Here is a 219472-nt window from a genome sequence, read left to right on the forward strand (position 1 = left end):
GACGGTTAAGCTCAATAAAGACATCAACTTGGGCGAAACCGGTTCTGTAACTATGGGCAACACCGTAGTCAACAATAGCGGTGTAACTATAGGCAGTGGTACGTCGGCAGTTACCTTGACTGATAAGGGCCTCAACAATGGCGGCAACCAGATCACTAATGTGGCCAGCGGTACAACCGGCAATACTTATGATACATCTGTAGCCGGTCAGGAAAATTACAACAACGCAGCTAATATTGGTGACTTGACCAACGCTGTCAACAATGCTGTCGAAAATATTACAGATGCAACAAAAGGCGGCGGTTTTGCCTTAAGTGCTGACGACAATAACTCTGTAAAACAGAATTTAGGCGATACAATTGCCATTGCTGGTGACGGTAATACCGTAACCTCGGTTAAAGATGGTAAGCTCGTAGTTGGCTTGAATAAGGATGTCGATCTTGGCACTGACGGTTCCCTCACGGCTGGCAATACGACCATCAATAATGATGGCGTGGTTGCGGATAAGATTGCGATTAACGATTCCGGTATCTCCATCGATAAAGATGGCATCAATGCCGGTGATAAGCAAATCAAAAACGTAGGCAGTGGTCTTGGGAATACCTATGACACGACTCAGCCAGGTCAGGAAAACTACAACAACGGTGCTAATATCGGTGACGTTTACGCCATTGCTAAGAGTCAGGCCGATGCAGAGAAAGCTCAATCCGGTAAGAACATTACTGTAGGTGATGATAACAAAGTTAACCTGAATGACAACATCACCCTTGGCAGTGATACCGATGCCTCCAAGCAGGTCAACATCGATGGCAACGGTGCAACCGTTACGGCCGGCAGCGGCGACAACCAGGTGAAACTGGATGGTTCTAAAGGCCAAATCTCCGCAGGCGGTGCCGTTCTGGGCAACCAGGAAAACACGGCTGGCGACAAAAATCCGGCAACGGGTAATTACCTCACAGGTTTGGATAATACCACCTGGGATGGCAATAATATTCAGTCCGGCCGTGCTGCTACGGAAGATCAGCTGAAGACCGTTAGCGATAAAGTCAATAAGGGTCGTGTATTCCAGGGCGATGATGGTGCCGATAATAGCGTCACCGTAGGCCTGGGCGATACCTTGAAACTTACCGGCGGTGCTGATTCGAATCGCTTGTCTGATGGTAACATCGGTGTCGTAAGAAATAGCTCTAACGATGGACTCGACATCAAACTTGCCAAGAACTTAACGAATCTTGATAGTGTAACGACCGGCAATACGACAATAAATAATAATGGTCTTACCATTAAGACCGTTGACAGCGATCGTAACATCACTATCGAAGACAGCAATATCAACATGGGCAACAACGTCGTAAGCGGCGTGGCTGACGGTACGGTAGCCGCCGGTTCGACCGAAGCTATCAATGGCAGCCAGTTGGCTCTCCGCGACCAGGCTATCAACAGCTTGGGCGGTACGGTCAATAAGCTCGATAACCGTATCAACCGCGTCGGTGCCGGTGCAGCTGCTTTGGCAGCCCTCCATCCGCAGGACTTCGATCCTGATGATAAGTGGGATTTCGCCTTCGGCTATGGTCACTATCGCGGCGCTAACGCCGGTGCTTTCGGTGCCTTCTACAAACCGAACGAAGATACAACCTTCTCGGTCGGCGGCACTATCGGCGGCGGTGAAAACATGGTCAATGCCGGTATTTCCTTCAAGGTAGGTCAAGGCAACAACGTATCTAATTCTCGTGTTGGCATGGCTAAGGAAATCAAACACCTCCGTGATGACGTAGCGAAACTCGAAGACATCGTCAATCGTCAGAGTCAAATGATTAATCAGTTGACCGGTCAGAATCCTGGCACGATTGAGTCTAAGGGCAACGAACTCTTCCCGGATGTTCCGGCTAACCACTGGGCTTACGAATACGTTACCAAGCTTCATAATCTCGGCATCATTGAAGGATATCCTGATGGAAACTTCGATGGTAACCGCATGATGACCCGCTATGAATTTGCAGCAGTTGTTTATCGTGCCATCATGGCAGGCGCTGCATCGAATGCAGCCCTCCAGGGCGACGATACGTTGGATCGCTTGGCCAACGAATTCTCTGCAGAACTCAAGTACATCCGCATCGATACGATCGCTAAGGATAAAGACGGGAAACCGACCATCCAGCGTGTCCGCATCGTTCCGGAAAACAAGCAAAACTAATCCTGTTTCTAAGGGTTCCTCTGGAGGATCTTCTGATTCTCATATAAAGTTGCGGCTGTCTTTTGGCAGCCGCAATTTTTTTGTACCAAGGGAGAATGTTCCTCTTCAAAGACATATAGAATAGACGGCAGCATGCCAAAAAGAGCCCTGTATTCCTCTCCCATACCGACGGACGGTGTGGGGGAGGGATAAGGGCTCTTTCATTATTCCATATTGACAGATCTTGCTGGGTGAAGCGTCAGGCTTGCTGCCGTTTTAGTCGATGGAGATCAACTGATACTTGTCATTGCCCATCTTTAATTTCCGCATGGCCGTCAACTGGTGCAGGCCGTGGCGGGATTCGATTCGTTCTACCAAATCGTGCTTATCTCTTTCCGGCTGGTCATAGACCCAATCGACGCTGGCTTGATCGATGGCCAGGATATCCGTCGAAGCCATCATGCCTAAATCGGGGATGACCGGTTTTGCAGCCGAAGTACCGGCGCAGTCGCAGTCGACAGACATAGAGCGCAGGACATTGAGGAAGACGATGTGTTTTCCGAAGTAGTCACAAATGGCTTTGCCGCAGTCGGCCATGTTTTCCATAAAGCCTTCTTCGAGGACCATGTTGTCCGACCAGTCGGAACCGACGGGGACGCGGGATTCATGGAAGGCGTGGACCTGTCGTTTGCCTACCTGACCGTCGGCACAGCCGATGGCGATGTTTTTCAGCGAACCGCCGTAGCCGCCCATGGCATGGCCTTTAAAGTGGGTCAGGACGATCATGGAGTCATAATCGGTAATATTGCGGCCTAAGGATACTTCCGAAAAGTGCAGGCCGTTGCGGACGGGCATCATGACGTTGCCTTTTTCATCCAAGATGTCGACAGGGCAGAAATTCCAGCCATTGACCTCTAAGGTGCGGCGGTGTTTTTCTGTCGTATCGCGGTCGCCCGGGTAGAGCGTATTCGTTTCGACGATGCTGCTGTTAGGAACCTGGGCCTGGAAGGCTTTGACCATGTCGCGAGGCAGGATATAAGGGCCGTGTTGTTCACCTGTGTGGACCTTGATAGCCGTCTTGCCGTAAATGCCTTCATTGATCTTCTGGTACAATTTAATCAAGTGTTCGGCGTCGATATGCTTGGTGTAATAGACTTTGGCATAAGAGCCTGCCTGACCGGATTGAGCCGTCGTTTCCTGACTGCCTACGACCGGCGCCTGGGCCATGGCCGGTAAGATATTGGCTTTTCCTAAAGCGACGCCGAGAGCTGCACTGCCGGCTAATTTTAAAAAGCCGCGCCGAGTTATATTTTCCATAATACGTAACCTCCTGTGTGAATGATGTAACCGGCGTCAAAGCTTGAAGCTGCAATGGGAATCAGCACTCTTGCAGACATTTTGCAAAAGACATGGCGGCGTCGATTTTTGGTGTGAAATGTTTAAAATCGCCTGTTCTTCTTTTTTGGAAAAAGGCAGTCTATAATTAGAATTTTCCTTCGTCGTACAATTTAATTTTCCAGTTCAAGTGGTCCAAGGCGTCTTGGATATCCTGTAAGTTGCTTTGGAGTTGTTGGCGTTCGTGGATTAAAATTTCCCGCCGCTCCTTGCGAGTGGCGTCACCTTGCTCGAAAAGCTCCATATAGCGCGTCAGGCCGGAAATAGAAACGTTAGCTGCCCGCATGCACTTGATAAAAGCGATGCTCTTGCAGTTTTCTTCACTATAATCGCGGACGCCGTTCTTATCGCGGGGCACATTGCGGATGAGCCCAATCTTTTCGTAGTAACGAAGCGTGTCCGGCGAGATTTGAAGTTGTTCACTTACATCTTTTATTTTCAAGGTAGTCCCTCCTTTGTAGTTCATTATAACGATTGGAGTCGTCTCCAAGTCAAGAGAAAAATAAAAATAATCAAAAGGACTTGCCAAGATGGGGGAGATGCGTTATAATAATAAAGTCGCATGACAAATTCATATTGAGGGCGGTTAGCTCAGTTGGTTAGAGTATCTCGTTGACATCGAGGGGGTCGATGGTTCGAATCCATTACCGCCCACCAAAGCAAACATATCCGAATGTGGTAGAAATGCCAGTTCGGATATGTTTATTTTTTTGCCTTGACAAGGGTATCTCGATTGCGCGGGGTGAAGATGAATGTCTATTCCTAAATGATATTGGTAAAATTTTCACAAATAGTGTATTCTGTAGATGTAACTGAGATTGGACGGAATCCGTGGGATCCGTACCGCATATTGTCTCGGTTGCGCATTTTATTAATTTCATAGCATGTCGCTTGGATCGAAAGACTGGGACGAATTTTGTAAACGTAGGCTTTTTGTGCGCATTCCCGGGAGGAATGCGCTTTTTTGAGGGAGTACATCATGCGTTTAGGGATTATTGGTGCCGGCAGAGTCGGCACTTCTTTTGTTTTAGCCATGCCTTCAGCTGTTGAGGGTATTCTTTGTTCCACAAAAGAACATACGACGCAGCGGGCGCAGTCCCTTAAGGTCAAGGCCTATACGGACGGGGCAGCCCTTCTTCGGAACTGTGATGTTCTGCTGCTGACGGTACGGGACGATGTGATCGGGAGTGTGGCCGCATCGCTGGCGGACTCGCTGACTGGCGCTGATCGGCGTGAGACCTGCATTCTTCACTGCAGCGGTGCCATGGACTTGTCTTCTCTTGAGCCGCTCTCGGCTTTGGGGTATTCTGTGGGCAGCCTTCATCCGCTGCAGAGCTTTGCCGCGCCGTCGGGAGATTTGCTGCGCCATATTTATATGGCTGTCGACGGCGATGATAGGGCCAAGGAAACGGCTCTGTTTCTCGTCAAGGCCTTGGACAGTAAACCTCTTTTTGTGCCGCAGGAAGAACGCGTCCTCTATCACGCAGCCGCCTGTTTTTGTTCCAATTACGTCGTGACGGCCGTTGCCTTGGGGCAGCGACTCATGCGGCGCTGGACGGAGACTGACGGAGAGGCAGCACAGTCCTTGATGCCCCTCCTCAAAGGGACGGTGGGAAACCTTGAACGTACCGATCGCTGGCAAAAGGCCCTGACCGGCCCTGTGTCGCGCGGCGATACGGGGACCGTGGCCAAACACCTGGACGCCATGCCGAAAGAGCTGGTCGGGCCTTACTGTGCCTTTAGCCGGGCTGCCGGAGAACTCTCTTTAGAAAACGGAACGATTACGGAAAACCAGTATGAAGTACTGAAACAAATCCTTGCGATGGCGGAAGGAGTTCACGAATGAACAAGAAAGTAACGAATCTGACCATCAAGAAAATGAAGGGGGAAGGGACTCCCATTTCCATGATTACGGCCTATGACTACGTCATGGCGCAGAATGTCGACGAAGCCGGGATCGACATGATCCTCGTCGGCGATTCTCTGGGCAACGTCGTCATGGGCCATACGTCGACGCTTCCGGTAACCATGGACGATATGGTTCACCATACGGCAGCTGTCGTCCGTGGGACGAAACGGGCCTTGGTCGTCGCCGACATGCCCTTCATGAGCTATCAGGAAAGTGTCTGCCAGGCCCTTCACAATGCCGGACGTTTGATGAAGGAAACGGGCTGCGATGCCGTAAAATTAGAAGGTGGCGCCAGTGTCTGTGAAGCCGTTAAAGCCATGACGACGGCCGGGATTCCTGTCGTCGGCCATATTGGCCTGACACCGCAGTCGGTCCATCAGCTCGGCGGCTACCGCGTACAGGGGAAAAATGCCGAAACGGCCAAACGCCTGATCCAGGAAGCCCTGGCTTTGGAAGAAGCCGGTGCCTTTGCCATCGTCTTGGAATGCGTCCCGACGGATATTGCCGCTGAAATCACGAAAGCCTTGAAGCAGGCGGCTACCATCGGCATCGGGGCCGGTAATGTCTGCGACGGTCAGGTTCTGGTCTGCACGGACCTCCTCGGTATGAGCGGCGGTTTCCGTCCGAAATTCGTCAAGACCTATGCCAACCTTCATCAGACCATCGTCGATGCTGTAAGTCAGTATATCAAAGACGTCCAGGATCGGAGCTTCCCCAATGAGGAATACAGTTTCGATGTCGACCCGGAAGTCGTTAAGGCCATGAAAGAGTAGGCTGATTTTTCGAATCGCCCGTAGAGCCCTGTCTTTTTGGACAGGGCTTTTTTTCGTATTTTCAGGGTGGCTCGAAGGCCCTTGCGATACTTGCATAAAGCGGCTTTGTGCCGCCGATTGCGATTGACTTGCGTATGTAATCATTGTACAATTAATGAAAGAAAAGGAAGCGAATTACAGAGGTCGTTTGTCCAAACGCACGCGTACCGCCTGCCCGATGAAAGGGGAGTACTGCGGCGTTTTTTTCTTAATCGACCTGTATATTATTAGGAGGCTATGCTGAATGAGGCATGATCTACGCGACGTCTGTATGCAGATACGGCGGGATACCGTGCGGTCTATTTACCGTGCCGGGTCGGGCCACCCGGGCAGCTCCTTATCGGCTGTCGAACTTATGGCCACCCTCTATTTTACCGATATATTTACGTGTTTCCCCGACAGGCCTCATGCGCCGGAACGGGATCGCTTTGTCTTGTCGAAGGGCCATGCGGCGCCGGCTTTTTACAGCACCTTGGCTCATAAGGGCTATTTCCCCTTGGAATGGCTCGATACGCTGCGGACGGTCGGAAGTCCTCTTCAGGGCCATCCCAATCTTCAGAAGCTGCCCTGTCTGGACTGTGCCGTCGGTTCTTTAGGGCAGGGGCCGTCCATTGCCAACGGCATGGCTTTGGCCTTGAAGCTGAAAGGAAAGCCTCAGCAGGTATTCTGTCTCATCGGTGACGGGGAACAGCAGGAAGGACAGGTCTGGGAAGCGGCAGCTTTTGCCGGCCAACACCACCTGGACAACGTCTGTCTCATCGTCGACTGCAATGGATTACAGCTCGTCGATTCCATGGCTGATATTAAGGACATGGAACCCATGGATGCCAAGTGGGAAAGCTTTGGCTGGCATGTCCTCCGCGTCGACGGTCACGATACGGATGCCCTCTATGATGCCTATGGGGCGGCGAAAGCCCGTTCTGATAAACCGACGGTCATCTTGGCCAAGACCGTCAAGGGCAAGGGCGTTTCTTATATGGAAAACCAGGCCGAATGGCACGGTGCTGCGCCCGATGAAGCCCAGTACGCTCAGGCCATGAAAGAATTGGAGGTGCGGTCATGAACCGGGTACCTATGCGTGACGGCTATGGCAAGGCCCTCTTAGAGTTATGCCGCCTTCACGACGACGTCATGGTCCTTGACGCCGACGTTGCCAAGTCGACGCGGACCGAATGGATTCGCAAGGAATTTCCTGATAAATATATCAATGTCGGTATTTCGGAACAGGATCTCGTCGGCACGGCAGCCGGCCTGTCTTTGACGGGCTTCGTTCCCTTTGTGTCGACGTACGGTGTCTTTTTGACCGGCCGCGGCTGGGGACAGATTCGCAATACGGTCTGCTACAATAAACTGAATGTCAAGCTCGGCGGGGCTCACGCCGGTATTTCTGTCGGCCCTGACGGGGCGACCCATCAGGCCTTGGAAGATATCGCCCTCATGCGGGTCATCCCCAACATGACGGTCATCACGCCCTGTGACTGGTGGGAAACGTACAAGGCGACCCTGGCCGTCTATGATATCAAGGGGCCGTCGTACGTCCGCTTTGGCCGCAATCCGGCACCGGTCATTACGTCGGAAGACACTCCCTTTGACCTCTATAAGGCGGCGATTTTCCGCGATGGTCGCGATGTGACTCTCTTTGCCAACGGCCTCATGGTCCATGAAGCCCTGGTGGCAGCCGAGGCTCTTGAAAAAGAAGGGATTTCGGCCCGCGTTGTAAATGTCCGCATTGTAAAGCCCCTCGACCTCGATACGATCTGCACCTGTGCTGCTGAAACGGGGGCAGCCGTCGTCTGTGAAGAACATCAGATTATGGGCGGCCTCGGCGGCGCCATTTGTGAAGCCTTGGCCCTGCACCATCCGATTCCGGTCGAACTAGTCGGCATTCAGGACCGCTTCGGCGAATCGGGGAAGCCCGATGATTTATTGAAGGCCTATAATTTGTCGGCAGAAGATGTCATTGCTGCCGCCCATAAAGTTATGAAAAGAAAATAATGATGAAGCTGCTCATCCTTTATGAACGGGAAGAGCAGCTTGTTTCATATCCGGCATAAATAAATGAACCTCGTGCCAAGTTTGCATAGTGTTTTGAAAGGCATGCAAAATCGGTAATTGATTGGCTATTTTAAGCGAGTATTGTATAATAGTTATAACATCTTTTTGGAGGCGAGTTATTTTGTACACGAAAGCGTTGTTGACAGACCTGTATCAGTTGACGATGATGCAGGGCTTATTTTTTGAAGGCAAGCACGAGCAGCAGTGCGTGTTTGACCGCTATTATCGAAGTAATCCTTTTAAAGGAGGGTATACGGTCGTCGCCGGGTTGGAACATCTCATCGACTATGTAGAAAACATCCACTTCAGCGATGATGACCTGGCGTACTTGAAGGGTACGGGCTTTTTCCGCCAGGAATTCCTGGACTATTTGAAAGAGTTGCGCTTTACCGGCGATATTTATGCCATGCCCGAAGGCACCGTCGCCTTTCCGCAGGAAGTCCTCCTGCGCGTCCAGACCAAGAAGGACGAAGCCTTGCTCTTGGAAACGTGCATGTCCATGATCATGAACCATGAAAGCCTTATTGCCACGAAAGCTCGCCGCGTTCGGACTGTTGCCGGCAATGACAATCTCATGGAATTTGGCCTGCGCCGCGCTCAGGGGAAATCGGCTGGTATCTATGGCGCTCGTTCGGCTATGATCGGCGGCTTCAATGGGACTAGTAACGTCCTGGCTGGGGCAAAATTCGGAATGCCGGTCTTAGGGACCATGGCGCACAGCTGGGTCATGAGCTTCTCGTCGGAACTGGAAGCCTTCCGTCAATATGCCAAACAGTATCCCAACAACCTCATCTTGTTGGCCGATACGTATAATACGTTGAAGCAGGGCGTTCCCGATGCCATTACGATCTTTAAGGAAATGAAGGAAGCCGGCACTTTGCCTAAGGTTTACGGCATTCGCCTCGACAGCGGCGACTTGGCTTATCTCTCGAAGGAAGCCCACAAGATGTTTACGGCTGCCGGGTTCCCGGACGCCGTCATCGCAGCTTCGAATGACCTTGATGAAAACCTCATTTTTGAATTAAAAGGTCAGGGCAGCGCCATCAATTCTTGGGGTGTCGGCACCAACCTCATTACGGCTAAGGACAGCCCGTCTTTGGGCGGCGTCTTCAAACTCGTCGGCCAGTATGACGACGGCAAGTTCGTACCCAAGATCAAGATGAGCGACAATGCCGAAAAAATTTCTAATCCGGGCCTCAAGAACGTCCTTCGCGTCTATGACAAGAAGACCGGTAAGATGAAGGCCGACATCATCATCCTCGAAGGGGAAAGCATCGATGAATCGAAGGATTTGCTCTTGAAGAGCGACAAGGCTCCGTGGCGTTTCCGGACGATTCCGGCCGGTACCTACCGGGTTCAGCAGATGTTGATCCCTATTTTTAAACAGGGTAAATTGGTATATAAAAAACCGAATCTCAAGGATATCATGACCTATGCCGACGAACAGATTCAGACTCTGTGGCCTGAATACTTGCGGCTGGTCAATCCGGAAGAAATGTGGGTCCAGCGCAGCAGCAAGCTGTCGGCCCTGCGGGATGCCGTGTTGAAAGAAGAATCGGCTCATTTCTTCTAAGCCGGCCATCGAGGGGACGATGGCCAAACAGGGAGGCTCTTTCTGCTTTCTTTTCCGCAGCTGCTCTTTGGGGCCTTGGCGGGAAGAGGGGAGAAGGCGCCTTTTCTGCACTATTGTATAAGGGGGAATCCTTATGGTTTCAACAGATACGCGCAAGAAATATGAAAAACTGCAAGCTATATTAAGCTCCATGGGAAGCGTCGTCGTCGGCTTTTCCGGCGGCGTCGACAGCACCTTTTTGACCTGTGCCGCTCATCAAGCCTTAGGCAATAAGGTTTTGGCCGTCACGGCCGTATCGGCAACCCTCCCGGGGAGCGAAGCCGCTGACGCTACGGCTATGGCGGAATTCATCGGCGTGGAACACCGGTTGGTCAATTCGACGGAGTTTGAAGATCAAAAATTCGTCGACAATCCGCCGGAACGCTGCTATTACTGCAAGAAAATCCGCTTTACGGCCCTGGTCAATCTGGCCAAGGCTGAAGGCTATCAGTGGGTCATCGACGGCGGCAACGTCGACGATCTCGGCGACTACCGGCCGGGGATGAAGGCTCTGGAAGAGTTGTCCGACGCCGTCCGCAGCCCGATGATTGAAGCCGGGTTGAATAAGGCCGATATCCGGGCCCTGTCCAAGGAATTTGGCCTTCAGACCTGGAACAAGCAGAGTGCAGCCTGCCTTGCCAGCCGCGTTCCTTATGGGGTTCGCCTGACGCCTCATTTATTGGCTCAGATCGACGCCGCCGAAGCGGCCGTTGCTCCCTACGTTCAAGGGTCGCTGCGCGTCCGCTATCACGGCGACGTGGCTCGTATCGAAGTCGGGTTGGACGAAATCCCGTCGGTCTTGGCTCACCGTGAAGAAATCGTCCGGGCCATTAAGGATACGGGATTTTCCTACGTAACCCTCGATCTCGGCGGCTATGAAATGGGAAGTCTCAATGATGTCATCGATACCGATGAGGAAGTAAAGTGATATGGCGATTACCAAGAAAGTAAAAGACGAAATGCTCCAGCGTTTCCAGGATCAGTACGGCATCATGAAGCCGGCTCTGCATTATAATTCGCCCTTTGAACTGATGATTGCCGTCATCTTGTCGGCTCAGTGTACGGACGAACGGGTCAATATCGTGACGGCGGGCTTGTTCCCGGAATATAATACAGCGGAAAAGATGCTGTCTTTAGGCCTTGACGGTCTCGAAGAAAAGATTCGGACCTGCGGCCTCTATCACAGCAAGGCCAAGAATATTCTGGCCAACTGTGCCATCCTCTGTGATGAGTATGGCGGCGAAGTACCGCAGACCTTTGAAGAACTGGTGAAACTGCCCGGCGTCGGCCGCAAGACGGCCAATGTCCTGGTCAGTGTCTTGTTCGACATTCCGGCCATCGCCGTCGATACCCACGTCTTCCGCGTTTCCAATCGACTCCAACTGGCAAAGGGCAAGACGCCCCTTGAAGTGGAAAAGGGACTGCAGAAGGCCATTCCCAAGGAATGGTGGAGTCGGGCGCATCACTGGCTGATCTGGCACGGCCGTCGGGTCTGTAAGGCCCGAAAGCCCTTGTGCGACGAATGCTTCCTTTCTGATTTATGTCCGGGAAGTCAAAGTAAGTCGTCGAAACAGTGATTTTGTTAAAAAGTTATTGACAAACAGCGAAAAGTTTTATAAAATACTACCAATACATACAAAAATTTCATACCGTGATATCCAGAGCAGCTGAGGGATGGGCCCGATGACGCTGCGGCAACCTGCCGACGGTAAGGTGCCAATTCCTACAGGCTATTCCTGAAAGATATGATGTGAATTGAGGCGCAGCTTGAGGGCAGCGCCTCTTTTTTTGTATGATGCACTTATTCTTTATGATGGGGTTGGGGGGACTTTTTATGAATGATTCTTGCAGCAGACAGACGATTCGCAAACGGGACGTCATCATCTTGGGCTTTGCCTTCTTTGCTACGTATTTTGGGGCCGGTAACCTTATTTTTCCGCCGCTCTTGGGACTCAACAGCGGCAGCGATTTCTTGTCGGGCCTGGCTGGCTTGACCTTGTCGGGGATTTTCCTGCCGATTTTTACACTCATCGTCATCGGCCTCAACGGTGACGTCCACACCATTACGGATAAGGTCGGCAAGTATACGTACCGCATCCTCTTGGCGGCGCTGATGCTGGTCTGTACCTTCGTATCCATCCCGCGGACGGCTGCGACGGCAATCCAGCTCGGCGTTCAGGGCAATTTTCCGGCAGCGCCCATGATTCCCTTAGTCGTCGTCTATTTTCTGCTCTGCTATTTCTTCGTCGCCGATCCGCGTAACGTCATGGACCGCATGGGGAAATATTTAACGCCGGCCTTGGCCTTCATCTTGGTGGCCATTGCCATTGTCGGGATTTTCTTTCCCTTGGGGACTCCAGCGGAACCGGCCGTCGACAATCCTTTCGTCAATGCCTTCCTCGGCGGCTACAATACGGGCGACGTCTTGGTCAGCTTTATCATGGCTGCCGTCTTCATCAGCTCCATTCACGGCAAGGGCTATACGGCAGTGGGCCAGCGCAATAAGGTCCTCATCTACTGCGGTATCGTATCCTTCGTTCTGCTGCTCATTATCTACGGCAGCCTGCTCTACATGGGGGCCAGCGTCAGTCAGTTCTATCCTCAGACCATCGGCCGGGCTGAGCTCTTAGTGGCCATCATCCAGCGCATCGGCACCTGGGTCATGATTCCCATGGGCCTGGCTGTCGTCCTGGCCTGTCTTACGACGGCCATCGGCCAGATTGCTGCCGTTGCTGAATTTACCAGCACGACGTCCGGCGGCCGCGTCAGCTATAAAAAAGCGGCGGTGGCCTGCTCGCTTCTGTCGGCCCTGACGGCCTTCCTCGGCGTCGACGGCATCGTCACCTACATCGGTTGGATCTTCGGCGTCGCCTATCCGCCGTGCCTGGCTCTGCTCGTGTTAGGCATCATCGGGCCCGTCCTGCCCAATCATGGGGCGTATAAGGGTTCGGTCTACTTGGTCACTCTCTTTGCCTGCTTGGAATCCCTGCCGGGCCTGAGCGGCCTGGCCTTCTCTAAGGCCATCGTGGCAGCTGTGCCGCTGTCGGCTTACGGTTTTGGCTGGATCATTCCCTTTGTAGGCGGCCTTATCGGAGGTTCGCTCTTGGGGCACTTTACATCGGAAACAGAGGCCTTGGAAGCCGAGGCAAAATAACGGTAAAGGCATTGTACTCAAATTTTTCAGAGGACAATGCCTTTTTGGTTGCACAATGGAGAATTTCTATCTATAATGGTAGCATAAATCAGCACAAAGGAGGTTTTTTCATGGACTTAAAGAAATTGTATATCGACGGCCAATGGGTAGCACCCTTATCCGGCCAATACATCGACGTTGAAAATCCGGCGACGAAAGAAACTTTCGCCACCGTTGCCGCTGCCGGTGAACAGGATGTCGCCGCTGCCGCCTTAGCTGCAGCCAAAGCATTTCCTGCTTGGGCGGCAAGACCGATGGAAGAACGAATTGATTTTATGAGAAAATTGCTTAAAGAGCTCATTCAATTTGAACCGCAGATGGTCGATGCTGTCGTCAACGAATTGGGGATCCCTGTTTCCTTCGTTAAGACCAATCACATCGGCTACCAGTTCGTACGGACTCAGTCTTATATCGACTTGGCACCGAAGCTGCCTTTAGTCGAAAAACTGCCCCAGTCCGTTGTATACCGCCGTCCCTTAGGAGTTATCGGCTGCATCACGCCGTGGAACTATCCTTTGGGCCAGATCATCCAAAAAGTCATTCCAGCTATTTTGGTCGGTGCGACGGTCGTCTTGAAGCCCAGCCAGTCGACGCCGGTAACGGCTTATTATCTGGCCGAAGCCTTTGATCGGGCAGGATTCCCGAAGGGCGTCTTCAACTTCATCCCCGGCCGCAGTGGTGAAATCGGCAATGCCATCTGCGACGATCCCAATATCTCTATGATTTCCTTTACGGGTTCGACGAAAGCGGGCATCAAAGTATCCCAGCGTGCCTTGGCGACCATGAAGCGTATCAGTATGGAATTGGGCGGCAAGTCGCCGTTCATCATCCTGCCCGGGGCCGACTATGAAAAGGCGGTCCGCATGTGCTTCAACTCGCTGCTGCTCAACAGCGGTCAGACTTGCACGGCCTTGTCGCGATTGATCATTCCCAAGGAAGCAAAAGCCGAAATCGAACAGATCATCCTCAAGGTCCTGCCGGAATACACTGTCGGCGACCCGACCTTGGAAACGACGAAAGTCGGCGCTGTCGCTTCGAAAGAACAGTGGAATATCGTCGATTCTTACATTGCTAAGGGCATCGAAGAAGGGGCTACAGTCCTCGCCGGCGGCCGTCCGGAACCGCCTGAAAAGGGGTACTTCATCAATCCGACGGTCTTCACCGATGTGACCAACGATATGACCATTGCCCAAGAAGAAATCTTCGGGCCTGTCCTCTGCGTCCTCACCTATGAAGGGGTCGACCAGGCACTGGCCATCGCTAACGACACCAAGTACGGCCTCAACGGCGCCGTCTGGGGTCCTGATAAGGAAGAAGCCACGAAGGTTGCTGAAGGCATCCTGTCGGGCAACATCTACGTCAACGGCAGCCCGCGCGACGTCACGGCGCCTTTTGGCGGCTTTAAGGACAGCGGTCTCGGCCGTGAAGGCGGCAAAGACGGGATGTTGGAATTTACGGAACCGCAAGCCATTTTTAACGCATAAACTATTGTAGAGGAGTTATTAGCTATGAATTTTGATGAACAAGCCATGAATATCCGCCGAGGCAAGCAAGGCATTCTTGAAACCTTCCCGCGGGCGGTTTTAAAGACTACCGATGATTTGAGTGTGCTCTACACGCCGGGCGTAGCTCAGCCGTGCCGGGAAATCACCAAAGATCCGGACCTGTCCTTTGACCTGACCTGCCGGGGAAATATGATTGCCGTCGTATCCGATGGGACCCGCGTCCTCGGTTTGGGCGACATCGGTCCGGAAGCGGCCATGCCGGTCATGGAAGGGAAATCCATCCTGTTCAAGGTATTCGGCGGCGTCAATGCCGTTCCCATCTGCCTGGACACCAAGGATCCCCAAGCGTTCATCGAAACGGTCAAGCGCCTGCAGCCGTCTTTTGCCGGCATCAACTTGGAAGACATTTCGTCGCCGAAATGCTATGAAATCGAAGAAACGCTGAAGCGGGAGATGGACATCCCCGTCTTCCATGACGACCAGCACGGCACGGCCATCGCTGCCTTAGCTGGCGTCATCGGAGCCCTGCGCTTCGTCAAAAAAGACCTCAAGACGGCTCGTATCGTCATCAACGGTGCCGGTGCTGCCGGCGCTTCCATCGGCCGCCTCTTGGTCCGGGCCGGTGCTGAAGACGTCACTATGGTCGACCGTCCGGGCATCCTCTACGCCGGTATGGAAGGCCTCAATGCCGTCCAGGCGAAACTGGCCGAAGTGACCAACCGCTCCCGGAAGCAGGGGACCTTGGCCGATGCTGTCAAAGGCGCGGACCTGCTCCTCGGTGTTTCGGCACCTCATATTTTCACGAAAGAGCTCATCGAATCCATGGCTGACGATGCCATCGTCTTTGCTATGGCCAACCCCATTCCCGAAACGGACTATGCTTCGGCTAAAGCTGCCGGTGCCAAAGTCGTCGGGACTGGTCGTTCCGATGCGCCCAACCAGATCAACAATGTCATGGTCTTCCCGGGCATCTTCCGCGGTGCTATGGCCGTCCGGGCCCGCAGCATCAACGAGGATATGAAACTGGCCGCAGCCTATGCTATCGCGTCCTTAGTTTCTGACGACGAACTGGCTGAAGACCATGTCATCCCTAACGCTTTTGACGAACGAGTAGCTCCGGCCGTCGCAGCAGCCGTCGCCAAAGCGGCCATGGATAGCGGTGTCGCCCGCATTACTCGCGACCCTGAAGACATCCGCCGGGAAGCAGCAGAAACGATTGCCAAGTTCCGCGCCGTGTCTGAATCGGTCAACGCATAATATAATACTATAAAGAGAGCCGTTTCCTGAGTCTATTGACTTGGGAAACGGCTCTCTTTTGGTTCTGTGTCAAATGTTAGGGAACTCTAAGCTATCCGCTGTGATTGGCTGTAGTGAGTCTTTCTCTCTTGACCATTTTTATACGTCGTAAGTGAAGGTCAAATCTTTTTTGATATCGGGGTGGAGGCTTCGTCCGACGATGCACATATCTCTTGTGGCGGCTTCGATGGAGCTGCGATGCTTTTCATCGACGGATTTGGGTAAATGGAAGTGGACGCCGATGTGTTCAAGCCGGAAATTTTTGTCATCGACGGCGGTTTCGGTATCGGCATAGGTTCCGGTCAGGTCGCAGTTCATTTGTGATGCCACTGCCGCCATGATGGAGATGGCGCAGGAAGCGTAGGTGTCGGCCAAGAGTTCTGCCGGGGAATACGTTTCTTCATAGCCACCGTAGCTGGTCGGGCCGTCGGTGAGCACGGTCTGTTTCTTTTTAGCATCGTGAAGTTCGTTGCGAAGATGGCCTTTGCATAATACGTAAGACATGGGATTACCTCCTTTGAAGCGAGTATTAAAATAATGTAATATATGCGTGTAGTATATGGGCCGTAACCCTTTGCTTCATTGTACCATAACACCGGGGAACACGTCTGGGATTTTACCGATTTTTTGGATTTGATTTTCCGTTAAAAAGGGGAGATTATGCCACGTCAATCGGTTTTGATATTTATTTTGACTTTTTGACCTATATTCTCTTGACAAAAGATTTGGGTCATGCTATCTTATATATAGTCTTAGAGGTCAAATAGTCAGAACGCTAAGAAAAGTCAAATGAGCAAGAGGTGAGTGGTCATGAACTTGGATGCACGAAAACAGAAGATACTGCAAGTCATCGTTCAGGACTACATCGCCTCTGCTGAGCCTGTCGGGTCACGGACGATTGCCCGTAAGTATGATTTGGGCGTCAGTCCGGCGACGATCCGCAACGAGATGTTCGATTTGGAAATGATGGGATATTTGGAACAGCCGCACACGTCGGCCGGCCGAGTCCCGTCTTTGAAGGGCTATCGGCTCTATGTCGACTGCCTTCTCAAGCCGACGAAGATCACGGAAGCGGAAAAGAAGTTCGTCCAGTCCTGGTTTCAAGATAAGCTGAGCAGTGTCGATGAAATCTTTCAGTCGACGGCCAAGCTCCTGGCGAGGATTACGCACAACGTCACCTTGATCATGGCGTCGGAGCGGCTCAACTCCAAGTTGAAGTACATTCGCTTCCTGCCCCTCGATGACAGAAGGGCGATCATGATCGTCGTCACTGACACGGGACAGGTTGAAAATTGTATTTATCCGAAGCCCCGCGGGGCCAGCATGGATGATTTGAACATCATTGCTCAAAAGCTGACCAACTATCTGACCGGTACGGCCATGGACCGCATCGATGAAAAGGCTATCGAAACATTTCATGAAACCATCGTCGACGACGTCGAACTGTATCGGCTGGCCTTCCGGGCCATGGAGCAGACGCGCCGCCAAGGAGAGCATTTCTACAAAGGCGGTACGACGGAGCTGCTCAACAAGCCGGAATTTAAAGACGTCGACAAGGCCAAGAGCCTCTTTACCATGTTGGAAGAACAGGACATCGTCGCCAACATCCTTCACGATGAAGGCGAAGGTCAGGCTGTTACCGTCCGGATCGGTGAGGAAACGAAGCTGTCGCCAATCAACGACTGCAGCATCATTGAAGCGACCTTTACCGATCACGATGTCGTTCTCGGCAAGCTGGCCGTCTTAGGACCAGCCCGGATGGAATATGCCAAGATCATCGGCCTGTTGGATTTCATGAAACAGCATATGACACAGATGCTGTCCCATTACCAGGACGAGACGTAAGGAGGAGTACCGAACGAGATGAGTAACGAAGAGAAAAAAGATACTGTATTACAGGAAGAAGCGAATAAAGTAGCAGAAGACGCTGCTAAGGAAAAAGCCGAAGCCGTAGACGCTCAGGCGGCAGATGAGGGCGCTGCGCAAGCAGAACCGGATGCCAATGACGGCGCTGACAAGGCCGATGCGGAAAAAGCCGCAAAGTTTGAACAGCAGTTCGTTCGCCTGCAGGCTGATTTTGCCAACTATAAGAAGCGTACTGCTTCCGAAAAGCTTCAGATTTCGGAAGTCGTCAAAATGGATGTCCTCAGCCGGATCCTGCCGGTCATCGACAATTTTGAACGGGCTCTAAAAGCCCCGACGGATGCCGTTTCCGACGATGTACACTCCTTTATCGAAGGGTATGAAATGATTTACAAACAGCTTATGGCCGTCCTTGAAAAGGAAGGGGTCACGAAAATCGAAGCTGTTGGTAAACCTTTCGATCCCAACTATCATCAGGCTGTCATGCGTGTGCCCAGTGACGAATACGATGACGATATCGTCGTAGAGGTCCTTCAGGAGGGCTATCTCCTGGGTGAAAAGACCTTGCGTCCGGCCATGGTTAAAGTTGCATTTAACGGTTAATTATCGTTTAGTATAAGAATGGAGGAATCTTTTATGAGTAAAGTTATTGGTATTGACTTAGGTACGACAAACTCCGTAGTCGCTGTTATGGAAGGCGGCGAACCTACGGTCATCACGAATACGGAAGGTTCTCGTCTCACCCCGTCGGTTGTCGGTTTCTCAAAGACCGGCGAACGCCTCGTCGGCCAGTTGGCAAAACGCCAGGCCGTTTCTAACCCGGAAAACACCATTGCCTCGATCAAGCGTCACATGGGCGAAAACTACACCGTTGACGTTCAGGGCAAAAACTATACGCCGCAGGAAATTTCGGCTATGGTCCTTCAGAAATTGAAGGAAGACGCTGAAAGCTACTTGGGCGAAAAAGTAACCCAGGCCGTTATCACGGTTCCGGCTTACTTTAACGACAGCCAGCGTCAGGCTACGAAAGACGCCGGTAAAATCGCCGGTCTCGACGTTCTCCGTATCGTCAACGAACCGACGGCAGCCGCTCTTGCTTATGGCCTCGATAAAGGCGGCGACGGCAAGATCCTCGTATTTGACCTCGGCGGCGGTACATTCGACGTCTCGATCCTCGAACTCGGCGACGGCGTCTTTGAAGTAAAGGCTACCAACGGCAATACGAAACTCGGCGGCGACGACTTCGACAACAAGGTCATGGATTGGATGGTTGACGAATTCAAGAAACAGACCGGCATCGACCTCTCGCAGGATAAGATGGCTGACCAGCGCTTGAAAGAAGCTGCTGAAAAAGCAAAAATCGAATTGTCGACGGTCCTTTCGACCAACATCAACCTGCCCTTCATCACGGCTGACGCTTCGGGCCCGAAACATCTCGACCTGACCCTGACCCGTGCTAAATTCAACGAACTGACGGAAGACCTCGTCCATGCTACGATGGAACCGACGAAGAAGGCTATTGCCGACTCCGGTCTCAGCATCGACGAAATCGATAAGATCATCCTCGTCGGTGGTTCCAGCCGTATCCCGGCCGTTCAGGAAGCCATCAAATCGATCCTCGGTAAAGAACCGAGCAAGGGCGTAAACCCTGACGAATGCGTTGCTATCGGCGCTGCTATCCAGGCCGGTGTCCTCGTAGGTGACGTCAAAGACGTTCTCCTCCTCGACGTTACGCCGTTGTCCCTCGGTATCGAAACCCTCGGTGGTGTCTTCACCAAGATCATCGAACGCAATACGACAATCCCGACCTCTGGCAGCCAGGTATTCTCGACGGCAGCCGACAATCAGCCGTCCGTTGACGTCCACGTCCTTCAGGGCGAACGTGAAATGGCTGCTGACAACAAGACCCTCGGCCGCTTTGAACTGACGGGCATTCCGGCAGCTCCGCGTGGAGTACCTCGTATCGAAGTTACTTTCAACATCGATGCTAACGGTATCGTAAACGTTTCGGCAAAAGACCTCGGAACGGGTAAGGAACAGAAGATCACTATCAAATCCTCTTCGGGTCTCGACAAGAGCGAAATCGACCGCATGGTCAAGGAAGCTGCTGCTCACGAAGCCGAAGATAAGAAACGTAAAGAAGGCATCGAAGCGAAGAACAACGCCGACTCCCTCATTTACCAGGCTGAAAAGACCATCAAGGATATGGGTGACAAAGCCGACGCTGCTAAAGTTTCGGAAATTAAAGACAAAATCGCCGACTTGAAAGAAGCTGTAAAGAGCGACGATGTCGATAAGATCAAGGCTGCTTCGGAAGCATTGACCAAACCGCTTTACGACTTGACCAGCGAAATGTACAAGAACGCTGATGCAGCTTCGCAGCAGGCACAGCCGGAAGGCGGCAGCGCTCAGTCCGATGCCGGCGAAAGCCAGAAGCAGGATGACAATGTAGTAGACGCCGATTACACCGTAGTTGACGACGATAAGAAGTAAGATAGATAAGAGGGGCTTCTCAGATGAGCAAAAGAGATTACTATGAAGTGCTCGGCGTTTCCAAAGACGCCAGCGATGCGGAAATTAAAAAAGCTTTTAAAAAGCTGGCCCTCAAGTATCATCCGGACCGCAACCCTGATGATCCGAAGGCGGCTGAAGAAAAGTTCAAAGAAATCAACGAAGCCTACAGCGTCTTGTCTAATTCGCAAAAACGCGCCCAGTACGACCAGTTCGGTCCGGCAGCCTTCCAGAATGGGAACGCTGCCGGTTCCGGTGCTGGTTTTGGTCAGGGCGGCTTCGGAGGATTTGGCGGCTTTGGCGGTTTCGGCCAGGGCGGTCAGGGCTTCGGTGGCTTTGAAGATATCTTTGATTCCTTCTTTGGCGGTCAAGGCGGCCGGCAGTCGTCCAATGGGCCTCAGCGGGGCGCCGATCTGCGCTATGACGTAGACATCGCCTTGAAGCAGGCTGCTTTTGGGACGGAAATGGAAATTGAAGTTCCCAAGGAAGAAACGTGTGACCACTGTCACGGCGAAGGTGCCGAACCGGGCAGCAAGGTCGATACCTGCCCTGACTGTCACGGTACAGGCCAGCAGCGTGTCGTCCAGAACACACCCTTTGGCCAGATGGTCAATGTCCGCACTTGCAGCCGCTGCGGCGGTACGGGCAAGATCATCCATGACAAATGCAAGAAATGTCATGGTTCGGGAACGGTAAAAGTTCGCAAGAAACTGAAGATCAAGATTCCTGCCGGTGTCGATGACGGCGCACGCCTGCGCGTTGCCGGCGAAGGTGAACCGGGTACCCGAGGCGGCGGTCACGGCGATCTGTACGTCTACATCTTCGTTCGCCGCGATCCGAAGTTTGCCCGTGAAGGAAGCGACATCTTGTCAGAAGAAACGATTTCCTTTGCTCAGGCAGCTTTGGGGACCAAGATTCCTGTCGAAACCCTGGATGGAAAAATCGAGTTGAACATTCCGGCCGGCACCCAGACCGGTACCTTGTTCCGCATTCGCGGCAAGGGCATTCCGGTCCTCGGCGCCAAGAACCGCCGCGGTGATCACCACGTCCGGGTTACGGTTTCCATTCCTAAGAAATTAAACGACAAACAGCAGGAACTCCTGCGTGAATTCGCCTATGCCGGCGGTGAAACGTGGGTGGGGGAGCCAAAGTCGGCTGAAAAGAAGGCCGATGACAGTGCTGTAAGCAATACGAAAAAAGACACCAAGAAGAACAAGAAGAGCGTCTGGAACAAGCTGAAAGACGATTTGTTTCAGAGCTTGAGAAAAGTATGGGGCGACTTCTGTTGGAGTTGGGCCCGATTAAAAGAAGATCTGTAAAGATGAAGGGAGCATAGACGATGCAATGGAATGAAGTCGATTTGCTCGTTTCCCCAGTGGCCACCGATTTGGTGGCCCTTCTTGTTTATGAATGTGGCAGCAACGGTTCGGTCATCGACGATGAACAGCCGGACTCTGAGGGTCGCGTCCGCATTACAGCGTATTTCCCGCTGGCACAAGAAGGTTTGGTGGAAACGATACGAGAAAAAATGAACGCCCTTGAAAGCCGCGGCGCCGACCTCGGCAACTGGCAGGTCATCGAAAAGAACGTCAACGATGAAGACTGGCTCTTTGCCTGGCAGGATCATTTCCATCCCAAGAAGATCTCACGCCATTTTTGGGCGGAACCGGCTTGGGAAAAAGCGTCGCCGGAACCGGGAGAAGATGTCCTTACCATCGATCCCGGACTCGCTTTTGGCAGCGGCTTTCACGATACGACCTGTCTCTGTGTCCAGTACCTGGAAGATACGGTACAACCGGGCGACATCGTCTTTGACATCGGAACGGGTACGGGAATTTTGGCCATTGCAGCTGCTAAATTGGGAGCCGCTCATGCAGCAGCCGTCGATTTTGACAGTGCCGCTGTCGCCCAGGCCCGGGTCAATGCAGCCATTAACGGCGTCGAAGATAGGCTGTCCATTGCCAACAGCGACCTTTTGGCGGCCATCCCTAAGGGACAAAAAGCCGACGTCATCGTGGCCAATCTGGTGACCAATGCCGTCTTGGCACTCTTGCCGACGGTGGCTCCTTATTTAAAAGACGGCGGCACGCTCATCGTCAGCGGTATCATCGACGACCGCATCGACGAAGTGCGGGCGGCTGCCGAAAAGGCCGGGTTTGTATGGGCTGATGAACAGCTCCGGAGCGGCTGGTATGCCGTAAAATTGACGAGGTGAGATCATGCGCAAGATTTTTACGGATTTTCCGATTTGCGGTACCTTTGAACTGTCGGCTGACGATGCCCGTCACGTCGTCCTCGTCCTGCGCCACACCGTAGGCGACACCATTCCTGTGACCGACGTGACCGGGACCACCTATGAATGCTTCATTACCCGCATCGAAGGTCATTCGGCCTATTTGACGCCGGCTAAAAAGTTATCTGAGCCGGCGGCTTCGGTAGGAACGGTTACTTTGGCAGCCGGCATCTTAAAAGGTGATAAGTTCGACTGGGTCATTCAGAAGGCGACGGAGCTTGGCGTCAGCCGAATCGTTCCTGTACAAATGGAATATTGTGTAGTAAAATTAGATGATAAACGGCAGAAGTCCCGGCTTGAACGGTGGCAGCGGCTGGCACTGGAAGGGGCTAAGCAGTGCGGCCGCGACGACGTGCCCGATGTGGCACCGGTCATGACCTTTACGGATTTTGTCGACGCTTATGCCGACCGGCGCTGCATCCTTCCCTATGAACGGGAAACGGCGCCGCTGTCCGAAGCCTGCCGCGACGTGCGGACCGGTGATGTCGTCATTGCCATCGGTCCCGAAGGGGGCTATGCCGAGAAGGAAATCGCCTACGCCGGGCAGCATTTTGCCTGGTGCCGCACGGTTTCTCTCGGTCCGCGTATCCTGCGGGCTGAAACGGCGTCGCTGACGGCCTTATCTATCATTATGTACGAAAGAGGATTCAAGTAATGCCAACTATTGCTTTTGCGACCCTGGGCTGTCGTGTCAACCAATACGATACGGACAGCATACGGGGCTTATTTCTACAAGCTGGCTTTGAAGAAGCTGATTTTAACGGCCCTGCCGACGTCTACATCATCAATACCTGTTCGGTCACCCAAGTCGGTGAAAAAAAGTCTCGCCAGCTCATCCGGCGGACCAAGAAGCGCAATGAAGCGGCTAAGGTCATCGTTACCGGCTGTTATGCCCAGCTCGATCCGGAGCTGCTTTCGTCTATGCCCGAAGTCGATGCCGTCGTCGGGACCAATGAACGAAAACGCATCGTCTCCATCGTCGGCGAGTTGATTGCAGGCGGCGGTGATGAAGCCTTTACGGCCGTCCACGACGTGCGCCGTCACGATGAATTTGAGGAAATCCCCCTCTATCCGTCGGCTGTTGAACATACGCGGGCAGACCTGAAGATACAGGAAGGCTGCAATAATTTCTGTGCCTACTGCATCATTCCCTATACCCGCGGCGCTTTGAAGTCTCGCCGTCCCGATGCCGTTATTGCCGAAGCCAAACGTCTCGTCGACGCCGGTTTTAAGGAAATCGTCCTGACCGGCATCCACCTCGGTGCCTATGGCCGTGATCTCGACGATCATCCGTCTCTGGCCCACATCCTCGACCGCTTGGTCAAAGAAACGGATGTAGCCCGTATCCGCATGGGTTCTATCGAATCGCTGGAAATCGACGACGATATGATTGCCGTCATGAACAGTTCGGATCGGATTTGCCGCCACCTGCACCTGCCGCTCCAGGCGGGATCTGATGCGGTGTTAAAGGCCATGAACCGTCATTATACGGTCGCTGAATACGAAGCCTTGATAGCCCGTCTGCGCAGCCGTATCAATGGCCTGACCGTTTCGACGGACCTCATCTTAGGCTTTCCCGGTGAAACAGAGGCCCTGTTTGAAGACACGATGGAAACGCTGAAACGCCTCAACTTTTCCCATATTCACGCCTTTCCCTATTCGCCGCGAAAAGGGACGCCGGCAGCAACTATGGAAGGCCAGATCGATACGGCAGAAAAGAAGCGCCGCGTCGAATTGGTCAATGAATTGTCGGCCCGTCAAAAAGCAGCGCTCCTCGAATCCCTCGTCGGGACGAACGCGTTGGTCCTCGTCGAAACCCAGGAGGGGACAGATGGTGAAGGCTTTACGGGAAATTATGAACGCGTTGCCCTTAGCGGACTTTCGGAAGGCGCACGGGGGACGGTCGTTTCCGTAGCCCTTGTCGGAACCGATGGCAAGAAGCTCTTGGGAAAGGCCCTTTGATTGAAAGGGCATAGCCTGACTTTGCCGCATCCAGAAGGAGGAATTTATTATGGAAGACTGCATTTTCTGCAAGATCATCGCCGGGGAAATCCCGAGCACCAAGGTTTGGGAAGACGATAATTTCTTCGCCTTCAAGGACATCAATCCCGTCGCACCGGTACACGTTTTGGTCATTCCGAAGAAACACATTCAGAGCATTGCAGCCCTGACTCCGGATGATGCCGACATAGCCGGCAAGATGCTCTATGCGATCCAGAAAGTCGCTCAGGTCATGAACCTCGATAAGGATGGCTTCCGCGTCGTATTCAATACGGGAGAAAAGGCCGGTCAGACCGTTCATCATATGCACGCCCACATTTTAGGCGGCAAAGAAATGGCATGGCCCGGCGTATGAGTGAGCGCCGGCCGCGAAGACAGCCGCAAAAGCATGTGCAGATTTCCCTGGCTTCGATTACCCGTATCATCGCCATCGTCATCCTCATCGGCCTCGTCGCCTTTTTAGCCATTCATAAAATCTAATGATTCTTTCATGAAAAAAGACCCGACAGGGTCTTTTTTTTACGCCCCTTTAATCCGCGACGTCTATAATAGAAGGAATAACATCGTGAAAGGGGAAGGTATTATGGAAACAAGGCTTTTAGGCTATTATGGAGAACAGGCTGCCATGGATTATATACGGCATCAGACGGATTATCGCATCCGCTGCTGCAACTACCGCAATCGCATGGGTGAAATCGATATCATTGCCGACCATGGACGGACGCTTGTTTTCATCGAAGTCAAGACGCGACGATCTGAGCGCTACGGCAGGCCCTGTGAGGCCGTTGAACGGCGGAAGCGTCAGAAAATTACCTGTGTCGCTTCGGGCTATCTGAAACAGTTCAGGTTGTGGGATAAGCCCTGTCGTTTTGACGTCATCGAAGTCTGGCCCGGCGCTGACGATCAGCCCGTTATCCGCCACGTCGTCCATGCTTTTTTTGCAGAAAGGCGGTGAACTCATGTTTGCACGCATTTCAGGTGCTGCGACCTTGGGCCTTGGCGGTCACGTCATCGCCGTCGAGACGGATATTTCAAACGGCCTGCCGTCCTTCGATTTGGTGGGATTGGCTTCGACGTCGGTCAAAGAAGCTAAGGAACGGGTGCGAGCAGCCATTAAGAACAGCGGTTATGAGTTTCCCATGCGGCGCCTGACGGTCAATCTGGCACCGGCTGATTTGAAGAAAGATACGTCGGGACTCGATTTGGGATTGGCCGTGGCGATCTTGGCATCGAGCGGCCAGATTCCCTTGGAAGCCTGTACGGACTGCCTCTTTTTAGGGGAACTGGCTCTCGATGGGGAGATTCGGCCGATAAACGGTGTCCTGCCCATGGTCATCGAAGGGGCCGCACAAGGCGTGAAGGCCGTTTTTGTAAGCTCTAAAAATGGTGCCGAAGCCCTTCTTTGCCCGTCGGTTACGGTCTATACGGCTGAGTCCTTGTCTCGCGTCGCCGGCCATTTGAAAGGCGAGGCGCCTTTGAAGCCCATCACGGCTCAAGAACAGCTGTCAGACATTCTCGATTACGACCTCGACTTTTCTGAAGTACAAGGCCAGGCCGAAGCCAAACGAGCGCTTGAAATCGCAGCTGCCGGCGGCCATAATATTTTAATGATCGGCCCGCCGGGAAGCGGCAAGACCATGCTGGCTAAACGGATTCCGACGATTTTACCGCCCTTGGGGAAGAAAGAGGCCCTGGAGGTGACGAAAATCTACAGTGTTGCCGGCCTCCTTCGGGAAGGGCAGCTCATGCAAAGGCGGCCTTTCCGAAGTCCTCACCACACGATATCCCGGGCAGGCCTCGTCGGCGGCGGAACGATTCCTCATCCTGGAGAAGTGACCCTCAGCCATCACGGCGTCCTCTTTCTCGATGAACTGCCGGAATTTCCCCGTTCGGTCCTGGAAGTGTTGAGGCAGCCACTGGAAGACGGCATCGTTCACATTGCCCGGGTCAATGCCGCCTTATCCTATCCTTCGCGATTCGTCCTGGTGGCGGCGATGAATCCCTGTCCCTGTGGCCGCTATGGGTTTGATGATGACTGTACTTGTTCTGAAAATAACCGTCATCGCTATATCAATAAGATTTCTGGTCCCTTACTGGACCGTATCGACCTGCACGTTCGCGTGGCCAGGCCGGCCTACGGCGACTTGGTGGCAAGCCAGGCCGCTGAGACGTCGGCAACGATACGGGACCGAGTCCTGCAGGCCCGGGAACGGCAGGCGGCGCGGCTGTCCAACTATAACTGTTTTTGCAATGCCCACATGGGGCACCGGGAAATCAAGGAGACGTGCTGCCTGAGCCAGCCTGCTCGAGAGATACTGCGTGAGACTTTTGACCTCCTTCGCCTCAGTGCCCGCAGCTACGACCGACTCATCAAAGTGGCTCAGACCATTGCCGACCTCTCCGGCGCAGCGCATATTGAAGAACATCATGTGGCAGAAGCCATCAGTTACCGAAACAAAATGTAAGGGAGGTGACGACGTGAGCGGCATCACGGAAGAAACGATGTATGCAGCGGCTCTGCAATCCCTTCCCGGTCTTGGCAGTCGGCGCTTGAAAGTTATCCTCGACCGCTATCGTTCGGCTAAGGCTGCTTGGAATACGTCGTGGGACGACGATTTGCGGCGTCGGCTGCGGTTTTCACCCACTTCTTTTGGCAAACTTATTGAAGAACGAAATGTTTTTGATTGGGACGGATTTTCCCGTAAACTTTCCTTTTATGGCGTTCGCCCCATTGCCCTGTGGGACGACGACTATCCCTGCTGGCTGCCCTTCATTGCCCAGCCGCCACTGGTTCTCTTTTGTCAGGGGACTATGGCTAGTGATCGATATACTCTGGCCATGGTCGGTTCGCGAAAGGCCAGTCCTTATGGACTCAATGCCGCTGAAACCCTGGCCATGAGTCTGGCCGAACGGGGAATTACCCTGGTCAGTGGAGGCGCCCGGGGCATCGATACTCGGATTCATCGGGGAGCGCTCAACGGGAAGGGGCGGACTATTGTCGTCGCCGCCAATGGCTTGGATCGGACGTATCCTCGGGAAAATAAGCGATTATTTCGAGACATCGTCGACAACGGCGGCGCCATTCTTTCGGAATATACCTTCGGGACTGAGCCGCGGGCCCAGCATTTTCCGGCCCGCAATCGCATCATTGCCGGCATGGCAGCGGCGACTGTCGTCATTGAAGCGGCCCTTGGCAGCGGATCCCTCATTACGGCCGACTTTGCCCTAGAGGAAGGGCGCGATGTCTTTGCCATGCCCGGCAGTATTTTTGCCGAAACCAGTAAAGGGACGAACCGTCTGCTGCAGATGGGGGCCATGGCCCTGACCGATACCGACGATATTTTGCAGGTCTTTGAACATCGGGGATGGCTTATTCCGACCGCTGCGGAGGGAGGAGAAGAAATCGACTTCGATGAGACGGAACGGCAGGTCTTAGCCGCTCTTTCCATGGAACGGGCCATTCCGGCCGAAGATTTGATGCTGACGACCGGCCTGCCGCTTCCCAAATTGCTGCACACCCTCCTTCGACTGCAACTAAAAAAAGCCGTCGAGGAACTGCCCGGCGGCTATATTCGCTGCGCTGCGGCAGCTTTTCGGTTATAGTTTTGAAATATAGTGTCGTGCCTTATCGACGGAGACGACGTCAATCCAGCCGAAGGGACGCAGGACGTGACAGATATAGAAGAGGGTGTTGTAGTCGAGAATGAGGTTTTTCAGTCCCTTGAGGGTCCGCTTACTGCCTTCGACACTGGCGTAGCCTGCAAGGGCGGCATTGAGGAGAGACGTATCGGACCATTCTTCACGAAAACAGCTGTGGATGAAGAGAAAAAGGTCGAGGACGGCAGCCGGTGCCTGGATAAATTTCTTTTCATTTTCCCAATCTAGGAGGGTAACGGAATCATTTTCACGGTGATAGGCAATATCACGCAGGGCCGGACGGCCGTGATGCAGGCCCAGGACGTGGAGGCGAGCTAGCCCTTCGCCGGCTTTGGTAAAGGCATGGAGGCGCACGTCGGCGTAATCCTCTTCTTTGGCGACGCGCTGCAAGGTTTTGCCTACATTTTCCATGACGAAGAAGTCTTCGTCGAGAAGGACGATTTTTGGAGCCAAGGGCAGGCGGGAGTTGACGGTCATGATTTTATAGGCTTCACACCAAAAAGATGCCGAGGGATTCTGTTTGGCAAAGGCGTTGCGGCCATTGGACATACGGCGTTTGATAAAGTAGTTCATTCCATCGAAAGAAAGGGGGATAACCCGTTTGTCCGGGTTTTCGGCGATTGCTTCCTGAACCTTTTGGAGAAGAGACGGATTGAACAAGAGTGTCACACCTTTCTATTAGTAAGACATAGTTTCATTATTTACCGGGTTTATACACAGGGTATGGTTTGATTATAGCAAATTTAGGGAGTAAAAGAAACGGAATCCTGTTTAAAATGTCGGTAAAATCAAGGTTTTCAGCATGCAGAGAGGTACTTCGAGGATGACGAAGTGCCTCTCTTAATATACTTTTATAGACCGAAAAGTTATAATGAAATTGATAAACGATATTGACATGTGAAGAAATACACTTTATAATAAAAACTGCAAAGTGGTATAAATTATTCAAAAAGGGAGATGTGTCGTATGTTTCAGAATACGGATTTTTGGATTGGTTTAGGTATCGGTGTCGTCGCAGGTGTCTTTGGCTACAAATTGATGTCCGAACGTGAACAGCAGCTTCTTGCTATGCAGCAGCCCGCAGCCGGCGCTTTGACGGCCTCCGTTCCGCTCGCTGAACTGCAGCGCCAGAAGGAAGAATTAGAAGACATGATTGCAGCCCAGGAAGCCGCACAGGCAAAATAATTACAGACTGTAAAAAGAAGACTGTTGCCTTTCGGTGACGGTCTTTTTTAAAGGGTAAAAAGAGAGAAAGGGCCGCGTTTATGTTTATTCCGACGTCGAAATGGGACTTCATCATTCGTTCTGTCTCCATCTCGTCTTACTTACCGGGCCGCATACGCCTGCACAGTAAGAAACTCATTGGCAATGCTGAACTGGGCCGCAAGGTCTACGCTTACATTGCCAGCTATAAAGAAATCGATAAGGTCGATATCAACGTCCTCACGGGTTCCGTCTTGATAACCTATCGGCCGCAGCTGCTGCGGACCAACGGCGAACTCGTTCGGGTAGAAAACTATATCAGGACCCATGCTGAAAGGAGAGGGTAATCATGTCATACGCCTCAGGTTTTATGGTGGGCACGTCGATCGGAAAAGCCGTTTACGACTTGTTCCATAAGAAAAGAGGAGGCAGCGCCTTTGCCGGTGCGCCTTCAATCCAAGGAGAAAAGAAGGCCGATGTGCCTCGCTTTGCCTGCGTTTCCGCACTCCCGGGCCGTCGCCGTTACCGGGCTGCGTCCCTTCTCGGCAATGCAGGGTTGGCCGAATTCATGGAAAAGAAAATCGGTGCCATGACCGGTATCAGCTCCATCGAGGTCAACACCGCTACGGGAAGTATTTTGGTCTATGCTGTAAGTGAAGCTGCGCTGGATCTTTTGGAAGATTTCTTCCGTTCCCGCCTCTTTCCCAGTGCTGTGGAAGGCATTATCAACGCCGTCTACGATGCTGACCGGAGCGCTTCTCGCCCGCCGGCAGAACCGACGTACCTCAAGGTTGCCCGGGCGACGGGGGATTTCTTTAATCAAGTCGTTCGAAAGAAATCGAAGCATCTCCTCGATTTGACGACCTTGGCGGCCTTATTCCTGGTCATCCGCGGCCTTCGCAAAACGGTCTTCATGGGCCAGCGCCCGTCGGGACCGCAGATGCTGTGGTGGGCCCTGTCACTCTTGAGGAGGGAATAGCTATGTACTTGTGCAATACGATTTTTCTACACAGCGAAATTCCCAGCCGCATGCGGCCTATCCTGAGTGTCAAGCTGCGTCAGGTCCGGGATATCGTCTCGGCCGTTGTCGAAGAAAAAAAGGTCACCGTCTATTATCGTAAGACCCTGGACTTGCGGGCTTTGAAGCTGTTTATCCGCGCTTTTGAAGAAAAGTACGGCCGCAAGAAAGAAGAAAAATTAGAAGACATGGACGTTGCCACTTACCGTCGGGAAGCCATCATCTCCGTCGGCGGCTTCATCGCCATGAACATTCTGCGCAAGGTCAATCCGGAATTTTACGGATCCATGCTCTTGTTTCGTCGACTCTTTACCTTATACATCGCGCGTCGCTATATTAAAAGCGGTCTCCTCAGCCTGGTAAAAGATCATCGAGCCAACGCCGATACCTTGACGGCAACGGCTGTCGCTGCCTCGGTCCTGTCCGGGAAACCTGAATCGAGCCTGACCCTCCTGGCCTTGTCGAACGGGGCTGAAATGATGACCGAATACGCCGCTGAACGTGCCCGTCGCCAGATTTCCGGCCTCTTAAAGCTCGATCAGCGCGACGTATGGCTCATCGAGGGCGGTAGAGAACACAAGGTTCCTGTCGAATCGCTGAAGCGGGGAGACCTCATCGCCGTCCATCTCGGTGAAAAGATCTGCGTCGATGGTACTGTCGTCGATGGCAATGCCGCCGTCAATCAGGCCTCTATTACGGGGGAATCGAATCCGGCTATCAAGCAGGAAAAGTCATCGGTCTATGCCGGCAGCGTCATTGAAGCGGGGGATCTCGTCATCCGAGTCGAAAAAGTCGGTGCCGATACGTCCTTGGCCCAGATCATTCACCTCGTCGAAGAAGCCCAGACCCGTCGGGCGCCGGTTCAGAATTTTGCTGATAAGATGGCCAACCTCTTGGTTCCGATTTCCTTTATCGGCGCGGCCATCGTCTATGGGGCGACTAAGGATTGGCAACGGGTACTCAACCTCTTGTTCATCGACTTCTCGTGCGGCCTGAAACTGTCGACGGCAACGGCCATTTCGGCAGCCATCGGCGTTGCCGCCCGGAAAGGGATTCTCATCAAAGGCGGCAACTACATCGAAAACCTGGCCGATATCGACACCGTCGTTCTCGATAAGACGGGGACCATCACCATGGGCGTTCCTCAAATCGACCACATCGAAACGGTCCAGGGGGTCAGCGATAAGGAAATGATTCTCTTGGCGGCGTCGGCAGAAATGCACTCCGTCCATCCGCTGGCCGTAGCCGTTCAGAAATACGTCAATGCCAAGGGCTGGCAGACACCACCGCACACATCTTCGGAAACGATCGTTGCCCGGGGCATGAAGGCCGTCGTTCCGCCCTTTGAAAGCTATGAAGGCGGCGACATCCTCGTCGGCAGCCGCCGGTTCATGACCGAATCCAATGTCGAAGGTATGCCGACCGTCGATAATAAGACCTGGGGCAAGAACCTCTTGTACATCGCCCGTGACGGCCAGTACCTCGGCTTCCTCACCATTCAGGATCCGATCCGACCGGGCATGAAGAAGACCTTGAACCGCATGCGCCGCTTAGGCATCGACGAAGTCGTCATGCTTACCGGCGACTCGAAAGACGTGGCCGCAGAAGTTGCCCAGGATATGGATATCGACTCGTACTACGCTGAAATCCTGCCGGAAGAAAAAGCCAACTACGTCATGAAGATGCAAAAAAGAGGCAACGTCATGATGGTCGGCGACGGCATCAACGATGCACCGGCCCTGGCATTTTCCGATATCGGCGTCAGCCTCGGCGGCAACAAGACCGACATCGCAGCCGAATCGGCAGCCATTACCATCCGTTCAGAAGATCCAGCTAAATTGTATGATGCCCTCCATATCGGACGAGAAACGATGCGGGCCATCAATCAGAACTTCACGGCGACCATTGCCGTCAACTCGGCCGCTATGCTCCTCGGGGCCTTAGGGAAAATCAGCCCCTTATGGGCCGCTGTTATCCACAACACGGCAACCTTAGCCGTCGTATTGAACAGCGTTCGCATTCTCGGGCCATCCGTGCCGAAGGTACGAAGAGCCTGAAATAAGAAGTCGTTATCGATTTTAGAAAACGATTCTTAAATGATACGAAAAATCACATATTCAAAAGAATGCATCAACCTGCATTCTGTAAAGATAAGAAGCGTATCTCGGTACGCTTCTTTCTTTTTATAAATGAATTTCAATAGCAAAGTGTTGACAGAGTATGTGAAAAAATATATAATATGTTTGGTAATGAAATATATTATCATTAGTTGAAGGGATGTGTGAGTATTATTTACGGAGCTGAAAGGAGCGATGTAAATGAGTGTCGTCATCGTAGGTGGAAATGATTGCATGGTGTGCCGTTATAAACGTATTTGCAAAGAATTCGATTATAAGGCCAAAGTTTTTACACAGGTGCCCAGTGATTTTAAGTCAAAAATCGGGTCGCCTGATTTGGTGGTGTTGTTTACCAGTACCGTGAGTCACAGTATGGTCCGCTGCGCTCTGAAGGAAGCCCAGCGTAAGAACGTGGATATCGTCCGTTCCCATACCAGCAGCTCAAGCGCACTGAAAACTATACTAGCAGCCAGGACGGAGGAAGCCGCCGTCTAGGCCAGCAAAGGGGAGTTAGTCATGAAGATTGTTTCGTTAGCTGACATGAAAGTCGGTCAGTCGGGTATTGTCGAAGCCCTTGAAGGTCGAGGAAACATCCAGCATCGCCTGGTCGACATGGGCGTCGTCAAAGGTTCTCGTATTTCTGTTTTTAAAAAGGCCCCTCTCGGAGATCCGGTCGAAGTCAAGATCAAAGGCTGTGCCATGGCCTTGCGCATGAACGAAGCGGCTATGATTTCTGTAGCCGTGGATCAATAAAAGGGGGTATTTAGTAGTCATGGAAAATGCAGGAAAAATTAAGGTCGCCCTCGCCGGCAACCCTAACTGCGGGAAAACGACGATTTTTAACAACATTACAGGTTCAAAACAGCACGTCGGCAACTATCCCGGCGTCACTGTCGAAAAGAAGGAAGGCCATCGCACCTTTAATGGCAAAGACTTGCTCTTCGTCGACTTGCCGGGCACGTACAGCTTGACGGCACGGTCGCTGGACGAAGTCGTTGCCCGTAACGTTATCATCAATGAAAAGCCAGATATCATCGTCAACGTTCTCGATGCATCCAATCTCGAACGTAACTTGTATTTGGCTGCTCAGCTCGTCGAATTAGGACGGCCGATGGTCATCGCCCTGAATATGATGGATATTGCCGAACGAATGGGCATTAAGATCGACATCGAAAAGTTAGGCCGTCAGATCGGTGCCGTCGTCGTTCCTTTAGTCGGCAGCAAGAACTTAGGCACGAAAGAACTGCTCGACGCTATTTCCAGCATGGAAGCGAAACACCTGGTCAATGCTGAAGTCGATTACGGTGCAGACGTCGAACCGGCCATTGCCAATTTGACCGATGCTATCGAAAAGATCGACGTCATCAACTATCCTGTTCGTTGGTTAGCGGTTAAGCTCCTTGAAAACGACTCCGATGCCGTTGCCAAGGTCAAAGCCATCGACGGAACGGAACATATCTTGGAACTGGCGGCTTCGCTCCGCAATTCCCTGACTGAAAAAATCGATTTAGACTTCTATTTTGCTCAATGCCGCTACCAATTCGCGACTGACGTATTTAATAAATCTATCATCAATGTCGGTACGAGCGATACCTTGTCTGATAAAATCGACCGCGTCTTGACCCACCGTATCTTGGGGATTCCTATTTTCCTGGGTCTCATGTGGCTCATGTTTACCGTCGTCATCGACCTCGGTGCTTATCCTCAGGATTGGCTCGACCAAGGGTTTGGCATGCTTGGCGATTGGCTGAGTACGGTTGTTGCAGATGAACAGCTGAGATCCCTTCTCGTCGACGGCGTTATCGGCGGTGTCGGTTCGGTCCTCAGTTTCGTACCGCTTATCATCCTCTTGTATTTCTTTATCAGTTTGCTCGAAGATACAGGCTATATGGCCCGCGCCGCCTTCCTCATCGACCGCGCTATGCGTGCCCTTGGCCTTCACGGGAAGTCGTTCATTCCGATGATTCTCGGCTTTGGCTGTAACGTGCCGGGCATCATGGCTGCACGTACGCTTGATAATGAAAAGGACCGCCTGGTCACTATCCTGGCGTGCCCCTTCATGAGCTGCGGCGCCCGTCTTCCTGTTTATACCCTGCTCATCGGCGCCTTCTTCGGCGCTTCCGGTTACGGTGGTACGGTTCTCTTCGGCGTCTACCTCTTAGGTATCATCGTCGCCGTTGCCGTCGCCTTGGTTCTGCGTCACACGACCTTTAAAGGCGAACAGGAACCGTTCGTTATGGAAATGCCGCCGTACCACATTCCGACCCTGAAAGGCGTCCTCATGCACATGTGGGAACGCAGCGTACTGTACCTTAAAAAGGCCGGTACCTTCATCCTCGGCGCTTCGATCATCGTTTGGTTCCTCACGGCATATCCGATGGATGTCCAGTATTCTCAGGACTTCGATGCTGCGAAAGACCAGGTCAGCGCTCAGATGGAACAGAAACAGGCTGATATCCTTCAGACCTATGGTCTCACGTCCATCGATCAGAACAGCGAATTGAACGGCATGTACGAATCCATGATTGCCGCTGCCGACGCTGCTGCTGAAGAAGAAGACAGCGAAGAAGAAGACGTTGAAAGCGTCCAGCAGGCCGAAGCTGTGGAAGAAAAACCGCAGTATCCCGATGCCTTTGCTGATCTCGAAGCTTCGAACCCGACGGTTTATGCGCAGGCTCTTCCGTTATTCGACGCCAAAGTTGCTGCTGACGATGCTACCAGCGAACTCGACAGCCAGCAGAATGCTGAAAAGATTTCCCAGTCCTATGCAGCCCGCTTAGGCCACTTCATCGAACCGGTCATCGCACCGCTCGGTTATGACTGGAAGATCGGCGTCGCCATCGTTGCCTGCACGGCCGCCAAAGAAGTCATGGTTTCGACCTTGGCTACGATTTACAGCGTCCAGGCTGACGATACCCATGAAGCTAACCTCATCACCTTCCTCGCTGATGACCCGAACTTCAACCCGGCCGTTGCCCTGTCGCTGATGGTCTTCACCTTGCTCTACATGCCTTGCGTCGCTGCGATGGCTGTCATCAAGCGTGAAACGGGTTCCTGGAAGATGCTCCTTGCCAGCGATGCTATGTGCCTCGTCTTGGCATATGTCTTGGCTTACGTTACCTATCAGTTAGCCCTTATGGCCGGCCTCGGTGCATAAGCAGTTTGATCCTATCGAAAGGGGGGTTCTGGTATGAGTCCTGCAACGATTATTGTCGCTATCGTCGTCATCATCGCCGTAGCGTACTTCATCCGTCACGTCCGTGGTCTGTTCAACGGAACGGCCGGTTGCTGCGGTGGCGGCGGCTGCTCGGGCAGCTGCTCCGCAAGCGGACAGTCGAAGACGGGGGATAAATCTAAACTCCCGCCTTGCTGCCAAAAGTAAATAGCAGATAACAGCACTGAACCTCCATCGGTCACTTTGGCCGGTGGAGGTTCTTTTGCATGAAAGAAACAAATTTGCTGTACATCATAAGACGCCTCACCATCGAGTCCTTTACTGAGATATGAAGAATTCGGCGGTGAGGCGTTTTGTGTTATAAATAACGGCCGGTGATACTGGCCTTATTTTTCTTGATATCTTCCGGTGTACCTGTGGCCGTGATGCGGCCGCCGTCTTCGCCGCCGCCGGGGCCCATATCGATGATGTAGTCGGCGTTACGGATGACGTCGAGATCGTGTTCGATGACGAGGACCGTCGCCCCTTGGTCGAGGAGGGCCTGAAAGACTTGGAGCAGGACCTGCACGTCCAGGGGATGGAGACCGATACTCGGTTCGTCAAAGACGAAGAGCGATGCCGTCTGCGTTCGCCCCATTTCACTGGCCAGTTTCAAGCGCTGGGCTTCGCCGCCGGAAAGGCTGGGCGTTTCTTCGCCGAGGGTGAGGTACCCCAGGCCCAGGCGGTTGAGGGTGGTGAGTTTCTGGGCGATGTTCTTCCAGTCGGCGCAAAATTCAAGGGCGGAGTGGACATCCATGGCCATCACTTCCGGAAGGGTCAAGGTCTGGCCTTTTTTATTGGTCAAGCCGACCTCCACTGCGGCCGGGGCATAGCGTGAGCCATGACAGGTCGGGCAGGGGATATTGACGTCGGGCAGAAACTGGACGTCGAGACTGACCGTGCCAGTACCGTCGCAGTCCGGGCAGCGCAGGGAACCGGTGTTGTACGAAAAGTTTTTGGCCTTGTAGCCATGTTCTATAGCATCAGGCGATTTGGCAAAGCGTTTTCGCAGTTCGTCGTGAACGCCGGCATAGGTAGCGACGGTAGAACGGACGTTGATGCCGATGGGGGTAGCATCGATGAGTTTTACCTGCTCGATGCCGCCTGCCTCGATGCTGCGGATATGGTCTGGGAAGGGATGGCCCTTGATGGCAGCCTCTAAGGCCGGAATCAAACTTTCTAGTACCAAAGTCGTCTTACCCGAACCAGATACGCCGGTGACGACGGTCAATCGGCCTTTTGGGATTGCCAGGTCCAGGGGTTTTACGGTGTGAATGGAATCCGTTGAGAGCTTGATGTGACCCTCAGCGAAGAGGTCCGAAGGAGGGACATCTTTGCGGATTTTCGTCTGGGTTTTGCCCGACAGGAAGGGCCCAATTTGGGAGACCGGATTGTCTTCGATGGCTTTTATCGTTCCTTCGGCTAAGACATGGCCGCCATTTATGCCTGCCTGAGGTCCCATTTCGATGATCCAATCGGCTTTTTTTAAAATCTGCGTGTCGTGGTCGACGAGGATGACCGAATTGCCGTCGGCGATGAGGTCGTTCATGACGCCGATGAGGCCGACAATATTCGACGGATGGAGCCCGATGGATGGTTCGTCGAGGACGTAGAGTACGCCCGTCGTGCGGTTGCGGACGGCTCGGGCCAGCTGCATGCGCTGACGCTCTCCCGTCGATAAGGTCCCGGCCGAGCGGTCGAGGCTGAGGTAACCCAGGCCTAAGTCGATGAGGCGCTTTGCCGTATTTTCAAAGGCGTCACAGATGCTGTGGGCCATGGGCTGCATCTCTTTCGGCAGGGACCCGGGGACGGCTTGGACCCAGCCGGTTAAGGCCGAAAGAGGCATGGTGCAGACTTGGTCAAGGGAGATGCCCTGTACCTTGGGAGCTCTGGCCGCTTCCGACAGGCGGGTCCCGTGACAGGTCGGGCAGACTTCTTCCTTCAAGAATTTTTCGACGCGCTTCATGCCCTTTTCGTCTTTAACCTTAGAGAGGGCATTTTCAACGGTATAGACAGCGTTGTAGTAGGTGAAGTCGAGTTCACCGGCTTCATTGGAATTTTTCGATTTATAAAAGATATGCTTTTTCACCGCCGGTCCATGGTAGACGATATCTTTTTCTTTCTCCGTCAAGTCTTTAAAGGGCACGTCGGTGCGGACTCCCATAGCCCGGCAGACGTCGGTCATGAGGGACCACATGAGGCTGTTCCAGGGAGCGACGGCGCCGTCGTCGATGGTGAGCGACTCATCGGGGACGAGGGTGGCCATGTCAACGGTGCGGACCATGCCTGTGCCGCTGCAGTCGGGGCAGGCGCCTTGGGAATTAAAGGCCAGTTCCTCTGCCGAAGGCGGCGTAACATGGGCGCCGCACTGGGGGCAGATGAGGTCTTTTTCCGCGGCCACGTTTAAGGACGGCGGGACGTAATGACCGTTGGGGCAGCGGTGGCTGGCCAGGCGGGAATAGATGAGGCGCAGGCTGTTTAGGAGTTCCGTTCCCGTGCCGAAGGTACTGCGGATTCCGGGAATGCCTGGCCGTTGGTGAAGGGCCAGAGCTGCCGGCACATAGCGGACTTCATCGACGGCAGCCTGCGATGCCTGGGTCATGCGGCGGCGGGTATAGGTCGATAGAGATTCTAAGTAACGGCGGGATCCTTCGGCATAGAGGACGCCAAGGGCCAGGGACGATTTTCCCGATCCGGAGACGCCGGCAATGCCGACGATTTTATGGAGGGGGATATCGACGTCGATATTTTTGAGGTTATGGACTTTGGCTCCGCGAATGAGCATCTTATCAATCATGGCTTTCACTCCAATCCTAAATTTATTTTTTTACAGCGGTAGGGGTATCGAGGCGGGGACCAGGGTCAGGGACTCTTGTCAACCGGGGTAACCGGGCCGTATTCTCCCATCTGGGTGAGAATCTGATAGCGTATCGTCGATAGAAATTCTTTGACCTGAGAAGGCGCATTTTTGGCAGCCAGGATGCCGTAGTCGACGGTGATATCTGTTTGTAAAGGGATACTGACCAGCCCGGGATGGATGTCTTCCCACGGCGTCAGATTGATGAGGGCCGCATTTTTGTCGATGGCGGCATTGAAGGTATCGAGGCTGTAGCGGCCCGGCGTTTCGAGAATCTGACAATGGGATAATTCTTTTTCCATCCGGTCGCGGAGCAGATCGTTTTTGTGACTAATGCCCCGGGGCACCATGAGCAGGTGCTGGGATTCCAAATCTTTGATGGCAAGGCTTTCTTTTTCGGCCAGTGGGTTGTCGGACCGGACGGCAATGCTGAAGCGATAAGACCCTAAGGGAATGGCGTCGACCAAGGTGTGGGTCGTCGCCTGGTCAAAGGTGCCGATGAGGATGTCGCAGCTCTTTCCCAGGGCTTCGTACTCCCGGTTCTGGGTGACGAGGTCGCTCGGAAGCGGGACGATGGTCAGACTGTATTGGGGCAGGTGGCCCTTGATGCGGTTCCAAATCGATAAGAAGGGCCGGCTGGGATGGAGAAGGGACGTCCCCAGGCGCAGGGTGAATACGTGGTTCGTCGTCGCGTGGCAGGCCAAATAGGCCTGATGGGCCAGCTCGATGAGCTGCTGGGCATAGGTGAGAAAGACTTCTCCTTCCGGTTTTAGACGGATGCCCGCTGACGACCGTTCCAAGAGGGTGCAGCCGAGTTCACTTTCGAGTTTATTGATTTGCTTCATGACGGCTGTGGCAGAGATGAAGTTCTGCTCGGCCGCCTTGGTAAAACTTCCCAGCTTGGCGACAGCCAGGAAGGTTTGCAGGTTTTGAATATCCATCGTGGCCTCCGTTAACTTTTGGTTAATACCATACTAACGGATTGACGATTCTCAGTCAAGGCCGGACGTGGCATAATAACCTTGTCGATGAAGGAGGGATAGTCATGAAGCATACGATATTAATCGCTTATTTTTCACACAGCGGAAACACCCGCGCCGTTGCCCAGGAAATTGCCCGCCAGACCGGAGGCGACTTGTTTGAGATACGAACCGACCGGCCTTATCCTGAGGCTCACGACCCTTGTTCGCGTCAAGCCCATCAAGAGTTGATCGACGATATCCGGCCGTCTTTGACGAATCGGGTGGCCAATATGGATGACTACGACGTGGTATTCATTGGCCATCCGATTTGGTGGTACTGCGAACCCATGGTCGTTCGGTCCTTTTATGAAGCCTATGATTTTTCGGGAAAGACGGTCATTCCCTTTGCTACCTCCGGCGGCAGCGATTTGCAGGATACGATGGCCGATATGAAACGGTATCTGCCGGCGTCGGTCATCGGTCGGGGGCTCTGCATCGGAAGTTACGACGTGAACCATTGTCAGCAAAAAATCCAAAAATGGATTCATCAGTTAGGAGTGACTCAATCAAATGAATAACGCAAAGGTAAAAGTAACCGTCAACGGCTCGACCGTTTTGTCGGCCCAATGGGAAGACAACGCGACAGCCAAGGCCTTATTAAAAAAGATGCCCTTTACGATCAAGATGTCTAATCTCTACGGTCGGGAAATGTGCCATCGCTTCGGCGGCGGCAGCCTGCCCGTCAAGGCATCACAAAATAAAGACTACGCCGTCGGCGACATTTCCTATTGGCCGCCCTTAGGGAGTCTGGTCATCTTATACGGCCAAAACGGAGAAGTCTTTGAACAGGTGTCCATCGGTCATATCGAGGACGATATCCGATTCTTTTCGGGGATGCCGGAAGCAACGATTTTATTTGAAACGGTAAAGGAGTCATGATGATGAAACTGTCGAAAAAAATCACTGCCATTTTAATGATTGGCCTGTTCTCGGCTTTTCTGGCCGGCTGCAGCCAAGACGGTCAAAGTGCCGATGCTGCTAAGCCGGACACCGGTGCAGTACAAGCTTCGACGGCCGATGCATCTTCATCGGCCAGTAAAAAAGGAACGATCGAAGATAAGGATATCGTCGGCGTATGGATCAACCATATCGATACCGATATCAACCAAAAGATTACCTTTCATGCCGACCATACATGGACCGAAAATCAGCATAACGTGGATAACATCTATTCCGGGACCTGGTCGATTAAGGGGGACCACAGCATCTACTTAGAACCCTACGGGGAAACGATTGAAATCAATCCTGACAATCTAAAAGAAATGAACGTCGTCCGCTATAACCACCGGCTGACGAAGGAAGATTAATTGCTAAGAAAGGAGAATGAACATGTCCATTCAAGATAAGGTCGTCGTCATCACCGGGGCCTCGTCCGGTATCGGGGCGGCGACAGCCGTCATGCTGGCCAAACACGGGGCAAAAGTTATGCTCGGCGCCCGCCGGACAGAGCGGCTGGAAGCCTTGGTCCGGAATATTCAGCACTTAGGCGGAAAAGGCGCTTATTATTCCGTCGATGTGACCCGACTCGACCAGGTCCAAGGTTTGGTACAAGCCGCCATGGATGAGTTCGGACGGGTCGACGCCATCTTCAATAATGCCGGCATCATGCCCAATTCGTCCATGAGTGACCTTCGCATCGATGAGTGGAATGCCATGATCGACGTCAACCTCAAAGGCGTCCTCCACGGCATCGTCGCCGTCATGCCGATCTTTAAGGCCCAAAAGAGCGGCCATATTATCACTACCTCGTCGGTAGCCGGCCTTAAGCATTACGTCGGCTCCGGCGTCTATGGGGCTACGAAGTTTGCCGTCCGCAACGCCATGGAAGTCGTCCGCATGGAGTCGGCTCAGGAAGGGACGAATATTCGCACGACGACGCTGTTTCCTGCGGCCATTGATACGGAACTCATACATCATATCGGTGAAGCGGCGACGGCAGATCGGATGAAGACTTTTTATAAAGCCCACAGCATTTCTCCCGATGCCGTTGCCGCCTGTGTCCGCTTTGCCCTGGAACAGCCGGAAGACGTCGATATCAGTGAAATGACGATTTATCCGACGAGTCAGGCTTAGGAATAAGCGTTTTTGAAGCAAATAGAGGATAGGGTCACTATAAAGGGTGCTGCAGCTTTTTGAGAGCTGGGCGCTCTTTTTTAGTTTCAAAACTACCAAAAACATGATACACTGATAACATATAGCTATAATTTGCGGCAGACGATCCCCTTTTTCGTGACGGTCGTTTTTTCTGATTTTCCGGAAAGGACGTACAGGGCGATTACTGCAACCGTTCAGAGATGGAGAGAGGGCTATGGGAAAAGATGAAATCTACGCTTATTTGACGGCCAAGGGCATTTCCTATGAAGTGACGAATCATGACGCCGTTTTCAATATGGAAGAATTAGGGGCCGTGGAACTGCCGTATCCCAAATGGGATGCTAAAAATCTCTTTGTCCGCGATGACAAGAAAAGGAACTACTATTTGATTTCCGTCAAGGGTGATAAGCGGGTCGACTTGAAGGCGTTTCGCAAACGCCAAGGGCTGCGGCCCCTTTCCTTTGCCTCGGCCGACGACTTGCTGGCCATCTTGGGCCTGACGCCGGGAGCCGTGACGCCTTTGGGCCTCCTCAATGATAAGGCCGGAAAAGTCTATTTTTACCTCGATGTCGATTTTAAAGGCCATCTCATCGGCGTCCACCCCAATGACAATACGGCGACGGTATGGCTTTTGGCCGATGACTTGATGAAGCTCCTTAGGGAAGAAGGTCATGACGGGGAGTTTGTCGACATCTGAATGCTTCTGCACAGCGTCGATAAGGTTTTCTAGACAGAATCGAAAAAATGACCTCTTTACCAATTTAGATAAAAAAGGTATCATTAACCTAATGACAGCGTTTTAGCGCAGTCGGATTCTGAATGAGAAAGGCGTGATACGGTGCAGAAATTAGGACTTATCGGCGGGACTGGTCCTGAATCGACGATTGAGTACTATCGGGCCCTTGAATATGGCGTACAGCAGCGGTCGGGACGGAATTTTTTTCCGAATTTGACCATTGAAAGTCTGAGTGTCTTTGATGTCTTGGCCTTCTGTGAGGCAAAGGATTATGCGGGTTTGACGGCCTACTTAGCAAAGGGCTTTCAGAACTTGGCCGCTGCCGGCGCACAGTACGGGGCTTTGACCGGGATTACGCCTCATATCGTCTATGATGAACTTTCAAAAGCTTCGCCCATTCCCATCATCAGTATGGTGGATACGGCCTGTAGTCATGCGCTTTCGAAAGGCTATGATCGAGTCGGTCTTTTGGGAACGCTGCCGACGATGAATGGATCCTTCTTTCAGCGTCATTTTTCGGATCACGGCGTCACCGTTGTGACCCCCAATGAGGCGGAAAAAGCGTATATGGGGATGAAAATCGAGACCGAACTGGAATTGGGCAAAATCGTGCCCGATACGCAGGACGCTTTCCGGCAAACGGCCATGCGATTGATTGAAGAAGAAAAGGTACAAGCCATCGTCCTCGGTTGTACGGAGCTGCCACTGATCTTTGGCGATATCAATCTGCCCGTCCCCTATATCGACGTCATGAAGGTCCATATTGAGGCCTTGATCGATGTCATCTTGAAGGATTGACAGCAAATTATTTTTTTGGAAATGTGTATATGGAAAGGGAGGAAACGTATGGAACGGATAATTGTAAAGCGCGTGAAAGGTTCTAAAGCTATCGACGGAGCCGGTGTCCACTTGACCCGCGTCTTGGGAAACGCTACGGTAGAAACCTTTGACCCGATTCTGATGCTCGATTCTTTTGACAGTACCAATCCCGATGACTACACGGCGGGATTTCCCATGCATCCTCACCGGGGGATTGAAACGGTAACCTACCTCTATAAAGGCAAGATGGTCCACAAGGATACCCTGGGGAATGAAGATAGTATTTCTGACGGCGAAGTCCAGTGGATGAATTCCGGATCCGGCATCCTTCACGAAGAACAGGTTCCGGCATCGCCGCGGATTTTAGGCGTCCAGCTGTGGCTCAACCTGCCCCAGAAGGAAAAGATGAGCCAGCCGACGTATCGCCATATCGGCAACGATGAAATCGAAGACATCCAAATCGAAGGCGGCTTTATTCGCCTCTTGGCCGGTACCTATAAGGATTATAAAGCCCATCAGGGCGATCATCTGCCCCTTAATTACTACGACATCCATTTAGACGCCGGTGCTGAATTTGTCCTCGATACCAAGGCCGACGATTCGGTCATGGCCTTCACCCTCTTGGGCGATGCTGTCGTTGCCGGTGAAACCGTCGAAGCCAAGACGGCCGTTAAACTTTCTGACGGCGATACACTGGTGCTGCAAGGCGCTGAAGGCGGGTCGCAGATTTTGGTCATGCAGTCCAAGGCCCTTCATGAACCCGTCGTCTGGGGCGGCCCGATTGTCATGAATACCAATGAAGAATTACGGCAGGCCTTTGAAGAACTGCAAAATAATACTTTCATAAAAGACCGCCTCGACTTTGACCCTCATAAAGGCTAACCTTGATTCCTCCCGGTTGCGGATATCCGTCCGGGAGGATTTTTTTGTCCCTTGAAGGCGAAAAAACGGTGATTTCAATCTTTGGCAAAGTTTTTGAAGGAATTTTTTAAAGAATGTCGAAATATATACAGTAAGCGTCAATTTGACCACCTATAAGGAGGGTTGACTATGAATGGATTGAAACGATGTGTGCTGGCCGGGATGGCGTCCTGCCTGCTGATGATGCCTGGCTTTTCCTTGGCAGAAGGTGCTCCCGGCAGTGATGTGACGACTCAGGCAGCGGCCGCGGAAGCGACATCGGCCTTGCCAGAAGCCAATCAGGACAGCGGCGTTTCTCAGGCAGTTCAGAATAAAGACTATGAACAAGCTTTGCAGATCGTGAACCGCCGGATTGAAGACAATCCGAACAACGCCGATCTGTATGCCCGCCGGGGCTTGATTTACTTGATGATGGACCGCACAGACGAATCGCTGGCTGACAATGACAAGGCCGTTTCTTTGGAACCGGATAATGCCTCACTGTACCTCAACCGCGGTACGGTTTACGAAAAGCGCCGGGACTATAAGTTGGCCATCAAGGACTATACCCAGGCTTTGACCCTGTCGAAACCGGGCGAACCTTATCAGGTCATGGCCTATTTCAATCGGGCTCGGACCTACACCAAGAGTGACTCCTACGATCTGGCCTTGGCCGATATCCGTCAAGGTGAAAAAATCATGCCTTATTTCTCCCAAAATTATTTCTTGGAAAGTCAGATTTACCAAAAACAGGGGAAGAAGCAGCTGGCCAAGCAGCGCATGGACATCGGCACGGCGTATGAGCTCATGCACCAAGGTCATTATTTATTAGCCAGCGTCACGGTCGGAAAGATCGGCATGAACGAAATGGCCCTGAACCTCGTGAATAAAGCCGTTGAACAGGATCCGGGAAATTGGGAGGTCTACTCCGTGCGGGGCTTAATCTATGCCAACTTATTGCAGCATGAAAAGGGGATTGCCGATTTAACCAAGTCCTTGTCTATGCATGAAACGTCCATCGACTATAATAACCGCGGCGAATGCTACCGCCACCTCAAACAGTATAATAAGGCTCGGAAGGACTATGCCAACGCCCTGCGTCTGGCAGAAACTGATGCCGACTACCATGCCGTCTACGACAGTATCGGTCAACTGGCCTTAGATCAAGGTGATTACAAGAAAGCCGTCGAATACCTTACCAAGTCCATTGCCATCGAACCCTACGCAGAGGGCTATAAATTGCGCAGCCAAGCCTTCCGTAAGCTGGGAGACAATCAGAAAGCCGATCAGGATGAGGTTTCGGCACAGGAACTGATGCAGCGCGATTTATTGGAATAATAAATTACTTTTCAAATTCCCTCGAGATGTGCTATAATTTAAACGTTATTCTTGAGTGAAACTGCCTATAATATACAACACATCGTATTGAAGGGGGAATTTGATGAAGAAGGCTGTTATCGCGGCCTTGTCCATATGCTGCCTCATGGGCGTTGTTACGGCGTCGGCAGCAGAAGTACAGGTCAAGACGGAGAAGACCGTATCTGCAGCGGTAGATGCGGCAGATGAGGCTCAGAAAGAAGGGCCGACGCAGAAACAATATGTTCCGGCAAAGAGTGGAGAACACCATGAAGGTTCGCTGAAAGATCGGGTCCAGAAAATTTTGGGTGCTAAGGAAAGTGCGCCGGCTGTGAACCTTGCAGGTGACGAAAAGTACCACTATGCCGAATCGACTCATGAAGCGACGGTCATTACGCCGTGGAACCGCCAAAAATACGAAGATCAGTACCAATACCAGTACCAGCATGATTCGTACGATGCGGCCATTGCCAATGCCTACGCCTATCGCCGCGACTTTGGCAAGAGCAATCTTCGTAAGTGGAGCAGCACGGAAGGCATGGATACGCCGTGGGACAGCAATCGCACGACCGATACGGTTCATTTCCAAAGCTCGACCATTGCCTTTTTGGATCGGTTGAATGCGGAAGCCCGTCAGGCCGGGATTTCCTTCATCATCACTGGCGGTGCCGAAGGCGGCTACCATGCCAGCGGTCTTTATTCCCATGAAAATGGCTATAAAGTCGATATCTCCGATGACGGCATCTATCAGGGCAGCAAGGCATATGAAGTCCTTCTCAATGCCTTGGCTCCGTACAAGCATCAAATTACACACGAATGGGATAAGAATCATTTCGATATCACCATTTATCCGGAAAATTACCGCGGGTAAGGCGTCCTTTTCAACGGAAAAAGGGAGGCCTTCTGTGGTAAGGAAGACTGTCTGCAAGGGCAGTCTTTTTTTCATGAGTCTTATTGTTTGGACCGAAGCTATTTTTTAGGAGGTGGCCTATGAAGTTTGACGATTGGGACGCTTATTTTTCCTCCCTCATTGGCGATGATTTACTTCAAGTACCTGGCTTGGCCCTCTTGGTCTATCATGAAGGCCGGGAGGTGTACCGCTTTACGGGCGGTTTTCGCCGGTTTCAGCCCAAGTCTTTGCCGATGACGGCGGACAGCCGGTTTCGCATCGCTTCGGTGTCGAAGATGTTCACCATTTTTACACTTCTGCAGTTGGCCGAAAGGGGGCGGTTGTCTCTTGATGACGACGTCAGCCGTTACCTTGGCTTTCGCCTGCGCCATCCGGCTCATGACGATATTCCTTTGACCCTGCGCATGCTGGCTTCTCATACGTCGGGTCTTCGCGACGGGAGAGTCTACAGCATCCCGCCGGCTGTTTCCGTCGAAGCTTTTTTTAAGCCCGGAAGTCCCTACTGGGAAAATGGGCAGCATTTCGCACCGCCAGAAGAAGTGCCGAGACAGTACTTTACCTACTGTAACCTTAATTACGGCCTCTTAGGGACGGTCATTGAAGCCGTGACCGGCCAGCGTTTTGATGACTATCAAAAGGCACACCTTCTAAAGGACCTCGACTGTCGGGCTGACTACGTGCCGGGAAATTTACTGGCTGATGAATTTGAAAAACTGGGCACGATATATGGCAAGGATGAAGAACAAGGGCGCTGGATAGGGAGGATGGACGACTTTAAGGGCCATCAGCCTGAGAGGGATACGATTGCCCTTCAAAATCCCTACGATGAGGCTGTCTGTCAAATTTATGAACTGGCCGGATACCAACCGGGGACCAATGCTACTTTATTTTCCCCTCAAGGTGGTCTGCGGCTATCCCTCGATGAAATGGGGCAGACCCTGGAGATGATCCTCCATGACGGCGTCTATCGGGGACGGCGCATTTTACAGGCGTCGTCGCTGCGGGAGATGTTTTCTCCTCAGTGGACCTATGACGGCCACAACGGTGATACCTGCGGGCAGACGATCTTCACCTATGGCTTGGGTGAATTTGGCGTCGACGGCGATGGCCCGGCCCGGCCGTGCCGCGAGAAAGAAATTTCTCTTTGGGGCCATACGGGGCAAGCCTTCGGCTTACTATCGGGTCTCTTTGTCATACCAGGTACGAGAAGCGGTTTTGCCTACGTCATGAATGGCGAGGGGATGGCTGAAGAAGACCCGGGAAGCTGCGGCTCCTTCAGCACCAATTATATCTGGGAAGAGCGGGTCTTAGACGGCTTGTGCCGTTTTATTGACGGCCTCTAGGCCCTGTGCTATGATGATACCAATACGGAAAGTTCCATAGGGGAAGGCGATATATAGATGAATGCTTATGAAAGTACCATGAATTTTACGCGGCGGGCTGTGTGGGCCCAAATTGATCTCGATGCAGCGGCCCATAATATGCGTCAGATTCGGAAACACGTCGGACCGGACGTCAAAATTGCAGCCGTCGTCAAGGCCAATGCCTATGGCCACGGCAGCGTCGAGTTGGCTCGAACCTTTGCGGAAAATGGGGCCGACTGCTTTGCCGTTTCCAGCCTCGATGAAGCCGTTGAACTGCGGCGCTATGCCCATCTCGACAAGGAAATCTTCATCCTCGGCCACACCGATGCCCGGCGGACGGAAGAACTGTTGACTTATGATATCGAACCGGCCGTCTTCAACTTGAAGAATGCCCGCTTTTTTTCCGAAGAAGCACAGCGGCTGGGCAAGGTGCTGCGCGTCCATATCGCTATCGATACGGGCATGAGCCGCGTCGGCTTTCCCGTCAATGAAGCCAGTGTCGCCGATATCAAGACCCTGGCGTCCCTGCCCAATATCGAGGTCCGCGGCATTTTTACCCATTTTGCCGTATCGGACTGTAAAGATAAAACATTTACCCATGAACAGTACGGCCATTTTCGCTGGATGTGCAAGCGCATGGAAGAAGAAGGTATCGACATTGCCCTGCGTCACTGCTGCAACAGTGCGGCTGTCCTCGAGCTCCCGGACTATTACTGCGACATGGTGCGGCCGGGCATCATCATGTACGGTTGTGAACCGTCGCCGGACGTCGATATTACGCCCTTTGACCTGCGGCCGGTCATGTCCCTTCGCTGCTGTATCGCCCACGTCAAACTCATCGACGCCGGGGCTACCGTCAGCTACGGTCGTCACTATACGGCACCGGAACGCCGCAAAATCGCGACCCTACCCGTAGGCTATGCCGACGGGTATTCCCGTATCTTGTCGGGCAAGGTCGACGTTCTCTATCACGGTCACCGCGTCCCTCAAGTCGGGACGATCTGCATGGACCAGTGCATGATCGACGTCAGCGGCGAAGCCAACGTCCACGCTGGTGATGAAGTCGTCCTCTTCGGCCAACAGGGCGACAGCTTCATTCCCATTGAAGAAATTGCTCAGGTCTGCGGTACGATTAATTATGAAATCATGTGCAACTTGTCCCGCCGCGTCCCCCGTGTCTATATGAAAAACGGCAAGGCTGTCGGCCGGGAAGAGTATCTTTTTGACAAACCATAGACGATCGATAAGGAAAAATGCTGTCCTCATGAGAGGAACAGCATTTTTTTTGTTATAAACCTTTTATCATTCTTGCAAAAGTGATATAATATATGTAAAGAATGCATATTAAAGTGCAAAAATAATCATAGGAAAAGGCGGTGTATTAGTATGAATTGGAATGACAAAACAGCGGCAAATGTTAGGGCTATCAAGCCATCGGGGATTCGCAAATTCTTTGATATTGCGGCTCAGGTCGAAGGCGTTCTGTCCCTCAGTATCGGCGAACCGGATTTTGCGGCCCCCGACAAAGTTATCGATGCCATGAAGGCCAGCCTCGATGCGAAAGAAACGAGTTATACCGGCAACTCGGGCATGATGGAACTGCGTGAAACCATCAGCGAAACATTTGAAAAACGCTATGGCGTCAAGTACGATCCGAAAGATGAAATCTTGGTTACCGTCGGCGTTTCCGAAGGCCTCGCGATGGCTCTGTTGGCTATGACCGAACCGGGCGACGAAGTCCTTATTCCGGATCCGGCTTATGTAGCTTATCCGGCAGCTGTTGAATTAGCAGGCGGGAAAGCCGTTTTCGTACCGACGTATCCGGAGGATGATTTTAAACTGAGCGTGGCAGCTCTGGAAAAAGTCGTTACACCGAAGACGAAAGCCCTGGTCATTGGCTATCCGAACAACCCGACCGGTACCGTCATGACGGCTGAAGAATTGATGCCTATTGCTGAATTCGTTAAGAAACACGACCTCATCGTCATGGCCGACGAAATTTACTGCGAACTCATGTACGGCGATGCTAAATTCACGACCTTTGCTAAATTACCGGACATGCGTGAACGGACCATCGTATTCAACGGTTTCTCCAAAGCCCATGCCATGACCGGTATGCGTCTCGGCTATATCTGCGCACCTCGCGATGGCTTAGCTCCGATTTTGAAACTCCACCAGTACGCTATCATGTGTGCCAACACGACGGCTCAGTTCGGTGGGATTACGGCCCTCAAGGACTGCGATGAAGAAGTAGAAGCTATGCGTCAGGAATACGACCGCCGCCGCCAAGTTATCTATAAAGGCCTGCGCGACATCGGCCTGCCGGTCTTTGAACCGAAGGGCGCCTTCTACATCTTCCCGGATATCCGCTGCACGGGCATGAAATCTTCGGAATTCTGCGAAAAATTGGTACAGGAAGAAAAAGTTGCCGTCGTTCCCGGTACGGCCTTTGGCGAACAGGGCGAAGGCTTTGTCCGCATTTCCTATGCAACCAGCATGGAAACGATTGAAGAAGCCTTGAAGAGAATGGGCCGCTTCGTCGAAAAATATCGCAAGTAATCTTATTTCTGTATTGTTGTCAACTCCTTACTTAAATTTTCCATAAAAAAAGAGCTGTCCTGGGGGGGACAGCTCTTTTGCTGTGTTTAGATAAATCGCCCGATAAAGGGCATTTTGGCAGCGTCCTGACGGGTGACACCACCGCTTAAGGCCATGCCGCCGATGTAGATGACCGATCCGATGACGCACGATAGGAAGAGGGCCAGGAACAGGCCGATATGGCTGAAGAGGTAGGGGTACATGAAGTACATAGCGACGCCCATGACGGCTGCTGAGACGATGTTCTTTAAGATGACCTTGACTTCGATGACGTAGCCGATTTCACGGTAGATGAAGCACATATTGAGGACGGCTGCGACGCCGATGTCGGCGACGGTGGCGTAGGCAGCACCGGTAATGCCGAAGGCCGGGATGGCGACTAAGAACCAGTTGCAGAGGACCTTTACGATACAGGCCAGGGCCATGTTGATGACCGGAATCTTAGGCTTCTTAAGACCCTGGAGGATGGCCGTCGAAATCTGGTGCAGGCCTAGAAAACAGATGGCGATGGCAACGGCTCTCGTGGCGTCGGCGGCAGCCGGTGCGTTGTAGATAAAGGTGACGATCGGTTCGGCCATGACGTAGAGGATGACGCTGAAGGGGATGGTGACTAGGAAGGCGATGCGCATGGATGTCGCCGTCCGTTCCCGGATTTCACCGTATTCTTTCAGGGTGAAGCTGTGACTGATGGCCGGGACCAGGCTCATGGCCATGGCGGCTGTCAGGATGGTGGCCAAATTGATGAGCGGCACCGACATGCCGGTCAGGTAGCCAAAGAGGGCCGTTGCCTGATGGGTGGCATAGCCGGCGACTTCCAGGCGGCGCGGTACGATGAGCAGGTCCAGGTTGGAGACGACGGGGAGCATGATGCTCGACAGGGAGATGGGGATAGCCAGGACGACGAGGCGCTTTAAGATATCCTTAATCTTTTCCTGTTCGAAAACCGGACCGTCGACGGGAAGGGACCGCTTCAGTTTATAATAGTAATAGACGAGGACCAACCAGGCGGCGAGCCCACCGGCGCCGGCGCCGAGACTGGCACCACCGGCGGCATAGTCGAGGCCGTAAGGCAGGAGGAGGGCCGCAAAGCCCAGCATGACGACGACGCGGACCAGCTGTTCGACAATCTGGGACAAGGCCGTCGGCGTCATTTGCTGCCAGCCTTGGAGGTAGCCGCGATAACCGGCGATGATCGTCGTAAAGAAGATGGCCGGTGCCAGGGCGATGAGGGAATAATAAGCCCGGCTTTCTCGGATGATATGTTCATCGATCAGGAAGCTGGAGCCAAAGAACATGAGGACACTCAGGACGAAAGCCGTCGTACACAGCATCGATAAGGATACGTGAAAGATGCGCTGGGCTCCGAAGTAATCCTCTTTGGCTACTTTTTCAGCCGTAATGATAGAAATTGCAATGGGAAGGCCGGCACTGGAAATGTCGAGTGCCAAGAGATAGATCGGAAAGGCCATCTGATAGATGCCGATGCCTTCACCGCCGAGAATACGAGACAAGATGATCCAGTTGATACTGCCAATGGCTTTGACGACAAAGCCGGACAAGGTCAGGATCAAGGTGCCCGAGATAAACTTGTTTGCCATAGTAACCCCTTATCTCTCTAGAAATTTATCACGATAACAACTAATTTTAGCACATTTGCCGGGCCTTGTATATAGTCTGGGCCCGGCCGAAAGGGTTGCATCTTGGCAGTCTTTGTGCTAGTGTAAACGTAAAATCCAGATAGAGAAAGTGATGTCATTATAATGAATATATTAACGGTAGAACAGGTAAAGAAATCATATGGTCTCCGCGTCCTCTTTGATGACGTGACCTTTGCCATCGACGGCGGGCAGAAACTGGGCCTCATCGGCCTCAATGGGGCGGGGAAGACGACGCTCCTCAAAATCATCGCCGGCCTGGCCGATATGGACAGCGGCACCCTGTGGTTCAACCCCAAGGCACGCATCCATTATCTGCCCCAGGAACCGCAGTTCGTATCGGGCCATTCGGTCCTTGAAAGTGTCCTCGACGGCAACCTGCCGGTCATGAAGCTCCTGCAGCAATATGAAGACGCTGTTCAAAAAGGCGATGACCGGGCCGTCGTCGCCCTCAGTGCTGAAATGGATCGGGAGCAGGCCTGGGAACTTGAAGCCAAAGCCAAGATCATCCTCGGAAAATTGGGGATTTCCGACTTATCGAAGTCTGTCGACGACCTGTCCGGCGGCCAGCGCAAACGCCTGGGATTGGCCCGGGCGCTCATCATGCCCTGCGACCTCCTCATCATGGACGAACCGACGAACCATCTCGACGAACAGACGATTCTCTGGCTGGAAGAGTATCTTCGCGACAGCAAATCGGCCATCCTGCTCAGCACCCATGACCGCTATTTCCTCGATACGGTCGTCGACTCGATGATTGAACTCGATCGGGGCCGCGTCTACACCTATACTGGAAACTACAGCCAGTATCTCGAACTGCGCCAGGAACGGCTGGAACGGGATGAAGCCAGTGAAGCTAAAAGGCGCAATCTCATCCGCCGGGAAAAAGCCTGGATCCAGCGCGGCGCCCAGGCCCGGTCGACGAAGCAGAAGGCCCGAAAAGAACGGTACGAACAGCTCTGTGCCATTGAAAACGGCAAGCCTATCGGCGAAGTCGAGTTCCTCGATACGTCGGCCCGGCTGGGAAAAACCATCCTCGATATCGATGACGTGGCTTTTGGCTACGATCCGGCAAAGCCCTTGTTCCGACACGTAGACTATCACGTCGTGAAACACGACCGCATCGGTATCATCGGCGCCAACGGTGTCGGTAAGTCGACACTGCTCAAAGTACTGGCCGGTCAACTGGTCCCGACGGAAGGCTCCCTTACCATTGGACAGACCGTCCGCTTCGGCTTCTTTACCCAGCAGCTGCCCGAATTTGATGAATCGATGCGGGTCATCGATTATATTCAGGAACGAGGCCACTTCGTGGTCAATCAATTCGGCCAACGCATTTCGGCGACGCGCCTTCTCGACCAATTCCTGTTCACGGAAGAGATGCAGCATACCTTTATTGCCAAGTTAAGCGGCGGCGAACGGCGGCGCCTCTATTTACTGCGCCTGCTCATGGATCAGCCCAACGTCCTCTTATTGGACGAACCGACGAACGACCTCGATATCCCAACCCTGACGGTTCTTGAAAATTATCTCGATACCTTCCAGGGCGTCGTCCTCGTCGTCTCTCACGACCGCTACTTCCTGGATCGGGTGGTTGATAAACTTTTCACATTACACGCGGGACAGTGGGAACGATTTTACGGCGATTATAGTGAATACTTGGAAGAAAAATACAGTCATCACCAAGAAAAGAAAAGTGAAAAAGCCTCGAAGCCTTCTATTACTAAAACGAATATAAAACCGGTACAGCTTAAGACCGGACTGACGCAGCGCCAAGAAGAAGAGCTGAAGAAGATTACGGAAGAACTGCCTCGTTATGAAGCCATGCTCAAAGGAATCAACGCGGCCATCGCCGCAGCCGGCAGTAATTACGAACAGGTTGAAACGCTGCTGATCGATCAAAAGGAAACACAAGAGAAAGTAGATGCTTTGACGGAAAGATGGTGTGAATTAGAAGATTTAAAAGGGGAGTAACCGTAATTTTTTAAACATGATAAAAAAGCATAGAAAATATGGCAAAAAAGGTGGTCGAATTCTCTAAAAGCAATGGAAATTTATGCTGGTTTGTATTATCCTATAAGTAACAAAGTTTGTGATAAAATGTTACATAGTTCTTGGCGCTGCCAACACCATATCCAGCATTTTAAATTTCAGACCGAAAAGGAGTATTCGCCATGCCTGAATTCCATTCCCGCTTTGAAAACATCGACCGCCGCGTCCCCATTGATGAACATAACTGCGCCGTTCAGTTCGACGTGACCAAGTGTAAGAACTGTACCTTATGCCGCAGAGCCTGTGCCGACACGCAGACCGTACTCGACTATTATTCCCTGTCCAGTACGGGCGATTTGCCGATTTGCGTTCATTGCGGCCAGTGTGCCACTGCCTGCCCCTTTGATGCCATTAACGAAGTCAATGACGTCGGCCGCGTCAAGGAAGCCTTGAAAGACCCTGACAAGATCGTTATTTTCCAGACGGCTCCGGCCGTCCGCGTCGGTCTCGGTGAAGCCTTTGGCATGGAACCGGGCAGCTTCGTCGAAGGACAGATGGTATCGGCCCTTCGTGCCCTCGGTGCCGATTACGTCTTTGATACCGACTTCGGTGCCGATATGACCATCATGGAAGAAGCTATGGAACTCCTGCACCGCCTGCAGTCTGAAGAAATTCCTATCCCGCAGTTCACCAGCTGCTGCCCGGCCTGGGTCGAATTTGCAGAAACCTTCTATCCCGACCTCATTCCCCATCTGTCGTCGACCAAGAGCCCAATCAGCATCTTGAGCCCGATCATCAAAACCTATTTTGCCCAGCAGAAAAACATCGATCCCAAGAAGATCGTCAACGTCTGCGTTACGCCGTGTACGGCGAAAAAATCGGAAATCCGCCGTCCTCAGCTGAGTGCTGCCGGCCTCTTCTGGGACGAACCGGAAATCCGCGATACCGATATCTGTATCACGACGCGGGAACTGGCCAAGTGGATTCAGGAAGAAAACATCGACTTCGACAGCTTGGAAAACAGCCAATTCGACAAGACCTTTGGCTCTTCCTCCGGCGGCGGCCGTATTTTCGGCAACTCCGGCGGCGTTATGGAAGCGGCCATTCGTACGGCCTACCACATGTTCACCGGCCGTCCGGCACCGAAGGACTTCATCCCCTTTGAACCGGTACGCGGCCTGCAGGGCGTCAAGAAGGCGACGGTCATCTTCGGCCATTTCGTCATCCACGTCGCAGCCATCAGCGGTCTTGCCAATGCCCGGGCTTTCATCGACGACCTCATCAAGGAAGACGCTTTCGAAGACTATTCCTTCATCGAAATCATGGCCTGCCCCGGCGGCTGTATCGGCGGCGGCGGCCAGCCGAAAGTCAAGATGCCTCAGATTAAAAAAGTACAAGAAGCCCGGACGGCTTCCTTGTATCAGAGCGACGCCGATACGGACGTCAAAGCCAGCTGGCAGAATCCGGAAATCGCCGAACTTTACGAAGTATTCCTCGATGAACCGCTGTCGGAAATGGCAGAATTTACCTTGCATACGTATTTCTCCGATAAGAGTGATCAGTTGGGCCGCATGAAGAACCTCACGCCCCAAACGAATCCCATGTCGCCGAAATACAAACCGCCGACAGCTGAATAAGGAGATTTATCACAAAGGTCCTGCATCTTTTTGCAGGACCTTTTTTGCATGGCTTTTTTGGCCAAGGGCGGCACTGTGTGGGTTTATGACTATTTTAGATAGAAAAGGTATACAATAAATTAGATATTGACAACCAATATCATGAAAAGCTATAATGAGTATGTACTCATTGTAACAAGCCGTGAAATGATAGGAAAAGGCAGACATATCTTTGTTTTAGGTGAGAGGAAATTAGGAACACTCGATTGCAGCGAACGAAGACGTTCTGTGTGACCTGTCATTTTTGGCTTGAAAACCAAGAAAGAAGGTATACATAATGAAAAAGAAGATCACAACAACCTTAGCCGTTCTGATGGCTGTCGGTGCTGCCAGCGCCTTTGCAGCCAATCCCTTCGTCGACGTACCGTCTGACAGCTGGGCTTACAAATCCGTCGTAGAATTGGCTGATGCCGGCATCATTCAGGGTGTCGACGGCGAACACTTCCAGGGTCAGCGCAATATTACCCGTTATGAAGCCGCTGAAATGGTCGCCAAAGCCATGGCTCACATGGACAAAGCGTCTGTCGAACAGCGTGCCCTCATCAACAAATTGGCTGACGAATTTGCCGATGAACTCAATAATCTCGGCGTTCGCGTCAGCGCTCTCGAAAACCGTGTCGGCAACGTTAAACTGACCGGTGATGCTCGTGTCCGCTTCCAGCACCAGAGCAGCGGTGCTGTTAACGGCAACGACGGCAAAGGCTACCGCAACGATGCTTCTTGGGATTACCGCGTTCGTATCCGTGCCAATGCGCAGGTCAACGATCGTACGACCGTAACCTACGGGATCAGCACGGACGACATCAACTTCGCTGATAATGGCTCGGCCAGCGACAACAGCAACATCTTCACGGACAATGCCAAAGTCGACTACAACTTCGGCGGCAATACGTGGAACCTCAGCGTCGGCCGTACCGATACATACATCCTCGGCGGCGACAATGCCTATGGCTTCCAGTACGGCGACGTCTTCGACCGCGCTGAATTGAAATATACCAGTGACCACTTCGGCCTGACCGGCGGCTATGGTAAATTCAAAGCCGGCGACATTGCAGGCTCTGACGAAGACGGCTTTGACGGCGTCAAGACGGCTTACGGCGTCGCAGAATTCTACTTCGGCGGCGGCAGCTCGGAAGGCTCGGCTATCGGGGCTTATTACAATGACTTCTCCGTCAGCGGCGGCACCAACACGGGTGACTACTTCGCAGCCAATGACCTCTGGGGCGCATATGCCAGCCTGAACTTCGGCAACTGGAACGCCTTGGCTAACTACGAAAAGATCAACAGCAACAGCGCTCACCTCGAAGATGGTTACACCAAAGATCCGGCCGTATGGATCGGTAAATTGACCTACGGCTCGGCCGACAGCGATACGAAAGGTACCTGGGATGCCTGGGTTGAATACATCAACTCCGACAAGGGTGCCCTCCTCGGCGGTGCAACCAACTCCTGGCGCGATGACAGCGTCCTCGACAACGTCAAGTCCTGGGGCGTTGGCATCGACTACACCTTAGCGAAAAACGTCGTCCTCACGGCCGCTCAGACCTTTGGCACCAAAGCGAAACACGGCACGGACGATCCCGATGAATTTACGGATGTAGAAATCAACTTCTTGTTCTAATATTCATCCTCCCCTGCATAGATAAAACACGAAAGAGGACTGTCAATTTTGGCAGTCCTCTTTCGCATAAGGGGAAGCTGCACGACTACGGCCAGGGAGCGGGGGAATCCGGCAAAATAAGGGTATCCTTGTCACGAAATAAGGGTATATTTGAGATTTATCTTAAAATAGCGTTAAAAGGGAGTGGGTATGTGACTTATTTTCACTCCAATATGGACTTTTTTGGCTATTCGTGGGATAATAAATAAGTTAACAGTTTAGGATCGTAAAGGAGAAGATAGCGTGCTTAAAAAAATATGGATGCTTCCGCTTATCATGCTCATCTGTCTGATCCCGATGGTATCAGCTCATGCAGCTTCGAAAACGGAAATTACCAATGTGCGGACGGCAACGCGAAACGATGCCAATACGCCTTTTGTCCGGACCGTTCTCGATGTCAGCGGCAAGGTAAATCCCAAACTTTACATCGATAACTCTGGCGAGTATGTGTTTGTGACCCTGCCCAATACCAGTATCGGTAAAAAAGTAGATAAAACGTATAAACCGAACAGCAATGTCGTGTCCCGCGTGACGTTGTCGTCGCGGTCAGCCGGTACGGATGTTACCATCAAGGTTCCCCAGGCGGTGACCAAGAACGACGTCAAAGTCTTTACGCTTCCGGGAGCGACGGGGACGAAAGGCTCGAGCCGCGTCGTCATCGACATTAACGATAAGTCCGGCAAGGTCAAACAGTGGAGCCAGTGGAGCACGGCTAATGGCAGTAAGACAGCGTCAAAACCGGCTTCAAAGCCAACTTCGACGTGGACTCCGCCGGCTAAAACGACGACTCCGGCGAAAACCACCTCGTCCAGTACAACGGCTACGACCGTTCCTGCCTACGCCAGCAGTCAGTCCTACAGCCTGACCAAGGGTCTTCAGGGCAAGACCATCGCCATCGACCCCGGTCATGGCGGCAGCGACTCCGGTGCTGTCGGTGCTTTTTCGAAAGAAAAAGACATTACCCTGGCTATCGCCAAGAAGGTAGCGTCCCTGTTGAATGCGGCCGGTGCCAACGTCGTCATGACCCGCACGACCGACGTCGATGTCTATGCGCCCTATGACGGTGCCGTAGAAGAACTGCAGGCCCGCAGCAACATTGGCAACGCAGCCAAGGCTGACGTATTCATCAGCATTCACATCGATTCCTTCGATTCACCGTCTGCCGGCGGTGTCACGGCTTACTACAACAGTAAGACCCCTTATGATTACGGCTTGGCCAACTACATCCACCTGCAGAACATGAAGGCGACGAACTTCTCGGACCGCGGTGTCAAGACGGCTAACTTCTACGTCCTCCTGCATACCAATATGCCGGCGACGCTCCTTGAACTGGGCTTCATCTCGAACCCTGGTGAAGAACAGGCTCTCAATACGGAAGCGCAGCAGCAGAACTTTGCTGAAAGCATTGTAAAAGGCTTGGCGGACTACTTTAATCACAACGGAAACTAAGTTCGTTTCCCCTTCGAATATCCCCGTTATCGGCGTTGCCGTGATGGGGATATTTTATGTCCGGAAATCGGCATCGTTTTGGGCGTTTTCAGGGGCTTTATATATTGACAGGCCCGATGATTCATGATATAGTAGATGAGTCGTAGCATAAGTGGCTATGGATAAGCCGCGTGGAGAGGCCTGTAAGTGTCCTTTTCGGAACGCCGTATCCAGCGAGTATATTGATGAGGAGGTGTCACTCATGTACGCTATTATCAAAACAGGCGGAAAACAGTATCGTGTCCAGGAAGGCGACAATATCTTTGTTGAAAAGTTGGACGCTGATGTTGATTCCAATGTCGTATTCGACCAGGTATTGGCAGTCGTCAACGACGGTGATGTTAAAGTAGGTGCTCCCGTTGTCGAAGGCGCTAAAGTAACGGCAAAAGTATTGGCTCAGGGTAAAGAAAAGAAAATCCTTGTTTTCAAATACAAAGCAAAATCTAACTACCGTCGTCGTCAGGGCCATCGTCAGCCGTTCACGAAAGTTTCTATCGAAAAAATCGAAGGCTAATGATTACCATAACGATGCATCGTGATAAGGAACATCGCTATACGGGTTTCACGATAAGCGGCCATGCCGATTATGCTGAAGCCGGGAGCGATATCGTCTGTGCCGCCGTATCGGCACTGTCACAGACAGCTTTGTTGGGTCTCATGGAGTATGCTTCGAAGGACGTACCCTATGAAGTAAACGAAGGATTCTTATCGGTAACGGTTCCTAAGCCCTCTGATGCGTCAGAGATCATCTTAGGTACCATGGCAAGAGGATTGCAGGAAATGGTGCGACAGTATGGAGAATACGTCGTACTCGACTTATAGATGTCAGGAGGTGGACGGAATGTTCAATTTCAACTTACAGCTTTTCGCTCATAAAAAAGGGACAGGCTCCACGCGTAACGGTCGTGACAGCGAATCGAAACGCCTTGGCGTAAAATGCCATGACGGCGTCATCGTTAAAGCCGGCAACATCATCGTTCGCCAGCGTGGTACGCACTTCCATCCGGGCACGAACGTAGGCATCGGCAAAGATGATACGTTATTTGCTACGGCTGCAGGCAAAGTTGCGTTCGAACGCGCTGGTAAATACAACCGCAAAGTCAGCGTATACCCTGTAGAAGCGTAAATACGTGAAGAAAAGAACTGCCGCAGTGAGGCTCAGGCCGAGTTGCGTCGGTTCTTTTTTTGTTTGCAAAAAAGCCCTTTGACGCGGCCTTAAAATCCTGTATAATAGAGATTGTATTTACTTTGATTAAACTCAAGCGGAGGTGTACGCCATGCGCGTTAGTGTCAATGGAGAAAACCGTGAGCTCCACGTCTATGACCGCGAGACGGGAATGGACTATGCCAAGCCCATCGTCTGTTCTCAGGAACAACTGGAAACGGATATGTACGGCGAGTTCGTCCTGACGGAAGAAGAATACGCCCATTGGACGGAATTACTGGCTGTACAGCAGGAATCGGAAGACATGCTCTTTGCCTTAAAAGATGCCATCGTAAAAGAAGAATGGGACAATTATCTGTACGAAGAAACAAAATATATGACGACGACTCTCGAGACGATTCAGATGGAAAATATCTGTGTCAAGGAATTGAAAGAAGCCTTGGAAACGGGAAATCAAGAATGGCTGACAGAAAACCATTTTTTCAAGACTGCAGAAAAAATGAAAAAATAAAGGAAGTCTTATGGTGAAAAAACTATGTTCCTGGATCATTGGTGTCATCCTCACCGTATTGGTCCTCCTCATCGGCGTGTTTTCCTTTTGGTATTTCGGTTCGACTAACTATCATCTGACCGGCGTGCCGGTTTTGAACTATCATCAGGTCAATAATAAGTTCAATACGGTATTGACCATGAAACCTGCCGATTTTGAAGAACAGATAAAGTACCTTCATGATAACGACTACCATGCTATCACGTTGGAACAATTCGATGCCTATATGCGGGGCGAAGGCGATTTGCCCGACCGGCCAATCCTCATTACCTTTGACGACGGCTATGTCGATAATTATGAAGATGCCTATCCCATCTTACAGAATTATCACATGCGGGGGACGATTTTCCTCATTATCAATCTCGTGGGGACACCAGGCTATCTGACCTGGGACCAGGTGCATGAAATGGCTGCCGGCGGGATGGAATTCGGGTCCCATACGATGAGTCATAAGCCCTTGACCAGCTTTGACCGCAATGGGGCGCGGTATGAACTGCAGGCTTCTAAGGCTGCCATTGAAAAAGCTACCGGGAAGCCTTGTGAATTCATTGCTTTTCCGGAAGGGAAGTATAATGATATGGTCATGGAAGAAACGAAGGAAGCCGGCTACCGCTATGCCTTTACGGTCAATACGGGCCGCGATTTCCCTTGGGATGATCCCTATGACCTCGATCGGGTTCCCTTGTTTGAAGGACCTATCAGTTTCAATCATTTCCGCTTCCGCCTGACCTTCAGCGCCTTCAGCGCGCTCTTGTGGAAGAGCCACCAATACTTCAGCCATATCGAAATCACCAAAGACTTGGCTCAGCATATTCCCGAACCGTAGTAGGGAAGCGTCTTTGACAACGAAACCCCTGTTTCAGGATATACCTGAAGCAGGGGCTTTTGGCTGTATGGAACTAGAATCTGCCGGTAAGGACCGCGTCCTGCAGGAGGCTTACGTTGTCCGTATCGTATTCGATCTGTTCCGACCAGCGGCGGAGGGCTTCGGGAAGGTCACCGGTGGCCGTCGCCAGGAGGGCGATGAAGTCCGTATTGCGATTGGCATATAGGGAAAGGGCTTTGATGGGAACGCCTATAAAGGTTTCTAATTGGCGGTAGAAGATGTAATCGTATATCCGCTGGTATAAGGCCTGGTTGCGTGCGATGGAAGCCTGCACGGCCTCTCTTTTCGGCGGCCTCGTCTGTAAGGCCGTAAGGGCCTCCGTCCAAGCCTCGTCGATGGGCTCCGTTTCAGACAGCACGGCTAAGAGACGTTTGGCAGCGTCCTCTGACGTATCGGGTTCATAGGTGAGTGCTTCTTTTGGAAGGTCACAGCCGAGGTCGATTAGCAGTTCGGCTAGGGTTTTCGATGTCGACGGATCTTCGCTGTCGGAGAAGTGAAGGGGACCTTTTTCCCCCAGCAGCAGTTCGCAGGCGGCTTCACAGGCAAGGCCCAGGCCGCCAAGTTCTTGTTCTCGACCGTCTTTATCGGTGATGACTTCAAAGAAGCGGGGATGGAGGCTGCAGATGTCGCAGAGGATATCTTCTCCTCCTTCTAAAATGAGCCGGCAGAGTCCGTCGGGACGAAGGAAGGGACAGGCTTCGTCTTTGGTCAGGACGAAGTGCCAGGCATCAGGCCCTTTTTCGATATGGTTTCGGATGGATTCACCTAAAGGGCCTGGCAGTTCTTGGTAGTAAGCGGCCGTGTCCTTGTCGATGTCGATTTCCCAGCCCTTACAGCACGTGTGCTGGCAATCACCGGCCTTACAGCGGAAATGGGGATAAAAATCAGGTATGATCAAAAGAAGCGTCCTTTCTGGGATACATAGGGAACAAAAAAGGAGCTGCCGCAACAGCTCCTTTTTGAAAGCTAGAATTCATATGTCGTTCCCGGCTCTACGACCTGTACGGGAATATTGTACTTCGTTTCCGTCAGTTTTTTGTATTCCTGCGGGTCGGCTTCGATGATCGGCCAGGTCTTGTAATGGATGGGGATGACGAAATGGGGCTGCACCCATAAGGCTGCCAGAGCCGCATCTTCCATGCCCATGGTGAAGTTGTCGCCAATGGGCAAAATGGCACAATCGATTTGACCGAAGCGGTCGAGAATTTTCATATCTGAGAAGAGGCCTGTATCACCGGCAAAGTAAACGCGCTTGCCGCCGAACTCGACGATGACACCACAGGCCAGTCCGCCTGCAATGCCCGAGCCGTGGAAGGCCGGAGTCAGACGCACCCTGCCAAAGGGGAAAGCGGCACTGCCGCCGACGTGCATGGCGTGGGCCTTACAGCCGGCATTTCCTGCTTTTCCCGCGATTTCTGCCGTGCTGATAATCGTTGCGTCATTGGCTTTGGCAATCGCTTCAGCATCGCCGTAGTGGTCGCCGTGACCGTGGGTGATGATGATGTATTGACAGGCAATATCCGTCGGACAGACGTCTGTCCAGGGGTTGTCTGTAATGAACGGATCAAAGAGAATCGTCGTAACGTCATCAGAAAGGGTGAATGCGGAATGACCATAGTAGTTAAATTTCATGATAGCCTCTGCTCCTAAAGACGAATCAGTCTTTTTCTGTACTGTTCAAGCTCCATTTCTTCCATTCTTCGAGCCAGTCTTTGACGTGTTTCTGCGGGAGCGAGCCACAGAAGGTGTTCTTTAAGGTCTGGCGGAGTTCGGCTTCTTTGGCACCGAGGGGATAGACGTCTTTGTATTCGTCATAGACGTTCCAGAAGTCGCGCATATGCAGGTTTGCATAGGTTTCGCCATAGATTTTGAAACAGGTATCGCATAAGGTGATGAAGACGGCTTCATCGTTGTGCTGATTGGCGTCGTCGAGGAAACAGCAGCGGGTATAGAGATGCATGTTGCTGCCGAAGAGCTGACGCAGGTAATCGTAGACTTCGGAAACCATCTGGGGCTGCAGCTGCAGCAGTCGACAGCCGGGAGCGAAATACATAGGATACTGAGCAATGTTGTCAAAATTGTCCATAAAAAGACACCTCTTTCTAAGAAATTTACAGAAAAACTGCATTTCTATTAAATAATAACTATTATTCATAAGTGTACCATAAAAAAGTCATAAACGCAATGTTCCTCTTGTACTTCCTGTATAAATCCTGTACAATATCCATTGGAGAGTGATATAACATGCATATCGTAATGGTAGAGCCGGAAATTCCCGGCAATACGGGCAACGTTGCCCGCTTGTGTGCGGCCAATCACATGTCACTGCACTTGGTAAAACCCCTGGGTTTTTCCATTGATGATAAGCACTTAAAACGGGCAGGACTCGATTACTGGTCCCTCGTCGATGTCCAGGTCCATGAAAATTTTCAGGAAGTCCTGGATGCATATAAGGAGCATCGCTTTTTTTATTTAACGACGAAATCGGAACAGTGTTACGCCGATATCCAGTTCCAAGAAGACGATTTTCTCGTATTTGGCAAGGAGACGAAGGGCCTTCCGGAAGACTTGTTAAAAGCCAATCCCGAACGCTGTTTCCGCGTCCCCATGATAGAAGATGCGCGGAGTCTCAACCTGTCGAATACGGTTGCCATCGTATCCTATGAAGCCATGCGTCAGCTTGGTTTCCCGGGTCTGGCCAAGGGCGGCATTGGCATCCAGAATCTCAAGTAGCCAAGGCCCTTTAAATTAAGAATAATGAGGTGTAAAACGTGGAAATTTATGATAAGGCCCATGAACTGGCCGGCGTCATTCAGGATTGTGAAGAATACAAGGCCCTCCTGGCCGCCGGTGAGAAGCTCAACAGCGATGAAAAGACCAAAAAATTGGTCCGCGATTTTCTGATGCTCCAGGCTCAATTAGCCTATGCCCAGTCGATGGGTGATAAACCGATTCGCAAGAAAATCGAACTGTTGAACCAAAAAGCAGAACTGGTTAAAAAGAATGAAACGGCGGTAGAATATTTGTCCCATTACAATAAATGGCAGACTATGGCCGGTGAAGTATTTCAGATTATTCAAAATGCAATGGCAGAAGGAATGAGCATCCTTGATTAATAAATATGCACTGACGACTTTTGTCTCAGAATTAAGTAAATCCATTCCCACAGGACGAATTCTGCTGAACGAACCGATGAGCGAACATACGACATTTGCCGTCGGCGGTCCGGCGGATGTATTAGTGCTGCCCGAATCGGTCAAGGAAATGTCCTTGGCTATCCGGGCCGCCCGCCGCTTGGATTTGGTCGTTACCGTCCTCGGCGGCGGATCGAATGTCCTCGTCCGCGACGGCGGTATCCGCGGCGTCGTCATTCAGCTGCAGTCTTTGAAAAAGACCTTGGCCTGCCATGATCGCAAGATTTTGGCCAGTGCCGGCTATATGCTAAAAGACGTCTGCCAGTTCGCCCAGGAAAACGGCCTGACAGGGATGGAATTTGCCTGCGGCATCCCGGGAACCCTCGGCGGGGCCGTCTTTATGAACGCCGGCGCCTATGACGGTGAAATGAGTCATGTCGTGTCCAGGGTCCGCGTCGTAGACCGCAAGGGCAGCGTCCGCACGTATGAAGCGCCGGACTTCGGCTTTTCCTATCGTCAGAGCCGATTCCAGAAGTCCCAGGAATTTGTCGTCGAAGTCGAAATGACGTTGCGCAGCGGTAAGAGCGACGAGATCCAGGCCAAGATGGACGATCTTATGAATCGCCGCCGCAGCAAACAGCCCTTGGAAATGCACAGTGCCGGCAGTACCTTTAAGCGGCCGCCGGGATATTTTGCCGGGACCCTCATCGACCAGACCGGCTTAAAAGGCTTGTCCTGCGGCGATGCCCAGGTATCGGTGAAACACGCCGGCTTCGTCGTCAATACGGGGCACGCGTCGGCACGGGATGTCCTCAACGTCATCCATGAAGTGCAGGCCCGGGTCGAACAGGCTCACGGCGTCCATTTGGAACCGGAAGTCCGCATCATCGGCGAAGACTGAAGCGGTGGTTTTCAGCCGTTTTAGGCCTGAAAAAAGTATATCGAAAGGCAGCTTACCCTCAGTTGTCATGCCAGATTCATCGGCATAACGGTTGGCGGGAGGCTGCCTTTTTGTGCTTTCCGTAGCCTTTGACGGTACCTCGATTTCTATCGTACTATGTTGTATGAGCATGAATAAAATGTTATTATAATATTATAAAGACGGGGTGCGGGGAAATCTATAAAAAAGGCAGGTTAGTACCATGGATAAGATGGCTGTGTGGAAGCAAATGATCGATATCATAAAAACGGATGTAACGCCGGCGACGGGCTGTACTGAGCCCATTGCCCTGGCTTATGCGGCAGCGGTGGCAGCTCGTGAATTGGGAGAGCCCGTGCGCTTTATTGACGGCTTAGTGTCGGCCAATTTGATGAAAAACGGCATGGGCGTCACCGTGCCGGGAACGGGGATGCCCGGCCTTTCCATTGCGGCTGCCGTCGGGGCTCTCGGCGGCGATGCTGATGCCGGACTTCAGGTGCTGCAGCATCTGAATCCGGACGTCGTGGCACTCGGGAAACAATACGTCGCTGACGGTAAGATCACCGTTTCTGTGAAAGACAATACACCTCATGTCCTCTATGCCGAAGCCGTCGTCTACGGCGGAAATCATCGAGTCCAGGTGGTCATCGTCGACGACCATACGAACATCGTGTACATCGAAAAAGACGGTCGGCCGATTCTCGATGAACGCGTCGAAGCCGGCAGCGAAGAAGACCCGAAAATTGCTTTCCTCAATGACCTTACCTTAGCCGATATCGTCGAATTTGCCGAACAGGTACCGTATGAAGATATCGCGTTCTTAATAGAAGCGGAACGCCTCAACGATCATTTGTCGAAAGAAGGCCTGACCGGGAATTACGGCCTCAAAGTAGGCTATAACCTGCAGCAGATGATCGAAAAAGGCCTCTTGGCCGATGACTTGATGCAGTCCATACGCATTCGCTCCGTCGCCGCCTCCGATGCCCGCATGGGCGGGGCCGCCTTTCCGGCTATGACCAATTCCGGATCGGGCAATCAGGGGATTGCGGCGACCGAACCGGTTACTGTCGTGGCAGACTTTTTAAAAGTCGATGAAGAAAGAAGGGTCCGGGCCCTGGCCTTGTCCAGCATGGTCGCTATCTATGCCCACAGTTTCCTGCCTAAGCTCTCGGCTTTCTGTGCCACCGTTACGGCAGCCATGGGAGCGGCGGCCGCTATGGCCTGGCTCCTGGCCGAGGATAATCCCTTAGGCGTCATTGAAAAGGCCATCGCCACCATGTCCGGTTCCGTCGTCGGCATGGTCTGTGATGGGGCGGCCAACAGCTGCGGCATGAAGGTCCTGGCCTCGGTTACCAGTGCCTATGAAGCGGTCCTCCTGGCCTTAAGTGACGTGCGGGTAGCCGGCTCCGACGGCCTCGTCGCCAATTCCGCCGATGAATGCTTGCGAAACGTCGGATTCCTGGCCTCGAAGGGGATGCAGCAGACCGACGACGAAGTCCTTCAAATCATGCTTAACAAGAATCAGGTTTAAGCTATAACTCGATAACTAAACAGCACGAAAGACAAGATAAAGACTGCCTTTCGTGCTGTTTTGCGTTTCTTAATTAAAATTTTGGTAAAGATGTAAAATTAATGCCGGCGCCTTGAAAACATGGACAATTTTTTATATTCGTGCTATACTAACCTAGTTTATCGAAGTATCTATCAGAAGACCACCATCTCTAAGATGATGGATGAATGGTCGCAGTTAGTCTTCTGCGTAACCAAAAACGATAACAAAACCATAGCCTTAGCGCTATCCCGGGCAATACTTGCCTTGGCCGCAGCGTGACACAACGTGGATCATGACGGGTACAAAGAAAAGTAAGCGGAAATTTTTTAACGACCGTGTAGCGGGCTTTTGGACAGCCCCTTAAGAATAAGGGTATCCTGATAGTGAATTCCCTCGGGATAAATCTATCAGGCGTTAGTCCGTGTATCAAACTTCTTAAGAATCTTTCACTTCTATTAAGTGATAGAAGTCCAAAACTATGTTGTTATATGAGAGAGAGGATATTAGATGGAACGCACAGATATTAGAAACATTGCCATTATCGCTCACGTTGACCATGGTAAGACGACCCTCGTCGATGCCATGCTCAAACAGAGCCATGTATTCCGTTCGAATGAAAAGGTAGAAGAACGTGTCATGGACTCGGGGGACATCGAACGTGAACGCGGCATTACAATCTTATCCAAAAATACATCGGTCATGCATGAAGGCGTCAAGATCAACATCGTCGACACGCCGGGGCATGCTGACTTTGGCGGCGAAGTTGAACGCGTACTGAACATGGTTGACGGCGTCCTCCTTTTGGTTGACGCTTTTGAAGGTCCTATGCCGCAGACCAAATACGTTTTGCGCAAGGCCTTGGAACAGCAGCTTAAGCCGATTGTCGTCATCAATAAGATCGACAAACCCGGTGCTCGTGTATCGGAAGTCGAAGACGAAGTCCTGGAACTGTTCATGGAACTCGACGCCAGCGACGAACAGCTCGATTTCCCCGTTGTCTACGCTAATGGCCGTGACGGCATTGCCAAAACGTCCATGGATGAAGAAAGCGACAACCTTGAACCCTTGTTCAAGACGATTATTAAATACTGCCCGGCTCCGAATGGTGACCTCGAAGGCCCGCTCCAGTTCATGGTTACGACCCTCGACTATGACGACTATGTCGGTAAAATCGCTATCGGCCGTATCGTCCGCGGCAAGATGCGTGCCAACCAGAACGTCGTCGTCACCGACGGTGAAAGCCAGCGCAAGGCTAAGATTGGCCGCGTCTACACCTATGAAGGCTTAAAGCGCGTCGAACAGGAAGAAGCCGGTATGGGCGAAATCGCCTGCATCGTCGGCATTCCCGACCTCAAGATCGGTGAAACCGTTACCGACCCGCAGAATCCGGAAGCCTTGCCGCGCATCGACATCGACGAACCGACCTTGTCCATGATTTTCTACGTCAACGACAGTCCTTTCGCCGGTCAGGAAGGGGACTACGTCACCAGCCGTCACCTCCGCGACCGCCTGTTCCGCGAAATCCAGACCAACGTATCGCTCCGCGTCGAAGAAACGGACAGCGCCGATGCTTTCAAAGTATCGGGCCGTGGTGAACTCCACATCGCCGTCCTCATCGAAGAAATGCGCCGTGAAGGCTACGAACTCCAGATCGGTAAACCCAGCGTCATTACCAAAGAAATCAACGGCCAGCGCTGCGAACCGTTGGAAGCACTGACCATCGACGTTCCGCCTGAATTCATGGGCGCTGTCATGGAAAAACTCGGTACCCGTAAAGCCGAAATGGTCAACATGACCGATATTTCCGGTTATACCCGCCTGGAATTCATCATTCCGGCCCGCGGCCTCATCGGTTTCCGCAGTGAATTCCTGACGGCTACCAAGGGCAACGGCATCATGTACCACGTCTTCCAGGGCTATGCTCCTTGGAAGGGCGATATCCCAGGCCGTACGCGCGGCAGCCTGGTAGCCTTTGAATCGGGTACGACGACGGGCTACGGTATCTTCAACCTCCAGGACCGCGGCACGATGTTCATCAAACCGGGCCAGGAAATCTACCTCGGCCAGGTCGTCGGTGAAAGCAACCGCGACGTCGACATCGATGTCAACCCCTGCAAGAAGAAACACTTGACCAACACTCGTTCCTCGGCATCGGACGAAGCACTTCGCTTGACGCCGCCTCAGGATATGGGTCTTGAAAAATCTTTGGAATGGATCAATGACGACGAACTCGTCGAAGTTACGCCGCAGAGCATCCGTATCCGCAAAGCTATCCTCGACAAACACGACCGTAAAAAGGCTATGCGCCGCGGTCAGTAATACAAAGATGAAGAGAAGGTTTGCTGCCTTGGCAGCAGGCCTTCTTTTTTCTTGACTTTGAGTGCGCTTCAAGTCGTATAATAGAAGGGAACCGTTTAAGGTCATTTATGGTAGGAGGTAAGGTTATGGAAAAATCAAAAGTATTTTTTACGGATTTTCGGTGTCATCCGGGGACGAACAATTTACAGAAGCTGCAGAAGCTCTGTAAGAAGGCCGGCATCGGAAATATCAACTTTGAAGGCAAATTCGTTGCCATCAAACTCCATTTCGGGGAACTGGGCTGTCTGGCCTCGCTGCGTCCGCAGTATGTCAAAGCCGTTGCCGACGTCGTTAAAGAATTGGGCGGCCGCCCCTTCTTGACGGACTGCAACACCCTTTATCCGGGCAGCCGTAAACATGCCCTGGAACACATGGACTGTGCCAACCTTAATGGCTACAACACGGTGACGACAGGCTGTCAGATCATCATTGGCGACGGCCTTCGGGGCACGGATGAAGTCGAAATCCCCGTCAAAAACGGCGAATATGTCGAAACGGCTAAAATCGGCCGGGCCATCATGGATGCCGACGTCTTCATCAGCCTGGCTCACTTCAAGGGTCACGAATCGACGGGTTTTGGCGGAGCCATTAAAAACATAGGCATGGGCTGCGGCAGCCGTGCCGGCAAGATGGAACAGCATTCGTCGGGCAAACCTGTCGTCGATGAAAACCTGTGCCGCAACTGTCATCGCTGCGCGAAAGAATGCGGCTCTGACGCCATCATTTATGAAAACAACGTAGCTCACATCGTCCAGGAACTGTGTAAGGGCTGCGGCCGCTGCATCGGTGCCTGTGCGTTTGATGCTATCCAGACCGTCGAATGGGATGCCAATGAAAAGCTCGACCGCAAAATGGCCGAATATGCTCAGGCTGTCTGTCAGGACCGTCCGTGCTTCCATATCAACATGGTCATGGATATTTCACCGAACTGCGACTGTCATGCCGAAAACGACGCGCCTATCCTGCCGAACATCGGCATGTTCGCTTCCTTTGACCCGGTAGCCCTCGATCAGGCCTGTGTCGATGCCTGTCAGAAGGCGACGCCCATGGCCAACAGCCAGTTGTCGGATCATTTGGCACAGCCCGATTGGCACCATCATCACGACCATTTCCTCGACAGCAACCCCAACGTCGACTGGAAGACGACCTTGGAACATGCTGAAAAGATCGGTTTGGGTACGCGGGAATATGAATTAGTCACCATTCACTAAGCCTACATAACCTGTCTCCCAAGGGAATTTGCCCCTATAAGTCGCGCCCGGCTTATAGGGGTTTTTTCGGTCCTCAGATCGCTTTACGGAGCGGGGAGGCGGCACATCTGGTAGGAAAGGGGGCCCTTCCTTTTTTCTTGCCACAGGATACTGATATATGCTATCATGTAATGTAAACCTAAATTACGATTTTATAAAAATGGAGAGACATACATGGATTTTCAGCGCAATCAATTTTATCATATTATATCCTACGGCTGTCAGGCCAATGTGTCTGACAGTGAGCACTATGCAGGACAGCTCGAAGCCTTAGGCTACCACCATACGGAAGACCTCGATATGGCCGACGTCATCTTGGTCAACACCTGTTGCGTCCGGGAAACGGCAGAAGATAAGACCTTGGGGAAAATCGGTGAATTCAAGCATTTAAAGACCAAAAATCCGGACCTCATCATTGCCATCACCGGTTGCATGGCCCAGGAATGGCAGGATAAGCTCTTTAAGCGGGCGCCCCATATCGACTTGGTCATCGGGACCCACAACATCCACAAGCTCATCGAGCTCATTGAAAAGCGAAACAGCAAAAAGGACCATTACATGGAAGCCGATATGAGCCTGCCGGCCTTTCACGACATGCCCGTCAAGCGCTTTCAAAACTTCTTTGCCTGGATCCCCATTATGAACGGCTGCAATAAGTTCTGTACGTACTGCATCGTTCCCTACGTCCGGGGCCGTGAAGTGAGCCGTCCCATCGAAGCCATCGTCGAAGAAATCAAGAAGGTCGCCGCCGAAGGCTACAAGGAAATTACCCTTCTCGGGCAGAACGTCAATTCCTACGGCCTCGACTTAAAGGACGGTACGGACTTTTCGAAACTCGTTCAGGCCGTCGATGACATTGACGGTATCGAACGGGTCCGCTACATGACCAGCCATCCTAAGGACATGACCTTTGCCATGATCGACGCCATTGCCGACAGCAAAAAGATCGTCAATCACATGCATCTTCCCATCCAGTGTGGATCCGATGAGCTCTTAAAGAAGATGAACCGCGGCTATACGACGGAGCATTATTTGGAACTCGTCGACTACGCCAGAAAGCGCATGCCTGATTTGGTCCTGACGACGGATATCATCGTCGGTTTCCCCGGAGAAACGGAAGCCATGTTCCAGGATACGCTGAACCTTTTAAAACGGGTCCAGTACGATATGGCTTATACCTTCATCTACTCGCCGCGGACGGGAACGCCGGCAGCGACGATGGATGGCCAGATTCCTCAGGAAGAAAAGAGCCGCCGCCTGCAGCGCCTGATGGATGTCCAAAACGTATACAGCTTGCAGAAAAATAAAGAAATGGAGAACCAGGTCTACGACGTCATCGTCGAAGGTCCGACGAAAAATGACGCCCATCATTGGTTTGGCCGGACGACGGGCAATAAGATGATTATCTGGGAAAATGACGGAACTGTTGCCATCGGCGATACCGTCCCCGTTGCCGTCGATAAAGGACAGACCTGGGTTCTCAAAGGCCACTTAGTACACTAAGGAAGGTGAGACTTTGGCAGGGAAAAAATTAACGCCCATGATGGAGCAGTACATGGAAGTCAAAGAGCAGTGTCAGGACAAGATCCTCTTTTTCCGCCTCGGCGACTTCTATGAAATGTTTTTTGACGATGCCTTGACGGCGTCGCGGGAACTCGATTTGACATTGACCGGCAGGGCCGGCGGCAACAAGGAAAAAATTCCGATGTGCGGCGTCCCCTTCCATTCGGCCGAGTCCTATATCGAGCGCTTGGTCCATAAAGGGTATAAGGTTGCCATTTGTGAGCAAATAGAAGATCCGAAACTCGCTAAGGGCATCGTCAAGCGGAAGATCATCAAGGTCATTACGCCGGGGACGATTACCCTTGAAAATGCCGTAGCTTCGAAACAGAACAACTATATCGGCTGCCTGACCGCAAGTGACGGCATCATTTCCATTGCCTTGACCGACGTCACGACTGGCGAGTGCCTGTGGGCCGACTGCGCCGCATCTGAGATGGGCGACGTGCTGTTCGATATCCTTGCCGTCTATGAACCGAGCGAACTGATCTATGCCAACATGGGTGAGTATATGGAAAAGGTGCAGCAGTACCTGAAGGGGCACCTTAGCCAGTGCACGGTGACGGCTTTTGTCGTCGATGACAGCGTCGATTATCGAGAACAAGCCAAGCCTTATTTTGCGGCCGAGGCCTTTGCCGCTGCGTCTCGAGCCGGCGCCTGCATCGGCATGCTCCTGGCTTATGTCAGCGACGTCATGCAGTCCGACATTTCACATATCAATTCGTTAGAACACATCGACAATGAACGGCGATTGGTCATCGACGCTGCCAGTCTGCGTCATTTGGAAGTCACCCAGAACGTCCGCGACGGCGGCCGAAGGGGAACCCTCCTCGACGTCCTCGACAAGACCAATACGGCCATGGGCGGACGGCTGCTTCGCAAGTGGCTCGAAGCGCCGCTCATCCGCATCGCCGACATTACAAGGCGCCAAGATGCCGTAGAAGATTTGGTCCTCCACGAAATCATGCGCCAGGACCTCTCTGACGTCCTCGACCGGATTTACGATTTCGAACGCATTTTGACGCGCATCGAAACGGGGACGGCGACGCCGAAGGATATGGTGGCCCTGCGCGAATCCTTAGCCGTCATTCCCCAGCTGAAAGACGTCTTAGCGGGTGCTGAGGCCGATTTACTGCACAGCTTGAACGACCGCCTTGAAACCCATGACGACGTCTACGATCTCTTGTGCCGGGGCATCAAGGACGAACCGGGCCTGGTCATCCGCAACGGCGGCGTTATTCGCGACGGCTTTTCGCCGGACCTCGACGAAATCCGTTCCATTGCCGCCAACAGCCATGCCTTTTTGCAGCAGCTCGAAGAAGCGGAAAAAGAAAAGACCGGTATTAAGCTCAAAATCGGCTATACCAAGGTCTTTGGCTATTACTTTGAAATTTCCCATGCCAACACCAAGCCTATTCCCGACTACTACGTGCGCAAGCAGACCTTGGTCAATGCCGAACGCTACATTACGCCGGAGTTGAAGGAATTTGAAATCAAAGCCCTGACCAGTCAGGAACGGATGTTAGAATTAGAATATAAATTGTTCGGTGACATCCGCCGTCAGATCCAGGAGCACATCCCGGCCATGCAGGAAACGGCCCGGGCCATTGCCCGCGTCGACTGCCTGTACAGTTTGGCCTCTGCCGCCTATGACAACCGCTACGTCCGGCCGGCCCTCAATACCAAGGCCGCCATTCGCATCAAGGACGGCCGCCATCCCATTGTCGAACAGTATCTGAAAGATGAACTCTTCGTCCCCAACGACGTCAACCTCAATCACGATGACCATGAAATCCTGGTTATCACCGGTCCTAACATGGCCGGTAAATCGACGTATATGCGCCAAGTTGCCGTGTTGGTTCTCATGGCTCAGGCCGGCTCCTTCATTCCGGCTAAGGAAGCCTCTATCTGCCCGGTGGACCGCATCTTTACCCGTATCGGCGCCAGCGACGACATTTTGACCGGTCAGAGTACGTTTATGGTGGAAATGAAAGAAGTGTCTTACATCTTAAAACACGCCACGAACCGCAGCCTGCTCATCCTCGATGAAATCGGCCGCGGGACGAGTACCTTTGACGGCATGTCCATCGCTCGGGCCGTTATCGAATACTGCCTGAAAAATGTCCATGGCCTGACCTTGTTTGCCACCCATTATCACGAGCTCATCGCCATGGCCGATGATTCGCCGAAGATAAAAAATTACACCGTCGCCGTCAAGGAACGGGGGAAACACATCAAGTTCCTGCGGCGCATCATCCCCGGCGGGGCAGACCGCAGCTACGGCCTCCATGTCGCACGCCTGGCCGGCCTTCCGGAAAGCCTTTTAAAGAGGGCTGACGTCATCCTCGAAGAACTGGAAACCGAAGGGGGCGGAACGGTGCCGGCCCAAAGACCGGTCGTGCAGGAACCGTCACCCATGGGGGACAGTCTCTTTTCAAGCCCCGTCATCGATAAACTTTTGGGCGTCGATGTCAGCAGCATGACGCCTATTGAAGCGATTTCTTTCTTATATAGTCTGCAAAAAGATGCCAAAGAAGGAAGTGGAGTCCATTGAGTTCAATCATTCATGTCTTAGATGAAGCTACGCGCAATAAAATCGCTGCCGGTGAAGTCGTCGAACGGCCGGCGTCGTGCATCAAAGAACTCGTCGAAAACGCCATCGACGCCGGCGCCAGTGCCATTGAGGTGGAAATTGCCGACGGCGGCCAGTCCTATATGCGGGTCACCGACGACGGCTGTGGCATGAGCGCCGAAGACGCAAAAAAATGCATCATCCGTCACGGGACGAGTAAGATCAGTTCTGTCGAAGATATCTTTTCCATTACGTCCCTGGGCTTTCGCGGAGAAGCCGTGCCCAGCATCGCTGCCGTATCGCATATGCAGATCACGACCCGTCAGGAAGGCGACGACTTTGCGACGCACCTCCTCCTCGACGGCGGCGTCATTACGTCAGAAGACCAGGCCGGCGCTCCGGTCGGGACGACGATGGAAGTCAGCGACCTCTTTTACAACACGCCGGCACGGCGGAAGTTCTTAAAAAGCGAACGGACGGAAAGTTCCAAGATTTCCGAAATGGTGACCAAATTGGCCTTAGCCAATCCGTCCATTGCCTTTACCTTTACCAATAACGGCCGGACGACGATGAAGACCGGCGGTACCGGTGATTTGCAGGAAACGATTGCCAACATCTACGGCGCCCAAGTGGCTCGGGAAGTCTTTGCCGTTACCGGTGAAACTGACGGCATTACCCTTGAAGGCTATGTTGGAAAGCCGTCGGTCTTAAAGAGCAACCGCGGTTGGCAGACCTGCATCGTCAACCAGCGCATCGTCCACAACCCCTTGATGTTCAAGGCCATCGACAATGCCTATCACGCCATGCTGCCCAAATCAGGCTATCCCTTTGCCATGCTCCATCTCCGCGTCGACCCGGCGGCCATTGACGTCAACGTTCATCCGGCCAAGACGGAAATCAAATTTTCCGACGAACAGGCCGTCTACCGGGCCATCTACCGCAGCATCGTAACGGCCCTCGTCGAGCAGGAAAAGCCGGAAGACATGGCCAAGACGATTGAACCGCCGTCAGAAGAAAAGACGGTGGCAGCGCCGGGCGTTCAGGAATTTCACATTGCCGCGCCCCATTCGGCCCCGACCTCAGGAACCTCTTCGCCGGTGTCGGCAGCACCTTTGCCTGAGGCTGCGACACTGTTTACGGTCGACAAGGGCCCTTCCGCAGCCGAAAGGAATTCCCTGCGGGAAGAACCGAGTCCGGCCGTTTCTTTTACCAGCCGTCCTGCATCGGCCTCGCTTCGCCAAGAACGGACGTATGAACCACCGGTTCGTTCGAGCGACAGCAGCCGCCTCTTTTCCGAGGCCCTGGCCCAGCACGGTCAGGGTGGGGGCGCTGTGGATGCACCCGTTGAGATGCCAAATGAAGAAGCACCCAAAATCGTCTTTGAAGGCGATGACGACGTCTTCATTCCCCTCGGCGTCGTCGCTGACTGCTTCATCGTCGCTAAAAAAGGACAGGACTTATATATCGTCGACCAGCATGCGGCCCACGAACGGATTCGCTACGATACCTTCTGCCGCCGCGTCGAACGGATGCCGAGCCAGCAGCTGCTGACGCCGGAATTCATCGAAGTCGACGGCGACGACATGACACTCCTCTTAGAACGGCAGGATATCTTTACCGATTTGGGCTATGCCTACTCTGAAGCCGGTCCCTCGACCCTTCGCATCGAAGAAGTGCCCTGCGACTTACAAAATGGCGATATCGCCGATTCCCTGAAGGATATCTGCCAGCTCCTGCACGATCAGAAAGAGCCCGATAAGGCCATGGTTCGCCACCGCTCACTGGCCTACCTTTCGTGCCACGGCGCCGTCAAGGCCGGAGACCAGCTCAATATCCGCCAGATGAAGCAGCTCTTAGACGACCTGTTCCACACGGAAAAACCTTATGTCTGCCCCCATGGCCGGCCGATTATCATCCGCTTTACGCCGAAAGAATTGGCCCATCTCTTTAAACGGACATGAGTAGAAATATCTATGTCGTGCCTTCTTTGAAGGCCAAAGAAAAACTGCAAAACGAGGGAAGAGCCTGGGCCGAAGGACAGGGCTTTTCCTTTGTGCCGCGGCGCAAGCGGACCATCTCCGATTTGATGGCGGACTATGGAGAGAATTTCCTCGTCTACTCGTCACGGGGACCGCAGATCGACCGCCCGGAAGGAAGCCATTTTTTCAGCCTCAATATGGCTGAACTCCGGACCCAGCACATCCGAAAAGGACAAGCGGATCACTTGTTGACGGCCCTTCAAGGCGGGGTTCCGTCGAAAGAGCCCTTATCGGTCCTCGACTGCACCTGCGGCTTTGGTGCCGACTCCATCGTTGCCTCCTTCGGCCTGCCTGAAGGATCGACGGTTCATGCCTTAGAAGTGTCGCCCCTGTTGGCGGCTGTGACCTCCTGGGGATTTTCCCATTTCGTCCACGACAAAGCCGACGTGACGGCAGCCCTGCGCCGCATTTCTCTTCGCTGCGGCGACTATCGCCAATATCTTAAAGGGGATGACGAGCCTCGTTACGATGTCCTCTACTTTGACCCCATGTTCCAGCGCCCCGTCGAAGGGAGCTGTCAGTTCCAGCCCGTGCGGGCCATCATGGATCACGGCAGCCTCACGCCGGACCTCATTGAACGGGCCCTTTTGAAAGCGCGGCGCCGGGTGGTCATCAAAGAACGGGATTTTCGCCAACTGTGCCGGGATTTTCCGACCGTAAAGTTGTATGGCGGCAAATACAGTCACATTGGCTATGCCGTATTGGAGTGTGAATCATGGAAAAAGTAATTGCCATCATCGGCCCGACGGCGGTAGGGAAGACGGCCCTTAGCTTTTCCCTGGCCGACCACTACGGGACCGACCTCATTTCCGGCGATGCCTATCAGATTTATCGCCATATGGATATCGGTACGGCTAAGCCGACGGCCGACGAACTGGCTCAGTACCGCCATTACCTGATTGACATCGCAGGTCCGGACGAACCTTATTCAGCGGCTAAATTCTGCCGCATGGCAGGCGCGGCCATTACGAAAATAAATGGGGAAGGGAACATCCCCATCCTCGTCGGAGGGACAGGACTCTACGTCCAGTCCCTTCTCGAAGGCTACGATTTTCAGGCCTCGCGGATGACCGCAGCCGATAAACGGCAGGCCGAGGAGAAGCTGAACTCCCTTGACAGAGAGAATCTCAAAGCCTATATTCGAAAGGAAACGGATTGGGAGCCGCCTGATTGGCATGAACTCCTGTCCAATACCCACCGCTTGACGCGGCTGGTCAGCGCCATCGAGCAAGGGGAGGGACGGTCTTTCGTCCGCCAGGGCAAGGCTCATGACCTCGTCTATGACGCCTATGTCATCGGCCTGCGCCTGCCCCGGGAGGTCTTGTACGACCGCATTGAAAAACGGGTCGACATCATGGTAGAAGCGGGCTGGATCGACGAAGTCCGCCACCTTTTAAGCATTGGCATTTCGCCGGATTCTCAGGCCATGAAAGCCATCGGCTATCAGGAACTGTCCCGGTATGTGACCGGCACCATGACCCTTGAGGATGCGGTCTTTCAGATCAAGGCCCGGACGCGGCATTTTGCCAAGCGCCAGCTGACCTGGTTTAAGCGGATGCCTTATATTCACTGGTATGATAAAGATCACTATGAAAACGAACAAGCATTGATAGCTGCCGTCTTAGCAGATATCGATCTTTAGCTTATAGATAGAAAGGAATCAATTACATTGTCTCTGGATTTAGAAGCATTACGAAAAGAAGCACTGGCACTCTGTGCCCCTCAGTTTGAACGCATTGACACCATTTGTTTGAAAAATACGGAAAAGGTATTGAAAGCCTATAAGGAAGCGCAGATTTCTTCCTACCAGTTCGCCGGCACGTCGGGCTACGGCTACAGCGACATGGGCCGGGAAAAACTCGATGAAGTCTTTGCCCGGGTCTTTAAGGCTGAAAAAGCCTTGGTACGGCCCCACTTCGTATCGGGAACCCATGCCTTGGCGACGGTCTTACTGTCGCTCCTGCACACGGGCGACCTCATGATGAGCCTCGTCGGCGCCCCATACGACACGATGCAGGGTGTCATCGGCTATGCCCGCCATACGCCGCACTCTTTGAAAGAAATCGGCGTCGGTTATGAAGAAGTACCCTTGAAGGACAACTCTTACGACCTTTCCGGTATCGAACAGCAGGTAGCGGCCAAGCAGCCGAAACTGGTCCTCATCCAGCGTTCTCGCGGCTACAGCACACGGGCATCGCTTACCATTGAAGACCTTGAAAAGATTATCGCCGTCGTCCGCAAGGTCAGCCCCAAGACGATCTGCTTCGTCGATAATTGCTACGGTGAATTTGCTGCGGAACGGGAACCGATTGAAGCCGGTGCCGATATCATTGCCGGTTCGCTTATCAAGAACCCCGGCGGCGGCATTGCTCCGACGGGAGGCTATATCGCCGGCAAGGCCGAACTGGTCGAAGCCGCAGCCGATTACCTGACGGCGCCGGGCCTTGGCGATGAACTCGGTTCTTATGCCGCCGGTTATCGCCTCTTCTTCCAGGGCTTTTTCATGGCTCCCCACGTTACGGCTCAGGCCATCAAAGGGGCTGTCTTTGCAGCAGCGGTCTTTGAAAAAATGGGTTTCCGCGTGTCGCCGGCCGTTACGACGCCCCGCGTCGATTTGATTCAGACCATCTATTTAGAAAACGAACAGAATATGTGCCTCTTTTGCCAAGGAATCCAGGGCTTTTCGCCCGTCGATGCCCATGTAACGCCCATTCCGGATGACATGCCGGGCTATGCCGATAAAATCATCATGGCAGCCGGTGACTTCGTCCAGGGCTCGTCCATTGAGCTTTCGGCCGACGGCCCCATCCGCGACCCTTACATGATTTACCTCCAAGGGGGCATCGTCTTTGAACACAACGTACTGGCTATCTTGAGCGCTGCCCAGTACATTGCCGAACACCGGGAAGGAGCGGCTCATGATTAAGGAAGTCCTGGTCGTCGAAGGCCGGTCTGACGTCGCCCGCATCCGGGCCAGTCAGATCGATGTCGATATGATTACGACCGACGGGTTCAATTTAAAACCCCATACGCTGGAACAGATTCGCTGCGCCTATGAAAAGCGGGGCATCATCATCCTGACCGACCCCGATCGGGCCGGGGAACAGATCCGAAAGTTTCTGACCGACCGCTTTCCCAACGCCAAGCATGCCTTTATTCCCCGAAAAGACGCCATCGCCAACGACGACCTCGGCGTCGAACAGGCATCGCCTGAAGCTATCCGATTGGCCTTGTCCAAGGTTCGCTGCGCCGCTTATGAGCCGCAGGAGACTTTTTCCATGAGCGACCTTACGGGAGCCGGCCTCAACGGCAGTTCTGATGCCAGCGACCGCAGGGCTGAAGTCGGGGCCATTCTCGGCATCGGTTACGGCAATGCCAAGCAGTTTTTGAAACGATTGAATCATTACGGTGTTACCCGCCAAGAGTGGGATCAGGCTATCCGCCAGATTGATGAGGTGAAATAAATGAAAGAAGTCGACTTATCGAATCCCGACGTCGTCCGCTACGTCGTCAACCGCTTTGGCCTGCGCATGAATAAAAAATTGGGGCAGAACTTCCTCATTCGCCACAGTGTTGTCGACGATATCGCCGATGCGGCTGATCTTGAAGAAGGCGATCCCGTCCTTGAAATCGGTCCAGGTATCGGAACCCTGACCCAGGCTTTGGCCGAAACGGGGGCCGCCGTAACCGCCGTCGAATTGGACGACCATCTGCTGCCGGTCCTCGACAAGACCTTGGAGCACTACGACAACGTCCGCGTCGTCCACGGCGATATCATGCGTACGGATATTGAAAGCCTCATGAATCACAAGCCTTTCAAAGTCTGCGCTAATCTCCCGTATTACATTACGACGCCGATCATCATGAAGCTCTTAGAGCAGAAGCTGCCCATCGAGCGCATCGTCGTTATGGTCCAAAAAGAGGTTGCCGAACGGATGGTAGCTGTGCCGGGCCATAAAATCTACGGGGCCTTGTCGGTGTCGGTTCAATATTATACGGAGCCCAAGATGCTCTTTGAAATCTCACCGAAATGCTTCATGCCGGCGCCGGAAGTGACGTCCGCCGTCGTCGCCATGGACGTCCGTAAGGAACCGCCCGTCGAATTGACCGACGAAAAACGCTTCTTCAGCGTCGTCAAAGCCGCCTTCCAGCAGCGGCGGAAAACCTTGTCCAACGCTTTGAAAAATACGGGCATGGCCAAAGAACAGATCGCCAAGGTCCTGGAAGCGGCTAGTATCGACGGCCAGCGCCGCGGTGAAACCCTGTCGCTCCAAGAATTTGCTGACATTGCCAACTATTGGGTAAAAACGACGAAGGGTGAAAGTTTCTAAGGCAAAATTAAAAAAAGGTCACGCTGCCATAAATTATGGCAGACGGATTCCCCATGAAGGAGCTAAGATAATCTCCTTCATAGGGATCGGACCTCTTCCACCCCAAGGAAGCGTGCTGGTAAAGACTCCTTGCAAGCGCATTTTCTGTCGAAGCGGGGGAATTACCTGAAAATTACTTGACGAATAGTATGTGCCGTGATATACTAATTAAGTCTTTTGTGGAGCGGTATCGAAGTGGTCATAACGGGGCTGACTCGAAATCAGTTAGGCCGAAAGGTCTCGTGGGTTCGAATCCCACCCGCTCCGCCATAACGAAGAACCGCATGGATACGCTTATCCATGCGGTTCTTTTTTATCGTCTCATTGATTGTGATGTGAGGAAATATACCCTTATGCGTTTTTTCCTGCATTTGCCATCGGAGATGCCTTCTTTAGCGAGATATATATTCATCGTCGAGATTTGGTTACGTATCTCGTAATCGCCGTCACTCCATCTGTGACGGCGATTCGATGGTTTCCAGCCGTGAGCCTTTCTGAGGGACTCGCGGCTTTTTTTGATGGCCTTTCGATGGTTGCGAGACCATCCTCCTGTCTTCTTATCAGGCGTCGATACCATTTTCTGACGGTACCATGTGGGTATGCTTGACACGCCAAGCGGTCATTTTATTGTATAGCCAGAATCCGTAGATGCCAAAGGTAATCAAGGTGAAGAACCACCATTTGATGTAGTTGCCGAAAAGCTGGGTTCCCGTCCCGTCGAAGTAGAGGCGATGGCCGTCGATAATCGTATTGCGGCAGAGCCAGCTTTGGAACATTACGTATCCCCAAGGATAGGCGATGCCAAGGGTGACGATCGTCAAGAGGCTCATTATCAGGTAGTAACCGATAAAACCGAATACCGAGCCTTCGAACTGAGATTCTTTTGAACCATTCATAGATAACACCTGCTTTCTTTTTATTTGGCGTCATGAGAGCCATCTGCCCCGGAAGGGGAGGGAAGCTGATTATTCCCTAAACCGGATACATTCACTGTTTCTATTATACCAAATTTTTGACTTTATTATACCGTTTATGCAAAATCTTAGTGCGTAGTCAAGGCGGCAGCCATTTCCAATCACCCCTGTACCATAAGCGAATCACAGCGCTTCGACAAACAATCAATAACAGGTATTATTTGTGTCATATCTACGTAAAAACCTCATGAAAGCCTTCATAGCAGCTACAATTTCGGCTGGACTGACTATATTTTTTATGATATAATAACAAAAAGTAATTTTAGTTATCATTTGAAAACTGGAAATGGAGGATGTTACTATGCAGAAAAAAGGAATTTTAATTGCTATGTTTTGGGTTTTAGCCGCAGTCTTACTTCCTATGTCGTCGACTTCTTTTGCCGCTACGATCGTTCCTGCCGGTCAATCGTCTTATTCCGCCGACGCTTTATATGGAACCTATCCGTTTGTCGGCTCCGATGAAGACAGTAACTACTATCTGGATCCTTCCAGCGCTTATTTTGCCAACCGTGAAAGCAGCGTTCCTGCTTTAGGCGGATTGGTTTATAAAGTTAAAAAAGGCAGCGGCGACGTTGCTGTCAGCCAGCTCGATCCGTACAACGTAACTTTCTCGACCTATACGGGCAACTCTGAACGCTATATCTCCGTCGACCGCGTCATGCATAATGGCGTAAACGTCAGACAGGAAATGACGGAAAACAACCAGGCTTTCTTTGACAGCTTATTCTGGAAAATCGCTGATGTCACAGGCGCAACGGAATACTGGAGAACCCACGTCAATAACTAATCTCTCATAGCAATCTCAAACCCTGCAATGAACGTTGCAGGGTTTTTTGCTGTCTATGGCGAAGTTATTAAAAAAGCTGTTTTTGTTTTGAAACGGGTGATCGAATGAAAGCTATGCGGTATGAAGAAGAAGAGTATTTACAGATTGCCGAAATTCAGCACTTTGCTTTCTGTCCGCGGCAGTGGGCTTTGGCCTATCTTGAAGGGCAGTGGCAGGAAAACGTCTTGACCGTCGACGGCCATGCCCTGCATGATAAGGCCCACGATTCCATGAGTCGGGAAAAGCGGAAGGAGAAGATTATCGTACGGGGCATGCGCGTGTATTCCCCGATTTTAGGCATCTCCGGTGATTGTGATATCGTCGAATTTCATCAAAAGAAGGACGGCGTCTTTATCCCTTCCTTTGAGGGAAATTATGAAGTGATTCCCATCGAATACAAGCGGGGCCGGCCGAAGGAGGGCGAAGAAGACGTGCTGCAATTAGCCTTGCAGGCCCTTTGTTTGGAAGATATGTTTTGTACGACCATTCCCTACGGCTATATTTATTACGGGGAAACGAGGCGTCGTCAGAAAACGGTGTTTTCCGAGCAGCAGCGGGAGACGACTCAGCAGCTTTTAAGCAAGATGCGCCAATATATTAAAAACGGCTATACGCCTAATGTGCGGCGCCGCAAGGGCTGTCGAAAGTGTTCCTTAGCGAATGTTTGCCTGCCGAAATTAAAAGAGGATACTTCTGTTCAAGATTATTTAGAAAAGAGGCTGGTAGAATGAAGCCTTTATTGAATACACTTTTTGTAACGACGGACGGGGTTTACCTCTCTTTAGATGGGGAAAACATCGTCGTATTGAAAGATCAGGCCGCCTTGGCTCGATTCCCCCTCCATAATTTTGAGCAAATCACGACTTTCAGCTATTTGGGCGCCAGCCCGGCCCTCATGAAGAAGTGTGCCGATATGAACATTGCCCTGAATTTTATGTCCCCTCAGGGGCGTTTTCAGGCGCGGGTCATTGGTAAGAGCAACGGCAACGTTCTCCTTCGAAAAGAGCAGTATCGCTGATCTGACAGCGAAGAAAAGTGTCTGCCTTTGGCGCGGGCCTTTATTTTAGGCAAACTCTATAACGGCCGTTGGGTATTGGAGCGGATGATGCGCGATCATGAGATGAGGATTCCCTTGGAGGATTTTCAAAAGACATCGTGCCTTATGAAGGATGCTTGCCAGTCCCTGATGTCGGCTTCTGATTTAGGCGGAATCCGGGGAATTGAAGGCCAGGCCGGAGCGGCTTACTTCTCCGTTTTTGATGCCATGATCCTGAATCAAAAAGACGATTTTTTCTTTACCGAGCGAAACCGGAGGCCGCCCCTCGATCGAATGAACTGCTTACTGTCCTTTTTATACGCTATGCTGGCCAACGATGCCGGTGCGGCCTTAGAAGGCGTGGGCCTCGATTCCTACGTAGGATTTTTGCATCGCGACCGGCCGGGACGCCAGTCCCTGGCCTTGGATCTGATGGAAGAACTGCGGCCAGTCATGGTGGACCGCACGGCCCTGGCCATGGTCAATACCAAGAAAATCAAGGGCAGTGACTTTTATGAGGAAGACGGGGGTGCCGTTTTGTTGACCGATGAAGGGCGCCGTAAAGTCCTGTCGTATTGGCACGATCACAAAGAGGAAACGATTCAGCACCCCTTCTTACAGGAAAAGATGAAATGGGGCCTCGTTCCTCATGCACAGGCGTTATTATTGGCACGATATCTGCGCGGTGATTTAGACGGATATCCGCCGTTTATGTGGAAGTAGGGATGATCATGTATGTCTTAATCACGTACGATATCAGTACCGTCGACAGTGCCGGGAAAAGCCGCCTGCGAAAGGTGGCCAAGGTCTGTCAGAATTATGGGCAGCGCGTCCAAAACTCTGTCTTTGAATGTAAAGTCGATCCGGCTCAGTGCAAAACCTTGGAGTTGAAGTTGATCAAAATCATTGAAGAAGAGACGGACAGCCTGCGGTTCTATTACTTGGGAAAGACGAAAGAATTGAAGGTAAAACACGTTGGGGCTAAGCCTGCTTATGATATCGAAAGTACACTCATTATATAAGGTGCGAAAGAAGAGCAAACGTGACCTTTTGACCTGTTTGTGGCTTTTTCGGGCGTAAGAAAACGAAAGTAGGGTGAGAAGAAAGTATAATTTCGGATATCCGTGGAAGTGCAGTCCAATTTTTCCCGATAATAACGGAGAAAATATTGAATGTTGCTGTCGCACCCATTCGGGTGTGTGGATTGAAACATGGCGATTCTTTCGCATATTTTCGTCTTATAGAGTTGCACCCCTTCGGGTGCGTGGATTGAAACTTGTAATGCGTCAAGATTCGTCAATAACGGCACGTCGCACCCCTTCGGGTGTCTGAATGGAAACATCTCCCTTGTTGGGCAAGGATTGTGAAATATGGTATACTTAACAGGTATTAGTGAGGAGTGATCTTTTGAAAGGTATTGTATTGGCTGGCGGAAGTGGAACCCGGCTGTATCCGCTGACGACGGTGACGTCGAAACAGTTATTGCCGGTCTATGATAAGCCCATGATTTATTATCCCTTGTCGACGTTGATGTTGGCCGGGATTCGGGATATTTTGATTATTTCTACGCCGACGGATTTGCCCAACTTTGAACGCCTTCTCGGCGACGGCTCTCATTATGGTATCCACTTGAGCTACAAGGTACAGCCGTCTCCTGATGGCTTGGCTCAGGCCTTTATTCTTGGTGAAGAATTCATCGACGGCGAACCCTGCGCCATGATTCTCGGCGACAATATTTTCTACGGTGCCGGCCTGACCCGCCACTTGCAGCAGGCGGCTAAGATGCATGAAGGGGCTACCGTTTTTGGCTACTACGTCGACGATCCGGAACGCTTCGGCGTCATTGAATTTGACGGCGAAGGCAAGGCGATTTCTATCGAAGAAAAACCGCAGCAGCCGAAGTCAAACTATGCCGTAACGGGCCTTTATTTCTATGACCACCATGTCTGTGAATACGCCAAGCAGGTCAAACCTTCGGCCCGCGGTGAACTGGAAATTACGGACTTGAACAAGATCTATTTGGAAAAGGGAAAACTCGATGTCGTCACCCTCGGTCGGGGCTATGCCTGGCTCGATACGGGAACCGTCGACAGCCTGAGCGAGGCCTCGTCTTTCGTAAAGGCCGTAGAAAATCGGGCCGGCATTCAAATCGCCGCCTTAGAAGACATTGCCTATGGTCATGGTTGGATTACCAAGGAAGTCCTCGAAGAAAGTGCTGAAAAATATGGCAAGAGTCCTTACGGGCAGTATTTGAAAAAAGTCGCCGAAGGCCGCTTCCTGCGCGACGAATAACTGCATGGCACGAGGACGTGCTGTTTACCGAATACATCGAGAAATGGGAGGAACTTTTTCATGAATATCATCGTCACCGGCGGTGCTGGATTTATTGGCTCTAATTTTGTCTTTCATATGTTAAAAACACATCCTGAAGATCGGATTATTTGCCTCGATAAATTGACTTACGCCGGCAATCTGTCTACGCTGCAGCCGGTCATGGACCAGCCGAATTTTCGCTTCGTCAAAGCCGATATCTGCGACCGCAAGGCCGTCTATCAACTCTTTGAAGAAGAAAAGCCCGGTATGGTCGTCAATTTTGCCGCTGAATCCCATGTCGACCGCTCGATTGAAAATCCTTCGATTTTCTTAGAAACGAATATCATGGGTACGGCAGTCCTCATGGATGCCTGCCGCAAGTACGGCATCAAGCGTTATCACCAGGTTTCGACGGACGAAGTCTACGGCGATTTGCCCTTAGATCGGCCGGACCTGTTCTTTACGGAAACGACGCCGATTCACGCTTCGAGCCCGTACAGCTCGTCGAAGGCGTCGGCTGATTTATTGGTTTTGGCCTATCATCGAACCTACGGACTTCCGGTGACCATCAGCCGCTGCTCCAATAACTACGGACCCTACCATTTCCCAGAAAAATTGATTCCCCTTATGATCATCAACGCTTTGAAGGATAAAGCGCTTCCGGTTTACGGCGACGGCCTCAATGTCCGCGACTGGCTCTATGTCGAAGATCACTGCCGGGCTATCGACCTCATCCTCCAAAAAGGTCGGGTCGGCGAAGTCTACAACGTCGGCGGCCATAATGAAATGAAGAACATCGACATCGTCACTTTGATCTGCCGGGAACTGGGGAAGGACGAAAGCCTCATTCAGCACGTGAGCGACCGCAAAGGGCACGATCGCCGCTACGCTATCGATCCGACGAAGATTCATGACGAACTGGGATGGCTGCCGGAAACGAAATTTGCCGACGGCATCAAAAAGACCATCGCCTGGTACTTAGACCATAAGGATTGGTGGCAGCCCATCGTATCCGGTGAATACCAGAATTATTATCAAGAGATGTACGGTCATCGTGGTTAAGACCGATGAAGGAGATACTATGAAAATTTTTGTAACCGGGGTCAACGGACAACTGGGACATGACGTAATGAATGAATTAGCCCGTCGTGGCCACGTCGGAATCGGCAGTGATTTGGCACCTGCCTACAGCGGTATCGCCGACGGCTCGGCTGTCACCAAGGCGCCCTATCGCCCTTTAGATATTACGGATAAAGATGCTGTCGCCCAGGTCTTACATGAGGTCCGCCCTGACGCCGTGATTCACTGCGCCGCTTGGACGGCTGTCGATATGGCCGAAGATGACGGCTTAGTCGATAAGGTTCGCGCCGTCAATGCCGGCGGGACCCAGCACATTGCCGATGTTTGTAAGGCGTTAGACTGCAAGATGCTCTATCTCAGCACGGACTACGTCTTTAATGGCCAGGGAAGTGAGCCCTGGCAGCCGGACTGCCGCGATTACCAGCCCCTTAATGTCTATGGACAGACTAAACTTGAAGGAGAATTGGCCGTATCCCAGACTCTTGAAAAATACTTCATCGTCCGCATCGCCTGGGTTTTCGGCAAGAACGGCAAGAATTTCGTCAAGACCATGCTAAATGTCGGTAAGACCCACGATACGGTCCGCGTCGTCAACGATCAGATCGGGACGCCGACGTATACCTTTGATTTGGCGCGCCTCCTCGTCGATATGATTGAAACCGACAAATACGGCTACTACCATGCGACCAATGAAGGGGATTACATTTCGTGGTACGACTTTACCTGCGAAATCTATCGCCAAGCCGGCTATACGACTCAGGTTGTTCCCGTTACGACGGCCGAATACGGCTTGTCGAAGGCTAAACGGCCCTTCAATTCGCGCCTGGACAGAAAGAAACTCGTCGAAGCCGGGTTTACGCCCCTTCCCGATTGGAAGGACGCCTTGAAGCGCTATTTACAGTAATGGCCTGATACGGGTTTTACGAGCATACAAAGGAGAGACAGATACATGGGGCAGATTACAGTAGAAAAAAATGTCGGAAATATTGAAGGCCTTTGCATCATTACACCGGCCGTTCACGGAGATGACCGCGGCTTCTTTATGGAAACTTATAATCAGCGGGATATGGAAGAAGCCGGTTTTCATATCAACTTCGTTCAGGACAACCAGTCCATGTCGACCAAAGGCGTCTTGCGGGGCCTTCACTTTCAAAAACAGTTTCCCCAGTGCAAATTAGTTCGCGCCGTCCGGGGCAGCGTTTTTGACGTTGCCGTCGACCTTCGCCGCCAATCGAAGACTTACGGTAAATGGTATGGTGTCGAACTGACGGCAGAGAATAAGAAGCAGTTCCTCATCCCCGAAGGATTTGCTCATGGCTTTTTGGTCCTCAGCGACGTCGCTGAATTTTGCTATAAGGTCAATGATTTCTGGCATCCCAACGATGAAGGCGGGATGGCTTGGAACGATCCTGAAATCGGCATTGCCTGGCCCGGCCTGAAGGGCAGCTATCCCGGAAATTCCGGTGCGGCCGGCTATACCCTGGCTGACGGGACGCCCCTTACGATGAGCGACAAAGACCAGAAATGGTTGGGACTGAAAGACACCTTTTCCTTTTAATCGATTGTAAAGCCCCTTTTTCTTCGAGGCAGCAGCGAGGTGAAGCCTATGCAGAACATCATCGCCGTCATTTGGGACTTCGATAAGACTCTCATCGACGGAAATATGCAGGATCCGATTTTTGAAGAATACCATATCGATAAGACCGAGTTTTGGAAAGAAGTCAATGCCCTGCCGGCAAAATACGCCGAAGAGGGCATCCGGGTCAATGGCGATACGATTTATTTGAATCAGTTCATCAACGAAACGCGCAAAGGAACTTTTAAGGGTCTGAACAACGAAAAGCTCCGCGGTTTTGGCCAAAAACAGAAGTATTATCCCGGCGTTCCCGATATTTTTAAGAACCTCAAAGCTGTCGTGGAAAACAATCCCCGCTATCAGGAATACAATATCAAGGTAGAACACTATATCGTCAGCACGGGGATGTTGGCCATTATCAAAGGGTCGGCCGTCATGCCTTATGTCGAAGCGATTTGGGGCTGTGAATTCATCGAGGACGTCGACGAAAATCAGCAGAAGGTCATCAGTGAAATCGGCTACACCATCGACAATACGACCAAGACTCGGGCCCTGTTTGAAATCAACAAAGGCGTTCCCCAGCGTCCTGATATCGATGTCAACGCCAAGATGTCCGACGCCTATCGCCGCGTGGCTTTCCCCAATATGATTTACATTGCCGACGGACCCAGTGACGTACCGGCCTTTTCGGTCATCAATAAATTCGGCGGTGCGACCTTTGCCATCTATCCCAAGGGAAATGATACGGCCTTCCAACAAGTCAATCAGCTGCGCGAAGACGGCCGCATCGATATGTATGCCGAAGCGGACTATCGCGAAGGGACGACGGCCTATATGTGGCTGACCCATAAAGTCGATGAAATGGCACGACGCATCTACTTTGCTGAAAAAGAAAGCCTCGAAGGCGCCATCTCGTCGGCACCGAAACACTTAGTTTAATAAAAGGATGATAGTAAAAAGCCCTTCACAGGCAGGTGCGAAGCTTGCTCATGAAGGACTTTTTTTGGTTCTGTAAAATTGGGTACGGGATAGTATTTTGACGGCAGAGGCTCATTCGCCTAAGGCGTAGAGGATGTCGGCCGCGACGGCGTTTAGGTTATAGCGGCTGGTGTAGCAGACCATCGTGCCTTGCGAGGCCGCCTGTTGACAGGCTTTTCGGACTAGGGCGTGGCCGGTGTGATTGGTGTTGATGATCAGGATGTCGGCGCCATGTAGTTTTTGGCCGTCGAAATTCTTGTTTTCCAGAATCGTCCAATCGGGAAAGCGAGTCTTGATTTTTTCATGCCACAAATCGTTGCCGCCGGCAACACAGACCGTAAGGGCATCGGCGGCTTTTTCAAGGCGTGCCGTATAGTCATCGGGCAGGGGGAAGGCACCTTGTTCTAAATCCTCTTGGGGACAGCGGGCTTCCCATTCTTGGATGGACTGCTCCAAGGTCTTTACATAGCCGTCGTAATTTTCCTGCAAGGCTTGAAAGGCTGCCTTGGTCTGTATCAATTCGTCGCGCAGGCTGGCGGCTTCATCGTCGGCGACAGGCGGCGTATCGTTATAGACGAGTCGTATCAGTCCCAGCCCCAAGGCGATTTGACCGGCCGTATCGAGCGCCCCGGCCAGTTTCAAGACTTCGGCTGTATCCGAAGGCACGGCTGTATCGGTAACGGCAATGCGGCCGCGGACCTTGTGGCCCTTGATTGCTGTCGGCCGGGTGAATTGCTCCATCGTTATTACGGCAATCCGCTTTGCTTCGCCATTGTCGATGCGGTGCAGGGTATACTCGGCCTTGCGCGGCGTAAAGCTTTCCTGAGTCAGCCGGCACTGACCGGCCATATCGCCTGTCTGGTCGGGAAAGGTTACGACGGGATTATCTTTTACCTTTTGCCATAATCGAGCCGTCGGGATCGCGCGGCCGGCAAGACAGATGGCTTCGCCGTAAGGCAGGAAACGTTCTTCGCCGCGGCAGGACAGTCCCGAAAATGAATTTGTATAGAGAATCTGCGTGATTTTCATGATGAAACTCCTCGTAATGCTGGAATGTTTCTATTATAAGCCATTCCGCTGAGGAATGTAAGGCGTAAAATAAAGCGATAGGACGGTTTTGATAGAAAAACACAGCTCCTTTCCCGAATAGCTGCCATATAAGGGATGGAAGTGGGAATCATTGGCCTCGATACAAAAGAAAGAAGCGAAACAATACCTTTTCGAAGTCACTCCTTAACAGGTGCGTGGATTGAAACTTGTCCCGGTGAGCGATTTTCGTCCCCCGTTGTAGTCGCACCTTAATGGGGAGTGAAGTGTGACTGATACGGTATTTTTCTGTACAAAAAAAGAGGCTGTACGCCATGAGTTGTTTTCACGGGATACAGCCTTTTTTCATGTATCTTCTTAGAGGAAGATATATTTTAATACGAAGATGACGGCTAGGATGTACATGAGCAGGGAAATCTTTTCCCGCTTGTTGGTCAAGACGTTGATGAAGACATACGAGATGATGCCGAAGGAGATACCTTCTGAAATGCTGTAGCAGAAAGGCATGGCAATGATCGTAATGTATGCCGGAATGGATTCGCTGAAGTCGTCAAAGTCGATGCCGACGACGGAGGTCAGCATGAGGAAGCCGACGATGACCAGGGCCGGTGCCGTAGCAAAGGCCGGGATGGCCATGAAGAACGGCGATAAGAAGAGGGACAGGGCGAAGAGGATGGCTACGCAGACCGCCGTAAGACCGGTGCGGCCGCCTTCACTGACGCCGGTAGCACTTTCGACGAAGGTCGTCGTCGTGCTGGTGCCGATGAAGGCACCGACGGTCGTTGCCACAGCGTCGGCTAAGAGGGCGCCTTTGATGCGGGGCAGACGGCCATTTTCGTCGAGCATGTTAGCCTTGGACGATACGCCGATGAGGGTTCCCAAGGTGTCGAAGATATCGACGAAGAGGAAGGCGAACATGACGACTAAGAAGTCCAGGCTGAAGACGCGGCTGAAGTCGAGCTGACCAAAGATCGGGCTCAGGCTGGCCGGGGTAAAGGCAGCGGCACCGCCGGAAAGGTCGGGGATGACGCTGAACATTTTTAATTCCGGATTGGGGACGTAGAGGCCGGTCAGTTCGCAGATGATGGCCAGAATCCATGTGAAGAGGATACCCCAGAGGATGTTGCCGCGGACCTTTTTGACCATTAAGACACCGGTAAACATGATACCGATCATGGCCAAGAGAACCGTGATGCCCACAGTATTGAAGGTGCCCGTAGCAGCGGACTGTTTAAAGGAGAAGAGGGCGATTTTCGTTGCCGGATTGGCGACGATGATCTGGGCATTCAAAAGGCCGATAAGGGCGATGAAGAGGCCGATACCGGCAGATACTGCCTTTTTCAAGGTCATGGGGATGGCGTTGAAAATCGCTTCGCGGACATTGGTCAGGGACAAGACGATGAAGATGATCCCTTCTACGAAGACGGCTGCCAAGGCCATTTCCCAGGTGTAGCCCATCTGCAGTACGACGGTAAAGGCAAAGAAGGCATTGAGCCCCATGCCCGGTGCTAAGGCGAAGGGATAGTTGGCAAAAACGGCCATGCACAAGGTCCCGATGAGGGAGGCCAGGGCCGTTGCCGTCAAGACGGCGCCTTTATCCATGCCGGCGGCGCTCATGATCGTCGGGTTGACGGCCAGAATGTAAGCCATAGTCATAAACGTCGTAATCCCAGCTAGGATTTCGGTGCGGACCGTCGTGCCGTTTTCACGAAGGTGAAAAATACGGTCGAGAAAAGACGGTTGGTTTTCCATAACTTGTTCACACTCCTTTTTTTAATTCTGCCATATAATATAATAAATAATGACAAGCAGATATTATGGAATATTATCATTATAGGGGCTTTAGCCTATTTGGGCAATACTTTTGTCAAAAAAAGCCATTGTATGGTACAATGAGTCAGAACGATAAAATACATGATATTAATGAAATAAGGGGGTACATTATGACAGTGACGCGGAATCAATTAAAGCGGCGTATTGCTGTGGCCCGGGGCCTTGAACCGGGAGACCTTGTCATTAAAGATTGCCATATTGTAGATGTATATACACAGACCACGAGAAAGGGGGATATCGTCGTTTCCGATGGCGTCATTGCCGGCGTCGGCGGTCCTTATGAGGGGAAGACGGTCATCGATGCCAAAGGGGCCTATGCTGCACCAGGCCTCATCGAAAGCCATATCCATATCGAGTCCTGTTACGTCAGTCCCGAAGAGTTCGGCCGGCTGGTCGTACCTTTTGGAACGACGACCATCGTTGCCGACCCGCATGAAATCGTCAACGTCTGCGGCTTGAAAGGCTTGGATTACATGATGAAGGCTGCGGACGAAACGGCCCTCGACATTCATTTTATGGTGCCGTCCTGTGTGCCGGCGACGCCTTTTGACCACAGCGGGGCGACCCTCGAAGCGAAGGATATGGAAGCGCCGTTGGCCGATGACCGCATCCTCGGCGTTGGTGAATTCATGAACTGCCCGGGCATCCTTGAAGGACAGGATGCCGTGCTGGATAAACTGATTACGGCCTATGGCACGGGAAAACCGATTGATGGCCACAGCCCCGGCGTCCATGGCAAGGACCTGCAGGCTTATATATCGGCTCAGATCCTGACCGACCACGAATGCTTCAGTAAAAGCGATGCCGAAGAACGGGTCCAGTCCGGGATGTATGTCCTGCTGCGAAACGGTTCGGCCTGCCACGATTTGCCGAAACTCGTTAAGGCCGTGACACCGGCAAGCCTCAGGCGGTTTCTCCTGTGCTCCGACGATCTTCATCCCAAGACGATTTTTGAAAAAGGCCACCTCAATGAACATCTGCGGCTCTGCGTCGCCGCCGGTCTCTCGCCGGAAGCGGCCATCACCATGGGCACCTTAAACGCGGCTGACTGCTATCACTTCGATGACCGCGGCGCCTTGGCACCGGGGAAACGGGCCGACATCGTCCTCTTTGAAGATCTTAAGGACTTCAAGGTAAAAGCTACCTTTATCGAAGGGCAGAAGGTCGCTGAAAACGGTGAGTACCTCCGACCCTTTACGCGGGCTGATTATAGTTCTGTCGGCAGTTCGGTAACGATTGCCGATTTCTCGGAAGAAAAGCTGGTCATGCATTTACAGAGCGACCATGTACGGACTATCGATATCATGCCCGGCGGCGTCGTGACTGGAAAAGGGGAGGCTCACATTCGCCGCGATGAAAAAGGCGACTTCATCTTCGATGAAAAGGACGATATCATTAAAGTTGCCGTCGTCGAACGCCATCACGGTACGGGCAATGTCGGTCTCGGCCTGCTCCGCGGCTATGGCCTTAAAAAAGGAGCCGTTGCCGTTTCTATCGCCCACGACTCGCATAATATCATCGTCACTGGCGCCAGCAACAAGGACATGGCCGCTGCCGTCGAAGTCTTGGATAAACAGAAGGGCGGCATGGTTGCTATCCTCGACGGCCAGGTATTGGCGGCTATCCCGCTGCCCATTGCCGGATTGATGAGTGATAAACCGGCGGCTGAAGTCGACGCTGCCATGGATGACCTTTACGATAAGGCCCGCCGTATCTTAGGCGTCAGTGCCGACGTCGATGTCATCATGACCTTGTGCTTCATGAGCCTGCCGGTCATTCCGAAACTTAAATTACTCGATACGGGATTATTCGACGTCGAGGCTTTTGATTTTGTCCCGGTTGAACTGTCCTGAAACTAAATGATGTGTCCTGTCTTTGAAAAAACACAGTGGTATATGCTATAATGAAATAAAGTATACCCAATGTGATAGGAAGCCTGACCGCAGGCTTCCTGCAAAGACGGCGCCTTTTTGAAACGGCGCTTTTCATACGGGGCAGGAAACACATTCCATCATAGAAAGAAGGGACCTCGCATAAGGGACAGCTTGTGCGGTATCCCTTTTTTTAGAGTCTTGTTGGAAGAGAAGGAGAAGTGAGAATGGCAAAAGAATTGATTTATTTGGACAATGTATCCAAATCCTATGAGGGGCATCTGGTATTAGACGAGCTGAATCTTACGATTTCAGAAAATTCATTTGTCACCCTTCTAGGACCCAGCGGCTGCGGCAAGACGACGACCTTGCGGCTCCTTGCCGGTTTTGAAACACCTGATAAGGGAAGAATCCTCTTTGATGGGAAGGATATTACCCAGCTGCCGCCCAATCGGCGTCAGGTCAATACGGTGTTCCAGAATTATTCCCTTTTTTCGCATATGGACGTGGCCGAGAATATCGCCTTCGGGCCCAAGATTCACGGCAAGCCCCGCGACTACATCCGCGATAAGATTCGCTATGCCTTGAAACTGGTCAACCTCGACGGCTATGAACACGCCAACATCGTCGACCTCTCCGGCGGTCAGCAGCAGCGCGTGGCCATTGCCCGAGCCATCGTCAATGAACCGCGGGTCCTGCTTCTCGACGAACCGCTCAGCGCCTTGGACCGCAAGCTGCGCCGCAGTATGCAGCTGGAACTCATTAAGATCAAAGAAGAGCTGGGCATTACCTTCGTCTTCGTTACCCACGATCAGGAAGAGGCCCTCAGCATGTCCGACATCGTCGTCGTCATGAACCAAGGCTATATCCAGCAGATCGGCACTCCGGAAAGCATCTATAATGAACCGGAAAACGCTTTCGTGGCCGACTTCATCGGCGACAGCAACATCGTCGATGGCCTCATGGTCCACGACAAATTGGTCCGCATTGCCGACTACGATTTCGAATGCGTCGACGTCGGCTTCGGCACCAATCGTCCCGTCGATGTCCAGATCCGACCGGAAGACATGGAACTGCGGCCGGCCCGTGAAGGCGGCTTTAACGGCGTCGTCACCAAAGTCATCTTTGAGGGCATGAACTACAACATCACCATTCAGGCCCGGAATATTGAATGGCTGGTCAAGTCGACGAAGAACTATGAACCGGGTGACGAAGTCAGCCTGGAAGTCGATCCTTTTAATATCCAAATCATGAATAAACCGGAATCCGAAGACGAAAGGGCGATGGAAAATGATTAATTCGGCAGCGATCCGCAATCTGTTTACGTTGCCCTTTCTCATTTGGGCAATCCTGTTTATCTTCTGTCCCCTGGTGGCCATTGCCTGGTACGGCTTGACCGACAGCAGCGGGACCTTTACCCTGGCTAATATCAGCCTCATTGCTCACTGGGAATATTTGAAATCCCTGGAACTGTCCTTACTCCTGGCCCTGGTCAGTACGGCGGTCTGCCTCCTCGTGGCCTATCCGCTGTGCCTCATCCTGACTGAAGAGAAGCGGAGTAAGAGTACCCTTTTGTTTCTGTTGTTCGTCCTTCCCATGTGGATGAACTCCATGCTGACGACCATGGCCTGGCAGACGATCCTCGAAAAGAACGGCATCCTCAATCAGTTCCTGCGCCTCTTGTCGCTGCCCGACGTCATGCTCATCAATACGCCGTCGGCCATCGTCATCGGCATGATTTATAACTTTCTGCCCTATATGATTCTGCCCCTCTACGTATCCTTAAGTAAAATCAACCGCAACGTCATCGCCGCCGCCCGTGACCTGGGAGCCAGCTCCTGGCAGACCTTCACCAAGGTCATCCTGCCCCTGTCCCTGCCCGGCGCCATCAGCGGCATTACCATGGTCTTTATTCCGTCACTGACGACGTTCTTCATCAGCGGCCTCTTAGGGGGCAACAAGGTCCTCCTCATCGGCAACATCGTCGAACAGGAATTTACCATGGCTTACGACTGGCACTTAGGGAGCGGCTTATCCCTGGTGCTGATGCTGTTCATCATCGTCAATATGGTCATGACGGCTTACTTTGACCGCAGTGAAGGGCAGGTGAAGAAGTGATGGAAAAATGGAAAAAAGGCTACGTTGCCTTAGTCGTTCTCTTTCTCTACGCGCCCATCGGCGTCCTCATTGCCCAGTCCTTCAACGCCAGCCGTTATCGCGGCCACTGGACGGGGTTCACCTTGCAGTGGTACGGCGAACTCTTTGAAAATGAAGGCATCCTCGAAGCCCTGCAGAATACGATTACCATCGGCCTGACGTCGGCAGCCATTGCAACCGTCCTGGGCCTCATTACCTGCATGGCCCTGCGCGGCATGGGACGCAAGCAGCGCTCAGTCCTCCTCGGGGTGGCCAGTTTACCTCTTTTAAATGCCGATATCGTCACCGGGATTTCACTGATGCTGCTCTTTCTCGGCATGGGGCTGCGCCTTGGCTATGGTTCGATTCTCATGGCCCACGTCGTCTTTAACCTGCCTTATGTCATCTTGTGCATCATGCCCCAGTTCTTGTCCCTGGACCGCAGCTGCTACGACGCGGCCCGCGACCTCGGGGCCACGCCTTTCGTTGCCTTTCGCCGCGTCGTCCTGCCGGAACTTCGGCCCAGCCTGTTAGCTGGTTTCATGCTGGCCTTTACCATGTCTGCCGACGATTTCATCATCACCCACTTTACCAAGGGGGCCGGCATCGATACCCTGCCGACGGAAATTTACGCCGAATTAAAATTGGGCATCCATCCGGAAATGTATGCCCTGTCGACACTGGTATTCGTCTTTGTCTTGGTCTTTGCGGTCTTGCTTACGGTAAACCGCAAGCGATTGGCCTTGGGACGAGATTTGTAAAGGGAGGCCTGTCATGAAATATATTCGACTGCTCCTCATGGGACTCTTGTGTATCCTGGCCTTATCGGGCTGCGGGTTCCTGGAAGGGGAGGAAGACGGCGATAACGTCGTCTACGTCTATAACTGGGGGGACTATGTCGACCCCGATACGATTACACAGTTTGAAGAAGAAACGGGTATCCACGTCATCATGGATGAATTCGATACCAACGAAAGCATGTATCCGTTAGTCGCGGCAGGGGCTGAACGCTACGATGTCATCTGCCCGTCGGACTATATGATTCAAAAGATGATCCACAATGGATTGCTGCAGCCCATCGATTACTCCAAGCTGCCCAACGCCCGGCAGTACGTCGGCCAGCAGTTCTGGCAGCAGTCGGAATTCTTCGACCCAGGCAACCGCTATTCCGTGCCTTACTGTTGGGGGACCGTCGGCATCGTCTATAACAAGACCATGGTCGATGACCCCGTCGACAGCTGGTCGATTTTGTGGAATGAAAAGTATAAGAATGAAATCATCATGCAGGATTCGCCGCGCGATTCCTTCATGGTCGCCTTGAAACTCCTCGGTTATTCCCTCAATACGACGGATCCCGCGCAAATTGCCCAGGCCAGAGACCTGCTCATTGCCCAGAAACCCCTGGTTCAGGCCTACGGCATCGACGATGTCAAAGATAAGCTCGTCTCCGGTGAAGCGGCCATGGGTGTCGTCTTTTCCGGCGAAGCCCTTCGGATGATTTTGGCCAACCGCAATTTGGAATACGTCATTCCGAAAGAAGGGACTAACCTTTGGATCGATTCCTGGGTCATTCCTAAGAATGCAGCTCACGTCGAAAACGCTCATAAGTTCATCGACTTCATGAGCCGTCCCGACATTGCTTTGAAGAACTTTGAATATCTGACTTATTCGACGCCGAACATTGCCGTTCCGGAAATGGAAGAAGATGAAGATTATAAGGATAATCCCGTCGTATTCCCGCCGAGAGAAGCCTATGCCGGTCAGGAAACGTACCGCTATTTGGGCGAACGGGAAGATAAGTATTACAACGATCAGTGGATCCAGGTAAAAGTCTGGTAGATAACTAAAAAGGACTGACCCGAAAGGGGCAGTCCTTTTTTGATGCTTGGTTGAGATTAGATTTTTTTGCCTGTCAGCATTTCATAGGCTTCTTCGTATTTTTCAATCGTCTTGTCGATGACGTCCTGGGGCAGGAGGTAGTCGCTGTCCGGGTTGGCTTTGAGCCAGTCGCGGACGAACTGTTTGTCATACGACGGCTGGCTTTGGCCGGCTTTATAGCCTTCGAGAGGCCAGAAGCGGGAGCTGTCCGGCGTAAGCATTTCGTCGCCTAAGACGATGGTGCCGTTTTCGTCGAGGCCGAATTCGAATTTCGTGTCGGCGATGATGATGCCCTTGGAGAGGGCGTATTCAGCACATTTTTTATAGAGGGCAATGGTGTAATCGCGAATCTTTTCGGCGTATTCCATGCCTTTTCCCGGGAAAACTTTGTCGATGTAAGCGGCGCCTACTTCGAGGGAGACGTTTTCATCGTGGTCACCGAGTTCAGCCTTGGTGCTCGGCGTGAAGATCGGTTCCGGGAGTTTTTCTGATTCTGTGAGGCCTGCCGGTAATTTAATGCCGCAAACCGTACCGTTCTGCTGATAGCTTTCCCAGCCGCTGCCGGAGATGTAGCCACGAACGATGCATTCCATGGGGATCATCGTCAGTTTCTGGCATTTCATGCTGTTGCCGACGAACTGTTCCTGCTGGAAGAATTCCGGCATATCAGCATTGTCGACAGAAATCATGTGGTTCGGGATGATGTCGGACGTCATATCGAACCAAAATTTGGACATCTGCGTCAGGATGGCGCCCTTTTTGGTGATCTTGTTTTTCAGGATATGGTCGAAAGCGGAAATGCGGTCCGTTGCAACCATGATGATGCTGTCACCTGCGTCATAGACTTCACGTACTTTACCGGATTTAAAAGGGGTGTATTCTTTCATCTTGTCTGGCCTCCATGATTCAGAACTATTCAATTTATTTTTGAACACTAATATCATAGCATATTTTAAGGAAATAAAAAAGAAGCCCGAAGGCTCCTTTTTTAAGCTCATCCCGTAAGGGAAGCGATTTATTTCAGATAATAGGTGATGTTGACCGTCTGGCTCAGGGTGTTGGTACCCGATTCGATGGGTGCTGCGTCGGCTTCCATCTTGACGGCACGCAGGTTCATACCGCCGTAAGCGCGGCTGTAGGACGGGCTGGTTCCGGAGATGTTGATTTCTTTTACAGCGCCGAGCTGCGTACCGGAAGCGGCAGCTGCTGCCTGAGCGGCACGCTGGCCGTTGTGGACGGCTTCTTTAATGAGATTGTCTTTAATCTGATCGGAATGTTCGTTGGTGAAGCGGATGTTGTCGATCTGGTTGGCACCGAGGTTGCCGGCTTTGCCGATGACCTGGGAGATGAGGCTGAGGTCACTGACTTTGACGGTCAGGCTGTTGGTTACCGTATAGGATACGACTTTAGCGCCTTTTACGTCATAGTTCGGCGACATGTAAAAGCCGGTAGTCTTCAGGTTGTCGGCCGGGATGCCCATAGCCTTGATGGCATTGGTGACGTTGGTCATGACTTGATTATTCTGAGTACGAGCCTGCTGGGCGTCAGCAGCGGTGCTGGACGTACCGATCGTGATATAAGCCGTATCCGGGGCGACTTCCTGCTGGGCGTAACCGGTGACGGTGACGACCGACGGCTGAGGGCCTTCAGCAAGGGCTTGGGGTGCGGTGATAAAGAGAGACGATGCGAGCATAGCGGCCACGACGAGGCCTTTTAAAGATATCTGTTTCATAGTAAATACCTCCTTTATGTAATTGTATCGATTATATCATATTTAATGGGGAATATCAACTCCCAAAAGAAAATCCGGACATTTGTCTACTTCAAATATTACAAAAGTATTGCATTTTTGGGCCGGCCATACTATAATATTTAGAGATACATAATGAAAGCTAGGGGAGCCTTCGGGCTGAGAAAAGTGCTGGATTACACTTGACCCTTTACCTGATGCGGATAATGCCGCCGGAGGGAAGCTTTACGGGATTATAAAGCTCACCTGCGGAGGCCGCATGGTGGGCTTTTTTTATGGCAATCGTATTTTCTATATAGGAGGATTTTATAATGGATTACACAACACAAATGGATGCGGCCCGCAAGGGTATCGTAACGCCGCAGATGAAGGTCGTCGCTGAAAAGGAAAAGATGGCCATGGAAAAATTGATGGCTCTCGTCGCCAGCGGCAAGGTCGCCATTCCGGCCAATAAGATGCACGAAAGCCTGTCGGCAGAAGCCGTCGGCCAGGACTGCCGCACCAAGATCAACGTCAACTTAGGCGTGTCTCCGGAACACAATAACCATGAAGAAGAACTGCAGAAGGTGCAGAATGCCATCGATATGAAGGCTGAAGCCATCATGGACTTGTCCAACTTCGGCAAGACCCGCGACTTCCGCCGTAAATTAGTCAAGATGTCGACGGCCATGATTGGGACCGTCCCCATGTACGATGCCGTTGGCATGCTCGATAAAGATTTGAAAGACATCAGCGTCGATGAATTTTTCTCCGTCGTCGAACAGCACGCCGAAGACGGTGTCGATTTCATGACCATCCACTGCGGCATGAACCGCAAGACGGCACAGCGCATAAAAGACAATCCGCGCCTGACCAACATCGTCTCCCGCGGCGGCTCCCTGCTCTTTGCCTGGATGGAAATGAACGACCAGGAAAATCCTTTCTATGAATACTACGATCGCCTCCTCGATATCTGTGAAAAATACGACGTCACCTTGAGCCTCGGCGACGCCTGCCGTCCGGGCTGTACCCATGATGCCACCGATGCCGCTCAGATTGAAGAACTCATTACCCTCGGCGAATTGACGAAACGGGCTTGGGACCACAACGTTCAGGTCATGATCGAAGGCCCGGGCCACATGGTACTCAATGAAATCGCAGCCAACATGAAGCTTGAAAAACGCCTCTGCCACGGCGCTCCTTTCTATGTCCTCGGGCCCTTAGTCACCGATATCGCTCCGGGCTATGACCACATCACCAGTGCCATTGGCGGTGCCATTGCCGCATCGAGCGGTGCCGACTTCCTGTGCTACGTTACGCCGGCGGAACACCTGCGCCTGCCGACCGTTGAAGACGTAAAAGAAGGCATCATCGCGGCCCGCATCGCAGCCCATGCAGCTGACCTCGTTAAAGGAATCCCCGGCGCTCAGGAATGGGACGATGCCATGAGCAAGGCCCGCGTCGAAGTCGATTTCGACACCATGATCGCCTTGTCCATCGACCCGGAAAAATCCCGCCGTTACTATGAATCGAGCAAGCCCGAATGCGAAGGGACCTGCACCATGTGCGGCAAGATGTGCCCGGCTCGTACGATGAAGCGCATCCTGGCCGGTGAAGACGTATCGATCCGCTAATTTCATAAATTTGCCCATCATAAAGGGACTGTTCGTGACCTGATGTCGCGACAGTCCCTTTTGTCATGCTGTATGTTATTAGCGCCAGACCAGTAACAAGGAGGCACCGAATTCCTTTTTGAATTGTTTGTTCAGTTGTTTCATTTCATAATCGGCAGCACTGTACGTCGAGTCGGGCTTGGTCGACAAGATGACGACGGCGACGTTTTCCGCCATGGTGACGTCGACATCAGTGACGATTTGTTCGTACGTCAGATCTGAAGCTTCGGCCAAAGCCAAGATGGTCGACAGCTTGCGGATCATGACCCAGTCTTCGGCAGAGGCCATGTGGTCGTAGCGGTAAGCCCGGAGGATCTTGCGGCTGATGCCGTGGTGGAAGCCGGCGATGAAGCCGGTCAGAATCTGTTCGATTTGCGTGAGCCCGTAAAGGGGAGCCTGGGAAATCATGAAGGCCGAATGGCGGGCGTGGTCGTAAAAGTTTATGATCTTTCCGACGTCGTGGAGCCGGGCCGCCGTCTGCAGCAGCAGCCGTTCGCGTTCACCGTAGCCGTGGAGGGGTTTTAGTTCGTCGAAGAGCTGGGTGGCAATGCGCGTGACCTGCTCATAGTGGCCCTTATTTAAAATGAAACCGTTAAGGGTGCCGATAAAGTTCTTGACGCTGAAGTCGAGGATGTCGTCGAACCGAGGCGAGGGCAGGTTACAGTACGAGGCATAGTATTCAAAGAATAAGCCTTCGCGCAGACCGCAGCCGCTGACGACCATTTCCGAACTGCCGGTCAGGTCGAAGATGGACTTGATGACGGCGGCGCCGGCAACGATGAGGTCCGAACGGTCGCTCGACAGGCCGGGGATCTTCTTGCGGTTGGCGCTGGAATGGGTCGAGAGGGTTTCGAAGATATTTTCAAAGTGATCGAGGGGCATGATGTAATTATGGAGTTTCGACAACTCGTAATTTGTAGCCCGCTGGTCCATTTTAGCGATGTTACGTGCCGTACCGCCGATTCCGATAATGGGCAGGTTGATATGGGGGAGCCATTCGACTTCGCTCATCTTTTTGCGGATATATTTCAGGCAGGCTGCAATCGCTTCTTCGTCGGGATTGCCCTGGGTATTGAATTTTTCCGTCAAGGTGACGGCGCCGATGGGCAGAGAGATGGAATGGATGTTCTCGCCGTCTTGGACCAAGGTCATTTCGACACTGGCACCGCCTAAGTCAAAGAGAAGGAAGTCCTTCATGGCAATGGTATTGATGACGCCTAAATAACCGAGGTAGGCTTCTCGTTCACCGGTGATGATGTTCATGGTGATGCCCGTTTCGTCATTGACGCGCTTTAGGAATTCTTCACCGTTGCTGGCATTGCGGACGGCGGCCGTAGCGACGGCGCGACATTCTTTGATGCCGAGAACGGTCATGATATGTTTATAGACATGGAGACAAGTCAAGGCCCGCTGAATTCCATCTTCACTGAGTGCGCCGGTTTGGTTCAGGCCGTGCCCTAAGCGGATAGCTTCTTTTTCTTGATACAGCAGGGAATAGGACTGGTTGTCTGTGATTTGCATGACGACGAAGCGGATGGAGTTGGAGCCCAAGTCGATAATGGCTAATTTTTCCATGGTATACCTCATTTCTCTATATGTTTACCGGAATCGGTTATCCGTTCTATTATACTACAAATGAGTAAAAAAACGAAAAAATCTTTTATACGGCCCTTTCCGCCATTTCTTGTCCGTACCATAAGGATATCGGATTTTTTTAGGAAATGGCCACCGTTTATAACGAAGCGTTTGCAACCGGGGCGATGCCGGTGGAAAAATGAGATAAATACAGGATAAACCGGGATTTTAATGCCGGCAGGGAAACCTTGAAAACAGATGTCATGACATGTCCTGTAACAGGGAACAGTGAAATAAAAATGTAAAATTTTAGGACGATTTTTTACAGAAATTATACATAACAGGCCGGACTTTCATGTATAATAGAAGTGGCCTCCGCTGAACAGCGGGGATATTGTTTAGAAAAGTGGGGAGAATAATGGAAAAACAGACCCGGAATGTTTTAGGCATCATCCATCTCGGCACGGTCAATATGACGATGAAAATCATCGCTTATTCATCGCTCGACGACATGGAGATCATCGAAAACGTAGCTCAAGAAGTAAAATATGGCGAAATGGTGTTTCAGAGCCGCCACGTCAGCTTTCAATCACTGAATGAAATTTGCCAGGTCTTACTGGGGTTCCGACAGCTGCTTCGCGACTATGATGTAAAGGACGTCCGCGTCTTATCGACGACAGCTATCAGTGAAGCCGATAATTTGATCAATGTTCTCGATCAGATTCGCATCCGTACGGGGTTCCACGTGGAAGTAACCCACATGACCAAGGAGATTTTCTATAAATTCTTTGGTCTTTATTATAATGTGCTGAAGGGAAAATTCAATTTTGCCGACAAGGCAGTCATGCTGCTCGACATCACGTCCGGCGGCGTCGGCCTGACAGGTTGGAAGAAAGACTGTTTATTGTTCCAGCAGAATATCAATATCGGATCCCTACGCATCTTGGAAAACTTCACGGAGAAGCAGCGCAATGAGCTGACCTTCCCGACGGCAGTCCGCGAATACATTTACGGCACCTTGTACCCCTTATGGAAGGGCGTCCAACAGTATGATATCAAATATATTGTCCTGTCCGGCCGCGGCGGCAGCCTCATCGCGCGGATCATGGGCAAAACCAGTGAGGAGGGCTTGTTCCTCATTACGGCCAAAGAACTGCGCCAGTTTATTTATTCTTTAAAGGGTGTTACGCCCTTTAAGCTCATGAAGCGCTTTGGCCTGTCGCAGAACCTGGCCAACGTCATCATGCCGACGATCCTCTTGTATTACGAACTGCTTCGATTGGTGGACATCGACATGCTGGTCGTCATGCCGACGACCTTTACCGAAGGCTATACGATGTACTATGTAGCCCAAAAGACGAAGCATCCTTATATGGAACAATTACAGGCCCTGCGCCTCGATATGATGCGCCGCATGGCAAATAAATACTTGTACGATTCCATTCATTCGACACGAATCGAAGGCTACTGCAACGTCCTCTTTGAGGCCCTGTACAAGTTCATCGGCCTTCGTTATGAAGCCAAGTATTTATTGCAGATGGCTGCGATTTTCCATGAAACGGGTAAATTTATCAATATCCGCAAACACAACCTCTGTACGTACAATCTCATCGGAGAAACGGACATCTTTGGCCTGGCCGACGACGAAAAACAGATCCTGGCCGCCGTCTTGTACTACGCCTTCGATGGGACCCTGCAGGAGTCGTCTGTCGTCTATCACGAGCTGACGCCTCGTCAGAAAGTCATTACCGCAAAATTAACGGCTATTTTCCGACTGGCCGACTCTTTGGATAAGAGCCATTTAGGTAAAATCAGTGACCTTCGGGCCGAACTGGGCGAAGATGAATTGATCGTCTATTATACGGCCGATTCCGATATTTCCTTGGAACGCTGGACCTATATGAAGATGGCCGTCAACTTCTCCGAAGTCTTTGGCATTTCGACGAAATTAGTGAAAGGATAAGATAATTATGCCAGATTTTACAGATGCTCAATATTATTTAAATCGCGAATGCACGTGGATCAAATTCAACGAACGGGTTTTGCGCGAAGCCATCGTTCCTTCGAACCCTTTGTTGGAACAGCTGCAGTTCATTGCCATTGCGTCTTCGAACTTGGATGAATTCTTCATGATCCGCGTCGCCGGCGTCAAACACCTCGTCGAAAGCGGTGTCAAACATATCGATATTGCCGGCATGACTCCGCCGGAACAGTTCGATGCCATCCAGTCCATGGTCCACGAGCTCGTCGCCGACCAGTACCGCTATTACGATGGTATTCAGCAGAAATTGCAGGATCACGGCATTCATTTTATCGGCGTCGACGACCTCAACGAAGACCAGCACATGTGGCTCGACGAGTTCTTCGGCCGTGAAATCTATCCCGTCGTTACGCCCATGGCTGTCGACTCCAGCCATCCGTTCCCGTTCCTGTCCAGCCTCAACCTGGACCTGGCCGTCCTCCTTCGCCGCAAGCACGGCGACCCGTCGGTCAAGACGGCCATTTTGCCGGTGCCGTCGTCGGTCATCGACCGCATCATCGAAGTCCCGCAGAGCGTATCGCCCGTAGGCGAGCAGGCCGAAGGTCATCAGTTCCTCTTTTTGGAAGATATCATCGCTGCCTATGCGGACCGCTTCTTCCTCGGCTGTGATATCTTAGAAGTAGCGCCGTTCCGAATCACCCGCGACGCCGACCTTGCTATCGACGACGATGTAGAGGACCTTCTGGTCGAAGTCGAAAAGAGCCTGAAGAAACGCCGCAAGGGGGCCGCCGTCCGCTTGGAACTGGCCGCTTCCTCGAGCCGCATGATCCGCGAACTCCTGCGCGATGAGCTGCAGCTTGAAGAACGGGATATCTACTATATCCCCGGACCGCTCGACTGCAAGGTGTTCTTCTCCTTTGTCGGCATCGAAGGCTTCGACGAGCTGCGCTATCCGCCGGTGAAGCCCCAGCCTTCGTCGGAACTGGCGGCTATGGGCAGTACCGATATCTGGTCGGCCATTGCCGAACGGGATATCATGGTGCACCATCCGTATGAAACCTTTGAAACGGTAGAATACTTCATTCACCAGGCCGCCATCGACCCGGACGTCCTGGCCATCAAACAGACCTTATACCGCGTCAGCAGCCAGTCGCCGATCATCGCAGCCCTGGCTCAGGCCGCTGAAAACGGCAAGCAGGTTACGGTCCTGATGGAAGTCAAGGCCCGCTTTGATGAAGAAAACAACATCCTCATGGCCCGCAAGCTGGAAAAAGCCGGCTGCCACGTCATTTATGGCATCATGGGCCTCAAAACGCACTCTAAAATCACCCTCGTCGTCCGCCGGGAAGAAGACGGCATCCGCCGCTACGTCCACTTGGCGACGGGCAACTATAACGGCAAGACGGCCCGCATCTATACCGACGTCGGTATCTTGACGTCCAATACTCTCATCGGTGTCGACGCCTCGGCTTTCTTTAACCTCTTGTCGGGCTACTCCGATCCTCCGGAATGGAATAAACTGGCCGTAGCGCCCCTGAACCTGCGGGAAACGATCTATCAGGAAATCGACCAGGAAATCGCCTGGGCTAAAGCCGGAAAGAAAGCCCTCATCGTGGCTAAGATGAACTCCCTCTTAGACAAAGAAGTCATCGCCAAACTGTATGGAGCCTCGGCAGCTGGCGTCAAGATCCGCCTTATCGTTCGCGGCATCTGCGTCCTTCGTCCGGGCCTTCCTGGTATCAGTGACAACATCGAAGTTCACAGCATCGTCGGCCGCTTCCTGGAACACAGCCGCTTATTCTACTTCTATAACGGCGGCAGTGAAGACGTCTTCATTTCCTCGGCAGACTGGATGCCGCGAAACCTCAATGAACGCGTCGAATTGATGACACCTGTCGAATTTGCGCCTCATAAAGAACAAATCAAGCACATCCTGAAACTGTATTTTGACGACAACGTCAAGGCCTACGCCATGAATCAGGATGGGTCGTACCGTTATCTGGCCGATGAACGGACGGGTAAAGCGGTTAACGCCCAGGATACGTGCCAGCGCGAAGCGGAAAAGCTGCCAGCGCACCGCAAGCGTAAAGTGCGGCAGCTGCGCAATATCGTCCTTCGCCCGCGTCCGACGGATCCGACGGAACAGGGAGACGACTAAATTGACAATGCCTGCGGCCTTTGCTAAAATGGTAGGAAACGTTTTAGGAGGCATGGCATGGACTGGAAAAAATTCAGTATACTGAGCTGGAAGCGAAAAGGGCCGATCACGCAGATGTATGCGACGATGATCGCCCTCTTGATCCTCGTTTCGCTGACCGGTTTCATCGATAAAGGCAAATCCGTAACCCTTGTCGCCGACGGGACGACCCGCCAGGTGTATACCCACGCCGTCAATGCCGAGGCCTTGCTGCGTGAGTATAACATCGACATGGGGGATAATGATGAAGTCACCTTGTCGACGCCGGAACTCGATGACGGCAGTTACGTCAAGGTGCGCCGCGCCATTCCCGTGACCCTCGTCTATCGGGGTCAGTCGCAGACCGTATATACGGCCAAGCGAAACACTCAGGAAGTCGCTGAACAATACGGCTATTCGAAGGAAAAATACCGCCCTTACGGCGATATTCAAAAGCCGCTGCAGGCAGGGCAACAGATCGTTATCGGCAACGTGTCGCGTAAGACGATCACCGAAGACGATGTCGTGCCCTATGCCGTAGAAAGCATCCCTGACGAATCCTTAGGGCAGGGAGAAGAACAAATCGTCCAAGAGGGCCAGAACGGCCGCAAGCGGGTTAAATTGAACATCGTCAGTGTCGACGGCCAGGTCGCCGATAAAGAAACGATTTCGACGGAGCTCATTTCAGAAATGCAGCCCATGGTCCGCAAAGTAGGCACCAAGGCCACGGTTGAAATCAACACCGGCTCCATTTCGCACTACCAAAAAGTCATCGCCATGGAAGCGACGGCGTATTTGCCAACTGATGGAGACGGTCTGGGCATTACCCGTATGGGGACTCGGGCCCGCTATGGCGTCGTCGCTGTCGATCCCAACGTCATTCCCTTAGGTTCGACGGTCTACATCCCCGGCTACGGCGTAGCCCGCGCCGAAGATACGGGCGGAGCCATCCTCGGCAACCGCATTGACCTCTGTATGGAAGATTACGATACGTGCATGGCCTTTGGCCGCCGCATGGTACCGGTCTATATTTTACAATAATATATGCCAGGAAAGAGGCCTGCTGCGGCAGGTCTCTTTTTGTGCTTTGGGCTGGGCGGAGCGCGGTATTTCACCTCTTGCCCTCGCTGTAGAGATGTGATATAATATTCAAGGTTTGAATACCAAGATTCAAAATACACACGCTTGGCGAGTCCAGCACTGTGCCCGTTTTCGTAAGAGACGGGTGAAGATGGGCGATGACCGGGCGGAGGAAAAAACAGGAGGAATCACACATTATGGCAGTAGTATCTATGAAACAATTATTGGAAGCCGGCGTTCATTTTGGTCACCAGACCCGCCGTTGGAACCCGAAGATGGCTCGTTTCATCTTCACCGAACGTAACGGTATCTACATCATCGACTTGCAGAAAACCGTTAAGAAAATGGACGAAGCTTACAATTTTGTCCGCGATTTGGCAGCTGAAGGCGGCAAAATCGTATTCGTAGGCACGAAAAAACAGGCTCAGGAATCGATCAAGAGCGAAGCAGAACGCTGCAACCAGTACTTCGTCAACGAACGTTGGCTCGGCGGTATGCTCACCAACTTCCAGACGATCGAAAAACGCGTAAAACGCTTGAAAACGTTGGAAAAACAGGCTGAAGACGGCACTTTCGAAGTATTGCCGAAGAAAGAAGTTACGCTCCTCAAACATGAAATGGAAAAACTTCAGAAATACCTCGGCGGTATTAAAGATATGAAAAAGCTCCCCGATGCTTTGTTCATCATCGACCCGAAAAAAGAAGAAATCGCTGTTGCTGAAGCTCGTAAACTCAACATCCCTATCATCGCTACGGTTGACACCAACTGCGATCCCGACGTTATCGACTATCCGATTCCGGCCAACGATGACGCTATCCGCGCCGTAAAACTCTTGACTGGCAAAATCGCTGACGCTGTCCTCGAAGGCAACCAGGGCAACCAGACCGAAGCCGGTGCAGCTGAAGAAACGACGGAAGAAGCAGCTGCAGAATAAGATTCACTTATTCTCAGAGAATTGAATGGTTATCTATAAAGGTAAGGAGCCTTCGCTTCTTACCTTTATTCAAACGGTATATTAAACTTATTTTTAGGAGGAATACTCATGGCTATTACAGCAGCAATGGTAAAAGAATTGAGAGAAAAAACAGGGGCAGGCATGATGGACTGCAAAAAAGCACTGACCGAAAGCAACGGCGATATGGAAAAAGCTGTCGACTTGCTTCGTGAACACGGCTTAGCTGCAGCTGCTAAAAAAGCAGACCGCATCGCTGCTGAAGGTTTGGTTTACTCTTACATCCATGGCAACGGCCGCATCGGTGTTCTCGTCGAAGTTAACTGCGAAACGGACTTCGTTGCTCAGACCGACAACTTCAAAGCACTCTGCAAAGATATTGCCATGCAGATCGCTGCTGCAAAACCGGCATACCTCAAACGTGAAGAAGTTCCGGCTGACGTTTTGGAACATGAAAAAGACGTTCTCCGCCAGCAGGCTCTGAACGAAGGCAAACCGGAAAAAATCGTCGAAAAGATGATCGTCGGCCGTATCGAAAAATTCTACAAAGAAAATTGCCTCCTCGATCAGGAATTCATCAAAGATTCTGACAAAACGGTTCAGCAGGTTGTTACCGAAGCCGTCGCTAAGATCGGCGAAAAAATCGATATCCGCCGTTACACCCGTTATGAATTAGGTGAAGGCCTTGAAAAACGGAATGATGATTTCGTTTCTGAAGTAATGGCACAAGCTAAATAAGATTCCATAAGAGAACACCCAACCCGTGTTCTCTTATTTTCTAATTGAACTATTTGCCAACATACAGAGGAGGCCCTTCTTTTATGGAACCGAAAAAATATAATCGTATCGTATTGAAATTGAGCGGCGAAGCATTGGCCGGGAAACAAGGCTACGGCATCGACCCGGAAACGGTAGAAAAGATTGCCAAACAGATCGTCGAAGTCAATAAGCTCAATATCCAAGTCGCCATCGTCGTCGGCGGCGGCAATATCTGGCGCGGCCTGTCCGGCTCTGCCAAGGGCATGGATCGGGTATCGGCGGACTACATGGGCATGCTGGCCACGGTGATGAACTCCCTGGCCCTCCAGGATGCCATGGAAAAGAACGGCGTTGCTACCCGCGTTCAAACGGCGATTAATATGCAGCAGGTTGCAGAACCCTATATCCGCCGCAGAGCGATCCGCCATATGGAAAAAGGCCGGGTCGTCATCTTTGGTGCCGGTACGGGCAATCCTTATTTCTCGACGGATACGACGGCAGCCCTGCGCGCCGCTGAAATCGAAGCCGATGCCATCCTCATGGCTAAAAACGGCGTAGACGGAGTCTATGACAGCGATCCGAAGCTCAATCCCGATGCCAAGATGTATAAGCACCTGACCTATTTGGACGTCATCAACAAGGACCTCAAGGTCATGGATGCTACGGCAACGACGCTGTGCCGCAATAATAATATCCCCATCGTCGTCTTTAATATCGATAAACCCGGGAATATTGTCGCCGCTGCCAGCGGAAAAGATTTAGGTACTTTGGTCGACAAAGAAGACTAAACGCTGTATGATATACTTATAAAAATAAAATAAGGAAGTGATTGATGTGGAAGTAAAAGAACTGCTCGCTCAGCACGAAGCCAAGATGGACAAGACGATTGAAGCGTTGAAACGGGAACTGACCTCCATCCGTACGGGCCGTGCCAGCACGTCCCTTTTAGACCGCGTAATGGTCGATTATTACGGGACGCCGACGCCGGTCAACCAGGTTGCCAACGTATCGGCTCCGGAACCGCGGATGCTGACCATCGTTCCTTGGGAAGTGAAGATGCTCGGTGAAATCGAAAAGGCTATCTTAAAATCCGACTTAGGCCTCAACCCGAATAATGATGGGAAAATGATCCGTTTGGAAATCCCTCAGCTGACGGAAGAACGCCGTAAGGAATTGAGCAAGAAAGTCAGCAAGGTTGCCGAAGATTCGAAAGTTGTCGTCCGCAATATTCGCCGCGACGCCAACGAACTCATCAAGAAGATGGAAAAGAAAAAAGAAATCTCGGAAGATGACAGCAAGGAAGGTCAGGAAAATATCCAGAAACTGACCGATAAAAAAATCAAGGCCATCGACGAAATCAAAGCAAAAAAAGAAAAAGAAGTCATGGCTGTATGATGGATATACGGATTTTTATTGGCATGCCGTTACGGTATGCCAAATCTGTATTACAGGAGAAAAATATTCCTTACGTCGTAGAACGGACGGTGTCGCGGTCCCACTTTTTCCACTGCGACCCGGAGCAGACCTATGTCATCCGCGCCAATGCCGGTGATGACGGTGTCATATCGCTTTTGGTCAATGACAGCCTCGAGATGAGTGAATCCGTGGCCGCCGCACTGTCCAAAGGAGACATGCAAGATGATTAACCTTTTTGGCAATAAAAAAGAACCTGCCCCGACGGCAGGGGAGCAGATCCTCGATAAAAACAACATTCCCCGCCATGTGGCCATCATCATGGACGGCAACGGCCGCTGGGCCAAGCGCAAGGGAATGCCGCGCAGCTATGGCCATCGTGCCGGTGCCGATACGTTGAAACGCATCGTCATCGCTGCCGATGAACTGGGCATTAAAGTCCTGACGGTCTATGCTTTTTCGACGGAAAACTGGAAGCGTCCGGAAGAGGAAGTTTCCTATATCATGAAGCTGATGAAAAATTATCTCAGCCATAATTTACTCCAGCTCAAGGAACATAACGTGCAGCTGCATATCATCGGTGACCGGACGCGCCTTCACCCGGAACTGCAGGAAGCCTTTGCGCAGGCTGAAGCCGACATGGCCTCCAATACGGGCCTGGTCCTGAACGTCGCCGTCAATTACGGCGGCCGCTTGGAAATGGTCCAGGCCGTTCGCCGCCTGGCCGATGATGTCAAAGCCGGCCGCTGTGACGTCGGGGACATTGACGAAGACCGGCTGTCGAGCTATCTCTATACGGCACCGGACAATGACGTCGATCTGCTCATTCGTCCCGGCGACGATAAACGGGTCAGCAATTTTCTCCTGTGGCAGATGGCTTATGCCGAGTTTTGGTTTACGTCCCTTTGCTGGCCTGATTTTACGAAAGAAACGCTTGTCGAAGCTATCTCATCCTTTCAAGGCCGAGAACGTCGCTTTGGCGGTTTAAAATAAGGCAGGAAAGGTAGTTGCATATGTTGGCAAAACGAATCTTAACGGGCATCATCGGTGGTGCCTTTACCATTTTTGTAGTCTATGAAGGCAATTGGCTGTTCTTTCTGATGATGGCCTTACTGGCCGTCGTCGCTTGGTATGAATACGGCAACATGGTCCGCAAGCTGCAGGTCGTTACAGCCGATACGGGCGGAGCCATATGGCTCTTGGCCATGCTGAGCGCTTACTGGTTCGGCAGTACGAAACTGATGTTTCTCTTGGGACTGGTTCTCTTATGCTGGCTCATGCTGCGGACGGTCTTTTTCCACGACAAGGTAAAGCCCGTCGACAGTGCCTATGCCCTGTATGGCCTCTTATACATCGGCAGCGGATTTTTAGCCTTATTGGCCCTGCGAAGCGGGTCTGCCGTCTCCTTTATGAGCGACCACTTCAGCACGGCCATGGTAGAACCAGCTCGGTTCTTCGTTTTTTTGCTGATTTTCTCGACCTGGGCCAGCGACACGGCAGCCTTTGCTGTCGGCAAGATGATGGGCAAGGTTAAATTGTGCCCGTCCATCAGTCCCGGCAAGACCCGGGAAGGTGCTATCGGCGGTTTTGTCGGCACCCTGATTGTGGCTGTCGTATTCTCGCTGATTTTTCAATTTTCCATTCTCCACGCCCTGGCCCTGGGCATTATTATCGGCATCATGGCACCCCTCGGCGATTTGGCAGAATCCATTTTAAAAAGGGTCTCCGGCGTCAAGGATTCGGGCAACATCATTCCCGGTCACGGCGGCGTCTTGGACCGTTTCGACAGTCTCCTCTTTGCGGCGCCCGCCATGTATGTCTATTTGATGCTGGTCATTTAAAAGAAGGGACGATATGAAGAAAATCTTGATTCTCGGCAGTACCGGGTCCATCGGGACCCAGGCTGTCGACGTTATCGAAGCGCATCCGGAGGCCTTTGAGCTGGTCGCCGTGGCGGCTTACGATCATTTTAAGGACGTAGCGGCTCAAATACACCGCCATGACCTCAAGATGGCTTGTATGGTCGATGAAGGCGCTGCCGAAAAGGTGAGAAACGCTGTCGGTTCCTCGTGCCGCGTCTTTTCCGGAAACGGTGGATTGCTGCAGCTTATCGATGAATGCGGGGCGGACATGGTCCTCACGTCTCTTGTCGGGGCAGCCGGTATTGAACCGACCTTGCGGGCCATAGCGCGGGGGATGGATATCGCCCTGGCCAATAAAGAAACCCTCGTTGCCGCCGGGGAACTGGTCATGAAGGAAGCCGCCCGTAAGGGCGTTCGCATCCTGCCCGTCGACAGCGAACACGGCGCCATCTTTCAGTGCCTCGACGGCCGTAAGCCGGAAGAAGTTGAAAAACTGTTGATTACGGCGTCGGGCGGCCCGCATTTTCGCCGGCCCTTGGCGGATTTTCCGTCGATTACGGTCGAGCAGTGCTTAAAGCACCCGACGTGGAATATGGGCGGTAAGATTACCATCGATTCGGCGACGATGTTCAACAAGGGCCTTGAAGTCATCGAGGCTCACTGGCTCTTTGGCATGGACTTTGACAACATTGAAGTCGTCATCCAGCCCCAGAGCATCGTCCACTCCATGATACAGTTCATCGATGGCTCCGTACTGGCTCAGCTGGGCATGCCCGATATGCGCCTGCCGATTCAGTACGCCTTTACCTATCCGGAGAGACTCCCGGTCCGCGGCGCCAAAGCCATCGATTGGAAGACCTTGGGCAGCCTGGAATTTTTCCCGCCTGACGACGCTAAATTCCCGTCCATCGGCCTTGCCTATGAAGCCGGTAAGATCGGCGGGACCATGCCCTGTGTCTTGAACGGGGCCAATGAAGTGGCCGTCTATGCTTTTTTGCGTAAGGAAATTTCTTTTACGCGCATTTTTGAAATTGTCCATACGGTTATGGAGCGGCACGATGTCACAGGCGAGGTCACCCTGGAAACGGTCCGTCAGGCCGATGCCTGGGCTCGCCGCTGTGCAGCTTCTTTATTATAGAAAGGTGAAATCCTGTGGGTATTACTATTTTAGCGACTATTTTTGTATTCAGCCTCATCGTCTTCATCCATGAATTGGGTCATTTTGCGACGGCAAAATGGGCCGGCATGCAAGTCGATGAATTCGCTATCGGCTTTGGACCGAAACTATACAGTACGCGCCGCGGCGATACGGAATACTCCCTGCGGGTGATTCCCCTCGGCGGGTTTAACCGCATTGCCGGCATGTCTGAAGAAGAGCCGCTCAATGAAAAATCCTTTTTGAATAAGTCCGTTCCGGCCCGGCTGGTCGTCATCGCTGCCGGCGGGATCATGAACTTTGTGCTGGCTATCGTCCTCTTTTGGGGCTTGTTCTTTGCCATCGGGACGGTGACCGTATCGCCGGAAGCCGTCGTCGGTTCGACCATTTCCGGATCGCCGGCTGAACACTCCGGCCTTACCGAAGGGGACCGCATCGTTCGCATCGGCAATAAAGACATTTCCCAGTGGAGTGATATTTCTGAAGCCGTGGCTCCTTACAGCCATGCCGTCGTCACCGTTCAAATCGAACGGGACGGTAAGCGTCAGGATGTCGAAATGATCCCGGAAGTCGACAGCGCGTCTCAAAAGGTCATGCTCGGCGTCATGCCTATGACGACGGAAGAACGCCACGGATTCCTGGATTCGGGCATCATGGCCGTCCAGCGGACGGGAGAGATTTGCCGGCTCATGCTGGTCGGGATTTATCAGATGATAACCGGTCAGGAAAAGGCGGAAGTAGCAGGTCCCATCGGCGTTGCCCAGCTTGCCGGCCAGGTAGCCGCTTCGGGCTTTGCGAACCTGCTGATGTTTACGGCCTTCCTCAGCATCAACCTGGGGATTTTAAATCTCCTGCCCGTACCGCTTCTTGACGGTGGCTACATCATCTTGCTGATCTTAGAAGGCATCATGCGTCGCCGCATGCCGGGGAAAGCCCTGTACTACATTCAAGTCGTTGGGATGGTACTCTTAGGATCGCTCTTCCTCTTTGCCATGTTCCAAGATCTTAGCCGGTTTTAGAAAGGGAGGCCTTTCATGAAACGCAGACAATCGATTCCGGTTCAAGCCGGAAAGGTTACCATTGGCGGCAGTGCGCCCATTTCCATCCAGACCATGTCGACGGTAAGTCCGGCCCATACCGCAGAAGCTATTGCCGACGCTAAACGGCTGGCCTCGTACGGCGCTGAAATCCTGCGCTTTGCCGTCCCCGATATGGAAGCGGCCAAAGGACTGTCGGCCGTCGTCTCGGCCGTCGATATTCCCATCGTAGCCGATATCCACTTTGATTATCGCCTGGCCTTGGCTGCCGTCGACAGCGGCGTTCAGGCCCTGCGCATCAATCCGGGGAATATCGGCGCCGATGACAACGTCGTCCGCGTCGTTGAAAAAGTCCGCCCCAAGGGCATTCCCATCCGCATTGGCATCAATACGGGCTCCCTTCCGGCAGATATCCTGAAGGCCCACGGCGGTCACCCGACGGCGGCGGCCATGGTAGAAGGGGCCCTGCGCCATATCCGTATTTTAGAACGCCTCGATTACCGCAACATGGTCATATCCCTCAAGGCTTCTGACGTTCCGCTCATGATCGAGTCGTATCAGGAATTGGCCGATAAAGTGCCCTATGCCCTCCATCTGGGCGTTACCGAAGCCGGTCTCGTCCGGGACGGCAGCATTAAGTCGGCCATCGGTATCGGAACCTTATTATACCAAGGCATCGGCGATACGATCCGCGTATCCCTTACGGATGATCCGGCGGAAGAAATCAAGGTCGGACAGACCATTCTCAGCTCCCTGGGACTGCGCCGCTTCGGACCGACCCTCATTTCCTGTCCGACCTGCGGCCGTACGCAGGTTCAGCTCATCGAACTTGCCAAAGAAGTCGAGGCGGCCATTTCTCATTTGACCGTGCCCATTAAGGTTGCCGTCATGGGCTGTGTCGTCAACGGACCGGGAGAGGCGAAAGAAGCCGATTTCGGCATTGCCGGCGGCAAGGGGAGCGGTATCGTCTTTGCCCATGGCAAGGTCCTTCGTACCGTACCGGAAGCGCAGCTTGTGCCTGCCCTTTTGGAAGAAATAGAAAAATCAATCGCAAAGGAGTCTTAACTCATGTTAGCATCCAAACTGTACAGTCCGACTCTCCGGGAAATCCCCGCCGACGCCGAAATTGCCAGCCATCAGTACATGCTCAAAGCCGGCCTCATCCGTAAAAACGGGGGCGGTTTATACTCATTCCTGCCTCTCGGCCGAAGAGTTACGCTCAAGATCGAAGCCATCATCCGCGAAGAAATGGATGGTATCGGCGCTCAGGAAATCATGATGCCTATCGTCCAGCCGGCTGAAATCTGGCATGAATCAGGACGATGGAATGCCTATGGTCCGGAAATGTTTAAACTGGAAGACCGTCACGGCGGCCAGTTCTGCCTTGGCCCGACCCATGAAGAATTGATTACAACCTTGGTTCGCAACGAACTCCGTTCGTACAAACAGATGCCGGTCACCTTATGGCAGATGCAGAATAAATACCGCGACGAAATCCGCCCGCGCTTCGGTCTCATGCGCAGCCGGGAATTCGTCATGAAGGACGCTTATTCTTTCGACGTCGACGAAGAAGGACTGCATAAGAGCTATCAGGATGAGTACGACGCCTATACCCGTATCTTTACTCGCTGCGGCCTGGAATTCAAACAGGTTGAAGCCGACAGCGGCCAGATCGGCGGCAATCACAGTCATGAATTCATGGCCCTGGCCCAGGCCGGGGAAGCGGAAATCGTATCGTGCTCGCAGTGCGACTATGCGGCCGATATTGAAAAAGCTGTGGCCCCGACCCTTGACATGGCAGCTGAACCGGCTAAAGATGTCGAATTGATCGAAACGCCGAACTGTGCGACTATTGAAGATTTGGCCAAGTTCCTGTCCATTCCTCTCGAAAAGACGATCAAGGCCGTGGCCTTCACAATCGACGGTGAAAAGACCGTCCTCTGCATGGTACGCGGCGACCATCAGGTCAACGACGTGGCCGTCCAGAATTTTGTCGGCGGCAACGTCATCGAACCGGCAACGGAAGAAGAATTGAAGGCTCATGGCCTCCAGCCGGGCTATATGAGTCCTATCGATGCCGACAAACCCGATAATGAAACCTTCTTCATCCTCGTCGATCCGTCGGCTATGGCCGTTCCTAACGGCGTTACCGGGGCCAATAAGTCGGGCTATCACTATCAGAACGTCAACCCGTCCCGTGATTTCAAGGACGTTACCGTTACGGCCATCCGCACCATGGTCGAAGGCGACGCCTGCCCGCACTGCGGCGCACCGGTTCACGTCGTCCGCGGCATCGAAGTCGGCCAGGTCTTTGAACTGGGGACGAAGTATTCCGAAGCCCTTCATGCGACCTTCCTCGACCAGAATGGCAAAGCGAAACCTTACGTCATGGGCTGCTACGGCATCGGCGTTACCCGTACCATTGCCGCAGCCATTGAACAGTTCCACGATGAACACGGCATCATGTGGCCTGTCGCCATTGCGCCTTTTGAAGTCGCCGTCGTCCCGGTCAGCAGCAAAGACCAGGATCAGGTTCGCATTGCCGAAGAACTCTATCGCGGCCTTCAAGCCACGAAGACCGACGTCCTCCTCGACGATAGAAACGAACGGGCTGGTGTCAAATTTAACGACGCTGACCTCATCGGCTACCCCGTACGGGTTACGGTCGGCAAGAAGAGCGCCTCTGACGGAACGGTAGAAATCAAAGTTCGCCGTACCGGCCAGGAAGAAGTCGTTCCCATCGACCAGGCCATCGCCCGCGTTCAAGCCATCTTAGCTGACTTACGCAGCAAAAATATGTAATTTATTAAAATCGGATGTAAAATAAGACGGAGAAAACTTGTATTCCTCTCCGTTTTATTTTATACTTTTAATTAGTACACTAATTAGAAGAGGAGGGTGAGCTTATGGGTTTTGATGTATTCCCTACGCGGAAAGAATTGGAAAAATATGCACAGAATATTCCTGAAATTGAACCGTCGGCGGTCTTAGCCATGCTTCGCATTTCCCAGGCGGCTGAGTATGTCCGGGCTGCCATCAACGACGTGCTGGCCAGTCACTACCATTTGTCGCGGGGCAAACTGCGGGTCATGTTCGTCCTGTATCAAATGCCCGAAGGCATTGCGCCGTCTCAGCTCGCCGACCGGGCCGGTGTCACCCGGGCGACGATTACGACCATGGTCAAACGCATGGTCCGTGACGGACTGACCGAAGTGGCCATCGACCAGACCGATAAAAGAGACAAAAAAGTTCGCCTGACGGCTCAAGGACGGGAGTTTATGGATGATGTGCTGCCCGATCACTATCTCCGCATTTCAATGCTCATGAGCCGCCTCAGTGAAGCCGAACAGACGCAGCTTATTTTCTTGCTGACCAAGTTGAGCGGCTGATTCCGATAGGGGGGTATTTGAAAGCTGAAAGGGAATCCTTTTCAGCTTTTTTCATGGACTGCGACCGCAGGCAGGATGTACTGCTAGCAGGACAGATGAAGGAGGTCGTGGTATAATGACAGGCGTAAGCTATTTTGACAGAAATGAGGGACACTTCCATGGAAATTAAAATCATCGCCTTAGGGACCGATGACCGTCCCCTCGATGCCTATGGGCAGGACGGGAAAAGCTTTGCCGAAACGTATGCACCCATCGTCGACCTCTTATTGAAAGAGAGCCGCCTTCATGCCGTCGTCCACACTGTGCCCGGCGGACCGGACATGGCAGAAGCCGTGCGCCGCCTCATCGATCAGAAGCGGCAGGAAGAGGGACTGACTAAGGAACAGCTTCCCTTTGATATGACGCCCCTTACGGATGTTACGGCCAGACTTCGCCGCGAAGACGGCTGTCCCTGGGACCGCTCTCAGACGCACCGGACGCTGCGGCGATACCTCATTGAAGAAGTCTACGAAATGCTCGATGCCATTGACAACGAGGACACCGACGGCATCCGTGAAGAGCTGGGGGATATCCTCTATCAGGTGGCTATCCATGCCAGAATTGCCGAAGAAAAAGGCCTTTTCTCGGCGCAGGATGTTGTAAAAGATATCACAAATAAGATGATTCGGCGTCATCCCTATGTTTTTAGCCAAAAAAGCCTTGAAAATATAGGGACGAGTATGTTAAACTGGGATAGATTAAAGCAAGGAGAACAACGCCAGCAGCACGCTCATCTGCTGGACGGAGTCGTTCCCGGCCTGCCGTCACTCCTGACTGCCGACAAGCTTCAGGAGAAAGCGTCTAAGGTCGGATTCGACTGGCCGGATGTAGAAGGCGTCTGGGAGAAGTTCCAGGAAGAATGGAATGAATTCCGTCAGGCCCTTGATGAAGGCGATCCTGTCCACGCTGAAGAGGAAGCTGGGGATGTCTTGTTCGTATTTGCTGATTTATGCCGACGCTATCATATAGAGCCGGAATGTGCGTTACATCGGGCTAATAGTAAATTCCGCCGCCGTTTTGCTCATGTCGAGGATCGGGTCAACCGGTCGGGCCGGCCATGGGAGGCGTTTTCACTGGATGAGTTGGACTCATTCTGGCAGGAAGCCAAGCGAATAGAACGGCAGGAAAAACTCTAGACTGTTAGTGTTAGGAAGATGTGACGATCCAAAGGAGGACCTAGTAACATGAACAAAACAGAATTAATCGCTGCAGTAGCACAGAAATCCGATTTGACGAAAAAAGACGCTGAAAAGGCTGTAAAGGCCGTATTCGAAGCTATTAGCGACAGCCTCACCCAGGGTGATAAAGTCCAGATCATCGGTTTCGGTACGTTTGAAGTCCGTCAGCGTAAAGCTCGCGAAGGCCGCAATCCTCGCAACAACGAACCTATCCAGATCGAAGCTTCCAAGACTCCGGCTTTCAAAGCAGGCAAACAGCTTAAAGATTTGGTTAACAACAAATAAGTACGATCCCGAAGGGCCGCATGAAAAACGGCCCTTTTCTTTTCATGCAAGTTGTCGTACTATATAGTGGAAGGTGCAACGAAGGCTGTTTATAAAAGAAGGGATCCTATATGACAAAGAAAAAAGTCCTGATCCTGTCGGCCTCGATCGGTACAGGCCATACACAGGCAGCACGGGCTATAGAAGAATATGTCAAGACCATTCCTGAAGAATGTGATGTCGAACACGTAGATTTTCTGTCCAATGATATCTTGTCCATCGACAACATCGTCAAAGAGACGTATATTAAGATTCTCGATGTCTTTCCGCTGTTATACGATTTGATGTACTACTCGTCACAAGGGTATAAGAAAGGCCTGGCCGTCAAAACCCTCTTTGCTTGGGGACTGAAACGGCGGCTGCTCAAGGTCTTAGCCGACCGGAAGCCCGATGTCCTGGTCTTTACCCATCCGTTTCCGGCAGGGGCGGCAGCGCTTTTAAAGCGCCAGCATCGCCTGAATATTCCCTTAGTCGGCGTCATTACCGATTTTGCGATCCATCAGCTGTGGGTCTATCCTCAAATCGACGTCTACTGTGTCGCTGCGACGCAGATTAAAGACCTGCTCATCGAACAGGGCGTAGCTGCCGATAAAATCGTCGTTTCAGGCATTCCCGTGCGCAAGGCTTTTGACCAGGAACGCTGGCACTGGGATGAGGAACATCGGAATAATAAAAATATCCTTATCATGGGCGGCGGCCTGGGAATGGGCTCTATCCGGCAATCACTGGCACTCCTGGATCAACTGTCCGTCGTCGACAGCTTTACCGTCGTAACCGGCTACAACGCCGATCTCTACGATGAATTGTCGAAGATGCGCGGGGAACTGGATCATGACGTAGAAATCCTCGGTTATACCAACCAGATTTCAAAACTCATGTGCCGGGCGTCACTGCTGCTCACCAAACCGGGAGCGCTTACTTGTACAGAAGGCGCGGCGGTGCAGGTGCCGATGGTCCTATACAGTCCGATTCCGGGGCAGGAAGAGGCCAATGCCAAGTATATGCAGGCTAAAGGCTGTGCCGCCTGGGTGAAGAAACAGGAAGAACTGGTCTCCATCGTATCGGAATTATTTACGCATCCTGAAAAATTGGAAGCCATGTCAAAAGCCAGCCTCGACTGTCACCGCGACGGCGCACGGATTATCGGCAAAGAAATCATCCGCCTCTTACAGCCGGCAACAGATGCTGCCGTGCCGTCATCTTTGATATACGAACACTAAAGAAAAGGGCCTCCTCGGTTTCGCTCTGCGAAACAAGAGGAGTTTTTTTCTAAAAGGAGTCTTTTTTGTGGAAGTTCAATTTTTTCATGCAAGCCTGTCTGTGGGTGTCCTGATTTTTATTATGGCCGGCGGTTTTTTAGCCGGTTTTGTCGATTCCATTGCCGGTGGCGGGGGACTCGTTTCGCTTCCCGTCCTGATGGCTGCCGGCCTGCCGCCTCATTTGGCTCTGGGGACCAATAAGTTTTCGGCAACCTTTGGCGCCGTCATGAGCGCCTGGCAATTCTTTAAGGCCGGTAAAGTCGATCGGCATTTGATGAAACGGGCCTTACCCTGTACTTTTATAGGGGCTGTGCTCGGCTGCCTGGTCATGCTGCATATGAGTGCGGAATGGCTTCAGCCGTTGATCATTCTGTCGCTGATGGCAGCGGCCGTCGTCGTCTTTACGCGGCGCAATCTCGGCTCGGTCAATACCTATGCTGGCGAGACCGGAAGAAACCTGATTCTCACGGCTCTTTTTGCCGGCGCCATCGGTTTTTATGACGGCTTTGCCGGACCCGGTACGGGGACCTTTCTCATCGTCGCCTTTGCAGCCCTGGGCTTTGATTTTGTCACCGCCGCCGGGAACGCCAAGATGCTCAATCTCATGAGCAATATAACGGCCTTCGTCATCCTGGTCTGGTCGGGGACGATTCTCTATGTCTACGGCGTCGTCATGGCCCTGTGCATCTTTACGGGCGCCTTTTTTGGCTCTCGCCTGGCCATTCGCCGGGGGACCGGTTTTGTTCGAGTCGTCATGCTCGTCGTGACGGCAGCCCTTATTGGAAAGCTGGGCCTTTCCTATTTTGGCATTCTATGAGGAGATCATGATGAATACAGCACTGATTAGCGGCGGTACGTCGGGCATCGGCCTTGCGACGGCGGCCGTCCTCCTGGACCGCGGCTGGCAAGTTGCCGTCAGCGGCAGGGACGAGGCCAAAGGGGAGGCGGCTTTACAGCAGTTGGGACCGGAAAAGGCTGTCTGTTATATAAAAGGGGACGTCAGCCGGGATGAAGACTGCCGGAACATGGTGGATGAGACGGTCCGCCGGTTTGGCAGCCTCGACGGACTGGTGACGTCGGCCGGGATCTACGAGCAGGGACTCCTTGAAAACGTAACGCCTGACGAGGTACAGCAGCTCTTTGCTGTCAATGTCTACGGGACCATTTCTCTTTGTAAATACGCCCTGCCGCACTTACGCCGCCGGCCGGGCAGTATCGTAACCGTCAGCAGTGATGCCGGCCTGCAGGGAAATATTGCCTGTTCCGTCTATGGGGCGACCAAAGGGGCTGTCGTGGCCTTTACCAAGTCCCTGGCCCTGGAAGCGGCACCGCATCAGATCCGGGTCAACTGCGTCTGCCCCGGTGACGTCGAAACGCCGATGCTTGAAAAGCAGCTGCGCGATCATCCTGACATGGAGCGAGAGACTATGAAAGAGCAGTATCCCTTGTACCGCCTGGCCCAGGCCGATGAGGTAGCCAAGGCCATTGCCTTTTTGCTCAGCGAAGATGCGTCCTTTATTACGGCAGCGGCACTTCCTGTTGACGGGGGTTTGACAAGCTGGTAGAAACATGGGAAAATATAAAATATAGTGTTTATTTCGTCAAAGAATGGGGTGTTAAAGTATGGCAAATGAAGAAAATGCAAAAACCGTAGAGCAGTTGCAGGAAGAGCTTGCCGCTTTGAAACAGGAATTGGCTGATTTCAAACAGAGTCATTCTAAACCGATCGAAGATGCTGCTAACAGTGTTGTCAAAGCCATGGAACAGACGACGGAAGACAAAGATGTCCAAGTCGAAATGCTGTGCCGCTGGGCCGCTGCCCGTGCCGGCGCCATCGTCATTGCGCCGCTTATCGGAACGGCAGCCCTCATGGCCAATGAAGTGTACCTCGTCAGCCGCATTGCCAAAGTCTACGACGTTAAATTGAGCGAACGGGCTCTGATCGCCTTCTTAGGGGCTGTCGGCAGCCGCGTAGCCGGCACCTTGCTGACGACGCTTATTCCTTTCAGCATTATCCAGGTCCCCGTCGCCGTCGGGATTACCTACAGCCTCGGCCGGGTCACTCAGCGCTGGCTCAAAGACGGTATGCCTACCGATATGGGTCCGTACATCGAAATGATGGGCGAATGGAAGGACAAAGCTCGGGAACAGGCCGATAAGCTTAAGGAAAATCCGCTGAAGAACGTTCCTCTCGGTGACGAAACAATCGATTTCATGAAGAAATGGGGCGGCGTTGCCAAAGACCGTATCCAGGACGTCAAAGAAAAAGGGGAAGAACTGTATAACTCTGTCGTTCACAAGGATGACCTGGTCGATGAAATCGTCGATGAAAAAGCGGAAGATTTGAAAGATGCCGCTGACGACGCCAAAGATGCTTTCAACGATACTGTCGATAAGGTCGTTGACTCTGACGCCATGGACAAGGCTAAGGACGTTGCCAGAGATGCTAAGGATGCAGCGGAAGACGTTAAAGACGCCGCTAAGGACGCTGTAAAAGACGCTAAGGATGCCGCCAAGGACGTTGCCAAAGATGCTAAAGATACCGCCAAGGATGTATCCGACATGGATGCCGACGATGTCGAAGAAAAGGTTAAAGAAGCTGTAGAAGAAGCTAAAAAATCCTTGGAAGACATGAAATAAGGTGAAAGCCGATGTGGAAAATACTGAGCTTTTTTGCCCAATTTTATACACCGGGCCGATTCATCATGTTCATCCGCACAGCCGGAAGAAAAGTTAAATTTTTACCGAAAATCCTGACAATTTTTTATTGCATGCAAGATAAAGACACGCCGAAGTTTATTAAACTGGCTCTGATGGGGGCTATTGGCTATGTCATCTTGCCCTTTGATCTGGTGCCGGACGTCTTTGCCGGATTTGGCTGGCTGGACGATGCCGCTGTCGTTGCTGCAGCCTTGCACTTGGCCGGGACTTATGTCAAACCGGAACACCGGGAAAAGGTACGCCGCATGTTCCCGTTCCTGAAAAGTTCGTGAGTAACCGGAGCATGATTGATAAAGGGACTGTCGCACGAGGACAGTCCCTTTATCGTTTGCATTTCAGACTTTTCCTTTGACAAACATAGGTCATCATCGTAAAATAATATGAGCGTGTATAAAGTTAGGAGTTAAGAATTTATGATTACTGTTGTTGAAAAAGTGCGGTTCTATGAAACGGACATGATGGGCATTGCTCACCATTCCAACCATATCCGCTGGTTTGAATGCGGCCGCTGTGAATATTTTGCCGCCGCCGGCCTCGACTTATTCGACCTTCTTGATCAAGGGATTACCTATCCCATTAAGAGTGTATCCTGCGAATATATCAGCCCGATCAACTATGCCGATATCATTGACATCGAGACCCGCCTGGTCAAGCTCAGCCGGGCACAGATGGTTTTTTCCTACCGTATCGTCAGTCACGATGATCACCGCCTGTTGGCGACAGGAACGACGCAGAACGTATTTGTCCACAAAGCCAGCGGAAAAGTAGCCCGCCTCGCCGATGAAGATTATAAAAAATTACAGGCCATGTACGCTGCCGAACAGGCAGATACAGACGTCGAAGGAGCCATTCATGGAAGGTAATTCACGGCCTATCGGTGTTTTTGACTCCGGTGTCGGCGGATTGACGGTCGTCGCTAAACTGCGGATGCTCCTGCCTCATGAAGATATCATCTACGTCGGCGATACCAAGCGGAACCCTTACGGGACGCGGACGCCGGCAGAAATCCTTGAGTATACCCGGGATATTCTGCGCTTCATGACCGAGCAAAAGGTCAAAGTCGTCGCCATCGGCTGCAACACCGTTACGGCCGTTGCCTATGATACCGTCGTAAAGGAAGTCGATTACCCGCTGATCGGCATGAGTCGGGGACTCAAGACGGCCCAGCAGATCAGTGCGACCCAAAAGATCGCCGTCTTCGCCACGCCGTTAACCATCTCCAATCACAGCCACCGCAAGGTCGCTGCGGCTATGGACGGCCATATTGAAATCGTTGAACAGTCCTGCCCGGCCCTGGCTAATCTCATCGAACGGGGCGTCCTCGACGGGCCTGAAATCCGCGGCCCTCTGCAGCAGTATACGGAACCGGTCCTTCGTTCCGGTGCCGATACGGCCATTTTTGGCTGCACTCATTTTCCCTTTATCCAGCCCCTCTTTGAAGAGTTTTGCGGCGATTCCATTGCTTTCGTCGATCCAGCCCATGAAATGGCCCTGGAAACGCTGGATGTCTTAAAAAAAGACGGGTTACTGAACCCGAACAAAGAAAACGGCTATTTACGCCTTTGCTTTACGGCCGAAAAGGAGCGCGGTGCCCACCTGGCAGAGCACCTCATTCCGGCCAATGAATTTACAACTGAAGAAATTACCCTCATTTAATCGTATCTATATTTTACATAAAGGAGTCTTGCGCCGTGTTTTTCTATGTCTTATTCAATGTGATCATTGCCGTCATCGGCATTGCTGCTGTCCTCTACCTGCTGTTCCGCTTCTTTGCCTGGCGGCAGGGGGATGCTCGCTTCGTTATCGATGCCCGCCATCGGAAACCCTTTGAAATGAAAGAAATTACTCAGAATCAGGCCGTCTTTGAAACGGAAGTGCCCATTCACAATGCCGGCCGTCAGCTGGGTACGATCATGGACTTTTATCCCCGGACCCTCCTTCCGCGTGAACAGTACGATAAGGTCACTGTCCAGTCCGAACTTGCCAACAAGGCAGCCGAACGCGATGACAACTACTGGGAATCGGTTATTTTTAATCCTCGCGACCGGGGCATGATTCGCGTCACCATTACCCTGGTCAGCAAAGAAGGCAACATCCGCGAAGACTTGAAGACCTTCCCCGACATGCCCATCGATCTTGTCTATCAAGTCGTATCCCGCAGCGAATGGTACATCCATAAGGCCCGTATTACCTTGAAGGCATCGGAAGTACAGCACGCATTGGAATTGAATTAGGAGGTCTTAGACAAATGGCAGAAATTGAAGTACCCGTAGAATTAGTCCCTGTAAAAACAAGAATCCTTACCGATAAAGATGATATCGTCGATGTCATCGAAGAATATGCAAAACACGTCGTCGGTCCCGATGACTTGGTCTGCACGGCCGAAAGTGTCGTCGCCATTACCCAGCACCGCTATACGCGTCCGGAAGAACTGACGCCGTCCTGGCAGGCCCGCCTCATGCGGCGCTTCGTCCCCGGTGAAGGCAGCATGGCCAGCCTCTATGGGATGCAGGCAGCCATGAACCTCGAAGGGGAATGGAAGATGCTGTTCTGGTTCATCGTCGGCTTCTTTGCAAAATTGGCCGGCAAGAACGGCGTTTGGTATGCAAAATGCCGTCAGGCGTCGCTTACGGATGACGTTACGGGCACCATGCCGCCTTTCGATAAATGTATCGTCTACGGTCCGGCTGAACCGGATAAAGTGGCTGAAAAAATCAAACAGCGCATGGGCTGCTACGGTGCCGTCGTCGCTGACGTCAACGACCTCAAGCGCTCGGCTGTCCTCGGCCACAGCAAGGGCATCAATCCGAAGGAAATCGCTCGGATCCTCATCGACAATCCCTTTGGCAATGCGTCCCAAAAGACGCCGATTGTCGTCATTAAAAATTACGCAAAAATGCTTAAAAAATAAGACCGGATAGGGGGATGTGCCGTGGCAGAAAAAATTGTACTGGCAACACATAATGCCGGAAAGATCCGGGAGTTTAAGTGTATTTTGGAGCCCTTAGGCTATGAAGCCGTTTCGGTACACGATGTCCTGCCGTCGATTACGGAACCGGAAGAAACGGGAACGACCTTTGCCGAAAACGCCCTGCTGAAAGCCTCGTATTATATGAAGGTTACGGGCCTTCCTTGTTTGGCCGATGATTCCGGGATCGCTGCCGATGCGCTTGGCGGCCGTCCCGGCGTCTACTCGGCCCGTTATGCCGGTCCCGACTGCGACGATGAGGCCAACAATGAAAAGCTCATTGCCGAACTTTCTGCGTTTCCGCCGGAAAAACGGACGGTCCATTATATTTGTTCGCTGGTCCTCATCTGGCCCGATGGCCGTACCGTACAGGCTGAAGGCAGTTGTGACGGCCTCTTTCAGGATGTCTATGTCGGCCATAACGGCTTTGGCTACGACCCTTTATTCTATGTGCCTGAAAAAGGGAAGACCATGGCCGAATTGTCTATGGACGAAAAGAATGAAATCAGTCATCGCGGGAAAGCCTTGAAGAAACTCGTCGAGGCCCTGTCATGAGTACCGTCCGGGTAGGATTGGTCAGTGACAGCCACGGCCGCTTTGAATGCCTGTCCCGCATGGCGGATAGCGCCCCCGACGTGGCCGCCTGGATTCACGGCGGCGACTACTGCGATGACGGCGAAGATTTGGCCATATACACTGGCGTGCCGGTCTATGCCGTCTTGGGCAATAATGATTATTTGAACCATACCAACGATCCGGAATGCCGCTGCGTTACCGTAGGCGGTATTCGTATCGTCGCCATTCACGGCAGCCAATGGTATGGCGAACGACGACTGCAGAAACTCATCGAATTAGGCCGGGAACAGCAGGCAAATCTCGTCGTCTTCGGCCACACCCACCGGCGCTTTATCAAGCGTGAGGGGGACTTGTGGATCGTCAATCCCGGAAGCATCGGCCTGCCCCGCGACGGGCGAAAAGGGACCTATGCCGTCGTAACCATCGAAGACGGGACCATTACGGACATCGCCTTTCATGAGATTGACCGAAAATAAGCCCTATAGGGAAGGAACTGGATACACCATTCATGAAAACGAAAAAACTCAAGCTCTACGGGTTCAACAACCTGACGAAGACTCTGAGCTTTAACATCTACGACATCTGCTATGCCGTCAGTGACGAATCGCGGCGCCAATATATCGAATACATCGACGAACAGTATAATGCTGAACGACTGACCAATATCCTGCGCAATGTGTCGGATATTATCGGTGCCCATATCTTAAACGTGGCCAGCCAAGATTACGATCCTCAGGGCGCCAGCGTTACCATCCTCATTTCTGAGGAAGAGGTCCACGATGCCGACGTCGTCTGCCATCTCGATAAGAGCCACTTGACGGTCCATACCTATCCCGAAAGCCATCCTCAAAAGGGAATCATGACCTTTCGGGCCGATATCGACGTGTCGACCTGCGGCCGTATTTCGCCGCTCAATGCCCTCAATTACCTCCTGGACAGCTTCGATTCCGACATCGTCACCCTCGACTATCGCGTCCGCGGCTTTACGCGGGATATGAACGGCAAGAAGCTGTTCATCGATCATCGCATCAATTCCATTCAGAATTATATTGCCCCGGCGACGCGGCATCGCTATGATATGATCGATGTCAACGTCTATCAGGAGAATATTTTCCATACTAAGATGGTCCTCCACGACTTTGATTTAAATAACTACCTGTTCAATATTACCAAAGACGATTTGAGTGAACGGGAACAGCAGCAGATCCGCCGCCAGGTACGGCAGGAAATGCTGGAAATCTACAACGGCCGCAATATGCCGTCTATGCGTTAAGGAGGACGAAAGCTTGGATACTAAGAAAACACTCTGTGCCATCGGAAAGGCCATGAAGAAGGGCGGACTGGTGGCTGCCTGTGACGGTAATATCAGCTACCGCCGCGACGACGGCCTTATCGTCATTACCCCGTCGGGCCTGCCCAAGGGGGAACTCCATCCGAAGGACCTTCTCCTCGTCAACTTGGACGGCATCGTTGTCGAAGGGACAGGAAAACCGTCGTCGGAAACGGCCCTCCATCTCACGATTTATCGCAAGCGGCAAGATGTTCATGCCATCATCCATGCTCATCCCGTCACGGCGACGGCCCTGACCGTAGCAGGCATTTCCTTTGCCGCCGACATCGTGACGGAAGGGGCCATGGTCTTAGGCGACGTGCCGACCGTGCCCTATGCGCCTCCTGGATCTTTGGAACTTGCCGAAGGATGTGGTGCGGCTGCTGAAACGGCGTCGGTATTCCTCATGGAACGCCACGGTGCCGTCACCGTAGGCGCCGACCTCACCGAAGCCTTCTACCGTCTCGATACGCTGGAAGCCGTGGCTAAGATGTACCGCGATTCTCTGATCTTTTCTTTGGCGAGCGGTGATAAAGGTCATACGACGACCAAGGCCAAGCCTTTGAGCTGGTATCTGAAACAGAAATAATAAAAGCTCTCGCAGATGCGAGAGCTTTTTTGTCGTACGTTGTGAGGGCGTATAGCTTATTCTTTTTTCGGTTCGACGATGTACGTCGTCTGGTTGGTGAAAATGACGTAGCCCGGGACGGCGTGAGCCGGTTTCTTGACGTGGCGCACGAGGGTGCAGTCGACTTCGACTTTAGAGCTGTCCCGCCCCTTGCTGTAATAGGCGGCGAGTTGAGCTGCCCGTTCGATTTGGGCATCGGTCGGATCGGCGTTGTGCGAGGCTAAGATGACGTGGGATCCGGGCTGGTCCTTGACGTGGAACCACAGGTCATAGGGATGAGCCCGCTTTAGGGTTAAAAAGTCGTTTTGGCGATTGTTGCGGCCGACCCAGATGGTCAGGCCGTCGGCGTCGACGGTCAAGATGTCCTGGGCCGACTCCTTCTTTTGCTTATCCTTGTTGTGGCCGCTGATGAGGTTCATCTGTTTCATTTCGGCTTTGATGTCCGTGATTTCATCCTTCGTCGTCGTATTTTCCAGGGCGTATTCGAGGGAGTAAAGGTAATCTAAATGCTGCTGGTTTTCTTCGTGGAGCTGAGCCGATATCTGTTTGCGGTTGCGCAGCTTCGTATAGCGCTTGTAATAGCGATTGGCATTGTCGGTCATGGAGTAGGCCGGATCGAGGGCGATGGTGACGTCTTCCTGGTTTTCCGATAAGAGGTTCTTGACCGTCACTTGTTTTTCATGGTCGTGCTTTTCGTAAGCATAAATCATGAGCAGGTCGCCGTACAATTTATAAGTGTCGATCTTCTTGGTTTCCTTCATTTCATCGGCAATGCGCTTTATCTTACGCTTTTGTTTTTCAATGAGTTTGGCGACTTTCTTTTGCAGCTGTTCCTGTTCGCCGTTCAGGCTGCGGTGCGTGGTCTGATATTCGCTGAGGTAGGTTTCGATGAGGGGGAAGTGACGCCGCGGATACTCGGCCAGGCTGTTGAGTTCCAGGGGGAAGATGACTTCCTTGCCCTTGACGGTATAGACGTAGGCTCCGGAAATTCCGGCCAGGCGATTGCCAAAGGCTTCGACCGTACGGCACCAGGTGAAACGGTCGGCCGGCGACAGATCCTGTACGAGGGTCCCCGTATCGATGCCCGAATCATGGGACAGTTCATTGAGGACGATGGTGCTCATGCCGTTGAAACGCTTGAGCATCCACCCTTTTAAGGCTTCGTCACCGCCTGTTTCCATCATCTCCGTCAGTTCCTGGGCGGAGAAGGAAAAGGGATCCATGCGCATGAAGTTCGGCGGAAAGTCATAAGGTTCCTTGGGCGCAATGGTGCGAACGGCCTGTTTATTCTTGCCGGTCTTGATGAGGGCTTCGATGATGACGCCGTCTTCGGTGAAGATGACGTTGCTGTATTTCCCCATGAGTTCGACATGGATCTTACGGGTGACGACCTTGCCCGATATGTCGAGGACGTCGACGGCGATTTCGATCAGTCGGTCCAAGTGGAGCTGAGCAATGGAGGCGATGCGTCCGTTTTCATAATATTTCCGCAGGAACATGCAGAGTCCCGTCGGGATATCCGGCGTCGGCGGGACCGTGTCGGCAATATAGAGGCGCGGCGAGTCATCGAGGGTGATGACTAAATGGTGAAGGCCTGTATCATTAAAGATGCGGAAGTACAGGGACCGGGCGTCGAGTTGATAGATTTTAGAAATCTGGCCGCCTTGGAGAATGTCGGCCAGTTCGTTGGTAATGCAGTGTAATGTGATGCCGTCTAAGTTCATAGAAGTACCTCCTTATCTGGTACACTAAAAAATTCAATCCTTTTTATCTTACCATGTTTGATAAGGTCCTGTGAAGGGATAGAAAAAATCCCCTTCAAAAAAGAAGGGGCCGTATCGACGCAGGCTTACGTGTCATACCAAGAAAAAAGGGCCGTAGCGAGTAAGAGACATACCATAAAAGCCGCCGTGATGGGGAAGGCCCAGGACGCCGGGAAGAGAAGGGCGCAGCACAGATAGATGATGAATCCCAGCAGGGGGACGGCGATGAGCAGTGTCAAAAGGGACAGGCTAAGGGCGGAGAGGATTTCGATGAAAAGGGATATAAAGCTTTCTAAGAGGGACGAGCTTTGGTGATGGTGGCTCATGAGCAAGACCTCCTGACGGCGTGACAGACAATCCTTTACTTTTATTGTATCAGAAGGGGCGGGAATGGCAATAGGTCCTTGTGTGTGGCGCTTCAGGACATCGCCGGAAGGACGTTGAAAAGGCGGTCTGACCGAGGCAATCTATGCTGTGGCAGGGCCGATGACAGGACGGCATAGACTGATATCGGCATAAAATATTTGCAATCGAGTCGGCAGATGGGCTATAATGAGGTATTGAATAGGTTATTAAGGGGGTTCGAACATGCGAAGTATGACGGGTTTTGGCAGGGGAACCGGCAATGACGGCAAACTGGCTGTTACCATTGAAATGCGGGCAGTGAACCAACGTTTTTTGGAATTGAATATACGGATGCCTCATGCCTACCTGGCTTTGGAAGATCAATTGCGCAGCGGCATTAAGGGCGTTTTGAAGCGGGGCAAGGTCGACGTCTTTGTTACCGTTCAGGATTTGGCACCGGCAGCGCCGGATATCCAGATCGACGATGCTGCCCTGGGTGCCGTTAAAACGGCCCTTGAAGGGGCTAAGAGCCGCTTTTTTGATGGCAGTCCCGTCGTTTTAGGCGAGGTCATGGCCTTGACCAAGGACTGGTTCGTCCAGACGCCGCCGGCTATCGATACCGATGCCAGCTGGCCGCCTTTTGAAGAAGCCTTGCAGGGTGCCTTAGACAGCATGGTTGCCATGCGCCTTCGCGAAGGCGCCAATATCGGACGGGATCTGCTGTCCCGGGCCGCTGTCTTAAAAGGTCTGGTCGCAGACATTGCCGGCCGCAAGGAGGCTATGACGGCAGCTTATCAAGAACGGCTGGAAAAGAAAATCCGCCAGCTCATCGATAAAGCTCAGGCCTCCGTGCCCGACGAAGACCGACTCTTACAGGAAGTCGCCATGTATTCCGATAAGGTCGACGTTACGGAAGAAGTCGTCCGCTTTGAAAGCCATTTGAATCAGCTCCACGGCATGCTGGAAAGCGACGGCGAAGTCGGTCGAAAACTGGATTTCCTCATTCAAGAAATGAACCGCGAAGCCAATACCATCGGCTCCAAGGCCGGCGATTTATCCGTCACCGAGTCGGTGCTGCAGCTAAAGAATGAAATCGAAAAAATCCGCGAGCAGGTGCAGAATATCGAATGATGAACTTTAATTTGTTAAATATCGGCTTCGGCAATGTCGTCATGGGCGATAAGGTCGTGGCCATGATCAGCCCGGAATCGGCGCCGATCAAACGCCTTATCCAAGATGCCCGGGACGGAAACACCCTCATCGATGCGTCCTTTGGCCGCAAGACGCGGTCCGTCATCGTTATGGATAACGGCTGGATCATCTTGTCGGCCCTTCAGCCGGAAACCATTTCCCACCGTATCGTGTCGGCAGGCAGCGATGCCTTTCCCAGCGATGCAGCGGAAGAAGAAAGGGAGTAATACTATGAATGATTCCGGACTGCTCATCGTCGTATCCGGCCCGTCCGGAGCCGGGAAGGGAACGATTTGTGCGGCCCTGCGCAAACTGTTCCCCAATATCCAATATTCCATTTCCATGACGACTCGTCAGCCCCGACCGGGAGAAGTCGACGGCGTCAATTACTATTTCGCAGACAATGCCCGCTTTGAACAGATGCTTTCAGAAGATGCCTTTTTGGAACACGCCAAGGTCTACGACCATTATTACGGCACGCCCAAGAAATACGTTTATCAGATGCTGGAAGAAGGCCAGCACGTCATGCTGGAAATCGATATCCAAGGGGCGATGCAGGTCAAGGAACGCTACCCCAAGGGCGTCTTCATTTACATCGTGCCGCCGAGCCGCGCCGTTCTGGAACACCGCCTGCGCAGCCGCCAGACCGATACCGAGGAAGTCATTGCCGGCCGCTTGTCCAAAGCCCGGGAAGAACTGGATTGGATCGACCGCTATGACTATGTCATCGTCAATGACGATTTGGACACGGCTATTGACGATGCGGCCTCGATCATAAAAGCCGAACAGTGTAAAGTCATGCGCAATGTCAAGAACATTGCACAGACGAAAGAATTGTATAAATGATTAGGAGAGATGAACTATGTTAATTAAACCGACCCTTGAATCTTTGATGCAGAAAGTAGACAGCAAATATACACTGGTTACCCTGGCTGCCAAACGCGCCCGTGAACTGACCGACCACGATGAAGCCCTGGTCAACGTCGATACGAACAAAGTCGTTTCCATTGCCATGGAAGAAATCGACCAGAATAAGATTACTTATGAAGCCCCTCGCGACGGCATTAAATGACACGGAGGTACTTGCCATGAGTTTGGAAGGGAAAAAGATTGTCCTCGGCATTACGGGCGGCATTGCAGCCTTTAAGGCGGCATCCATTGCCAGTCAGCTTCGTAAGTCAGGGGCTGAAGTCAAATGTATCATGACGGCCCATGCAACCGAGCTGATTACGCCGCTGACGCTGCGGGAAATCTCAGGAAATCCCGTTGCCGTTTCCATGTTTGAAGACGTTCCGGAATTCAACGTCGAACACATCGCCCTGGCTCGTTGGGCTGACGTCCTGGTCATTGCCCCGGCGACGGCCAATATCATCGGTAAGATTGCCAATGGCATTGCCGACGACATGCTGACGACGACGGTCATGGCGACGACGGCCCCGATTTTAATCGCGCCGGCCATGAACAGCAATATGTATATGAATCCCATTACCCAGGATAATATGGCCAAGCTGAAAAAATTCGGCTACCATCTCATCGAACCCGACAGCGGATACCTGGCCTGCGGCATCACCGGCATCGGTCGCCTGCCTGATCCCGGCGACATCGTCGATTACATCGAACTGTTGGCCTGTCAAAATGATTTGCTCAAGGGCAAAAAAGTTATCGTAACGGCCGGCGGTACGCGGGAACCCATCGATCCGGTCCGCTTCATTGGCAATCATTCCAGCGGCCGCATGGGCTTTGCCATTGCCAAAGCTGCCGTTGCCGCCGGAGCCGAAGTCACCCTCGTCGCCGGTACGACGGATAATCTCAAGACGCCCGTAGGTCTTGCCCGCCGCATCGACGTCAACAGCACCAACGACATGAAAGCCGCTGTCGAATCGTATTATGACGACTGCGATTTAGTCATCAAGGCCGCTGCCGTTGCCGATTACCGTGCCGCTCATCCGGCTGCCGACAAGATCAAGAAAAACGACGACGTCCTGAATCTTGAAATGACCAAGAATCCGGACATCCTCTATGGATTGGGCCAGCATAAAACCCATCAGGTCCTGGTCGGTTTTGCCGCTGAGACGACGAATGTCATCGAATACGGTACCAAGAAGCTTCAGAAAAAGAATCTCGATATGCTCGTTGCCAACGACGTCAGTGCTGAAGGCGCCGGCTTCCAGGGGACGACCAATATTGCCACCTTACTGTTTCCCGACGGCTCTTCGGAGAAATTAGAAAAGATGGCCAAAGACGAATTGGCATCCATCATCGTAGCTCGTGCGGCTGCGATTATCGACGCCAAAACTTCCAAATAAAAGGCATACTGAAAGACCATTTCGACAGCTGTGATGCACAGTCTGTCGGAGTGGTCTTTTTTACTACTTCCTCACATTATCCATAGCAGCTATACAAAAAGTGCGTACTTCTCGTTTTGAACATCTTATGCTATACTAAAATAGTCAAGATTTAAAGTGAGATACATGATTACGTTTAGTGAAACATATACGATTGCCTAGAAAGGATGATCCACATGAACATTGCTGCAGCCGATATTTTAAAAGCCTTTAATTTCCGACACGCCACCAAGAGCTACGATGCTTCGAAAAAAGTATCGGACGCCGATTTCCATACGATTTTGGAAGCAGGTCGGTTATCGCCGAGCTCCTTTGGTTTTGAGCCCTGGAAGTTTTTAGTCATTGAACGCCAGGACATTAAGGATAAATTATTCCCCCTGGCCTGGGGCGCTCAGAACAGCTTAAGGGGAGCCAGCCATTTCGTGATTGTATTGGCTCGTAAGAAAGTCGATACCTTGTACAGTTCGCCTTACATTACCCACATCATGAGAGACGTCCAGCATTTGCCGGAAGATGCCGAACAGGGGAGAAAAGCGGCCTTTGAAGCCTTCCAGAAGGATGATTTCAACTTATTGGAAAGCGACCGGGCCATCTTTGACTGGGCCAGCAAACAGACCTATCTGGCTTTGGCCAATATGATGACGACGGCGGCTATGCTCGGCATCGATTCCTGCCCTATTGAAGGCTTTAACCGCAGCAAGGTCGAAGCCATGTTGGCCGAAGAAGGTCTCCTCGATAAGGAACATTTCGGCGTTTCGGTCATGGCCAGCTTCGGCTATCACAATGATGAACCGTACGCTAAAACGCGGCAGGCCATGGAAGACATCGTTACTTGGGTTAAATAAGGAAAGACTTCTTTCAATTGCATAACAAACGGCAAGAACAGTCGGGTGAATCTGCTGTTCTTGCCGTTTTTTTTTATATGTTTTTGGCGTATTCCATGACGGCCTTGGCAAAGCCGTTTAAATTCGTTGTCTTAATGGGGATATAGGGGCAGCCCATGTCCCGGGCCGCGGCCATGGCCCATTTGACCAGGTCAGTCTGGCCTTCGCTCAAGTTGAGGACTAACAGCGAGGAGGCTCGCAGGATTCGGTCGTCACCGGTATAGCCGCTGAGGACGGCGGCCGTCGGGAAGCGGCGCTTTATCCGGCGCTGCCATTCGGGAGTGCCGCCGGCCAAGGCGATTTGGCGGCCGGCCAGGAAGCGGTCGAGGCTGTGGGTGTAGTCGCGCTGGGTCATAAAGGACGGCAGTTCGAGGCCTCGGTCTTCGGATTCTTTCTTGGCCTTTGCCGGTTTGGCAGCGGCAGGCTCAGTCGTTTTTGCGTCTGTTTCCGGTTTGGCGGTTGCTGTTTCAGCCGTTTTAGCCAGTTCTTCGGAAGAGCCCTGATTGGTAGGTATGATCGGCTTGGCGGAATCGGGTCCTTCGACGGTTTTTTCGGGGGCCGTCGATGTTTCCGGAGTCGGTTGCGCTGTCGGCGTTGTTTCTTTGTCCGGCGATGACGTTTTGGCCGTTACCGTCGCTCCCATGGGTGTCGTCGAAGTCGTCGTTTCCACTGCTTTTGAAGGCACTGTCGCTGTGACCGGCGCGTCGGCTTTCACCGGTGTCGATGGGGTGATGGGCGCTGCCGGTTTTACGGTGTTTTCGGCCTTCGGGGCAGCTACCAGCTTTTCTGGTTCCGTCGCGGCGGCCTTTTTGGCTGCATCAGGGTTGGCCTGATATTTACGAAGGGTCTGGCGCAGGGTCAACAGCTCCGATACCTGAATGGCTGCTTTTTCCTTGATCCGTTCCGTATATTCTTCTTGTTGGCGGAGTGTCGCTTCATAGTGCTGGAGGTCCTGTTGACGGCCGCTCCGTTCTTCGTCCAGTTCTTGGCGCAGCCGTTCCAGTTCGGCAAGGACGGTCTTTCGGTTCTGGGCTTCCAGACGCAGGCGCAGGAGTTCTTCCCGGTCGGCTTCCATCTGAGCTTTTTCCTGGCGCAGCTGAAGGAGTTCTTCTCGTTCTTCGCCGGCAATCATGGCCGGTGTCTTACTGCCGGCGTCCTGGCTTTCATCGACCCAGGGGCCGTCATACATGGCCATCAAGTAGATGCCTAAGGCCTGGGCGGCCATGTGTTTGGCCTGTTGGATGTCTTCAAAGACGTCGCTCAACCCGACCAGTTCATCGTCGGTCTTTAGCATTAAGAGGTCGATCATGCCCATGTAGGACTCGTCGTCCGTCGTCTGGGCCGTAGCGTAGCGTTCCAGGCGAATTGTGCCGGCATAGATTTCCGTGGCATTTCGTTTCGATGCATAATAGGTATTGATGAGGAGGCGGTCCGGTGTCCGTTCGTATATCCGGAGAATCATGGCTTCTTCCCGCTCGGTGCCGTTATAGCGGATGAAGGCCAGGCTTTCGCGCTGCAGTAAGGTCGTTACCAATCCTTGGGTACGATACCATTTATCCCAGATTTCTACGCGTTTGGCCAAACGCAGATCTGCCGTTTTGCAATGGGTGGCAAAGTCAAAATAAGGGTCGTTGAAAAATATATCTCTTGGCCGCAATTTGGTCATCATAATCATCCTTTCTTCCTATCTATTCATTATAACGTTTTCTGTAGCGGATGTAAAAAACATTCTGCCGGAAGTGCCGGGAGAGGGAGGGACTGATGAAAATTTGAGGGAGGATAGAACTCATGTTTGCTATACCAAAAAAGAACTTGCAAAATAGAGGGGTTTGAATTATAATGAACCAGTAAATCAAATAAAGAACCATCAAGAGACGACGGAGGGACTGGCCCTATGATGTCGCAGCAACCTTCATCAATGAAAGGTGCTAATTCCAGCAGTCTTATACTGGCAGATGGGGATTGGAAGCCCCTCTCATGACAGTCATGAATGAGGGGAATTTTTTTTTAAGGAGGAAAACTCATGGTGAAAAATCGTGAATTCTTTACATCTGAATCCGTAACCGAAGGGCATCCGGATAAAATGGCTGACCAAATTTCTGACAGCATTTTGGATGCCATTCTTGCAAAAGATAAAAATGCCCGCGTTGCTTGTGAAACCTTAGTGACCACCGGGATGGTCCATGTCGTCGGTGAAATTTCGACGACGTGCTACGTTGATATTCCGCACATCGTTCGTGAAACCATTCGTTCCATCGGTTATACCCGTGCGAAATACGGCTTTGACTGCGATACTTGCGGTGTCTTGGTATCCCTCGACGAACAGTCCCCGGACATTGCCATGGGCGTCGACGATGCCTTGGAAAAGAAGGAAGGCAATACGGACCAGTTCGACACCATCGGTGCCGGCGACCAGGGCATGATGTTCGGCTATGCCACCAACGAAACGGATGACTACATGCCCCTGCCGGTTTCCTTAGCTCACCGCTTGGCACGCCGCTTGGCCAGTGTTCGTAAAGACGGCACCTTGTCCTACCTTCGTCCGGACGGCAAGACCCAGGTTACCGTCGAATATGAAGACGGCAAACCGGTCCGCATCGATACCATCGTCATCTCGGCCCAGCACAGCCCGGAAATCACGCGGGAACAGATCGAAAAAGACCTCCTCGAATTCGTCATCAAACCGGAACTCCCGCAGGGCTTATTCGATGATAAGACGAAACTCTTCATCAACCCGACGGGTCGTTTCGTCATCGGCGGTCCTCAGGGCGACTCCGGTCTTACGGGTCGTAAGATCATCGTCGATACCTATGGCGGCATGGCTCGTCACGGCGGCGGTGCTTTCTCCGGTAAGGATCCCACAAAGGTCGACCGTTCGGCCGCTTATGCAGCTCGTTACGTCGCTAAGAACGTCGTAGCTGCCGGCCTTGCCGATAAGTGCGAAATCCAGTTGGCATACGCTATCGGCGTAGCCCGCCCGGTTTCGATTCACGTAGAAACCTTCGGTACCGGTAAAGTTGACAATGAAAAGATTGTCGAACTCATCGAAAAGAATTTTGACCTTCGTCCGGCTGGCATCATTGCCATGCTCGACTTACAGCGGCCGATTTACAAACAGACTGCTGCTTATGGCCACTTCGGCCGCAACGATCTCAACCTGCCTTGGGAACAGACCGATAAAGCGGAAACGCTCCGCAAAGAAGCCGGTTTATAATTGAGATGCAGAGACTGCCGCAGCTACGGCAGTCTCTTTCTGTTTTTGGGCGTATGCCCTCGGACGGCAGCGACGAACCTTGGCTGCAGCCCTTATGAGGAGGTATGTCCGTGATTGCTGAAATTATCATTAATACGACGGCCAAACGGTTACAGCAGACCTTTTCCTATACGGTTCCGGATCATCTGGCCGTTCGCGTCGGAAGCCGCGTCATCGTTCCCTTCGGCTTTCGCCGGGAAGAGGGCATCGTCGTCGCCCTTCATGAGGAACTGGCGGAACCGGCCGATTTTACCTTAAAGCCCATTGAAGGCGTCCTGTCGTCACAGACGGGATTCCAGGAAGAAATGATCGAGACGGCCCTTTGGATCCGCGACTACTATGTCTGCAATCTGTCCGATGCCTTGCGGCTGTTCATGATCGACAAGCGCGGCCTCGTCCGCCAGGAGGTACTGTCCCTGGGGCCGACGCCGGCGACGACGGCAGAGGGCCGGACGATTCAGCTCTATGTCGCCGATAAGGGCAAGGTGGAAAAAGGGGCTCTTAGCCGTAAATTTGGCCGCGACCTCATTTCTCGTCTCTTGGCCGAGAAAAGCCTTGGCAGTGAGAGCTTTTTAAAGAATAAGATTGCCGATAAAATGGAGGACTGGCTGTCCTTTGAAAAGGATGATCTCGAGGACATTCTTCGTGGCCGGCCTAAACAGCAGGCTTTACTGGCGGAACTGAAGGCAAAGAAGACGGCGCCGGCCGCTTACTTTCAGTCGAAAGGCTATACCCGCGATCTCATGCGTCGCCTCTCAGCGACAGGGCTTGCCCGCTGGGAACAGCATCCGGCTGGGACGACCAACATCCTGCCGACACTGGAATCGGATGAGGCCCTGCCCTTGACGGCAGAACAAAAAGAAGCCCTCGCCGTGATCGAAAGAGACGAAGGCGGCAAAACCTACGTCCTCCACGGCATTACCGGCAGCGGCAAGACGGAAATCTATATGCAGCTTGCCGAGAAAGTGCTGAAGAAGGGACAGCAGGTCATCGTCCTGGTGCCGGAAATCGCCTTGACCGGCCAAATCGTGCGCCGCTTCCTACGCCGTTTCGGTGACGATGTCGTCGTCATGCACAGTCAGTTGTCTCAAGGCGAAAAGCGAAATAATTGGCTGCGCATGCAAAATGGAACGAGTCACATCTGTATCGGGGCCCGATCGGCCGTCTTTTCGGCGGCCCGTTCCATCGGCCTGTTCATCGTCGACGAAGCCCACGACAGCTCGTATAAGCAGGATGAGGCGCCGCGCTATCAGGCCGTGGCTGTGGCCCGGAAGCGAGCGGCCTACTATGGCTGTCCGGTCATCCTCGGCAGTGCGACGCCGGCCTTAGGCGATTATTACAAGGCCCTTCAGGGCGACTATGTCCTGGTGGAACTGAAAGAACGCGTCGGCCATCGGCCCTTGCCCGAAGTCGCCGTCGTCGATATGAGGGAGGAATTGGCCCGCGGCAATTACCGCGTCGTCTCCGATTCTCTGTACGACCTGCTGAATGAAACCCTGGCAGCCCGTCAGCAGGCGATCATCCTCCTCAATCGACGAGGCTATTCGACCTTCATCATGTGCCGTAAATGCGGCTACGTCGTAAAATGCGATACTTGTGACGTGGCCATGGTCTATCACCGTCAGTCGTCGCATCTGAAATGTCACTACTGTGACGCTGAAAAGCCCGTGCCGACGGTCTGCCCGTCCTGCGGCAGTAAATACATCAAGTTCTTTGGCAGCGGGACGGAAAAGGTGGAACAGCAGCTCCACGAACTCTTTCCGACGGCCCGCATCGTCCGCCTCGACCAGGATACGACGAGCCGCAAGCACAGCGGTGACCGCATCATCGAGGCCTTCCGCCGCCATGAATACGATATCTTATTAGGAACGCAGATGGTCGCCAAGGGCCATGACTTTCCCGGCGTCAGTGCCGTTGGAATCCTCTCGGCGGACAGTCTGCTCAACCTGCCGGCTTACTGGGCCGGGGAACGGACCTTTCAGCTTCTCACCCAGGCGGCTGGCCGGGCCGGCCGAGGCGACGTGCCGGGCCGCGTCGTCATGCAGACCTATGCACCGGATCATTACGTCATCCAGTGTGCCGCTCGCCAGGATTATCGGGCCTTTTACGACCAAGAAATTCAATTCCGCCAAGAATTGGCTTATCCGCCCTTTCAGGAAATGACGAAGATCATGGTCAGTGACGTCGACGAACAAGCCGTCTGGCGAAAGGCCAACGACGTCGCAGCGGCTCTTGAGAGCTGGAATAAAGAGAACGGCGCTGCCGTCATCATCATCGGCCCTTATGAAGACGTCATCAAAAAGATCCGCAATAAGTACCGCTTGGTCTTATCGCTGACGGCGGCCGACCTGGGACCGATCAAGAAGGGCATGCGTGACCTTCCGGCCTGTTGGCAGACGGGCGTCGTCATCGACGTCGATCCGTCGATGTAAGGGATTGACCCTGCTGTTTTGCAACTCATGTTTGACATAAAAGCCTGTGTGATGTCACACAGGCTTGCTTTTTTGCAGACTCTTGATGGGGAAGGCCCAGTGAAAAAATCGCTGCCGGGGTCTTGTATGAATCTGATATAATAGAAGGGTAAGGATTCTCTTTCTCACTCCAGGGGAGGGTTAATTTGAATTCTTACAGTAGCCTTTTGGCTCTTTTTCCGCTATAATAAGACGGATAAGCGTTTTAGTATAACAATGAGGTGAAAGATATATGGCATTACTCAAAATCATAAAAGCCGGGGATCCCGTCCTAAAAGCGACGGCCAAACCGGTTGCAAAAGTGAATAAACATATAAAGAAAATTCTCGATGACATGGCCGAAACGATGTATGCTGCCGACGGCGTCGGCCTGGCTGCGCCCCAGGTCAATGAATCGCTGCAGCTCATCGTCCTCGATGACGGCAACGGCCTGATTGAGCTCATCAATCCGGAAATCCTTGAAATGTCGGAAGAAACCAACATCGATACGGAAGGCTGCCTGAGCGTTCCCGGCTATTACGGCAAGGTCCAGCGGGCTTCCAAGATCAAAGTCCGTTCCTTGACGCGCCACGGCAAGACCGTCATTTATGAACCGGAAGGCTTTTTAGCCCGTATCTTCCAGCATGAAATGGACCATCTGTACGGCCATTTATTTATTGAAAAAGCGACGGATTTACAGAAAGTAGGGGAATAATGGAAAGCTTACGCATCGTATTCATGGGAACGCCTGATTTTTCCGTCCCGTCCTTAGTCCAGCTGGCTCAGTCGCCGCATGACGTGGCGGCCGTCTATACCCAGCCGGATAAACAGCGGGGACGCGGGAAGAAGGTGACCTTTTCGCCGGTGAAGGAAAAAGCCGTCGAACTCGGCATTCCCGTGTTCCAGCCCGATTCCATGCGAAGCGATGACGTCATTGAAGAACTGAAAAGCCTTAAGCCGGACGTCATCATCGTCATTGCCTACGGCAAGATTTTGCCCAAAGCCGTTCTCGATATCCCGAAATACGGCTGCCTCAACGTCCACGGTTCACTCCTTCCGAAGTACCGCGGCGCGGCGCCGATTCAATATGCCGTAAAAGACGGCGAAGCCGAAAGCGGCGTTACCATCATGCTCCTCGATGAAGGCATGGATACGGGGAAGATGTTGAAAAAAGCGGCGATCCCTTTAGCCCCCAAGGAAACGACAGGGACCCTGTTCGATAAATTGGCCTCCCTTGGCGCCTCGACCTTGATGACCGTCGTCGATGACCTGGATACGTATGAAAAAAATGCCGTCCCTCAGGACGAAAGTCAGGCGACGTATACGGCGAAGATTACGAAAGAAGAAGCCAATCTCGATTGGACCGCTGATGCCGTCGTCCTCGAACGGTTGATCCGAACCTTAGATCCTCATCCCGGTGCTTACACCGTGTGTCGTGACGGAAAGCGGCTGAAAATTTGGGCAGCCGACGTCGTCGAAGGGACGGATGCCGTGCCGGGAACGGTCATCGATGTCGCCAAGAAGTCCTTTACCGTCCAGACCGGAAACGGCGCTCTTCGCATTACCGAAGTCCAGCCGGAAAGCCGCAAGCGCCTGACGGCGGTCCAGTATCTTCAAGGGGAAACGCTGACCGTCGGCCAATCGTTATAACCGGTATGCCGTGATGCCGCACGCGTCGCCATACGTTGTATTTAGGAGGACTCATGAACGTACGTGAAATTGCCTTTCAAAGCCTGCTGACCATTTGCAGGGATGAAGGGTATAGCAATATCGTCGTCTCTAAGGCGATACAGGCCCATAAATTTTCTGACCGGGACCGGCGATTTTATACGGAACTGGTGTATGGGACCTTGCGCTGTCTCAACTATTTGGACTGGATCATTTCCCAGCTCAGTACGCGCAAATTGAACAAGCTCGACCCGGTCTGCCTGGCCATCGTCCGCCTGGGCCTGTATCAGATTTTTGGCATGGACAAGGTGCCGGAATCGGCGGCCTGTAACGAGTCGGTCAAGATGGCTACTAAGTTTGGCAACAAGGGCATGGCCAAATTCGTCAATGCCATGCTGCGAAACAGTATCCGCAACCGCCATGCCTTCGTCATTCCCGACAAGGAGAAGGATTTGGAGACGTACCTGGCCTTGACTTATCATCAGCAGGACTGGCTCATCCGCCGTTGGCTGAAGGATTATGGGCCGGAAGAAACGGAAAAACTCTGTCAGTATTTCGATACCATTCCGCCGCTGTGCCTCCGGGTCAATACGACGGTTACCAGCCGCGATGAACTGCTTAAAGAACTCGTCGAACAGGGGATACAGGCTCGTCCGACGACGGTTTCGCCGGACGGCATCTATATCGACGGCCACTTGGGCATCCATGAATTGGAATGCCTCAAAGATGGACGGGCCATCATTCAAGACGAACCGTCCCAGCTCGTGGCTCACATCGTCGACCCCCAGCCTCATGAGCTGGTCCTTGACGTCTGCGCAGCACCTGGCGGCAAGACGACCCATTTGGCGGCCCTCGGCGGTCCGTCGTGCATCGTCTATGGCGGCGATATCCATGAGCATAAATTGAAGCTCATTGATTATAATGCCCAAAAATTAGGCCTTAAAAATGTCCGTACCCTCTTCCAGAACGCCTGCACCATCGGACAGAAGTACGGCGGCCGGGCAGACCGCGTCTTAATCGATGCCCCCTGCTCGGGCCTCGGCGTCCTGCGCCACAAAATCGACCTTCGCTGGCGCAAGCAGTTGAGCGACCTCCGTACCCTGCCGGCCCTGCAGCGGCGCATTTTGGAAAGTGCTTCCCAGTGTGTAAAGCCCGGCGGCGTTTTGGTATACAGTACGTGTACTTTGAATGACGATGAAAACAGCCGTATCGTTACGGAATTTTTGAAGAAACATCCGGAATTTCATGTTGAAAACGCAGTCGAGAAGCTGGCTGTTCCGGGGCATGAAGGACCCTTTATCCAGCTCTTGCCTCATCGCGACGGCATGGACGGGTTCTTCATTGCTCGTATGAAGAAGGAGTCTTGATATGATGAATCTATTCTCGATGACAAAAAAAGAGCTGCAGGACTTCCTCGTCGCCCAGGGAATGAAAAAATTCCGGGCCGATCAGATCTTTCATTATATCTATAAGCAGTCTGTTTTTTCCTGGGATGACATGGTGCTCCTGCCGCAGAAGGATCGGGACATTTTAAAAGAAGTCCTGCCCATTTCCATGCCTGAAGTCGTGTCGCGCCTCGATGCGCCGGACGGACGGACTGTCAAACTGCTCCTGCGCCTTGAAGATGGGCAGACCGTTGAAACGGTGCTCATGATGCACGATTATGGCAACTCGATCTGCGTTTCATCGCAAGTCGGCTGCGCCGTCAACTGTGCCTTCTGCGCCTCGGCAAAAAACGGCTTCGTCCGCAATCTGTCGGCCGGCGAGATGGTGACTCAGTTACTGGCCTTCCGTCAGCACGTCACAACGGATCTTCACTCCATCGTCATCATGGGGACAGGGGAACCGCTGCTCAATTACGACAACGTCATCGCCTTCATGAAGCTCATCCACGAAAAGGATACCTTCTACTTAGGCTACCGCAACATGACCTTGTCGACGTCGGGCATCGTGCCTAAGATGTACCAATTGGCTAAAGAGGGGATGCCCATTACCCTGGCCGTATCCCTCCATGCACCCAATGATGCCTTGCGTCGGCGTATCATGCCGATTACCGACAAGTATCCTCTCGATGCCGTCTTAACGGCAGCTCATCATTATTTTGAAGAGACAGGGCGCAAAGTCACCTTTGAATATATTCTCATTAAAAATCTGACCTGTACCCATGCCTGTGCCAAAGAACTGGCCCGCCTCTTCAGCGGCAAAAACATTCTCATCAATGCCATTCCCATCAATGACAACTATGACGTCGGCCTCTACCGGCCTGACGACAAGTCCATTAGTGAATTCGTTACCTATCTCCAGCGCCACGGCGTGCCGGTTACACTGCGCCGTGAAATGGGCAGCAAGATCCAAGCGGCCTGCGGCCAGCTGCGCATAAAACGCGAAAACATTTGACAGGTGACAGGGAATATGATATGAATTAATGTGTACCTATAACGAAACACCGTGAGAGGACGTGAGAATTTGGGCACATACGGTGAATCCAAAATCGGCCTGGTTCGGAAAGTAAATGAAGATTCTTTTTATATCAGCCATGAGCGAAACGTGCTGGCTGTAGCCGACGGTATGGGCGGCTACGTCGGCGGCGAAATCGCCAGCAAGACGGCGGTAGAGGCCATTGCCTACTACTTTAAGAACTTTAACTATGCGGCGCCGGTGCAGCTGGAAAAGGCGATTCAGTATGCCAATTCCAGCATCATCAGCAAGACCTTGATCGATCCCTCCCTGAAGGGGATGGGGACGACCGTTTCCATGGTGACCCTGGCTCGGCATATGGCCTTCTGGGGCCACGTCGGAGACAGCCGCATCTATCTATACCGGGAAGGAGCCTTTTCACAGATTTCTGTCGATCATACGATTGTTCAGGTTTTACTCGATAAAGGTAAGATTACAGAAGAAGAAGCGCTGAATCATCCGCAGCGCCATGTACTGACCAGAGCTGTCGGTGTCGATTCCAATCTCATCGTCGATACCGGAGCCTTTGAAGTACAGCCGAATGACCGGATTCTGATTTGTTCCGACGGCTTGACCTCGTTCATTGGCAGACCGGAACTTTGCGATGCCATCGGCGACTACGGCCGGACAGAACGGGAGATCATCAACGATCTCTTTGACCAGGTCTATGCAAATGGGGCCAAGGACAATGTCACGGCCATTTTGACAACCATATAATCGGGAACGACTATGAAAGTGGTGGAATAGTTAAAAATGATTGGTCATATCTTAGACAATAGATACAAGATATTGGAAAAAGTAGGTACAGGCGGCATGGCCAGCGTATACAAGGCTCAGGATATCCTCCTGGACCGTATCGTCGCGGTCAAGGTACTTCACGCAAAATACGGCGACGACCACGACTTTGTCGTTCGTTTCCGTCAGGAAGCACAAGCGGCTGCCAAATTGTCCCATCCCAATATCGTCAACATATACGACGTCGGCTACGATGAAAATGTCCATTACATCGTCATGGAATTCGTACGCGGCGAGACGTTGAAAGAGTACATCGAAAAACACGGCCATTTGCCGATCAATACGTCGATACAGATTGCCTTCAATATCGGCGAGGCCCTTGAAAATGCACATGCCAACGGCATCGTCCACTGCGATATTAAGCCCCATAACATTCTGGTAACGGAAACGGGGCGTATTAAGGTCGCAGATTTTGGCATTGCCCGGGCTATCAATTCCGTGGAAAACAGCGACCGTACCGTTCTCGGTTCGGTACATTATTTTTCGCCGGAACAGGCCAGCGGCGGCCACATCGACGAACGGACGGATATCTATTCTCTGGGCGTCGTCATGTATGAAATGATGACCGGCATCGTGCCGTTTGAAGGCGATACGGCCATCAGCATCGCCTTGAAGCACGTTCAGGACGACATCCCCCTTCCGACGAAGTACAATCGCCGCATTCCGCGATTGGTCGAACAGGTGATCCTCAAAGCCATGTCCAAGAATCCCGACGACCGCTTCCAGTCCATCGGCGAGATGATGTCCGAACTTCGCCTGTCACAGGGCTTTATCAACACCAACGGTGCCCGGCCGATCATCAGCAAGGGAACCTATAACTTTGGGACTCAAAAAATCCAGCCTATCAAGGAAAAAGAGCTGCCTGAAGAAGCTCCGAAAAAGAAAAAGAATATTTTTACCCGTTTCATGGATTCTATCAGCAATCATTCTCAAAAGACGATCATCATCGGCATGCTCGGTGTCTTTCTCGTCGCCTTCGTATGGGCCTTCTTTTCCTTTGGTAATTTTTGGAGTACCGAAGATATTACCGTCCCCAACGTAACCGGGAAACAGGTGGAAATCGCCCGAAAAATCCTCAAAGATAAGAAGTTAGACGTATCTGTCAAGGAGGTAGAGAGTGAGGAAGTCCCCGTCGGGGAAGTCGTCGCCCAGACGCCGTCAGGCGGGGCTGTCGTCAAGGCCAATCGGACCATTTACCTGACCGTCAGCAAGGGCAATAAGGGCGAGCAGGTCCTCATTCCGGACCTAAGGAGCCTGACCCTCGAAGAGGCCGAAAGCAAATTGAAGGAAATCGGCTTATCTGTCGGCAAGGTAACGTATAAAGAAAGCGCTCAGTATGCCGACGGGACGATTATCAGTCAGAGTCCGTCGTCGCCGAAGAAGGTCGACAAGGGCACGAAAGTCAACCTCGTCGTCTGCCGTAAGAGCGAGGCTGAAAAAGCAGCTGAATCGGCCAACGAAGCGCCGAATACCAGCGGCATGACCCTGGACGAAGCGGAAAAAGCCCTGGAAAGCGCAGGCTATTCCGTCGGTTCCGTCGCCAACCTCGATGCTTCAAAAGACAGCTCGCAGGCCGTCGTTACGGCCCAGGCCGCAGGGGATGGCAAAGTCGTCAACCTGACCGTCGAATATCCCGGCAGCCAGAGTTCGCAGTCGACAGGCTCGGACGGCAGCGCCAACAACCAGGAACCGGCCGGTACACCGCATTACGGGACGGTCAACATCAGCGTTCCTGCCGGCGCTTCGAACCAGCATGTTCAAATCATCGTATCCGATGATAACGGCTCACGCGTCGTCTACGACCGCAATCAGTCCGGCGGCGACAACATTTCAAAGAGCGTCAGCGGGACCGGGAAGACCCGGGTCAAAGTCTATATCAATAATTCGCTAGTACAGGATCAATATATCTAAGGAGGAACATGACAAAAGGACGCGTCATCAAGAACTATAATGGCTATTATTACGTCGATGTCGGAAGAGACAGCCTCATCGAATGCCGGCGCCGGGGTAAACTGCTCAAGGCCAAAATCTTAGTCGGCGATGAACTGGAAATTACGGAACTGGAGAACGACAAGGGCGTCATCGAAGCCCAGCTGCCCCGGCGGAATCAAATCCGTCGGCCGGCGGTGGCCAATCTTGACCAGTTGATGGTCATCATGGCAGCCCAGTCACCGGATCCGAACCGCTTTCTCATCGATAAGATGCTCATGACTTGTGAATACAGCGGCATCCGGCCCATACTCTGCTTCAATAAATGTGATCTCGACCGGGACGTAGCGGAAAGCTATCGGGATTTTTACGAGCGCTGCGGCTATGACGTCTGCCTCGTATCGGCCCGGACTGGAGAGGGCCTGGATGCACTCTATGAACGACTGCCGCAGAAGGTAACGGCCTTTGCCGGCCCGTCCGGCGTCGGTAAATCGAGCCTGTTGTCCCAACTTTTGGGGCGCAAGGACTTATCCATCGGAGCCGTCAGTGAGAAGATCAAACGCGGTCGCCATACGACGCGCCATTCTGAAATCATGCGCCTTGACAGCAACACCTACGTCGTCGATACGCCGGGGTTCAGTGCCCTTGATTTCGAGCATCTTGATGCGCGGGATGTCCTGCCTTTATTCCCCGATATGGAACCCTACAGCGCAGGCTGCAAGTTCTCGTCGTGCCTCCATCTGTCCGAACCGGAATGTGCCGTAAAACAAGCTGTTGCCGACGGTCAGATTCAAAAAGAACGGTATGAAACGTACTGTAAAATTATCACCTCCATTGGAGAAAGGAAACGATAGTCATGGTAACAATTTGTCCATCTATATTATCCGCTGATTTTTCGCGCTTAGCTGAAGAACTTAAAGACGTCGAACAGAAGGGGGCCGGCTGTATCCATATCGATATGATGGACGGCCATTTTGTACCCAACCTCACCTTCGGCGTACCGGTCATCAAGGCCTTGCGTCCGGTTACGGAACTTCCCTTTGATGCTCATTTGATGGTAACCAATCCAGAAGCGTATATCGATGACCTGGCCGATGCCGGTGTCCAGTATGTGACCGTTCATCAAGAAGCCTGCGTCCACTTGGACCGCGTTCTGCAGCAAATCCATGAAGCCGGGATGAAGGCCGGCGTGGCCCTCAATCCGGCGACGCCCGTATCGACCTTGTCCTGTGTTGCCGGACAATTGGACCTCATCCTCATCATGAGTGTCAATCCGGGATTTGGCGGTCAAAAGTTTATTCCTTACAGTGTCGAAAAAATCCGCCAGGCTAAGGAACTCCTTCAGAAGGCAGGAAATACCGAAGCTGTCATTGAAGTCGATGGCGGCATCAACGCTAAGACCGTTCAGTTGGTCAAAGATGCCGGTGCCACCTTCCTCGTTGCCGGCAGTGCTGTATTTGGTGCGGCTGATCGAAAAACAGCCATTGCGTCCTTGCGATAAGGACTTGTATTTCTTCTTTTCATGTGCTAAAATCGTACATGAAAAGAAGAATAGAAATAGTCTTTGAGGCAAGGTGAGAAAGCAGGGCTTTCAATTCCTGACCGGCGGTGACAGTCCGCTAACCCGCAAGGGTTGAACCGATGAAATTTCGGTACCGACAGTACAGTCTGGATGGGAAAAGACAGACGACAGTGTCTTTTTTTGTTGTGCTCAAAGGGCTATGGAGATTTTTCATCCATAGCCTTTTTTCGTTTTCCCGCCTGCAAATCCAAGAAGAAGGGAAGGAATATATTGGAACCGGCAGAGTATATGAGAAAAGCCCTGGAACTGGCGAAATCAGCTCTGGGTTATACATCACCAAATCCGGCTGTCGGCTGCGTTATCGTAAAAGATGGCGAAATCGTCGGCACCGGCTATCACCATAAGGCCGGCACCCCGCATGCCGAAGTATGGGCCCTGAGAGAGGCCGGTGAAAAGGCTAAAGGGGCAACGGTTTACGTGACCCTCGAACCTTGTGCCCATTACGGCCGGACGCTTCCTTGCGCTCGGACGTTGGCCGAAAAAGGCGTCGGTAAGGTCGTCATGGCCATGCTCGACCCCAATCCCCGCGTCTCCGGTAAGGGCGCGGCCATCCTTCGCAAGGCCGGCATCGCAGTGGAAGTCGGTTTGTTGTCGAAGGAAGCGGCTCAGCTCAACGAAGTGTTTATCAAGAACATGATGGTCCAAAAGCCATTCATTGCCGTTAAACTGGCCCAAAGCCTCGACGGCCGCACGGCGTCGCGGACGGGCAATTCCAAATGGATTACCAACGAATGGGCCCGAAATTACGGTCACTACCTGCGCTCCATTTACGACGGCATTTTAGTCGGTATCAATACGGTCTTGGCGGATAACCCGCTCTTGACCTGCCGTATCGAACGAGAAGGGCAGCCGGCACCGCACCAACCGGTGCGCATCGTCCTCGATGCCAAGGGACGGACGCCGCTGAAATCCCTGGTCGTAACCGATAAGACGACGCCGACCATCATCATGACGACGTCAGCCTGCCCCGTTGAAAAGATGAAGGCCTTGAAAAACGCCGGCGTCCGGGTTATCTTGGCGCCCCTTCAGGACAATCAGTCCATTAATCTTCCGGAAGCGCTGAAATTCCTCCATGAAGAAGGACTGACCAGCATCCTCGTCGAAGGGGGCAGTACCGTTCAGGGCAGTTTCTTTGATGCCCGTCTCGTCGACAAGGTCTACGCCTTCATGGGCGACAAGGTCATCGGTGGTGTCGGTGCCCTGCCGTCGGTCGGCGGCTATGGCGTCGATGAGCTCGATGAATGCCTGCCGCTGGTCTACGATTCCGTAGAGCTTCATGAAAATAACGTATTGCTTACGGCATATAATGCCAATAGGGAGGGTGCCTATGTTCACTGGCATCATTGAAGAATTAGGGTCTATTGCCCATATGGACCGCCATCCCGACTCCATTCGGCTGACGATTGCGGCTCATAAAGTATTAGAAGGGACGCAGCTTGGCGACAGCATTGCCGTCAACGGCGTCTGCCTGACCGTGACCGATCTGACGGACTCGACCTTTTCGGCCGACGTCATGCATGAAACGATGCGTCGCTCGTCGTTCAGCACCATCAAGAGCGGTTCTAAGGTCAATTTGGAACGGGCCATGCAGGTCGGCGGACGGCTCGGCGGTCACATCGTCAGCGGCCACATCGATGGCATCGGCCACGTCGCCCGCATTGCCAATGACGGCATTGCCCGGGTCATCACCATTTCCATTCCCAAGGACATGGAAATCTTCATCGTCGAAAAAGGGTCGATCACCATCGACGGCATCAGCTTGACCGTCGTTTCCGTCGGCAACAGTCAGTTCTCCGTTTCCATTATTCCCCATACGATGGCCAATACGACCCTCATGGATAAACATCCCGGCGCCATCGTCAATTTGGAAACAGACGTCATCGGGAAATACGTCCATCGCTTCACAGTCGGTTCGCCGCAGGCCTCATCGGGTCTGACCTTGGACAAACTGCTGGAAAATGGATTTTAACATCAAATATAATTTAGAATAGGAGTGTTGTTATTATGGCACACATTAAAGAAGGTCAATTAATCGGTTCTGGTGCGAAGTTTGGTATTGTCGTCGCTCGTTTCAATGAATTTATTTGCAGCAAATTGCTCGGCGGCGCCTACGATGCTCTCCATCGTCACGGCGTCAACGATGATGATATTACGACGGCTTGGGTTCCGGGCGCTTTTGAAATCCCGCTGATCGCTCAGAAAATGGCAGAATCGGGTAAATACGACGCCGTCATTTGCCTCGGTGCCGTCATCCGCGGTGCGACCAGCCATTACGACCTCGTTTGCGGCGAATCGGCCAAAGGCATTGCCCAGGCATCACTGAAAACGGGCGTACCCATCATGTTCGGCATCATTACGACGGAAAACATCGAACAGGCCATCGAACGGGCCGGTACAAAAGCCGGTAACAAAGGCTTCGACGTCGCTGCCGGTGCCATCGAAATGGTCAACCTCATCAAAAACTTATAATCCTCGGGAGAATACCCGCTTGAAACAGGCTGTCTTACCTATCGGTAGGGCGGCCTGTTTCTGTTTCTAAGCAATTATGCAGCCTGCTTGCGAAGTCGGAGAATCTTTGTTATAGTGAAACGAGAAAAAATGTTTGCCGGGAGATGAGGAGTGCCATGATTGTCGACAGCCGAAATGAACAGCCTGTACAGCGCGTAAAAGACTTGGTGCTGCAGTATTTTGAGGGACGAAATGTGCGCATCTATCTCTTCGGTTCGTGGGCCCGGGGAGAACAGAAGCGGAGTTCTGATATCGATATAGCCATAGAGAGCCGGGACGATATTTCTTATGAACTTACACTGCTGCGGGAAAGACTGGAAGAATCCACGATTTCCCGTCAAGTGGATGTCGTGGATATGCATCATGCCGGGGCCGCCTTGTGCCGGCGCATCCGACGGGAGGGAATCTTATGGAAAGACTTACAGAGCGGTATCGATTAGCCATCAGGGCTTTCGGGAAATTTCATGAATTAGCGATTCGTGATACTTTGAGTGAGATTGAACGGGATGCCCTCATTCAGCGATTTGAATTTTCTTTTGAACTGATTTGGAAATGTGCCAAGGAATATCTGTATGTCCAGGACGGCATCGATGCTGCGTCACCGAAAAAAGTAATCCGGGCCTGTCGGGAAATAGGCCTTTTAGATGAAGCTGAAACGGAACAGGCCTTGAAAATGGTCGATGATCGGAATCTGACGACCCATACGTATGATGAGACTTTCGTCGAAAGTTTGATTAGCCGCTTTCCGGTATATGACAAGGTCATGCATTCCTGGTTAGAGAAGCTGAAATAGCATCTGAAATGGATGGGAAAAATTAATAAAATGGGGTGATGCAGGGGCCACGCTGTTCTTTGTACAGTCGGCTCCTTTCTGTACTTTACAAGCTGGATGTGATACAATGTTACAAGCCTAAGTATACCGAGAGAATGACCCTATTTTGAAGAAAAGAGGACGCAGCTCGTGAGTTCATTAGCCATTTTAATTTTGACGAAGAATGAAGAAGACAATATTGTCGACGTTGTTAAGAATGCAAAAAAATGTACCGATGACGTTATTATCATCGATTCAGGCAGTACCGATAAGACGGTGACACTTGCCGAAGGGCAGGGGGCTACCGTCTGTTTTCGCGCCTGGACCGATGATTTTTCAGCTCAGCGCAACTTTGCCCTTGAGCAGACGACGGCCGACTGGGTGTTGTACCTCGATGCCGATGAACGCTTGAATGATGAGCTTGTCGACGCCGTCAAAGACGTCTTGGCCAATGATCCTTTGACCCATCAATATACGATGGAGCGCAAATCCGTTGCTTTCGGGACGACCTTTAATCACGGTGTATTGAAGCCTGATTACGTAGGCCGCCTCTTTCCACGGACGACGGTTACCTGGGTCAATAAAGTGCATGAACATCCGGAATGTGACTTACCGTCTCAACGGCTGGCCGGTCACTTAGAACACTATACCTATAAAAATTGGCACCACTGGGAAGGAAAGCTCTGCCAATATACGACCATCTGGGCCGAAGATGCGTATAAGCGAGGGAAACGGATTTCCTTGTCGGGCATTTTTTTCCACAGTTTAGGCGGCTTCTTTAAGATGTTCGTATCGCGGGCCGGCTTTTTAGATGGCTGGATGGGAACCTATATGTGCTTCAATCACTTCTTTTACACGATGCTGAAATATCTGAAATTATACGAATTGCAAAGAGCGGAGAAAAAATAATGCGGGTAGCTATTTTAGAAACAGTGAAGACCCAAGGCGGGTTTGAACAGGAATTCGACCGGCTGATCATCGATGAGCTGAAGAAAGAAGGCCATGAGCCGGTCTTATATCTGCCGGAAAACAGCAGCTTGCCCGTTGACTTTGGGATTCCTATTGAATATATGAGCGGCGGTGAAATCGTCGATTATGAAGGCGCAGGAAAACTCAAAAAGATATGGCTGTCGATCCAGCGGGAACGGCGCCGTGTCCGTTGGTTTGATGCGGCTTATGAAAAGGCCTGCCGCCATGAAGTGGACGCCATTGTACTGACGACGGCGACGTATCGGTATTTGCGGTCCCTTCATAAGAGTAAGTTAAAAGATAGTCCCGTGCCGGTCATCTTCATTTTCTTGGGTGTCAATCCCCAAGAAAAGCCGAAATTCCTGAAACAGGCCCGGCGCTGTGAAGCCTATAAAAATATCAAGTTAAAAATTACGAGCCTGCGAAATGATTTTAAGGACGATCACGTCGCTAAGATTGAAATCATCCCGCCGCCGGTTCTCCTTCCTGAAGGGGTTCCGGTGACGGCAGACCTTTCGTATCGAGAACCGGTCCGCATCGGATTTTTCGGTCACTACCGCAAGGGTGAAAAAGACATCGACGGCATTATCCAGGCCTTTTTAGACAGTCATTTGCAGGGGAAGGCGGAACTTGTCGTCCAGGCGGCTCCGACTGGTCCCGATGATGCTGCCGATATGGAGCGGATCATGAACAAATATGGCAGCGAGCCCGCCGTCCGCTTTATAAAAGGAAAGGTATTGGGCAAAGCCTGGTATGACTTGCTGCAAAGCGTGGACGTCTTGTTCCTGCCTTACAGTAATGAACGGTATCTGTATAATTGGAGCGCCGTCTATTTCAATGCCTTGGCCCTATATAAGCCGGTCTTGGCCACGGCCGTCTTGAACCCGGAGATTCTTCGGAGCTATACGGTCGGTCAGGAAGTGGACTTACAAGACCTGGGACACCTTCGTCAGCAGTTGGGACAATTTTTGCAGTCCTACGAACAGATGCTGCCGACGTATGAAGCGGAATTAAAACTTGTCAATCATGATTTCAGTACCACCATGTTTTTAAAGAACATCTTGAAATAAAAAAGTCTACTATGTGGAATACGGAAAAGGATTTTGAAGATGCTAGTACTATTTTTGGTCTATGCGATAAATGGTAGTGTCTGGGTTTTGCAGCACTTATCGTGATCAAGGATACTTCACAGTTATGAAGGAGGAGTAACAGGTGTTTGAACAGTTTTTTTTAGCAGTTCAACAAGATATTAAGCTATGGATTTTTTTTCCGATTTTATGTGCTGTATTTCGGGCTATCTTCATTTATGTCCATAATCCGTATCCGGGCTTTGCTGGCAAGCGAAATGCCTTGTGGGAATGTTTTCGCTTCGGTTTTTGGTGGGGCATGGATTTAAATGCCTATGTCTTCGTCGTTTCGCTGGTGCTCGTTACCCTGCCGGGCCTTTTTATCGGCTTCTGGAGTCAGCACGGCGACCTGATTCGTGTCTTGCTCGGTATGGTTTACAGCGTCGTCCTGTATGTGGCCTTCGTTGGGAAAATGATTTTTTATGCCCAGTTTCACGATATTTTTAATAATATCATTTTCCTCGGTGAAAAAGCGGAGAAAAACAATCTCATCGACATCTTTTTTCACCAGTACAATGGGGCCCGAAAATTGGCCTTGCTCATTCCTTATGTCGCCATCGTCTTTTTTATCCTCCAAAGCATGATGGATACTCCGGTTATTCCCTATCCGCCCATTAGCGGCTGGCATTACTATCTTTTCAATGTGTCCGTCTTCTTATTTTTGGTCGGGGCTTTTTACTTTTTCCGCTACGGCGGTACCTTTTGGCACGATAATAAACCGGAATGGGATACGATTCCGGCGATTGTCAAGAGCGATCCCTTTCTGTCCAAAGCCACCGTTGACGATTTAATTGCCTTAAAGATGCTGGGGCATCGCCGCATAAAAGAACGCTTGCAACGAAGCCCGGCAGAAAACCTGGCGCTCGTAAAGCCCTTTATTGAACAAAAAGGAGGCACCATAGACTCGTTTAACGATGCCTTGAAGGCCATCAGTCACCAGGCTAAGGGGCCGAAAATCAAACGCCCTTCCCATATTTTTTTGGTTGTCGGCGAAAGTTATTCTCAGCCTTATTTTGATCCGGCTTTTGCCGACCTTCATATTGCCGATGAAGGGAAGAAACTGATGAATGACGTCCATACGGCGTCTATTCATACTGCCTTATCCAGTGGTATCATTTCTCGTCCGTCTATCGTGGGCCTCATGCTGGGCATCTTTGATGCCGGGTTCGAATTGAATGAACGGGAATCCTTTTGGCAGGGGACACTGCCGACGTCGCTGCCGATACAGCTGCGTAAATTGGGCTATGAAACGAACTATTGGTACGGCGGCAGCTTATCCCATGGGAATTTCAACCATTTTGCGCCAGCCTGCGGTTTTAATCATTCCTATTCCGGCACCGACATCTGCGGCGCCAAAGCGCCTCGCTCCTGGGTCGGCGTCTATGACCACGTTTTTCTGAACAAGGTGGCCGACATGATTCAAGAGCGCAGCGACGATGTGCCCCAGTTCCACTTTGTCTATACGACTTCAAACCACGGGCCCTATAAGATGCCTTTGAAAGATTTAGGCTTTGATGCCAAAAAAATCATGAATGTCCAGCCCGATGTATTGAAGGAGAAAATCATTCAGAAAGCACTGGGAACCTTCTGGTACGCTGACCGAGCCATCAATGATTTTATTCAAAAGATGAAAGAAGCCTATCCGGACAGCCTGTTCATCGTCACCGGTGACCACGGCTATAAGTGCCCGGAATTACAGCATACATCCTTCATGAGAAGAGAATATACTTTCCGGGAACTTCATTCGCCGGTCCTCATGTTCCATCATCGAGAACTCGATAAAGACTCGTTAGCCGGCAATCGCATCGGAAGCCACATGAATATATTGCCGACCCTTTTTGAACTCATTGCGCCGGCGGGATTCACTTATTATTCACTGTTTGAATCGTTAATCGAATCCGTCACGTCCTGCGTTACGCCCCATCATTGGGTAACGATGGATTCTATCGGTGGCTGCGGCGAAACGTATTATCAGTCATTGACGGCAACATCCGGTGCCGAAGTCTTACACGGTGAGGCCCCATACGAAGATATCTGCGCTGCTGAAAAAAGTTTGACTGCGTACTTACTGCAGCGGCCTGAATTATTACGGCCCGTTGATACCTGGCTTTGATAGGTATAACTCGGCCAGAGTGGAGAATTGGTTATGGCTTATTGGCGAACATTTCAACAAAATTACCTTCCGTATATCCCGATTTTTTTATTGGCCCTCAGCTGTGGTGCCGGGTCGGGGACATTGATGACGACCTCTTTTTTGACTCATTTGATTGTTTGCAAAAAAGAGGGAATCCCTATTATGGGGACACTGTGGAAAAAAACTGTTGTTTGGCAGACTGTGCTTGCCATTGCTATATTTTTTGGTACGGCGGCGATTACTATTCCTTTTAATGGCGGTAATCCTGCGGCTCTTTTTAAGTATATTGAGCGCCTGGTACCCCTTGTGTTAGCCGTTCTGATGGCCCGGCCGGGCAAGGGGACTTTTCCGGCTGTCTGGCTCGGGATTTCCCTGTCTATTATATGGCAGTTGGGATTGGTCGCGGCTCAACCGACTTGGCAAGACAATCGCTTGTTTGGACCTTATACCAGCCCCAATGCCTTAGGAAGCATACTGTTGACGCTACTTCCCGTCGTATTATTTGGCGTCATTCGCTACCGTTCTCTTTGGCCAAAGACGTCTTTCTTCTTGGCTTTAGTTTGTATTACGGCTTTCGTCGTTCTCCTTTGTACGGGATCGCGAAATGCTTATTTTGCCTTTTTTATCGTCTTTTTAGCCCTTCTGGTGTTCTGCTATTTAGGGCGGGAATGGTTAGCCTTAAAAGTAATGGCTTGCCTCCTCGTTCTGTCTTGTTTGGTTCTCGGTGTGGCAGCACCTCAATTCATTTCTGACCGCCTCCATCGTGATATCAGTCAGGATGGTCGCGTCTATTTGACCGAAGTTGCTGTTCAACTTATTGAGGAAAAGCCTTACATCGGTATTGGTCTTGGACGTTGGGGGAAAGTTTATCATGAACGTTTTGAAGCGCAGAATCCCTTCCATGAAAAAAATATCCAGTCACCGCACAACATTTATTTACAAACTTGGAATGAAACGGGGATTGTCGGCCTGAGCGGCTTTTTAATCCTCATTTTATTCCAGCTAAAAGTATTCGTGAGCTCGCTCAGGGCTTACTATCGAAAACAGGGTCCGGGATTCCCCTGGCTGGCTGGCTTTTTCCTGCCGATTTTGGCCATTTATCTCTTCGGCCTGTTTGACTATGATTTCTTTAATCGTCAGACAATGCATCTCTATTGGTTTTTCTGGGGGATGACGATTTATAGTTGGGCCCATTACAAAAAGGAGACGAACCTTTTATGAAGCCTTCGTTGAGCATTATCATGCCGGTTTACAATAATGAATGCTATGTCCGGGCGAGCCTGCAAAGTGTATTGAACCAGACGTATCACGATATGGAAGTTATCGTCGTCGATGATGGTTCAAGTGACCATAGTCTGGCTATCTGTCAGGAGATAGCCGCATTGGATGATCGTGTATCTGTCATCCATAAAGAAAATGGCGGTGTCAGCTCGGCCCGAAATCGAGGCCTTGAAGCAGCACAAGGACGCTACATCGCCTTCATCGACAGTGATGATCTCATCGATGCCAAGATGTATGAAGTCATGATTGCTGTCTTAGAAAGAGAGAAGGCCGACCTTGTTAATTGTGGGGTCATAAAAGAATGTTCATACGAGGATATCCTTTATGAAATAGGGACCGTCGAAGTCAGTGGCTTGCCTTTGAATTACCTGTCGAAAAAGGAATGTTTCATTGACAGCACATGGAACAAAGTCTATCGTCGTGAGCTCATTGGTGATACACGGTTCAATGAAAATATATCTTATTCAGAAGATAAGCTGTTTGTAACGGAAATCATATTGAAGGCGAGGACCATGGCTTTTGTTTCCAATGTCTTTTACCATTATATCCAGCATAAAGACAGCTTATCTTGGAAAGATACGGAAGATGTTTGGCTTGGAAATTTTAAAGTCCATCAGCGAATTTTTGAGCGGATGGAGGAAGACGGCATTATGGGAGCCGTCTTAGACAGTGCTTTTCGAGGATATGCTCGCTCCATTATCGCACTTTTGCGCTATGACATTAAATATCGTCGTGAAGAAGCTTATAATCAGACTTTAAATGAATATAGGACGGTATTAACACGTTTCCTTAAAGATACACCCATGCCATTAGGGAAAAAGCTGGAATACCTTACCTATACGACGTCTTATGGTCTGGCTTCCTTGGTGCACTATTATCCTAAACGATTGTGGTAATAATGGGAAAATAAATCGTATATTTTGCATTTTTATGATGTGCGAGGAGTATTTTCCTATAGGGATTCGTAAAAAATGTTTAGACAGTACGGCGAAGGAATAGTCTGCTTTTTAGAGTATGATGATATGGCCAATTACTATGTTGAGGCCATTTTTTTCTTTTCAAGCTGTATTTAATCAAATGTTTTTCACCGAGTGGATGTTTCTTTTGGCTCGGTCTTGCCATTTTAGTGACGGGAAGACCGGCTATCTGCATTTTCTTTAGCGTACTGTCGACAAGATACTTATATTTGACCCAATTATTGAAGGCCGATACAATGACATGAGAAAATAGGGTTGGTACTGGATAATGGTTTGTAGTTTTTTTTAAAATTTTTATAGTATAATAACGAAGATTAGAAGTATAGAAACTGCTGGGGCTTCTTATAGGGAAATCGTTTTTGACTACTCTTTTACGTCCTGGCCTAACGAGTGAATCTCAAGTATCATGCGAGGAATGTATTTATGAAAAATTTTGAAGAGAACTTTTTTAAAGAAGATAACTTTATTCAATCGATGGTTGATTATAATTACGCCAACTCAACGGCTAAAAATTACCATATTTGTTATAATGTTAATGATGCATTTATATACATCATGGGAGCATCCATTATTTCCGTATTAGAAAATAATAAAGGCATATCATTTTCCTTTCACATTTTTACGGATGGGTGTAGTCAGGAAAATATGGAAAAACTTAAAATGCTGGCAGAACAGTATAAATGCCGGTGTATTGTATATGTACTGAATATGGAGCCTTTTGCGGACTTTCATATTAAGGTGGAGCGTTTTTCCAGGATAACCTATGCACGTCTTTATATGCCTAAAATCTTAAAAAAATATACCGACAGGTATATTTATTTAGATGCTGATACAATGTGCATCTCTTCCTTACAGCCATTATGGAACCTGAATTTATCCAGTCCCATGGGTGCTGTGTCTGAGCGGGACTCTGCTATCGAGTATCGAGCCGGATACTTAAAACTGCAGAATGGGAAGTATTTTAATGATGGCGTTATGTTGGTGAATATCCCTTTATGGGAAGACAAGGGCGTTACGGAACTTTGCTTTTCCTATCAGTGTGAACCACGAAAACGTTTTTTAGGACAGAGTCAGGACGTATTGAATTTAGTCTTTGATGGAAATAATGATTTCTTGCCCAGTAAATATAATGTTTATGACGGCGGTGAGTTTGATAAGGGCGATAGCGTCATCGTTCATTGGACGGGGAGACGTAAGCCGTGGCAAATGGTCTTGTCTGATTTTGATAGAAAATGGAGAGAATATAACAGGTTGTCTCCATGGACTACCCTCACTAATCTGCTGCCCATTAAGAAGGCGTCCAATTATCATGACTTTAAATATTGGGGTATGTATTACAAATGGCATGGTAATTATGCCAAATATATACAGGGAATGTTTTGGTACGCTATTCTCCGAGTTTGTTATAAATGTGGAATAAATAATTAATTGCTTATGAACTGGTGGTTGATGTAAATGAAAATTGCTGTTGCCGGAACGGGATATGTTGGACTTTCAAATGGAGTATTGCTGGCTCAGAATCATGAAGTGGTAGCGCTTGATATTGTGCCGGAAAAAGTGAAAATGCTAAATGATGCAGTTTCACCTATTATCGATGCTGATATTTCGGCTTTTTTGCAGCGTGGGGATTTGCACTTTAAGGCCACTCTCGATGCTAAAGAAGCTTTTACGGGGGCTGATTTTGTCATTATTTCGACGCCGACCAATTACGATCCTAAGCGGAACTTCTTTGATACGTCGTCGGTAGAAACGGTCATCGAAGAGGTCTTGTCTATCAATCCGAAGGCCGTCATGGTCATCAAGTCGACGGTCCCTGTTGGCTATACGAAGCAAATCAAGGCCAAGTATCAGACCGAGAATATTATGTTCTCGCCGGAATTTTTGCGGGAAGGGAAAGCCCTCTACGATAATCTCCACCCGTCGCGCATCGTCGTCGGCGAAGTGTCGGATCGGGCCAAGACCTTTGCCAACCTCTTGGTTGAAGGCGCCGTCAAGGAGGATATCCCCGTCTTATTTACGGGTTCTACGGAAGCCGAAGCCATAAAACTCTTTGCCAATACGTATTTGGCTCTGCGGGTCGCCTATTTTAATGAACTCGACTCCTATGCTGAAATGCGCGGTCTCAGTACCCAGGAAATCATCAAAGGGGTTTGCCTCGATCCGCGAATCGGCGATTTCTATAACAATCCGTCTTTTGGGTATGGTGGCTACTGCCTGCCCAAGGATACGAAACAGCTTCTGGCCAACTATCAGGACGTGCCGCAGAACTTGATTTCTGCTATCGTTGCGGCGAACCGGACGCGGAAAGACCATATCTCTGATATGATCATTGCTCAAAATCCCCGTATCGTCGGCGTTTATCGTCTGACGATGAAGAGTCACTCGGACAACTTCCGGGCCTCAGCCATCCAGGGCGTCATGAAGCGCATCAAGGCCAAGGGGATTGAAGTCGTCGTCTATGAACCGACACTGAAAGAAGAGACCTTTTTCAATTCCCGTGTTATCCGCGACTTAGATGAATTCAAAGGGATGAGTGATATCATCATTTCCAACCGTTGGACCGATAAACTTAGTGATGTTCGAGATAAAGTGTATACAAGAGATCTTTTTGCTCGAGATTAACTGGGGTAGAATATTATGGGATTATTAAAAAAGAGAAAAATTTTATCCGATGTAGCGGTAAATGATTGCAATGACCGGGCTAATATTTTATTATGCAGTGACAAAAATGTTATTCGAGGACTCGGTGTGACCGTCATTTCCGTTTTAGAAAATATGACGATGCCGTGTGCCATTCATATTGCTTTTAATGGTACCCTACCTGAGGATGAAGAAGCCCGATTTACACAAATTGCAAAAAAATATCAAGTTCCTTTCTGTATCTACTGGATCGATGATAGTACTATCCAACATTTGAATAGTAATTCGTATATTACTATAACAGCCTATTACAGATTGTTGATGCCTTATATTATGAACGACATTGGCATAGAAAAATGCCTTTATTTAGATACGGATATTTTATGTGTTCATGATATCGCTGATTGGTATAAGCAGCCCCTTCATAATATGGTTGCAGCAGTCACGAAAGATGCCACTTCTCAGCCAGGATTACGAGAAAATAAAACCTGCCATAAGTTAGGCATGAAAGGCACAGATTATTTTAATTCGGGTATTTTACTCATGAATATACCTGAATATGTGAAATATGATATTGGTAATAAAGCCATTGAACTTTGTTCTGATCAGAAATTTGGAGAAATGGATCAGGACGTGTTGAATATTCTGTTGGAAGGGCATGTCGTCTTTGATGAATCGTATGCTTATAATTGTGGCATGTCCGTTCGTAATTCAGAAGTCCCTGAATGTATTTATATGGTTCATTTTACAGGTGCTAAAAAGCCATGGAAATTATGCGTGTCAGAATTAAAAAATGGGACAATGGCTCTTTTTGACCAACATTCTTGGAAATATTCGTATTATGAGGTATGGAGAAAATATGCCAAGATATCTCCATGGAGAGAGATTCCTTTCGATTTACCTAAGAATTATCGTGAATGGCGATATTTAGCGAATATGTATTTTAAGACGGGCCAGTTCAGATTAGGGATAGAGGCCTATCTTAAGTATCTTGCATGTAAAAGAGACAAATAACTATCCTATAAATTTTATTTTTTATCATCTCGATAAAGGAGTAGATGATGGCAAATTTTAAACCTTTTGATATGAAACAAAAAGTCCTCATTACCGGCGCTGCCGGATTTATCGGCTTCCACCTGGCTAAGCGGCTTTTGACCAAGGGAGCGACGGTCATGGGCTTCGACAATCTCAATGACTATTATGACGTCACCTTGAAAGAATCTCGCCTCGAAATCTTAAATCAGTTCCCAGCCTTTACCTTTATAAAAGGTGATTTAGCGGACGAACAGGCTGTAGAGCAGATTTTTTCGTCGTTCCAGCCGAATATTGTCGTCAATTTGGCGGCTCAAGCCGGTGTCCGTTACAGTATCGACCATCCGCGGACGTACATCGATTCGAATATCATCGGCTTCTTCAATATCCTTGAAGCCTGCCGGCACCATGAAGTCAGCCATCTGTTGTTTGCTTCGAGCTCATCGGTTTACGGCAATCAGGAGAAGACGCCTTTTTCAACGACGGACAACGTCGACCATCCCATCAGCCTCTATGCGGCGACGAAGAAATCGAACGAACTCATGGCCTATACCTACAGCCATCTCTATGGGATTCCGGCGACGGGCCTGCGCTTCTTCACCGTCTATGGGCCTTATGGCCGCCCTGATATGGCCTACTTTAAGTTTGCCAATAAGATCCGAAATGGGGAGGCCATTCAAATTTATAACCACGGCGATATGTACCGCGACTTTACCTACGTCGATGATATCGTAACCGGCATTGAGCATATGCTCTCCAATCCGCCTGTAGAAAATGAACTGGGAGACCGGTATAAGGTCTACAACATCGGCAATCATAAGCCGGAACAGCTCATGCACTTCATCGAAGTCTTGGAACAGGCCTTGGGCAAGACGGCAGAAAAAGAGTACCTGCCCATGCAGTCCGGTGACGTCTACCAGACTTATGCCGACGTCAGTGAATTGCAGCGCGATTTCGATTTTAAACCGGAAACGACGATCGAAGAAGGATTGGGAAAATTTGCCGAATGGTATCGAACGTACTACGATTTGTAATGAGATAGGAGAAAGTTATGTATTATACGATGAGTTATGCCTCGCCTTTAGGAGCCATGACCTTGGCGGCCAATGAAACGGCGCTGGTCGGCCTTTGGTTTGATGGGCAGAAATACGATATGGAAGGGTTGAACGGGGCCGAGGTCACGGAGAAAGAAACACCGGTCCTCAAGAAGGCTGTTCAATGGCTCGATGAGTATTTTGCCGGCCGCATGCCGGCTATCATGAGCCTGCCCCTGGCGCCAGAGGGCAATGAATTCCGCCGCCGCGTGTGGAGTCTCCTCTGCCAGATTCCCTACGGGCAGACGACGACCTATGGCGAGTTGGCCAAAACCATTGAAGCACAGACGGGAAAATCGATGTCGGCTCAAGCCGTTGGCGGTGCTGTCGGCCACAATCCCATTTCCATCATCATTCCCTGTCACCGCGTCTTAGGGGCCAGCGGCAAGGCGACGGGCTATGCCGGCGGTATCGACAGAAAAATAGCCCTCCTTCATTTGGAGGGCTTGGCGGTAAAAGAATAAGCCTCAGGCCTTGGTCAAGGCTTCGATGAATTGGCCGGCAATGCCGGATAAGTAGCGGTGTTTGGCGGTGATGACGGCCAGGCGCGTGTAGAGCCGGGGCTCGTCAATGACCTTCATATGGAGCGTCGTCAGCCGTGATGGCGAGAGGGCCGATGCCGGTACGACGGCATACCCGAGGCTTGCTTCGGCCCAAAGGAGGGTCGTCCGGGCATCGTCGTTGCGGCAGAGGATGGACGGCGTCAGGTTATAGCCTTCGCAGACGTCTAGGAGAAGTTGATTGAAGCGGCGATAGACGATGAGGGGCAGACCTTCTAAATCGGGGATAGTCAAGGTCTCTTTGTCGGGATTCGGATCTTTTCCGGCATAGGCCAGCACCATCGGTTCTTCCGGTAAAAAAGTGCAGTCAAAGGCTTCCTGCTTAAAAGGTGTGCGGACGATACCGATTTCAATCAGCCCTTTTCGGAGCATATCCAGGATATGGAAGGTGTTGCCGTCGTAGATTTCAAAACGGATGCCGCGGTGGCTGTCGTGAAATTGACGAAGGGCCGGCCGCAGGATGACGCTGCCTGAAGAAGAGACGGTCCCGATGGATAAGGTGCCGCGGAGGCCGCTTTTAAAGTCGCCGATTTCACGGCGCGTCGAATCGGCCAAGGTGATGAGCTGCCGGGCCCTTCGATAGAGGATTTCTCCGGCATCGGTCAAGGTGACGCTGCGCGGTTCCCGCTGAAAGAGTTCGACGCCCAGCTCTTCTTCGAGGGCTTTCATCTGTTGGCTTAAGGGCGGCTGAGCCATGTTTAGGCGCCGGGCAGCTGCCGTGATCTGGCCTTCTTCGGCGATGGCCAGAAAGTAGGTAAGTTGACGAAGGTCCATAGTACCTCCTTTTTTGTGGTATATGATTTACATATATTATAGCAATGATACGAATATTTTCAATATAGATATACCTATGGTATACTAGCCATGTAAAAAGCCATTTATTATTAGAAAGGATGAAACTTATGGATCTTGTCACACCGAAACGAGATGCTCATTTTTATTGGACCCTTTTCAAATCGACATTCTTAATCAGCGCCTTTACCGTCGGCGGCGGCTTCGTCATTATTCCGCTGCTGAAAGGCAAGTACGTCGACGAATACCATTGGATCAGCGATAAGGATACCCTCGATATGGTGGCCATTGCCCAGTCCATGCCGGGCGTCGTCGCCGTCAACAGCGCCGTCATCTTAGGCTATCGCATGGCCGGCATCCTGGGGACGATCGTCGCCCTTATTGCCACGGTCTTACCCTGTTTGATTACCTTGACCATTATTTCTTACAGCTATGATTATTTTATTCAAAATGCCTATATCAAGATGGTCCTCCGCGGTATGCAGTGCGGGGCGACGGCGCTCATCGTCAATGTCGGCATCGATTTGTTGGTCAAGCAGGGGAAGAAGAAGCTGATCCTGCCAATGCTCATCATCATCGGTACCTTCATTGCCAACCTGTTCTTCGATACCAATATCATGGTGCTCATCCTCATCGACGGCATCATCGGTTTATTGTTCATGCGCGCTGCGCAGTATAATTAGGGGGTGCCGTCATGATCTATGGATTGCTCTTTTGGGAATTTTTTAAAGTCGGCATCTTCTGTGTCGGCGGCGGCTATGCCTCTATGCCGCTCATTCAGGCCAGCGTCGTCGACACCTTCCATTGGCTGACCATGAGTGAATTCGTCGATATCTTTACGATTTCGCAGATGACGCCGGGGCCGATCGGCATCAATGCAGCGACTTTCGTCGGCACCCGTATCGCAGGTCTTCCCGGGGCCATTGTGGCCACCATGGGCTTTGTCACGCCGTCCTTTTTCTTGGGCATCATCCTGGCCCGTATCTTTTTGAAGTACGGCGACATCGGACCGATTCGCGGCATCTTAAACGGTCTGCGTCCGGCCGTCGTAGCCCTCATCTGCGTCGCCAGCCTGAGCTTTATTCTCCTGGCTTTGTGGAATACGGAAGCACTGCCTTCCGATTGGCTGGGCTTCAGCCGCGGCGGTCTTCTCATCCTCATCGGGGCCATTATCGCCACTCGCAAGAAAATCGGCGTCATCAAGGTTCTCCTCGGTTCCGGTGTCTTAGGCCTGGTACTGGGGATGGCCGGCCTTATCTGATTTCACAATACTCCAGGTTAATACCTTTCAAGAATCGGCTCGGCAGATAGCTCTGACGACCCAATCCTTGGTGCCAGCTTAGATACAGCCTCTTTTTTGCTCGCGTCATGGCGACATAAAAGAGGCGTTTTTCTTCTTCTATATCCCCTTTTTGGCGGGCCCAATAGGTAGGGAAGATATGGTCTTCTAAACTGGCCATAAAGACGTAGTCGAATTCAAGGCCCTTGGCCTGGTGAATGGTAATGATGGGTATTTTCGGGTCTTTGGCCAGCATGCTGTCGAGCTCGCTGTTGGAGAGGGCCGCCATCTTGAGAAATTCGGTCAGGGCGTCGCGAGGATTCTGTCCGGCGTCGTCTGTTTCCTTCGCGATGCGGTAGAGCTTGCGTATATTTTCCAGCCGGTCGATATGGTTGGACTCATCAGAGCTGTCGAGATGTGTTTGATACCAAACTTTAACGCCGCAGTCATTCATGACGGACGTAATGACTTTGATGGGCCGAACCTGGTAGGATAAGCGCCGTAACTCTTCCATTCCCCGGCTGAAGGGCGCAAAGAGCGGGAGATAGATGGCCATCGCGGCTCGGCGGATCGGTTCTATCGGGCGAATCTTCTCGTCGATGGCATACATCAGGAGTCCGGCTGTGGCTAAGATGTCGTCGAAGGCGTCGTGCGTCGGTTTATGGTCGATAGGAAAGTGGTGGCTCAAGGTTTCTAATTTATGATTACGCAAGGTGGGATAAAAGCGGCGGTAGATATCGAGGGTATCGTAATAAGGAAAGTCGGCCCTTTCAGACATGCCCAGTCGCTGCAATTCGCTCTGGAGGATGGACAGGTCATAGGTTACGTTGTGGCCGACGATGACAGCGTCTTTGGCAAAGTCTAAAAATTGCGTTAAGGCTTTTTGGGGAGGCACGCCTTCAGCGGCCAGTTTTTCGTCACTGATGTGGTGGACGTAGTACGACGTGCCGACGGGGCGCAGGGCCTTTACATAGGTATTAAACTTATCTTTTACCTGCCCCTTGGCATCGAGGCGGATGGCGGCGATTTGGATGATTTCATCCTGGGTCGTGTCCGTGCCTGTACTTTCGACGTCGAAGACGACCAGCCGTTCTTGGGATAAGGCTGTCAATAAGAGCCCGTAAGGATCGCCCGTTTGATGGGATAGGGGATCGATAAAATCACTGAGCATGAGGCCCACTTTGCGATAGGAATCGCTTTCAATCGTTTCTACCGTACGCCGGCCGATGCGGGGGACGAAGCGCTGGACGATTCGCTTCAGACTGAGGTTGTCGTGTTTATTCATCAGCAATCGAAGATAAGCCAGGACGTCCTTGCATTCCTGCCGTTTAAACAGGTGAAACTGGTCGATGCAGGTAACCGGCAGCTGCTGGTCTTGCGGGTACTTTTGGTTGTGCGAGGTAATGCCCATCCAGATGAACTTAGCCTGGCGGTTGTCGCGGACGAGGATGCAGGTCTTTAGGCGCTCTTCAGGAGGCAGGGCCTTGATTTCCCGGAAAATCCAGCGGGATTCTTCCATCCAGGTGCCGGCTTTATGAAGGACGATGGGTTCGCCGGGATCTTTTGAGGCCGAGATGCCCCGTTCGGTATAGATGCTCTGGACGGTCACTTTTCCTAAGAGGCGAAATAAGAAGGTCTGACCGGCTTCCAACAGGAGTTGGGTGGACCTGTAATTGGTGGTGAAGGTAATTTCAAGGGGCTGATAGCCGTCTCGAAATTCTTTCCAAATGTATTCGGGATAGGAGCCACGCCATTCGTAAATGGTTTGGAAGTAGTCGCCGCAGAGGAGGATGTTGCGGTCCGGGAAGAGGCGGCTGATGACGGTGTATTCGACTTCACTCGTATCCTGCATTTCGTCGACGGAGATGAAGCGGAACTTTTCCCGCCAGCGGCGGCAGATGGCGTCGTCTTGGAGAAATTCATAGGCCCCGGTAATGAGGTCGGTAAAATCGATGGCATGGTTGTCGGCAAGGGCAATATCGTACTCCCAGACAAGGTCTTCCCCGTACTCGGAGAGCCAACCTTTGAGGTCATCTTGTATATTGGTAAAATCGCGCAGGCCGGGGATGACGCGTTTCTTTTTTTCAAATTCGATGAAGGTCTGGAGTTCCGGTAAGGCCGGACGCGGTGTCATTTTCGTAAGGTCAATGGCAGCCAGAATCTGTTTACAGTCTTCGTCATCATAGATCAGAAAGTCGTTGTAGCGGTCGCTCTGCCGCTTGGTCTCTTCTTTGATGAGACTGTAGCAGAAACTGTGGATAGTCTTTACGGTGACGGCGAAACCTTCTTCCGGGACCGTTTCGATGATGCGATTCTTCAGTTCCTTACAGGCCCGGTTGGTAAAGGTCAGGCACAGGATTTCCGACCCCTTGGCCTTCTTTTGGGCTATGATATGGGCTACCCTGGCTGCCAGGACACGGGTCTTGCCGGTTCCGGCCGGGGCGTTGAGTAAAATCGATTGGGACAGCTCATTGACGACTTGCTGCTGCTGTTCGTTTAAATTCATGTTATTCCTCCGTTCCGTCGCGTCTTTTTTCATTGTAACACAGTCCCTTGACGGGGGATACTGTCTTACCATAGAAAGGCGGATTTTGATTGACAGCCACCTGTCTTTTTGATAGAATCAAAGTGTGTTTGATAAATATTTTAATCAATAAGGAGACGCACTATGACAAAATGTTTATGGACAGGTTTGTATGCCGTTTGTAAACAGTCTCCGTGTATCTAACTGAAAGCCCAAAGGTGATTTGTGTCACTTTTGGGTTTTGTTATTCCTAAGGAGGGGTCTCTGATGAAGGTAGCTTTAATTATGGGGAGCGATTCTGATTTTCCCGTTATGAAAAAAGCAGTAGCTATTTTTAAAGAATTTGGGGTAGACTATGAAGTCTTATTGGCATCAGCCCATCGGACACCGGCTGCCGTTCGTGAATTCGTCACGACGGCTGAAGAACGCGGTATCGGGGCTTTTGTCGTCGGCGCCGGCATGGCAGCTCATCTGCCGGGTGTCGTTGCCAGCTACACGACGCTTCCGGTCATCGGCGTTCCTTTGGAAAGCGGCAGCTTGCAGGGCATGGATGCCCTCTTGGCCATCGTTCAGATGCCGTCGGGGATTCCCGTGGCTACGGTTGCCATTAACGGCGCTAAAAATGCGGCTCTCTTGGCCGTTCAGATCGGCGCTGTCAGCGATGCCGAATTAGCCAAGAAATACAAGGCTTATCGCGAAAACATGGCCAATGAAGTCATGGCTAAAAACAAGAAATTACAAGAAGACGTAAAAGCCCTCTAAGGGTGGTTCGCGTCCTATTTTTCTCAATAACAGGAGGTTTAATTCATGTTTTACGATCCGATTTGGGATAAGCAGCATGAAGAATGTGGCGTCTTAGGGATTTACGATAAACACCTTGATATTCCCCGTTACGTGTATTGGGGGCTCTTTGCCCTGCAGCACCGCGGCCAGGAAAGCGGCGGTATTGCTTTAACTGACGGCCAGGATATCCATACCTACCGCGGCATGGGACTCATCAGCACGGTCTTTGCCAACGGCGTACCGGAAGAAGAAGGGGGCCCCGTCGGTATCGGTCACGTCCGCTATTCGACGACCGGTTCCAACAACCCGCGCAATATCCAGCCTTTGGCTGTCTATACGCCCATGGGACAGTTGGCTTTGGCTCATAACGGCAACTTGACCAATACCCGCACCCTTCGCGAAGAACTCGACCGCAGCGGCGCTGCCTTCCAGACGACCATGGATAGTGAAATCATCGTCAACCTCATCAGCCGCAGCCAGAAAGACACGATCGAAGAACGCATCATGGAAAGCATGAACCGCATCCAAGGGGCATATTCCCTGGTCCTCATGACCAAGGATACCCTCTATGGCGTCCGCGATCCCTACGGCTTCCGTCCGCTGTGCATCGGCCGGACCGAAGAAGGCGGCTGGGTCCTGGCTTCGGAAACGTGTGCCCTCGATGCCATCGGAGCGAAATTCGTCCGCGACGTTCATCCCGGCGAAATGGTCCAGATTAACGAAAACGGAGTCAAATCGACGATCTTCGCCAAGGCACCGCGCAAGCAGATCTGTTCCTTCGAATACATCTACTTTGCTCGTCCCGACAGTGTCATCGACGGCCAGGACGTCTATCAGGCTCGCTTGAACATGGGTCGTGAAATGTGGAATGAAACCCAGTACGATGCCGATATCGTCATTTCCGTTCCCGACAGCGGCAATACGGCTGCCATCGGTTATTCCCAGGCTTCGGGTATTCCCTTTAAACACGGTCTGATCAAGAACCGCTACATGGGCCGTACCTTCATCAAGCCGAATCAGAAACAGCGAGAACTCGCTGTCCGCATGAAACTCAACGTCGTAAAATCCGTCGTACAGGGCAAGCGCATCGTCATGGTCGACGATTCCATCGTCCGCGGCACGACGAGCGGCATCATCTGTAAGCTCCTGCGGGAAGCCGGCGCCAAGGAAGTCTATATGTGCGTTTCGGCACCGCCGATTAAATATCCCTGCTTCTACGGCATCGACACGTCGGTCCGCAAGGAACTCATCGCCTCGACGTTCAGCCAGGAACAGATTCAAAAATACATCGGTGTCGACAAGCTGCACTTCATTTCCATCGACGGCCTCAATCGGGCCATTGAACACATTCCCTTGGAAGATATGTGCTTAGCTTGCTTCAATGATGATTATCCTACGGATACGCCGCAGATGAACGAGGAAGGAGAAAAATATGCTCTCGAACACAAATAAAGGATTGACCTATGCCGATGCCGGTGTCGATATCGACGCAGGCAATAAAGCCGTCGAATTGATGAAAGACTCTGTAAAAGCTACGTACCGTCCGGAAGTCCTCGGGGACCTCGGCGGTTTTGGCGGCCTCTTTTCGCTCATGAACAGCGATATTAAAAAGCCGGTCCTGGTCAGCGGCACCGATGGTGTCGGCACCAAACTGCGTCTGGCTATCTTGATGGACAAACACGATACGGTCGGTCAGGACTGCGTCGCCATGTCGATCAATGACGTCCTCGTTCAGGGTGCAGAACCCTTATTCTTCCTCGACTATATCGCCGTCGGCAAGCTCGACCCGGTTCAGGTCGCCTCCATTGTAAAAGGGGTAGCCAATGCCTGCCAGGAATCGGGCTGCGCCCTCCTCGGTGGTGAAACGGCTGAAATGGCCGGCTTCTATGCCAAAGACGACTATGATCTGGCTGGCTTTGGTGTCGGCATCGTCGACCGCGACAAAATCATCACCGGCGAAACGATCAAGGCCGGCGACGTCCTCATCGGCCTGCCGTCGACAGGCGTCCACTCCAACGGCTTCTCCTTGGTCCGCAAGATCGTCTTTGAACGCCAGCAGATGAAGCTCGACCAGTACGTCGATGAATTGGGCATGACCATCGGTGAATGCCTGCTGACACCGACCCGCCTCTATCCGCGTCCGTGCCTGCCGATCATTAAAAACTTTACCGTAAAAGGCATGGTCCACATTACCGGCGGCGGTTTCTATGAAAATATTCCCCGCGTCCTTCCTAAGGGCGTCGGCGTCGATATCGATGTCACGTCGTGGCCGCAGCTGCCGATTTTCTCGCTCCTGCAAAAATGGGGCGGCGTCGATGCGAAAGAAATGTACCGCACCTTCAACATGGGCATCGGCATGATCATGATCGTCGATGAAAAGGATGCCGACAGCATTCTCAAGAATTTGGCAGACCGCGACGAAAAAGCTTACGTCATCGGCAAAGTCGTAGACTCGGACGTACCCGTTACGTTGCGGGGAGGCGTGTTCCATGACTAAGAAAAAGATGGTCATTTTTGCCTCGGGCCGCGGCTCCAATGCCATTGCCCTCCACGATGCCGTCGAAGCCGGTACCATCAAGGCCGACATCAAGGCCCTGGTCTGCGATATCCCCGGCGCGCCGGTCATGGATCGGGCCCGGGAATGGGGCATACCGGTCATCTTAGCCGACCGCAAGGCCTTTGATTCGAAAGAAGCTTTTGAAGCATATATCCTCGACGCCATTGCCCCTTATGAAGCCGACGTCATCTGCCTGGCCGGCTTCATGCGCCTCTTGAGCGGCGATTTCATCTCCCATTATGAGCACAAGATGCTCAATATCCATCCGGCCCTCTTGCCGTCCTTCCGCGGCCTCCACGCTCAGCGTCAGGCTATTGAAGCCGGCGTCAAGATTGCCGGCTGCACGGTTCACTTCGTCGTGCCCGATATGGATGCCGGGCCGATTATCCTGCAGTCGGCCGTGCCGGTCTATGAAGATGATACGGAAGATACGCTGGCAGCTCGGATCCTGACGAAGGAACATCCGACCTACATCAAGGCAGCGGCACTCTTTTGTGACGACAAACTGACGGTCCGCGGCAATGTCGTCATGGGAACACAGGAATAGGAGGTAGGTTAGCATGAAGGTAAAACGCGCACTCATTAGTGTATCTGATAAAACGGGCGTCGTCGAATTGGGCAAAGCCCTGGCGGCTCTCGGCATTGAAATCATTTCGACGGGCGGCACCATGCGCACCTTAAAGGAAGCGGGCGTACCGGTCATCGCCGTTCAGGACGTAACGGGCTTTCCGGAAATGATGGACGGCCGCGTCAAGACCTTGAACCCCAAGATTCACGGCGCCATTTTGGCGGTCCGCGACAATCCGGAACACGTGAAAGCCATGAAGGATCACGATATTACGCCCATTGACTTGGTCGTCGTCAACCTCTATCCCTTCCAGCAGACCATTGCCAAACCGAATGTCACCCTGGCTGAAGCCATTGAAAACATCGACATCGGCGGTCCCTGCATGGTCCGCGCTTCGGCCAAGAACAATAAGTACGTCGCCATCGTTACCAATCCCGATAAGTACAGCGAAATCATTTCCATCCTCCAAAAAGACGGCGCTTTTTCCGATGAATACCGCTTGGAATTAGCTCAGGAAGCCTTTCATCATACGGCCGTCTACGATACGGCCATTGCGGCATATCTGGCTGAACAGGTTGAGAAGGGGGCTGCAAAGTGATGAAGGTAGCAGTCATCGGCGGCGGCGGCCGCGAACATACCCTGGCCTGGAAATTAGCGCAGAGCCCGAGTGTCGATGCCCTGTACGCCATTCCCGGCAGTGCAGCCATGGCTGACGTTGCCAAGTGCGTCGATATTTCCTTATCGGACCTCGAAGGCATCGCCGATTATGCCGTTTCGGAAGGCATCGACATGCTCGTCGTCGGTCCGGAAGTTCCCTTGACGGAAGGCTTAGCCGACGTGGCTCAGGCCAAGGGCTTAGCTGTTTTCGGCCCCAACAAAGCGGCGGCTCAAATGGAAGGCTCCAAGGTCTTTGCCAAGAATATCATGAAGAAATACCAGATTCCGACGGCAGCCTATGCCTCCTTTACCGACGGAGACGCGGCGAAAGCCTACATCCGCGAACAAGGCGCTCCTATCGTCGTTAAAGCCGACGGCCTGGCTGCCGGCAAAGGCGTCGTCGTAGCTCAGACCGAAGAAGAAGCCATCGACGCCGTCAATGCCATGATGGAAGACCATATTTTCGGCGCTTCCGGCGGCCGCATCGTCATTGAAGAATGCATGGTCGGAGAAGAAGCAAGCCTTCTGGCCTTCGTCGATGGCAAGACCATCGTGCCCATGATTTCGGCTCAGGACCATAAGCGCATCTTCGATAACGATGAAGGTCCCAATACGGGCGGTATGGGTGCCTATGCCCCGGCTCCGGTCTTTACGCCGGCCATCCAAAAAGTCGTCGAAGACACGATTTTACGACCCGTCGTAGACGGCCTCAAAGCCGAAGGCATTACCTATCAGGGCTGCCTCTATGCCGGCCTCATGATTACTGAAGACGGCCCGAAAGTCGTCGAATTCAACTGCCGTTTCGGCGACCCGGAAACGCAGGCCGTCCTGCCCCTTCTTGACGGCGATTTGGCGCAGATCATGTACGCCTGCACCAAGGGGACCTTGTCCCCGGATATGGTTCACTGGAAGGATGCCTCTGCCTGCTGCGTCATCATGGCCTCGGCCGGCTACCCGGCTTCGTCTCATAAGGGAGACGTCATCAGCGGCCTCGACGGCATCGACAGCGATGATACGATGGTATTCCATTCGGGAACGGCCAAACAGGATGGGGCCTATGTGACCCATGGCGGCCGTGTTCTCGGCGTAACGGCTGTGGCACCGGATCTTAAAAGTGCCATTGAAAAGGCTTATGACAAGGTGGATCAGATCCACTTTGACGGCCAGCAAGTCCGCCGTGACATCGGTGCCAAAGGATTGAAACACTTGCCGTAATTGCTTACGGTTTATGAAGCCCCTTTTCGTCAAAGGGGCTTTCTTTCTATCAGGCAAAACCTGCATTGCGGAGACAGGAGGGAGATAGGTGGTACAATTTATCACGCCGTATGAGGCGGCTCGACTGGTTGGCGATGAGATGACCCTGGCTGTCAGCGGTCAAGCCGGATTTGGTACGCCGGACGGTTTGTTCAAGGCCCTGCACGATCGATATGCTGAGGAAGGCCGTCCGCGTAGCCTGACATTAGTGAAAATAGCCGGCACCAGTGACGGCGGGGGACGGGGCGGCGACCGACTGGCGGCAGATGGTCTCTTACAGACGATCATTACCAGCCATTTCGGTGCCGAAAAGAAACTAGCTGATAAGGTGGCCGACAATGACTGCCTGGCCTATACCGTACCGGCCGGAACCTTATTGGCCTTGTATCGGGCCATGGCTTCCGGGAGAAAGGGTGTCTGGACTGACATTGGCCTGCACACCTTGGCGGATCCGCGCCTCGACGGCAGCAAGGCAAATGACAAGACCATAGCTGAAGGCAAGGACATCGTCCGCCGCGTTTCCATCGACGGCGACGATTATCTTTACTATCCGACTTTTCCTATCGATGTTTGTTTTATCCGAGGCTCGTTAGCCGATGAAGACGGCAATATTTCCCTCGAGCGGGAAGCCATGATCGGTGAACAGTTCGAAGTCGCCGCAGCCACGCACCAGTCAAAAGGCCTGGTCGTCGTTCAAGTCGAAGACGTCGTGCCCCGGGGACGCCTCGATTCGCGGTTGGTGAAGATTCCCCATTTTCTCGTCGACTACATCGTCGTGCCTCGCCCGAAATATCACGTCCAAAGTTTTGCCGCAAGGGGCTACCGCCCGGAACTGAGCGGGGAGAAAAAGATCGTCCTCCGTTCGCTGCCGCCTCATCCTTTGGATAACCGCAAGATCTGCGCCCGCAGGGCTGCTCTTGAACTAAAGGATGACGACGTCATGAATCTCGGTATCGGCATTCCCGAAATCATCGGCTCTGTGGCTGCTGAAGAAGGTTTTGGCACCCGCCTTACCCTGGCTGCTGATTCGGGCATCATCGGCGGCATCCCCTTATCAGGCCTCGATATGGGGGCGGCCATCAATGCCGAAGCGGAATTGAAGCTGGCCGATATGATCGACATCTGCCACGGCGGCGCCCTCGACATCTGTGCCTTAGGCTTGGCCGAAATCGATGCCAAGGGGAATGTCAATGTATCGAAATTCAACGGCCGCGTTACCGGGCCCGGCGGCTTCATGGACCTGACCCAGGCGACGAAGAAGCTGATCTTCATGGGGACCTTTACGGCCGGTCACCTGCGGGAACACTGTGAGAACGGAAAATTAATCATCGACCACGAAGGGCGTTATAAAAAATTCAAGAAGACTGTCGAACAGATTACTTTTTCCGGAACCTATGCGGCGGCCCGGCATCAGGACGTCTTGGTCATTACCGAGCGGGCCGTGTTCCGCTTGACGCCAAATGGCCTGATGCTGACCGAAGTGGCACCGGGCATCGATATAGAGCGGGATATCCTAGCCCAAATGGAATTCAGACCCCTCATGGCAGCCGATATAAAAACGATGGATCCTCGTATTTTCTATCCGGAAGCTATGGGAATGTAAAGGAGAGAGACTATGGAATATCGTATTGAAAAAGACTCAATGGGAGAGATTAAAGTCCCGGCAGATAAACTCTGGGGCGCTCAGACCCAGCGCAGCTTTGAAAATTTTAAGATCGGTACGGAAAAGATTCCCGCCGAAATGGTCACCGTCTTTGCCTATCTGAAAAAAGCGGCAGCCTTGACCAATAAAGAACTGGGCGTCGTCGATGCCGATAAGGCCGATGCCATCGCCGCGGCCTGTGACGATATTTTGGCAGGGAAACTGGACGGCAATTTCCCACTGGCCGTTTGGATGACCGGCAGCGGGACTCAGTTCAATATGAACGTCAATGAAGTCGTAGCCCACCGGGCGGCAGCTATTCTCAAAGAAAAAGGGAAAGAGCAGCGCATCCATCCCAATGACGACGTCAACCATTCCCAAAGTTCGAACGATACCTTCCCGACAGGCCTTCACATGGCCGGTGTCCTGCTCATTGAACAGCAGCTGTTCCCGGCCATGGATGCCATCTATAAGGCGCTCCATGACAAACAGGAAGCCTTTAAGGATATCGTAAAAATCGGCCGCACCCACTTGCAGGATGCGACGCCTTTGACCCTGGGACAGGAATTCAGCGGCTGGGCCCGCATGATCGAACGCAATAAAGAAATGCTCCGCTGCGGCGTCGATTTTCTTCGCGATCTGGCCATGGGTGGGACGGCCGTCGGTACGGGTATCAACTGTCCGAAAGGCTATGACCGCCGCTTTGCCGAAATCGTCAGCGACCTGACGGGGACGACCTTCCATACGGCGCCGAACAAGTTCCAGTCCCTGACCAGTAAGGATGAATTAGTCGTCGTTCACGGCATGCTGAAGAGCCTAGCCTGTGACCTCATGAAAATGGCCAACGACATCCGCTGGCTGTCGTCAGGACCGCGCTGCGGCATCGGTGAAATCCGCATTCCCGAAAATGAACCGGGCAGTTCCATCATGCCCAGTAAAGTCAACCCGACGCAGTGCGAAGCCGTAACCATGGTCGCCGTCCAGGTCATGGGCAACGATGCGACATTGGGCTTTGCTGCCAGCCAGGGCAACTTTGAACTGAACGTCTTCATGCCGGTCATCGCTTACAACCTCATCCAATCGATCCGCCTCTTATCGGACAGCATGGAATCCCTGCGCAAGCACTGCATCGTCGGAATCGAACCGAATGAAGAACGAATCGAGACCAACCTCTATAACTCCTTGATCCTGGTCACGGGACTCGTTCCCTTAGTCGGCTACGATAAGGCCTGCACCATTGCCAAGACGGCGGCCAAAGAAGGGCTGACACTGAAAGAATCAGCCATTCAATCCGGCTGGGTTACGGCGGAACAATTCGATAAGGCCATGGACCCGGCAAAACTGGCGGGTATCCGTTGACATCTTTTTTCCATTTTTTTATGGATTAAGAAATAATTTGTACTAAATTTCTCCAAAACCTTTTGCACTTTTTGAGATGTAGTGATAGAATAGATGTACCAATATCTCATCATTATATTTTGAATAGGAGTGGATAGCATGGGTTTTATTAAAGAGTTTAAAGAATTCGCCATGCGGGGGAATGTCCTTGATATGGCAGTCGGTGTCGTTGTCGGCGGTGCGTTTGGCAAAATCGTCACGTCTCTTGTCAACAATATCATCATGCCGCCAATCGGTGTACTCCTCGGCGGAATCGATTTTTCAGACTTCTTCATTCCTTTGAGCCTGAACGGCCAAAAGGTAGAAACCTTGGCCGACGCCAAGGCAGCCGGTATTCCGGTCATTGCTTACGGCTCTTTCCTCAATACGATTCTTGAATTTTTAATTATCGCCTTCGCTATTTTTATCGTCATCAAGCAGCTCAACCGCCTGATGCCGAAACCGGCACCGGTTCCGGAGTCGCGCCTTTGCCCGTTCTGCCGTCAACCGGTGGCTGACGATGCTACGCGCTGCCCGCACTGCACCAGCGAATTGCCGGCTGCCAATAACTGATGTACCCCGATATCTTGTTTTAAAGATCACGATAACAGCCTGCTGTCTGAGACGGCAGGCTGTTTTTATGGTTCATTGATGATGGATAGCGGCTTCCTTTTCAGTTGATTTTTTTGCTTAAGATTTGCTACAATAGAAAAACGAAAGGAAAGGGGGACCCTTCTTGCAGTTTTATACGTATGCCTATCTCGAAAGCCAGGCCCATGTGAACTATTTATTTCAATACGGTCTGATTTTCTTTATTTTGGTGGCCTTGATCGTCATTACGGCCAAATATATGAGCAACCGTTTGAAATCGAAGTATCGTGATTTGAGCATTATTCTGCTGTTGATCGGCTTATTCTTGATCGGGTCTAATTGGGACAGTTACAGCCGGCAGCGGGAAACTACGGAAAATACGTCGCGGATGACCCAGTTTCTCGATACTTTCAGCGATAATATGACCCTTTCGAAGTCGGATATTGCCGTCAATTCCCTGCGCCTCCAGGATGGGATGCTGGTTAAGATTCGCGATGATTACTACCGTATCGATTTCAACAGCAGTTATACGGCGTACCGCATCAATCGTGTATACTTGATTCAAAAAGACGTCAAACTCGTCGACGTGTCACATTAGGAGGGGCCATGTTTCCGTATTCCATGATTTTCGCTAAACTGGGCCTGGGACTGTTGGCCCTCATTTTACAGATTAATCTCTTAGGCAAACGCAATCTGGCGCCGACGTCGGCCCTGGACCAGATACAGAACTACGTCCTCGGTGGTATTATCGGCGGCGTCATTTATAACGATACGATCAGCATCTTTCAGTTTCTCATGATCATGGTCGTCTGGACGATTTTGGTCATGACCTTGAAGTACTTGAAATCCGTCAGCCGTCACATTCGCATCCTCGTCGACGGCAAGCCGGTCATCCTCATCGAGCAGGGGGAACTTCAGACCGAAACCTGCCTGCGTTCGGGCATCCAGGCCTTTGAACTGCAGATGAAGCTGCGGGCCATGGGCGTCCAGCGCATTCAGGACGTCAAGCGGGCCGTCCTCGAGCAAAACGGGCAGTTGACGGTCGTCCAAATGGGGGAAGACAATATCCGCTTTCCCATCATTGCCGACGGTCAGATCAACACCGATGTCCTGCTGCTGATCGAAAAAGACTCGGACTGGCTCATGCATGAATTGACTCGTCAGGGCTATGAGCCGCGGGATATCTTTTTAGCTGAATACCTCGACGGCGAGGTCATCCTCTATCCCTATCCACCCAATTCCCATGATTGATAGAAAGCACGATGGCGCTTATGTTCACCGTCGTGCTTATTTTTTTGCCGATAGAGGGTAATTGATAGACGAAGTGTCTTGACTTTTTTGAATCATGGATTATAATAATAAAGTAGTTTGAATTGAAACTATATAGTTTGAATTAAAACCAATGGAGGAGTGGACCACGTGGACTTAGAAGCCTTGCATATTTTATTATTGATCGGATTTCATCGCTCGAGCCGGGAAATTGCCCGATATATAAAAAAAGAGGGTCTCATGCCCGGTCAGCCGAAGATTTTAGAATACTTATGGTTCCACGACGGAGCTAGCCAGAAAGACATCGGTCAAAAATGTATCATCGATAAATCGACGGTGACCAGCCTCCTCAAGCGAATGGAAAAACTGGAACTCATTCGAAAAGAAACTCGTCCCGATGACCAGCGCGGCGTGTCTATTTTCTTGACCAAAAAAGGCTGGGAAAAAGCCAAACGCATCCGTGAAGTCATTTACGGACTAGATGACTTCATGTGGCAGGGCATTGAACCGGAAGAAAAACAGCAGTTTATAGAAACGTTCCAGAAAATCATTAAAAATCAGAAGAAGTGGGGGGATTGATGTTGCGTCACATGCATTATAAAGGGATTCGGATTCCTGTGTTTATCCTAAGTATTTTAATCAATGCCTTGGGCATCGACCTGATTATCGTTGCCGGATTCGGGTCATCTCCTATATCGAGTGTACCTATCGTTATCAGCCTGTATTCGAATTGGACCTTCGGTGAGATAACTTTTTTAGCAAATATCTTGTTTATTGCCGCTCAAATCGCTTTGCTGCGGCGGCAATTCCGTCCCATAGAAGGCCTTCAGTTGGGGATTAGCATTATTTTCAGTGCCTCCCTCGATCTGTATATGCCATTTTTATCGGGGCTGCAGGGACATTCCTGGCCGGTGGCTTTTCTCATCCTTCTCATGGGCTGTGCCGTCCTGGCCTTCGGCATCTGCCTGGAAGTGGCCTCGCAGGTCCTCATGGTTCCCGGTGACGGCATTGTAAAAGCCATTGCTCAAACGGCGAAGATTCGCATGGGTACGGCTAAAGTGGCCTTCGATTCGACCTTGGTTGTCATGGCCTTGTGCGTATCCCTTTTCTATGGCGGTGACCAGACTTTTGCCGCTATCGGTGTTGGCACCATCGTATCGGCCATAGCTGTTGGCAGACTGGTCAACTTCTTTAACCGCCATTTCTTCTTTATTGAACGCCTGGCGCGGCTCTCCTTGGCAGATAAAAATGGGGGACCGATGATTTTGGCGAAAGAATCTTCGTGATGGACAGCCGTCAACGGAGGAGACTTCCTTTCGATAAAAAGAGGCCCGGCAGCGCAGTAGCGTTGCGAACCTCGTTCTATGATGTATTTTTAGGAATTTTCGGTTAAAGGGTCCGCCTGTTGGGGGACGCTTTCGCGGACGATCAGTTCTGTCCCCGTGGCCACATTTCGCGGGGTTGCCTTGGGATTGCGGATGCGCCAACGGAGGGTTTCGACGGCTGATTTCCCTAAGTTTTCACAGGGAACTTCGACGGAACTTAAAGGCGGCTGGGCATATTCAGCTAAGGGGATATTGTCAAAGCCGATGACGGCAATGTCTTCGGGAATGCGCAGGCCACGCTGCTGCAGGGCCCGGATGGCGCCGAGGGCGATGAGGTCGTTATCAGCGATGAAAGCTTCAGGAAGGGTGCAGCCTCGTTCTAAGAGGGCATTCATATCCTGCTGAGCGGCTTCGATGGATGGGGACAACTCGTAGACCTTAGTGTCATCTATTTTTTTGTGGAGCTGATTCATGGCGTACGTATAGCCCAGGTAGCGCATTTCAAAATTCGTGATCGGGACCGAGCTTCGCAGGTAGCCGATATCGCTCAGCCCTTGATCGTGAAGGTAGTGAACGGCCTGCCATACGCCGTCTAAATTATGGATGGATACCATATCGAGGGGCGAGGCCGTCAGCTCGTTGTCGAGGACGACGATGGGAAGGGGGGCGCTTGCAACGAGGGGCAGATCGTCATGTTCCATTTCCGTGCCTAGCATCAAGATTCCCGACGCTTGGGCAGCAGCGGCTTCGGCAATGCACGATGCCAGTTGATCCTGGCCGTCGCAGTAGGTGATGGTCAAGGTGTAGTGATGCGCCCGGGCCGCTTTTTCGACGGCTACGACGAGGCGGGTGAAAAATTGGGTACTGGTGATGATACTGCCCGATTTACGGTAGATTAAAAAATTGATGACCCCTTGTGGAGCTACGGCCTTTTTGCTCGTCGTGCCGCGGTATCCAAGGCGGTTGGCCAGATTCAATACGGCGAGCCGCGTTTCTTCATTGACGCCGGGGCGTCCGTTTAAAGCAAGAGAGACCGTGGCCGGAGAAACTCCCAGTTGTTCTGCAATGTCTTTGATGGTCACTGTTGCCATTTCATACCTCCTGCTTTTATAAAAATTTATGCATATCTGTTGAAATTATAAATCGATTCAATTAAAAGTGTAGCACGTCATAAAATGATAGTAAAGTCAGAAATCGGATCTAAGGCATAAAAAGAGCCTTCCTTCAGTATGGGACCTCAGCAGTCTGCCTATGGCAGCTGTTCATGAGGAACCCGGTGGAGGAGAGGCTCTTTTTTCGTTATGCCTGAAGGAGTTCGACGTAGCGGATAATCAAGTCAGCTGCCTTGTCGAGGGGGATTTTTGAAGCGTTGATGGATAAAGAATATTTTTCAGGCTGTCCCCAACGTTCTCCCGTATAGTATTCGTAATAATCGGCCCGTTTCTGGTCTTCAGTCTTGATTTCCTGAAGGGTCTTGCCGTCATATTCTGTCCGGCCGCGTTCGGTACGGAAATCGTCGTCGGCGCAGATAAAGAAGGAATAGTGTTTGGAAAAGTCGCGCAGGACGAAGTCGCCGCAGCGGCCGAGGATGATGCAGGAACCCGATTTTGCCAGTTGGCGGATGATTTTCGATTCAGCGACGAACATGCTCGTGTCTGACGGGCCTTCAGCAGCCCCAAAAGAATAGAAGGGGATGAACCCGAGGGGGGCCGGCTCGCTCGTTTCCAGGGCCTTTAATTGTTCTTCCGTCCAGTTGCTGATCCCGAGTTCTTTGGCAGCCGAATCGATGATTTGACGGTCGTACAAGTGAAAGCCTGTTTTTTTAGCGAGGAGCTGGGCGACTTCACGGCCGCCGCTGCCGTATTGACGACTGATGCTGATGATCGTTCTTTTATCCATGAGTAATTATCCTTCCTTTCGTGGTGTGATGGATATTAGTGAGCCTGTTCGGCCTGGGCATACAAGCCGGCCAATTCCAAATGGATCTTGCGGACTGCGGCTTCGTCGAGGTCGTATTGGTTGAGGAAGTAGTAGCTGATGACATGGCAAGCGATGGGAAGCGCAGCGGTAATGGCTAAGATGCCGCTGGCAACGGCCGGCGTAATGGCGGCGCCCGGCTGATAGCTGACGAAGGTCAAAATCAGACCGATGCCGGCGCCGACGAGACTCATGGCAAATTTCTGAGAGAAGAGGGCGACGGCGCCGAGGACACCGGCCATCTTCTTATTGAACTTAAGCTGGCACAAATCGGCGCAGTCTGCCGGAAGGGCCCAGTAGACGACGATGCCGAGTTCGCCGAAGAAGGTCGATAAGATGAGGAACAGGGACGACAAGAGATAGTGTTCTGGCGGAATGATGAGAATCGGAGCGGCCGTTACAGCAGCGCCTAAGGTAGCGACGCGGAGCATGGCCAACTTGTTGAAGACTTTTTTGCGGATGAGCCACATGGATACGATGGGAGCGACGATGCCGGCAATGGAGAAAGCCGATAAGAGGCCCGTCAGGTAGGCGTCGTTCTGGGCCAAATAGTACTTGGCGTAATAGATGGCGGAGCTGCCTTTAAAGGTGAAGGCGGCCTGCGTCAAGGCAAAGAAGATGTAGAAACTGCGAAGCGTTCGGGTCTTAGCAATGATTTTAATTTTAGAAAAGAGGGTGTCATTTTCGTCTTTGACGATCAGCGGATGGCTGCGTTCTTTAGTGCCGAAGAAGCAGGCCAAGGTACAGCAGGCGGCGAGGATACCGATGATGATCATGGCGTGGCTGTAAGCCTGGGCTTCATGGGCTTTGTCGTAGGTGGCAACGAACATTGGGACGACGGCCGAGCAGAGCAGGAAGGCCGACTTGGCCAAGGGGAAACGGTAGGAATTGATGGCCAGGCGTTCTGCCGGATTATCGGTCAGGACCGAGAGCAGGCCGACGTAAGGAACGACGGTGCTGGCATACATCAGGATCAAGAAAATATAGGTTACAAAGGCGTAAATCAATTTCCCTGTGTAGGATAAGTCGGGAGCAAGAAAGACTAAAAAGCAAGATAAGCCGTAGGGGATGGCTAAGTACAGCAAGAAGGGACGGTAATGACCGTGTTTCGTTTCGTGACGGTCGGCAAAGTTGCCGATGATCGGATCCGAAAAGGCATCGACCAGCCGGGCGATGAGGAATAAGGCCCCCATGGCACTGGCTGTAAGGCCGACGACGTCGGTGTAGAAGTAGGGAAGAAACATCATGGTCATACCGAAGAAGATGTTGGCCGAAGAATCTCCAAGGCCGTAACAGATTTTTTCGCGGATACTGATGTGATCAGCTGCAGGTTGCATATATATCGCACTCCTTTTTAAATAATTAAAACCGTTAGTTAAACTATATGCTAAATATTACCATTAAATTTAATTAAAATCAAGAGTGATATACCATGAAATCATTTAAATTTCGATGTATTGTTGGCATAAATGGCGCTATATAATGAATTTTATTATATATTAACGCGTAAATACCTAAAAATAACCGGGAAAATTTTTATTTAAACTATTGAAATTTTTAATTAAATAATTTATAATGGGTTCAAGAAGTTTAAGAACACAAATACGTATGCCTAAGCTTAAAGGAGGCTTTATCATGACTACTATTAAAATCGGTTTTGCGCCGACACGACGCAGCATTTTTAGCGCCCCCGATGCCGTCAAGTATCGAGGATTGACGAAACAGAAGTTGGAAGAGTTAGGTATCTCCTTCGTCGATATCGACGATATCAATGAAGAAGGCCTGCTCTATGATGAAAAGGACCGGTTGAAGATTGTCGAAAAGTTTAAAGCAGAAAAGATCGACGGCCTGTTCCTGCCGCACTGTAATTTCGGGACCGAGTATGAATGTGCCCGCTTGGCCAAAGACTTGAACGTTCCCGTCCTCTTGTGGGGCCCCCTCGATGAACGGCCGGATGAAAAGGGCATTCGCCTGCGCGATACCCAGTGTGGCCTCTTTGCTACCGGTAAAGTACTTCGTAGGTTTAGAGTCCCTTTTACGTACATGACCAACTGTCGTCTCGACGATCCCGTCTTTGAACGGGGCCTTAAAGATTTCCTAGCTGTCTGTAACGTCGTCAAGACCTTCCGCAATATCCGCATCCTGCAGATCGGTCCCCGTCCTTATGATTTCTGGTCGACCATGTGCAATGAAGGGGAACTCTTAGAAAAGTTCAACATTCAACTGGCACCGATCCCGATGCCGGAACTGACGGAAGCCGTCGCCAAGGCCAAAGCCGAAAAGACGGAAGTCGACAAGGCCGTTGCTTACATCCGCTCCCACATGGATGTCCGCATTAAAGACGACGAAGTCGAAAACGTAGCCGGCCTGTACGTCGCCATGAAAGGACTGATGGAAAAATACGGCTGTAACGCCGGTGCCATCCAGTGCTGGAATGCTCTCCAGGGTGAACTCGGTGTCATGCCTTGTGCCGCTAACGCCATGCTCAATGAAATCGGGATTCCCATGGTCTGTGAAACGGATATCCACGGTGCTATTACGGCTCTCCTAGTAGAAGCGGCAGCCCTCGACGGCACGCGTTCCTTCTTTGCCGATTGGACCATCCGTCATCCGGATATTGAAAATGGGGAACTCCTGCAGCACTGCGGTCCCTGGCCGATTTCGGTTGCCAAGGAAACGCCGAAACTGACCTACCCCTTAGCCTTTGACTATCCGGGTAGCCTGACGGCCGAAGCCAAACACGGCGATATCAGCCTGGTGCGCTTCGACGGCGACAACGGCGAATATTCCCTGCTTCTCGGCAACGCCAAGGGCGTCGATGGACCGGCCGGCATGGGCACCTACCTCTGGGTCGAAGTAGACAACATCAAACGGTTGGAAGCTAAAATCGTAGAAGGCCCTTATATTCACCACTGTGTCGGCATCCATAAGGATGTAGTCCCTGTATTATATGAAGCTTGTAAGTATATCGGCGTCGCTCCGGATCTCTATGATCCCATTGAAGAAGACGTTAAGGCATATTTGAGAGGAGAATAAAAATGGATCTTCGTGCAAAAGCTATTGATATCCGAAAAGATATCGTCAATCTGATTTACCACGCCGGAACAGGCCACATCGGCGGCGACCTCAGCGTTACCGACATTTTGGTCGACTTATATTATAAACAGATGAATGTCGGACCCGACAAGGTACAGGATCCGGAACGCGACCGCTTCGTTCTCAGTAAAGGCCATTGTGTAGAAGCACTTTACACCATCCTGGCCGACAAAGGATTCTTCCCGAAAGAAGAACTTCAGACCTATTCCCAGTACTTATCGAAATTTATCGGCCATCCCAATAACAAGATTGCCGGCGTCGAAGTCAACAGCGGTTCCCTGGGTCACGGCCTGGCGGTTGGCGTCGGCATGGCCTTGGCCGCAAAAATGGATCAGCGCGCTTATCGGACCTACGTCGTCTTAGGTGACGGTGAATGTGATGAAGGTTCTGTTTGGGAAGGGGCTATGGCAGGTCCGCAGTATGGCCTTGATAACCTCACGGTCTTTGTCGACCGCAATCGCCTTCAGATTTCCGGTACGACGGAAGAAGTCATGGGCCAGGACAGCGCCGAAGAACGATGGGCTTCCTTTGGCTGGAACGTCTTGTCCATCCCGGGCAACGACATGGATGCCATCGACGCTGCCGTCGACCTGGCTAAACGTACGAAAGGGAAACCGACGGTCATCATCGCTAACACGACCAAGGGCTGCGGCGTATCCTTCATGGAAAATCAAGCCGGCTGGCATCACAAAGTCCCCACAGCCGATCAGGTTGCAACAGCTATGAAAGAACTCGACGAAAGGAAGGCAGCATTATGAGCAAAGCCATTAAGAAAGTAATCGCAGAATTCCTCAGTGAGGAAGCCAAGGTAAATAAAGATATCGTTGTCCTTTGCAGTGACTCCCGCGGTTCCGGTGCTCTCGGCCCTTATGCCGAAGAACACAGTGACCAATTCGTAGAAGTCGGCATTGCTGAACAGAACTTGGTCGGCATCAGTGCTGGTCTGGCTGCTGCCGGTAAACGTCCCTTTGCCGTATCGCCGGCAAGTTTCCTCTCGACGCGCAGCATGGAACAGGCTAAAGTCGACGTCGCGTATTCCCATACCAATGTCAAACTGGTCGGTATCAGCGGCGGCGTCAGCTACGGGGCTCTCGGCATGACCCATCATTCGGCAACGGATATTGCTACCATGGGATCCATCCCCGGCCTTCGCGTCTACTTCCCGAGCGACCAGTATTTGGCGACGGCCTTGATGAAAGAATTCGTCACCGACAGTGAACCAGCGTATATCCGCATCGGCCGCAATGCCGTCGAAGACGTCTATGAAGACGGAAAACTCGACTTTACCATGGATAAGGCCGTTACCGTCCAAGACGGGACGGAACTTACCATCATCGCCTGCGGTGAATTGGTCTATGAAGCGAAAAAGGCAGCCGAAACCCTGGCTGCACAGGGAAAATCCGTCCGCGTCCTCGACATGTACTGCTTGAAACCCCTTGATACGGAAGCCATTCTCAAGGCAGCTAAAGAAACGAAGGCTATCTTGACGGTCGAAGAACATTCCCCCTACGGCGGCCTCGGTGCCATGGTCGCCCAGCTTACGGCTGCTGAACATCCGACGAAGGTCGTCAACTTGACCCTGCCCGATGCACCGGTCGTTACCGGTAATTCGGCAGATATTTTCCACCACTACGGACTCGACGCCGAAGGCATCGTCAAAGCCGCCAAGGAACTGCTTTAATATGAAATCGTATATCCTCGGCATTGATCAGAGCACGCAGGGCACCAAAGTACTGCTCTTTGACGATGCCGGGACCATCTGCCATAAGGCAACTAAGTCGCACCGACAGTATATTGACGAAAAAGGCTGGGTCGAACACGATCCGGATGAAATCTGGTGTAATTTGAAGGATTTAATCCGGGACATGCTGGAAGCGGCCGACATAGACGGCCGGGATATCAAGGCCGTCGGCATCAGTAATCAGCGTGAAACGGCCATGGCCTGGAATCGTCAGACCGGACGGCCCGTCCATCGGGCCATCGTCTGGCAGTGTGCCCGGGGCGCGGCAATTTGTGAAGAACTTCGTCGTAAGGGGTTTGATTCTTTAATTAAAAATACGACGGGATTGCCTTTATCGCCTTATTTTTCAGCGGCCAAACTAGCCTGGATCCTGCGCCATGTTGAAGGTACCAAGGCCCTCATGGCTGAAGGCAATCTCTGTATGGGGACCATGGACAGCTGGCTCGTCTACTGCATGACCAAAGGTCAGGTTTTCCGTACCGATTTTTCCAATGCCTCGCGGACTCAGCTCTTTGACATTGGGCGTTTGACCTGGTCTCAGGATGTCTGCCGTGCCTTTGGCATTGAACCGTCGGCCTTACCAGAAGTGACCGATTCAAACGGTCTGTATGGAAAGACGGATTTTGACGGTATCCTGCCGGAAGCCATTCCCATCCACGCCGTTTTCGGGGATTCCCATGCGGCCTTATTCGGCCAAGCCTGCCATCGACCGGGAATGGCTAAAGCTACCTACGGTACCGGTTCTTCGGTCATGATGAATATCGGCGATAAGCCCGTTTATAGTCAGCACGGTTTGGTGACCTCCCTAGCTTGGAGTCTCTCCGGCAAGGCGACCTATGTCCTTGAAGGCAATATCAACTACACGGGAGCGGCCATTACCTGGCTCAAAGACGATTTACAGCTTATCCAATCGCCGGAAGAAACGATGAATTTAGCTAAGGCGGCCAATCCGAAAGACCGCAGCTATTTTGTGCCGGCCTTTACGGGTCTCGGCGCTCCGTACTGGGAAAGTCAGGCGACGGGCCTTTATACCGGTGTCACCCGCGTGACCGGTAAAAAAGAAATGGTCCGCGCCGTCCTCGATGCCATTGCCTATCAGATCAATGACGTCACGACCTTGATGCAGCAAGAATCAGGCTATAGACTGCCGTCCCTTCGCGTCGACGGCGGTCCTACGAAAAATGCCTACCTCATGCAGTTTCAAACGGATCTTCTCGATTGTCCCGTCGATGTACCGGAAGCGGCTGAACTCTCGGCCATTGGAGTAGCCTATGCCGCTGGCCTTGCCGTCGGACTCTACGATCAGGATGCCTTGTTTAAAGACATGAAGGGCCTTTCTTATGAACCCTCTATGGCAGGGGCACGACGTCGTGAATTGATACAGGGGTGGCAGCAAGCCATCTCGCAAACCTTAGCAGTGACTCACCAAGGAGCCTGACTGCCTACGTTTCGAAAGGACGTGTTGTTATGAAGAAAAAAGGGATTATCCACGGCCAGCTGGCCGGCGCCTTAGCCGCCCTGGGCCATAAAGATCGGTTTCTCCTCTGTGATGCCGGAATGCCGATTCCCAGTGGCGTTCCCATTATCGATTTGGCTGTCGTAGGCGGCGTACCGACCTTTCGCCAAGTCTTCGACGCGATCATGGATGAAATCGTCGTCGAACAGTATACGCTGGCTGAAGAAATCAAAAAGACCAATCCGGAAATCTTGGGCCACCTGCGGGATACCTTGAAGGGGGCTGAAGAAGATTTCATTCCTCATGTAGATTTGAAAAAAGAATCAGCTCATGTTAAATTTGCCGTACGGACCGGTGAATTTTCCTACTATCCCAATGTCATTTTGCAGGCCGGCGTCTGCTTTTGATTAGAAGATAAAGATACTCCGAAACCGATAAGTTGAAAGAAGCCTCCTAGAGTGAAACGACCTCCTAACGTTAGACTTAAACATCTAACGCTGTGAGGTCGTTTTTTTTACTATAGGATGGGATAATATCGTCGTCTAACCTGTATTAACAGGGAGTTGCCCAGTGGTTCCGCCATTATGGTTGGTCAATCGATGCTGAATTTGCTCATGCTTGAAAGGTACCAGGTGTTTAAAAGGAGGGAAGGGTGGTAAAATGGATATAAGGATACACTGGATTTTTTTATAGGCAAAGGAGTTATTGTAGTTATGGATTTACAAGAACGGAAAAAAATCTGGCGTCGCTTTATCGAAGAGGGCGTCTTGAGCAAGGGATTACCGCCACTCATTGCCCATTCGTGGAAAGAGTGCCGCCAGAAAGGAATCGACCCATGGCACCGGAAAAATCTCCCCGTTGATTTAGCGCATCTAAATAGAATCCGCCAAAAAAACAGATTATTGCTGCAAGTGGCGGAACCGATCATGCAAAGTGTTCATGAAATTGTCCGGGAATCGCACTCGCTCTTAGCCTTAATGGATAGTACTGGCTGCGTGCTGCGTACGATTGGGGACGACACGATTTTACAGCATTCAGAAAATATTTTTTTCCATCCCGGTTCTGTTTGGCGAAATGACTGTGTTGGTACGAATGGACCGGGGCTTGCCCTGGAATATGATAGGCCCATACAGCTTGTCGGTGCCGAGCATTATTGCGCTGACCAGCATAACTGGAGCTGTTCAGCTGCGCCTATCCATGGCAATGGCGGACAAGTGATCGGCGTGCTGGACCTTTCCGGCAGTGCCGATGCAGCTCATCCTCATACCTTAGCCTTGGTGGTAGCCTGCGCCTTTAGTATCGAACAGACACTGCGTTCTTATCACCAGAGCCATTTCATGAAGGCGGCTGCCGACGGTTTGCAAGAATCGATTCTCCTTTTAAACGATAAATTAACCCTGCGCTGGGCCAATGCGACGGCCTATCGTGAATTGGGCTTATCGCATGGCGAGTTGTCGGCCCTCGATTTCCGCCGTGTCCTGCCGCAAATCGACTGGTCGGCCATGAATTCCCAGGCAAAGAGTGATAGTCCGGTCTATATGGATGATCTTTGTGTCGTTTTACCGAAGAAAACATACCATTTCAGTGCCGCACTATCGCCAACTTGTGATGCTACGGGGCAAACCTATACGCTGGTTTTGCGGCGGCAGGAACACTTATTTCGCTCCGTTAACCGCGTGGCCGGCAATCAGGCGACGTATACCTTTCAAACGATTTATACGGACGATTCCTCCATGCAGGAAGTCATTGCCGAAGCCCGTCAGTATGCTCACTATGACAGCAGCCTCCTCATTGAAGGGGAAAGCGGAACTGGTAAAGAACTCTTTGCTCAGGCCATCCATGCCGCAAGTCCTCGCTGCAAAGGACCTTTTGTTGCCGTAAATTGTGCATCGTTACCTCGCGATTTGATTGAAAGTGAATTATTCGGCTATGAAAAAGGTTCCTTTACGGGAGCACTTCGCGAAGGGAATCCCGGCAAATTCGAACTAGCCGACCACGGAACGCTCTTTCTCGACGAAATTGGGGAAATGCCCCTGGAATTCCAAGCCAAGCTGCTGCGGGCTGTCGAAACCCTTTGTATTCGCCGTATTGGCGGTAAAGAAGAAAAGAAACTCGATGTCCGCGTCATTTCGGCGACCAATCGCTGTTTGGAATCGGAAGTCGCGAAAGGAACGTTTCGCAGCGACTTATACTATCGATTGAATATTCTTAAACTATCCATCCCACCCCTCCGCAGCCGACCGAAAGATATCCGTTACTGTGCTAACCTGTTTCTGAAGCGTTTTAACAGTCGCTATCACGATCGAACCCGCCAACTATCGCCGGCGGCCTTGAAATCCCTGCAGGAATATGCTTGGCCCGGCAACGTAAGAGAGCTGCAAAATTGCATTGAACGAGCTTTTTATACCAGCTCATCGGCCGTTATCATGCCTCATGACTTATCGCTTCGGGACAGGCAGCAACCCGTTACGTCTCCCGTATTGAAGCATCATTCCAGGGATGACGCAGAAAAAACGGCACTTCTGCAGTGCCTGGAAAAATCCTTTGGGAAGGTATCGGTCGCGGCTGCTTCCTATGGCGTAAGCCGCGCGACTTTTTACCGCCTGTGTCAGCACTATGGGATTCGGCCTAAAGAAATCCGGCGCCGCCACCCTTAGCCTGCCCTTGAACTGTCTCATAAATCTCAAAATTCTCAAAAAGTCTCAAACGTCTCAAGATATTTGAGACTTTTTTTGCTTTTTCTGTTTTCATTTTTCCTGAAAAAAACGAGACAAAAAAATATATACGGCGTAACAGTGCCAATAGAAGGCCTTCATCCTTTTTTCTTTCTCTTATTTGGCATGATAATTTCATATAAATAAATGAAAATAATTTATACTCGTTGTAGGAGGAATGCTCTATGGCAAATAAGATCACTTTAAATGAAACTTCGTACTTTGGTAAAGGCGCTATCAATGAAATCGTCACGGAAGTGAAAGCCCGTGGCTGTCAGCATGTCGTCGTCATTACCGACAAGGATTTAATGAAATTTAAAGTAGCTACAAAGATTACCGATCTTTTCGATACGGCAGGCATCGCGTATACGGTTTATGATCAGATTAAGCCCAATCCGACGATTAAAAATGTTCAGGACGGCGTAGCCTTTTGTAAGGATGCCAAGGCAGATATCATCGTGGCTGTCGGCGGCGGCGCTGCGATGGATACGGCCAAAGCCATTGCCATCATTTTGACGAACCCGGAATTTGCCGATGTCCGCAGCCTGGAAGGGGCTTCGCCTACGAAGAACAAGTGCCTGCCGATTATCGCGGTGTCCACGACGAGTGGGACTGCTGCTGAAGTTACGATTAACTATGTCATTACCGATCCTGAAAAGCATCGTAAATTTGTCTGCTGCGATCCTCATGATATTCCTATCGTGGCGGTCATTGATCCGGATATGGTTGCATCTATGCCTAAAAAACTCTGTGCTGCGACCGGTATGGATGCGTTAGTTCATGCGATTGAAGGCTATATTACCAAGAACGCTTGGGAAATGACGGATATGATGCATCTGAAAGCCATTGAAATTATTAGCAAATGGCTGCGTAAGTCGGTTGAAGGGGACATGGAAGCCCGAGAAAAAATGGCGCTTGGCCAATACATTGCCGGCATGGGCTTTTCGAACGTCGGCTTGGGGATCGACCATTCCATGGCTCATCCGTTAAGCGCTTTTTATGATATTCCCCATGGTGTTGCTTGTGCCATCCTCTTGGCACCCGTTCTGACCTTCAATGCGTCGGCAACGGGGGAACGGTATCGTGAAGTCGCTCGGGCTATGGGCGTGGCTGATGTTGATACCATGAGTCAGGACGAATACCGCCAAGCTGCCATTGATGCCTGCCAGAAATTAGCTGACGATGTCGGTATTCCTCGAAAACTCTCTGAACTCGGCGTTCAGGAAAAAGACATTGATTTCCTGGCTGATTCGGCCATGGCCGATGCCTGCACTCCCGGAAATCCGAGAGACGTTGAAAAATCCCAAATTGTAGCTCTCTATAAATCAATCCTCTGATAGAGATACTGCTCTACACCTATAAAGACATTATAGGGCTCCCTTTTAGCGGACAGGCTGCATGCGTATTGCCTGTCTGCCTAAAAGGGAGTTTTCTTTTGGCCTGAAAGGTCCGTTTTCTGCGGCTATTTTTTCGGATAGAGGCGATAGACCGTTTCCAGGTATTTTTGGCTGGCCGGCGAAAAGGCGGGGTAGCGTTTCCAGACCAGGTAGTGGCTGGTGTTAATGGGCGGATCGAGGGGACGGAAGGCGACGGCCGGATCGATGGTCGGCGACAGGAGATCGCGGATCGTGAGGACCAGGCCCGGCGTGTAGAGGGTGAAAGGGACCGGCGTGCCGTTCAGAACGTTGTAGGTGGCGATGATGTCCAATTGGTCCGCATAGGATTGGGCCCAATCGAAGAGCATTTGCCGGATCCCTTCTCGTTGGGCGATGACCAGGGGGCGGCTGCAGAGGTCTTTTGGCGTGATGGCCGTCTTTTGGATCAAGGGATCGTCGTTTTTCATGAGCAGGCCCCAATACGAGGCGTCGGGCAGGGGATGGGCGTCGTAAGTGGCCCTGTTCGGTCGGTCGAGGAGGACGATGAAATCCAAACTGCCGTGATCGAGTCGTTCGGTGATGTCGGGAGCGTCACCGACGTGGAAGGAAAAGCGGATTTTCGAATACTGCTGATGAAGGGCCGACGCGGCTTCGAGGACGCATTGGCGCGGCGTGCCGCCGATGGCGACGGTGCCGCTGATATCCTGGTCTGTCGAGGCGATTTCCTGTTCCGTTTTTTCGAGGAGGGCAACGATTTCTTCAGCTCGTTTTCGCAGGAGTATCCCATCGGCCGTAAGGGTGATGCGTCGTTTGCCCCGAATCAACAATTGTTTTCCCAGTTCCGCTTCCAGTTCCATCAGCTGTTTCGAAAGAGAAGGCTGGGCAATGTGCAGGGTTTCGGCGGCGCGAGTGATATTCTGTTCCCTGGCCGTAGCCAGAAAGTAGCGTAAGACGCGGATATCCATGAATGAAGTCTCCTTTCTGTTTAAGGCTCATTGTAGCATGATGAATCATTCTTGTAAACTATGGTAATGATAGATTATAGGTCTTTGCTATGTATCCTTAGCGGCACTATAATGAGTGTCGTTAGGAGGAGACCCACCATGGAAGAAACAAATACGACGCATGGCGTCCATCAAAAAAATGTTTAAAATAGATATGCTGCACGGTTCGCTTTGGGATAAGATCCCTCTGTTTGCCCTGCCGGTAGCAGCAACTGTTATTTTGGAACAACTGTTCCTGGCTTCTGATTTGGCCATCGTCGGTCATTTCAGCGGGGCCGACAATACCATTGCTGTCGCCGGCATCGGAGCTAATATTCCGATTATCGGATTGATACTCAACCTTTTTATCGGAATGGCCCTCGGCGTCAACGTCGTCATTGCTAATGCCATCGGTCGTAAGGACCGACTGACGGTAACTCATACGGTACATACAGCCGTCGTTATGGCCCTGATCGTCGGCGTCGCCGTAGCCCTCTTGGGAGAGGGCATAGCTGCACCGCTTCTCGATTCTCTCAACGTACCGGATGACGTCTTGCCGTCAGCAGTACTCTTTTTACGAATTTATCTCTTAGGACTGCCGGTCATCATGCTTTATGACTTTGAATCGGCCATCTTCCGCAGCGTCGGCGATACGCGCATGCCCTTAAAGGTACTCATTGTGTCGGAACTAGTGAATGTCATTCTCTGCCTGTTCTTCGTCGCTGTCCTCGACCTGCACGTTGCCGGGGCTGCCCTGGCTACGGTGCTGGCTAACGCCGTCAGTGCCGTCATCCTGTTTCGCCTGTTGATGCGGCCTCAACGCTATATTCAGCTTCAGGTTAAAGCCATCGGCATTCACTGGGACTGCGTCCGCTCCGTTGTCGCCATCGGCCTTCCGGCCGGTGTGCAAAGCGGCGTCTTTACCTTGGCCAACATCGTTATCCAGGCAGCCATCAACAGCTTGGGGACGAATGCCATTGCCGCTTCGGCTGCTGCCTTTAACCTCGAAATGATAACCTACGACGTCCTCAATTCCTTTAGCCAGGCCTGCACGACCTTTGTCGGCCAAAATTACGGCGCCGGCCAGCTCGATCGCTGCCGCCGCATTTTCAAGATTGCTCTCGTCGAAGACATCATCGCCTCCGTTGCCGCCGTTTTCCTGGTTTTCTCTTTCGGCCCCTTCCTGTTATCCCTCTTTTCTCCGGATCCGGCCGTCATTGAACTCGGCATGCTTCGTTTGAAGATGATCTTCTTTGCCTATGTGTTCACCGTTTTGTATGAAAATATGTCCGGCTATATGCGCGGCTTCGGCATTTCTTTACTGCCGGCAGCCGTTACGACCGTCAGTATCTGCGGCAGCCGTCTCTTTTGGATTTTTGCCGTCTTTCCCCAGTACCACGACTTTTACTGGATCATGATGGCCTATCCGGTCAGCCTGGCCGTCACCGCGGTTTGCATCTTTGTACTGCTCTTGTGGTATCGACCGGCCCACCGCTTTGGTGGAACCTCGCAAAAACTGGCCTATCAAAATTAACATCACGCCAAGTTACGGAGTCACAACGAAGCCCCTATAGGATTGACATGGAAACTTCTAGCAGGAATATATAATTTTATGTCGAAACTGTAATATATAACTGTTATTGTGTTTTTTTATAGGAGGTTGCGTTGTGAATCTTTTTAAGAAAGCCCTCGTCATTGGGGGATTAGGCATGAGTCTCGCCTTCAGTTTGGGTGGTATCGTACCGACGACCGCTGTTTTTGCCATTGATGCCGATGAAGCGCAGGATATCGTATCCGATATGTACCCCGGTGTCATGATTTATGGCCTCGAAGTGGTAGAAGACGGCTACCAGGTACTCTTTCATTCCCAGCGGATTGGACCGAGCAGCGTCACCATCAATGAAGATGGCGAAGTCGTCGATGAAGATGTCCATTACCGTTAAGGGGGAAGTTCAATGAAAACGAAATTATCTATGTTACTGGGCCTGATCTTTTGTTTTGCCATGACTCTGTCGGCCTTTGCTTATTCGCCAATCTCATATATTGGGAACGGTCACATTGCTATTGGCGGTGTCAGCTTGACTTCGACAGAAGCTTACGTCCAGTCTATTTACGGTGAGCCCGATAAGGTTTCTTATGAGTACGATCCGGTTACGGTTGATACGGTTCATATTGCCAATTATGGGAATAGTTTTTTTATTACCTATAATCGTAAGGGCGGTGTCCTGGAAGTTCGGACGACAGCCAATAATGGTTTAAAGACGCCGGCCGGCTTTTCCGTTGGTCAGGATATCTCCATGGTCGCCGATTACTTTAGCCCCTCTGAACTGCGTAAAGGAGACCATGCCTACTTTTGTAATGGAAGCTGGGAACAAAACATGAGGTTCAAATATAATAGCAAAAAGAAGATTTCTGAAATTTCCATTAATTGGACACCTTGAGGTAATTATAAAAAACTTGCACAAAATACTGTGCAAGTTTTTTTGTTGATCATTCAGCTAAATTACGATTCTCGGTAAAAGGTCTTTAAAAATCAGTTCCCAGGTAAATATCGGTAATGATGCCCTTTTTATTTATGGTAAAAACAATGGCACGTTGACCGGGAAGGTCGTAAAGGTATTTAACCTTCCCTTTTTCGACGTATCGTTGACCGGGCCCATACATTTTCTCAACAGTGCTGTAAGGAACGCCGACGGTAATGCCCGAAGGGGTAGAGAGATTATTTGCTTTTACCGTATATCCGACGACAGGGAATTCATCTTCCGGTATGGCATTCTTCGTCCAGGTTCTGCCCGTGACTTGATACGAGGGGCTGTAGTAATAGGCGACGCCGCGGACTCCATCGGTATTGAACCATCGTTTAGACTTGGGTTCTCCATAAATACTTTTGACATATCCTAAGGTGCAGTTAGGGCCGACGCCTCCGATATACGCTTCGGACAGGGGATAGGAGTGGGCAAAGCAAGGTAAGGCAAAAAATAAAGACAGAACGAGGGTTAGCATCAGTTTTCGGGGCATCGTGAACATCTCCTAGATTTTGACTAAAAATAATAATAAAATTGTAACATTATCTTTATTGTAGCATAGACAGGGGTTAATTGTGAATGTAAAATCGAAAGAAGAAGACCTGCTTGTGCTTAACATAAAACACATAAGTAAAACTTATGGAATGGACGCGTAAGACGAATTGTTATTGCGCGTCTTTTCTTGTATGATAGGGATGTAAGTTGCAAGACACCCTGTAGGACAGAAAATTTAATATCAATCGTGAGGATTTTAGTAGATAAGGAGTGACGTATATGAAGCGCAGTTGGTTGATTACCGGTGTATCCAGCGGATTTGGACTCGAAATGACGAAGCAGTTGTTAGCCAAGGGGGATACAGTTATCGGCACAGTTCGCAAACCGGAAGCCGTCGCCGATTTAGTCAAGGCCTATCCCGATACCTTTGACTGTCGACTCCTCGATGTACGAGATACGGATGCGGTACGCCGCGTCGTCGATGAAGCCTTTGCCAAACACGGCCGCATCGACGTCATCGTTTCCAATGCCGGTTACGGCTTGTTCGGTGCCGCCGAGGAACTGAGTGACGAACAGGTGGACAGCATTCTGGCAACCAACTTGCGGGGCTCTATTTCTTTGATTCGCGCATCCCTGTCATACCTTCGTAAACAACAGGGCGGCCATATCATTCAGATTTCTTCCTATGGAGGTCAAGTGGCCTATGCCGCTAATTCCATGTATCATGCCACTAAATTCGGGATTGAAGGCTTTTGTGAATCCGTAGCCCAGGAAGTGGCTGAATTCAACGTCCATGTCACCATTGTAGAACCTGGCGGAGCCCGTACGGAATTCCGCTACGGCAGTGCGCAGGTCGCAGATTTAATGCCTGAATACGATCACGTACACGGGTTCCTCAATATGCTCGACCCGAAAAAGGGGCTGGCCGTCGGCGATCCGGCCAAGATGGCTGCCCGCATTATTGAAAGCGTCGATAAGAAAGACACGCCGCTTCATATGGTGCTGGGGTCACAGGCACTGCAGGCGACGATTGAGCGCCTCGAAGAACGGTTGGCGGCCTATAAGAGACAGACCGAAACAGCTGCTTCAACCGATATCGTAGAATAATAGAGAGTTACCTTATAGCTTTTGTAAATAGACAAGGAGAAACGAGATGATGAAAAAAAGTATCTTAGTTATCGTTTTAATCGCCTTAGGGGCGACGGGATTTTTCTTAGCCAAGGAACCGACACCACAGCCTTCCGCCGTAAAAACCGAAGCTACGGCCGCTGCCAGCCAGAATGCGAATGCGACGGCAGCTAAAGACGGCCAGTCTCGCCAAGTAGACATGACCAACGCCATGAGCAAACCGTCTGAGTATACTGCCGAAGAAATGGCCGTATATGACACGTACCGCAAGTTTTATACCTATAAAATCAATCAGAATATTCAGGGCTTGAATACCATCCTCGATCCCGACTTCCACTTAGTCCATATGACCGGCTATAATCAGTCCAAGGACGAATGGCTGAGCCAGGTCACCGACGGTCAGATGCGTTACTTTGGCGATACGGAAGAACGGGTCATCGTGAAGGTCGATGGTGATAAGGCAACCCTGCAGTCGCGCAATAAAGTCGACGCCCGCATTTACGGCAATCGCCGCGTTTGGAACTTAGAACTCAACTTTGACATGGAAAAACGAAATGGCCAGTGGATCATTTTAGAAGCTGTGGCCCACAGCTATTGATTGAAAAAAGACAGGTCCATTTCCGATTTTATAGAAAAAGCCAGTGCCTTCGGGGCTGGTTTTTTGCTGTTTGCATCGAATCCTCTTTTGGCGAGGGACGTACTCTACGCTGCGTAGGTAGTATTCTTTCTGGATTTAGCTTAAGATAGTCGTAGCAACAGAAAGGAGTACTATGACTATGAACTATATATCAGGCACGATGGTAAAGGAACTGCGTGAAAAAAGAAAACTGACGCAAAAAGACTTGGCGGAGAAATTACGAATCAGTGACAAGACGATTTCGAAATGGGAGACCGGCAAGGGCTTGCCGGATATTACCCTGGTCACACCCTTAGCCGAGGCTCTCGGCATTTCCGTGGCAGAACTCTTTGCCGGCGAATATGCCATTAATGACAACCGCGCGGGAAATGTGAAGAAGCTTAAATTTTACGTCTGTCCCATTTGCGGCAATATCATCACCACCTTTGGTGAAGGCGATTATAACTGCTGCGGTGTCAAACTGCCGGTACTTACCGTGGAAGAGGCCTCTTTCGAACATCAAATTAACTATGACATGATCGAGCATGAATTTTTCGTTCACATCGATCATCCCATGACTAAGGAACACTATATTTCCTTTATAGCTTATGTGACGGCCGATCGCTATACCCTGGTCAAACTGTATCCCGAACAGGAGGCCCAGTGCCGCTTCCTGAGCCGGGGCCATGGCTTTATCTATGCCTACTGCAATCGCGACGGCCTGTTTAGGATAACCGTCTGAGTAAATCGATTTTATAATCCCTGACCTCCTGAGGGCAGACCTAAAAAGTCAACCTTGGAAGGTCTTTTTTTAGGGGAATTTGTATATATATTTACGACTCTGTGTTATTTGTGTTATGATAAAAGAAGCAAAAAGTTATGACACGTATTTATTTTTATCATGGAGGTAAAGATGAGCAAACTGGATTTATTTAGAGATCATCTGAATGAAAGAGAATATCGTTACCGTGAGGCTGCCGATGATGCGGGAAAAACGCGGGCCTTTATTGCGCAACACGAGATTAAAGGCGATAAGTTAGTTACCGTGATTTTTGAATTTTCCCAGGACGAGGCTTTTGTAGACCTTAGCATTTTTGATATTGCCAAGATAGAAGATGCTTCAAAGCGAGAAAAATTATTGGAATTGATTAATGAACGTAATATGTCATATCGCTTTGGCAAGTTTTTCGTCAGCGATGATGGCAATATTGTCATGCGATGGTCCCTGTTTATAAAAGATCACTTCGATCCCGCTTTTCTGCTGGATATGGCTTTTATGCTCGTCGGCAATGTAGAAGAAGAATACCCTAAATTTATGAAACTTCAATGGGACTAACGATAAAATGCACTTCTTAATAGAAGTGCATTTTTGACTATGTTTCCACCGACGCGGCTTGTGTAAGGTTCCTGTCTAATAAAATCGGTTTTACCGTCCTTGCCCATCGAGAATGAAGATTCTTGGTGGGCTTATTTTTATTTGTTATAATGGTAGGAGATATTGACGGCATACTTGCTCCGTTTAAGGGGCTGCGCCTGTAAAAACGCTGTTATTCTTACTAGGAAGGGAGAAACTCCATTGGTAAAGCATGACTTTGACATAGGGGAAAAGAAACTTACGTTATATGCAGCCGCCGAGGCCAATCGGCCGTTGGTGGTGATCCATACCTTTGATGGGGACGGGGGAAATATATGGGCGAAAATCCAAGCCTTGGGACAGGATTTCCAGGGGAAGGCGGCAGCGAATGACTTTAATTTACTCGTCGTCTGTATCCCCGATTGGGATCATGCCATGACGCCGTGGAGTGCTTCGCCTCTTTCCAAAAAAGACGCTCCTTTTACGGGAGGTGCCGATCAGCACCTTGAATGGTTACGAGAAGACGTTCTGCCAAAGGCACAGGATTTAATCGAAGGCACACCGATACACACGGGTATTGCCGGCTATTCACTAGCTGGCTTATTGGCCCTGTATGCCCTCTATCAGTGCGATGTATTCGACCGGGCAGCCTGCATGTCAGCCTCGTTCTGGTTTCCGGGATTTGTAGACTTTGTACGTCATCATGACCTGGGCACTGTGCCGAATCGACTTTATTTTTCCCTGGGCGATAAAGAAGCCAAGACTCGGCATCCCTTGCTTAAGACTGTAGAGACCTGCACCGAAGCGATGGTAGAACATTTTAAAGGCCTTGGCGTCGACGTAATCTTTGAAATGAATCCGGGGAATCATTTTACCGATGTGGAGCAGCGGATTGCCAAGGGAATTATGGCGATTATATAGTTCCCTTGCTTTCCTTGTAGTGGCGGCACCGCCGCTTTTTGCAGGGAGTGTTGTTCTTGGGGTAAGAGGGATATGAAATATCTGTTTATGGGTTTTTGTGAGATCCGCGTCAAGCGTCATCAAAGGGGATATCGGAAGTGGGCAAGGTTGTATCCGAGCAACCTCGACAGAGGTTAAAGAGGGCGGTACCCGAATTTGATGGGTCGTGACGTAGCGAAAAGGAGCGATGAGACGATGGGTTATTGCGAGTGGGCAAGTACAGATCCGCTGAATACACAGTATCATGACAGTGAATGGGGGTTCCGGTTCACGATGATCGGAATATGTTCGAGCATCTGACGCTGGAAAATCTCCAGTGCGGCCTCAGTTGGCTGCTCGTGATGCGCAAGCGGGACATTTTTCGGCAGTGTTTTGATAACTTCGATTACGACAAGGTTGCTGCCTATGATGATGACGATGTGGAGCGCATCTTGAATACGGACGGCATGATTCGATTTCCACGAAAGACAAGGGCCGTTATCAGTAATGCTCAGTGCTGTGCCAGAAAATACGGGACGAGTTCGGAAGCCTGTGTGACTATTTCTGGAGCTTTACCGGCGGCAAAACGATTCTCTACCAAGGCCATGCCAAGGGGCAGATTCCCGTAAGCAACGGCCTGTCGGCTAAGGATCAGTAAGGATCAGTAAGGATCAGTAAGGATCTGAAGAAACGAGGCTTTAAGTATGTCGGCCCGGTCACCATCTACTCACACCTTCAGGCCTGCGGCATCATCAATGACCACGATGCCGAATGCCCGCGCCGCCAGAAAGTCATAGATGAATATCCGACAGTGACGAAACGAAAAAATGAAGAAGTCTATTGATAGAAAGAAAACACCGTGAGTTCTCAGAACTCACGGTGTTTTTCGTACCTGCTGTCACTGCTTGGAAGGCGAACTACTTCCAGGCGACAGCCTCATTGCGTCTTATGGTGTTGTTTTATGCAGCCTTCTAATTGTTTTGTCGAACGAAGGTGGTCGTATCGAATATACCCTGCAATTCAAATCGATCGGCTGTCTTGAAGGTTAATAAGTCGGAACTGGCACCGGTGACGCCCGAGATTTCTATGTGTAGTGTCCCCGTTCCGTTGCGGGAAATATAGACTTCACTGGTGGTATAAGTATGTGTGCTGTCTTGCCCCTGCGGTCGAAGAATTTTCATCGTTCCGTCTTTATTGATGACCCAGGTGTAGCCGGTGGGAGATCCCTGTTGTTTCCAAGAACCGATGAGAACCGCACTCGGCTCAGCTTTGAATTCAGTGCCCGAGCTGTCGAGATAGCTAAGATTGCTGATATTTCCCGTATACGTATACTTCATACCGTAGTATTTGAGTGTACCATAGATTGTTCTGTACGTTGGGGCTCCGGTTTTGTTAAGATAGGATAGTTCCGTTTTGCGGCGCTGTTCATCGTATTTTGTCTCGATGGCGGCGACATCTGATGTTTCATCCTTGCTGAATGGATAGGCCGTGGGCTCGCCGTTTCGATAGAAGATGTCCTTACTGATATTGCCCTTATCGTCATATTCAATCTTTACTTCGTCAGGTCCCTTGGCGCCGTAGATCTCAGGGGAAACGCTTTGTCCGTCCGTACCGATAAATTTCAGGTTGTTGACCCGATCCTTGTCGTCATAACCGATTTCAATGGCGGCTACACCTTTGAGATCTAATTCAGACGCGGAAGGCTGACCGTCGATGCCGAAGAAACTGATTTTGACAGGCCCGCTGTGCTTGTCATCATAGGTATACTTCGTTTCGGCGCTGCTGAAGAATATTCCTTGACGGATGAGGGACAGATGATTTTGGAGAATATCACCCTGATCCAGTTGAATATAGACCTTTTTTAAGGCACTGCCGTCGAGTTCACCCGTTTTATTGAGCAGTTTTTTGTCGATGACGCGCCCGTCTTTGTTGAATTCATAGGCGATGCGGGAATATTTCATTCCATTATCGATGGGCGTCCCGTTATGATCTCTGATTTCAAAGCCGATAAAGACGTCGGGCTTTTCTTTGTCATAGAGGAAGCCCAGTTTATTAGCGCCCCACAGGCCGGTGGTTTTGCTGCCGTTTTTATCCAGGTAGCTGAGCTCTGCGATCTGGCCCTGTTTCGTATATGAAATCGCAGCCTGGGCTAAGTCACCGTAGGCCTTGTTGTTTCCGTCGCTGTCATAGTAATAAATTCTTTCGACTTTTCCCTTGTTTTCTCCATCCTGGGCAATCTTATAGCGGACAGCTGCTTCACCGTTGGCACCTAAGCCTTTATCGCCAGTCGTCTTTTCATAAGACTGTTTAATGTATCCGTCCTGACTATAGTCGACGGTAACCTTACTCATGGTGGCAAAGGTTTCGTTCCCCTCGGCGCTTTTCCAAGGAACATCGATGGGGATGCCTCCGGACATCGAGGTAATCTTGATTACCTTGTCTTTGGTGGCTTCTTCTTTGCCGAGTTCAACATAATAATAGATGCCGCCGTCTGTGGCTTTGTCATCGTCCACCTTGTCCTTGATGACGAATTCGCCGTTGGCCTTGATGGCAGCATTTTTGTAATAACCTGTTGTCAAGGTGTCACTGCTGCCGATACCGCAGCCAACCAGCATCAAAGAAACCAGGCAGACCACTAGGACCCCTTTCCAGTACTTTACATATTTGTTCATTTCCTATATCATCCTTTCTTACTGTATATATGTATAGCATGAAATATATTACAGTATAATAATATCATTTGAGATATAATATGGTCAATAAACGCATAATCTTTGTAAAATGGCGAATATTCAATAAAAAGATAACGAAATGATGGTAATAACGTTACATAAAGGCGTTTTTGGGGGATTTCAACGAAAGAATAGATGATAATCAGAGAATTCGGGAGGGGGATTTACCGAAAATTGGATTGCGATTCGCTTTTTATTGTAAATAATATCGTGATATAATTAAAATAAATATGAAACTTTGATACATACGCGGCAGTAACTTGAATATATAGTATATTGATTTAAGATGAGACCCTAGATCGAGTTCGAGACAACGAGGCTTTACAAGTCGGGTGAGGCTCTTGTGAATACAGATTAGAAAGGAAGTATGTGATAATGGGATTATTTGATGCCATGAAGGGCGGCTCTTCGGATAAGAACGAGATGCGGCCCAGTCCGGTGCGGGAGTTTTTGGGGCAGGAATTGTATGCAGTCGATTGCCGCGGGGCCAATCTTTACGTCCATGAAAAGGCCGTCGTCATCGATAAGACTGGCGGCGGATTATGGAATCTCGGGGATAATAACTTCAAGGTCATTCCCTTCAAGTCAATCGTAGCCGTCCAGGCCAAGTTGAAATCGACGCTGCTGAGCGGATATATCGAATTTGAAACCGCCAACAGCCCTTTGAGCACTGGCAGTGATAAGGCCGAACGGGGCAGTGAAAACAGCGTCATCTTGAGTGGGACGGAAGAACGATATCAGCAGGCCAAAGAGGCGCTGCAATATATCTTCGATCATATTTGCAAATAAAAATGGAATTTATCATACTGGTTGGGACCATGGTGAAAAGGCGATTCACTATGGCCCTAACCTTTTATATACGACAAGTTTTATATTGACACGGTGTCATTTATGATCTATAATGTAAAAAAGAACGGACGGGAAGCTTGAATTATCATCGAATCGTTCTTATAAACACCTAATTTTGAAGGGGGGCTATCCCATGCCGAGGGTGTCAGCGCATTATTTGCAGGAACGGCGAGAAGAAATCATCGCGGCCTGCGCTCGTCTTTATGAAACGATGAGTTTCAAGGACATCACCATCAAGGAGATAGGGAAGGCGACGTCCTTTACCCGGACGTCCATCTATAACTATTTCAGAACAAAAGAAGAAATCTTCCTGGCGTTGATGCAGCGGGAATATGAAGCCTGGACGGCAGATTTGAATGCCTTGGCAGATAGTACACCGTCTCTCACGCGGGATGGATTGGCTCAGGCCATGGCCCGCTCTTTGGAAAAGCGGAAGCGCCTGTTGAAGCTCCTCTCCATGAACCATTTCGATATGGAGGAAAACAGCCGTTATGAGAATCTGACGGCCTTCAAGTTCGCCTATGGGAATTCCATCAAGGCTGTCGACCGTTGCCTTATCACGTTCTGCCCGGAGATGACCGAGGCCGAGCGAAGCGAATTCTTGTATGCCTTCTTTCCTTTCCTCTTTGGGATTTATCCCTACGTCGTGGTCACGGACGAACAGCGGCGGGCCATGGAGGAAGGGCAGGTCGGCTTTCGGGAACATACTGTTTATGATATTACCTACCATTGCCTGCGAAAGCTCTTGGGGAGTGACGGCGCAGGGGAACGATAGAATCGCTATCAGACGTGAAGGAGGAATCTATTTATGGAATATACAAAGCTTGGAAATTCTGATCTTGAAGTATCGAGAATCTGCCTGGGCTGCATGGGCTTTGGCAATGCGGCAACGGGTCAGCACAGTTGGACTGTCGATGAAGATACGAGTCGGGGCATTATCAAACACGCTTTAGAGTTGGGCATCAATTTTTTTGACACGGCCATTGCTTATCAAAACGGGACCAGTGAGGAATATCTCGGCAGAGCCCTGCGTGACTTTGCCAAGCGGGAAGACGTCGTCGTGGCGACGAAGTTTCTGCCGCGCAGTACGAGGGAAATCGAAGACGGCGTAACGGGGCAGCAGCATATCGAACAGATGCTGGACTTGAGCCTTTCCCATCTGGGCATGGATTACGTTGACCTCTATATTTACCATATGTGGGATTATCAGACGCCGATTTACGATATCCTTGACGGGATGAACCGCATGGTCAAGGCCGGGAAGGTACGTCAAATCGGCATTGCCAATTGCTACGCTTGGCAGCTGGCCAAGGCCAATGCGCTGGCCGAAAAGGAAGGGTTTGCCCCCTTCGTTTCTGTACAGAATCACTACAACTTGATCTTCCGTGAAGAAGAACGGGAAATGGCCGGGCTCTGCGCCGAAGACGGCATCGCCATGACACCGTACAGTGCCCTTGCCAGCGGACGGCTTTCTCGTCGGCCCGGCGAAAAGACGAAGCGCTCTGAAGAGGACAGCTACGCTAAAGGAAAGTACGATCAGATGGCCTCGGCCGATGAAGGCATTATCGAACGCGTCGCTGAATTGGCAGAAAACCGTGGAGTGACGATGACCGATATTTCTCTGGCATGGCTGCTGTCGAAGGTGACGGCCCCCGTTGCCGGAGCGACCAAACTTCACCATGTAGAAGGTGCGGCACGGGCCGTAGACTTGAAGCTGTCTGCCCAAGAGATGGCTTACTTGGAAGAACTGTATGTAGCCCATCCCTTGGTCGGGGTCATGGCTCAGAACACGAAAGGGGCTGAAAAAGACGCCCAGGTTTGGATGAAAAACGCGCCTAAGGAGGCATAATTTCGATATATGGAAGAGAGGGCACGACGGAGCTTTTCGCTCAGGTCGTGCTCTCTTTTTTACTCGGATTCTTCTGTGAACGGGCTGTCCATCAGTGATGCAGTGTTTGAAGTTTGGCGGGAAGGCCTCGTTGTTGTAGATTTCTAAGGCTTTATGGTCAGTAGAAAAACGGATGGACCCAATGATGCGGCAAGGTGGCGGTTTTTTCAAGGCGGTGATTTCGATGTTCATATTTTGATAACCTCTTTGTGATAGAAAGTAAATATATGATATAATAAAATAAAACTAAACTATAACAATAGAAGCCGAGGCGAAGATCGTCGGTTGAAGGGAGCAAGGTCATGACGGGGAAGTGCAGTGTTTGCGGAAAGAAAAAGAAGGTCGTTCGATTTGACGGGAAGGTATGGTGCAAGCGGTGCGTTTGGCACGAACTGAAAGAACGCAGTGCGGTGGAAGTGAAAGCGAATGCCACTAAGGAACTGAAAGAGCGTGACGCCATGGAAAACAGGACGGCCGCTGAAGAACTGCAGGACATGAAGGATGCCGTAAAGAGCCTGGCTACCAAGCAGAATCTGATTAAAGTGGGCACCTGTGCCGTCGGTGTATTTGTAATCGGAATGATTGCTGTCCATTTTGGCGCTGACCAGATGGTCTATCACTGGCTTAATCCTTGGGCGCCGTTCTAAAGAGAAAACCGGTCATCGTGAGATGATCGGTTTTTTTATAGCATAAAAAAAGTCCCACCATGGTCCGCAGTACGTTTCCGCCTGATGCGTGGTGGGCTCTATCGACTATAGTATAGCAAATTTTTAAGGAAATATAAAATGTAAATATAATGACCTCCTGCTGTCATATCAACCTTTTTGGTCTGACTGCGGGAGGTCATTTCATTTAGTCTTTATTTAATTATCTTAGGCATTCGTTAAGCGTGCTTCTTGATGCGGCAGGCGACGCAGTAGATGACAGCGCACATGCCAAGGTAGGCCACGATACCGAGATAGGTGGCACCCGGGGTTGTGACCCAGTCTTTTAAGAACCAGTCGACGCCGCCGATATGGAGGACGGCGCTGATGAGGCTGCCGATGGCACCGCCGGCAACGAAGCCCGAGGCAATGGTGCTGCCTTCACTGAGGCGAAGTTCGTTTAAGGCTTCGTCTTTGCTGCTGTGAGAGACGAAGTACGATACTAAACCGCCGATGAGGACCGGCGTGTTGATTTCCATGGGGAGATAGGCGCCGAGGGCGAAGGCCAGGGGCGGGACTTTCATCATCCACAGGATGAAGGCAAAGAAGGCACCGGCCATGTACAGCGGCCAGGGAGCGGCACCGCCGTCCATCATCGGTTTGACGATGGCTGCCATGGCGTTGGCCTGAGGAGCTGCCAAGGCGCCGGGGCCGGTGTAGCCGTAGGCGTGGTTCAAGAGGAAGATGACGCCGACGGAGACGAAGCTGGTGACGATGATCGAGACAATCTGCCACTGCTGCATTTTCTTCGGCGTAGCGCCTGTGAGGTAGGCGACTTTGAGTTCCGACATGAAGTTGCCGGCAACGGCCAAGGTCGCACAGAGGAAGGCGGCCATGATGAGGATGGCGATGATGCCAGAACTGCCGCTCATGCCGGCGTTGCCCATGAGGACGGCCGATACGATGATCATGAAGATGGTCATGCCTGAAACGGGTTCATTCCCCGTAAAGGCAATGGAGCTGATGCCGACGACGGACAGCATGAAGGAGAAGATGATGATAATGACGCCGGCCAGGAGTGTCTGGGTAATGCTCTGCGAGCAGGTGACGTGGAAAAAGAGGATGAATAAGAGATCCATGGCCAAGGTGCCGGTGACGATTTGGCTCATGGGCATATCCTGCTGGGTCCGGAGAAGGTCCGTTGCCGACGTGCCGCTTGATGAGAACATATCCAGGGCGGCTCTTTTCATGACCCGTCCAACGACGCCTGACATGGAGACCAGACCGATGATGCCGGCCATGGCCAGCATGCCGATGCCGATGTGGCGGACGTACTGGGAGAAGACGTCGTCGATGGAAGCATTGGCTAAGAGGACCGACTGGCCGCCGATGGTCATGATGTGGTCACCGCCGAGATAGTAGACGACGGGGATACAGACGAACCAGGAGAAGAAGGAACCGGCAGCAATGATGGCCGCGTAGCGAAGGCCTGTGAAGTAGCCGATGCCGAGGAGGGCAGCGTCATTGTCGAGGCTGAAGGCTAACTTGTATTTGTCAGCTGCCGCCTGGCCCCAGGAGAAGGTCATCGTCGACAGGACTTCCTGCCACCAGCCGAGGGAGTTTAGGACGAAGTCGTAGGCCATGGCCAAGAGACCGCTGAAGACCATGACTTTGGCCTTAGACCCTTCGTTGCAGCTCAGGACTTCAGCCGCTGCCCGACCCGACGGGAAGGGATATGCCGCATCCATTTCTTCGCAGAAGTAGCGGCGGAAGGTCGTAGCCAAGAGGACGCCGAGGACACCGCCGAGGATGATGGGGATGACCATTTCGGCAAAGGATAGCTGACTGTCGAGCTGCAGGATGAAGAGGGCCGGCAGGATGAACATGACGCCGCCGATGATGTTGGTCCCGGCGCTGGCGATGGCCTGGATGTGGACCGTTTCAGGGAAGGCGTTTTTGCGCTTGAAGAGGACGGCCATGCCCATGGCGAGGACTGAGACCGGCGCAAAGGCGTCGACGGTCTGGCCGATTTTCAGACACAGGTAGCCGACGGCCAAGGCGAACAAGGCGGCAAAAAACAGCCCCCAGCCGATGACGTAGGCATTGATTTCAACATAGCTTTTGTCCGGTGCCATGGGCGGGGCGTAGCGCTGTTGTTCGGAGTTTGGTTCTGACATAATAAAAACCTCCTAAAAGTATAAAGTTCCATTGGCGAATCAAACGATTAACCCATAATAGACAGTTTAATTTTAGAAGAACCGCGTTCGTCTGTCAACGATGGCTTTACGAGATTTTTACGGAAAAAATTATATAATTAAAAACAATTCTTAATTGATAAATTTTTAAATATAGAGTATAATAGTGGACATAAGAGAGTCGCAATATGCGAATGCACTATTCTTACAGTCCTTATAAAGGAGGTTCTTCTATGAATATTGTAGTTTTAGTAAAGCAAGTTCCCGCAGTTTCCGAAATCGAAATTGCACAAGATAATAACCTGGTTCGTGTCGGTGCTCCGTCGATGTTAAACCCTGTTGACAAACACGCTATCGAAGCAGCTGTCGCTGTCAAAGACGCAGTAGGCGGCACGATTACCCTTATCACCATGGGCACGGCTCAGGCCGCGGAAGTCATGCGTGACGGCATCGCAGTCGGTGCTGATAAAGGCGTTCTCGTTTCTGATGAACGCATGGCAGGGTCCGATACGTTAGCAACGGGCCTGATTTTATCGAAGGCTATTGAAAAAATCGGCGACGTCGACTTGGTATTTACGGGCAAGCGCTCTACCGATGGCGATACGGGCCAGATTCCTCCGGCTGTCGCTCAGTATTTGAATATCGCTCTCGTTTCCTACGCCGATTCGGTCAGCGTCGAAGGCTCGACGATTACGGCAACTCGTGCCAACCACGGCGGTGTTGAAACGATTCAGGCTCAGGTACCGGCCGTCGTTTCGGTTACGGACAAGAGCAATACGCCGCGTTCCCCGAAAATCCGCGGCAAGATGGCTGCCAAAAAGGCTGTCTTCGACGTATGGCGTATCGAAGATTTGGGCCTCGATGCAGCAAGTGTTGGCAAATCCGGTTCGGCAACAAAAGTTACGGAAATGTTCGCACCGGAACCGAACCCCGTCGGCATTATGATCGAAGGTGACACCCCGGCGGACCTCGCGGCTAATCTCGTTAAAGATCTGACTGCCAAGAACTTACTGTAAGGAGGGCTCTGAACTATGGAATTGAAAAACAACATCAGCGTATATATTGAAGTTGCCGGCAGTGCCTTGAGCACGCTGAGCATTGAATTGTTGGGCAAGGCTCGTCAGCTGGCTGACAAAAAAGGCGAACAAGTCGTCGCCTATGCTGTCGGCGCTGACATGAGCAAAGCGGCTGAAGAAGCGATTTCCTACGGTGCAGACGCTGTCGTTACCGTAGAAGATCCGGTACTCGAAGGCTACGACTCGGCTTTGTATACGAAAGCGATTGCCGCTTTGGTCGAAAAATACGCACCGAGCGTCATCCTCATCGGTGGTTCTCCGAACGGCCGTGACCTCGGCGGCCGCCTGTCGGCTAAATTGAAAGTCGGCCTCGTTGCCGATTGCATCGACGTCCTCCACGAAGGCGATGACGATACGCTTACTTGGATTCGTCCGGCCTTCACGGGCAAGCTCCTGGTTAAAATCCAGACGACGACCCGCCCGCAGCTCGGTACGGTCAGCGACAAGATTTTCCACGGGGCACCGGCTGATGCGTCTCGTAAGGGCGAAGTCATCCAGGAAAAGGTCGATTTCAGCGGCGATGCTCCGACGGTCAAAGTAACCAACTTTGAAGCTGTCGAAAACGCTGCCGAAAGCCTGTCCATTGAATCGGCTGACATCGTCGTCGGCGCCGGCCGCGGCGTTCAGAACGAAGAAGGCATGAAAGCTGTCGAAGAATTTGCACAGCGTATCGGAGCCGCCTTCGGCGTTTCCAAACCCCTCGTCGACAACGAATGGGCTCCCCATGATTTGCAGATCGGGATTACGGGCAAGAAGATTGCGCCGAAAATCTACATCGCCATGGGTATTTCCGGTGCCATCCAGCATAAATTGGGCGTTCAGGATGCCGAATTGATCATTGCCGTCAATAAAGATCCCGATGCACCGATTTTCGAATTCGCACACTACGGCATCGTCGGCGATCTCTTTGAAGTCATGCCGGAACTGGAAAAACAAATCGCCAAAATTAAAGGATAATAAGGCCTTGGCTATGAGCCTTACGTTCAGGTCATAGCGAGCCCTATGGAAGGAGCTTTTCTACGATGGCTTATCGTGGAAAAGCTCCTTTTTGCTGTTTTCTTTTTTTGGCGGTTCTCATAATTCTTAAAATAGAAGAAACATATGCTATAATAGGCATGATAACACGATATGATAACACGATATGATAAAAGGGTAGGAGGTGTTTTCATGGATTCTTTTGCAGCCCGCGAGGCTTGTCGGGAAGGCCGATACAACGACGTCATCGCCATGTACGACAAGGCGGCGCCTGACGGTTCCTGGACGAATTGGGACTATTATTACTATGCCTATGCCCTGCGCAAGGTCAAAAATTACGCCAAGGGGCGGGAAATTGCCCGGGCCGGCATCATCGCCTTTCCGGAATTTACCAACCTTCACGGCATCTACTGCTGGTGCCTTTATTACTTATACATCCAGAAATTCGACGAACGGCTCCATACCTTTGAAGACTTTCGCCGTGCCGTCGACGCCATTTTAAAGTACAGTCAGCAAGGCCAGTACACGCCGTATACCTTAGCCGTGTGGCGGATGGTCGACGTCTTAAAGACCAAGCCGCCGTCGCTGGCCGGCCTTATGGGAGACTATCTGCGCCGCCTCGATCCGGATCTCTTGTCCGATGAAGAGAAAAAGGTTAACCTTCGCGGTCGGGATCAGGTCATCGCTTCCGACCGGGAACACTGGTATGCCCTCATGAGCCGGGTCCTCATCAAGGAAGAAAAGTACGATGAGTGCATCAAACTTTGCCGGATGGCCTTGGGAATCTTTCCTGAACTGCATCACGACAACGATATTTGGTTTTCTTACCGCATCGGACTCTGTGAGCTCCGCCAGGGACAGATTGAAGATGCGCGGCAGCGGTTTGAAGAGTTGTTGAAGTACAAACAGCACTGGATCGTCTATCGCGGCCTCTTCTTTGCTGCCCAGGCCAAGGGCGACAGTGGCGCCATGCGGCGCTACGGGGCATCGGCCATGGCGGCTCCCGGCGAGCTTAAGGCCAAGGTCAATTTTATCGTTCAGTTGGCAGAAGCTTTGAACAATATGGGAAATTTTGAAGCGGCCTATGAGCATTATCTCTTGGCGAAAATGATCCGGACCGAGCAAAACTGGAAGATTTCTCCTCAGCTCATCGCAAAAGTCGACAGTTATGATTTTTCGCCTCCGGATCGAGGGGAACTGTTCCGCCGCCTCCAGTCCTTCTGGATGGCTGAGAAGCATGCCGGGGAAGAGCAGCATACGGGGACCATTGATAAAATCCTCCCCGGCGGAAAAGCCGGTTTCATCCGGGAATACGGCGGTCATCAGTATTATTTCCGTACGGCATCCCTGTATCGGGTCCGCGCCGAAGAAGGGGAGAAGGTTACCTTTTATGTCGAAGACTTTTTCGATATCAACAAGAAAAAACCGGCCCGTCGCGCCGTGGACATCGAGCCTGTTTTGCTATATCATAAGAAATGAAATTACCAGAGAAAGCGAGTGGCCCTTATGATTTTATCAGGCAAGGAAATTGTCAAACATTTAGGTAAAGAAATTATCATTGAACCCTTTCATCCCGAACGGGTCAATCCCAATAGTTATAATCTGTCTCTTCACAACGAACTGATGATATACGACCATGCCGAATTGGATATGGCCAAGCCCAACCCGGCGTCGACGATCGAAATCCCGGAATCGGGCTATGTCCTCCAGCCCAATACACTCTACTTGGGACGGACCAATGAATACACCCGGACCGACGGCTACATCCCCATGCTCGAAGGTCGGTCGTCTGTCGGCCGTCTCGGTGTCTTCATTCACGTCACGGCCGGTTTTGGTGACGTCGGCTTTGCCGGCTACTGGACCCTTGAAATCTTTTGTGTCCAGCCGATACGGATTTATCCCAATGTCGAAATCTGCCAGATCTACTATCATGACATCGATGGGGAATACGATAAGTATACCCACGGAAAGTATCAGAACAATACGGGCATCCAGCCGAGCATGCTTTGGAAAGACTTTGAAAAGCTGAAATAGGGAGGTATGACCATGAAAGAAATCGATATTCAGGAACTCCTGGCGCCGGATACGTTTCGCCTGGGAAGTGCCGAAGACCGAAAGGGCGGGACGGGCTGCACAGTCCTCGTCTTTCCGAAGAGTGCCCCCTGTGCCGTCGACGTCCGCGGCGGCGGACCGGCCAGCCGTGAATCGGAGCTGCTGAATCCTATGGCCGCTGCATCGGGGATCCATGCCATCCTCTTAAGCGGCGGCAGCGCCTTCGGCCTCAATGCGGCGACGGGGGTCATGACCTATTTGGAAGAACAAGGCATCGGCTTTGAAACGCGGATTGCCAAAGTTCCTTTAGTCGTCGCTTCGTGTATCTTTGACCTCGGCTGCGGTGACGACGTCCGTCCCGATGCGGCTATGGGCTATGCCGCTTGCGATGCCGCCTTTAATGGTGAATTCCGCGAAGGCTGCTACGGAGCCGGGACAGGGGCGACCGTCGGAAAACTCTGCGGTCCTGACTATATGATGAAATCCGGTGTCGGCGCCTATGCTGTTGCTGTCGGTGATCTTGTGGTCGGTGCCGTCGTCGTCGTCAATGCCGTCGGCGACGTTCTCAGCGAGTCTGGGGACATCATCTCCGGCATGAGAAGCCGTGATGGCAAGGGCTTTGCCGATACGCGTAGGGTCATGCTGGAAGAAGCAGGCCTGACGCCGACCCTGTTCTCTCAGCGAGCCGTCGGAACGACGACCAATACGACCATCGGCGCCATCGTGACCAATGGCCGTTTTGACAAGGCGCAGTTGAAAAAAATAGCTGCCCTCGGCAGCAACGGCATGGTCCGCACCATTCGTCCGGTTAATACGACGGCTGACGGCGACTCCCTTTATGCCGCCAGCATCGGAACGGTTTCAGCCGAAATCAGCCTGACCGGGACCTTGGCAGCTTACGTCGTCGAACAGGCCGTTCGCCGCGCCGTGTTGAAGGCTGAACCGATGTACGGCATCCCGGCCGCTCTTCCTTAATCGGTTGAAGCTGGACGGTAAGCGATTTCTTCCGGACATCCCATTTTTATCATTAATTTTGTTATCTTAAAAGGCAGTGCAGCAGGGCTGTACATTTTTATCAGGTGGTGTTTTGCTATGTATGATTATGTTATCGTCGGCAGCGGTCTCTTTGGCGTCGTCTTTGCCCATGAAATGAAAAAGGCCGGGCGCAAGTGCCTGGTCCTCGAACGGCGGCCGCACGTCGGCGGCAACGTTTACTGCGAAGAAAAGGAGGGCATCCGCATCCATCGCTACGGTGCCCATATCTTCCATACGTCGAATAAAAAAGTTTGGAACTACGTCAATCAGTTCGTCGAGTTTAATCATTACGTCAATTCGCCGGTCGCCAATTATAAAGGTGAGCTCTACAACCTGCCTTTTAATATGAATACCTTTACCAAGATGTGGGGCATCGTGACGCCGGCAGAAGCGGCAGCTAAGATCGAAGAACAGCGCCAAAGCGCCCAGATTACGGAGCCCAAGAATTTAGAGGAACAAGCCATTTCCCTCATCGGTACCGATATTTATACCAAGCTCATCAAAGGCTATACGGAAAAGCAGTGGGGACGGAGTTGTACCGACCTTCCGGCCTTTATCATTAAGCGACTGCCCGTCCGCTATACCTTTGACAACAACTATTTTGACGACCCTTATCAGGGCATCCCCATCGGCGGCTACAACGGCCTTATCGACGGCCTTCTTGACGGAATCGAAGTGCGGACCGACATCGATTATAATAAGGACCGGTCGTCCTATCTCGATATTGCCCGCAAGGTCGTTTATACGGGTCCTATCGATGAATATTTCGGCTATCGCCTGGGGCATTTGGAATACCGGGGCCTGCGCTTTGAAACGGAGCGCTTAGAAGAAGTCAATCACCAGGGCGTGGCCGTCATGAATTATACCGACCGGGAGACGCCGTATACGCGGGTCATTGAGCACAAGCACTTTGAATTCGGAACCCAGCCGGTGACCTATATCACCCGGGAATATCCGTCGGAATGGCACAGCGGCGAAGAAGCGTATTATCCGGTAAACGATGACAAGAACCAGGCTCTCTATAAACAGTACGCACTCTTGGCCGGCCATGAAAGAAACGTCATCTTTGGCGGCCGGCTGGCTGAATATAAATATTATGATATGGACGACGTCATTGAAAGCGCCTTGACCGTCGCCGAAAAGGAGATTTGAACAGATGCAGAAAAAAGTTCGCAAAGCCGTCATTCCGGCGGCCGGCTACGGCACGCGGTTCTTACCGGTGACCAAGGCTATCCCTAAGGAAATGATTCCCATCGTTGATAAACCGGTCATCCAGTATATCGTCGAAGAAGCCCTGCAGAGCGGCATCGAAGAAATTTTGATCATCACCGGTCACGGAAAACGGGCCATTGAAGATCACTTCGATACCAATATCGACCTTGAACTGCAGCTGCGCCAGCAGGGAAAGACCCGGCTCTTGCGGATGGTACAGGATATTTCCGGCATCAACGTCCACTATATCCGGCAAAAGCATATGCGCGGCCTCGGCGACGCCATCCGCTGTGCCGAATCCTTTATCGACAATGAACCCTTTGCCGTCCTCTTGGGCGACGATATCGTCTACGAACCGGAGCGGCCGGCCCTGCGTCAGATGATCGAGGCCTTTAGTGAGGTCGGATCGACCCTCCTGGGCTGCTAGGAAGTACCCCTTGACCAGGTTTCACGCTACGGCATCGTCCACGGCATGCCGACGAAATATGAAGGCATCGTGCGGCTCATCGACATGATTGAAAAACCGTCCGTCGACGAAGCACCGAGCCGCTTGGCCGCCCTCGGCCGCTATATCCTGACGCCGGATATCTTTGAAATCCTGCGCCGCGTCCAACCCGGAAAAGGCGGCGAAATTCAGCTCACCGATGCCCTGCGCCTCATGGCCGACCGCGAAGGGGTCTATGCCTATACCTTTACGGGCACCAGTTATGACGCCGGCAATAAGCTGGGATTTTTGAAGGCCACCGTCGAATACGCCCTGCGCCGCGACGACCTGGGCCATGATTTCAAAGCTTATCTTCAGGATCTTTTGAAGGGCTGAAGGTGCCTTTCTTCCGCCGCTCTTTAAAGAAACTTTTTAAGAGTCCCGCACATTCTTCAGCGCGGACGCCGGCCGTAATGACGGCGGCATGATTGAGACTGTCGCTGTCGATGAGGTGAAAGAGGGAGCGGGCAGCACCGGCCTTGGGGTCGTCGCAGCCGTAGACGACCCGGTCCAGGCGGCTGTTGACGATGGCGCCGGCACACATCGGGCACGGTTCGACCGTGACGTATAGCGTACAGCCTGTCAGGCGCCAGCGATTGAGTGCGCGGCAGGCTTTTTCAATGGCCAAGAGCTCGGCATGGGCCGTGGCACAGGGCAGGGACTCCCGCAGGTTATAAGCCCTGGCGATGACTTTTTTCTGATAGACGATGACGGCGCCGATGGGGATTTCTCCGACGGCATAGGCCGTTTTAGCTTCGGCCAGGGCTTTGCCCATATAAAATTCATCTTTAGTCATGATGATCTCCTTAGTATTAACATGGTTTATCTAAATGCGGGCAGGATACTCCGACCTC

The 219472-nt window shown here is 51.6% G+C and carries 212 protein-coding genes, 2 tRNA genes, 2 pseudogenes and 4 riboswitches; of the genes and pseudogenes, 187 read left to right on the plus strand and 29 right to left on the minus strand.

Going from position 1 to position 219472, the window contains the following annotated elements; genetic code table 11:
• The coding region (locus HMPREF3201_RS12025; protein ID WP_231726840.1) for a YadA C-terminal domain-containing protein at positions 1 to 2194 on the plus strand (2194 nt) is incomplete at its 5' end.
• 255 nt (positions 2195 to 2449) lie between these two features.
• Here the strand turns inward: HMPREF3201_RS12025 and HMPREF3201_RS09060 are convergent.
• Positions 2450 to 3490 (minus strand): DUF362 domain-containing protein, encoded by a 1041-nt coding sequence (locus HMPREF3201_RS09060; protein ID WP_062412754.1) that lies wholly within the window; start codon positions 3488 to 3490, stop codon positions 2450 to 2452.
• Between the two features lie 166 nt (positions 3491 to 3656).
• A complete protein-coding gene (locus HMPREF3201_RS09065; RefSeq protein WP_062412755.1) occupies positions 3657 to 4010 on the minus strand; it encodes a MerR family transcriptional regulator in 354 nt (117 codons plus the stop codon).
• Between the two features lie 138 nt (positions 4011 to 4148).
• Between HMPREF3201_RS09065 and HMPREF3201_RS09070 the strand changes: the two genes are divergently transcribed.
• The 11 genes from HMPREF3201_RS09070 (at position 4149) to HMPREF3201_RS09120 (ending at position 15911) form a co-directional block, all read left to right on the plus strand.
• A tRNA-Val gene (locus tag HMPREF3201_RS09070) sits at positions 4149 to 4225 on the plus strand.
• A gap of 322 nt (positions 4226 to 4547) precedes the next feature.
• Positions 4548 to 5414 carry a Rossmann-like and DUF2520 domain-containing protein gene (locus tag HMPREF3201_RS09075; protein WP_227163092.1) on the plus strand — a complete coding sequence of 289 codons (867 nt, stop codon included), beginning with the start codon at positions 4548 to 4550 and terminating at the stop codon, positions 5412 to 5414.
• Positions 5411 to 6250, plus strand: coding sequence for a 3-methyl-2-oxobutanoate hydroxymethyltransferase (gene panB, locus HMPREF3201_RS09080; RefSeq protein WP_062412756.1), 840 nt, complete (start codon positions 5411 to 5413; stop codon positions 6248 to 6250). Before HMPREF3201_RS09075 ends, panB begins: the two co-directional genes overlap by 4 nt.
• A 283-nt stretch (positions 6251 to 6533) precedes the next feature.
• Positions 6534 to 7352, plus strand: coding sequence for a transketolase (locus HMPREF3201_RS09085; RefSeq protein WP_062412757.1), 819 nt, complete (start codon positions 6534 to 6536; stop codon positions 7350 to 7352).
• A complete protein-coding gene (locus HMPREF3201_RS09090; RefSeq protein WP_062412758.1) occupies positions 7349 to 8284 on the plus strand; it encodes a transketolase family protein in 936 nt (311 codons plus the stop codon). The genes HMPREF3201_RS09085 and HMPREF3201_RS09090 overlap by 4 nt, the downstream gene beginning before the upstream one ends.
• Before the next feature lie 181 nt (positions 8285 to 8465).
• The gene (locus HMPREF3201_RS09095) at positions 8466 to 9917 is read left to right on the plus strand and encodes a nicotinate phosphoribosyltransferase (RefSeq protein ID WP_062412759.1); all 1452 of its coding nucleotides are present in this window, start codon (positions 8466 to 8468) and stop codon (positions 9915 to 9917) included.
• 133 nt (positions 9918 to 10050) lie between these two features.
• Positions 10051 to 10884, plus strand: a complete 834-nt coding sequence (gene larE, locus HMPREF3201_RS09100; protein WP_062412760.1) for an ATP-dependent sacrificial sulfur transferase LarE — start codon at positions 10051 to 10053, stop codon at positions 10882 to 10884.
• 1 nt (position 10885) lies between these two features.
• Positions 10886 to 11533, plus strand: a complete 648-nt coding sequence (nth, locus tag HMPREF3201_RS09105; RefSeq protein ID WP_062412761.1) for an endonuclease III — start codon at positions 10886 to 10888, stop codon at positions 11531 to 11533.
• A gap of 74 nt (positions 11534 to 11607) precedes the next feature.
• A riboswitch (SAM riboswitch) is annotated at positions 11608 to 11706 on the plus strand.
• Positions 11707 to 11790: 84 nt separating this feature from the next.
• Positions 11791 to 13110 carry a branched-chain amino acid transport system II carrier protein gene (locus HMPREF3201_RS09110; protein WP_062412762.1) on the plus strand — a complete coding sequence of 440 codons (1320 nt, stop codon included), beginning with the start codon at positions 11791 to 11793 and terminating at the stop codon, positions 13108 to 13110.
• A gap of 110 nt (positions 13111 to 13220) precedes the next feature.
• A complete protein-coding gene (locus HMPREF3201_RS09115; RefSeq protein WP_062412763.1) occupies positions 13221 to 14633 on the plus strand; it encodes an aldehyde dehydrogenase family protein in 1413 nt (470 codons plus the stop codon).
• 24 nt (positions 14634 to 14657) lie between these two features.
• Positions 14658 to 15911: an NAD(P)-dependent malic enzyme gene (locus HMPREF3201_RS09120; protein ID WP_062412764.1), complete on the plus strand. Its 1254-nt coding sequence runs from the start codon at positions 14658 to 14660 to the stop codon at positions 15909 to 15911.
• Between the two features lie 138 nt (positions 15912 to 16049).
• Here the strand turns inward: HMPREF3201_RS09120 and HMPREF3201_RS09125 are convergent, their stop codons facing one another.
• Positions 16050 to 16454 (minus strand): OsmC family protein, encoded by a 405-nt coding sequence (locus HMPREF3201_RS09125; RefSeq protein WP_062412765.1) that lies wholly within the window; start codon positions 16452 to 16454, stop codon positions 16050 to 16052.
• A 306-nt stretch (positions 16455 to 16760) separates the two neighbouring features.
• On the opposite strand from HMPREF3201_RS09125, the gene hrcA reads away from it, so the two are divergent.
• From hrcA to dprA, 12 genes are all read left to right on the plus strand, one after another.
• Positions 16761 to 17795, plus strand: coding sequence for a heat-inducible transcriptional repressor HrcA (gene hrcA, locus HMPREF3201_RS09130; protein WP_062412766.1), 1035 nt, complete (start codon positions 16761 to 16763; stop codon positions 17793 to 17795).
• A gap of 18 nt (positions 17796 to 17813) precedes the next feature.
• On the plus strand, positions 17814 to 18416 hold the full coding sequence (gene grpE / locus HMPREF3201_RS09135) for a nucleotide exchange factor GrpE (RefSeq protein ID WP_062412767.1): 603 nt from the start codon (positions 17814 to 17816) through the stop codon (positions 18414 to 18416).
• A gap of 33 nt (positions 18417 to 18449) precedes the next feature.
• The gene (dnaK, locus tag HMPREF3201_RS09140) at positions 18450 to 20306 is read left to right on the plus strand and encodes a molecular chaperone DnaK (protein ID WP_062412768.1); all 1857 of its coding nucleotides are present in this window, start codon (positions 18450 to 18452) and stop codon (positions 20304 to 20306) included.
• A gap of 23 nt (positions 20307 to 20329) precedes the next feature.
• Positions 20330 to 21643: a molecular chaperone DnaJ gene (gene dnaJ, locus HMPREF3201_RS09145; RefSeq protein ID WP_227163090.1), complete on the plus strand. Its 1314-nt coding sequence runs from the start codon at positions 20330 to 20332 to the stop codon at positions 21641 to 21643.
• Positions 21644 to 21663: 20 nt separating this feature from the next.
• Positions 21664 to 22539 (plus strand): 50S ribosomal protein L11 methyltransferase, encoded by an 876-nt coding sequence (prmA, locus tag HMPREF3201_RS09150; RefSeq protein WP_062412769.1) that lies wholly within the window; start codon positions 21664 to 21666, stop codon positions 22537 to 22539.
• Between the two features lie 4 nt (positions 22540 to 22543).
• The gene (locus HMPREF3201_RS09155; protein ID WP_062412770.1) at positions 22544 to 23272 is read left to right on the plus strand and encodes a 16S rRNA (uracil(1498)-N(3))-methyltransferase; all 729 of its coding nucleotides are present in this window, start codon (positions 22544 to 22546) and stop codon (positions 23270 to 23272) included.
• Complete coding sequence (gene mtaB / locus HMPREF3201_RS09160; RefSeq protein ID WP_062412771.1) at positions 23272 to 24579, plus strand: tRNA (N(6)-L-threonylcarbamoyladenosine(37)-C(2))-methylthiotransferase MtaB; 1308 nt, start codon at positions 23272 to 23274, stop codon at positions 24577 to 24579. The genes HMPREF3201_RS09155 and mtaB overlap by 1 nt, the downstream gene beginning before the upstream one ends.
• 49 nt (positions 24580 to 24628) lie before the next feature.
• The gene (locus HMPREF3201_RS09165) at positions 24629 to 24973 is read left to right on the plus strand and encodes a histidine triad nucleotide-binding protein (RefSeq protein ID WP_062412772.1); all 345 of its coding nucleotides are present in this window, start codon (positions 24629 to 24631) and stop codon (positions 24971 to 24973) included.
• On the plus strand, positions 24970 to 25098 hold the full coding sequence (locus HMPREF3201_RS12060) for a hypothetical protein (RefSeq protein ID WP_255353917.1): 129 nt from the start codon (positions 24970 to 24972) through the stop codon (positions 25096 to 25098). The genes HMPREF3201_RS09165 and HMPREF3201_RS12060 overlap by 4 nt, the downstream gene beginning before the upstream one ends.
• A 103-nt stretch (positions 25099 to 25201) precedes the next feature.
• A complete protein-coding gene (locus HMPREF3201_RS09170; protein ID WP_062412942.1) occupies positions 25202 to 25573 on the plus strand; it encodes a YraN family protein in 372 nt (123 codons plus the stop codon).
• A 4-nt stretch (positions 25574 to 25577) separates the two neighbouring features.
• Positions 25578 to 27083, plus strand: coding sequence for a YifB family Mg chelatase-like AAA ATPase (locus HMPREF3201_RS09175; RefSeq protein ID WP_062412773.1), 1506 nt, complete (start codon positions 25578 to 25580; stop codon positions 27081 to 27083).
• A 13-nt stretch (positions 27084 to 27096) separates the two neighbouring features.
• Positions 27097 to 28221 carry a DNA-processing protein DprA gene (dprA, locus tag HMPREF3201_RS09180; protein WP_227163088.1) on the plus strand — a complete coding sequence of 375 codons (1125 nt, stop codon included), beginning with the start codon at positions 27097 to 27099 and terminating at the stop codon, positions 28219 to 28221.
• Here the strand turns inward: dprA and HMPREF3201_RS09185 are convergent.
• A complete protein-coding gene (locus tag HMPREF3201_RS09185; RefSeq protein ID WP_062412775.1) occupies positions 28216 to 28935 on the minus strand; it encodes a BUD32 family EKC/KEOPS complex subunit in 720 nt (239 codons plus the stop codon). The two genes, dprA and HMPREF3201_RS09185, sit on opposite strands and share 6 nt — an antisense overlap.
• 306 nt (positions 28936 to 29241) lie before the next feature.
• Between HMPREF3201_RS09185 and HMPREF3201_RS09190 the strand changes: the two genes are divergently transcribed.
• The 8 genes from HMPREF3201_RS09190 to HMPREF3201_RS09225 all read left to right on the plus strand — a co-directional run bounded on the left by HMPREF3201_RS09190 (position 29242) and on the right by HMPREF3201_RS09225 (position 35995).
• On the plus strand, positions 29242 to 29460 hold the full coding sequence (locus tag HMPREF3201_RS09190; RefSeq protein ID WP_044504165.1) for a hypothetical protein: 219 nt from the start codon (positions 29242 to 29244) through the stop codon (positions 29458 to 29460).
• 80 nt (positions 29461 to 29540) lie between these two features.
• Positions 29541 to 29825: an HMA2 domain-containing protein gene (locus HMPREF3201_RS09195; protein ID WP_062412776.1), complete on the plus strand. Its 285-nt coding sequence runs from the start codon at positions 29541 to 29543 to the stop codon at positions 29823 to 29825.
• Positions 29826 to 29827: 2 nt separating this feature from the next.
• Positions 29828 to 30457 carry an HMA2 domain-containing protein gene (locus HMPREF3201_RS09200; protein ID WP_062412777.1) on the plus strand — a complete coding sequence of 210 codons (630 nt, stop codon included), beginning with the start codon at positions 29828 to 29830 and terminating at the stop codon, positions 30455 to 30457.
• 2 nt (positions 30458 to 30459) lie between these two features.
• Positions 30460 to 32553: a heavy metal translocating P-type ATPase gene (locus HMPREF3201_RS09205; RefSeq protein ID WP_062412778.1), complete on the plus strand. Its 2094-nt coding sequence runs from the start codon at positions 30460 to 30462 to the stop codon at positions 32551 to 32553.
• A 261-nt stretch (positions 32554 to 32814) separates the two neighbouring features.
• Entirely contained in the window at positions 32815 to 33108 is a 294-nt protein-coding gene (locus HMPREF3201_RS09210; RefSeq protein ID WP_062412779.1) for a DUF2325 domain-containing protein, read from the plus strand.
• 21 nt (positions 33109 to 33129) lie between these two features.
• The gene (locus HMPREF3201_RS09215; RefSeq protein ID WP_044504160.1) at positions 33130 to 33366 is read left to right on the plus strand and encodes a FeoA family protein; all 237 of its coding nucleotides are present in this window, start codon (positions 33130 to 33132) and stop codon (positions 33364 to 33366) included.
• Positions 33367 to 33385: 19 nt separating this feature from the next.
• Positions 33386 to 35770: a ferrous iron transport protein B gene (gene feoB, locus HMPREF3201_RS09220; RefSeq protein WP_062412780.1), complete on the plus strand. Its 2385-nt coding sequence runs from the start codon at positions 33386 to 33388 to the stop codon at positions 35768 to 35770.
• Between the two features lie 33 nt (positions 35771 to 35803).
• Positions 35804 to 35995, plus strand: coding sequence for a FeoB-associated Cys-rich membrane protein (locus HMPREF3201_RS09225; RefSeq protein WP_062412781.1), 192 nt, complete (start codon positions 35804 to 35806; stop codon positions 35993 to 35995).
• A gap of 151 nt (positions 35996 to 36146) precedes the next feature.
• Here HMPREF3201_RS09225 and HMPREF3201_RS09230 read toward each other — a convergent pair whose 3' ends face one another.
• Positions 36147 to 38624: an excinuclease ABC subunit UvrA gene (locus HMPREF3201_RS09230; protein WP_062412782.1), complete on the minus strand. Its 2478-nt coding sequence runs from the start codon at positions 38622 to 38624 to the stop codon at positions 36147 to 36149.
• Positions 38625 to 38689: 65 nt separating this feature from the next.
• Positions 38690 to 39625 (minus strand): LysR family transcriptional regulator, encoded by a 936-nt coding sequence (locus tag HMPREF3201_RS09235; protein ID WP_062412783.1) that lies wholly within the window; start codon positions 39623 to 39625, stop codon positions 38690 to 38692.
• A gap of 104 nt (positions 39626 to 39729) precedes the next feature.
• Here HMPREF3201_RS09235 and HMPREF3201_RS09240 point away from each other — a divergent pair, with 104 nt between their 5' ends.
• The 12 genes from HMPREF3201_RS09240 (at position 39730) to HMPREF3201_RS09295 (ending at position 50444) form a co-directional block, all read left to right on the plus strand.
• The gene (locus HMPREF3201_RS09240; protein ID WP_062412784.1) at positions 39730 to 40224 is read left to right on the plus strand and encodes a flavodoxin; all 495 of its coding nucleotides are present in this window, start codon (positions 39730 to 39732) and stop codon (positions 40222 to 40224) included.
• Complete coding sequence (locus HMPREF3201_RS09245) at positions 40217 to 40585, plus strand: cyclophilin-like fold protein (RefSeq protein WP_062412785.1); 369 nt, start codon at positions 40217 to 40219, stop codon at positions 40583 to 40585. The genes HMPREF3201_RS09240 and HMPREF3201_RS09245 overlap by 8 nt, the downstream gene beginning before the upstream one ends.
• 2 nt (positions 40586 to 40587) lie before the next feature.
• Positions 40588 to 41013, plus strand: coding sequence for a hypothetical protein (locus HMPREF3201_RS09250; protein ID WP_062412786.1), 426 nt, complete (start codon positions 40588 to 40590; stop codon positions 41011 to 41013).
• 22 nt (positions 41014 to 41035) lie between these two features.
• On the plus strand, positions 41036 to 41779 hold the full coding sequence (locus tag HMPREF3201_RS09255) for an SDR family oxidoreductase (protein WP_062412787.1): 744 nt from the start codon (positions 41036 to 41038) through the stop codon (positions 41777 to 41779).
• A gap of 235 nt (positions 41780 to 42014) precedes the next feature.
• Positions 42015 to 42497, plus strand: coding sequence for a prolyl-tRNA synthetase associated domain-containing protein (locus HMPREF3201_RS09260; RefSeq protein ID WP_062412788.1), 483 nt, complete (start codon positions 42015 to 42017; stop codon positions 42495 to 42497).
• A gap of 141 nt (positions 42498 to 42638) precedes the next feature.
• Positions 42639 to 43334, plus strand: a complete 696-nt coding sequence (locus HMPREF3201_RS09265; protein ID WP_062412789.1) for an aspartate/glutamate racemase family protein — start codon at positions 42639 to 42641, stop codon at positions 43332 to 43334.
• Between the two features lie 48 nt (positions 43335 to 43382).
• Positions 43383 to 44237, plus strand: coding sequence for a pirin family protein (locus tag HMPREF3201_RS09270; RefSeq protein WP_062412790.1), 855 nt, complete (start codon positions 43383 to 43385; stop codon positions 44235 to 44237).
• Between the two features lie 168 nt (positions 44238 to 44405).
• The gene (locus tag HMPREF3201_RS09275; protein ID WP_062412791.1) at positions 44406 to 45593 is read left to right on the plus strand and encodes a tetratricopeptide repeat protein; all 1188 of its coding nucleotides are present in this window, start codon (positions 44406 to 44408) and stop codon (positions 45591 to 45593) included.
• 103 nt (positions 45594 to 45696) lie between these two features.
• Complete coding sequence (locus HMPREF3201_RS09280; protein ID WP_062412792.1) at positions 45697 to 46482, plus strand: hypothetical protein; 786 nt, start codon at positions 45697 to 45699, stop codon at positions 46480 to 46482.
• A gap of 119 nt (positions 46483 to 46601) precedes the next feature.
• Positions 46602 to 47864 (plus strand): serine hydrolase domain-containing protein, encoded by a 1263-nt coding sequence (locus HMPREF3201_RS09285; RefSeq protein ID WP_062412793.1) that lies wholly within the window; start codon positions 46602 to 46604, stop codon positions 47862 to 47864.
• A 57-nt stretch (positions 47865 to 47921) separates the two neighbouring features.
• Positions 47922 to 49121: an alanine racemase gene (gene alr, locus HMPREF3201_RS09290; protein ID WP_062412794.1), complete on the plus strand. Its 1200-nt coding sequence runs from the start codon at positions 47922 to 47924 to the stop codon at positions 49119 to 49121.
• Positions 49122 to 49271: 150 nt separating this feature from the next.
• Positions 49272 to 50444: a pyridoxal phosphate-dependent aminotransferase gene (locus tag HMPREF3201_RS09295; protein ID WP_062412795.1), complete on the plus strand. Its 1173-nt coding sequence runs from the start codon at positions 49272 to 49274 to the stop codon at positions 50442 to 50444.
• Between the two features lie 86 nt (positions 50445 to 50530).
• Here HMPREF3201_RS09295 and HMPREF3201_RS09300 read toward each other — a convergent pair whose 3' ends face one another.
• Positions 50531 to 52081 carry a putative polysaccharide biosynthesis protein gene (locus HMPREF3201_RS09300; RefSeq protein WP_062412796.1) on the minus strand — a complete coding sequence of 517 codons (1551 nt, stop codon included), beginning with the start codon at positions 52079 to 52081 and terminating at the stop codon, positions 50531 to 50533.
• A 162-nt stretch (positions 52082 to 52243) separates the two neighbouring features.
• Between HMPREF3201_RS09300 and HMPREF3201_RS09305 the strand changes: the two genes are divergently transcribed.
• The 9 genes from HMPREF3201_RS09305 (at position 52244) to HMPREF3201_RS09345 (ending at position 61495) form a co-directional block, all read left to right on the plus strand.
• Positions 52244 to 54112 (plus strand): ABC-F family ATP-binding cassette domain-containing protein, encoded by a 1869-nt coding sequence (locus HMPREF3201_RS09305; protein WP_062412797.1) that lies wholly within the window; start codon positions 52244 to 52246, stop codon positions 54110 to 54112.
• A gap of 200 nt (positions 54113 to 54312) precedes the next feature.
• Positions 54313 to 55767 (plus strand): [FeFe] hydrogenase, group A, encoded by a 1455-nt coding sequence (locus HMPREF3201_RS09310; protein WP_062412798.1) that lies wholly within the window; start codon positions 54313 to 54315, stop codon positions 55765 to 55767.
• A gap of 316 nt (positions 55768 to 56083) precedes the next feature.
• Positions 56084 to 57427: an S-layer homology domain-containing protein gene (locus HMPREF3201_RS09315; RefSeq protein ID WP_062412799.1), complete on the plus strand. Its 1344-nt coding sequence runs from the start codon at positions 56084 to 56086 to the stop codon at positions 57425 to 57427.
• 282 nt (positions 57428 to 57709) lie between these two features.
• Complete coding sequence (locus tag HMPREF3201_RS09320; RefSeq protein ID WP_227163081.1) at positions 57710 to 58915, plus strand: N-acetylmuramoyl-L-alanine amidase family protein; 1206 nt, start codon at positions 57710 to 57712, stop codon at positions 58913 to 58915.
• A 241-nt stretch (positions 58916 to 59156) separates the two neighbouring features.
• Positions 59157 to 59468, plus strand: a complete 312-nt coding sequence (gene rplU, locus HMPREF3201_RS09325; protein WP_044504138.1) for a 50S ribosomal protein L21 — start codon at positions 59157 to 59159, stop codon at positions 59466 to 59468.
• Complete coding sequence (locus HMPREF3201_RS09330; protein ID WP_062412801.1) at positions 59468 to 59776, plus strand: ribosomal-processing cysteine protease Prp; 309 nt, start codon at positions 59468 to 59470, stop codon at positions 59774 to 59776. Before rplU ends, HMPREF3201_RS09330 begins: the two co-directional genes overlap by 1 nt.
• Before the next feature lie 19 nt (positions 59777 to 59795).
• Positions 59796 to 60080 carry a 50S ribosomal protein L27 gene (rpmA, locus tag HMPREF3201_RS09335; RefSeq protein WP_020311207.1) on the plus strand — a complete coding sequence of 95 codons (285 nt, stop codon included), beginning with the start codon at positions 59796 to 59798 and terminating at the stop codon, positions 60078 to 60080.
• Between the two features lie 151 nt (positions 60081 to 60231).
• Positions 60232 to 60630: a hypothetical protein gene (locus tag HMPREF3201_RS09340; protein WP_062412802.1), complete on the plus strand. Its 399-nt coding sequence runs from the start codon at positions 60232 to 60234 to the stop codon at positions 60628 to 60630.
• A 10-nt stretch (positions 60631 to 60640) separates the two neighbouring features.
• A complete protein-coding gene (locus HMPREF3201_RS09345; RefSeq protein ID WP_062412803.1) occupies positions 60641 to 61495 on the plus strand; it encodes a polysaccharide deacetylase family protein in 855 nt (284 codons plus the stop codon).
• A 73-nt stretch (positions 61496 to 61568) separates the two neighbouring features.
• On the opposite strand, the gene fliB is transcribed toward HMPREF3201_RS09345, so the two are convergent.
• The 3 genes from fliB to HMPREF3201_RS09360 form a co-directional block, all read right to left on the minus strand.
• Positions 61569 to 62453, minus strand: coding sequence for a flagellin lysine-N-methylase (gene fliB, locus HMPREF3201_RS09350; protein WP_062412804.1), 885 nt, complete (start codon positions 62451 to 62453; stop codon positions 61569 to 61571).
• A gap of 68 nt (positions 62454 to 62521) precedes the next feature.
• Positions 62522 to 63187 carry a metal-dependent hydrolase gene (locus tag HMPREF3201_RS09355; protein WP_062412805.1) on the minus strand — a complete coding sequence of 222 codons (666 nt, stop codon included), beginning with the start codon at positions 63185 to 63187 and terminating at the stop codon, positions 62522 to 62524.
• Positions 63188 to 63212: 25 nt separating this feature from the next.
• A complete protein-coding gene (locus HMPREF3201_RS09360) occupies positions 63213 to 63641 on the minus strand; it encodes a hypothetical protein (protein ID WP_062412806.1) in 429 nt (142 codons plus the stop codon).
• Between the two features lie 158 nt (positions 63642 to 63799).
• Between HMPREF3201_RS09360 and trmL the strand changes: the two genes are divergently transcribed.
• The 15 genes from trmL to HMPREF3201_RS09435 all read left to right on the plus strand — a co-directional run bounded on the left by trmL (position 63800) and on the right by HMPREF3201_RS09435 (position 81579).
• Positions 63800 to 64288: a tRNA (uridine(34)/cytosine(34)/5-carboxymethylaminomethyluridine(34)-2'-O)-methyltransferase TrmL gene (trmL, locus tag HMPREF3201_RS09365; RefSeq protein WP_062412807.1), complete on the plus strand. Its 489-nt coding sequence runs from the start codon at positions 63800 to 63802 to the stop codon at positions 64286 to 64288.
• A 38-nt stretch (positions 64289 to 64326) separates the two neighbouring features.
• Positions 64327 to 64671 carry a YlbF/YmcA family competence regulator gene (locus HMPREF3201_RS09370; protein ID WP_062412808.1) on the plus strand — a complete coding sequence of 115 codons (345 nt, stop codon included), beginning with the start codon at positions 64327 to 64329 and terminating at the stop codon, positions 64669 to 64671.
• Positions 64664 to 65590 carry a UDP-N-acetylmuramate dehydrogenase gene (murB, locus tag HMPREF3201_RS09375; protein ID WP_062412809.1) on the plus strand — a complete coding sequence of 309 codons (927 nt, stop codon included), beginning with the start codon at positions 64664 to 64666 and terminating at the stop codon, positions 65588 to 65590. The genes HMPREF3201_RS09370 and murB overlap by 8 nt, the downstream gene beginning before the upstream one ends.
• 241 nt (positions 65591 to 65831) lie before the next feature.
• Positions 65832 to 67139 (plus strand): L-cysteine desulfidase family protein, encoded by a 1308-nt coding sequence (locus HMPREF3201_RS09380; RefSeq protein WP_062412810.1) that lies wholly within the window; start codon positions 65832 to 65834, stop codon positions 67137 to 67139.
• Positions 67140 to 67667: 528 nt separating this feature from the next.
• On the plus strand, positions 67668 to 69479 hold the full coding sequence (typA, locus tag HMPREF3201_RS09385) for a translational GTPase TypA (protein WP_062412811.1): 1812 nt from the start codon (positions 67668 to 67670) through the stop codon (positions 69477 to 69479).
• A 125-nt stretch (positions 69480 to 69604) separates the two neighbouring features.
• A complete protein-coding gene (locus HMPREF3201_RS09390) occupies positions 69605 to 70729 on the plus strand; it encodes a DUF362 domain-containing protein (RefSeq protein WP_062412812.1) in 1125 nt (374 codons plus the stop codon).
• A 213-nt stretch (positions 70730 to 70942) separates the two neighbouring features.
• Complete coding sequence (gene miaB / locus HMPREF3201_RS09395; protein ID WP_062412813.1) at positions 70943 to 72271, plus strand: tRNA (N6-isopentenyl adenosine(37)-C2)-methylthiotransferase MiaB; 1329 nt, start codon at positions 70943 to 70945, stop codon at positions 72269 to 72271.
• 37 nt (positions 72272 to 72308) lie between these two features.
• Complete coding sequence (mutS, locus tag HMPREF3201_RS09400; protein WP_062412943.1) at positions 72309 to 74882, plus strand: DNA mismatch repair protein MutS; 2574 nt, start codon at positions 72309 to 72311, stop codon at positions 74880 to 74882.
• Complete coding sequence (mutL, locus tag HMPREF3201_RS09405) at positions 74879 to 76861, plus strand: DNA mismatch repair endonuclease MutL (RefSeq protein WP_062412814.1); 1983 nt, start codon at positions 74879 to 74881, stop codon at positions 76859 to 76861. Before mutS ends, mutL begins: the two co-directional genes overlap by 4 nt.
• Positions 76858 to 77667 carry a class I SAM-dependent methyltransferase gene (locus HMPREF3201_RS09410; protein WP_062412815.1) on the plus strand — a complete coding sequence of 270 codons (810 nt, stop codon included), beginning with the start codon at positions 76858 to 76860 and terminating at the stop codon, positions 77665 to 77667. Before mutL ends, HMPREF3201_RS09410 begins: the two co-directional genes overlap by 4 nt.
• Positions 77655 to 78581 (plus strand): tRNA (adenosine(37)-N6)-dimethylallyltransferase MiaA, encoded by a 927-nt coding sequence (gene miaA / locus HMPREF3201_RS09415; protein ID WP_062412816.1) that lies wholly within the window; start codon positions 77655 to 77657, stop codon positions 78579 to 78581. Before HMPREF3201_RS09410 ends, miaA begins: the two co-directional genes overlap by 13 nt.
• 33 nt (positions 78582 to 78614) lie before the next feature.
• On the plus strand, positions 78615 to 79865 hold the full coding sequence (locus HMPREF3201_RS09420; protein ID WP_172980529.1) for a methionine gamma-lyase family protein: 1251 nt from the start codon (positions 78615 to 78617) through the stop codon (positions 79863 to 79865).
• Complete coding sequence (gene rnmV, locus HMPREF3201_RS09425; RefSeq protein WP_062412818.1) at positions 79858 to 80403, plus strand: ribonuclease M5; 546 nt, start codon at positions 79858 to 79860, stop codon at positions 80401 to 80403. The genes HMPREF3201_RS09420 and rnmV overlap by 8 nt, the downstream gene beginning before the upstream one ends.
• Positions 80404 to 81270, plus strand: a complete 867-nt coding sequence (gene rsmA, locus HMPREF3201_RS09430) for a 16S rRNA (adenine(1518)-N(6)/adenine(1519)-N(6))-dimethyltransferase RsmA (protein WP_062412819.1) — start codon at positions 80404 to 80406, stop codon at positions 81268 to 81270.
• Between the two features lie 220 nt (positions 81271 to 81490).
• A tRNA-Ser gene (locus HMPREF3201_RS09435) sits at positions 81491 to 81579 on the plus strand.
• A gap of 290 nt (positions 81580 to 81869) precedes the next feature.
• Here the strand turns inward: HMPREF3201_RS09435 and HMPREF3201_RS09440 are convergent.
• Positions 81870 to 82205: a DUF6693 family protein gene (locus HMPREF3201_RS09440; RefSeq protein ID WP_062412820.1), complete on the minus strand. Its 336-nt coding sequence runs from the start codon at positions 82203 to 82205 to the stop codon at positions 81870 to 81872.
• Between the two features lie 379 nt (positions 82206 to 82584).
• On the opposite strand from HMPREF3201_RS09440, the gene HMPREF3201_RS09445 reads away from it, so the two are divergent.
• The 9 genes and pseudogenes from HMPREF3201_RS09445 to HMPREF3201_RS09485 all read left to right on the plus strand — a co-directional run bounded on the left by HMPREF3201_RS09445 (position 82585) and on the right by HMPREF3201_RS09485 (position 90053).
• Positions 82585 to 83070, plus strand: a complete 486-nt coding sequence (locus HMPREF3201_RS09445; RefSeq protein WP_062412821.1) for a hypothetical protein — start codon at positions 82585 to 82587, stop codon at positions 83068 to 83070.
• Positions 83071 to 83183: 113 nt separating this feature from the next.
• Positions 83184 to 83840: a CRISPR-associated protein Cas4 gene (gene cas4 / locus HMPREF3201_RS09450; RefSeq protein ID WP_062412944.1), complete on the plus strand. Its 657-nt coding sequence runs from the start codon at positions 83184 to 83186 to the stop codon at positions 83838 to 83840.
• Positions 83837 to 84868, plus strand: a pseudogene (gene cas1c / locus HMPREF3201_RS09455) (type I-C CRISPR-associated endonuclease Cas1c). The gene cas4 and the pseudogene cas1c overlap by 4 nt, the downstream one beginning before the upstream one ends.
• Positions 84869 to 84876: 8 nt before the next feature.
• Entirely contained in the window at positions 84877 to 85167 is a 291-nt protein-coding gene (gene cas2, locus HMPREF3201_RS09460; RefSeq protein WP_062412945.1) for a CRISPR-associated endonuclease Cas2, read from the plus strand.
• A 385-nt stretch (positions 85168 to 85552) separates the two neighbouring features.
• Positions 85553 to 86437 (plus strand): glucose-1-phosphate thymidylyltransferase RfbA, encoded by an 885-nt coding sequence (rfbA, locus tag HMPREF3201_RS09465; RefSeq protein WP_062412822.1) that lies wholly within the window; start codon positions 85553 to 85555, stop codon positions 86435 to 86437.
• Between the two features lie 60 nt (positions 86438 to 86497).
• Positions 86498 to 87520, plus strand: coding sequence for a dTDP-glucose 4,6-dehydratase (rfbB, locus tag HMPREF3201_RS09470; RefSeq protein ID WP_062412823.1), 1023 nt, complete (start codon positions 86498 to 86500; stop codon positions 87518 to 87520).
• A gap of 19 nt (positions 87521 to 87539) precedes the next feature.
• Positions 87540 to 88442 carry a dTDP-4-dehydrorhamnose reductase gene (rfbD, locus tag HMPREF3201_RS09475; RefSeq protein ID WP_062412824.1) on the plus strand — a complete coding sequence of 301 codons (903 nt, stop codon included), beginning with the start codon at positions 87540 to 87542 and terminating at the stop codon, positions 88440 to 88442.
• A 45-nt stretch (positions 88443 to 88487) separates the two neighbouring features.
• Complete coding sequence (gene rfbC, locus HMPREF3201_RS09480; protein WP_062412825.1) at positions 88488 to 89096, plus strand: dTDP-4-dehydrorhamnose 3,5-epimerase; 609 nt, start codon at positions 88488 to 88490, stop codon at positions 89094 to 89096.
• A gap of 48 nt (positions 89097 to 89144) precedes the next feature.
• On the plus strand, positions 89145 to 90053 hold the full coding sequence (locus tag HMPREF3201_RS09485) for an HAD family hydrolase (protein ID WP_062412826.1): 909 nt from the start codon (positions 89145 to 89147) through the stop codon (positions 90051 to 90053).
• A gap of 111 nt (positions 90054 to 90164) precedes the next feature.
• Here the strand turns inward: HMPREF3201_RS09485 and HMPREF3201_RS09490 are convergent, their stop codons facing one another.
• Both HMPREF3201_RS09490 and HMPREF3201_RS09495 read right to left on the minus strand, forming a co-directional pair.
• A complete protein-coding gene (locus tag HMPREF3201_RS09490) occupies positions 90165 to 91121 on the minus strand; it encodes a hypothetical protein (RefSeq protein ID WP_062412827.1) in 957 nt (318 codons plus the stop codon).
• A gap of 375 nt (positions 91122 to 91496) precedes the next feature.
• On the minus strand, positions 91497 to 92891 hold the full coding sequence (locus HMPREF3201_RS09495; RefSeq protein ID WP_062412828.1) for an NCS2 family permease: 1395 nt from the start codon (positions 92889 to 92891) through the stop codon (positions 91497 to 91499).
• Between the two features lie 191 nt (positions 92892 to 93082).
• Between HMPREF3201_RS09495 and ade the strand changes: the two genes are divergently transcribed.
• The 5 genes from ade to HMPREF3201_RS09520 all read left to right on the plus strand — a co-directional run bounded on the left by ade (position 93083) and on the right by HMPREF3201_RS09520 (position 98818).
• Positions 93083 to 94825 carry an adenine deaminase gene (gene ade / locus HMPREF3201_RS09500; RefSeq protein ID WP_062412829.1) on the plus strand — a complete coding sequence of 581 codons (1743 nt, stop codon included), beginning with the start codon at positions 93083 to 93085 and terminating at the stop codon, positions 94823 to 94825.
• A 245-nt stretch (positions 94826 to 95070) separates the two neighbouring features.
• Entirely contained in the window at positions 95071 to 96141 is a 1071-nt protein-coding gene (locus HMPREF3201_RS09505) for an ABC transporter ATP-binding protein (RefSeq protein WP_062412830.1), read from the plus strand.
• Complete coding sequence (locus HMPREF3201_RS09510) at positions 96134 to 96961, plus strand: ABC transporter permease (RefSeq protein WP_062412831.1); 828 nt, start codon at positions 96134 to 96136, stop codon at positions 96959 to 96961. The genes HMPREF3201_RS09505 and HMPREF3201_RS09510 overlap by 8 nt, the downstream gene beginning before the upstream one ends.
• A complete protein-coding gene (locus tag HMPREF3201_RS09515) occupies positions 96961 to 97740 on the plus strand; it encodes an ABC transporter permease (RefSeq protein WP_062412832.1) in 780 nt (259 codons plus the stop codon). Before HMPREF3201_RS09510 ends, HMPREF3201_RS09515 begins: the two co-directional genes overlap by 1 nt.
• Positions 97741 to 97753: 13 nt before the next feature.
• Positions 97754 to 98818 (plus strand): ABC transporter substrate-binding protein, encoded by a 1065-nt coding sequence (locus HMPREF3201_RS09520; protein WP_062412833.1) that lies wholly within the window; start codon positions 97754 to 97756, stop codon positions 98816 to 98818.
• Between the two features lie 56 nt (positions 98819 to 98874).
• Here HMPREF3201_RS09520 and HMPREF3201_RS09525 read toward each other — a convergent pair whose 3' ends face one another.
• Positions 98875 to 99744, minus strand: coding sequence for a phosphoribosylaminoimidazolesuccinocarboxamide synthase (locus HMPREF3201_RS09525; RefSeq protein ID WP_062412834.1), 870 nt, complete (start codon positions 99742 to 99744; stop codon positions 98875 to 98877).
• Positions 99745 to 99872: 128 nt separating this feature from the next.
• Complete coding sequence (locus tag HMPREF3201_RS09530) at positions 99873 to 100589, minus strand: SIMPL domain-containing protein (protein WP_062412835.1); 717 nt, start codon at positions 100587 to 100589, stop codon at positions 99873 to 99875.
• 152 nt (positions 100590 to 100741) lie between these two features.
• A riboswitch (TPP riboswitch) is annotated at positions 100742 to 100845 on the plus strand.
• Between the two features lie 73 nt (positions 100846 to 100918).
• Here HMPREF3201_RS09530 and thiC point away from each other — a divergent pair.
• Positions 100919 to 102220, plus strand: coding sequence for a phosphomethylpyrimidine synthase ThiC (thiC, locus tag HMPREF3201_RS09535; protein ID WP_062412836.1), 1302 nt, complete (start codon positions 100919 to 100921; stop codon positions 102218 to 102220).
• A 78-nt stretch (positions 102221 to 102298) separates the two neighbouring features.
• Here thiC and ppx read toward each other — a convergent pair whose 3' ends face one another.
• Positions 102299 to 103834, minus strand: coding sequence for an exopolyphosphatase (gene ppx / locus HMPREF3201_RS09540; RefSeq protein WP_062412837.1), 1536 nt, complete (start codon positions 103832 to 103834; stop codon positions 102299 to 102301).
• Positions 103835 to 104252: 418 nt separating this feature from the next.
• Here ppx and HMPREF3201_RS09545 point away from each other — a divergent pair, with 418 nt between their 5' ends.
• The 30 genes from HMPREF3201_RS09545 to HMPREF3201_RS09690 all read left to right on the plus strand — a co-directional run bounded on the left by HMPREF3201_RS09545 (position 104253) and on the right by HMPREF3201_RS09690 (position 130624).
• Positions 104253 to 105797, plus strand: coding sequence for a Ppx/GppA phosphatase family protein (locus HMPREF3201_RS09545; RefSeq protein WP_062412838.1), 1545 nt, complete (start codon positions 104253 to 104255; stop codon positions 105795 to 105797).
• A 7-nt stretch (positions 105798 to 105804) separates the two neighbouring features.
• A complete protein-coding gene (gene ppk1, locus HMPREF3201_RS09550) occupies positions 105805 to 107973 on the plus strand; it encodes a polyphosphate kinase 1 (protein ID WP_062412839.1) in 2169 nt (722 codons plus the stop codon).
• A gap of 57 nt (positions 107974 to 108030) precedes the next feature.
• Positions 108031 to 109032 carry a 3D domain-containing protein gene (locus tag HMPREF3201_RS09555; RefSeq protein WP_062412840.1) on the plus strand — a complete coding sequence of 334 codons (1002 nt, stop codon included), beginning with the start codon at positions 108031 to 108033 and terminating at the stop codon, positions 109030 to 109032.
• A gap of 236 nt (positions 109033 to 109268) precedes the next feature.
• Positions 109269 to 110006, plus strand: coding sequence for a 30S ribosomal protein S2 (gene rpsB / locus HMPREF3201_RS09560; protein WP_044504095.1), 738 nt, complete (start codon positions 109269 to 109271; stop codon positions 110004 to 110006).
• Between the two features lie 108 nt (positions 110007 to 110114).
• Positions 110115 to 110762 carry a translation elongation factor Ts gene (gene tsf, locus HMPREF3201_RS09565; RefSeq protein ID WP_062412841.1) on the plus strand — a complete coding sequence of 216 codons (648 nt, stop codon included), beginning with the start codon at positions 110115 to 110117 and terminating at the stop codon, positions 110760 to 110762.
• A gap of 83 nt (positions 110763 to 110845) precedes the next feature.
• A complete protein-coding gene (gene pyrH, locus HMPREF3201_RS09570) occupies positions 110846 to 111571 on the plus strand; it encodes a UMP kinase (RefSeq protein WP_062412842.1) in 726 nt (241 codons plus the stop codon).
• 46 nt (positions 111572 to 111617) lie between these two features.
• On the plus strand, positions 111618 to 112178 hold the full coding sequence (gene frr / locus HMPREF3201_RS09575; RefSeq protein ID WP_062412843.1) for a ribosome recycling factor: 561 nt from the start codon (positions 111618 to 111620) through the stop codon (positions 112176 to 112178).
• Positions 112175 to 112429, plus strand: a complete 255-nt coding sequence (locus HMPREF3201_RS09580) for a hypothetical protein (protein WP_062412844.1) — start codon at positions 112175 to 112177, stop codon at positions 112427 to 112429. The genes frr and HMPREF3201_RS09580 overlap by 4 nt, the downstream gene beginning before the upstream one ends.
• Complete coding sequence (locus tag HMPREF3201_RS09585) at positions 112422 to 113189, plus strand: isoprenyl transferase (protein WP_062412845.1); 768 nt, start codon at positions 112422 to 112424, stop codon at positions 113187 to 113189. The genes HMPREF3201_RS09580 and HMPREF3201_RS09585 overlap by 8 nt, the downstream gene beginning before the upstream one ends.
• Positions 113190 to 113209: 20 nt before the next feature.
• Positions 113210 to 114037: a phosphatidate cytidylyltransferase gene (locus tag HMPREF3201_RS09590; protein ID WP_062412846.1), complete on the plus strand. Its 828-nt coding sequence runs from the start codon at positions 113210 to 113212 to the stop codon at positions 114035 to 114037.
• 13 nt (positions 114038 to 114050) lie between these two features.
• On the plus strand, positions 114051 to 115196 hold the full coding sequence (locus HMPREF3201_RS09595) for a 1-deoxy-D-xylulose-5-phosphate reductoisomerase (protein ID WP_062412847.1): 1146 nt from the start codon (positions 114051 to 114053) through the stop codon (positions 115194 to 115196).
• A gap of 14 nt (positions 115197 to 115210) precedes the next feature.
• The gene (gene rseP / locus HMPREF3201_RS09600) at positions 115211 to 116233 is read left to right on the plus strand and encodes an RIP metalloprotease RseP (RefSeq protein ID WP_062412848.1); all 1023 of its coding nucleotides are present in this window, start codon (positions 115211 to 115213) and stop codon (positions 116231 to 116233) included.
• A 15-nt stretch (positions 116234 to 116248) separates the two neighbouring features.
• Positions 116249 to 117316 carry a flavodoxin-dependent (E)-4-hydroxy-3-methylbut-2-enyl-diphosphate synthase gene (ispG, locus tag HMPREF3201_RS09605; protein WP_062412849.1) on the plus strand — a complete coding sequence of 356 codons (1068 nt, stop codon included), beginning with the start codon at positions 116249 to 116251 and terminating at the stop codon, positions 117314 to 117316.
• A 3-nt stretch (positions 117317 to 117319) separates the two neighbouring features.
• Positions 117320 to 119053, plus strand: a complete 1734-nt coding sequence (locus tag HMPREF3201_RS09610; RefSeq protein WP_062412850.1) for a proline--tRNA ligase — start codon at positions 117320 to 117322, stop codon at positions 119051 to 119053.
• 104 nt (positions 119054 to 119157) lie between these two features.
• Positions 119158 to 119640: a MarR family winged helix-turn-helix transcriptional regulator gene (locus HMPREF3201_RS09615; RefSeq protein ID WP_062412851.1), complete on the plus strand. Its 483-nt coding sequence runs from the start codon at positions 119158 to 119160 to the stop codon at positions 119638 to 119640.
• A gap of 158 nt (positions 119641 to 119798) precedes the next feature.
• Positions 119799 to 120815, plus strand: a complete 1017-nt coding sequence (mazG, locus tag HMPREF3201_RS09620; RefSeq protein WP_062412852.1) for a nucleoside triphosphate pyrophosphohydrolase — start codon at positions 119799 to 119801, stop codon at positions 120813 to 120815.
• A 48-nt stretch (positions 120816 to 120863) separates the two neighbouring features.
• On the plus strand, positions 120864 to 121142 hold the full coding sequence (locus tag HMPREF3201_RS09625) for an HU family DNA-binding protein (RefSeq protein WP_044504084.1): 279 nt from the start codon (positions 120864 to 120866) through the stop codon (positions 121140 to 121142).
• Between the two features lie 110 nt (positions 121143 to 121252).
• Positions 121253 to 122401, plus strand: coding sequence for an MGDG synthase family glycosyltransferase (locus HMPREF3201_RS09630; RefSeq protein WP_062412853.1), 1149 nt, complete (start codon positions 121253 to 121255; stop codon positions 122399 to 122401).
• 67 nt (positions 122402 to 122468) lie between these two features.
• Entirely contained in the window at positions 122469 to 123257 is a 789-nt protein-coding gene (locus HMPREF3201_RS09635) for a sulfite exporter TauE/SafE family protein (protein ID WP_062412854.1), read from the plus strand.
• Between the two features lie 10 nt (positions 123258 to 123267).
• A complete protein-coding gene (locus HMPREF3201_RS09640; RefSeq protein WP_062412855.1) occupies positions 123268 to 124005 on the plus strand; it encodes an SDR family NAD(P)-dependent oxidoreductase in 738 nt (245 codons plus the stop codon).
• Between the two features lie 58 nt (positions 124006 to 124063).
• On the plus strand, positions 124064 to 125080 hold the full coding sequence (locus HMPREF3201_RS09645; protein ID WP_062412856.1) for a hypothetical protein: 1017 nt from the start codon (positions 124064 to 124066) through the stop codon (positions 125078 to 125080).
• Positions 125081 to 125211: 131 nt separating this feature from the next.
• On the plus strand, positions 125212 to 125433 hold the full coding sequence (locus HMPREF3201_RS12030; protein WP_227163075.1) for a YkvA family protein: 222 nt from the start codon (positions 125212 to 125214) through the stop codon (positions 125431 to 125433).
• A gap of 141 nt (positions 125434 to 125574) precedes the next feature.
• Positions 125575 to 126024, plus strand: a complete 450-nt coding sequence (locus HMPREF3201_RS09655; RefSeq protein ID WP_062412858.1) for an acyl-CoA thioesterase — start codon at positions 125575 to 125577, stop codon at positions 126022 to 126024.
• The gene (gene murI / locus HMPREF3201_RS09660) at positions 126014 to 126817 is read left to right on the plus strand and encodes a glutamate racemase (protein WP_062412859.1); all 804 of its coding nucleotides are present in this window, start codon (positions 126014 to 126016) and stop codon (positions 126815 to 126817) included. Before HMPREF3201_RS09655 ends, murI begins: the two co-directional genes overlap by 11 nt.
• A gap of 35 nt (positions 126818 to 126852) precedes the next feature.
• Positions 126853 to 127395, plus strand: coding sequence for a hypothetical protein (locus tag HMPREF3201_RS09665; RefSeq protein ID WP_062412860.1), 543 nt, complete (start codon positions 126853 to 126855; stop codon positions 127393 to 127395).
• A gap of 14 nt (positions 127396 to 127409) precedes the next feature.
• The gene (locus HMPREF3201_RS09670) at positions 127410 to 128072 is read left to right on the plus strand and encodes a coenzyme F420-0:L-glutamate ligase (protein ID WP_062412861.1); all 663 of its coding nucleotides are present in this window, start codon (positions 127410 to 127412) and stop codon (positions 128070 to 128072) included.
• A 21-nt stretch (positions 128073 to 128093) separates the two neighbouring features.
• Entirely contained in the window at positions 128094 to 128684 is a 591-nt protein-coding gene (locus HMPREF3201_RS09675) for an XTP/dITP diphosphatase (RefSeq protein ID WP_062412862.1), read from the plus strand.
• Positions 128681 to 129181 (plus strand): metallophosphoesterase family protein, encoded by a 501-nt coding sequence (locus HMPREF3201_RS09680; RefSeq protein WP_062412863.1) that lies wholly within the window; start codon positions 128681 to 128683, stop codon positions 129179 to 129181. The genes HMPREF3201_RS09675 and HMPREF3201_RS09680 overlap by 4 nt, the downstream gene beginning before the upstream one ends.
• Positions 129182 to 129213: 32 nt before the next feature.
• Positions 129214 to 129978, plus strand: a complete 765-nt coding sequence (gene speD / locus HMPREF3201_RS09685; protein ID WP_062412864.1) for an adenosylmethionine decarboxylase — start codon at positions 129214 to 129216, stop codon at positions 129976 to 129978.
• 13 nt (positions 129979 to 129991) lie between these two features.
• Positions 129992 to 130624 carry a class II aldolase/adducin family protein gene (locus tag HMPREF3201_RS09690; RefSeq protein ID WP_072272077.1) on the plus strand — a complete coding sequence of 211 codons (633 nt, stop codon included), beginning with the start codon at positions 129992 to 129994 and terminating at the stop codon, positions 130622 to 130624.
• A 56-nt stretch (positions 130625 to 130680) separates the two neighbouring features.
• Here HMPREF3201_RS09690 and HMPREF3201_RS09695 read toward each other — a convergent pair whose 3' ends face one another.
• Together HMPREF3201_RS09695 and HMPREF3201_RS09700 are read right to left on the minus strand one after the other, a co-directional pair.
• A complete protein-coding gene (locus HMPREF3201_RS09695) occupies positions 130681 to 132387 on the minus strand; it encodes an Rqc2 family fibronectin-binding protein (protein ID WP_062412865.1) in 1707 nt (568 codons plus the stop codon).
• A gap of 125 nt (positions 132388 to 132512) precedes the next feature.
• On the minus strand, positions 132513 to 132752 hold the full coding sequence (locus HMPREF3201_RS09700; RefSeq protein ID WP_062412866.1) for a hypothetical protein: 240 nt from the start codon (positions 132750 to 132752) through the stop codon (positions 132513 to 132515).
• Positions 132753 to 133014: 262 nt separating this feature from the next.
• On the opposite strand from HMPREF3201_RS09700, the gene HMPREF3201_RS09705 reads away from it, so the two are divergent.
• The 6 genes from HMPREF3201_RS09705 to HMPREF3201_RS09730 all read left to right on the plus strand — a co-directional run bounded on the left by HMPREF3201_RS09705 (position 133015) and on the right by HMPREF3201_RS09730 (position 137152).
• Positions 133015 to 133902, plus strand: a complete 888-nt coding sequence (locus HMPREF3201_RS09705; RefSeq protein ID WP_062412867.1) for a YicC/YloC family endoribonuclease — start codon at positions 133015 to 133017, stop codon at positions 133900 to 133902.
• Complete coding sequence (locus tag HMPREF3201_RS09710) at positions 133902 to 134189, plus strand: DUF370 domain-containing protein (RefSeq protein ID WP_062412947.1); 288 nt, start codon at positions 133902 to 133904, stop codon at positions 134187 to 134189. Before HMPREF3201_RS09705 ends, HMPREF3201_RS09710 begins: the two co-directional genes overlap by 1 nt.
• Positions 134190 to 134193: 4 nt before the next feature.
• A complete protein-coding gene (gmk, locus tag HMPREF3201_RS09715; protein WP_062412868.1) occupies positions 134194 to 134808 on the plus strand; it encodes a guanylate kinase in 615 nt (204 codons plus the stop codon).
• A 16-nt stretch (positions 134809 to 134824) separates the two neighbouring features.
• Positions 134825 to 135034 (plus strand): DNA-directed RNA polymerase subunit omega, encoded by a 210-nt coding sequence (gene rpoZ / locus HMPREF3201_RS09720; RefSeq protein WP_044504066.1) that lies wholly within the window; start codon positions 134825 to 134827, stop codon positions 135032 to 135034.
• A 16-nt stretch (positions 135035 to 135050) separates the two neighbouring features.
• Entirely contained in the window at positions 135051 to 136268 is a 1218-nt protein-coding gene (gene coaBC / locus HMPREF3201_RS09725) for a bifunctional phosphopantothenoylcysteine decarboxylase/phosphopantothenate--cysteine ligase CoaBC (protein ID WP_062412869.1), read from the plus strand.
• A gap of 215 nt (positions 136269 to 136483) precedes the next feature.
• Positions 136484 to 137152, plus strand: coding sequence for an NAD(P)H-dependent oxidoreductase (locus tag HMPREF3201_RS09730; protein WP_062412870.1), 669 nt, complete (start codon positions 136484 to 136486; stop codon positions 137150 to 137152).
• Positions 137153 to 137225: 73 nt separating this feature from the next.
• On the opposite strand, the gene HMPREF3201_RS09735 is transcribed toward HMPREF3201_RS09730, so the two are convergent.
• The gene (locus tag HMPREF3201_RS09735) at positions 137226 to 138860 is read right to left on the minus strand and encodes a hypothetical protein (RefSeq protein ID WP_154253934.1); all 1635 of its coding nucleotides are present in this window, start codon (positions 138858 to 138860) and stop codon (positions 137226 to 137228) included.
• A gap of 192 nt (positions 138861 to 139052) precedes the next feature.
• Positions 139053 to 139153, plus strand: a riboswitch (SAM riboswitch).
• Between the two features lie 61 nt (positions 139154 to 139214).
• Between HMPREF3201_RS09735 and metK the strand changes: the two genes are divergently transcribed.
• From metK to HMPREF3201_RS09860, 25 genes are all read left to right on the plus strand, one after another.
• Entirely contained in the window at positions 139215 to 140405 is a 1191-nt protein-coding gene (gene metK / locus HMPREF3201_RS09740) for a methionine adenosyltransferase (RefSeq protein ID WP_062412872.1), read from the plus strand.
• A 110-nt stretch (positions 140406 to 140515) separates the two neighbouring features.
• Positions 140516 to 142876 carry a replication restart helicase PriA gene (priA, locus tag HMPREF3201_RS09745; protein WP_062412873.1) on the plus strand — a complete coding sequence of 787 codons (2361 nt, stop codon included), beginning with the start codon at positions 140516 to 140518 and terminating at the stop codon, positions 142874 to 142876.
• Between the two features lie 271 nt (positions 142877 to 143147).
• The gene (gene def, locus HMPREF3201_RS09750) at positions 143148 to 143609 is read left to right on the plus strand and encodes a peptide deformylase (protein ID WP_044504061.1); all 462 of its coding nucleotides are present in this window, start codon (positions 143148 to 143150) and stop codon (positions 143607 to 143609) included.
• Positions 143609 to 144544, plus strand: coding sequence for a methionyl-tRNA formyltransferase (gene fmt / locus HMPREF3201_RS09755; RefSeq protein ID WP_062412874.1), 936 nt, complete (start codon positions 143609 to 143611; stop codon positions 144542 to 144544). Before def ends, fmt begins: the two co-directional genes overlap by 1 nt.
• 53 nt (positions 144545 to 144597) lie before the next feature.
• On the plus strand, positions 144598 to 145929 hold the full coding sequence (rsmB, locus tag HMPREF3201_RS09760; protein WP_062412875.1) for a 16S rRNA (cytosine(967)-C(5))-methyltransferase RsmB: 1332 nt from the start codon (positions 144598 to 144600) through the stop codon (positions 145927 to 145929).
• A gap of 1 nt (position 145930) precedes the next feature.
• Entirely contained in the window at positions 145931 to 146959 is a 1029-nt protein-coding gene (gene rlmN / locus HMPREF3201_RS09765) for a dual-specificity RNA methyltransferase RlmN (protein ID WP_062412876.1), read from the plus strand.
• A 69-nt stretch (positions 146960 to 147028) separates the two neighbouring features.
• Complete coding sequence (locus tag HMPREF3201_RS09770) at positions 147029 to 147736, plus strand: Stp1/IreP family PP2C-type Ser/Thr phosphatase (RefSeq protein WP_062412877.1); 708 nt, start codon at positions 147029 to 147031, stop codon at positions 147734 to 147736.
• Between the two features lie 36 nt (positions 147737 to 147772).
• A complete protein-coding gene (gene pknB / locus HMPREF3201_RS09775; RefSeq protein WP_062412878.1) occupies positions 147773 to 149725 on the plus strand; it encodes a Stk1 family PASTA domain-containing Ser/Thr kinase in 1953 nt (650 codons plus the stop codon).
• An 8-nt stretch (positions 149726 to 149733) separates the two neighbouring features.
• The gene (gene rsgA / locus HMPREF3201_RS09780) at positions 149734 to 150597 is read left to right on the plus strand and encodes a ribosome small subunit-dependent GTPase A (RefSeq protein ID WP_062412879.1); all 864 of its coding nucleotides are present in this window, start codon (positions 149734 to 149736) and stop codon (positions 150595 to 150597) included.
• Between the two features lie 2 nt (positions 150598 to 150599).
• Positions 150600 to 151244 (plus strand): ribulose-phosphate 3-epimerase, encoded by a 645-nt coding sequence (rpe, locus tag HMPREF3201_RS09785; protein ID WP_062412880.1) that lies wholly within the window; start codon positions 150600 to 150602, stop codon positions 151242 to 151244.
• Positions 151245 to 151299: 55 nt separating this feature from the next.
• A riboswitch (FMN riboswitch) is annotated at positions 151300 to 151431 on the plus strand.
• A gap of 104 nt (positions 151432 to 151535) precedes the next feature.
• The gene (ribD, locus tag HMPREF3201_RS09790) at positions 151536 to 152672 is read left to right on the plus strand and encodes a bifunctional diaminohydroxyphosphoribosylaminopyrimidine deaminase/5-amino-6-(5-phosphoribosylamino)uracil reductase RibD (protein ID WP_062412881.1); all 1137 of its coding nucleotides are present in this window, start codon (positions 151536 to 151538) and stop codon (positions 152670 to 152672) included.
• Positions 152653 to 153294, plus strand: coding sequence for a riboflavin synthase (locus HMPREF3201_RS09795; protein ID WP_062412882.1), 642 nt, complete (start codon positions 152653 to 152655; stop codon positions 153292 to 153294). The genes ribD and HMPREF3201_RS09795 overlap by 20 nt, the downstream gene beginning before the upstream one ends.
• A 35-nt stretch (positions 153295 to 153329) precedes the next feature.
• Entirely contained in the window at positions 153330 to 153794 is a 465-nt protein-coding gene (ribE, locus tag HMPREF3201_RS09800; protein ID WP_062412883.1) for a 6,7-dimethyl-8-ribityllumazine synthase, read from the plus strand.
• A 155-nt stretch (positions 153795 to 153949) separates the two neighbouring features.
• Positions 153950 to 154273: a type VII toxin-antitoxin system MntA family adenylyltransferase antitoxin gene (locus HMPREF3201_RS09805; RefSeq protein WP_062412884.1), complete on the plus strand. Its 324-nt coding sequence runs from the start codon at positions 153950 to 153952 to the stop codon at positions 154271 to 154273.
• Positions 154243 to 154626, plus strand: coding sequence for an HI0074 family nucleotidyltransferase substrate-binding subunit (locus HMPREF3201_RS09810; RefSeq protein ID WP_062412885.1), 384 nt, complete (start codon positions 154243 to 154245; stop codon positions 154624 to 154626). Before HMPREF3201_RS09805 ends, HMPREF3201_RS09810 begins: the two co-directional genes overlap by 31 nt.
• A gap of 168 nt (positions 154627 to 154794) precedes the next feature.
• On the plus strand, positions 154795 to 155553 hold the full coding sequence (locus HMPREF3201_RS09815) for a glycosyltransferase family 2 protein (RefSeq protein WP_062412886.1): 759 nt from the start codon (positions 154795 to 154797) through the stop codon (positions 155551 to 155553).
• Complete coding sequence (locus HMPREF3201_RS09820) at positions 155553 to 156683, plus strand: glycosyltransferase (protein ID WP_062412887.1); 1131 nt, start codon at positions 155553 to 155555, stop codon at positions 156681 to 156683. Before HMPREF3201_RS09815 ends, HMPREF3201_RS09820 begins: the two co-directional genes overlap by 1 nt.
• A 142-nt stretch (positions 156684 to 156825) precedes the next feature.
• Positions 156826 to 158853, plus strand: coding sequence for an LTA synthase family protein (locus HMPREF3201_RS09825; RefSeq protein ID WP_062412888.1), 2028 nt, complete (start codon positions 156826 to 156828; stop codon positions 158851 to 158853).
• Between the two features lie 33 nt (positions 158854 to 158886).
• Positions 158887 to 160095 carry an O-antigen ligase family protein gene (locus HMPREF3201_RS09830; protein ID WP_062412889.1) on the plus strand — a complete coding sequence of 403 codons (1209 nt, stop codon included), beginning with the start codon at positions 158887 to 158889 and terminating at the stop codon, positions 160093 to 160095.
• On the plus strand, positions 160092 to 161051 hold the full coding sequence (locus tag HMPREF3201_RS09835) for a glycosyltransferase family 2 protein (RefSeq protein ID WP_062412890.1): 960 nt from the start codon (positions 160092 to 160094) through the stop codon (positions 161049 to 161051). Before HMPREF3201_RS09830 ends, HMPREF3201_RS09835 begins: the two co-directional genes overlap by 4 nt.
• 504 nt (positions 161052 to 161555) lie before the next feature.
• Complete coding sequence (locus HMPREF3201_RS09840) at positions 161556 to 162560, plus strand: glycosyltransferase family 8 protein (protein ID WP_062412891.1); 1005 nt, start codon at positions 161556 to 161558, stop codon at positions 162558 to 162560.
• Between the two features lie 27 nt (positions 162561 to 162587).
• Entirely contained in the window at positions 162588 to 163754 is a 1167-nt protein-coding gene (locus HMPREF3201_RS09845; protein WP_062412892.1) for a nucleotide sugar dehydrogenase, read from the plus strand.
• 15 nt (positions 163755 to 163769) lie between these two features.
• Positions 163770 to 164786 (plus strand): glycosyltransferase family 8 protein, encoded by a 1017-nt coding sequence (locus tag HMPREF3201_RS09850; protein WP_062412893.1) that lies wholly within the window; start codon positions 163770 to 163772, stop codon positions 164784 to 164786.
• 47 nt (positions 164787 to 164833) lie between these two features.
• Positions 164834 to 165838, plus strand: a complete 1005-nt coding sequence (locus tag HMPREF3201_RS09855) for an NAD-dependent epimerase (RefSeq protein ID WP_062412894.1) — start codon at positions 164834 to 164836, stop codon at positions 165836 to 165838.
• Positions 165839 to 165855: 17 nt separating this feature from the next.
• Positions 165856 to 166362: a methylated-DNA--[protein]-cysteine S-methyltransferase gene (locus HMPREF3201_RS09860; RefSeq protein ID WP_062412895.1), complete on the plus strand. Its 507-nt coding sequence runs from the start codon at positions 165856 to 165858 to the stop codon at positions 166360 to 166362.
• 3 nt (positions 166363 to 166365) lie between these two features.
• Here HMPREF3201_RS09860 and HMPREF3201_RS09865 read toward each other — a convergent pair whose 3' ends face one another.
• Entirely contained in the window at positions 166366 to 167232 is an 867-nt protein-coding gene (locus HMPREF3201_RS09865) for a LysR family transcriptional regulator (RefSeq protein ID WP_062412896.1), read from the minus strand.
• 128 nt (positions 167233 to 167360) lie between these two features.
• Between HMPREF3201_RS09865 and HMPREF3201_RS09870 the strand changes: the two genes are divergently transcribed.
• On the plus strand, positions 167361 to 167933 hold the full coding sequence (locus HMPREF3201_RS09870) for a chromate transporter (RefSeq protein ID WP_227163071.1): 573 nt from the start codon (positions 167361 to 167363) through the stop codon (positions 167931 to 167933).
• Positions 167934 to 167944: 11 nt separating this feature from the next.
• Positions 167945 to 168511, plus strand: a complete 567-nt coding sequence (locus tag HMPREF3201_RS09875) for a chromate transporter (protein WP_062412898.1) — start codon at positions 167945 to 167947, stop codon at positions 168509 to 168511.
• Here HMPREF3201_RS09875 and HMPREF3201_RS09880 read toward each other — a convergent pair.
• Entirely contained in the window at positions 168504 to 171035 is a 2532-nt protein-coding gene (locus HMPREF3201_RS09880; protein ID WP_062412899.1) for a 3'-5' exonuclease, read from the minus strand. The two genes, HMPREF3201_RS09875 and HMPREF3201_RS09880, sit on opposite strands and share 8 nt — an antisense overlap.
• Positions 171036 to 171320: 285 nt before the next feature.
• On the opposite strand from HMPREF3201_RS09880, the gene purE reads away from it, so the two are divergent.
• From purE to HMPREF3201_RS09945, 13 genes are all read left to right on the plus strand, one after another.
• Positions 171321 to 171815 carry a 5-(carboxyamino)imidazole ribonucleotide mutase gene (purE, locus tag HMPREF3201_RS09885; protein ID WP_062412900.1) on the plus strand — a complete coding sequence of 165 codons (495 nt, stop codon included), beginning with the start codon at positions 171321 to 171323 and terminating at the stop codon, positions 171813 to 171815.
• 45 nt (positions 171816 to 171860) lie between these two features.
• Entirely contained in the window at positions 171861 to 173288 is a 1428-nt protein-coding gene (purF, locus tag HMPREF3201_RS09890; RefSeq protein WP_062412901.1) for an amidophosphoribosyltransferase, read from the plus strand.
• The gene (purM, locus tag HMPREF3201_RS09895) at positions 173269 to 174333 is read left to right on the plus strand and encodes a phosphoribosylformylglycinamidine cyclo-ligase (protein ID WP_062412902.1); all 1065 of its coding nucleotides are present in this window, start codon (positions 173269 to 173271) and stop codon (positions 174331 to 174333) included. Before purF ends, purM begins: the two co-directional genes overlap by 20 nt.
• Entirely contained in the window at positions 174326 to 174940 is a 615-nt protein-coding gene (gene purN / locus HMPREF3201_RS09900; RefSeq protein WP_062412903.1) for a phosphoribosylglycinamide formyltransferase, read from the plus strand. Before purM ends, purN begins: the two co-directional genes overlap by 8 nt.
• Positions 174941 to 174953: 13 nt before the next feature.
• Positions 174954 to 175559, plus strand: coding sequence for a hypothetical protein (locus tag HMPREF3201_RS09905; protein WP_049917316.1), 606 nt, complete (start codon positions 174954 to 174956; stop codon positions 175557 to 175559).
• Positions 175559 to 176833 carry a phosphoribosylamine--glycine ligase gene (gene purD, locus HMPREF3201_RS09910; protein WP_062412904.1) on the plus strand — a complete coding sequence of 425 codons (1275 nt, stop codon included), beginning with the start codon at positions 175559 to 175561 and terminating at the stop codon, positions 176831 to 176833. The genes HMPREF3201_RS09905 and purD overlap by 1 nt, the downstream gene beginning before the upstream one ends.
• Positions 176834 to 176921: 88 nt before the next feature.
• Complete coding sequence (locus HMPREF3201_RS09915; protein ID WP_072272080.1) at positions 176922 to 178475, plus strand: acyl CoA:acetate/3-ketoacid CoA transferase; 1554 nt, start codon at positions 176922 to 176924, stop codon at positions 178473 to 178475.
• 12 nt (positions 178476 to 178487) lie between these two features.
• The gene (gene fumC / locus HMPREF3201_RS09920; protein WP_062412905.1) at positions 178488 to 179873 is read left to right on the plus strand and encodes a class II fumarate hydratase; all 1386 of its coding nucleotides are present in this window, start codon (positions 178488 to 178490) and stop codon (positions 179871 to 179873) included.
• 138 nt (positions 179874 to 180011) lie between these two features.
• On the plus strand, positions 180012 to 180464 hold the full coding sequence (gene mscL, locus HMPREF3201_RS09925; protein ID WP_062412906.1) for a large conductance mechanosensitive channel protein MscL: 453 nt from the start codon (positions 180012 to 180014) through the stop codon (positions 180462 to 180464).
• 163 nt (positions 180465 to 180627) lie between these two features.
• A complete protein-coding gene (locus tag HMPREF3201_RS09930) occupies positions 180628 to 181080 on the plus strand; it encodes a DUF3290 domain-containing protein (protein WP_062412907.1) in 453 nt (150 codons plus the stop codon).
• Between the two features lie 8 nt (positions 181081 to 181088).
• Positions 181089 to 181733, plus strand: a complete 645-nt coding sequence (locus tag HMPREF3201_RS09935) for a DUF421 domain-containing protein (protein ID WP_062412908.1) — start codon at positions 181089 to 181091, stop codon at positions 181731 to 181733.
• 168 nt (positions 181734 to 181901) lie between these two features.
• Positions 181902 to 182330, plus strand: a complete 429-nt coding sequence (locus HMPREF3201_RS09940; protein WP_062412909.1) for a MarR family winged helix-turn-helix transcriptional regulator — start codon at positions 181902 to 181904, stop codon at positions 182328 to 182330.
• 38 nt (positions 182331 to 182368) lie between these two features.
• On the plus strand, positions 182369 to 183037 hold the full coding sequence (locus tag HMPREF3201_RS09945) for a YczE/YyaS/YitT family protein (RefSeq protein WP_227163069.1): 669 nt from the start codon (positions 182369 to 182371) through the stop codon (positions 183035 to 183037).
• Positions 183038 to 183126: 89 nt separating this feature from the next.
• Here HMPREF3201_RS09945 and HMPREF3201_RS09950 read toward each other — a convergent pair whose 3' ends face one another.
• The 3 genes from HMPREF3201_RS09950 to HMPREF3201_RS09960 form a co-directional block, all read right to left on the minus strand.
• Complete coding sequence (locus HMPREF3201_RS09950; protein ID WP_062412910.1) at positions 183127 to 184167, minus strand: LacI family DNA-binding transcriptional regulator; 1041 nt, start codon at positions 184165 to 184167, stop codon at positions 183127 to 183129.
• A gap of 208 nt (positions 184168 to 184375) precedes the next feature.
• Positions 184376 to 184975 carry a cytidylate kinase-like family protein gene (locus HMPREF3201_RS09955; RefSeq protein WP_062412911.1) on the minus strand — a complete coding sequence of 200 codons (600 nt, stop codon included), beginning with the start codon at positions 184973 to 184975 and terminating at the stop codon, positions 184376 to 184378.
• Positions 184976 to 185010: 35 nt separating this feature from the next.
• Complete coding sequence (locus HMPREF3201_RS09960; protein ID WP_062412912.1) at positions 185011 to 186390, minus strand: MFS transporter; 1380 nt, start codon at positions 186388 to 186390, stop codon at positions 185011 to 185013.
• 298 nt (positions 186391 to 186688) lie between these two features.
• On the opposite strand from HMPREF3201_RS09960, the gene HMPREF3201_RS09965 reads away from it, so the two are divergent.
• The 7 genes from HMPREF3201_RS09965 (at position 186689) to fucO (ending at position 195397) form a co-directional block, all read left to right on the plus strand.
• Positions 186689 to 188089, plus strand: a complete 1401-nt coding sequence (locus tag HMPREF3201_RS09965; RefSeq protein ID WP_062412913.1) for an L-fucose/L-arabinose isomerase family protein — start codon at positions 186689 to 186691, stop codon at positions 188087 to 188089.
• A 2-nt stretch (positions 188090 to 188091) separates the two neighbouring features.
• Entirely contained in the window at positions 188092 to 188907 is an 816-nt protein-coding gene (locus HMPREF3201_RS09970) for a transketolase (protein ID WP_062412914.1), read from the plus strand.
• Positions 188904 to 189830, plus strand: coding sequence for a transketolase family protein (locus HMPREF3201_RS09975; protein ID WP_062412915.1), 927 nt, complete (start codon positions 188904 to 188906; stop codon positions 189828 to 189830). Before HMPREF3201_RS09970 ends, HMPREF3201_RS09975 begins: the two co-directional genes overlap by 4 nt.
• 1 nt (position 189831) lies before the next feature.
• Entirely contained in the window at positions 189832 to 191328 is a 1497-nt protein-coding gene (locus HMPREF3201_RS09980) for an FGGY-family carbohydrate kinase (RefSeq protein ID WP_062412916.1), read from the plus strand.
• Positions 191329 to 191357: 29 nt separating this feature from the next.
• The gene (gene rbsD, locus HMPREF3201_RS09985) at positions 191358 to 191753 is read left to right on the plus strand and encodes a D-ribose pyranase (RefSeq protein WP_062412917.1); all 396 of its coding nucleotides are present in this window, start codon (positions 191358 to 191360) and stop codon (positions 191751 to 191753) included.
• A gap of 306 nt (positions 191754 to 192059) precedes the next feature.
• The gene (locus tag HMPREF3201_RS09990; protein ID WP_062412918.1) at positions 192060 to 194003 is read left to right on the plus strand and encodes a sigma-54-dependent Fis family transcriptional regulator; all 1944 of its coding nucleotides are present in this window, start codon (positions 192060 to 192062) and stop codon (positions 194001 to 194003) included.
• A gap of 242 nt (positions 194004 to 194245) precedes the next feature.
• On the plus strand, positions 194246 to 195397 hold the full coding sequence (fucO, locus tag HMPREF3201_RS09995) for a lactaldehyde reductase (protein ID WP_062412919.1): 1152 nt from the start codon (positions 194246 to 194248) through the stop codon (positions 195395 to 195397).
• Positions 195398 to 195522: 125 nt separating this feature from the next.
• On the opposite strand, the gene HMPREF3201_RS10000 is transcribed toward fucO, so the two are convergent.
• Positions 195523 to 196401, minus strand: coding sequence for a LysR family transcriptional regulator (locus tag HMPREF3201_RS10000; RefSeq protein ID WP_062412920.1), 879 nt, complete (start codon positions 196399 to 196401; stop codon positions 195523 to 195525).
• 178 nt (positions 196402 to 196579) lie between these two features.
• On the opposite strand from HMPREF3201_RS10000, the gene HMPREF3201_RS10005 reads away from it, so the two are divergent.
• The 3 genes from HMPREF3201_RS10005 to HMPREF3201_RS10015 all read left to right on the plus strand — a co-directional run bounded on the left by HMPREF3201_RS10005 (position 196580) and on the right by HMPREF3201_RS10015 (position 198860).
• A complete protein-coding gene (locus HMPREF3201_RS10005; RefSeq protein WP_154253922.1) occupies positions 196580 to 197953 on the plus strand; it encodes an MATE family efflux transporter in 1374 nt (457 codons plus the stop codon).
• 133 nt (positions 197954 to 198086) lie between these two features.
• Positions 198087 to 198362 (plus strand): hypothetical protein, encoded by a 276-nt coding sequence (locus tag HMPREF3201_RS10010; protein WP_062412922.1) that lies wholly within the window; start codon positions 198087 to 198089, stop codon positions 198360 to 198362.
• A 12-nt stretch (positions 198363 to 198374) separates the two neighbouring features.
• Positions 198375 to 198860 (plus strand): hypothetical protein, encoded by a 486-nt coding sequence (locus HMPREF3201_RS10015; protein WP_062412923.1) that lies wholly within the window; start codon positions 198375 to 198377, stop codon positions 198858 to 198860.
• A gap of 85 nt (positions 198861 to 198945) precedes the next feature.
• Here HMPREF3201_RS10015 and HMPREF3201_RS10020 read toward each other — a convergent pair whose 3' ends face one another.
• Positions 198946 to 199437: a hypothetical protein gene (locus HMPREF3201_RS10020; RefSeq protein ID WP_062412924.1), complete on the minus strand. Its 492-nt coding sequence runs from the start codon at positions 199435 to 199437 to the stop codon at positions 198946 to 198948.
• A 281-nt stretch (positions 199438 to 199718) separates the two neighbouring features.
• Between HMPREF3201_RS10020 and HMPREF3201_RS10025 the strand changes: the two genes are divergently transcribed.
• From HMPREF3201_RS10025 to HMPREF3201_RS12070, 7 genes are all read left to right on the plus strand, one after another.
• A complete protein-coding gene (locus HMPREF3201_RS10025) occupies positions 199719 to 200546 on the plus strand; it encodes an SDR family oxidoreductase (protein WP_062412925.1) in 828 nt (275 codons plus the stop codon).
• Between the two features lie 46 nt (positions 200547 to 200592).
• Positions 200593 to 201165 (plus strand): nuclear transport factor 2 family protein, encoded by a 573-nt coding sequence (locus HMPREF3201_RS11670; RefSeq protein ID WP_062412926.1) that lies wholly within the window; start codon positions 200593 to 200595, stop codon positions 201163 to 201165.
• Between the two features lie 178 nt (positions 201166 to 201343).
• Positions 201344 to 201925, plus strand: coding sequence for a helix-turn-helix domain-containing protein (locus tag HMPREF3201_RS10035; RefSeq protein WP_062412927.1), 582 nt, complete (start codon positions 201344 to 201346; stop codon positions 201923 to 201925).
• Positions 201926 to 202096: 171 nt separating this feature from the next.
• Positions 202097 to 202519 carry a type III secretion system chaperone family protein gene (locus HMPREF3201_RS10040; RefSeq protein ID WP_062412928.1) on the plus strand — a complete coding sequence of 141 codons (423 nt, stop codon included), beginning with the start codon at positions 202097 to 202099 and terminating at the stop codon, positions 202517 to 202519.
• Positions 202520 to 202759: 240 nt separating this feature from the next.
• On the plus strand, positions 202760 to 203458 hold the full coding sequence (locus HMPREF3201_RS10045) for an alpha/beta hydrolase-fold protein (protein WP_062412929.1): 699 nt from the start codon (positions 202760 to 202762) through the stop codon (positions 203456 to 203458).
• Between the two features lie 323 nt (positions 203459 to 203781).
• Positions 203782 to 204105, plus strand: a complete 324-nt coding sequence (locus tag HMPREF3201_RS12065; protein ID WP_255353918.1) for a DNA-3-methyladenine glycosylase I — start codon at positions 203782 to 203784, stop codon at positions 204103 to 204105.
• A 53-nt stretch (positions 204106 to 204158) separates the two neighbouring features.
• Positions 204159 to 204320, plus strand: a complete 162-nt coding sequence (locus HMPREF3201_RS12070; RefSeq protein ID WP_255353919.1) for a DNA-3-methyladenine glycosylase I — start codon at positions 204159 to 204161, stop codon at positions 204318 to 204320.
• A 127-nt stretch (positions 204321 to 204447) separates the two neighbouring features.
• Here HMPREF3201_RS12070 and HMPREF3201_RS10055 read toward each other — a convergent pair whose 3' ends face one another.
• The gene (locus HMPREF3201_RS10055; protein WP_062412930.1) at positions 204448 to 206148 is read right to left on the minus strand and encodes a hypothetical protein; all 1701 of its coding nucleotides are present in this window, start codon (positions 206146 to 206148) and stop codon (positions 204448 to 204450) included.
• 435 nt (positions 206149 to 206583) lie between these two features.
• On the opposite strand from HMPREF3201_RS10055, the gene HMPREF3201_RS10060 reads away from it, so the two are divergent.
• The 4 genes from HMPREF3201_RS10060 (at position 206584) to HMPREF3201_RS10075 (ending at position 209592) form a co-directional block, all read left to right on the plus strand.
• Complete coding sequence (locus tag HMPREF3201_RS10060; RefSeq protein ID WP_197408290.1) at positions 206584 to 206997, plus strand: hypothetical protein; 414 nt, start codon at positions 206584 to 206586, stop codon at positions 206995 to 206997.
• A gap of 193 nt (positions 206998 to 207190) precedes the next feature.
• The gene (locus HMPREF3201_RS10065; protein WP_062412931.1) at positions 207191 to 207832 is read left to right on the plus strand and encodes a TetR/AcrR family transcriptional regulator; all 642 of its coding nucleotides are present in this window, start codon (positions 207191 to 207193) and stop codon (positions 207830 to 207832) included.
• A 33-nt stretch (positions 207833 to 207865) separates the two neighbouring features.
• Positions 207866 to 208906, plus strand: coding sequence for an aldo/keto reductase (locus tag HMPREF3201_RS10070; RefSeq protein WP_062412932.1), 1041 nt, complete (start codon positions 207866 to 207868; stop codon positions 208904 to 208906).
• Positions 208907 to 209247: 341 nt separating this feature from the next.
• Positions 209248 to 209592 (plus strand): hypothetical protein, encoded by a 345-nt coding sequence (locus tag HMPREF3201_RS10075; RefSeq protein ID WP_062412933.1) that lies wholly within the window; start codon positions 209248 to 209250, stop codon positions 209590 to 209592.
• Between the two features lie 236 nt (positions 209593 to 209828).
• Here the strand turns inward: HMPREF3201_RS10075 and HMPREF3201_RS10080 are convergent, their stop codons facing one another.
• Entirely contained in the window at positions 209829 to 211766 is a 1938-nt protein-coding gene (locus HMPREF3201_RS10080) for an OPT family oligopeptide transporter (RefSeq protein ID WP_062412934.1), read from the minus strand.
• A 251-nt stretch (positions 211767 to 212017) separates the two neighbouring features.
• On the opposite strand from HMPREF3201_RS10080, the gene HMPREF3201_RS10085 reads away from it, so the two are divergent.
• The 7 genes and pseudogenes from HMPREF3201_RS10085 (at position 212018) to galU (ending at position 218954) form a co-directional block, all read left to right on the plus strand.
• Positions 212018 to 212800 carry an electron transfer flavoprotein subunit beta/FixA family protein gene (locus tag HMPREF3201_RS10085; RefSeq protein ID WP_062412935.1) on the plus strand — a complete coding sequence of 261 codons (783 nt, stop codon included), beginning with the start codon at positions 212018 to 212020 and terminating at the stop codon, positions 212798 to 212800.
• Between the two features lie 15 nt (positions 212801 to 212815).
• The gene (locus HMPREF3201_RS10090) at positions 212816 to 213817 is read left to right on the plus strand and encodes an electron transfer flavoprotein subunit alpha/FixB family protein (RefSeq protein WP_062412936.1); all 1002 of its coding nucleotides are present in this window, start codon (positions 212816 to 212818) and stop codon (positions 213815 to 213817) included.
• Positions 213818 to 214027: 210 nt separating this feature from the next.
• Positions 214028 to 215314 (plus strand): tetratricopeptide repeat protein, encoded by a 1287-nt coding sequence (locus HMPREF3201_RS10095; protein ID WP_062412937.1) that lies wholly within the window; start codon positions 214028 to 214030, stop codon positions 215312 to 215314.
• Between the two features lie 27 nt (positions 215315 to 215341).
• Positions 215342 to 215869 carry a dCTP deaminase gene (gene dcd / locus HMPREF3201_RS10100; RefSeq protein WP_062412938.1) on the plus strand — a complete coding sequence of 176 codons (528 nt, stop codon included), beginning with the start codon at positions 215342 to 215344 and terminating at the stop codon, positions 215867 to 215869.
• A 12-nt stretch (positions 215870 to 215881) separates the two neighbouring features.
• A complete protein-coding gene (locus tag HMPREF3201_RS10105) occupies positions 215882 to 216862 on the plus strand; it encodes a P1 family peptidase (RefSeq protein ID WP_062412939.1) in 981 nt (326 codons plus the stop codon).
• Positions 216863 to 216979: 117 nt separating this feature from the next.
• Positions 216980 to 218074 carry a UDP-galactopyranose mutase gene (glf, locus tag HMPREF3201_RS10110; RefSeq protein WP_062412940.1) on the plus strand — a complete coding sequence of 365 codons (1095 nt, stop codon included), beginning with the start codon at positions 216980 to 216982 and terminating at the stop codon, positions 218072 to 218074.
• Between the two features lie 4 nt (positions 218075 to 218078).
• A pseudogene (gene galU / locus HMPREF3201_RS10115) lies at positions 218079 to 218954 on the plus strand (UTP--glucose-1-phosphate uridylyltransferase GalU).
• Here the strand turns inward: galU and tadA are convergent.
• Positions 218920 to 219414, minus strand: coding sequence for a tRNA adenosine(34) deaminase TadA (tadA, locus tag HMPREF3201_RS10120; RefSeq protein ID WP_062412941.1), 495 nt, complete (start codon positions 219412 to 219414; stop codon positions 218920 to 218922). The pseudogene galU and the gene tadA sit on opposite strands and share 35 nt — an antisense overlap.
• Positions 219415 to 219472 lie beyond the last annotated feature (58 nt).

Source organism: Megasphaera sp. MJR8396C, assembly GCF_001546855.1.
Classification (GTDB): domain Bacteria; phylum Bacillota; class Negativicutes; order Veillonellales; family Megasphaeraceae; genus Megasphaera.

What these genes read in the sequence shown, in the direction of transcription:
- HMPREF3201_RS09060 (WP_062412754.1), bottom strand. Translation starts at nt 3,490, where the DNA reads ATGGAAAATATAACTCGGCGCGGCTTTTTAAAATTAGCCGGCAGTGCA.
- HMPREF3201_RS09075 (WP_227163092.1), top strand. Translation starts at nt 4,548, where the DNA reads ATGCGTTTAGGGATTATTGGTGCCGGCAGAGTCGGCACTTCTTTTGTT.
- panB (WP_062412756.1), top strand. Translation starts at nt 5,411, where the DNA reads ATGAACAAGAAAGTAACGAATCTGACCATCAAGAAAATGAAGGGGGAA.
- HMPREF3201_RS09085 (WP_062412757.1), top strand. Translation starts at nt 6,534, where the DNA reads ATGAGGCATGATCTACGCGACGTCTGTATGCAGATACGGCGGGATACC.
- HMPREF3201_RS09090 (WP_062412758.1), top strand. Translation starts at nt 7,349, where the DNA reads ATGAACCGGGTACCTATGCGTGACGGCTATGGCAAGGCCCTCTTAGAG.
- larE (WP_062412760.1), top strand. Translation starts at nt 10,051, where the DNA reads ATGGTTTCAACAGATACGCGCAAGAAATATGAAAAACTGCAAGCTATA.
- nth (WP_062412761.1), top strand. Translation starts at nt 10,886, where the DNA reads ATGGCGATTACCAAGAAAGTAAAAGACGAAATGCTCCAGCGTTTCCAG.
- HMPREF3201_RS09110 (WP_062412762.1), top strand. Translation starts at nt 11,791, where the DNA reads ATGAATGATTCTTGCAGCAGACAGACGATTCGCAAACGGGACGTCATC.
- HMPREF3201_RS09115 (WP_062412763.1), top strand. Translation starts at nt 13,221, where the DNA reads ATGGACTTAAAGAAATTGTATATCGACGGCCAATGGGTAGCACCCTTA.
- HMPREF3201_RS09120 (WP_062412764.1), top strand. Translation starts at nt 14,658, where the DNA reads ATGAATTTTGATGAACAAGCCATGAATATCCGCCGAGGCAAGCAAGGC.
- HMPREF3201_RS09125 (WP_062412765.1), bottom strand. Translation starts at nt 16,454, where the DNA reads ATGTCTTACGTATTATGCAAAGGCCATCTTCGCAACGAACTTCACGAT.
- hrcA (WP_062412766.1), top strand. Translation starts at nt 16,761, where the DNA reads ATGAACTTGGATGCACGAAAACAGAAGATACTGCAAGTCATCGTTCAG.
- grpE (WP_062412767.1), top strand. Translation starts at nt 17,814, where the DNA reads ATGAGTAACGAAGAGAAAAAAGATACTGTATTACAGGAAGAAGCGAAT.
- dnaK (WP_062412768.1), top strand. Translation starts at nt 18,450, where the DNA reads ATGAGTAAAGTTATTGGTATTGACTTAGGTACGACAAACTCCGTAGTC.
- dnaJ (WP_227163090.1), top strand. Translation starts at nt 20,330, where the DNA reads ATGAGCAAAAGAGATTACTATGAAGTGCTCGGCGTTTCCAAAGACGCC.
- prmA (WP_062412769.1), top strand. Translation starts at nt 21,664, where the DNA reads ATGCAATGGAATGAAGTCGATTTGCTCGTTTCCCCAGTGGCCACCGAT.
- HMPREF3201_RS09155 (WP_062412770.1), top strand. Translation starts at nt 22,544, where the DNA reads ATGCGCAAGATTTTTACGGATTTTCCGATTTGCGGTACCTTTGAACTG.
- mtaB (WP_062412771.1), top strand. Translation starts at nt 23,272, where the DNA reads ATGCCAACTATTGCTTTTGCGACCCTGGGCTGTCGTGTCAACCAATAC.
- HMPREF3201_RS09165 (WP_062412772.1), top strand. Translation starts at nt 24,629, where the DNA reads ATGGAAGACTGCATTTTCTGCAAGATCATCGCCGGGGAAATCCCGAGC.
- HMPREF3201_RS12060 (WP_255353917.1), top strand. Translation starts at nt 24,970, where the DNA reads ATGAGTGAGCGCCGGCCGCGAAGACAGCCGCAAAAGCATGTGCAGATT.
- HMPREF3201_RS09170 (WP_062412942.1), top strand. Translation starts at nt 25,202, where the DNA reads ATGGAAACAAGGCTTTTAGGCTATTATGGAGAACAGGCTGCCATGGAT.
- HMPREF3201_RS09175 (WP_062412773.1), top strand. Translation starts at nt 25,578, where the DNA reads ATGTTTGCACGCATTTCAGGTGCTGCGACCTTGGGCCTTGGCGGTCAC.
- HMPREF3201_RS09190 (WP_044504165.1), top strand. Translation starts at nt 29,242, where the DNA reads ATGTTTCAGAATACGGATTTTTGGATTGGTTTAGGTATCGGTGTCGTC.
- HMPREF3201_RS09195 (WP_062412776.1), top strand. Translation starts at nt 29,541, where the DNA reads ATGTTTATTCCGACGTCGAAATGGGACTTCATCATTCGTTCTGTCTCC.
- HMPREF3201_RS09200 (WP_062412777.1), top strand. Translation starts at nt 29,828, where the DNA reads ATGTCATACGCCTCAGGTTTTATGGTGGGCACGTCGATCGGAAAAGCC.
- HMPREF3201_RS09205 (WP_062412778.1), top strand. Translation starts at nt 30,460, where the DNA reads ATGTACTTGTGCAATACGATTTTTCTACACAGCGAAATTCCCAGCCGC.
- HMPREF3201_RS09210 (WP_062412779.1), top strand. Translation starts at nt 32,815, where the DNA reads ATGAGTGTCGTCATCGTAGGTGGAAATGATTGCATGGTGTGCCGTTAT.
- HMPREF3201_RS09215 (WP_044504160.1), top strand. Translation starts at nt 33,130, where the DNA reads ATGAAGATTGTTTCGTTAGCTGACATGAAAGTCGGTCAGTCGGGTATT.
- feoB (WP_062412780.1), top strand. Translation starts at nt 33,386, where the DNA reads ATGGAAAATGCAGGAAAAATTAAGGTCGCCCTCGCCGGCAACCCTAAC.
- HMPREF3201_RS09225 (WP_062412781.1), top strand. Translation starts at nt 35,804, where the DNA reads ATGAGTCCTGCAACGATTATTGTCGCTATCGTCGTCATCATCGCCGTA.
- HMPREF3201_RS09230 (WP_062412782.1), bottom strand. Translation starts at nt 38,624, where the DNA reads ATGATTGATAAGATGCTCATTCGCGGAGCCAAAGTCCATAACCTCAAA.
- HMPREF3201_RS09235 (WP_062412783.1), bottom strand. Translation starts at nt 39,625, where the DNA reads ATGGATATTCAAAACCTGCAAACCTTCCTGGCTGTCGCCAAGCTGGGA.
- HMPREF3201_RS09240 (WP_062412784.1), top strand. Translation starts at nt 39,730, where the DNA reads ATGAAGCATACGATATTAATCGCTTATTTTTCACACAGCGGAAACACC.
- HMPREF3201_RS09245 (WP_062412785.1), top strand. Translation starts at nt 40,217, where the DNA reads ATGAATAACGCAAAGGTAAAAGTAACCGTCAACGGCTCGACCGTTTTG.
- HMPREF3201_RS09250 (WP_062412786.1), top strand. Translation starts at nt 40,588, where the DNA reads ATGAAACTGTCGAAAAAAATCACTGCCATTTTAATGATTGGCCTGTTC.
- HMPREF3201_RS09255 (WP_062412787.1), top strand. Translation starts at nt 41,036, where the DNA reads ATGTCCATTCAAGATAAGGTCGTCGTCATCACCGGGGCCTCGTCCGGT.
- HMPREF3201_RS09260 (WP_062412788.1), top strand. Translation starts at nt 42,015, where the DNA reads ATGGGAAAAGATGAAATCTACGCTTATTTGACGGCCAAGGGCATTTCC.
- HMPREF3201_RS09270 (WP_062412790.1), top strand. Translation starts at nt 43,383, where the DNA reads ATGGAACGGATAATTGTAAAGCGCGTGAAAGGTTCTAAAGCTATCGAC.
- HMPREF3201_RS09275 (WP_062412791.1), top strand. Translation starts at nt 44,406, where the DNA reads ATGAATGGATTGAAACGATGTGTGCTGGCCGGGATGGCGTCCTGCCTG.
- HMPREF3201_RS09280 (WP_062412792.1), top strand. Translation starts at nt 45,697, where the DNA reads ATGAAGAAGGCTGTTATCGCGGCCTTGTCCATATGCTGCCTCATGGGC.
- HMPREF3201_RS09285 (WP_062412793.1), top strand. Translation starts at nt 46,602, where the DNA reads ATGAAGTTTGACGATTGGGACGCTTATTTTTCCTCCCTCATTGGCGAT.
- alr (WP_062412794.1), top strand. Translation starts at nt 47,922, where the DNA reads ATGAATGCTTATGAAAGTACCATGAATTTTACGCGGCGGGCTGTGTGG.
- HMPREF3201_RS09295 (WP_062412795.1), top strand. Translation starts at nt 49,272, where the DNA reads ATGAATTGGAATGACAAAACAGCGGCAAATGTTAGGGCTATCAAGCCA.
- HMPREF3201_RS09300 (WP_062412796.1), bottom strand. Translation starts at nt 52,081, where the DNA reads ATGGCAAACAAGTTTATCTCGGGCACCTTGATCCTGACCTTGTCCGGC.
- HMPREF3201_RS09305 (WP_062412797.1), top strand. Translation starts at nt 52,244, where the DNA reads ATGAATATATTAACGGTAGAACAGGTAAAGAAATCATATGGTCTCCGC.
- HMPREF3201_RS09310 (WP_062412798.1), top strand. Translation starts at nt 54,313, where the DNA reads ATGCCTGAATTCCATTCCCGCTTTGAAAACATCGACCGCCGCGTCCCC.
- HMPREF3201_RS09315 (WP_062412799.1), top strand. Translation starts at nt 56,084, where the DNA reads ATGAAAAAGAAGATCACAACAACCTTAGCCGTTCTGATGGCTGTCGGT.
- rplU (WP_044504138.1), top strand. Translation starts at nt 59,157, where the DNA reads ATGTACGCTATTATCAAAACAGGCGGAAAACAGTATCGTGTCCAGGAA.
- HMPREF3201_RS09330 (WP_062412801.1), top strand. Translation starts at nt 59,468, where the DNA reads ATGATTACCATAACGATGCATCGTGATAAGGAACATCGCTATACGGGT.
- rpmA (WP_020311207.1), top strand. Translation starts at nt 59,796, where the DNA reads ATGTTCAATTTCAACTTACAGCTTTTCGCTCATAAAAAAGGGACAGGC.
- HMPREF3201_RS09340 (WP_062412802.1), top strand. Translation starts at nt 60,232, where the DNA reads ATGCGCGTTAGTGTCAATGGAGAAAACCGTGAGCTCCACGTCTATGAC.
- HMPREF3201_RS09345 (WP_062412803.1), top strand. Translation starts at nt 60,641, where the DNA reads ATGGTGAAAAAACTATGTTCCTGGATCATTGGTGTCATCCTCACCGTA.
- HMPREF3201_RS09355 (WP_062412805.1), bottom strand. Translation starts at nt 63,187, where the DNA reads ATGAAATTTAACTACTATGGTCATTCCGCATTCACCCTTTCTGATGAC.
- HMPREF3201_RS09360 (WP_062412806.1), bottom strand. Translation starts at nt 63,641, where the DNA reads ATGGACAATTTTGACAACATTGCTCAGTATCCTATGTATTTCGCTCCC.
- trmL (WP_062412807.1), top strand. Translation starts at nt 63,800, where the DNA reads ATGCATATCGTAATGGTAGAGCCGGAAATTCCCGGCAATACGGGCAAC.
- HMPREF3201_RS09380 (WP_062412810.1), top strand. Translation starts at nt 65,832, where the DNA reads ATGGATAAGATGGCTGTGTGGAAGCAAATGATCGATATCATAAAAACG.
- typA (WP_062412811.1), top strand. Translation starts at nt 67,668, where the DNA reads ATGGAACGCACAGATATTAGAAACATTGCCATTATCGCTCACGTTGAC.
- HMPREF3201_RS09390 (WP_062412812.1), top strand. Translation starts at nt 69,605, where the DNA reads ATGGAAAAATCAAAAGTATTTTTTACGGATTTTCGGTGTCATCCGGGG.
- miaB (WP_062412813.1), top strand. Translation starts at nt 70,943, where the DNA reads ATGGATTTTCAGCGCAATCAATTTTATCATATTATATCCTACGGCTGT.
- mutS (WP_062412943.1), top strand. Translation starts at nt 72,309, where the DNA reads ATGATGGAGCAGTACATGGAAGTCAAAGAGCAGTGTCAGGACAAGATC.
- HMPREF3201_RS09410 (WP_062412815.1), top strand. Translation starts at nt 76,858, where the DNA reads ATGAGTAGAAATATCTATGTCGTGCCTTCTTTGAAGGCCAAAGAAAAA.
- miaA (WP_062412816.1), top strand. Translation starts at nt 77,655, where the DNA reads ATGGAAAAAGTAATTGCCATCATCGGCCCGACGGCGGTAGGGAAGACG.
- rnmV (WP_062412818.1), top strand. Translation starts at nt 79,858, where the DNA reads ATGATTAAGGAAGTCCTGGTCGTCGAAGGCCGGTCTGACGTCGCCCGC.
- rsmA (WP_062412819.1), top strand. Translation starts at nt 80,404, where the DNA reads ATGAAAGAAGTCGACTTATCGAATCCCGACGTCGTCCGCTACGTCGTC.
- HMPREF3201_RS09440 (WP_062412820.1), bottom strand. Translation starts at nt 82,205, where the DNA reads ATGAATGGTTCAAAAGAATCTCAGTTCGAAGGCTCGGTATTCGGTTTT.
- HMPREF3201_RS09445 (WP_062412821.1), top strand. Translation starts at nt 82,585, where the DNA reads ATGCAGAAAAAAGGAATTTTAATTGCTATGTTTTGGGTTTTAGCCGCA.
- cas4 (WP_062412944.1), top strand. Translation starts at nt 83,184, where the DNA reads ATGCGGTATGAAGAAGAAGAGTATTTACAGATTGCCGAAATTCAGCAC.
- cas2 (WP_062412945.1), top strand. Translation starts at nt 84,877, where the DNA reads ATGTATGTCTTAATCACGTACGATATCAGTACCGTCGACAGTGCCGGG.
- rfbB (WP_062412823.1), top strand. Translation starts at nt 86,498, where the DNA reads ATGAATATCATCGTCACCGGCGGTGCTGGATTTATTGGCTCTAATTTT.
- rfbD (WP_062412824.1), top strand. Translation starts at nt 87,540, where the DNA reads ATGAAAATTTTTGTAACCGGGGTCAACGGACAACTGGGACATGACGTA.
- rfbC (WP_062412825.1), top strand. Translation starts at nt 88,488, where the DNA reads ATGGGGCAGATTACAGTAGAAAAAAATGTCGGAAATATTGAAGGCCTT.
- HMPREF3201_RS09485 (WP_062412826.1), top strand. Translation starts at nt 89,145, where the DNA reads ATGCAGAACATCATCGCCGTCATTTGGGACTTCGATAAGACTCTCATC.
- HMPREF3201_RS09490 (WP_062412827.1), bottom strand. Translation starts at nt 91,121, where the DNA reads ATGAAAATCACGCAGATTCTCTATACAAATTCATTTTCGGGACTGTCC.
- HMPREF3201_RS09495 (WP_062412828.1), bottom strand. Translation starts at nt 92,891, where the DNA reads ATGGAAAACCAACCGTCTTTTCTCGACCGTATTTTTCACCTTCGTGAA.
- ade (WP_062412829.1), top strand. Translation starts at nt 93,083, where the DNA reads ATGACAGTGACGCGGAATCAATTAAAGCGGCGTATTGCTGTGGCCCGG.
- HMPREF3201_RS09505 (WP_062412830.1), top strand. Translation starts at nt 95,071, where the DNA reads ATGGCAAAAGAATTGATTTATTTGGACAATGTATCCAAATCCTATGAG.
- HMPREF3201_RS09510 (WP_062412831.1), top strand. Translation starts at nt 96,134, where the DNA reads ATGATTAATTCGGCAGCGATCCGCAATCTGTTTACGTTGCCCTTTCTC.
- HMPREF3201_RS09515 (WP_062412832.1), top strand. Translation starts at nt 96,961, where the DNA reads ATGGAAAAATGGAAAAAAGGCTACGTTGCCTTAGTCGTTCTCTTTCTC.
- HMPREF3201_RS09520 (WP_062412833.1), top strand. Translation starts at nt 97,754, where the DNA reads ATGAAATATATTCGACTGCTCCTCATGGGACTCTTGTGTATCCTGGCC.
- HMPREF3201_RS09525 (WP_062412834.1), bottom strand. Translation starts at nt 99,744, where the DNA reads ATGAAAGAATACACCCCTTTTAAATCCGGTAAAGTACGTGAAGTCTAT.
- HMPREF3201_RS09530 (WP_062412835.1), bottom strand. Translation starts at nt 100,589, where the DNA reads ATGAAACAGATATCTTTAAAAGGCCTCGTCGTGGCCGCTATGCTCGCA.
- thiC (WP_062412836.1), top strand. Translation starts at nt 100,919, where the DNA reads ATGGATTACACAACACAAATGGATGCGGCCCGCAAGGGTATCGTAACG.
- ppx (WP_062412837.1), bottom strand. Translation starts at nt 103,834, where the DNA reads ATGGAAAAATTAGCCATTATCGACTTGGGCTCCAACTCCATCCGCTTC.
- HMPREF3201_RS09545 (WP_062412838.1), top strand. Translation starts at nt 104,253, where the DNA reads ATGGAAAAACAGACCCGGAATGTTTTAGGCATCATCCATCTCGGCACG.
- ppk1 (WP_062412839.1), top strand. Translation starts at nt 105,805, where the DNA reads ATGCCAGATTTTACAGATGCTCAATATTATTTAAATCGCGAATGCACG.
- HMPREF3201_RS09555 (WP_062412840.1), top strand. Translation starts at nt 108,031, where the DNA reads ATGGACTGGAAAAAATTCAGTATACTGAGCTGGAAGCGAAAAGGGCCG.
- rpsB (WP_044504095.1), top strand. Translation starts at nt 109,269, where the DNA reads ATGGCAGTAGTATCTATGAAACAATTATTGGAAGCCGGCGTTCATTTT.
- tsf (WP_062412841.1), top strand. Translation starts at nt 110,115, where the DNA reads ATGGCTATTACAGCAGCAATGGTAAAAGAATTGAGAGAAAAAACAGGG.
- pyrH (WP_062412842.1), top strand. Translation starts at nt 110,846, where the DNA reads ATGGAACCGAAAAAATATAATCGTATCGTATTGAAATTGAGCGGCGAA.
- HMPREF3201_RS09580 (WP_062412844.1), top strand. Translation starts at nt 112,175, where the DNA reads ATGATGGATATACGGATTTTTATTGGCATGCCGTTACGGTATGCCAAA.
- HMPREF3201_RS09585 (WP_062412845.1), top strand. Translation starts at nt 112,422, where the DNA reads ATGATTAACCTTTTTGGCAATAAAAAAGAACCTGCCCCGACGGCAGGG.
- HMPREF3201_RS09590 (WP_062412846.1), top strand. Translation starts at nt 113,210, where the DNA reads ATGTTGGCAAAACGAATCTTAACGGGCATCATCGGTGGTGCCTTTACC.
- HMPREF3201_RS09595 (WP_062412847.1), top strand. Translation starts at nt 114,051, where the DNA reads ATGAAGAAAATCTTGATTCTCGGCAGTACCGGGTCCATCGGGACCCAG.
- ispG (WP_062412849.1), top strand. Translation starts at nt 116,249, where the DNA reads ATGAAACGCAGACAATCGATTCCGGTTCAAGCCGGAAAGGTTACCATT.
- HMPREF3201_RS09610 (WP_062412850.1), top strand. Translation starts at nt 117,320, where the DNA reads ATGTTAGCATCCAAACTGTACAGTCCGACTCTCCGGGAAATCCCCGCC.
- HMPREF3201_RS09615 (WP_062412851.1), top strand. Translation starts at nt 119,158, where the DNA reads ATGGGTTTTGATGTATTCCCTACGCGGAAAGAATTGGAAAAATATGCA.
- mazG (WP_062412852.1), top strand. Translation starts at nt 119,799, where the DNA reads ATGGAAATTAAAATCATCGCCTTAGGGACCGATGACCGTCCCCTCGAT.
- HMPREF3201_RS09625 (WP_044504084.1), top strand. Translation starts at nt 120,864, where the DNA reads ATGAACAAAACAGAATTAATCGCTGCAGTAGCACAGAAATCCGATTTG.
- HMPREF3201_RS09630 (WP_062412853.1), top strand. Translation starts at nt 121,253, where the DNA reads ATGACAAAGAAAAAAGTCCTGATCCTGTCGGCCTCGATCGGTACAGGC.
- HMPREF3201_RS09640 (WP_062412855.1), top strand. Translation starts at nt 123,268, where the DNA reads ATGAATACAGCACTGATTAGCGGCGGTACGTCGGGCATCGGCCTTGCG.
- HMPREF3201_RS09645 (WP_062412856.1), top strand. Translation starts at nt 124,064, where the DNA reads ATGGCAAATGAAGAAAATGCAAAAACCGTAGAGCAGTTGCAGGAAGAG.
- HMPREF3201_RS12030 (WP_227163075.1), top strand. Translation starts at nt 125,212, where the DNA reads ATGCAAGATAAAGACACGCCGAAGTTTATTAAACTGGCTCTGATGGGG.
- HMPREF3201_RS09655 (WP_062412858.1), top strand. Translation starts at nt 125,575, where the DNA reads ATGATTACTGTTGTTGAAAAAGTGCGGTTCTATGAAACGGACATGATG.
- murI (WP_062412859.1), top strand. Translation starts at nt 126,014, where the DNA reads ATGGAAGGTAATTCACGGCCTATCGGTGTTTTTGACTCCGGTGTCGGC.
- HMPREF3201_RS09670 (WP_062412861.1), top strand. Translation starts at nt 127,410, where the DNA reads ATGGCAGAAATTGAAGTACCCGTAGAATTAGTCCCTGTAAAAACAAGA.
- HMPREF3201_RS09680 (WP_062412863.1), top strand. Translation starts at nt 128,681, where the DNA reads ATGAGTACCGTCCGGGTAGGATTGGTCAGTGACAGCCACGGCCGCTTT.
- speD (WP_062412864.1), top strand. Translation starts at nt 129,214, where the DNA reads ATGAAAACGAAAAAACTCAAGCTCTACGGGTTCAACAACCTGACGAAG.
- HMPREF3201_RS09695 (WP_062412865.1), bottom strand. Translation starts at nt 132,387, where the DNA reads ATGAACTTAGACGGCATCACATTACACTGCATTACCAACGAACTGGCC.
- HMPREF3201_RS09700 (WP_062412866.1), bottom strand. Translation starts at nt 132,752, where the DNA reads ATGAGCCACCATCACCAAAGCTCGTCCCTCTTAGAAAGCTTTATATCC.
- HMPREF3201_RS09705 (WP_062412867.1), top strand. Translation starts at nt 133,015, where the DNA reads ATGCGAAGTATGACGGGTTTTGGCAGGGGAACCGGCAATGACGGCAAA.
- HMPREF3201_RS09710 (WP_062412947.1), top strand. Translation starts at nt 133,902, where the DNA reads ATGAACTTTAATTTGTTAAATATCGGCTTCGGCAATGTCGTCATGGGC.
- gmk (WP_062412868.1), top strand. Translation starts at nt 134,194, where the DNA reads ATGAATGATTCCGGACTGCTCATCGTCGTATCCGGCCCGTCCGGAGCC.
- rpoZ (WP_044504066.1), top strand. Translation starts at nt 134,825, where the DNA reads ATGTTAATTAAACCGACCCTTGAATCTTTGATGCAGAAAGTAGACAGC.
- coaBC (WP_062412869.1), top strand. Translation starts at nt 135,051, where the DNA reads ATGAGTTTGGAAGGGAAAAAGATTGTCCTCGGCATTACGGGCGGCATT.
- HMPREF3201_RS09730 (WP_062412870.1), top strand. Translation starts at nt 136,484, where the DNA reads ATGAACATTGCTGCAGCCGATATTTTAAAAGCCTTTAATTTCCGACAC.
- HMPREF3201_RS09735 (WP_154253934.1), bottom strand. Translation starts at nt 138,860, where the DNA reads ATGATGACCAAATTGCGGCCAAGAGATATATTTTTCAACGACCCTTAT.
- metK (WP_062412872.1), top strand. Translation starts at nt 139,215, where the DNA reads ATGGTGAAAAATCGTGAATTCTTTACATCTGAATCCGTAACCGAAGGG.
- def (WP_044504061.1), top strand. Translation starts at nt 143,148, where the DNA reads ATGGCATTACTCAAAATCATAAAAGCCGGGGATCCCGTCCTAAAAGCG.
- fmt (WP_062412874.1), top strand. Translation starts at nt 143,609, where the DNA reads ATGGAAAGCTTACGCATCGTATTCATGGGAACGCCTGATTTTTCCGTC.
- rsmB (WP_062412875.1), top strand. Translation starts at nt 144,598, where the DNA reads ATGAACGTACGTGAAATTGCCTTTCAAAGCCTGCTGACCATTTGCAGG.
- rlmN (WP_062412876.1), top strand. Translation starts at nt 145,931, where the DNA reads ATGATGAATCTATTCTCGATGACAAAAAAAGAGCTGCAGGACTTCCTC.
- pknB (WP_062412878.1), top strand. Translation starts at nt 147,773, where the DNA reads ATGATTGGTCATATCTTAGACAATAGATACAAGATATTGGAAAAAGTA.
- rsgA (WP_062412879.1), top strand. Translation starts at nt 149,734, where the DNA reads ATGACAAAAGGACGCGTCATCAAGAACTATAATGGCTATTATTACGTC.
- rpe (WP_062412880.1), top strand. Translation starts at nt 150,600, where the DNA reads ATGGTAACAATTTGTCCATCTATATTATCCGCTGATTTTTCGCGCTTA.
- HMPREF3201_RS09795 (WP_062412882.1), top strand. Translation starts at nt 152,653, where the DNA reads ATGTTCACTGGCATCATTGAAGAATTAGGGTCTATTGCCCATATGGAC.
- ribE (WP_062412883.1), top strand. Translation starts at nt 153,330, where the DNA reads ATGGCACACATTAAAGAAGGTCAATTAATCGGTTCTGGTGCGAAGTTT.
- HMPREF3201_RS09805 (WP_062412884.1), top strand. Translation starts at nt 153,950, where the DNA reads ATGATTGTCGACAGCCGAAATGAACAGCCTGTACAGCGCGTAAAAGAC.
- HMPREF3201_RS09810 (WP_062412885.1), top strand. Translation starts at nt 154,243, where the DNA reads ATGGAAAGACTTACAGAGCGGTATCGATTAGCCATCAGGGCTTTCGGG.
- HMPREF3201_RS09820 (WP_062412887.1), top strand. Translation starts at nt 155,553, where the DNA reads ATGCGGGTAGCTATTTTAGAAACAGTGAAGACCCAAGGCGGGTTTGAA.
- HMPREF3201_RS09830 (WP_062412889.1), top strand. Translation starts at nt 158,887, where the DNA reads ATGGCTTATTGGCGAACATTTCAACAAAATTACCTTCCGTATATCCCG.
- HMPREF3201_RS09835 (WP_062412890.1), top strand. Translation starts at nt 160,092, where the DNA reads ATGAAGCCTTCGTTGAGCATTATCATGCCGGTTTACAATAATGAATGC.
- HMPREF3201_RS09840 (WP_062412891.1), top strand. Translation starts at nt 161,556, where the DNA reads ATGAAAAATTTTGAAGAGAACTTTTTTAAAGAAGATAACTTTATTCAA.
- HMPREF3201_RS09845 (WP_062412892.1), top strand. Translation starts at nt 162,588, where the DNA reads ATGAAAATTGCTGTTGCCGGAACGGGATATGTTGGACTTTCAAATGGA.
- HMPREF3201_RS09850 (WP_062412893.1), top strand. Translation starts at nt 163,770, where the DNA reads ATGGGATTATTAAAAAAGAGAAAAATTTTATCCGATGTAGCGGTAAAT.
- HMPREF3201_RS09855 (WP_062412894.1), top strand. Translation starts at nt 164,834, where the DNA reads ATGGCAAATTTTAAACCTTTTGATATGAAACAAAAAGTCCTCATTACC.
- HMPREF3201_RS09860 (WP_062412895.1), top strand. Translation starts at nt 165,856, where the DNA reads ATGTATTATACGATGAGTTATGCCTCGCCTTTAGGAGCCATGACCTTG.
- HMPREF3201_RS09865 (WP_062412896.1), bottom strand. Translation starts at nt 167,232, where the DNA reads ATGGACCTTCGTCAACTTACCTACTTTCTGGCCATCGCCGAAGAAGGC.
- HMPREF3201_RS09870 (WP_227163071.1), top strand. Translation starts at nt 167,361, where the DNA reads ATGGATCTTGTCACACCGAAACGAGATGCTCATTTTTATTGGACCCTT.
- HMPREF3201_RS09875 (WP_062412898.1), top strand. Translation starts at nt 167,945, where the DNA reads ATGATCTATGGATTGCTCTTTTGGGAATTTTTTAAAGTCGGCATCTTC.
- HMPREF3201_RS09880 (WP_062412899.1), bottom strand. Translation starts at nt 171,035, where the DNA reads ATGAATTTAAACGAACAGCAGCAGCAAGTCGTCAATGAGCTGTCCCAA.
- purE (WP_062412900.1), top strand. Translation starts at nt 171,321, where the DNA reads ATGAAGGTAGCTTTAATTATGGGGAGCGATTCTGATTTTCCCGTTATG.
- purF (WP_062412901.1), top strand. Translation starts at nt 171,861, where the DNA reads ATGTTTTACGATCCGATTTGGGATAAGCAGCATGAAGAATGTGGCGTC.
- purM (WP_062412902.1), top strand. Translation starts at nt 173,269, where the DNA reads ATGCTCTCGAACACAAATAAAGGATTGACCTATGCCGATGCCGGTGTC.
- purN (WP_062412903.1), top strand. Translation starts at nt 174,326, where the DNA reads ATGACTAAGAAAAAGATGGTCATTTTTGCCTCGGGCCGCGGCTCCAAT.
- HMPREF3201_RS09905 (WP_049917316.1), top strand. Translation starts at nt 174,954, where the DNA reads ATGAAGGTAAAACGCGCACTCATTAGTGTATCTGATAAAACGGGCGTC.
- purD (WP_062412904.1), top strand. Translation starts at nt 175,559, where the DNA reads ATGAAGGTAGCAGTCATCGGCGGCGGCGGCCGCGAACATACCCTGGCC.
- fumC (WP_062412905.1), top strand. Translation starts at nt 178,488, where the DNA reads ATGGAATATCGTATTGAAAAAGACTCAATGGGAGAGATTAAAGTCCCG.
- mscL (WP_062412906.1), top strand. Translation starts at nt 180,012, where the DNA reads ATGGGTTTTATTAAAGAGTTTAAAGAATTCGCCATGCGGGGGAATGTC.
- HMPREF3201_RS09935 (WP_062412908.1), top strand. Translation starts at nt 181,089, where the DNA reads ATGTTTCCGTATTCCATGATTTTCGCTAAACTGGGCCTGGGACTGTTG.
- HMPREF3201_RS09950 (WP_062412910.1), bottom strand. Translation starts at nt 184,167, where the DNA reads ATGGCAACAGTGACCATCAAAGACATTGCAGAACAACTGGGAGTTTCT.
- HMPREF3201_RS09955 (WP_062412911.1), bottom strand. Translation starts at nt 184,975, where the DNA reads ATGGATAAAAGAACGATCATCAGCATCAGTCGTCAATACGGCAGCGGC.
- HMPREF3201_RS09960 (WP_062412912.1), bottom strand. Translation starts at nt 186,390, where the DNA reads ATGCAACCTGCAGCTGATCACATCAGTATCCGCGAAAAAATCTGTTAC.
- HMPREF3201_RS09965 (WP_062412913.1), top strand. Translation starts at nt 186,689, where the DNA reads ATGACTACTATTAAAATCGGTTTTGCGCCGACACGACGCAGCATTTTT.
- HMPREF3201_RS09970 (WP_062412914.1), top strand. Translation starts at nt 188,092, where the DNA reads ATGGATCTTCGTGCAAAAGCTATTGATATCCGAAAAGATATCGTCAAT.
- HMPREF3201_RS09975 (WP_062412915.1), top strand. Translation starts at nt 188,904, where the DNA reads ATGAGCAAAGCCATTAAGAAAGTAATCGCAGAATTCCTCAGTGAGGAA.
- HMPREF3201_RS09980 (WP_062412916.1), top strand. Translation starts at nt 189,832, where the DNA reads ATGAAATCGTATATCCTCGGCATTGATCAGAGCACGCAGGGCACCAAA.
- rbsD (WP_062412917.1), top strand. Translation starts at nt 191,358, where the DNA reads ATGAAGAAAAAAGGGATTATCCACGGCCAGCTGGCCGGCGCCTTAGCC.
- HMPREF3201_RS09990 (WP_062412918.1), top strand. Translation starts at nt 192,060, where the DNA reads ATGGATTTACAAGAACGGAAAAAAATCTGGCGTCGCTTTATCGAAGAG.
- fucO (WP_062412919.1), top strand. Translation starts at nt 194,246, where the DNA reads ATGGCAAATAAGATCACTTTAAATGAAACTTCGTACTTTGGTAAAGGC.
- HMPREF3201_RS10000 (WP_062412920.1), bottom strand. Translation starts at nt 196,401, where the DNA reads ATGGATATCCGCGTCTTACGCTACTTTCTGGCTACGGCCAGGGAACAG.
- HMPREF3201_RS10005 (WP_154253922.1), top strand. Translation starts at nt 196,580, where the DNA reads ATGTTTAAAATAGATATGCTGCACGGTTCGCTTTGGGATAAGATCCCT.
- HMPREF3201_RS10015 (WP_062412923.1), top strand. Translation starts at nt 198,375, where the DNA reads ATGAAAACGAAATTATCTATGTTACTGGGCCTGATCTTTTGTTTTGCC.
- HMPREF3201_RS10020 (WP_062412924.1), bottom strand. Translation starts at nt 199,437, where the DNA reads ATGCCCCGAAAACTGATGCTAACCCTCGTTCTGTCTTTATTTTTTGCC.
- HMPREF3201_RS10025 (WP_062412925.1), top strand. Translation starts at nt 199,719, where the DNA reads ATGAAGCGCAGTTGGTTGATTACCGGTGTATCCAGCGGATTTGGACTC.
- HMPREF3201_RS11670 (WP_062412926.1), top strand. Translation starts at nt 200,593, where the DNA reads ATGATGAAAAAAAGTATCTTAGTTATCGTTTTAATCGCCTTAGGGGCG.
- HMPREF3201_RS10035 (WP_062412927.1), top strand. Translation starts at nt 201,344, where the DNA reads ATGAACTATATATCAGGCACGATGGTAAAGGAACTGCGTGAAAAAAGA.
- HMPREF3201_RS10040 (WP_062412928.1), top strand. Translation starts at nt 202,097, where the DNA reads ATGAGCAAACTGGATTTATTTAGAGATCATCTGAATGAAAGAGAATAT.
- HMPREF3201_RS12065 (WP_255353918.1), top strand. Translation starts at nt 203,782, where the DNA reads ATGTTCGAGCATCTGACGCTGGAAAATCTCCAGTGCGGCCTCAGTTGG.
- HMPREF3201_RS10055 (WP_062412930.1), bottom strand. Translation starts at nt 206,148, where the DNA reads ATGAACAAATATGTAAAGTACTGGAAAGGGGTCCTAGTGGTCTGCCTG.
- HMPREF3201_RS10060 (WP_197408290.1), top strand. Translation starts at nt 206,584, where the DNA reads ATGGGATTATTTGATGCCATGAAGGGCGGCTCTTCGGATAAGAACGAG.
- HMPREF3201_RS10065 (WP_062412931.1), top strand. Translation starts at nt 207,191, where the DNA reads ATGCCGAGGGTGTCAGCGCATTATTTGCAGGAACGGCGAGAAGAAATC.
- HMPREF3201_RS10070 (WP_062412932.1), top strand. Translation starts at nt 207,866, where the DNA reads ATGGAATATACAAAGCTTGGAAATTCTGATCTTGAAGTATCGAGAATC.
- HMPREF3201_RS10075 (WP_062412933.1), top strand. Translation starts at nt 209,248, where the DNA reads ATGACGGGGAAGTGCAGTGTTTGCGGAAAGAAAAAGAAGGTCGTTCGA.
- HMPREF3201_RS10080 (WP_062412934.1), bottom strand. Translation starts at nt 211,766, where the DNA reads ATGTCAGAACCAAACTCCGAACAACAGCGCTACGCCCCGCCCATGGCA.
- HMPREF3201_RS10085 (WP_062412935.1), top strand. Translation starts at nt 212,018, where the DNA reads ATGAATATTGTAGTTTTAGTAAAGCAAGTTCCCGCAGTTTCCGAAATC.
- HMPREF3201_RS10090 (WP_062412936.1), top strand. Translation starts at nt 212,816, where the DNA reads ATGGAATTGAAAAACAACATCAGCGTATATATTGAAGTTGCCGGCAGT.
- HMPREF3201_RS10095 (WP_062412937.1), top strand. Translation starts at nt 214,028, where the DNA reads ATGGATTCTTTTGCAGCCCGCGAGGCTTGTCGGGAAGGCCGATACAAC.
- dcd (WP_062412938.1), top strand. Translation starts at nt 215,342, where the DNA reads ATGATTTTATCAGGCAAGGAAATTGTCAAACATTTAGGTAAAGAAATT.
- HMPREF3201_RS10105 (WP_062412939.1), top strand. Translation starts at nt 215,882, where the DNA reads ATGAAAGAAATCGATATTCAGGAACTCCTGGCGCCGGATACGTTTCGC.
- glf (WP_062412940.1), top strand. Translation starts at nt 216,980, where the DNA reads ATGTATGATTATGTTATCGTCGGCAGCGGTCTCTTTGGCGTCGTCTTT.
- tadA (WP_062412941.1), bottom strand. Translation starts at nt 219,414, where the DNA reads ATGACTAAAGATGAATTTTATATGGGCAAAGCCCTGGCCGAAGCTAAA.